A 230,686-nucleotide genomic window follows, 5' to 3' on the forward strand; every position below is an offset into this window, starting at 1 on the left:
TCCCGCCACATCAATGCCCCTGCCAAGGCGATCTATAATGCGTGGCTGGACCCTGAAATGTTGATGAAATTCATGACACCGGGCGAAGGCGTGACCGTGCCGCGCAGCAAGACCGACCCAAAGGTCGGCGGTGGCTTTGAAATCATCATGCTGACACCAGACAACAACGAGCTGCCCCACACCGGCACCTACAAAGCGCTCGATCCACACAGCCGGATCGTCTTTACATGGCAGAGCAACTATTCGCCTGACGATAGCGAAGTGACGCTTGATTTCGTTGAGAAAAACGGCGGCACGGACGTGACCCTCACCCATGTGAAATTCCTCAACGAAGAGGCCCGTGACAATCACGAAAAAGGTTGGGGTCTCATCCTTCAAACGCTTGAAAACGCGCTAAAATAACGAGGTCTATATGGAAAACGAAGCAATGGCTATCAACTGGCTTGCCGTCTTTGCGGGCACGATCGTGGCCTTTATTTTCGGAGCGATCTGGTATCATCCCAAAGTCATGGGCACCAAATGGGCCGCAGGGTCCGGAATCGACATGAGCAAGATCAGTGGCACGCCCGTGTTTGCCATGGCTGCCCAAACGCTGGCGCTGTTTCTGCTGGCGCTCGTGGTCGGCATCACGGCCACCACGGATGCGCTCTTTACAGCAATTTTTGCAATCCTCGCCGTTGGGGTGCATGTGGTGTCTGCGGGGGCGTTCCTACAAAAATCAGGTGCGGCCTTGGCCATCGATTTTGGCTATCTATTCCTCAGCGGCGCAATCATGATTGTCGCGCAAGGGATTTTCTAGGCTCAAAGCCTTAAGACAAAGAAAAAAGGGCTGCCCTCGCGGGTAGCCCTTTCTCGTTTCTGCAAAGGTCAGAAACCTTAGATATCGTCGAGCGCTTCAACAGCTTTTTCGAGGTCTTCTTTGGAGACTTCTTTCTCGGAAACGTCAGCCAGTTCAAAGACATAGTCGATAACTTTGTCTTCAAAGATCGGCGCACGCAGCTGCTGCTGCATTTGAGCGTTTTGCTGAACGAATTCAAAGAACTGACGCTCCTGACCAGGGTACTGGCGCGCTTGGTTCATGATCGCTTGCGTCATCTCGGCGTCTGTGACTTCGATCTCGGCTTTCTGGCCAATCTCGGCAAGCAGCAGACCAAGACGCACGCGGCGCTCGGCAAGCTTCTTGTGCTCGTCGGTTGCTTCGATTTCTGGGTGGTCATGGCCCTCTACGTCAGGGTTTTCCTCATGCCACAGCTGGTGTGCGATCTGGCCAGCTTCCGCGTCAAGCAGCGAAGGTGGCAGTTCGAAGGAAACAACACCGTCAAGCGCATCCAGAAGCGCACGCTTCTGTACCGCACGCGCAGCGCCCGCATATTCAGCTTCAAGGCGCTCTTTCACTTGGCCCTTGAGAGCTTCGAGGTCTTCGGCACCAAACTGCTTGGCCAGCTCATCGTTCAGCTCTGCTTTTGCAGGAGCTTTAACGGCTTTCACTGTACAGTCGAAAACTGCTTCTTTACCGGCGAGGTTTTCAGCTTGGTACTCGGCAGGGAATGTCACGTTAACCGCAACTTCGTCGCCTGCTTTTGCGCCGATCAGCTGGTCTTCGAAACCAGGGATGAACGAACCGGAGCCCAGAACGAGCGGGAAGTCTTCTGCGGAACCGCCTTCAAACAGCTCGCCGTCAACCTTACCAGCAAAGTCGATAACAACTTGGTCGCCGGATTTGGACTTTGTGCCCTTCTTGCGGTCTTCGAAGTTCTGTGCGGACTCAGCAAGGTTGTCGAGTGCTTCAGCAACAGAAGCGTCATCCGCTTTTGCGACGAGCTTCTCGAGCTTGATGCCTTTGAGGTCAACTTCAGGAATTTCTGGAAGAGCTTCGTAAGCAACAGACACTTCAACGTCGTCGCCCTCTTTCCAGTCTTCGTTGGTCATTTTGATTTCCGGCTGAAGCGCAGGGCGGTCGCCGGACTCTTCAAAATGCTTGCCCATGGCGCCATCGATCGTTTCTTGAATGGCTTCGCCCATGACGCGCTGACCGAATTGCTTTTTCAGCAGAGCGAGAGGCACCTTGCCCTTGCGGAAGCCTTTCATTTCGACTTCTGGCTGAGCTTCTTTCAGCTTTTCGTTTACTTTCGCGTCGAGATCGCCAGCAGGGATAACGATTTGGTAACCGCGCTTCAGGCCTTCGTTCAGGGTCTCTGTGACCGACATATTTGTCCTCATGTATCATAGGCCGCTCGGACGCGGCGGATGGCTTGTAAATCAGACGCCCTTCTAGGGCTCGCAGCCCAAGGATGCAAGGAGAAAGGGGCCGACTTGTCTTGGTTGGCGGGAAGATACCTGTATCAGCAGAACAATCAGGTCAATTCAGGCGCGTAGCACACAATCAGGGGCCCTAAACTTATGGCCTAAAGGCGACTTACGACGAAGGTGCCGCCCAGCAAAGGCGCACCTATCGAAAGGATCGTGCCATCGTCCAAAAGATGATTGCACTTTAGATGGATTATCTCGTCAAACTTTTTGAGGTAATCCTCGGGAGCGTCATCGTTTCTTTGCGAGATGTGTTTGAAGAAATTCGAGTACACCGAGTTTTCAAAAGGCGGTTCGACCATTCCGCTCAATGGATCGACTGCGCCAATTTTCCTGACCCGTTCCAGCCAATCCTTGCAGGTCTGCTCGGCAATGTCGCTGCTGGAAACTTCGTCAAAGGCCTTACGGATCGTCAGCCTGTCATTTCGCGAATCGTAAAGCGCGCTTCCCAACGGCGGGTAATAGCTCGTGAGAAAATACTCCAACCGGATCAACCCGAGATCAAAAACCGTTGCGGGCTCATTCATCAGGTATTTGGTAACTTCTCCCGGATCAGAGTGCACAGGCGCAGTGAACGCGAGAGTCGCAACAACTGCCGCACAGGTTGCCTTGAACTTCGTCAGCATATTCCCCTCCTGATTGCATAATGACGCAATCAAACAATTCATAGGATTACCCATGAAGCTAAAACAACCTGAGTTCAAGCGCGGAGATTGGCTTTCTGTGCTTTTTGGTGAGGGCAAAAACTAGAGTATGAAACACGGCCTCTTTAGCCGAAACAACATGACCCGCCTTCAGGTAAAGACAGGCCGCCGAGAATACCCAATTCTTTCAACCAATTGATGTCAGTCCTGAGCGGAACTCCAATCATTGATCGCGCAGGGATATCACGGCATACTAACACTGCCGAATACTAACATAGGTTGAAATTAAACGAATTATTTGAGGTGAAACATGTCGGATATATCCAAAGCAACGCGTACGGTCTTGTCTAAATATGCAACCTTCACAGGGCGCGCCACGCGACCGGAGTTCTGGTGGTGGGCCTTGGCAGTATTCGGCATCAACATCGTTGCCCAGATCATCGACGGGGTGCTTGTTGCTCCGATGCTCGGCTTCACCGCGTTCCAAGCAGAAGCCGGCCAGCCCATCTCAATACTCGTAATGCTTGCGTTGTTCCTTCCGAATATCGCCGTCGCCGCACGACGCTTGCACGATATCGGGCGCAGTGGCTGGTGGCTTCTTATTGCCTTTATCCCGCTAATCGGGGTGCTTGTTCTGATCTATTTCTATGTTCAGCCGAGCGACCAAGGCTCTAACGAATACGGCGCACCAGAACCACTAACTTAGTTCCGTGTGCGTTTTTGCGCGCTGTATACAGCTGTAAAGCCGAAGCTCGCACTGCTTTATTTCTGAAGAAACTTAGTGGTGCGGGTGGAGGGACTTGAACCCCCACGCCTTGCGGCGCTTGGACCTAAACCAAGTGCGTCTACCAATTTCGCCACACCCGCATCCTGTTGCGGCAATCGCCGTCAACCGCGCCCTTCTAGCGCAGGATTTTCGGGGATGCGAGGGGAAAATTCGCGCAAATGCGAAAAAATTTCATGACGAGCGTTTCGACGCGCTTTCAAGTGCGGTCAAGACGGCTGGCAGCTGTTCGGGAAGGTCTTCGGCGATAAGGCCCGGGCCAAAGCGGCGGGCGCATTCGGCATGAAGGTGCGCCGCAGTTTCGGCGGCTTCGATTGGCGCAAACCCACGCGCCAAAAGCCCCGTTATCATGCCAGCTAGCACATCTCCCGCGCCTGCTGTTGCGAGCCATGGGGCAGCATTCTCATAGCAGGACGCCACAATCCGGCAGTCCCCTTGGGCATTGGCGATCACCGTCGCTGCGCCCTTAAGCAACACAGTACAGCCTGCCGTTTTAGCGGCATCGCGCGCGGCGTCCAGCTTGGAATATAATTTATTTTCAGTAAGTTCGGCGGAAATATCGGGAAACAGACGTTTAAACTCGCCCATATGTGGCGTGAGAACGATCTGCTCATGCAGCTTCGAGAATGGCTTTTCGTGGTGCGCCAATAGTGTCAACGCATCTGCGTCAAGAACCGCGGCGCGTTTTGCGGCCAGCACGTCCATAAGCCAATCCGCGCGGTCGGGTGATAGACCGAAATTCGGACCAAGGCAGAGTGCGTTTATCCGTGTATCATCCAAGGTCTGCCGCAAAGCCTCGGCATCATTGAGCGGCCGAAGCATGATGGCGGTGACCTGCGCGGCGCATTCCGCAAGCGCATCCGGCGGGCAGCCAAGCGTTACGAGCCCCGCCCCGATCCGCAACGCCCCACGCGCCGCAAGTCGTGCCGCGCCTGTTTTCCCCGCCCCGCCCGAAAACACCAGCGCGTGGCCGTGGGTAAATTTATGAGCATTGGGATGTTTGGCTAGCCCGCTCGGGTCCGGCGTTTGCGCGCGAACGGCCACTGGCTCTGCGAAGCGCGCCAAACCAATATTGGCCACGTCAAGCGCGCCGCAAGCTTCCGGCCCATCCGCAAGCACATGACCAACAAATGGGCTATGGAACGTGACGGTGAGATCAGCCCGCAGTGGGGCAACCGGCTCACCAAGGCATGTTCCAGTATCAGAAGACAGACCTGACGGCACATCCACAGCAACCACAATCGGGCGCGCCTCAAGCGCAGAAATCGACCTCTCTATATAGGCCAGCCCAGAAACTGCGCGATTTAAGCCAGAGCCGAACAGCGCATCGACCACAAGGTCACAGCCCTCGCCCAAAGCCTCGGCCAACGTTTCGGCATTCAAAGGCGCAGTAGCCGCAGCCCCCTGATCCAGCGCCGACCATCTCTGTGCATTCAACTTCGCGTCAGGAGGGAGAGATTCTGTATCTCCAAGAACTAGAGCACGCACGCCCCATCCAGCCTGATGCAAAAGGCGCGCAATGACATAGCCATCTCCGCCGTTATTCCCCGGCCCGCATAAAACCACCGCGCAATGCGGCGTCTTTGCCAATGCAGGCCAACGCGCAAAAGTCGCATCCACAACGCCGCGCCCTGCCCGCTCCATCAGGTCCGCACCGGTGACAGCCCCGCTTTCCATGGCACGGATTTCGAGGGCACGCATCTCGGCGGCGGTCATGTAGATGGTGGTTCGGCTCATGTTTCTTACCTCTGCGTCTTCCTCCAGAGGCTAGGCAGCGCCTTGGCCCTAAGCAAGCCCGAGATCGTCGCAGGCAACGCAATACTTAATGCGCAATTTGCCGGACCCCGCACAAAGGCTTCAGGCAGAGTTAGCGCATAGAGAAAGATCGAACGCGAAAAAAATGAGCAGTTGCGGGTGGTGAAATGTTTTCATTCTGTCTATTTATTGTGCAACCCGCACAAAAACACACCAAAGCAGCGGGATTCCACAAGCTGACCCGCGCTGCGTCAGCTTACCCGATTGTCCCTCAGATAGGGAAGTGTTCTGAACCAATCGAAGCGAAGAATCCACTGACCGATTTCAAGGAGTCGCCAATGAAAAAGATCGAAGCCATCACCAAGCCGTTCAAGCTGGACGAAGTCAAAGAGGCACTTCAGGAAATCGGCGTACAAGGCCTCTCAGTTGTTGAGGTCAAAGGATTTGGCCGCCAGAAGGGTCACACCGAACTCTATCGTGGTGCCGAATACGTGGTGGACTTCCTTCCTAAGGTGAAAATCGAAGTTGTTCTGCCTGATGATCAGGTTGATGACGCCATCGAAGCCATCGTGAACGCCGCCAAAACCGACAAGATCGGCGACGGCAAGATTTTCGTCTCTACCGTTGAGCAAGCCATCCGTATCCGGACCGGCGAAAGCGGCGAAGACGCACTTTAAGCAACACCGCCGGTCATCGGCACCAGTCTAACACTAAATAAAAGGGAAGAGATCAAGATGAGCAAAGCTGACGTTCTCAAACTGATCAAGGACGAAGACGTGGACTATGTGGACATTCGTTTCACAGACCCACGCGGCAAACTACAACACGTGACTGTTATTGCAGACGAAGTTGACGAAGACTTCCTCGAAGAAGGCTTCATGTTTGACGGGTCCTCCATCGCTGGTTGGAAATCCATCAACGAATCCGACATGAAACTGATCCCAGATACAGACTCTGCGTATCTTGACCCGTTCTATGCCGAGAAAACACTCTGCATCCACTGCTCCATCGTTGAGCCGGACACAGGCGAAGCTTACTCCCGTGACCCACGTGGCACAGCCGAGAAAGCCGAAGCTTACCTCAAGTCTTCCGGTATCGGTGACGTTTCCTACTTTGGCCCAGAGGCAGAATTCTTCCTCTTTGACAACGTACGTTTCTCCAACACCATGAACAAAGTGTCCTTCGAAGTTGACGCACAAGACGCAGCTTGGAACACAGACACCGAGTACGAAATGGGCAACATGGGCCACCGTCCTGGCGTTAAAGGCGGTTACTTCCCTGTTAACCCAATCGACGACGCTCAGGACATCCGCTCCGAAATGCTCTCCACTATGAAGCGCATGGGCATGAAAGTTGACAAGCACCACCACGAGGTTGCTTCCTGTCAGCACGAGCTTGGCCTGATCTTCGGCTCGCTCACAGAGCAAGCGGATCACCTTCAGAAGTACAAATACGTTGTGCACAACGTTGCCCACGCCTACGGCAAATCGGCAACCTTCATGCCAAAGCCAATCGCTGGCGACAACGGCACAGGTATGCACGTGAACATGTCGATCTGGAAAGACGGCAAGCCACTCTTCGCTGGTGACAAATACGCTGACCTGTCTCAGGAAGCTCTGTACTTCATCGGCGGTATCCTGAAGCACGCTAAAGCTCTGAACGCCTTCACAAACCCATCGACAAACTCCTACAAGCGTTTGATCCCAGGTTTTGAAGCTCCTGTTCTGCGCGCTTACTCTGCATCGAACCGCTCCGGTTGTGTGCGTATCCCATTCGCGGAATCGCCCAAAGCCAAGCGCGTTGAAGCTCGTTTCCCTGATCCGGCTGCCAACCCATACCTCTGCTTTGCTGCACTGCTTATGGCTGGCCTTGACGGCATCAAGAACAAGATCGACCCAGGTGCGGCGTCTGACAAAGACCTTTACGATCTCCCAGCCGAAGAGCTGGCAGGCATTCCAACAGTTTGCGCATCCCTGCGTGAAGCTCTGGAAGCTCTGGAAGAAGATCACGACTTCCTGCTCGCAGGCGACGTGTTCACAAAAGATCAGATCGAAGGTTACTCCGAGCTTAAGTGGGAAGAAGTGTATGCATACGAGCACACACCACACCCAGTTGAGTACGACCTGTACTACAGCGTATAAGCTGCTGGAAATAAACGGAAAGGGCGCTCCATTGGGGCGCCCTTTTTGCATACGGCTCTGCTTACGGTCCTATCTAGGCTGCTATCTCTCGGCCAGCGCACGCGCATCATCGGGCCGCAGACTCTTGCGGTTAATCATGTAGGTATGGATCGAGAAAACCACCGCGCCACTGTCAGGCAATCGCAGCAAGGATTGTCGCTCGCTCCGAAGAAACGGCGGCTCTTTTGACAGCGGCACGCGCGGGTCAGCCTCGGCGCGCGGGTGGAACAACTCCGGCGTATCGTAAAACAGCGCATTGGCCCGCCACATCCCGCGCTCGGGCCGGATTGCGTCAAACAGGCGCTGCACCCGTTTGGCGAGGTCGGGCGTATAACTGTCAACTGGGTCATGTATCCCCAAAAGCGGGCGGCCCAGCTTTTCCGCCAAAGTCCAACTCGCCGGAAAGCACAGCACCGCGCCGGTAAGAAGGTAAGCCCCGCCCTGCTCCTGCAGAATGCAAAAATCCTCCTGAACAAGATGGCCCAAAGTGACAAGCGGCGCGCTGTGATCAATCTCGACCACGCGCCCGTCGGGGCAACGCACCTGTGTTGCCGCAACCTCAAAACCATCACGTAAACGAAGCTGCTTTAACACGAGCGCCAACAACTCATCAGCAGCCCCTTGCGCGCAGGTTTCTTGCGCCACAACCTCGCTGCGGCGTGATGCCAAAAGCGCCTCCCGCAACCGCATTTGCCCTGCGTATGCGTCGTTCACATCGAGCCAATCCGCCATATCCAGCGGCGCCATTCCCGGCAATCGACGACAGGCCGCAGCGATCTGATCCGGTGGCAATTTAGCATTTAAAACAGTTTCCATGCGTCACCCTAACTTTGCCGCCTCTGCCTTTCTATGGCGATTTTATTTACGCTCGATGCACCCACCAAAGATCACCAAGCCGTGACTTCGCCGCCACGCCTCTTGCCCTAGCGTTAACAACCCTGCACCCTAGGTCGACCGACCCAAAGGAGCGCCTATGCCAATTGAAACCCACCGGTTCGCCGGCCATGATGGCTCAAGCCTCGCGGCACGGCTCGACACGCCGGAAGGGCCGCATTTGGCCACCGCAATTTTTGCGCATTGTTTCTCTTGCGGCAAAGACATCCGCTCCGCCAAACGCATTTCGTCACGGCTCGCATCCATGGGGATCGCGGTGCTCCGGTTTGATTTTACTGGGTTATTTGGCTCTGAGGGGTCATTCGACCAAACAAGTTTCACCAGCAACGCCCAAGACCTCGTGGCGGCGGCGGCCTATTTGGAATCTCTCGGAATGCCAGCCTCTATGCTCATCGGCCATTCACTTGGCGGAGCGGCGGTGTTGCGCGCGGCCCAAGAGCTTCCAGACATCCGCGCGATCGCTACACTTGGCGCGCCTGCTGATCCAGCGCATGTGACGCATTTGTTCGGCCCCGCTCTGGAGGAAATCGAGCGCAACGGCTCTGCTCAGGTTTCGCTCGGCGGCGTTCCTGTCAACGTGGGCGAAGCATTCCTGCAAGACCTCAAGGGCCCTGCGCTCCTGCCGACTCTTAAAGACCTGAAACCCGCGCTTCTTGTGCTTCATGCCCCGCGCGACGAAATCGTCAGCATCGACAACGCTGCTGAAATCTTCATGGCCGCTCGCCATCCCAAAAGCTTCATAACGCTCGACACAGCCGACCACATGCTCACCGATGCGGCCGACGCCGAATATGCCGCAGAGATGATCGCGACATGGGCAGGACGCTATATTGACCTATCACCACCTGCCCCACCCATCGGCGCGCCCGAAGGCGTTGTTCGTGTCACCGAGGCCGACCACGACGGTTTCTTGCAAGACATTTCCGCAGGGCCGCATCACCACATCACAGCCGACGAGCCGCTCGCATACGGCGGCACCAACAAAGGCATGTCGCCTTATGGTTTGCTCAGCGCGGCGCTTGGCGCGTGTACGTCGATGACTTTGAGAATGTTTGCGCGCCGCAAGAAGTGGCCGCTTGCCTCTGTTTATGTGGATGTGACTCACAACAAGGTCCATGCCCAAGACGCCACGACCTGCAACACCAGCACCGAAAAGATCGACCGTTTTACACGCCGCATCACCCTCGAGGGGCCACTCGCGCCGGAACAATCCGCCCGCCTGCTTGAGATCGCCGATCGCTGCCCCGTGCATCAAACGCTTGAGCGCACATCTGTTATCGAAACCCGTCTCGCCGAAGTCAAAACCGATAGCTAATCGGCGCGGCTATAGCGGCTCACCATCACATAAGATTTGCGCGGCCCCGTAACCCGCCAACGGGCCTCCCATTCAGGCCAGTTACAAAAATCATAGGTCACAACATAAGTGTCCGGATCACAGAAATGCCGTGCCTGCGGCTCATGCTCTGGGGTGGCAAGATCAATCTCGTGAAAGGCGCGACCATCGTCAAAACGCACCTCGATTTTCCTCGCCTGCGGCGCACCTAACCAAAGATAGCGGCGCTCCGCCTGCATTCGCGTTCCGTTGCTTAATAGAGTGCCTGCCTCAACATAAGTCAGCCCGTTCGACACCTCCGAGAACACGGCTTGCCCGCTAAACTCACCATGCAATTTGCCGTCAAATCCGCGAATTTCACGATCAATCCGCCAAACACCCACAAAATCCGCCAATTTAAGCGAAAAACCCACGCCATTTCCCCTGTTATCCGGCGCGCTCTCTTGCCGCCAAAGCCCATGCAGTCTAAGAGAAGCCGCGCGCCTCTGCCATGTCTGTTTACGAAAAAAGGCTACCCCATGATCCCACGTTATTCCCGCCCCGAAATGGTTGCTATCTGGTCTCCCGAAACCAAGTTCAAAATTTGGTACGAGATCGAAGCCCACGCCTGTGACGCCCAAGCTGATCTCGGTGTGATCCCGCGCGAAAATGCCGAGGCCGTCTGGAAAGCCAAGGATGTTGAATTCGACGTGGCCCGCATTGACGAAATCGAAGCCGTCACCAAGCATGACGTCATCGCCTTCCTCACACATCTCGCCGAACATGTTGGCAGCGACGAGGCTCGCTTTGTCCACCAAGGCATGACCAGCTCCGACGTACTGGACACCTGTTTCAACGTCCAGCTTGTCCGCGCTGCTGATATTCTGATTGCCGATGTCGAGAAACTTCTGGCCGCCCTCAAACGCCGCGCGCTTGAGCACAAGATGACAGTCCGCATCGGCCGCTCCCACGGCATCCACGCCGAGCCAACAACCATGGGCCTCACATTCGCGCGCTTCTACGCCGAGATGGACCGCAACCTCGCCCGCCTCAAAACCGCGCGCGAAGAAATCGCAACTGGCGCGATCTCCGGCGCGGTCGGCACATTTGCCAACATCAACCCAGCCGTCGAAGAGCATGTTTGCAAAGAGCTTGGCCTTAAGCCCGAGCCGATCAGCACACAGGTTATCCCGCGCGACCGCCACGCCGCATTCTTTGCTGCTCTCGGCGTTGTCGGCAGCTCGATCGAGAATATAGCAACCGAAATCCGCCACATGCAGCGCACCGAAGTTCTTGAGGCCGAAGAGTTCTTCTCCAAGGGTCAAAAAGGCTCCTCCGCGATGCCCCACAAGCGCAACCCTGTGCTGACCGAAAACCTTACGGGCCTTGCCCGTCTTGTGCGGATGTCGGTAGTACCTGCGATGGAAAACGTTGCCCTCTGGCACGAGCGCGACATCAGCCACTCTTCGGTTGAGCGCAACATAGGGCCAGACACAACAATCACCCTCGACTTCGCGCTCGCGCGCCTGACTATGGTTGTCGACAAACTGGTGATCTACCCTGATAACATGCTGGCAAACATGAACAAATTCCGTGGCCTCGTGATGAGCCAACGCGTTCTTCTTGCCCTGACCCAAGCGGGCGTAAGCCGCGAGGACAGCTACAAGCTTGTGCAGCGTAACGCGATGCGTGTGTGGGAAGAAGGCAAGGATTTCAAAACCGAATTGCTTCAGGATGAAGACGTGCTGAAAGCGCTGTCGCCCGAAGAAATCGAAGAGAAATTCGACATCGGCTATCACACCAAACACGTCGACACGATCTTTAAGCGGGTCTTTGGCGAATCCTGAATAGAACGGAAATCTATGCGAATTGAGGGGGCTTAACGGCCCCCTTTTTCATACAAAGCTCGGATATGGAAATTTCTACTCACAGTTTTCATCAAAATTGATTGATCGCCTATTTTTGTCGGGGTAATTTTAACGCTGCCTTAAGACAAGACATGCCAACTTGCTCACATCCTGAATGGAGACCTACGTGAGTACAGAATTGGCCTCTCTTGATGATCTTGGCACACCGCCACTTGACCTGCCGCCGGACCTTCCTTCTCCTGCGGACAACATCCCCATGGCAACGCCGCTGTCATCGCCAATGTCTCCACCCGCGCAGGCAGAGTCCGGAAACGGGCACAGCGCCAGTTTCTCGCAAACGGATTTTCCAAGTCCGGATCAAACCGCAATCTTGGCGAGCCTTTCGCGTGGACAGAAAGCCGCTATCATCGTGCGGGTTTTGCTGGCCGACGGCGCAGATCTGCCAATTTCCGATTTCCCCGAAGACCTGCAACACAGTCTGACCCGCAGCATGGGGAGCCTCAAGAGCATCACACAAGAAACGATGGTCGCCGTGGTTGAGGAATTCATTTCCGAGATCGACAATGTCGGCATGTTCTTTCCGGGCGGGTTAGATGGCGCGCTCAAAATTCTTGAAAACAGCTTGTCGCCTTCCATGGTCACGCGGCTCCGCCGCGAGGCTGGCGGTGTTTTCTATGGCGATCCGTGGGAGAAAATCGTCGATCTACCGACTGAAATTCTGCTCGACGCCATGCGCAACGAAAGTATCGAGGTCTGCGCCGTTATGCTCTCCAAGCTTGACGTATCCCGCGCTGCGGAACTGCTCGGCCTAATCCCGGGTGCGCGAGCACGGCGCATTGCCTATGCCGTATCGCTTACCAAATCCGTCACACCTGAAGCCGTGCGCCGCATTGGGATTTCGCTCGCACAACAGCTTAACAACCAACCTCCTGTGGCTTTTGATGATGATCCGGTGGACCGCGTCGGTGCGATCTTAAACTTCTCACAAGCCCGCCGCCGCGATGAGGTTCTGGACGGATTGGAACAAGACGACAGCGAATTCGCCGCCCGCGTCCGCAAAGCCATATTCACATTCGCCAACATCCCGCAGCGTATTTACGAAGGCGACATGCCCAAGATCATCCGTGGGCTGGATCAAGCGGACCTCGTGACCGCGCTTGGCTACGCCAGACAAACTGGCGAAGAGGCCGCTGTCGATTATATCATGCAAAACATGTCAAAGCGTTTGGCCGCGTCTCTCGAAGAAGAGATCGGTGAACGCGGTGAGGTCGGCGAAGCAGATGGCGAGGCCGCCCAAGCCAAGGTCGTTGCCATGGTGCGCCGTCTTGAGGCCACTGGCGAAATTTCTCTTCGGATGGATGACGCATAGTGTTGGAAGGAGCCGATGCGTTTAAAGTGAGTGGCTTAAACAACAGAGAAATTAGTCAGTGCTCTGCCCTTTTGTGCATTTCGCAGCCTTGTTCATCCACAAGCGTGGCACCAAACCATCAACAGTTCATGCACTTTACCTTTTTCGGCGACATGCCCACTGACAAGTCATAACCGTTACGTCAAATCCACTTGAGGGTTAACGCAAGAGCGCATATGTCTGCTGTCGAACACGGCGCAGAGCCGCTTAAGGAGCCGCAATGTCATTCTGGAAAAAGGCATCATATTTCATTCAGTACATCGTGTTCTTGATTATCATCGAGGGTACGAGAATTTTGCCTTTCAACACCCGCCGGAATGTCGTTGGGTGGATCACAGCACATGTTATTGCTCCGATGGTCGGCTGGCCGAATGCCATCAAACGTAACCTCGGCTATATCTTCCCTGACATGTCTCCCGAGGAGATGAAGCCAATCGCAACCGAGGTTTCCCGCAACGTGGGCCGCACGATTTGCGAGAACTTCTCTGGTAAAGACTTCCGCAAGTTTGTGTCGGATATTCCAATGCAGGGCGGCGGTGTCGAAGACCTTCGCGAAGCGGTAGAAAACAAGCGCCCTGTTATTCTCGTTTCGGGACATTTCGGCAATTACGATGCCATTCGGGCCAAACTTGGCGTTGAAGGCGTTGCCGTTGGCGCGCTTTACCGCCCGACCAACAACGAATTCTTCAATCCGTACTATGCCCGCCGTCTTGAGGAAAACAATGCGCCCCTCTTTGGCCGTGGCCGTAAAGGTCTGGCTCAAATGCTCAAATTCCTGAGGCAAGGCAACACAATCGCGATCCTGAACGATCAGCATATGTCAAAAGGCGCAAAGCTGAAGTTCATGGGAAAGCGCGCAAAAACTGCTGTCTCTGCCGCTGAAATGGCTTTAAAATACAATGCCTTGCTGATCCCGGTTTACGGTGTCCGCAAAAACGGCGGGCTGGATTTCGATATCATCATCGACCCACCTATCCCGCACTCCGAGCCGCTCGAAATGACTCAAATGCTCAACGACAGCCTTGAGAAACATGTGCGCGAGAATTTGGGGCAATGGCTCTGGGGGCACACGCGCTGGCGCTTTAAATCCTAAGCGCCGCGCGGGATTTACTTCACCTTTGCGGCGGCAAGGATTGGCCCATGGCTGCCTTGCTGAACGATGACAGCAACCGGATTTTCCGTGTTCAGCTGCACCTTAGAGCTTAACGCATCAGTGCCGCTCCACTCTTTCACCTTCACCCAATCGGTGACCACATTGGCATAGGTGATACTGCGGCCAGCGTTCTCACCGCGTTTGATGTTCACAGTTTGCGACGGCGCATAGACTGCAACCTGCACAGTCATCTTCTCGGGCTTCGCGGACGTAGCCTTGATCTCGAGCATGTTGCCATTGCGCGTTGCGGTCATCTGAACTGGTGATTTCTGTTTTTTATGAGCTTTGATCGCAGCTTCGACCTCTGCGGGTTTACTGCCAATCACATGATCAAGCCCGCCGATTACCATCTGCGGCGTGTAAATCATCCGCTCCCCTTTCGCGCGGGCATAGCCGCGCTGGCGATCGGTAAACTCTGGCTTGGCAAATTCATCAGCCCAACCGATGTAGTCCCAATAATCCACGTGCAAACCAAGCGCGATCACATCATAGCGCGTTGCCAAATGCGACAACATCTCATCCGCAGGTGGACAGGATGAACACCCCTGCGAGGTATAAAGCTCAACCACAACCGGATCGGCAGCGGCGCTCGTATACGTAAACGGTACAAATGCAACTCCAAGCGCCGCAATGCCCATGCGCAACGCCTTACCGAGTCGCTTATTCAGCGAATCTTCCATTACTCGTCCTTTGATCCCCATTCCCCCCGTTTTAGACAATCACCTCGCAAAACCCTAATCAACCATTCGAGAGCGTTCGCAATAATAAGAACACGTATTCGTTTCAGAATGCGTAAAGAATGCGCAGCAACTAAAGCCATGCATTTCAGCGACGCACGCAGTTCGTTCCTCCCGCCAAGAAGGCTGATCAAATGCGCGTGTGATATCGCAGCTATCTGTGGCTCCACCTTGATAAACACTGCGGATTGCTTCAGAAATTGCGCTAGCGATACCCTGTTATTTCAAAAGGGAGGCCAATATGCCCATTACAGTCGGACACGATACCGCCAAAACCCGTAAAATGCTTAGCGCGGGTGGTAAATCCATTTCCTATTACTCCATTCCCGCCGCGACCGAGGCCGGACTTGGCGATTTTTCCAAGCTTCCCGCCGCGCTCAAGGTAGTGCTTGAAAACATGCTCCGCTTTGAAGACGGCAAGACTGTTACTTTGGACGATATCAAAGCCTTCGCGGAATGGGGCGCGAACGGCGGCAAAAACCCGCGCGAGATTGCCTATCGCCCTGCCCGCGTGTTGATGCAGGATTTCACCGGCGTTCCGGCCGTGGTTGACCTTGCGGCGATGCGCGACGGGATCGTTGCCCTCGGTGGTGATGCAGAAAAAATCAACCCGCTCAACCCCGTGGACCTTGTGATTGACCATTCGGTTATGATCGACGAGTTCGGCAATCCGCGCGCGTTCCAGATGAACGTGGACCGCGAATACGAGCGCAATATGGAGCGCTATACCTTCCTTAAGTGGGGCCAGTCGGCGTTTGACAACTTCCGCGTTGTGCCTCCCGGCACTGGTATCTGCCATCAGGTGAACCTTGAATACCTCGCTCAAACCGTCTGGAGCGACACGGACCAAAACGGCGAAGAAGTTGCCTATCCAGACACGCTCGTTGGCACAGACAGCCACACGACAATGGTGAATGGCCTTGCGGTTCTGGGTTGGGGTGTTGGCGGCATCGAAGCAGAAGCCGCGATGCTCGGACAGCCGATTTCAATGCTTATTCCCGAGGTTATCGGCTTTGAGCTAACAGGCGAAATGGTCGAAGGCACAACGGGCACCGACCTTGTTCTCAAGGTTGTGGAAATGCTCCGCGAAAAAGGCGTTGTCGGAAAATTCGTCGAGTTCTATGGCGCGGGACTTGACCGCCTACCCCTCGCAGATCGCGCAACGATCGCCAATATGGCTCCAGAATATGGCGCGACCTGTGGCTTCTTCCCGATTGACAACGAAACTCTGCGCTACCTGCGTACGACAGGTCGCGATGAAGACCGAATTGCGCTTGTCGAAGCCTATGCAAAAGAGAATGGTCTATGGCGCGGTGCAGATTACGCGCCCATTTATACTGATACGCTTCAATTGGATATGAGCACAGTCGTCCCTGCGATTTCCGGTCCGAAGCGACCACAAGATCATACTCCGCTTGATCTGGCCTCAGATGCCTTTCTGAAAGTTGTGAGCGAATATCGGGGTGTTGACGCCGAACCCGCCGCTGCCGAAATGGCCTCGGAAGGCCCTGCACCAACCGCGCCAACCGATCCGCGCAAATCGCATGCCGTTAAAGGCGAAGATTACAGTTTACGGGACGGATCAATCGTAATTGCCTCAATCACATCCTGTACCAACACTTCAAACCCCTATGTGATGATTGGCGCTGGCTTGGTGGCGCGCAAAGCGCGTGCGCTTGGCCTAAACCGTAAACCATGGGTTAAAACCTCGCTCGCACCAGGGTCGCAGGTTGTTTCCGCCTATCTTGAGGCCGCAGGGTTGCAGGAAGATTTGGACGCCATCGGCTTTAACCTTGTTGGCTATGGGTGCACCACCTGCATCGGAAACTCCGGCCCCATCCAAAAGGAACTGAGCGACGCGATTGCCGAAGGCGATCTCATTGCGACGTCTGTGCTGTCGGGCAACCGAAATTTCGAAGGGCGCATCTCGCCGGACGTGCGCGCCAATTACCTCGCCTCTCCGCCTTTGGTCGTGGCCTATGCGCTTACAGGTGATATGAATATCGACCTGACCACCGAACCGATTGGCCAAGACAAAGACGGAAACGACGTGTTCCTCAAAGATATTTGGCCGAGCACACAGGAAATCGCCGAACTGGTTGAAAGAACCGTCACGCGTGAGGCCTTCCAAAGCAAATACGCCGATGTTTTCAAAGGGGATGATAAATGGCGTTCGGTAGATACCACAGATAGCCTCACCTATGATTGGCCTGCGGCGTCAACCTATATTCAGAATCCACCCTACTTCCAAGGGATGAGCAAAGATCCAAGCGAGATCACCAATATCAAAGACGCTCGCGTACTCGCGGTGCTTGGCGATATGATCACAACAGACCATATTTCTCCGGCGGGTTCCTTCAAGGAAACAACGCCCGCAGGGCAATATCTCACCAACCATCAGGTACCTGTGCGCGAATTCAACTCCTATGGATCGCGGCGCGGCAACCACGAAGTCATGATGCGCGGCACGTTTGCCAACATCCGCATCAAGAACGAGATGCTCGACGGCGTTGAAGGCGGCTACACCAAAGGGCCGGACGGGCAACAGACCTCGATCTTCGATGCCGCGATGGCCTATCAAACGTCCGATACCCCGCTGGTGATTTTCGGTGGCGAACAATATGGCGCTGGCTCCTCCCGCGATTGGGCGGCCAAAGGCACGGCTCTGCTTGGGGTGAAGGCGGTCATTGCCGAGAGTTTTGAACGTATCCACCGGTCCAACCTCGTTGGTATGGGTGTGATTCCATTTGAATTTACCGGTGGCGACACCCGAAAATCGCTCGGTCTTACAGGAGACGAATCTGTTTCGATCATGGGTCTGGATTCGGTCGAACCGCTCCAAGATGTGCCCTGCGAGATCACGATGGCTGACGGAACTGTGAAAAACATCACCCTAAAATGCAGAATCGACACCGCAATCGAGGTTGAATACATCGAGCACGGTGGCGTTCTTCACTATGTTCTGCGCAACCTCGCAAAATCATAAATCATTGATATAGAAAGAATAAAGCGCCCCAACCTACAGATGGGGCGCTTATCATATGCATTGCCTTGAATATGGAAACAGTGTATTTCTGTGAAAATAATGTGGCAAGACTGTGGCGTTGTAGAACTGTTAACTGATTTTCGTTAGCCTAGTCATGTAACCAGTACGAGTGAGATTATTTAATGGCACCTTCTTTTGAACTTGCTGCTTTTGTTTTGTTGGCCCTTGTCGGTAGTTGGCCGCTCTAACACTTCTTAAATCTACCTGCGCTTCAACCCACGCTCGGAGTCCCGACGTTTGAGGCGGTATAGCCCTAACTGCGCATAATTTAGCGTTCAGCATTCAGTCACCTCGCACAAGCGCGGGCAATTTCTTATGAGATTTCAATCGTCTGATATACGGTAGCGGGCGAATGGGCCCTACGGCATCGGTAACCACTCGCGGAATTCGGCGCTCTCTAACTACGAAAAAATGTGGTGCTTTGGGGCCAAAGCAGCGGAGCAATTACTTCGCGGCCTCTTCCATCGCAGGGCGGATCTTACTTTCTAGAACCGTAGGATCAATTGGCCCCGCAAACCGTAGAACCACATTTCCCTCTCCGTCTACCACAAAGGTTTCCGGAACGCCGTAAACGCCCCAATCCCGCGCCGTTACGCCGGTTGTATCAGCACCAAGGGCAGTAAATGGATTGCCAAGCTCGGCCAAGAAGCGCTCTGCGTCTTCGGGTTTGTCTTTGTAGTTTACGCCATAAAGGGTCACGCCCTCTTCTGCGAGCTGCTCAAGCTGCGGATGCTCCGCTCTGCACGGCACACACCAACTCGCCCAGAAGTTCACCAGCTTCACACCGGACGCAGCCAGATCCTCTCCATCAAACGAAGGCGATTGCGGCATCGGCGTTGTGGTTAATTGCGCGGCGGGCTTCCCAATCAGGGTGCTGGGCAACGCATCAGCGTCTTCTTTCTGCATACCAATGTAAAAGGTTGCGGCAAGCCCTGCGAAAATCAGCGGCGGCAAAACTGCAATAACCGGAAATTTAGCCATTTTTCTTCTGATCCTTGTTGCGTCCTTCGACGTCCTGAAGCTGGGCCTTTACGCGACGGCTGCTCCAGAGCGTCGACAGAATAAGCCCTGCCAACAAAAGGCCGGTCACTGCATAGGCGAGCAAAACCTCGACAACATATTTTCCGAGTTCAGGCATCATGCGGCGCGCTCCCGTGCAAGAAGCGCGTTCATCCGGCGCTTGCGGATTTCGGTTCGGGTTCGGATCAAGAGCAGGCTCACAAAGAGCGCCACAAATCCGGCCATGCACACATAAAGCGGCAGGGCGAAGGCGTTGTGCACATTCTCCTGACGGTCAAGCGAGAGGCTCGCCCCTTGGTGGAGCCCTTGGTTCCAGAACAACACCGCATAGCGACTCAGCAGCGCAAAGACAGAACCAACAAGACACAGAACAGAAGTAAGGTCCGCCGCTGTATCGGGGTTATCAATCGCCGCCCAGAGCGCCACATACCCGAGGTAAAACAACAGCAGGATCAGGAAGGACGTTAGCCGCGGATCCCATTCCCACGCTGTGCCCCACATCGGCTGCCCCCAGATCGCACCTGTCAGCAGCGCAATGACTGTCATGACAATGCCGATAGGCGCAGCGGCCTTCGCGGCAAGTGCGCTCACGTGGTGTCGGCGGACGAGCCAGATCAGGCTCGCGATTAGCATCATCAGCCACGCGTTAATCGCCATCAATGCAGAGGGCACATGCAGAAAGATGATCTTGACGGTCGAGCCTTGGCGGTAGTCATCCGGCGTAAAGAAAAAACCCCAGATCACACCCACAACCAGCGTGACAACGGCCAGCGCAATCACCCACGGCAGAACGGCGCCGGATGTGTGCATAAATTTGCGCGGATTTGCGTATTCCCAAAGTGACATGGCCGGACCTTATTTCGCCTTTGTTTGTTGCGCAATCACTCTACACAGATTTGTGTTAGCGCAGGTTGATACGGATTGCCGCAGCCGCCGCCAGTGGCAGCAACGCAAGCGCCGCAAGAGAGATCGCCGCGAGGAATAAAAGCGGCACTCCGGCCTCCATTCCGCGCATCCCCCGTCGCAGGGCTTCTGCGCCGAAAATGAGAGTTGGCACATACATCGGCAGCACGAGCAATGAGAGAAGCAGCCCGCCCCGCTTGAGGCCAACAGTGAGAGCAGCGCCGAACGTCCCGATGATCGACAACGCCGGCGTACCAATGGCGAGCGTCACGAGCAGCCAGAAATAGCCGTCTTGCGGCAAGTTCAGCAAAAGCGCCAGCACTGGCGCAATTAGGGTAAGTGGCACGCCCGTTGTGATCCAATGGGCCAACGCCTTGACCACCACAACGCCTTCGAGCGGCAGTGGCGAGGTTGCCATCAGGTCAAGCGAGCCATCGTCGTAGTCCAGCGCAAAAATCCGATCAAGCGACAGCAAACACGCCAGAAGCGCCCCAACCCAAAGGATACCCGGCGCAATGGTGCCAAGAACCGAAGTCTCGGGCCCAACCCCAAAGGGAACCAGCACAATCACGATCAGGAAAAACGCCAGCGCCAGCCCGAACCCTCCGCCAGAGCGCATGGATAGCCGAATATCGCGAAGCAAGAGGGCAATCATAAGAAGGCCTCGTCAAATTCGGGCGCGTTTTCTGTGGTGGCTTTGAACGGCGTCAGGTCGAGCACCTTGGCGTCGAACCCGAGGTCGATATGGGTCGCAATCAAGGCAGAGCCGCCGCGTGCCAAATGATCTTGAACAACGCGGGCGAAATTGGCGGTTGCCGCGGCATCAAGAGATACGGTCGGTTCGTCCATTGCCCAAATTTTGCGTCCTGTAACAAGCATCCGCGCCAGACCGAGACGACGCTTCTGCCCCGCAGAAAGGTTTTGCGCAGCGCGGTTGCGTAGCTCAACGAGGTCAAAGGTTTCAAGGGCGGCATCAATGCCGCTTGCGCCGAATACACTGGCCCAGAAGCTAAGGTTTTCGGCTACTGTCAGCGTGGGTTTGACCCCATCGGCGTGGGAGGCATAGGCGATCTCATCTGTTGCTGCGCCGCCATTGGCCATCCGCACTACGCCAGATAGAGGCGGTTGCAGCCCTGCGATACAGCGTAAAAGCGTGGTTTTGCCAATGCCATTTGGACCGCGCAAAAACAGAGCTTCGCCAGCGGGCAGCGCAAAATCAACGCCCGCCAAAACCGGAACGCTGCCGCGCTGCACTGCTACTGACTGAACCTCAAGTGTCATGGGGGTTGGGTATCCTATCGCGCAAAAATCGCAAGCGTTTTTACGCCGCACCCTATGTTAAGACACCGGAATCGCGGCAATTCCAACGCGCCGCCCTTCGGAAAGCAGAACGTTATATGTCCGACAGGCCGCTGGGGTCGCCATAAGCTCCACTCCAATGCCCGCAGCTTCAAGCGCCTGTTTCAACGGTTTGGGCAGATATGCAATCTCTGTACCTGTGCCAAAGAACAGCACATCAATGTTCCCTGCTTCGGCCACGAGCGCATCGCTATCCTCATAGCCGCCCCATTCGATCCGTCCGGATGGCATAATCGCCATCGGACCTTCAACTTTCTCGCCACCAATACGGAAAAATCCTGGGCCGTAGCCGTCAACAGGCAGCAGATCACCATATGATACTTCGGTAAATTTCATGGCCGCACCCTAGCCCCAAATCGGCAGCCCGACAAGCACCGCCCCTGCGACAATGAGATAACCGACAATACGGTAGTGGCGTTCGTACTTCGGTACGAAAAGCGCTTGTCCGAAGAGCGTTCCGATCATGTATACCGGCACAAACAGCAGCCCCAAGCCAAAGGACTCAACCGAATATAGTCCTTGTAGGTAAAGAATTGGGATTGTCGAACTGCTCACGATAATCAGAAACGTGAGGATATTCGCCCGCGTCACACGCGCGGGGGCCGTGCCAGACAGGTTAAACAGGATCACAACAGGGCCAAAAAGCCCCGATGCGCCGCCAACAACGCCCGCCGCGCCACCAATGCTCGCAAGAGCACGCGGCGTTTCGCCAACGGTCCGACGCCACCCCAAAACCATCGCCACGAGGGTCACAAGCACCAGCAGCGTGATAAGCCAGCGCAGAAAAACTGGATCGCCATACCGCAGGACAAAGATCCCCGCCAAAAGCCCCGCAAATGCCGGAAGGACCATGGTAATGGTGCGCCGCTTCTCGCAGTCGCGCCACGCGTTTGGCAGTACCGTAAAGATAGAGCCGATGGTGGTTAGGGCAAACGAAGTCACAACCATATGTGGCGACACAAAGGCCGCCGCGACAGGGAAAAAGATGAGCCCGCTTCCGAACCCGGCAAACCCCATAACGATGCCCCCAACCAAAACGGCAAGGACCATTGGGATCAGCCCCGGAACTTCAAGAACCGGGGCGAAGACCTCAAGCATCGGGATTTGCGAATTGTGTTCCGGCTTCGGAGTCTTTTTTGCTCCAGTCGCGCTTCACATCAAGGCGAAGCAGAATCGCGGATGCCACGAATACCGAGCTATATGTCCCTACAAGAACGCCCCAGATCATCGCGAACACAAAGCCACGAATCACATCGCCGCCAAGCACAAAGAGCGCAATCAGCGCCAGAAGCGTGGTGACCGAGGTCATCACGGTGCGGCTTAGGGTTTCGTTGATTGATAGATTCAGAACCTCACGCAGCGGCTTGGTTTTGTAGCGGCGCAAGTTTTCGCGCACGCGATCAAACACGACCACAGTATCGTTGAGCGAGTAGCCCACAATTGTCAGAAGCGCGGCGATAATCGCCAGATCGAACTTGATCTGAAGGATGCTAAAGACACCGATGGTAAGCACCACGTCATGCACGAGCGCGGCCACAGCACCGACCGAAAACTGCCACTCAAACCGCAACCAGATATAGAACAGCACCGCAGCAATCGCCGCCACAACAGCCAGAACAGCCGTTTGCACCAACTCGCCCGAGACTTTCGGGCCAACGGATGTGACTTCTGGGAATGTCAGGGTGTTATCAACGGCCAACAGAGCGTCTTTGACTTGGGCCAAAACGTCAATCGAAACAGCCTCTGCGCCCTCTTGAGCTTGGATGCGGATTTGCGACGCATGCAATTCAGGTTGGGTCGGATCAAAAATCTCTGTGATCGTCACATCGCCAAGGTTCAGCGGCGTCAGCGCGTCACGATATGCGCCAACATCAACGGCAACCTCAGAGTCCGTACGGATCGTGGTGCCGCCCTTGAAGTCGATACCGAAGTTGAGACCCATCGTGAAAAACAGCACGATCGAAACAAGACAAGCGATCGCAGAAGCGCCGAGCGTCACTTTGGTGTGCTTGAAGAAATCCCAATGGCTTTCGGAAGGTACAAGTTTCAAACGCATGGCTTAGACCTCGATTGTTTTGGGACGGCGACGTTCAAACCACATCACAATGATGAGGCGCGTCACGAAAATGGCGGTAAAAACCGATGTGATGATGCCGAGGCCGAGGGTGATAGCAAACCCTTTGACCGGACCGGAGCCCATGACAAACAGGATGGTCGCGGTGATCAACGTGGTGATGTTGGCGTCTACGATGGCGCTCAGAGCTTTTTCATACCCAAGCTCGATGGCGCGCACAGGACCACGCCTGGCCTTGAGTTCCTCGCGGATCCGCTCGAACACAAGCACGTTGGCGTCAACCGCCATACCGATGGTCAACACGATCCCCGCAATACCCGGAAGCGTCAGCGTCGCGCCAAAGATCGACAGCAGGCCGAAGATAAGCCCGACGTTGATGATAAGCGCAATGTTGGCGAAGACCCCAAAGGTGCCATAGGCCAGCACCATAAACACCAGCACGCCCACAAAGGCGACGATACACGCGATACGCCCTGCATCAATACTGTCTTGCCCAAGCTCTGGGCCAATGGTGCGTTCTTCAAGGAAGGTCATCTTGGCGGGCAAGGCCCCTGCGCGCAGGAGGATCGCCATCTGGGTGGTTTCTTCGACGGTAAAGTTACCGGTGATGATACCAGAGCCGCCAGAGATATGGCTTTGGATGGTCGGTGCGGAAATGACTTCCTCGTCAAGCACAATGGCGAAAGGAGAGCCGATATTCTCGGCTGTATAGTCGCCGAACTTGCGTCCACCGGATGCGTTAAACGTGAAGGCCACGGCGGGGCGACCATTCTGGTCAAACTGCGGCGACGCCGTTGTGAGGTCTTCGCCCGTTACAACAGGTGTTTTCTCAAGGACGTAGAAGATGCCCTCTTCGTCAAGCGATGGATAGAGCAACTCGCGTGAATTCACGCGCTCGCTGTCGCTGCTGGTGCGGCGAACAACGGGGTGGAAGGTCAGCTTGGCAGTGGAGCCAATAAGCGTTTTCAACTCTTCCGCCGAGCCGATGCCCGGCACCTGAATAAGAATGCGATCTTCGCCTTGGCGCTGGATGGTAGGCTCGCGGGTCCCTGCGGCATCCACACGGCGGCGGACAACCTCAAGCGAGGTACCCATTGTGCGCTCATCCGTGGCGAGTTTCTCGGCTTCGGACAAGGCGACCTTCAGCAAATCGCCATCGGCAGTCACCTCTAGATCGCTTTGCCCAACACCTGTGAGCGTCACAACCGGACGCGACAGCTCGCGGACGAGCTCCATCGCACGGGTCATATTCTCAGGGTTTTGCAGACGGACATGCAATTCGCCAAGATCATTCTTGACCTCGCGGATCGGTCCGACATCGCCAGCCCGCAGCGCATCACGCACTTCGGGCCACATGCCGTCCATACGGTCGGCATAAACTTCGGCCAAATTCACCTCGGCCAGCAAATGCGCCCCGCCCCGAAGGTCGAGGCCCAGATTGACCAGACCAGACGGAAGGAACTCCGGCCACAAACCGGCTGCCTCCTGATCGGCGGGCGTACCCACCCCTGCGTCAATCGCCTTGTGGGCGTCGTTGAAGCTTTCGACCCGAGGGTAAAAAGCATTTGGCAGGGCGAAGAGCAATCCAACAGCGCAAAGCGCCCAGATCACAACTCGCTTCCAGAAAGCGATTTGAAGCATAATGTCCGTCCGTCGTCGTTGCTTGGCCGCCTATAAATGCGGCCCTGTCTGATCGGCTTAGTTGTTTGCAGGCTCTGTTTTATTGAGAACCTGTGCGATTGTGGTCTGCACGACGCGCACTTTAACGCCTTCGGACAGCTCAACCTCAAGCTCGTTGTTGTCTTTGACTTTGGTGACCTTACCGATCAACCCGCCTTGTGTCACAACCTGATCGCCACGCTTAAGAGCGGACACCATATTTTTGTGCTCTTTGAGCTTCTTTTGCTGGGGGCGGATCATGAGGAAATACATGATCGCGAAGATCAGGATCAGCGGCAAAAATTGCATGGCTGCGCCTGCGCCACCACCAGCGGCCTGAGCATAAGCGGGAGTTACGAGCATTAGGGTCGTCCTTTTCTTTGTGTGTTAGCGCAAAATGCACCACGAATTCTGGCGCGCACCCTATATGTGGCCCAAATGCTTGGCAAGGTGGCGCGACTGCATTTCTCCCTTTCCTTCAAGGGAGGTTCTAAGGCATATGGTGCGCACGACGCATAGATCAACACAAAGGACAGACGACATGCACGACATTCGCCAAATCCGCGAAAACCCCGCCGCTTTTGATGCCGCTATGGCTCGCCGTGGGCTGTCGTCTCTCTCCGAAGAGATCCTTGCCCTCGACGCTGCCCGCCGCGAAAAGATCGCCGCAGCCGAAGATGCCCTTGCTACACGCAACAAAGCCAGCAAGGAAGTCGGCGCTGCAAAGGCCCGTGGGGATGAGGAAGAGTTTGAACGCCTGCGCGCGCTAGTTGCCGAGAAAAAGGCAGAGATCGCGACACTGGAGGAGGAAGCCAAAGCAGAAGACGCCAAGCTGCGCGATCTGTTGATGGGTTTGCCAAATGCTCCGGCTGATGACATTCCTGACGGCGACGATGAAGACGATAACGTCGAAATCCGCCGCTGGGGAACGCCACGCGAGTTCTCGTTCAAGCCAAAAGAACACTATGAAATCAAAGCCGTACAAGACGGAATGGATTTCGAAACCGCCGCCAAACTCTCGGGCAGCCGCTTTGTTGTGCTCTCGGGTGCTGTGGCGCGGCTACACCGTGCGCTTGGGCAGTTCATGATCGACACACATATTGATCAACACGGCCTGACCGAAACCAACACACCGGTTTTGGTGCGCACTGAGATGATGGAAGGCACAGGGCAACTGCCGAAGTTCGGCGAAGATAGCTATCAGACCACAAACGGTTGGTGGCTCATCCCGACGGCTGAGGTGACGCTGACCAACATCGTCAACAACACGACGATCTCGGAGTCCTATTTGCCCCGCCGCTATGTTGCGCAAACACAATGTTTCCGTTCGGAAGCTGGCTCGGCAGGGCGCGACACCGCGGGCATGCTCCGACAGCACCAATTCGAGAAAGTCGAAATGGTCTCGATCACACGCCCAGAAGACTCGGAGGCGGAACACAAGCGGATGACAGAATGTGCGCAAAACATTCTTGAGGCGCTTGGCCTTCCCTATCGCACGGTTGTCCTCTGTACGGGGGATCTTGGGTTCGGCATGAAACGCACCCACGATATGGAAGTCTGGCTCCCTGGGCAGGACCAATATCGCGAAGTGTCTTCGGTATCGCTTGCGGGTGACTTCCAAGCGCGGCGGATGAATGCACGCTACAAGCCCGCCGAGGGTGGCAAGCCGGAATTCGTCCATACGCTCAATGGCTCTGGCCTTGCGATCGGACGGACGCTGATTGCGGTTCTGGAAAACGGACAGGAAGAGGACGGCTCCGTCACCCTGCCCGCTTGCTTGCACGCTTATCTTGGCGGCAAGACGCGCATCACTGCCGAAGGCCAATTGGTCTAGGCAATACAAACACGTCTATTTAGGGGCCCGCAGTGCATTTCACACTGCGGGCCCTTTTTCTCCCCTTAGAGGTCTTAGAACCTCCAGGACGCTCTTAGTCCAACGCTTGTTGCGTCTGCGTCAATGCCGGACCCAGCGATGTCTTTAAATTCATGCTGGAGTACTTCCAAGCCAATCACGGTCTGTGGCGCGATCTCATAAGCGGCACCAAGGCCCAAGAACCCGCCCCACTCGTCGCCGACTCCATCTACATTGACCTGAGCAGAACCAGCAGCGACATAAAGCAATGTCGAGCCTAGGTCGTAACCAGCAGTGACTTTCAAGCGCATCACGCTATCCGCAGTCACAGCACCTGGAACAAGCTCTACATCAGCAGCGTCATACTCGAATTCACCGCCAAGAACGGCCTCGCCCAAGTCAAAGCGATATCCAGCGTGGACACCGAGTGTGGTGCTATTGCCATCAACACCGTCAAGGCTTGTATCAATACTTAGGTTGCCAATTCCCCCACCGGCATAGAAGCCGGACCAATCCTGAGCGAGCGCCGAAGATGTTGACATCGCCAAAACGGCCGCGCCTAATGCAAATTTGTTTTTCACTTTTGCCTCCATAATCGTGGCTCGAGCAAAACAACTTGCCCGAAGTTTCAGTACTCCAATTACGAGGCCCGACTCGTGTTGGATCAATTAAGGACGTGAAGTGATGATGACGTTTTCGTGAGGTCTGTGAGATATCTGGAAAATCGCGATCTAGGTGAGAGCATTGTGAAACGAGATTAAATGCTGTCGTCTGAGGTCGGTCGCGTGGCAAAATCAATACAACAAGCCGATCGAACAGGCCCCCTGTCCCTCCCAATTAATATTAAACTAGGGATTGGGTATGCCGCCACCAACGGTTCACCACAAATGGCGGAAACCTGCGAGATCGGCGCACAGCAACGGCGGGCTACGGCATGGTTCAAAGCCCCATTTCACCACGCTCCAAACGCAAAAAAGCCCGCGCAACGCACGGGCCTTTTCTTTGATCATCTGAGCAGTCGTTATTCGTCTGCGGCCCCTTTGCCGAGGTGCTTGCGCAGTCGGCTTGGGGTGGATTTTTTGCGATCCTTGTAGGGGTTCGCAGCGGCTTGGCTACGCATGTAAAGTCGGATCGGCGTTCCGGGCATATCAAAGTCCTCTCGCAACCCATTGATAAGATAACGAGAATAACTTTCGGGCAGCTTCTCTGGATGCGAACACATCACAACAAATCCCGGCGGGCGGGTTTTGGCTTGTGTCATATAGCGAAGCTTGATCCGACGGCCACCAGGTGCGGGGGGCGGATGGGCCTCCATCATGGCCATGAGCCAGCGGTTCAGCTGGCTGGTGGTGACGCGGCGGTTCCAGACCTCATGAGCACGCATGATGGCATCCTGAAGGCGATCCATACCACGGCCCGTTTTGGCCGATACGGTCACCAAAGGCGCGCCGCGCAATTGCGGCAGGAGGCGCTCGAAGGATTCGCGCAAGTCTTTGAGTTTCTGCTGTTTATGCGGCTCAACGTCCCATTTGTTTACAGCTACGACAACAGCCCGCCCTTCGCGTTCGACAAGGTCGGCGAGACGCAAATCTTGTTGCTCGAAAGGGATCGCCGCATCAAGCAGTACAACAACAACCTCGGCAAATTTCACCGCGCGCAAGCCATCGGATACCGATAGTTTCTCGAGCTTTTCCTGAACCTTGGCGCGTTTACGCATTCCGGCCGTATCAAAGAGGCGAACAGGCACGCCGTTCCAATCCACCTGCACCGAAATCGAGTCTCGTGTGATCCCTGCTTCGGGGCCGGTAAGAAGACGATCTTCGCCAAGCAACTGGTTGATAAGCGTGGATTTTCCTGCATTCGGACGGCCAACAACCGCAACTTGAAGCGGTTTGGCTTTGGTCGGAACGCGCGGGGCGTCCTCATCCTCGTCCTCGTCGATTTCAACGTCTGTTTCCGGCTCGAAACTTTCCTGTTTCTCGGCAAGCTCATCCGCGATTGGTGCAAGCATTGTATAAAGCTCGCTTACCCCTTCGCCGTGCTCCGCAGATAGGCTTAGCGGATCGCCAAGACCAAGCGAATAGGCTTCCAACGCTCCGGCTTCACCGGCTTTGCCCTCGGCCTTGTTCGCGGCAAGAATAACGTGATCGGCCCGCTTGCGCAGGATTTCGGCAAACACGCGATCTGTTGCTGTGACCCCTGCCCGCGCGTCGATCATAAAAAGGCAAACATCGGCCATATCAACCGCGCGCTCTGTCAGTGCCCGCATCCGCCCCTGAAGGCTTTCATCGGTCGCTTCTTCAAGTCCCGCCGTATCAATCACGGTAAATTTCAAATCGGCAATCCGCGCCGCACCTTCGCGCAAGTCGCGCGTCACGCCGGGTTGGTCGTCAACCAAGGCGAGTCGTTTGCCAACAAGGCGGTTAAACAACGTGGATTTCCCAACATTTGGGCGGCCCACGATGGCAAGGGTAAAGCTCATATCATGCTCCAATGCACGGATCAGACGGCTCCGTATCACGATACGGGGCGCGACTTAAAGCGTTTTTCACAAGGGCTGGTGAAATTAGCCCTAGCGGTAGGCCAGAAGGTTGCCCGCAGTCGTCACGATATAAAGCGTGTTATTGACCACAATCGGGTTTGTCGTTGCGCCATCGGGCAATTCGATCCGTGCAACCTCGCGGCCATCGGTTGGGTCAAAGCTGCGCAGGTAACCGTCCGTTGACGCCAGCCAAAGCCGTCCGCCCGCAAGAACGGGGCCGTGGTGGGCATAGATGGTTTTGCGCTTCTTGATCTTTTCGGCCTCGAAGTACGGCAGATCCACCTTCCAGATGATGTCCCCTGTATTGGCGTTGAGCCGCACGAGCTTTGCCTGATCGCTCACAAGGAACACAGAGCCTCCGGCCACCCAAAGCGGGCCGGTTGAGCCTTCTCGTGCGGTCCATTTCAGATCACCGCTGCGCAGATCAAGCGCCACGGTGCGACCGGAAGCGTTGGCCGCATAGACGGTACTGCCGACAACAACAGGATCGCCGGTAATGTCAGTGATCCCTGCATAGGCGGCCCCCGGACGACGACCCGAAACCGAGGATGCCCAAAGCCGCACGCCACCGCGTCGGAAGGCAGAAAGTATCTCGCCCGAGCTAAACGGGAACAGAACACGGTCCCCTGAAATTGCCGGTCCTGCGCTGCCGACGATGCTTGTCGGGCTCGGGGTTCCGGGGATTTGCCACTGCACGCGGCCGTTCTTGATGTTGACCGCCCAAGCGATGTTGTCGCGGCTCACCGCATAGACAAGGTCGCCATAGATGGTTGGGTTGCTGTTGAAATTCGCGTCGACCCGCTGCGTCCAGAGTTCGGCACCAGTTTTCACGTTCAACGCGACCATCTCGCCAAAGCCCGTAACGGCAATCAACACATCATTCGCCACCGCAAGACCGCCACCAGAGGTTTCGCCCGAGCGGTCACCTGTTGGCGTGAGGTCAACAGACCAAAGCTGGCCGCCATTGGTCGCATGAGCCGAAACGCGCGCGCGGCTGTCGAGCGTAAAAATGCGCCCGTTGGCGGCGACAGGATCGGTTGAGAGGCGGTTCTTGCGGCTATCGCCCTCCCCGATTGACGCACTCCAGAGCGGAGCAAGCGTACTGCGAAGGGACGGATTGCCGAGGTAATGGCTTGTGCCGCCGTTTCGATGTGTCCAGTTGGCGTTATTCACGGCCCGTGGCGCAGAGAAGGATTGCTTGCGGTTAACCTGCGGCTCGGTTGTTGCTGCTGAATCCTCGAATGGTGCGCGGATATCTAGCCGCTCGCCGGGCAGAATAACCTCTTTATCGGAACAGCCCATAACCGTAAGCGCAACTACGGCCAAAAGACCGGTGCGCAGCGGCGTAAACCCAGCATAGGCAGAGCGTGACGCGGACGAAACACCATTCATCAAAGGCTTTCCAGTACTCAAACACTTGTGAAGGATCATTTTTTGCCCTGTTCCAAATTCGCCGGCAGAGTAACACATGCGCCACGTGGGCCAAGCCCGATTCGCTGTGACATACTCTGCACCGCGTCAGGATTGGGCGCAAATAACAAGCGCCCACAGCCCCGTTACGGTGCAGGAATTCGCTATTGAGCGGCTTCCGGAGCGCCCAGAACCACAAGCCATTGGCCGATACGCTGGCGCAGCGCCGGTGTCGCGAGGGAATCGTCAGCAATGGATTGCAGGCGCGCAGTGGCCGCATCAAGGTCGCCAGCACCCGCATCAATTAGAGCGATTTGCTCCTCTGCCAAGAGCCGGAACGGCGCTCCCGGTGCGGTCAGCTCGGAAAATGCCGCTTTGCGTTCGTCATCCGAAGCCGTCGCATCAAGGGACAGCGCGTATTTGAACTTGGCCAATTGCTTATAAACATCGCTCACGTCGTCATCGGCGACAATCGCCTGTAAAAGGCTCTGTTCGCCAGCGGTATCACCCGAAGCGCCCATTTCGGCAGCTTTCAGCAGATCAAGCATTGCGCCTGCATCGCCCTCTTTGGCAGGAATTTCGTTCAATGCGGCAAGGCGAGCGTCGCTGCTTTCCAGCAAAAGCGCCTGATCCAGAGAATCGCCAAAGACCTGCGCATCCCGCGCGATCCCAGCTTTGCGGGCCTCGTTCAACGCTGTGCCGCCAACAAGCAGAACAACAAGCGCGGCCGCAACCCACCAGTATTTACGCACAAACGCGTAAAACTGGTCCTTCTGGACCTCTTCGTTAACCTCATTAATAAAACTGTCGGTATCGCTCACGGCTGTCTCCTGCCCCTAAACACTAGGTTTCCCCTCTCTTACCCCGAAGGCAAAGCCCTTGGCAACGCGTTGTCACGGGCCATTGTAAGAACACATAAAAAACATAGGATTGCCGACTGTGGCTCCTACTTGCAACACAGTCGCAAAGAAAATAAACTGAACCGTGCGGTTTAGACAAGTTTTCGAGGATTCGGTTTGAAATTCAGGACCAAACGCCTATGTGAAATAGCTGTTAACCCTTTTATATTTGAAACACGCCAATTTTCGGCAATTTACGAATAAGAACGCCAGAGGACTCAATGCGCCCAATTTCCTTGATAACAGCCGGACTTGTTTCGGCTTTTCTGTTTTTCCTCGTCATTGAGCGCGAAGCATTGCTCGGCATAGCCGGCGCAAGCGAAGGGGACGCAGCCACAGAAATCACTCCTGAAGTCGAGGCCGCCTCTAAACCTGTTCACAAAGTTAAAGTCGTGGCACTGAAATCTACGGCCCAGAATATCGAGAACGCTGTGCTTTTGCGGGGCCAAACCGAAGCGGCCCGCCAGTTGGAAGTGCGCTCCGAAACCAACGGCCTTGTCATTTCGGAACCGATCCGCAAGGGCGCTTTCGTTGAAGAAGGCACGCTCCTTTGCGAAATTGATCCAGGTACCCGCGCCGCAGATAAAACAGACGCAGACGCAATCTTGCTGCGCGCGCAGGCTGGTGTTCCCGAAGCGGAAGCCCGCGTTGCCGAAGCCGAGGCCCGCTTGAACGAAGCGGAAATCAATGACCGCGCAGCGCGGCGCCTCTCGGAAGGTGGCTTTGCCTCTGAAACGCGCGTGGCCTCCGCAAGAGCCGCGCTTGAGAGCGCGCATGCTGCGGTTGAATCGGCAAATGCTTCGCTTTCTGCTGCCTATTCCTCGATCAAATCCGCTGAGGCTCGCGTTGCTTCTGCCGAGAAAGAGCTGGAACGCCTGAACATCAAGGCTCCATTCTCCGGCTTGCTCGAAACCGACACGGCCGAGCTTGGCTCTCTGCTACAACCTGGGTCCGCCTGCGCAACGATCGTACAGCTTGATCCGATCAAGCTCGTGGGCTTTGTACCAGAAACCGAAGTCGACAAAATTCAGCTTAGCGCAAATGCGATGGCACGCCTTGCATCGGGCCGCGAAGTTGGTGGTCAGGTCTCGTTCCTATCGCGCTCCGCCGATCCAACCACGCGCACTTTCCGCGTTGAAGTGACTGTACCAAACAAAGACCTCTCGATCCGCGATGGTCAGACCGTTGAAATCGTCGTCGCCTCCGAAGGGTCGCTGGCGCATCTGTTGCCGCAATCCGCGCTGACGCTCAATGACCACGGCGACCTTGGTGTACGCCTTGTTGGAGATGACGACATCGTTGTCTTTAACGAAGTGCAGCTTCTACGTGATGGTGTTGATGGTGTATGGTTGGCTGGCCTGCCCGATGAGGCAAGCGTTATCACGTCGGGACAAGAGTTTGTCACCGATGGCGTGCATGTTGAAGTGACCTTCAAGGAGGCCGCCCAATGACCGGAATTGTTGACTGGGCCGGATCCCGTGCCCGAATGGTGCTTGCGTTTATCGCGATCTCGCTGATCGCGGGCGCAGCGGCGTACGTGGGTCTACCAAAAGAAGGAGAGCCGGACATTGAAATCCCGGCTCTTTTCGTTTCTGTCCCCTTCCCCGGCATTTCGGCCGAAGATGCGGAGACGCTACTGGTCCAGCCGATGGAAACGGAGCTTTCCGATCTGGACGGTCTGAAAACCATGTCGACCACCGCCGCAGAGGGCTATGCCGGCGCGGCGCTGGAGTTTGAATTCGGCTGGGACAAAACCAAGATTATCGCCGACGTTCGCGACAAGATGAACACCGTTGAGGCTGATTTTCCTGCAGGTGCGGATAAATACACCGTCAACGAAATCAACTTCTCTGAGTTTCCGATCATCATTGTAAACCTGTCAGGGGATTTACCCGAACGCACCCTCGTGCGTGTTGGTAAGGACCTTCAGGACCGTCTCGAAGGGCTTGAGCCTGTACTTGAGGCCGTTCTGGCAGGCTATCGCGATGAGATGGTCGAGGTCACAATCGATCCGCTCCGCCTGGAAGCCTACAACGTCACCGCGCCCGAGTTGATCAATGTTGTGACCAACAACAACCAGTTGATAGCCGCCGGTGAGGTTACAACGCCAAACGGTACATTTGCGGTAAAAATTCCATCAAGCTTTTCGACAGCGGATGACATTTACAACCTTCCGGTCAAAACAAACGGTGACCGTGTCGTAACCCTCGGCGATCTTGCCGACATCCGCCTCACCTTCGAAGACCGCGAAGGAACAGCACGTTTTAACGGTGAAACGACGGTGGCTTTGCAGGTTGTGAAACGCAAAGGCTACAACATCATCGACACCGCCGCCGCGGTGCGCGAAACCATTGATCAAGCCCGCTCCGAATGGCCGGAGCAGTTACAGGCCGCCGTATCAATGGGCACCTCGAACGACCAATCCCGCACGGTTGGCTCCATGGTGAGCCAGCTTGAAGGGTCTGTCCTGACGGCGATTGCGCTGGTGATGATCGTTGTGCTTGGTGCGCTTGGAACGCGTTCTGCGCTGCTCGTGGGTTTTGCAATTCCGACAAGCTTCCTGCTGTGTTTCGTGCTGCTTGGTGCCATGGGGATCACGATCTCCAACATTGTGATGTTCGGCCTAATTCTTGCTGTGGGGATGCTGGTTGATGGGGCGATCGTGGTCGTGGAATACGCCGACCGTCGCATCAAAGAGGGCGTTGGCCCGATGCACGCCTTTACCGATGCCGCGAAACGGATGTTCTGGCCCATCGTCAGTTCAACCGCGACAACGCTCTGTGCCTTCCTGCCGATGCTCTTCTGGCCTGGTGTCGCTGGTGAGTTCATGGGAATGTTGCCTGTTACGCTGATCTTCGTTCTTTCTGCATCGTTGATTGTTGCGCTGATCTACCTGCCGGTTCTCGGCGGTGTGTTCGGCCGCGGCTCGCGCATCATCGAGAATATTTCAGCCTGGCTGAAGCGCACCATGCCGTGGTGGGCGCGCGCGCTGCTCGTGCTGCCGATGTTCTATCTGCTGTTCCTCGGATTGATGCAGATTTTGAACCCGAGCTACCTGCTTGGTGATGCAGCAAGTTCCATGGGAATAACCGCAATCATTCCTGGTGCCCTGCTGTTCTTTATCGGGGCGGTTGGTGGCTCTGCGGCCATGGGTGCCGCTGCGATCCAGCGTAAGCCAAAAGCCGTGAAAGTCGGCAAAGGGCGCACGCCCTTTGGCCGGTTCATCCAGTTCATCGCAGGCAACCCGATCATGCCGCTGGTGACAATCGGCGTTGTCATCTTTGTTGTGGCAACGACCTTCAGCTATTTCGGCGCAAACAACAAAGGCGTTGAATTCTTCGTAGATGCCGAACCCGAACAAGCCATCATCTATGTGCGCCAACGCGGCAACCTTTCGCTTGAGGAAAAAGACGAGGCCGTGCGCACCGTTGAAAACATGATCCTTGGTGAAACGGGTGTTGAAAGCGTCTTTGCCTTTGCCGGTGCGGGTGGGCTCAACCAAAACGACGGCGGCGCAGGTGCGCCACGGGATTCCATTGGTCAGGCCCAAATCGAGCTTACAGCATGGGAAAAACGTCCAACTGTCAAAGAAGACTGGATTTTCGGCCTTCAGCGCGAGGTAATTGATCCGCTATACGACGGTAACGCCGTTCTGGACCGCCTTCAGGCCAAGCTTGATGCGATCCCCGGAATTCGCGTTGAAATCCTGAATCTTTCGCGCGGTCCGGCCTCGGCGAAACCGGTTCACCTTCGGATCAAGGGAGAAGATTGGGAAGACCTGCTGACCGCAGCAGAAACCGCACGCGCCAAGTTTGACGAAACCCCTGCCCTCATTGATATCGACGACACGATGCCGCTTCCCGGTATCGACTGGCAGATCGAAGTGGATGTGCAAAAAGCGGGCCGCTACGGCACCGACGTGGCCACAGTTGGCGGCATGGTCCAGCTTGTGACGCGCGGGCTGCTCCTCGACACCATGCGTGTTGAGAGTTCGGATGAAGAAATCGAAATCCGCGTGCGCTTCCCTGAAGATGATCGCGTCCTTTCAACGCTCGACAGCCTCCGCATCCGTACAAGCGAAGGGCTGGTGCCGCTGTCCAACTTCGTAACGCGCAAACCCGTTGCCAAGCTGGCCCAGATCGACCGCGTGGATCAGGTTCGTTACTTCGACGTAAAAGCTGGCGTTGCCGCTGGCTGGAGCTCAATTTCGCTGCCGCCGGCTGATGAAGAAACAACAGGCGAAACGCTCGCCTTTGTCTCTCCTGTGAGTGCAGAAGAAGTTGCCGAGGGCGCGGCGTATGACCTGACCAAAACGGTTTCCGGCACACAGGAATATTACAAATCGGAAGTGCTTCTTGACGGCGTAACCCTTGCCTCGGTTCAGGAACAGCTCGATACCAACAACGACCTTGTCATCGGTGTTGTGAACGCGAACGAGCGCATCACCGCGCTGACAGAATGGCTGAACCAAGAAGGCGTATTCCCCGAAACTGTGGAATGGGAGTGGACCGGCGATCAGGAAGACCAAGCCGAATCCGCAGACTTCTTGATGAAGGCCTTTGCGGGCGCGCTCGGGCTGATGTTCGTGATCCTGTTGGCGCAGTTCAACAGCTTCTACAACTCTGTTCTCGTGCTGATCGCGGTGGTCCTCTCGACCACGGGTGTGCTCATCGGGATGATCGTTATGGATCAGGCCTTCTCGATTATCATGACCGGAACAGGCATCGTGGCGCTGGCGGGTATTGTTGTGAACAACAACATCGTTCTGATCGACACCTATCAGGAATACTCCCGTTACATGCCACAGATCGAAGCCATCGTGCGCACGGCTCAAAACCGGATCCGTCCCGTGCTTTTGACCACAATCACGACAATGGCGGGCCTTGCGCCGATGATGTTTGGCCTCTCGCTCGACTTCATGAACGGCGGCTATTCGATCGACAGCCCGACCGCCCTGTGGTGGAAACAGCTTGCCACGGCGGTTGTGTTCGGCCTTGGTATCGCAACCGTCCTGACACTGGTCTTTACCCCGTCCCTACTCGCTGTACGGGTCTGGGCGGCGACCTATGTGCGCTGGATCGCGCGGGCCCTCGCCGCAATGTCTATGGGACGCGGCAGCCGTGCGGCACAAGACTGGGCGCTGCAACGCGAAGCCCGTCATGCCAAATCGCCACAGCTGGACTGGGGCAACTTGCTTGAGCCAGATGGGAAGGACGAAACCCTCCCCAACCTAGACGAGCTTGAGTCCGCTCTTGATCCAAAAGACGAGGATGCAAAAGACGCCTCCACGGACGAGACACCAGAGCCAGCGAATGACAGCAATGACGAAGAGACACCGCCAAAGCCCAAGGGCGACGGTCCCCTCGCCGCAGAATAGTCAGATCATATTCTAACGGGCCGGAGGTATTTCTTCGGCCCGTTTTTTGTTATCATAAGGCCGTTCTCATTTACTAAGGAGCTCAACCATGATCCGCGGATATATCGCCCAAAGTGCCGATGGTTTTGTCGCCGATAAAGATGGCGGCGTTGGTTTTCTGGACGCGTATCAAGGCGTCGATTATGGCTATGAGCCCTTCATGGCAGAGATCGACACCGTCGTCATGGGCCGCGCCACTTATGAACAGATCGTCGGGTTTGACGTGGGCTGGCCCTATGCGGGCAAGCGCGGCGTGGTGGTTACGTCCTCTCCGCTTGAAACGGTTTTGGGCGATGTGCGCGCATGGTCCCGCCCCCTATCCGAACTCGCAGACGATTTGGCCCAGAACACGGGCGACACATGGATTGTCGGCGGACCAAAGCTACAGGCCGCGTTCATTGAACTTGGCGCGCTGGAGCGGCTGGATCTGTTTGTGATGCCTGTCCTGCTTGGCGCAGGGGTTCCGCTTTTCGCCTCTGACAAAGGCGCGGTTCCCATGGAACTCGCCCAAAGCAAAAGCTTTGATAACGGCGTGATACAGCTTGAGTATCGCCTCGCCGCAAAAAGCGCTTAGGCCGCGTCCTCTTCGCTCTGCTGGCGCTGCCACATCGCCGCATACCGCGCGTTGTTGGCCAACAACTCATCATGGGTGCCGACTTCGGTAATCACACCTTTCTCAAGTACGATAATCCGGTCTGAATCCGCGATCGTCGAGAGACGGTGCGCGATGGTAATCACACTGCGGCCCTGTCCCATCGCTTTCAGACTGTCCTGAATATCGCGCTCGGTCTCTGTATCAAGCGCGCTGGTCGCCTCGTCCAAAAGCAGGATCGGCGGGTTTTTCAGCAAGGTACGGGCAATGCCCACGCGCTGCTTCTCTCCGCCCGAAAGCTTCAGCCCGCGCTCGCCCACTTGGGTATCGAACCCATCCGGCAGAGACATGATGAAATCATAAATCTTGGCCGCCTTTGCCGCATCTTCTATTTCGGTTTGGCTGGCCCCCTCACGGCCATAGGCGATGTTGTAGAGGATTGTATCGTTGAACAGCACCGTATCCTGCGGCACGACGCCAATCGCCTGATGCAGGCTCTCTTGGGTGACATCACGAATGTCTTGCCCGTCAATCCGAAGAGCGCCCGCGTTCACGTCAAAGAAACGGAACAGCAGTCGCCCGATGGTGGATTTGCCGCTGCCCGAAGGTCCAACGATGGCCACAGTCTCGCCCGCGCCAACGGTAAAATCCACACCCTTAAGGATCGGGCGGTTGGCGTCGTAGCCGAATTCGACGTGGTCAAAAGCGATCTCTCCGCCATTGATCTTAAGTGCGGGCGCGTTGGGCTTGTCCTGCACCTCGGCGGGTTGCTCCAAAAGGTCGAACATCTCGCCCATATCCACCAGCGCCTGCCGGATTTCGCGATAGACCGAGCCAAGGAAATTCAGCGGCATGGTGATCTGGATCATATAGGCGTTGACCATCACGAAATCGCCAACCGTCAGCGCGCCATTTTCTACACCAATCGCGGCCATAACCATCACAATCACAAGCCCTGCGGTGATCAAAACCGACTGCCCGAAATTCAGGAAGGCCAGCGAATAAGAGGTCTTGAGCGCGGCCTGTTCATAGCCTGCCATGGCAACATCATAGCGCGCGGCCTCGCGTTTCTCGGCGTTGAAATATTTGACCGTTTCAAAGTTCAACAGGCTGTCGATGGCCTTCTGGTTGGCGTCTTTATCCTGATCGTTCATCTCTTTGCGGATGCGTACGCGCCATTCGGTTACAGCAAAAGTGAACCAGACGTAAGCGGCAATCGTGACAACCACAACAACCAGATACCAGACATCAAACACCACATAGAGGATCGCGGCGATCATAATCAATTCAAGGATCAACGGCCCGATATTAAACAACAAAAACCGCAGGAGATATTCAACGCCCTTAACGCCGCGCTCAATAATCCGCGACAGCCCGCCTGTCTTGCGGGTGATGTGGTAACGCATGGAAAGTTGGTGAATATGCTCGAATGTTTCGATCGCAAGACTGCGGAGAGCCTGTTGGCCGACCTTTGCAAAAATCGCGTCCCGAAGCTGTTGAAAACCAACGTTGAGCGCGCGGGTCATCCCGTAAGCCAGCGTCAGCCCAACCGCGCCAAGGCCAAGCATCCACGCGGCTTGCTCGCCCTCACCCGCCAGTGCATCGACCGCAGCCTTATAGATCAGCGGCGCAACCACCGCGATCAACTTGGCCAGCAACAGCATAATCATCGAAGCGACGACGCGGCGTTTCACCCACGGGCGATCCTCTGGCCAGAGATATGGCGCAACGCGGCGCAGAACATTCCAGCCGCCCCCTTTCGGACCGGCATTCAGGGCAGCATCTGTTGGTGTTAGGCGGCGCATCAAATTCTCCGGCTGGCTGGGGCTGGCACGTTGGACGGACGCTCAGGTTAGTCAAGCCATTCAGGAATGACCAGAGGCGCGCATGATTTAGCATCCCCCATTTGCGCACAGCCGCCCTGCGTCTGGTGAATGGTATCGGTAAAACGAAAAAGGGCCAGCGCTCCCGCCGGCCCTCAATCTCATTCTGTACTCGTGCTTATTCTTCTTCAGGAACGGTAAACACCTGACCGGGATAGATAAGGTCCGGATCGCGGATAGCGTCGCGGTTGGCTTCAAACACGCGCACATAGAGAACACCATCGCCATAGCTGTCTTTGGCGATTCCCCAGAGCGTGTTTCCAGGCTGTACCGTGACGGCCTTGACCTTGGTTTCACCTGCTGCTGGTTGATCCGGCTTGGCGGCGGCAAGGGCTTCGACCTCCTCGCGCTTAAACGGCGATTCAACGCGGGCAATGACTTTGCCGCCAGCGTCGATCTGATCAACGCGCATGGCATAGATACCGGCGTTTACGTCATCCAGCGTGATGGACCAGTTCCCGTCCTCGGCAACTTTGCCCTCGGCGCGGAAACTGTTGTTGAGATAGAGCCGCAAGACAGATTGCGCATCACCGCGACCGGAAACAACCACATCACCGTTTGGCGCATAGGAGATCGCATCGATGGCGACGGTTCCCACGGGCAGTTCCGCCCCGCCAGGTTGCAAGACTTCGACACCCTCATCCGTTGCGAGCAACACCGCAGGGGCGGATTTTTCCTCTGGCTGTGCGGGTTCTTGTGGTTGCGCAGGCTGCTCTGGCTGGGTGGCCTCTGCTGTTTCTGTCGCACCCTCAGGCGCTGCTGGAGCGGCTGGCTCGGTGGGTGTTTCTGTAGTCTCCGAACCTTCAGCCTCAGCAACCACTGTTTCGCTCGCGGTTTCCGTAGCGGTTTCTGTGGCTGCTGTCTCTGACGTGTCGCTGCCTGTTTCCACACTGGCCAGCTCGGCTGCGTCGGCTGTAACCTCTGCGCCTTCAACCGGCGCAAGCACGACGCTTTCGTTCGAAGCCACCATGAAATCGTCTGTGCCCGCGTGAAGCGTCACGACCTGCGCAGAATCTGAAAGCTCAACTGAAAAGAGCTGCGCGAATTTGCCGTTCCCGTCCGCCTTTGCACGGCCAACTTCGGCTCCGTCGACCTTGATGATAATTTCCGCGCCGGGCGTTGCGGAGCCAGCAACAAGACCGTTGCCCTCTGCATCAACGCGCACAACGTCAAATGTTGGCGCGGGTGGCGCATCAACTTCTTCGGCATCTGTCGCAACGGAGTCAGCGGGTGGCGCTTCGGCGTCGGTTTCTGCTGCTTCGGTGCTCTCTCCTGCTTCAGCAGCGTCTTCGCCCGCAGTATTAGTTGCACCCTCGGTTTCCGCCGTCTCGGTTGCTTCATCCGCAGCATCATCACTTGCCTCATCTGAAGCAGGCGCGTCGTCTGCCTGCTCTTCTGCGGCATCCGCTGTGTCTTCTGCTTCAGCGGTTTCTTCAGTGACCGCACTTTCAGGCGCGCTTTCGGTTGCGCTTTCATCCGTTGTTGCGGTATTTGCGGTTTCAACGGCCTCTGTGCTCTGCTCTGTATCAAGCTCAGTTGTTTCTACAGCATCGTCTTGCTGCGACTGATAGAGCAGATAGCCCAGAAGCACCGCAACGATTGCTGCGCCGCCGCCTATAATTGCGCCACGGCTGCTTTTTGCAGATGCATTACCAGCATTTTCCCCGGATTTATTTTCCGCCATTTATTCCATTCCCCAATGGTCTTGCACCTCGTCCCGCAAGGCGCGATTGTGGGCCCAAGGCCCGCTGTCGGGCCTCAATTGACCCTAACCAAAGGCGCTTGTCCATGACTTCCCCGTTTTCTGCTTCTATTTGTGTCTATTGTGGCTCTCGGATGGGCAAATCAGCCTCATATGAGGCTGCAGCACGCGAAACAGGCACAATGATCGCCGAAGAAGGCTGGCGGCTGGTCTATGGCGCTGGGGATGTTGGGCTTATGGGCGCCGTTGCACAGGCTGCACAAGCTGCAGGCGCACAGACATTCGGTGTGATTCCCACACATTTGCTCAATTGGGAGGTCGGAAAGCGCGATCTCACGCAGTTTATCGTTACCGAGAACATGCACGAGCGCAAAAAGGTCATGTATATGAACGCTGACGCCATCGTTGTGATGCCTGGCGGTGCCGGGAGTATGGACGAGTTCTTTGAGGTCCTCACGTGGCGGCAACTCGGACTGCACCAAAAGCCGATCTACCTGCTGTCAACGGATGGATACTGGACGCCGTTGCTTGCCTTGATGGACCACATCATCGACCAAGGGTTTGCCGATGCCAGCCTACGTGATTTCATTCAGGAGGTCGGAACGGTCTCTGACTTACGCGCGGCTTTGCGCAAGGATCTCTCCTCGGCGAAACTAACCCACGTGTAAATCCCCAAAGCGAACCAAATAATCGGGAACGCCACGAGGTGATAACGGGTTACAGCCTCGCCCAAAACCGTAATCGCAAGCAAGAATTGCAACGAGGGGTTGGTGTAGGCAACCAGTCCCGCGCTCACCATGGACACGCGTTTCAGCGCATATGACATCATCAGAAGCGGTCCGCCCGTCATTGGCCCCGCAAGCATGAGAAGCAACGTTGTTTGGGTATCGCGTCCGAAGCCCCCCGCCTCTTGTGGGCCGATCGGTTGCCAGCCCCACACATGTGCCGCAAAGAGCCAAAACACCACGAGGGGCAGCATAAGAAAGACTTCACCCGTAACAGACACCACCGGCCCCGCCGAAATCTGCTTTTTGATCAGGCCATAAAGCGCAAAAGTCGAGGCCAGCATCAAGGCAATCCATGGCGTTGCGCCCAATCCGATTGTCAGCCAAATCACGGCGCCTCCCGCCAGCGCCACGGCAAACCATTTAAGGGGCGCCAGCTTTTCACCGAGAACGAAAGCCCCCAAAAGCACCGCCAGAAGCGGATATATGAAGTAACCAAGGCTTGAATCCACCAAACGCCCGGTCTGAACCGCGAAGATGAACAAGAACCAATTCACCGAGATCAACGCCGCAGACAGTGCCACCCGAACGATCATTGGCCGGTCGCGGCACAAATCCCAAAGTTCACGAACGCGCCCCTGTTTTGCGAGCACAGCCAAAAGAAACACAAAGGACCAAAAGCTCCGGTGCGCAAGGACTTCCATCGGAGGAACCTCGCTCAAGGCATTATAATATAACGATGAAAACCCCCAGATCGCACAAGCGACAAACATAGCGATCAAGCCTTTGGCCGTCTCTGTCATGCCTGCCTCCTCTATCTTTTTGGGTTGGGTCGCGCGCCGTAATTGGGCCGGTGCAGCGTTTCACAGAGTTGCTGCCGGATAAAGCGCGAAATTGTATCGCAACACAGAATGCCGCCCCTCTGCGCCCGTTACGACCGCGCAAAGAAAAGGCCCGCCGCAGATACTGCGACGGGCCAAATTCAACAGCGATGCCTGTGGCTTAGCCCAGACGGGACGCCACGTTTTCCCAGTTCACAAGCTTGTCGAGGAAGTTTGTGAGGTAAACAGGGCGCTTGTTGCGGAAGTCGATGTAGTAAGAGTGCTCCCAAACGTCACACCCCAGAAGCGCAGTCTGGCCGAAGCAGAGCGGGTTCACGCCATTCTCTGTTTTTGTAACCTTCAGACCGCCGTCTGTGTCTTTGACGAGCCAGCACCAGCCGGAACCAAACTGACCGGCACCTGCTGCGGAAAACTCGGATTTGAACGCGTCAACCGAACCAAAGCTTTCAACCAGCGCTTTTTCAAGCTCGCTTGGCATCTTGCTTTCGCCGGGGCTCATCATTTCCCAGAACTGGTTGTGGTTCCAGAGCTGGCTGATGTTGTTGAAGATACCGTTTTGCGCAACGGCTTTGGCGTCATAGGTACCAACAATGATCTCTTCGAGGGATTTACCCTCCCACTCAGTACCGGCGATTGCGGCGTTGCCGTTTGTCACATAGGCGTTGTGGTGCAGGTCGTGGTGGAATTCGAGTGTTTCCGCCGACATACCATCCGCTGCAAGCGCGTCATGTGCATAAGGAAGATCGGGTAGTGAAAAAGCCATGTGAAACCTCTTTAAATTGGGGCGCCCGAAGGCGCGTGTTCGCGTGTCATCGCCACACAAATGGCCCTCGCACCTAGGGGACGTCAAGGGCGATCTGGATTTTTTATCGGCTGAGTTCTGAAAAATCAGTGATTTAGGCCCTCGGCAACCATCTAGGATTTTTGCCTTTATAGATTGTACAAACGCCGGCGCCCTGAAATGGCCCAATATATCCCAGCGGTTGCGCTGTAATGCGAGCCTTATTGCTATTTTTCATTAACGTCAGCCGATAAAGGAATCTCGCATTTTGATTCTTGCTCTTGCGGGTATCTTTGATTTCCCAAACAAGGGTTGTGCGCTTTGCGTTGTCGACATCGACACGCGCGAGCACAACATCTTTTCCTAAGAGATCGCGAGCGATTGGGTCCCCAATATACGCTTCTTCCTCGCCGTCTTGAAAATCGACCATAATCTCTTGGCTAATCCAGCCGAGTTGCTCCTCCGTTTTAACGAACTCGCACCGCTTTACTTCGGCGACTGTTGTTGTCGCAACCAAACAAAACACAGAAAATAAAAGCGCGGCAAATGTCCCGCGACGTGAAAAAATAGGCAAAAGGCTTCTCCAATGCAAACGTACAATACAACACGTACCGTCTGGCATTTTTCCTGAGAAATCAACGCCTACACCGATCGGCAAACGCAACCTATACGAGTGTCGCCACGAAAGCACAGATTACTATGGGAGCCTTATTCTGCAGCGCTGTGAAATCCGACCGCAGGTGAATTCGCCGCGTTTTGCAACAAGTCATAGGCGTATTGCCCGACCGAGCGGAAGACGACCACGGTGAATTCCTCCGCACTCTCATCCGATAGCCAGAACGCCGCCGGAACCTGCGCCATACGCGTGCGGCGCATTTCGCCTTTGCTAAACCGATCCAGCGCAAGATCGACGGGGCAGAGTTTAGCCAGCGTGTCACGCGCATCCGGTCCGGCAACGGTAAACACCGCGCGCGCATCAGAGACATCTGCCACCAATGCATGGTCCCCCGCCAAGGCAGTAGAGAGCGCGGAAACGGCCTCTTTGATCCGCGCTTTGGGCACGAGGATCAGCAATTCATCCGGCGACATCCACGCCACCGAAGCTTGTGCCTTGGTGGTGATGCCGCGGATATCTGGAACATCAATCTTCGTGAGCGCCTTTACCGCAGCGCGCAGCTTTTTGCGGCCCAGATCGCCGCGCAGGGTAATCATCCCCTGCCCCTCAACCTTTGTTACGGTCGCGTCCGCCGGTGTCAGCATTACCTCAGACATTCTGCTTCTCCCCGTCCTTATCGTAAAACACCGGATCAACCACCGTCGCTTCAATCGGCTCCCCGCCGAGGTTTCCGACCTCAACGGTATCGCCCAAACGGTCCATGCCGCCCTCAATCAAGGCCATCGCAATGCCATGGCCAAGGTTGGGCGAATGATAGGTTGACGTAATGCGCCCCTGCATCTTCCGCTGGCCGTTTTCGTTCTCGCCTTTGGCCAGAATATAGGCGCCATCCGGCAAAACTGAATCATCAAGCGCATGCAATCCCACAAGTTTCCAGCGATCCGTGCGCGACATGTCCTTGCGCAAATGGGCGCGTTTCCCGAGGTAGTCATCCTTTTTCTTGGACAGCGCCCAATTGAGGTTAAGGTCTTGCGGAATGACGGTGCCGTCGGTTTCATCGCCGATCATGATAAAGCCCTTCTCGGCGCGAAGGATATGCAGCCCTTCGGTGCCATAAGGCATAACGCCAAATTCCTGCCCTGCCTCTAAGAGCTTGTCCCAAAGGGCCTGCCCCTGATCGGCGGCAACTGCGATCTCATAAGACAGCTCGCCAGAGAAAGAGATCCGGTAGACCCGCGCATCAATCCCCGCGAGCGTTCCGTCCCGCCATTGCATAAAGGGCAATTCATCGCGGCTGACGTCCATCCCGCCAAGTTTTTCGAGCAATTTCCGCGCCTTTGGCCCGACAACGGCAATCTGTGCGTATTGCTCGGTGAGATTGGCGGTATAAACCTGCAAGTCCCACCATTCTGTCTGAAGCCACTCTTCCATGTGGCCATGGATATGCTCAGCGCCGCCGGTTGTGGTGTGACAAAGGAATGTGTCCTCATCAATTCGGGCAACAACCCCGTCATCCATCAGGAAGCCATTCTCGTTACACATCAGCCCATAGCGGCACTTTCCAGGCGCAAGGGTCGACATCATATTGGTGTACAGAAGGTCGAGGAATTTCCCCGCGTCCGGCCCTTTCACAAGGATTTTGCCGAGGGTCGAGGCATCCAAAAGCCCCACATTCTCTCGCGTGTTACGGGTTTCGCGCGCAACGGCATCTTCGACAGTTTCGCGCTCACGCAGATATGTAAACGGCCGCCGCCATGCGCCAACGGGCTCCCACTTTGCGCCATGGGCTTCGTGCCAATCATGCATCGGTGTTCGGCGCAATGGTTGGAACAACTCGCCCCGCGCTTCGCCCGCAATCGCCCCGAGCGAAATCGGCGTATAAGGTGGCCGGAAGGTTGTTGTACCGACCTGTGGAATATCTTCACCCAATGCTTGAGAAAGTACGCCGATTCCGTTGATATTACTCAACTTTCCCTGATCAGTCGCCATGCCGATTGTGGTATAGCGCTTAGAGTGCTCAACGCTTTCATACCCCTCGCGGGCGGCAAGCTGGAGGTCAGAGACTTTCACGTCATTCTGGAAATCAAGCCATGCTTTTGCGCGCAACTCTGGCGTGGCATTTGCAGGCATAATCCATGTGGGTTGCAGCGGCGCTTCGGCCACCTCCTTGGCTTTGGGCGCTTTGAGGCGACGTGGCGTGTGCCCACAAGCTCGCGCAGCATCTTTGCCCGCCTTATCGGCATCTGTCAGCACATCGCCCGCAGCAAGCGCGCCGGATGCCGTCCCTGCTGTTAGAACGAACCCTTCGCCGTCATGCCCCGTGGGCGGGCGCGTCGGGTCAGGTGCGAAATGCGCGGCTTCGGCATTCCACAAGAGTTTGCCGCCGCAATGGGACCAGAGATGCACCACAGGCGACCATCCGCCCGACATCGCCACCCCGTCACAGGCCAGCGGGATCGCATCGCTTCCGTCACCATCTGCAGGACAAATATACACCCCTGTCACAGCCTTGCGGCCCTGAACCTTCGAGATCGCTTTGCCAAGCTCAATGCGGATACCACGCGCGCGAGCTTCGTGGATCAGATCACCGTCTGGATCGCTCCGCACATCCACAATCGCGGCGGGCATAAGCCCTGCTTCGGCAAATGTAATGGCGGTTCGATAGGCATCATCATTGTTGGTCACGATGACGGGTGATTTTGCCACCGCAACACCGAAGTTCACCAGATAATCGCGCATAGCCCCTGCGAGCATAACATTCGGCAGGTCATTTCCGGCAAAGCTGAGCGGACGTTCGATGGCGCCCGTTGCGGTGATGATGCGCTTGGCGCGGATGCGCCAGAGACGGTGGCGCGGCATGCCTTTCGCGGAATCTGGCCCGATATGATCGGTCAGTCGCTCATAGCCGAGGATCGAGCCGTGATCGTAAACACCGCTCCCCTGCGTACGTAGGCGCAGGGTGACATTGTCTAGGTCTTCCAGTGTTTTAACGGTTTCTTCAATCCACGCGTCTGCAGGTTTGCCCGCGATTTCCTCGCCATCAACTGGCGCACGACCACCCCAATGGGCCGTTTGCTCCAGCAGCAAGACTTTCGCCCCCGCCTGCCCTGCGGCAAGCGCAGCCTGAAGCCCCGCGATGCCCCCACCAACAACGACGACATCCGCAAAAGCATAGAAATGCTCGTAGCGGTCTGGGTCACGGTCTTTGGGCGCGGGGCCAAGCCCGGCGGATTTACGGATAATCGGCTCAAACAGATGTTTCCACGCGGCACGCGGCGCGAGGAAGGTTTTGTAATAGAACCCCGCCGGAAGGAACCGTGAGAGATGCGAGTTGATCTCACCCACGTCGAACTCAAGGCTCGGCCAATGGTTCTGGCTGCGCGCGGATAGCCCGCCATAGAGCTCGGTTGTCGTGGCGCGCTGGTTGGGCTCCATATAGGGGCCCTCACCAAGAGCAACGAGCGCATTCGGCTCTTCTGCTCCGGAGGCAACAGGCCCGCGCGGACGGTGATACTTAAAACTCCGCCCCATCAGCGATTGCCCGTTGGCAAGCAGCGCGGAGGCCAGCGTATCTCCTGTAAGCCCCGTAAAGCTCTGCCCGTTGAAACGGAATGCAAGCGGCGCTTCAGGGTTGGTCAGGCGGCCTTGTGTGTGACGGTTGCTCATGACGCCCCCTTAACTTTGGTGTCCGGTTGCCAATCGGGGTGACGTTTGCGGATTTTGGCGATGATATCCGCAGGCGGTTCAAGGGTTTGCGCCGGATATGTGCCAAACACCTCAAGCGTTTGCGTGCAGCGGGCCGCGTGAAACCACTTGCCGCAGCCGTTTGCATGCCGCCACCGTTCGAAATGCGGCCCGCGCGGGTTCTTGCGAGAGAAAAGATAGGTTTCGAACGCGGTATCATCCGCATCCATTCCAGCACGCTTGATATGCGCCTCTCCGCCGCCAGCCAGCTCGGTTTCATCAGCGTTGAGATCGCAATAAGGGCAATGAAGGATCAGCATGGGAGGGCCTCGCAATCGGTTACGGTCGGACCATTAAAAGTTGGGCGGACGTCAGAATGGGTAAACATCAGTGCGCGACCCCCGCTGCGACGCTTTCGTCGATGAAACGGCCTTCGGCGAAACGGTCAAGGCTGAACGCAGCAGCAAGCGGGCCCGGCGCGTCACGGGCGATCATGTCCGCCATAGCCCAGCCCGAGCCAGGAATAGCTTTGAACCCGCCAGTGCCCCAGCCGCAATTGATGAAACAGCCGCGAAGCGGTGTGGGCGAGATGATCGGGGAGCGGTCGCCCGTCATGTCCACAATCCCGCCCCACTGCCTCAACATCTTAAGCCGCGAGACAATAGGGAAAATTTCGATCAGGGAGCGCACGGTTTCTTCGATATGGTTGAAGGAGCCGCGTTGGGTGTAGTTGTTGTAAATGTCGGTGCCACCGCCGATCACCATCTCGCCCTTGTCGGATTGGCTCATGTAGCCATGCACCGAGTTCGCCATAACGACCACATCCATGCAGGGCTTGATCGGCTCACTCACCATCGCCTGTAGGGCGACGCTTTCAATCGGAAGGCGGAAACCGGCCATTTCGGCAAGCTGCCCCGAATGCCCCGCAACCACAATCCCGAGCTTGCCACAGGCGATATCGCCCCGCGTGGTTTGAACACCTGTCACCTTGCCGCCGGATTGGGTGACGCCGGTAACTTCGCATTTCTGGATGATATCCATCCCCATATCGGAACAGGCCCGCGCATAGCCCCACGCCACGGCATCGTGACGCGCGGTGCCGCCGCGCGGTTGCCAGAGCGCACCAAGCACAGGATAGCGTGGCCCGCCAATATCAAGGATCGGGCAAAGCTCCTGTACCCGTTCGGGCGAAACAAACTCGGTATCGACCCCTTGGTAGGCATTGGCCTGTGCGGTGCGTTTATAGCCGCGGACTTCGTGCTCCGTTTGCGCCAGCATCAAAACACCGCGCGGGCTGAACATAACGTTCATGTTGAGATCCTGACTGAGGGTCTCATAGAGACCACGCGCTTTTTCATAGATCGCCGCAGATGGGTCCTGAAGGTAATTGCTTCGAATAATCGTCGTGTTGCGGCCTGTGTTGCCGCCGCCAAGCCAGCCTTTTTCAAGCACGGCCACATTGGTGATGCCGAAATTCTTGCCAAGGTAATACGCCGTTGCCAACCCGTGCCCGCCCGCACCGACAATCACAACGTCATAACGCGATTTTGGCTCTGGGCTGCGCCATGCGCGCTCCCATCCTGTGTGATACCGGAACGCCTCTCGGGCGATGGCAAATGCAGAATATCGTTTCATTTCAGGCTCTTCCGCTAGGAGTTCCAACAGGCGACTGTGTTCAGGGTGGTTCAGATATGCGGCACTTGCAATGGCAAACCTCGCCGAGTCACAACAGCAAATCGCGGCTTACCAATTCCAATGGCCACACAAATCGCTCCCCCAAAGCCAGCAATTCGCTGCTATCTTTGCCATTTCTGTCGCGTTTGCCAAGCCATAGTCACACGATGAACGACAGTTTTCATCACATCTGCGACATTGCTCCTGTTTGCCGCAGGCTTGCGACCACTTGAGCCTTTTGCACGCCGCCCAGACAGGGTAAAGGAGATGCAACAAAAGGAGCAGCCCATGTGGTTTTATCTATTGATTGCAGGCCTTGCCGCCATCGTTGTGGCGTTGATTTGGGCAGTTCTGTTTCGCAAGGATTTGCGAGCGGATCAGGCGCGAGATGTGGATGTTTATCGTGCGCAGCTTGACGAGCTTGAGCGTGACAAGGCCCGCGGTGTTATTAGCGAAGCCGAAGCAGAGCGCCTGAGGCTGGAAATTTCGCGCCGTTTGCTTGAAGCAGATAAAAAGAGCGTTCAACCCTCTGAGACAGAAGCGAGCAACACACCCAAAAGCGCGGCGATTGCTCTGGCGGCGGTTGTAGCGCTTGTTGTGTTTGGTGGCGGTGCCGCGCTCTATCATCAGCTTGGTGCCGCTGGCATGCCCGACCAGCCCCTGACCGAGCGCAAATTGGCCGCCCAAGAACGCTATGAAACCCGCCCAACCCAGCTTGAGGCGGAATCAGACGCCCCTGAACACGCAGCCAATATCCCGCAAGAAGACCTCGACCTGATCCAAGCGCTGCGCGATACGCTTGAAACACGCCCTAACGATCCTGTTGGGCACCGCCTATTGGCCAAGAACGAGGCCCGCATCGGCAATTTCGTGGCCGCACGTGAGGCACAGTCCAGGGTGGTTGCGATTGCAGGCCCCGAAGACGCAACGGTTGATGACCTTCTGCTGCTGGCGGAGATCATGGTGTACGGCGCAGAGGGATATATTTCGCCCGAGGCCGAAGCGATCTTTGCCGAAGTGCTGCGCCGCAATGAAAACGTCCCGACTGCACGGTATTACTATGGCCTGATGCTCGCCCAAACGGGCCGCCCTGATCTTGCGTATGACTTCTGGAAACCCCTGCCCCATACGGCCGATCCACAGATGCCATGGTATGATGCGGTGGTGCAGCAGCTTCCCGAAGTGGCGTTTCTGGCAGGCGAGCGCTATGACGCAGCAGCGGCCGATGCCGAGATGACAGCAAACGGGCCGGATCAAGCCGCCATCGAAGCCGCGCAGGCCATGGATGAGGACGATCGCAACGCCATGATCCGCGACATGGTAGACCGCCTGACGACCCGCATCGACGAAGAAGGCGGCACCGCAGAGGACTATGCACAGTTGATCATCTCCCAGACCGTCTTGGGCGACGAGGCGCTGGCCCGCGAAACACTGGCCAAAGCGCGCGCGGAATTTTCGGGCGATCAAGCCGCACTGGATATTTTGGCCGATGCAGAACGCCGCGCGAGGCTTGATCAATGATCCTTGATGACATCTCCGAATTCGCTGCGGCCCTGCCCCCAATGGCCCCCATTGCGGGGCTGGACCTTGGCGACAAGACCATCGGCGTGGCGGTTTCGGATCGGCTTTGGTCTGTGGCGACGCCGCTTGAAACCATCCGGCGCAAGAAATTCGGCGTGGATGCAGCCGCGCTTATGGCCCTGCTTGAAAAGCGTGAGGTCAAGGGGATCGTGCTTGGGTTGCCGCGCAATATGGACGGGTCCGAAGGGCCACGCTGCCAGAAAACCCGCGCCTTTGCCCGCAACCTTCAGGGTGTTACCGATCTGCCCCTAACCTATTGGGACGAGCGCCTCTCGACCGTTGCCGCCGAACGTGCGCTGCTGCTGGCGGACACTTCCCGCGCCAAGCGCAGCGAGGTGATCGACCACGTGGCGGCGGGCTTCATCCTTCAGGGTGTGCTTGATCGCATGCAGCACATTAAACGCGCATGACCCAAGAAAAGCCCCCCATCTGGAAACGTGAAGAACCGCAATCGCCCTGTGTAAATATTTGCGTTATCCACCCTGCGGCGCGGCTGTGCACCGGCTGTTTGCGGAGCATGGACGAAATTGCCAGCTGGGGCAAAATGACAGCCGAAGAGCGGCAAGACGTGTTGGATGACCTCCCCTCGCGCGCGCCATTGCTAAAGCAGCGCCGTGGTGGCCGCGCAGGGCGTTTGCGCCGCGAAAAGCCCTAGAGGCCAACCGCTTTGCGCAGCATATTCAGCGCAACCACAATCAGGAAAACCGCGAATATCCGCTTGAGCGCCTTGGCATTAAGTTGATGCGCCAGCTTTGCACCCAGTGGCGCGGTCAGCATTGTCATGGAAATCACCACGAGAAACGCGGGAATATTCACCGCGCCAAGGGTAAAGGGCGGCGCACTGTCGGCGGCAACATCAACAAAAAAGAACCCGACAACCGAAGGCAGCGCAATAATCACCCCAAAGCCAGCCGCCGTGGCCACCGCGCGATGGATCGGCACGCCGTGCAAGCTCATCAGAGGAACGCCAAAGCTCCCGCCACCAATGCCCATCAACACGCTCAGAAACCCGATAAATGGCGAGATAACTGCTTTCTTGATGCCTGTTGGCATGGCCTCGCCAATGCGCCAATCAGATTTGCCAAACGCCATGTAGAGCCCGATGAAAATACCAAGAACACCGAAGATACCCTGAAGCGTCGCAGAGCGAAGCGAGCTAACGGTCAACATCCCGATCACCGCACCAATGGCGATCCCAAGCGCCCAGCCCTTCAGGATGGGCCACTCAACAGCGCCCTTCTTGTTATGACTATTCACCGAACGCATGGAGGTTACAATGATGGTGGCAAGCGAGGTCGCCAGACACACCTGCATCAATTGATCGCCGCCATACCCAAGCGCGCTGAACACATAGAAAAACGCAGGCACAAGGATAATTCCGCCGCCAACGCCCAAAAGCCCTGCCATCACGCCGGCAAACCCGCCAATCACCAAAAGCAAAAGAAGAATTGGCAGGTACTGCATCAGGTCGGTCATGGAGTGTCCTTAGACTGGGGGCTAACTGGCTTGCTCCACACCAATATCGCCTCCGGTCACGCGGTCAAGGGCTTCGAGCAGCAATTCCGGCCCCGCGCCCTCACGGCTTGCGCCTTCGGACAGGACACGCCGCCAGCCCCGCGCACCGGGACGGCCCGTAAACAGCCCAAGCATATGGCGCGTCACCTGATGGAGGCGCCCGCCATTTGCGATGTGGCGTTCGATATAGGGCACCATCTGGTGAACAACTTCGACAGGATCACTATCTGGCCCGTCGGTACCGAAAATCCGTCGGTCAGCGGCACAGAGTACATCGGCAGGGCTGTGATATGCTGCACGCCCGATCATCACGCCGTCCATGCCGCGCTCAAGGAACTCTTCGGCCTGATCAAGCGTCGTGATGCCGCCATTGACCGACAGGTGCAGCGCAGGGAACAATCCCTTCATCTCAAGTACAAGATCATAATCAAGCGGCGGGATGTCGCGATTTTCCTTGGGCGAGAGCCCCTGAAGCCACGCTTTGCGCGCATGGATTTGAAAGCGCCCTGCCCCCGCTGCGGCCACGCGGGCGATAAACTCTGGCAGAACCTCTTCGGGCGCTTGATCATCAACTCCAATACGGCATTTCACCGTCACCTCAACATCGCTCGCGGCGCGCATCGCGGCCACGCATTCTGCCACCAGCGGTATGTTTTCCATCAAAACCGCTCCGAAAGCACCCGATTGCACACGGTCGCTTGGGCAGCCGACATTGAGGTTAATCTCGTCATATCCCAAGTCAGCGGCGATCTTGCAGGCCTCTGCCAACTCAGCAGGATCAGAGCCGCCAAGCTGCAAGGCAACCGGATGTTCCTCGGGATTGTATTCCAACAGATGCACCGCCCCACCCCGCACAATCGCAGGCGACGTCACCATCTCTGTATAAAGCAGCGTGCGCGCGCTCAGCAGCCGATGCAGGTAGCGGCAGTGCCGATCGGTCCAATCCATCATGGGGGCAACCGATAGCTTTGCTGCGCGTGGGGCCGATATGGAATCTGTCTTGGTCACGGGGTGCTCTTATCCAGAATGCGATCTCTAAGGGTTTCGGTGCTCATAGACCGAACAGACAGCATAAAGGAAGAGGCCGAACGAAAAAAGCAGGCCGTTGGGCCTGCTTTTGAATTGTGTCTGGTGGCAAACTCTATGGATCAAGCAAACCAGGCAGTGTGAGCGAGATTGCCGGCACGAAAGTGATCAGCATCAGCGCCACGAAGATCGCCAGATAGAACGGCCAGATTGTCCGCACCGCTTTTTCCATCGGCAACTTCCCGACCGCACAGCCGACAAAGAGACAAGACCCCACAGGCGGCGTACAGAGACCAAGGCCAAGGTTCACCAAGAGGATCATGCCGAACTGGTACGGATCAACACCAAGGCTTGTGGCCACTGGAAGGAAGATCGGCGTACAGATCAGGATAAGTGCGGCCATGTCCATGATCATGCCAAGGATGAGCAGCGCTGCGTTGATCATCAGAAGGATCAGGATCGGATTGTCTGTGAGTGTTGTCAGCAGAGTCACCGTTTTGTCAGGCACACGATAGAACGTCAGCATGTAGGCAAAGGCGCCCGCACATGCGATCAGGATCATCACCATCGACGTCGTCCGCACCGAGGAACGCACAGCGATCTTGAAGTTTTCCCAAGACAGGCTGCGGTAAACCAAGAGCGTAACGATAAAGGCATAGATCGCGCCAAACGCACCTGACTCAGTCACGGTAAAGACACCCGAAAGCACCCCGCCCACAATGATAACCGCCGTCAGCAAGCCCGGAATTGCGCCCATAAAGCTGAGGAGCAGAGCATTCCAGCCAGGGAACCGCTCTGATCTATAACCGCGACGCACAGCAACCACATAAGCCGCAAACGCCAGACAGAGGCACATTAAAATGCCGGGAACAACGCCCGCGAGGAACAGTTTGGAGATCGAAATGCCCCCGCCGGCGGCGATGGCGTAAATGATCATATTGTGGCTGGGCGGAATGATGATGCCCGCGATCGAGGATGTAACCGTTACGTTAACGGCATAGTCCGCGTCATAGCCCTTTTCCTTCATCACAGGGACGAGGATCGAACCAAGCGCGGAAATATCCGCCACCGCAGAGCCGGAAATACCGCCGAACAGCATCGAAGAGAACACGTTGACGATGCCCAAACCGCCGCGCACCGCGCCAACCGCAGCGGAGGCGAATTTGACAAGCCGCATGGCGATGCCGCCATGGAACATCAGTTCCCCTGCGAAGATGAAGAACGGGATCGCCATAAGCGAGAACACGTTGATGCCCGAGATGATGCGCTGGAAACCGATCATGATCGGCAAGCCCTCGAAGGCAAAGGCCGCAACAGCGGAAATGCCAAGCGCAAAGGCTACCGGTACGCCAAATACCACGCAGAACGCGAATAAACCAAGAAGTAGGAGAAGCCCCATTTTTGCGGACCCTTATTGAATTGTGTCGCTGCGCAGATCACGACCCAGTACGATACGCACCAGATGAGCGAGCGAGAATAGCATTATGAGACCACCACCAATGGTAAGCGGAAGCGAACGTAACCCTTCGGGAAGGTCAATGAGGGGAATCATCGAGCCCCATTTGAATGCAGTGAGTTTTGCTCCGTAGATCAGCATCAGCAGTCCGAAAATCAGCATGCCGATGTCGCTACAGACGACAAAGATCATCCGAAGCCAACGCGGAGCAGCGGTGCGGAAAGCCGCGACCGACAGATGCGTGTGCTCGTGAACACCAACAGCAGCCCCGAGAAAGGTGATCACCATCACCAACAGCAGAGCAGCCTGCTCTACCCAAGTGGGCGTGGCGTTCAGCACGTAGCGGCCAAAAACAAGCCAGCCGAATATCACGGTAAGTACAACAATCGAAACTCCGGTGATTACACGGCAAAGCAAAGCAATCCCGTCCAGAACCTTATCGATTGGGGTCATAAAATCAGAAGCGGCTTCTGGAGCCTCGTGTTCAGTCATGCGCATACCCTATTACAAAAATGCCCCCGCGAATTTCTTCGCAGGGGCATGTTTTTAGGTCCGGCCGATTATTCGGTGGCCTGGATCAACTCAACCAGCGGACGGAGATCCGGGTTTGCTTCAAGGTAACCTTCGTAAACCGGCGCCATTGCTTCCTGGAATGGAGTCTTGTCGGCGATTTCGTTGGTCATAACGCCAGCAGCCTCAACCTTTTCACGGCTGGATGCTTCACGTGCGGCCCAAAGCTCTTGCTGAAGCGCAGCAGATTCCATTGCGGCTTCTTTCACAGCGGCTTTCATGTCGTCAGACAGGCCGTTGTAAACATCAGTATTGATGCAGAGACACTCAGGAATGATCAGGTGTTGGCTCAGCGAGTAGTAGCCCGCAACTTCGAAGTGACCTGTGGACTCGTAGGATGGCCAGTTGTTCTCAGCGCCATCTACAACACCAGTCTTAAGAGACTGATATACTTCGGAGAATGCCATTGGCGACGGGTTACCGCCAAGCTCGGCGATCATGCCGGAATAAAGGTCGTTGTTCATAACGCGAACCTTCATGCCTTCAACGTCCGCAGGAACGTTGATCGCTTTTTCGCCGTTATAGAACGAACGCGCACCAGCGTCGTACCATGCCAATGGCACAAGACCTTTTGCGGCCATACCTTCAGCAATTTTCGCGCCGCCTTCACCGTTCAGAACGCGGAACATATGTGGCACGTCTTTGAAGATAAACGGCAGGGAAACAACGTTTGCTTCAGGAACAATCGGGCCGATTGGGCCAAGGTTGAAGTTACCGATTTCCAGACCGCCAAGGCGAACCTGCTCAATCGCGTCAGGCTGGCTGCCCAATGTGCCGCCGTGGAACACCTGGAGCTTGATTTCGCCGCCAGTTTTCTCTTCGAGCAACTCGGCAAACTTATCCATGGCGACTGTGTTCGGGTAGCCGTCTGCATGAATGTTCCAGCCGCGCCAGTCAGCAGCTTGCGCCGCGCCACCGAGCACAGCAACTGCCGTGATTGCACCAACGAATGTTGCGTTTAGTGTATGTTTCATAATTCCTCCCTAGGTATTGATTGGTAATTTCAGTGTTTGGGTATTCCGGTCGATTACGAGACAATCGGACCTGAATTCTGTTTGGGCATCCATCTCTGGCCTGCCGAATTTTTTGCTCGAATTCCCCTCCACATGGCCGTCGACATCGCCTCCTCTGAACCGTCCTCTTCTTGGTTCGCAGCGTACTGTCGACTAGTCAGTAGACGCAACACTAACTTGTATACAAGATGTGTCAAGACTTTCCTTTGCTCAAAAAATCAAAAAAACCGTCTTGTTTGCTTGCGAAATTCGATCGCGCGTCCTTTCAAAATTTCTATTTCTTTCGTTCAGCATATTGATTGACGGCAATTCATACCCAAAGTAGTATACTAGTCAACAATTAAAAACCGAAGACGGGAATATCATGAGCAAAAGGCTTAAAGTACTGGTCCACGGAACGGGATTCGCAGGAGAAGGTCACGCAGAGGCGTTTCGCGCCGCAGGTGCCGAAATTGTTGGCATCGTCGGACGTACGCCGGAAGTCGTCAAAGACGTTGCCGCGAAACTAGCGATTCCCTACGCCGGAACAGACTGGGCCGCTGCATTGGAAGCGTGCCGCCCCGATGTCGTGTCCATCGCGACCCCTGGCGGCGCTCACTATGACCCGATCAAACAGGCCATCGCTGCGGGCTGTCATGTTTTCTGCGACAAGCCAATGACCACCACAGGCGCAACAGCCGTTGAATTGGCCGAACTCGCAGAGAAGAAAGGCGTCAAGACCGCCTACGCCGCGAGCTTCCGCTATACACCAAGCGTTCTACATGCAAAGCGCCTCGTTGCTGAAGGCGCAATTGGCGAGCCAACCGAGATTGAGTGCATTTCGCATTTCAACCTTGAACGCGACATTCCCTTTGGTTGGTCACATCGCGCCGAAGATGGCGGCGGGCGGCTGAATAACAACTTCACCCATACACTCTCGATCGTGACCTCGATAGTCGGCGAAACCATCCTTGGCCTTGCCGGAGAGGTACGCGACGATCTTGGAAAAGCGCCCATTGTCAAAGGGGTACATAATTTCGCGACACGCCGGAATTTCATCCCGGAGAACCTTGATGACCCGACGCTTGAGTGGGGCGAGAGCAACGTTGAATGGTCCTATACCGTCATGGGACAGATCGAGAGTGAGCTGGCTAAGAAACCCGTTTCCGTATTGTTCAAGCATGGCGGGCTTGTGCCGCGCTTCAACGAAGATCACATCGTATTCTACGGCACCAAAGGCGCGATCTACCTCAAGGGACATTACGGCAGCGGGCAGCTCTACTATTACGGTGAGAATAAGGATTGGGAAGCGCTCCCCCTCCCCGCGGACATCGAAGCGGCAATGCCCGATGTATCCGGCGAGACCGAACTCTGCTGGCACATTTTGGCACAGGATTTCATCAAGGATATCCAAGGTGAACCCGTCGCGCCCTATCCGACCTTTGCGGAAGGCAGCCAGTATCAGCAGATCATCGACCAAATCCGCAACGACGATCCATGGACCGCTCCAAGCGCCCTGCGCTGAGCGAATCCGGACCAAACGTTGCAAAGGAGGAGATGCAGCATGAAAATCACCAAAGCCAAGGTCTTTGTCGGCGGCCCAAAAAAGAACTATGTCACGCTCAAGATCGAAACGGATCAGGGCGTTTACGGAATCGGGGACGCAACCCTGAACAACCGCGAGACACTTCCTGCGCATTATCTTGAGAACTACCTCATTCCAAATCTGCTTGGGAAAGACCCACGGAATATCGAGGATATCTGGCAGTTTTTCTATCGCGGCGCCTATTTCCGCCGTGGCCCAATTGCGATGGCGGCCTATGGCGCGATCGATATGGCGCTTTGGGATATCAAGGGCAAACTGGCGGGCATGCCTGTCTATCAACTGCTCGGCGGCAAGAGCCGCGAAGGCGCGATGGTCTATGCCCACGCCACCGGATCCGATCTTGAAGACTTGATGGAGTCCATCGCCCATTATGTCGAGGATGGTTACAAGGCCGTGCGCGTACAATGCGGCATTCCGGGCATGCCGACCGCAAGCTATGCTGTTCCCGAAAAGAAGGGCGACACTAAGAATTATATCACAGATTACAGCGGCATACGCCCGAATCTCGAGATATGGGACACAGAGAAATACATGCGATTTATGCCGGATGCATTGGCGGAAATCCGTGCGCGATTCGGGCCGGATTTGCATATCTTGCATGATGTGCATCACCGCCTCCTGCCACGTGAAGCGGCCGCATTTGCCAAAGCGGTGGAGCAGGTCAACCTCTTCTGGATGGAAGACCCAACACCCGCAGAAGACCAAGACGCTTTGAAGCTTATCCGCCAGCACTCCACAACGCCTGTGGCCATTGGCGAGGTTTTCAACTCTGTTTTTGATTGCAACAAGTTGATCGAAAACGAGCTGATCGACTTTATCCGTGTCGCGGCAACTTATGTTGGGGGCATCACCCCTCTGCGTCGGATCGTTGATCTTGCAGGGCTTCACCACGTGCGTACGGGTTTCCACGGCGCGCCGAGCCATTCTCCGATCTCGATGGCCGCACAGCACCACGTAAACGCGTGGGCGCCGAACTTCGGGGTGCAAGAATATCTAGTACTTGGAACACCCGAGTGTGACGCCCTCTTCCCCTCCGAACACCGGATGGAAGACGGCATGGTGTTTGTCAGCGACGCACCTGGCTTGGGCGTAGATTTCGACGAGACCGAAGCCGCACGATATGAATACCAGCCTGGAAGCCACCCTGTTGTGCGCCTTCAGGACGGAACAATGTGGAACTACTGAGGTTGAGAGCATGGCAGAAGGCACATCGCCGCCGCCCTGCTCTCTTCAAAGGCAATCATGAGCGTGGCAAGCGCGCGCTAGTGGGCCGGCGCGTCGCCTTCCCCACCTCATGATTGCCGAATTATTTCAAACGCGCGGCGCACGGATTATTCCACCAGTGTCGCGCGTTTCCAGTCACCGCGAAAGAGCCGACGGTGAAACGCTGGGAACTTGACGAACTCTTCAAGCAACAGAATTGCCAAGACCCAAAAGGCCGGAACCTGAAAATACAGGACAGCAAGAGCCGTAACCGGAACCCGCACAAGCCATTGTGACCAAATGAAAATATGCATCACATAAATTGTGTCGCCACTTGCCCGTAGCGTGTTGCCGCAAATCGCGTTGGACCCTTTCGGAAACGGAAGCACCAGCAGGATCGGCAAGAAGCCAAGCAGCACTGCACGGGTCTCTTCGCTTAGATCTCCATAGAGATGGCTCGCCGACAAACAGACGATGCCGTAAATACTCGCAACACAGGTTGCCGCAACAAACGCACCGCGCCACGCGCTACTCAGGAACCGGTCAAGCACAGCTTCAGAACTTTCCTGCCCAAGGAGCTGCGCAACAATAATCCCTGTCGCCTGCGCCCATTGCATCCCGATTGTTCCTGCAACCATGATCCACGGCGCGATGATCGTCATGGCCGCGAATTCGTTCAGGCTCATCTTGGCATAGATCAACGTACAGACATGTGATGCGAAGGTGGCACTAAAGAACGTGGCCGCAATCGGCAGAGAAAAAGCCAGATGGCGCTTGAGCGTCGGAAAAAACGTAACCTGCCGCCAACCCTTCACGTGACGAAGGTGGCCATCAAGGACGATGAGCCGCCAGATCAGGAAGCCAACTTGCAAGCAGACAGCAATCGCGCTTCCCATCGCCGCTCCCTTCACGCCGTAAGCCGGAAGCCCGAAATACCCGTGGATCAAGACGATGCTGCTGGCGACGTTGACGGGCAAAGACAGGCAAAAACTATAGAGTGGCAGCTTGGTGCGACCACATCCGTTGAAATAGCTAGAGAGACACTGACCAACTGCCTCGCCCAGAATAACGAGCGAGAATATCGAGAGGTAATCCTTTGCAAGCGCCCCCACGTCGGCGGAGGGCGCCATCACGCCAATGATAGAACCGCCAAAAATCGAAATCACAAGCAGACCAAACGCACCGACGGCGACACTTACGGCCATGCCGGAAGCAAGCGTCGATTTGAGAAACACAGGATCGGATGTTCCGAATGCCTGCGCAGTGCGGATTTGCATGGCGTTGGAAAAAGCAAGGATGGAGCCAAGCACGAAGCCGGCGATCGCAGCAGCAAGCCCCATGGCCGCCAGCGAGGTCTCCCCAAGCGCGGACACGAGATAGGCGTCAATGACAACTGTTCCGTGGAGGATAATTGCCTTGAGGGCCATCGGCCATGCAAGCCGCATGACATTTCGGGCGGTCGGCCCATTAAGCGCGGTATTCGGGGTCGCTGGCGTAGACGTCATTGAGCGAGAGGTCCGGCGCCTTTCAGGTCGTTGCTAAAGAATAGCCTCATACAAGTTCCGGCTCGAAGTAATGCGCATTTGTTTCCGTGATACGCTCAATCGTTTTGTCGAGGCGGCTCAGGTGCTTTTGCGCAGCGGCAAGCGCGCTTTCTGCATCATGGTTTTTGACGGCCTCCGCGATTTCGGTGTGATCCTCAACGAGGTCGACCATCCGGTCTGCCTTTGCGAGGCTCAACATGCAAAGACGATCAACCTTGGATTTCTCGGCCATAATTACATCGAAAGCAAATTCCGCCTTGGCAATCTTGCAAAGCGTTTCGTGGAAAGCGTAGTCCAAGCGGCCAAACTCTTCGAGGTCTTGCTTCTTCAGGGCAACCTTCTGTTGAGCAAGCTCCGCGTCCAATTGCGCAGCGCCGACCTCGTCGCAAAATTCTGAAGCACGACGCAAGGCTTCTTTCTCAACGGCAGTCCGCACAAAGCGGGATTTTTCGATTTCACGCATAGAGAAGCGTTTGACTTCGGTCGCGCGCTGCGGACGGATCAAAAGCAGATCAAGGTTGGCAAGGCGGCTGAACGCATCACGTACGGGCTGGCGTGAAACGCCAAAGCGGTTCGCAACATCTGCCTCGGAAATCTTGTCTCCGGGTCTGAGCCGCATTGAAGATATCTCTTCCTGCAGAAACTCGAAAACCTCGTCGACGCTCGTCCGTCTCTCGCCTCTTGGACTCGCTTGGACCATCTGCAGTTTCTCCTCTTATTCGTGCCACTAATCTTAGCAGGACCACTAGATAGCAGCATTAACTCATTTAACAAGCTATATCAATTTTTACTAGTATACCAGAACTTTTACTAGTATACCAGAATTGAATTGGCGGCGAATCGACCGCTGGGGGAGCGCCTCGATTTGGCGCATCAAGAGGAGGAGCTATGTCTGGCGTTAGCTTGAATGGCATTACCAAGGCTTACGGCCAACTAGAGGTCGTGCATGGAATTGATCTGGAAGTGCAAGAGAAGGAATTTGTTGTCCTTGTCGGCCCGTCCGGATGCGGAAAATCGACGACGTTGCGCATGATCGCAGGCCTGGAAGAGATCACCGACGGCGACCTCTCTATCGATGGAAGATACGTTAACCAAGTTGCACCAAAAGACCGCGACGTGGCGATGGTATTCCAGAACTACGCTCTCTATCCCCACCTGAACGTTGCGGATAACATTGCCTTTGGTCTGCGTATCCGCAGAACCCCGAAAGCCGAGATTGAAAGCCAAGTCAAAGAAGTTGGCGGCATCCTCGGCCTGACCGAATATCTGGAACGCCGCCCTGCTGATTTGTCCGGTGGACAACGCCAGCGTGTGGCCATGGGACGCGCCATCGTGCGCCAGCCTAAAGTGTTCCTTTTTGACGAGCCCCTCTCCAACCTCGATGCCAAGCTGCGCACGCAGATGCGCGCCGAAATCAAGCGCCTCCACAAGCGTCTTGGCGTGACGTCGATCTATGTGACGCATGATCAGGTCGAGGCCATGACGCTCGCTGACCGTATCGTCGTTATGCATGACGGCCGCATCGAGCAGGTCGGGACGCCGATGGACCTGTTCCTGAACCCTGCAAATACCTTTGTTGCGGGCTTCCTCGGCTCTCCGCCCATGAACATGGTGGACGCAAAGATCGTCGCTAGCGAAGCCGGACCAATCGCCGAGTTTGACGGCAACCGCCTTCAACTCGCCAAGCTGCCGTCGCTGGAAAACGCCGTGGGCACCGAGGTTATCCTTGGCATCCGCCCCGAATTCGTCACCGTTGCCGCGAAAGACGAAGGTGGCAACGTACCAGTTGATGTGGATCTGATCGAAACGCTTGGGTCCGAGGCGCTCATTCACGCCAGCCTTCAGGGCGCACCATTTGTCATTCGGACCGAGACTGTCGGACAGATGGATATTCTTGACGGCATCTCTGGTTTCAACATCGAACCGCACCTGATCCGCGTCTTTGACAAGGAAACCGGACAGGCCCTGCCCGGACAGGTGTTGGAGCAATGACAAACGATCCCAATTTCTCAGGCCCTACGACCGAGCAATTGGTCTTTGATGCCACTGAATCCCAACGTCGCCGTAAACGCACGCGCATCCAGAAGGTGGGCGACCACCTCAAGCGGGAGTGGCAGCTTTATGTGCTGCTGCTGCCCACAATTATCTGGTTGATGGTCTTCCTTTACAAGCCGATGTACGGGCTACAGATCGCCTTCAAGGATTACTCTGTATTCCGCGGCATCGCCGGAAGCCCTTGGGTCGGGTTGGAGCATTTCCACACGCTCTTTGAAAACGACCAGTTCCTGCGCGCGCTGCGCAATACGATCATCATGAGTGCCTATGGGCTTTTGTTCGGGTTCCCCGTTCCGATCCTGCTGGCGCTGATGTTCAACGAAGTGTTGAACCAGACCTTCAAAAAGTCAGCCCAAACAATTGTTTACCTGCCACATTTCATCTCTTCGGTGATTATCGCAGGGATTGTGATGACGGCCTTCTCGCCGTCGGCGGGTATCGTCAATACGATCATTGGCTGGTTTGGTATTGAGCCGATCTACTTCCTGACAAAGCCTGAATGGTTTCGCCCGATCTTTATCGGTACGGGCATCTGGCAAGAGGCTGGCTTCCAGTCGATCGTCTATCTCGCTGCGATCGCAGGCGTCTCTCCGACGCTCTATGAGTCCGCTGTGGTGGATGGTGCAAGCCGCTGGCAAATGATGTGGAAGATCACGGTTCCGTCGATCCTTCCGACCATCATCATCATGCTGATTATCCGCATTGGTAACATCCTCGAAATCTCGTTCGAGATGATCATCCTGCTCTATCAGCCAGCGACCTATGAGACTGCCGATGTGGTGAACACCTTCATCTATCGTCAGGGTCTTCAGGGCGGTCAGTACGACTTTGCCGCTGCTGCTGGTCTCTTTAACGCTGTGGTTGCCTTCATCCTCGTGATGACCGCGAACACGATCTCGAAGCGCTATTCGCGCACATCGCTCTGGTAGGAGGAAAAGACCATGGCAAACATGAACCTCTACTCTCGCGGCGATAAGCTCTTCGTTATCGTCAACATGGTGCTGATCACGCTCTTTGCGATCTCCACGTTGTACCCGTTCATCTATATCACCTCACTGTCGCTCAGCAGCGGCTTTGAGGCCCGAGCGGGGAACATCGTTCTGACGCCGATAGACTTCACAATTGAAGCCTACAAACGGGTGCTGATCGAGCCACAGTTCTGGACCAGCTACAAGAACACGTTCATCTATACGATCGGCGGAACCTTGATGAGCCTCGCGTTCATCATTCCGGGAGCATACGCTCTGTCGCGGCCGCAACTCTTCGGGCGTCGGTTCTGGAACCTCGTGGTGGCCTTTACCATGTGGTTCAACGCAGGGCTTATCCCCTTCTTCCTGAACATGCGTGATCTGGGCCTGCTCGATAGCTACTTCGGTATCATCATCGGCTTCGCGGTCAACGGCTTTAACATCATCCTGCTGCGCAACTTCTTTGAAGGAATCCCGCAGAGTTTCGAGGAAGCTGCGCGCATGGATGGCGCCAATGAGTTTCAGGTCTTGTGGAAGGTCTATATGCCGCTCTCCAAGCCTGCCATCGCAACGGTCTCGCTCTTTTGCATCGTCTCGCGCTGGAACGGCTTTTTCTGGGCAATGGTGCTCCTGCAGGATGAAGACAAGATCCCGCTGCAAGTTTATCTGCGCCACGTCATCACCGAACTCACAGACGACGAGAGTTTTGGTGCCGAGCTGATCAATGCGCCCTACTCCGTAGAAACCGTTAGCGCCGCGATCATTGTCTGCTCGATCATCCCGATCTTGCTCATCTATCCCTTTCTCCAGAAGTACTTCAGCAAGGGCATCTTGCTGGGTGGAGTGAAGGAATAGGCGGCACCGCCAAACAAATACCCTCGGGCCGCTGAACTGGCCCGCGGGACACCAAAACCGACTATCGCACCAAAGGGAGGAACTTATGCGAAAACTGTCTTTACCCCTCGCCATGCTGGCCACAACGGCCCTCACGGCACCGGCTTTTGCCGACGATCACCTGAAGATCGTTGACGAACCGCTGGAACTGACAATTCACATGCACTGGCCCCGCGCACAGGGCTATGGCGTTGGTGGTGACGCAAGCCAGATTTACCCCGTAGAGGAAGCCGCGCGCGAGATGACCGGCGTGCATCTTGTTGACCAAACGTTCGGTAAAAACACCAAAGATTCCGCCGAAGCGATGAACTTGCTGATTGCATCCGGCGACATGCCAGACATCGTGGGCGGCCACCTGATCAAGCAGCCGGTAAACGAATTTGGCCCACAAGGCGCATTCATTCCGCTGAACGATCTGGTTGAAGAGCACGCACCAAACATCAAGGCGTTCTGGGATAGCCACCCTGGCCTGAAAGAGGCGATCTCTGCCTACGACGGCAACTACTACTACATTCCATATCTTCCAGACGGCAAATACGGTCGGGCGTACTTCATCCGTCAGGATTGGCTCGACAAGCTCGGCCTTGAACAGCCAAACACCGTTGACGAGCTTTATGAGGTTCTTGTTGCCTTCCGCGATCAGGATCCAAACGGCAACGGTATGAAAGACGAGGTTCCGGCCTTCTTCCGCAACTGGGAAGAAGTTGTGCGCCTTGTGACCCTCTGGGACGGTCGGTCCTCTGGCTCTGATACGTACCACGACTTCCTTGTGAACGACGAAGGCAAGGTCGTGCACCCATACGCACAGGATTCCTATCGCGATGGCCTCGCAATGGTGGCCAAATGGTACGAAGAAGGTCTGATTGACCCCGAAGTCTTTACGCGCGGATCCTCTGCACGCGAATATCTTCTGTCCGAAGACCTCGGTGGTTTCACACACGACTGGTTCGCTTCGACATCGGGCTATAACGCTGCTCTGGCCGACAAGGTTGAAGGCTTCAACTTCATCCCGTTCCTGCCACCAGAAAGCCCAAGCGGAGTTCGCCTTGAAGAGCACCGCCGCATTCCGATCAAACCTGACGGTTGGGCAATCAGCCACCAGAACGAGAACCCTGTCGAAACAATCAAATACTTCGACTTCTGGTTCACCGAGGAAGGTCGTCTTCTGTCGAACTTCGGTATCGAAGGTGTAACTTACGACATGGTCGACGGCGAGCCGATCTATAAGGACGAAGTTCTGAACAAAGGCGAGCCTGTAAACGCTCAGATGTGGGCCGTTGGGTCGCAAATCCAGCGCGGCTACTGGCAGGACTACCGCTACGAGTGGCAGTGGACGGCAGAGGCCGCCCGCAAAGGTATCGAGCTTTATGACCAGCACGATATCCTGACCGACCAGTTCCTCGGTGTGGCATTCACCAAGGAAGAGCAGGAAGTCTATGACAAGTACTGGCCATCCCTGCGCACCTACATGCTGGAACGCCAGCAGGCTTGGGTACTTGGTACAGGCGACATAACCGCGGAATGGGATGACTACGTCGCGACGCTCAACAAGATGGGCTACGAGGACGTAATTGAAGTTCTAAACTCCGCTTACGCCCGTCAGTACGGGTAATCCAGACAGTGAAAACAGCGTGGCCGGCAGCGGCTGGCCGCGCTTCTTTATTCTGCAATATCAAGAGATAAGGCCCTACAATGCCCGCATCCAAGCTTCCAACCCTCGACGAACCCAAAGCGGGCCGCCTCACAATCGCATATGCGCCGGATGAAACGACGGATATCGTCGAAAACCCGCCGCGTTTCACTTGGCTTCCCGTGATCGAAGATGAGGCGCACTATGTGCTACGTATCTCCACCGATCCGGAGTTCCCTGCGAAATCAACGCAGGTTTACGCCAATGTACCTCTGAATTTCCTGACGCCCGACGCCCCGCTTGCCGCAGGCACCCATTACTGGTCATACGCGGTGTGTGATGCCAAGGGCGCCCCGACCACGACATGGAGCACGACCCGCAGCTTTACTGTTGCCGAAGGGCTGCCCGAAACACCCCTGCCCAACCGCAAAGAGCGGTTCTCGAACGTCACCAAGGAACACCCGCGCCTCTGGATGACGCCAGATCGCCTGAAGGATTTCACAAAAGCGGTCAAGGCAGACTCCAACCATTGCGCATGGTCCATCTTCTATGAGAAATCTGTTCTGCCGTGGATGGACCGCGAAGTGATGAAGGAGCCAGCAGGCTATCCAAACCACAAGCGCGTCGCGCCTGTCTGGCGCCAAACCTATATCGACCTGCAAGAAGCGTGGTACGCCATCCGCCACCTCGCAATTGGCGGTAAGGTCACCGGCAATGCAGAACAAACCCAACGCGCCAAGGAATGGCTGCTCGAGGTCGCATCTTGGGATCCGATGGGCGTCACGTCTCGCGCTTATACAGATGAATGGGCTTACCGCGTCACGAACGCACTCGCGTGGGGGTATGACTGGCTCTATGACGTGCTTTCCGAAGAAGAGCGTCAGACCGTGCGCGCGGCCCTGCTCGAACGCACGCGCGACATTGCCGAACATGCGATCAGCAATGCAAAAATCCACCTCTTCCCCTATGACAGCCACGCAGTGCGCTCTGTATCGCTTACGCTTATCCCAGCCTGTATCGCGCTCTTGGGCGATGACGAAGAGGACGAGGCGCGCGATTGGCTTCACTACTGCGTTGAGTTCCTGTTCACCGTCTATTCCCCATGGGCAGACAACGACGGTGGCTGGGCCGAGGGCACGAACTACTGGATGATGGGCATGGCCTATCTCATCGACGCGGCAAACCGGCTTAAATCCTACACGGGCATTGACCTCTATCAACGCCCCTTCCTTCAGGCCACGGGCGATTTCCCGCTCTATTGCAAAGCGCCGAATACCCGACGCAGTACATTTGGCGATGACAGCACCCAAGGCGACCTCCCCGGCATCAAGACCGGCCTGAACATGCGCCAGTTTGCTGGCGTCACAGGCAAAGGCGCCTACCAATGGTATTGCGAAGAAAACCTGCGCCTCAATCCAGGCACAGAGATGGCCTTCTACAACTGGGGCTGGTGGGACACCAACTTTGACGAGATGGTGTTCCAAACCGATTTCCCAGTCGTCGAAGCGACACCGCCCGAAGACGGCCTACGCCACTTCAAAGGCATCGGCTGGGTCGGCGTACAACACGCGATGGCGGATCCAGACAACCACATCCAATTCGTGTTCAAATCCTCGCAATTCGGCTCGATCAGCCACAGCCACGGCGACCAGAACGCTTTCTGCATGTCGGCCTATGGCGAAGATCTCGCGATCCAGTCGGGTCACTACGTTGCCTTTAACTCGTCGATGCACCGCAACTGGCGGCGTCAAACGCGCTCTAAGAACGCGATCCTCATCAACGGCAAGGGCCAATACGCCGAGAAAGACAAATCCAAAGCCATGCGCGCCACAGGCAAAATTCTGGCTGCGGAAGAGCATGACGATCATATCTTTATCAAAGGCGACGCAACCCCCGCCTATCAAAGCCTCTCTCCAGAGGTGACATTGGCGGAGCGCGAAATCTATTTTGTCCGCAACAGCTATTTCGTGATTATCGACAAGGTCGATGCCGAAACGCCTGTCACAGTGGATTGGCTCCTGCACGCAAACAACCCGTTCGAGCTGGGAAAGTCTTCGTTCCGCAACACAGGTGAACGCGCTGGTTTTTATGGTCAGGTTGTCTGGTCCGAAGCCGGAAAACCTGAGATTACACAGGAGACCGATTTCCCTGATGTGGACCCCGCCGATTACGAAGGGCTGCCTGTCAGCACGTTCCTGACCGCGCGCTATCCTGCCGCCACGCGCCACCGGATCGCAACGCTTCTGGTGCCCTATCGCCTCGATGCGCCCAAACGCATCTTCAATTTTATGGACGATCAGGGCTATGACGCTGATCTCTATTTCTCCGACGCCGACGAGAACACTTTTAAAGTTGTTCTGAAAAAGCTGGCAAATACTTAATCTCCGCGCCATGTAGGGCCGGAAAACCTATTGAACAGGAAGGAAGTCAAATGAAACTCCAAGGGAAAACAGCCATCGTCACAGGTGGTGGCCGCGATATTGGCGCGGGTGCCGCACTGAAACTCGCTGCTGAAGGCGCGAATGTTGCGATCAACTATTTCGCCAGCAGCGAAGGCGCAGACAAAGCCGTTGCCGAAATCATTGCAAACGGCGGCAAAGCCTTTGCACTTCAGGGCGACCTGACCAAGCCAGAAGACGTTGACGCACTGGTTTCCAAAACCGTCGAGGAATTCAGCGGCATCGATATTCTGGTGAACAACGCAGGCGGCCTGATCGCGCGCAAGACGATCTCTGAAATGTCGCTTGATCACTGGAACGCTGTGATGGACCTGAACCTCACAAGCATCTTCCTTATGACCAAAGCCACAATTGCGCACATGAAAAAAGGTACTATCGTTAACCTCGCAAGCCAGGCCGGCCGCGACGGTGGTGGACCAGGTGCCGCCGCTTACGCGACATCCAAAGGCGCTGTAATGACGCTTACTCGTAGTCTGGCCAAAGAACTCGGCCCAGATATCCGCGTAAACGCGCTCTGCCCTGGCATGATCGACACCGACTTCCACAACATCCACACGCCGGATGCTGGCCGTCGTGGTCTTGAAGCTGCTGCGCCGCTCAAGCGTCAGGGCTCTCCCGAAGACACAGCGAACCTCGTGCTGTTCCTTGCATGCGATGACTCGGCCTATCTGACCGGCACAAACATCGACATCAACGGCGGCATGCTCTTTAGCTAAGCCAACAAAAGGAACGCAACAATGAGCGACTTTCCAGTTGTTTCGATGGGCGAAAACGTCACCCGTCAGGTCTTGTCAGAAGCTCCGGAGCTCATGGTCGTGGCTTTCCGCTTTGAGGCGGAAGGCGCGGTCGGCGCGCTGCATAATCATCCACATGTGCAATCGACATATGTGGAAAGCGGACGCTATCGCTTCACGCTTGGCGACAAAGAGCAGGAATTCGGGCCGGGCGACAGCTTTGTGATCCCGTCGGGCCAAACACACGGCTGCGTCTGCTTGGAGCCAGGCACGCTTGTGGATTGCTTCACACCGCGCCGCGAAGATTTCCTCTAAAGGTCTCTGATACAACGAAAAAGGGCCAGCCTGCGCAGTGCACGGGCTGGCCCTTTTTATTTCGATGCGGCCCCAATCCCCTCAAACAGCCATCGTCGCGTCTACGGCGCGCTTCCACGTGGCGTATTTACGCGCGCGGGTGTCATCTTCCATTGAGGGGGTAAACTGACAGTCACGGCGCCATGTGGCGGCAAACTCGTCCTTCTGCGGATAGAACCCAGCGCGCATTCCTGCGAGCCATGCAACCCCTACAGCGGTTGTCTCAACCACTTCTGGGCGGTCAACGGGAGCATTGATGATATCGGCCAGAAACTGCATCGCCCAATCACTGGCGCTCATGCCGCCATCAACGCGCAATACGCCCTCTTCTCCCGAGCCGCTCCAGTCCGATTGCATGGCCTCAAGCAGGTCGCGCGTTTGGTATCCCACGCTCTCCAGCGCCGCGCGGGCAAATTCTGCTGGGCCAGAACCCCGTGTCAGCCCGAATACCGCGCCACGGCACTCCGCATTCCAATAAGGCGCACCAAGCCCTGTGAAAGCCGGAACAAGCACAAGCGGCTGGCTTTCGTCGGCTTTTTCGGCCAAGGGCTGGGTTTCTTTTGCATCCCGAATGATCTGTAGCCCATCGCGCAACCACTGCACCACCGCCCCCGCAATAAAGATAGAGCCTTCAAGGGCATAGGTTGGTTTGCCGTCAAGCTGATAGGCAATCGTAGTGAGCAAGCGATTTTCTGACACAACCGGCGTGTCGCCCGTATTCAACAAGGCAAAACAGCCCGTGCCATAGGTTGATTTCATCATTCCCGCCTCAAAGCAGGCTTGCCCAACTGTCGCGGCCTGCTGATCGCCTGCAACGCCAAGGATCGGAACATCTGCGCCAAAAACCTCGCCAGTTGTTGTCCCGAACTCGGCGGCGCAATCCTTAACCTCTGGTAGCATTTCCATTGGGATATCAAGCAGCTCGCACATGCTCTTGCTCCACCGCCCATTGCGGATGTCGTAAAGCAGCGTGCGCGCGGCGTTGGTGGCATCGGTGACATGAGACGTGCCGCCCGTCAGCTTCCAGATCAGATAGGTGTCGACGGTGCCAAACACCAACTCGCCCGCTTCGGCCCGCGCCCGCGCGCCATCAACATTGTCGAGAATCCAGCGCAATTTGGTTCCCGAGAAATAAGGGTCCAGCAGCAAGCCAGTTTTCTCGCGCACCATGTCTTCATGGCCCGCATCGCGCAGCGCGTGGCACATATCAGCAGTGCGGCGATCCTGCCAAACAATTGCGTTGTAGACCGGCTTGCCGGTTTTACGATCCCAGACCAACGTTGTTTCGCGCTGGTTGGTGATACCAATCGACACAATATCAGCAGAAGCCACCTCGGCCCGTTCCATCACCATCCGGCAGGTCGCTGCTGTCGTCGCCCAGATATCCGCCGGATCATGCTCTACCCAGCCCGACTGCGGGAATATCTGCGGGAACTCCTCTTGCGCGGTTGCCACGACCTTAAGGTCACGGTCAAACAGGATCGCCCGACTTGAGGTCGTGCCCTGATCGATTGCTAGAACATAACGCATTTGCTTCCTCCCCGCCCTTTCACCCCACTCAGAAAATCACGTCAAATGGGGTCCTGTTCTTCCAGCTTGCGAGAAGCGGCAACGCGGTGCAAGCCCTTTCGAGCACCCTGTATCCCTCGTATTGGACAACAAAAATGCAGCGAAAAACGCGCAGAAACGATGATGAAAGAAGAATTCGCCACCGATCGTTTGCGAACTAGTCCTACCTCTGGCCCATTGAAGCGGTACAAATGTTCGCAAACGATCGGTTGCGTAACGTCAACTAACCAAACGAACATCTGCGGTCAACATTTATGTTCGTTTGGCCGCGAAACTTGTTGAGATTGCAATGCAACCTGCACAATAATTAGGCAACACTCACGCGCCGCTTTCGCGAAATCAGACAGCGAACCCGTAATAATACGGTGCATTTAAAGGGACATACGCGACAATCCAGAAAATCTCCTTGATGCATACTTCCAAAACGAACATAAACGAACAAACAGCCGAGGCAGAGCATGGCACATAATTTTCGCGAACCCGATATTCTCGAAATCGCCCGTAAAGAGGGCAAGGTTACGGTTGAGGATCTTGCCGCGCGCTTTGGCGTGACTGTCCAGACCATTCGCCGCGACCTCAGCGATCTCGCCGACGAAGGCAAGCTCGAGCGTGTCCATGGCGGCGCGGTTTTGCCTTCTGGTGTTGCGAATATAGGCTATGAAGACCGTCGCGGCCTAAACGATCAAGCCAAAGAGGCCATCGCCCGTCGTTGCGCGGCCGAAATCCCTGAAGGGGCATCGCTTTTTCTCAACATCGGTACCAGCACTGAAGCCGTGGCCCGCGCCCTGCTCCACCACAAGAATATCATGGTTGTGACCAACAACCTCAACGTCGGGAATATTCTGGCCGCCAACGCCGATTGTCAGGTGGTGATCGCGGGCGGGATGCTGCGCCGTTCTGATGGTGGGCTGGTAGGCGACTTAACCATCGAAGCTGTTCAGCAGTTTAAAGTGGATTTCGCCGTCATCAGCTGCTCCGGTGTGGATGGAGATGGGGATTTGCTTGATTTCGACGTGCTAGAAGTTGGCGTAAGTAAAACAATTGTCCGCCAAAGCCGCAAAACCTTCCTTGTTGCGGACCACTCGAAATTCCAACGCACAGCGCCAGCGAAAATCGCCTCACTCAAGGAGATTGACGCGCTCATCACTGACCAACCCGTCGCGCCAGAGTTTGTCGAGAAATGCCGCGCATGGGACACCCGCGTGCTGCTTGCAGACTCAGATTAAGCCGCGCGTGCGCATTTCCAATTATTCCGGCGCATCCACATGCTGATCAAAGAGGATCGGATTACCGTCGGGATCATGAACAATAAAGCTCGCTGGCCCAGTTCCGTCTCCGGCTGACGTTTCGACATTAATGCCTTGATCTAAAAGTGTTTTTTGAAGCTCTCGCACGTCGGTGAACTTTTCAAGCGGACTGGCGTCTGCGGCCCATCCGGGATTGAACGTCAGCATATTGCGCTCGAACATGCCTTGGAACAGGCCAAGTGTGACGTCGCCGTTTTTGAGGATCAGCCACCCCTGATCGGCAGCGCCATGGAATATTTCAAACCCGAGCTTCTCATAAAAAGCGCGGGACTTTGCCAAATCCTGTACGGACAGGCTGAGGGAAAACGTACCTAATTGCATCGCTTATCTCCTTTTATTCGCCGAGTTACGCCCCCACAGCTGAAATTCGGCCGGTTACAATTTCCTCCTCCTTTTCGTCTTATGTCTTTTGCGAATTTGCGGCTCGTGGTTGAGCCGCAAATCCCTTTGTCATGTGTTTAGCGGCGTCCGCCCAAACTGCGGCCTCCTCCGCCAAATCCGCCTCCGGGTTTCGGACCAGGCAATGGCCGTGGTCCTGCTGAACCAATCCCCGGCTTTGGCCGGTTTGGGCGCGGCGGCGCAATCGGGTTGGTCGGAACAGTTCCGATCGGCGGTACAGGTTTTACAATTGGCCGATCCGGTTTGCCGGGCCTGTCTGGCTTCCCGGGTTTATCCGGTTTACCTGGCTTGCCCGGTTTACCAGGTTTGTTTGGCTTTCCTGGTACGATGATGGGCGGCGGATAGCGGTAATATGGGCTATTGTAGTAGATGCCGCCGGAATAATAGCCGGGAGACGCATAGCCATAAGGTTCACAGGCCGCAAGGAACATGGAGGCACCAATAGCGCTCGCAAGGCAGTATCGCATAGATTTCCGCATCAGCTGCCCCCTTTCTTGGCCGTAAGCCCAATGGCCGCATTTGTAGGATCAACTACAACAGCGGCTTGATTTGTCGACATCAGGATGCGTCCTCCGGCGGACTTTGCCTTGTCGATTGCGGTTTCAAGGCTCGTAACGCGTACATAGGGCAGCCAGTTGGTTAAGATCTGCGATCTGGGTATGGGAACAAGGCCGCCTTTCACTCGCCCGTCAGTGCCGGAAAACAACCTATGGTTTGGATCTTCTAACGACACTGAAAAACCCAGTACACCGCGATAGAATTGCTCCGAACGCGCGGTGCTGTTGCTAAACAAATCAATCCAGCCCCAATAGTTCGGGGTGCCGACCTTGTTGTAACTTATGCCTTTTTCACCATCATAAAACGAAATGAACGCGCCGAGGTTGTCGCGCATCGTGACATAGACACTATCATCCATCCGCTTTGGATTTCCAACGAGCTCCGCCCCGTAAGAGCGCGCGGTGTTGGCCGTTTTGAGGGCATCTGTAACCGAAAAGACAGGCGCCCATTGTGAACTTGCGCGATTGGTCACTGCGCGACCTTGAGAGGGCACCATGATGCCCACATCCGTTCCCGAGGATTTGATGACATCAATACCACCACCGCCGGATCGGAAGGTCCAGCCAAACATGGTTTTATAGAACGAACGGGATGCGGCAGGATCATCCGAACTCAACTCAAGCCAAGCGATACTGCCGTGCGGGCGGGAAGCGGCCCACGCCGGAGCGGCAATCCCCGTCATTGCCGACGCGGCAATCGCTGATCCCGCAGTAGACAAAAATCTGCGTCTGGAATGCATTAATAAAATCTCCTTCATCATCAGGACAGCACAGAAGCGTCCCGCGTTCAAGAAATCTCTTCTCTCGCGGCGAGTTGCACGATTTTGTGAAGGCAGTTGATCCTCATAGCCCAAGCCGTTTCGAGCAGCCACAATCACAGTGGTGTCGATCTCTGGACCTGCAGCATCGCCTCATTGGATTATCCATCTGGTCAAACCCGAGCACTTAATAACCGGAACGAAAAAAGGGGACCGATGCCCCCTCTTTCCTAGAATTTGATGCCCTTAGCTCCAGTCGGTCAGGCGGCGTTCGCCGTCTTCGTCGCGGATATAGGTTGGCAAGCCGATGCGATCCAGAACGCCGAGGAATGGCTTGGGCGGGAGTTGCTCGATGTTGCGCATATCGCCCGTGTCCCACTCGCCAGAGGCCACAAGGATCGCCGCCGCAACCGCCGGCACGCCCGCTGTAAAGGAAATACCTTGCGAGCCAACCTCTGCATAGGCCTCTTCGTGATCAGCGACATTATAGAGGAATATCTCGCGCTCCTTGCCGTCTTTCGTGCCCTTAACGAAATCACCGATACAGGTTTTGCCCGTATAGTCAGGTGCGAGCGAGGCCGGATCAGGCAACACAGCTTTCACAACCTTGAGCGGCACAACCTCAAGCCCTTCGGCGGTTGTCACCGGCTGCTCAGACAGCAGTCCGAGGTTCTTCAGAACGGTGAAAACGGTGATGTAACGCTCGCCAAAACCCATCCAGAACCGCACATTCGGGATTTTGAGGTTTTGCGAGATCGAGTGAATTTCGTCATGGCCCGACATATAGGCTTTTTGCTTGCCCACCACCGGCAGGTCATACTCCTTGCCGATCTCGAACATCTGGTTCACCTTCCACTCTGAGTCCTGCCAGCTATAGACAACACCGGTGAACTCGCGGAAGTTGATTTCCGGATCAAAGTTGGTTGAAAACCATTTGCCGTGCGACCCTGCGTTAATATCAACGATATCAAGCTCTTGCACGTCGTCAAAATACTCATCCACGGCGAGTTTAGCATAGGCGTTCACCACACCCGGATCAAACCCAGCACCCAGAATTGCGGTCACACCAGCGGCAGCACATTCCTCGCGGCGCTTCCACTCATAGTTGGCGTACCACGGCGGGTTTTCGCAAATCTTGTCGGGCTCTTCGTGGATCGCCGTATCGATGTAGGCAACTCCCGCTTCGATACAGGCCGACATCACAGACATATTCAGAAACGCAGAGCCGACATTGATCACAATCTGCGCATCCACTTTACGGATAAGCGCAACCGTGGCCGGAATATCGAGCGCGTCCAGCGCGTGCGCTTCAAACACGCCCTCTTGCTTCATCGCGCCTTTTTCCTCTACCGACGCGAGGATATCATGGCACTTCGACACCGTCCGCGATGCGATATGAAGATCACCAAGAAGGTCGTTATTCTGCGCACATTTATGCGCCACAACCTGAGCAACGCCACCGGCGCCGATAATGAGAACATTTCGTTTCATGTTGTGCCTTTCTCGTCTAATCACGACAGATTGGATTTGAAATCCTTAAACCCGAATTGGCGGACAAGCCGCAGTTCGCCATCATCGCCCTTTAGCACGATCGAAGGCATCTTTACCCCGTTAAACCAGTTTTTCTTGACCATGGTGTAACCGGCGGCATCTTGTATCGAAATCCTGTCACCGACCTTTAGCGGCGCAGGAAAGGCAAACTCGCCAAACACATCGCCCGCAAGACAGGATTTTCCACAGACCATATAAGAGTGCGGCCCTTCATTGGGCGCCACTTTGGCTGTTTCGCGATAGATCAGCAGGTCCAGCATATGCGCTTCGATAGAGCTATCGACAATCGCGAGGTCTTTGCCATTGTTGAGCACGTCCAGCACCGTGACCTCGAGGCTCGCGGCATTGGTGATCGCGGCTTCACCGGGCTCAAGATACACCTGCACGCCATAGGTTTCGGCGAAGGATTTGAGCCGCGCGGCGAACTCCTCAAGCGGGTAATCATCCCCCGTAAAGTGGATACCGCCCCCAAGGCTCACCCACTCCAGTTTATGCAGGAGCGTACCGAACTCCCCCTCGATCTGTACAAGCATGCGGTCAAACAACGCAAAGTCGCCGTTTTCGCAATTGTTGTGGATCATTACGCCCGAGATTTTGTCGGCAACGGTTTCAATCCGCGCCATATCCCATTCACCAAGGCGACTAAAGGGGCGCGCAGGATCGGCAAGGTCAAAATCTGATGTGCTGATCCGCGGGTTGATCCGCAGTCCCCGCGCAAGCCCTTCGGATTGCGCCTCGAACCGCTCCAACTGACTGATGGAATTGAAAATGATCTTGTCAGCGTGGCTGACGACCTCGTCAATCTCGTCATCCGCATAGGCCACAGAATAAGCATGGGTTTCGCCGCCAAACTCCTCACGGCCCAACCGGACTTCAAAGAGCGAGGATGACGTCGTCCCATCCATGTAGGGGCGCATTTCGTCAAACACCGACCACGTTGCGAAACACTTGAGCGCCAGCAGCGTTTTCGCGCCCGAAAGCGCGCGCAAACGGGCCATGATTTCCATGTTCCGGCGCAAAGCGACCAAGTCCATCTGGTAATATGGCGTTGCAATCTCTGGCATGATCCGCGCCTCGTCCAAGCAAAAGAATACTTCGTATAGAAAGGTTGGGTTTCCTTGACAAGTCGATGCGCCACGTCACGCCTCGCACCACCAAAGCCGCGCAGACAGAACACCATCCCGATTTCACGCCTTCATTTAAAAAGTATCCCCATATTCTTCTTCTAAACGGGAACAAAACCACTATATTCTAACAATAGCATCCGGGAGAGCATCATGAGAAATCCTAGCGTCGAAAGCTTCTTTGATACGGATACAAATACCATTTCATATGTGGTCAAGGATCCGGATGGACCTTCCTGCGCGATCATTGATTCCGTGCTGGACTATGATCCAGCCGCGGGGCGCACCTCCACTCAATCTGCCGATGCGATCATCGACTATGTGAAACGCGAGGGGCTGGATGTTGTCTGGGTGCTCGAAACCCATGTCCACGCTGATCACCTCTCCGCCGCCCCTTACCTACAGGAAGCTTTGGGCGGCAAAATCGGCATCGGCGAGAACATCACCGTTGTTCAGGATGTATTCGGCAAGATTTTCAATGAAGGCACCGAGTTCCAGCGTGACGGTCGCCAGTTTGATGCGCTGTTCTCCGAGGGCGATACATTCGAGATTGGCGCGCTCAAAGGGCGGGTCATGCACACACCGGGTCATACGCCTGCGTGCCTCACCTATGTCATCGAAGATTGTGCATTTGTCGGCGATACGTTGTTTATGCCCGATTTCGGCACGGCACGGTGCGATTTTCCCGGTGGTTCGGCAGAGCGGCTCTTTCAGTCGATCCAGAAAATCCTCACACTTCCAGATGAAACCCGTGTTTTCGTTGGCCATGATTACAAAGCGCCAGGGCGGGATGATTTTGCGTGGGAAACCACAATCGGCGAGCAAAAGGCGCTCAATGTCCATGTGGGAAAGGGCGCAACGCTCGAAAGCTTTGTCGATATGCGCGAGGCCCGCGATGCAACGCTCGGGATGCCACGCCTGATCCTTCCGTCAATTCAAGTCAACATGCGCGCAGGCCAAATGCCCGAACCCGAAGACAACGGCACGCGCTACCTCAAGGTACCGATAAACACACTCTAGGCGCGCTTTCGCCTGCGCCGCTTGACTTTACGCCGCCAATCAACCACATAGCACCCGAAGCCAGCACTCTGTCGCGTGAGCAGACCGTTGCCCTATTCGGCAACTGATGCGGCCTCACCTTATTTGTTTCCCACATCACGCGGGGGGGGCAGCGCCTAAACGGCCATCGAGCAATTCGGCTCGAACCGGATTTATCGCGCAACCCTAACGCCACACCCTGCCATCAACGGCGGGGGAATTTGTATTGCGTTCCTGCATATCTGTGGGCGCGCTTTCAGGTTGCTGTCATTGCATTGGTCGCGCCTGTGAAAGGATAATCCGCAATGGATTTTGATATGCTGGGGCTGACACCCCGCCTTGTAAATAAACTCGAAGAACTTGGGATCACCGAACCGACCCCAATCCAGACCCAAGCCATCCCGCACGCCATGAATGGCCGCGATGTGCTGGGCCTTGCCCAGACCGGAACGGGTAAAACTGCCGCGTTTGGCCTCCCGCTCATCCACGCGCTTTCAAAAGACGGCGGCAAACCCAAGCCAAAGCACGTTGCAGGCTTGATTCTCGCTCCGACGCGCGAGCTCGCGAAACAGATTGCCGATAGCCTCGAAGCCTTCACCAAAGGCAGCCACCTTCGTGTGGGCCTTGTTGTTGGTGGCGTTGGCATCAACCGCCAGATCGAATTCCTGCGCCGCGGAACGCACCTGCTGATCGCGACACCGGGCCGGTTGATCGACCTTCTCGATCGTAACGCAGTGAGCCTGTCTGAAACACGCTATCTTGTGCTCGACGAAGCGGATCAGATGCTGGACCTCGGCTTTATCCACGCCCTGCGCCAGATCGCTCCCCTGCTCCCAAAAGAGCGGCAAACGCTGCTGTTCTCGGCCACGATGCCCAAGCAAATGCAGGAGCTTTCCAACTCCTATCTGACCAACCCTGTGCGGGTCGAGGTTGCGCGCTCTGGCCAAACTGCCGAGAAGATCACGCAAAGCGTGCATTTCGTGGCACAGCCCGCCAAGCAGAGCCTTTTGGTCGAACTACTGGCCAAACATAAAGACGAGATGTCACTTGTGTTCCTGCGGACCAAACATGGTGCAGAGAAGCTGATGAAAAGCCTTCGCGCTGCTGGGTTTGCTGCCGGGTCGATCCACGGCAACAAAAGCCAAGGCCAGCGCGACCGCGCGATCAAAGCCTTCAAAGAGGGCGAGATCACCGTTCTTGTGGCAACTGATGTTGCTGCACGTGGTATTGATATTCAGGGCGTCGCCTATGTCTATAACTACGACCTACCGAATGTACCGGAAAACTATGTTCACCGTATTGGCCGTACTGCCCGCGCAGGCGCGTCAGGACAGGCAATTGCCTTCTGTTCCTCCTCTGAAATGGGCGAACTTCGCGCAATCCAAAAGGTAATCGGCAACGAACTCGATGTGGCCAGCGGCCGTATCTGGGAAGTTGAAACCGCGCCAAACCGTGGTGGCCGTGGCGGCAAACGCGGTGGTGCTGGCGGTGGCGGAAAACGTCGGTTCGGCGCTGGCGGCGGCAGCAACCAAGGCGGCAAACCGCGCGGCCAAAAGCGTGGCGCGCCAAAATCAGGCGGCCAGAAACAGGGCGCACCAAAGGGCGGCAACCGCAGACGCTCTGGTGGCGGTAAACGCGCCGCATCCTAACCCAAAAAACAACGGCCCGCGTGATCAAAACGCGGGCCGTTTACCTTTGAGCATCTAACAGCGTCAGACGAAATCGATATGTTTCGACAAGGGCAACTCGCGAATGCGCTGCCCAGTGGCATCAAAAATCGCATTGGCCAAAGCGGGCGCAGCAGGAGGCACCGCAGGTTCCCCCACGCCACGAATTTGTGAGCCGTTATCAACAGCTTGGACGAAAATCTCAGGCGCCTGATAAAGCCGCATGGCTTCGTACCAATCATAGTTTTCCTGCTCCGTACGCCCATCTGAATAGGTCAATTCGCTCAGCATCGCATGGCCAAGCCCCCAGATCACGCCGCCTTTGACCTGATTGTCAAAGTTGACGGGGTCCAGCACCTTCCCCACGTCAAGCGCCACAAAGACTTTGTCGATCTTGATGCCGCTCTCTGTCTGGGTGATTTCGACAACTTCCGCGGTCGGCACACCGAAACTCACGCAAAACGCCAAGCCTCGCCCACGGTTTGCGCCAAGATCGCTGCCCCAGTTGGCCATCTCGCCAACGGTTTCGATCACCTTACGGCTGGCGTCGTGGTTGCATAGGCGCAGCATTTCCGCGAGTGGATCAGCGCCCGCTTCCTGAAACAACTCGTCAAGGAAACCGCCATGCAAGAACCCATTGCCCGACGCCCCGACGGACCGCCATGAGCTTACCGGCACCATCGCAGGCGCACGGTATCCGGTGACGCGGTAGTTGGGGATCGCAAACGGTTGGTCCCAAGCGCCCTGAACAATCGCAATGTCCGGCCCTGCTGCGGGGAAACCAAGCCGCCCGATTTGTGACTCCGAGGTCGAACTCGCGGCAATGGCGAGGTCATAGGCATGGACTTTTCCGTCCTGAACCTTGCCCCGCGCGCGGGAAACCTGCATCGGTCGCGGAAAATCATGTGTCATGTCTTCTTCGCGCGACCACGTCATCTTAATCGGTGCGCCCTGATGGGCCACCGCAAGTTCCACAGCCTGTTGGACATATTCATCCTCAAGCCGCCGCCCGAAGCTACCGCCCATATATTGGTTGTGGAGGTGGACATTCTCGGCCTCAATCCCCGCCGTTTTCGCGGCCTTGGCCACAAGGAAACGCGGGATTTGGGTTCCGGTCCAAATATCAAGCCGCCCGTCTTTGAGTTGCACCACGGCGTTCATCGGTTCAAGTGGCGCGTGCGCGAGATAGGGTATGCGGTACTCGGCCTCAAGCACACCGCCTTCGGCCAGAACAGGCTCCACATTGCCTTCATCCTTGAAGCGGCTGTCTTGCTGATCGGAGTTGATCGCCGCGCGTGTGGCCTCCCAGAGCGCGTCCTGCTCTGCCGGATACGGCGCTTCCCCCCAGTCAAACTCGATTGCGTTCACGGCCTGTATGGCGCGCCATGTATTGTCGGCAATCACGCCCGCGCCGCCCTTGATTGGCACAACCTTAAGAACGCCACGCATCCCCTCGGCCTCTGTCGCGTCAAAGCCCAGAACCTCGCCACCCATGCGCGGATTGGTCCGCACCGAAGCATAGAGCATTCCGTCCATCTCCAGATCAATGCCGAAAGGCAGTGTACCAGTAGATTTCGCAACGATATCAAGGCGCTCATGACTCTTACCCAGACGCTCCCACGACGCAGCATCACGGAGTTGTACTTTCTCAATCGGCTCGATCGACGCAGCAGTGGCCGCCAAATCAGCATAGGCTATCTCGGTGCCATCGGGCAGGATTACATGACCATCGCGTGTCTGAAGTTCAGAAACAGCAACGCCCGTTTCCTTGGCCGCAGCCGCCTTGAGCGTTTCGCGTGCCACCGCGCCAGCGATGCGCAGCTTTTCATAAGCGTCCGGTACGGTCGAGGAGCCACCCGTGATCTGAATTCCCAAAACCTTGGCCACGCCTTCGCCGAAGTCACGCGCGGAGCTCGCCAGCGTGCTCTCGTCAAGCGCAGAGAACGGCAGCCCCTCGCCAGCAATCTTGCTGTTGTAGTAGGCGGCACTCGGCGGGCCGGGGTCAACGTTAACCGCGCTCGGATCTACATCCAGTTCCTCAGCAACAAGCGCGGCCTGTATCGAATACGCCCCCTGCCCCAAATCGGCACGCGGCGTGATGATGGTAACCCCGGATTGGTCGATACGCACATAGGGCGTCAGCGCGGCTTCCCCATCGGCCAGATCATCCAACAGCGGATTTTTGATCGGCTTTTTATAGGTGTAATATCCAAAGGCCACGCCGCCAACCACGGCGACCGACCCAATCAGGAATGTACGGCGGGCAATTTTTCCAATGCGGCTCATATCAAGTCTCCTGAAGGGATTTCGCGGCAGTTTTCACAGCCTCACGAATGCGCGGATACGTCCCGCAGCGACAAAGGTTGCCCGACATGGCGTCGTCGATCTCTTCATCGGTCGGCGCGGGGTTCTCAGCCAATAAGGCCGTCGCAGCGACAATCTGACCTGATTGGCAGTAGCCGCATTGTGCAACCTGATGCGCGATCCACGCCTCCTGAACCGCGTGGCGGTTATCGGGGGTACCAAGCCCCTCAATCGTTGTGACCTCGCCCCAAACATCGACCGCTGCCACCTGACAGGACCGCGCCAATTCGCCATCAATCAACACAGAACAAGCTCCGCATTGCCCAACGCCACAGCCGTATTTCGGCCCCTTGATCCCAAGCTCGTCGCGCAGCGCCCACAAAAGCGGCATGTCTTCTTCGACATCAATCTCGCGCGAAACGCCGTTAACTGTTAATTCCACGGAACCCCTCCTTGGTTTTTGCTTGTCAATTGCGTGAGCAATCCATTAAGTAAACACACGATTACATCTAACAAACTGCAAGTCAACAACTGTTTACATAGAGGACGCGCTTTAGTGCCGGCAGTAAAACGCAAACGCAATGCAGACGCGACCCGCGAAGACATCCTGACAGCGGCGCAAAAACTGTTTACGGCCAAAGGGTTCGACGGCGCCGGAATGCGCGAAATCGCCGCCGAAGCCGGCATAAACGTCGCCCTGATCAACCGCTATTACGGCTCGAAACATGGGCTCTATAAGGCGGTGGTTGCAACGGTGAATGCAGATGAGTTCTTTGGCAACGATATGAGCACATTCGGCGCTCATATGGCAACTGTTCTCATGGGGCACCCGCTCAAGAAAGAAGGGTTTGACCCGACACTTGCGATGCTGAGATCAGCCTCCTCCGAAGAGTCAGTATCGGTTATCACAGAGGCGCTGAGCGACTTGTTTGTTAAGGTTTTGGCCGACAAGCTCCGCGAAGAAGGCTACGCAAATTGCGGCGAAAAAGCCGCCCTGCTCCTCTCGACAATTCTTGGCTTTGACATGACCCGCCGCATCTTCCGCATCGATGGGTTGGGCCTTGATCACTCAGACACAGCAACACCGCTTCTTGCGACGAGCCTTCAGGCCATCATCGACGGTTAAACCGTGTTGGCAATCCGGCGCGCGCGCACCTGAGAGATCACGAAAACCGCAATAAATACAATCGTAAGAACCAGAACAATCGTTGGCGCGGGGGCGCTGTCGATAAAGAAACTGGCATAGATCCCCGTCACCATCGACAGGCTTGTCACCAGCACAGAAACCCAAAGCATCCGCGAGAACGTGCGCGTAATCAGAAACGCAATCGCCCCTGGGGAAATCAGCAGCGCAATCGCCAGAATGATTCCCGAAGCCTTGAGCGTTGCCACGATGGTCAGCGACAGAATGGCAAGCAGCCCATAGTGCAAAAGGTTTACGCGCAAACCAACCGCGCGCGCCTGCGCCGAATCGAAGGCGTGGAGCAGAAAATCTTTCCATTTCAGGGTAAGTATCGCGGTGACGAAGAACGAGATAATCCCCGCCGTCCAAAGGTCTGCAGCACCAACGCCAAGCACATTGCCAAAAAGGATGTGATCGAGATGCACATCGCTTTCGATCTTTGTGTAAAGCACGATGCCAAGGCCGAACATTCCGGAGAAAACAACGCCCATGATCGTGTCTTGCTTGATGCGGGAATTGTCCTTAAGGAATCCCGTCGCGAGCGCACAGAACATCCCTGCGCCAAACGCACCGATCAACAACGGGATACCCGCGACATAGGCCAGAACGATACCCGGTAAAACGGCATGGCTCACCGCATCTCCCATCAGCGACCACCCCTTGAGCACGAGGAAACACGACAAGAGCGAACACGGAACCGCAACGATCAGCGCGATCAAAAACGCGTTCTGCATAAAGGCGAATTGAAACGGAAGCAGCAGTGTTTCCATCATGGATTGCCCTCCAGCGCTTCTGCGGCACGTCGGCGCGCGGCGCGCATTCCGTGCTTGGGCGCAAAGAAGAAAACGAGAAGGAAAACAATTGTTTGCAGCGTGATAATAATCCCACCTGTTGCCCCATCGACAAAGAAACTGAGGTAGGCCCCGAAGAACGCCGTGAGGGCACCGATGCTCACGCTGATCCAGAGAAGCCGCCCGAAACGATCCGTCAGCAAATAGGCCGTCGCCCCTGGTGTTACGACCATAGCAATGACCAAAAATGCGCCAACCGTTTGAAGCGCCGCAACGCAACTGGCCGACAAAAGCGTAAAGAACAAAAGCTTTAGCGCGCCCGTGTTCAGCCCGATGGATTTCGCGTGGCTCTCGTCAAAGAACGTCACCATCAGGTCTTTCCATTTCGCCAAAAGCGCCACCATCGTCACCCCGCCGATGATCGCCAATTGCAGCGTATCTGCCGGTGTGATGGCGAGGATATTGCCAAGCGTGATCGTCTGGATATCCACGGACGTGGGCGAGATCGACACCATGAACAACCCCAACCCAAAGAAGGACGTAAAGATGATCCCGATGATTGCGTCTTCTTTGAGGCCCGAACGTTGGTTGAGAAAAAGCATCGCCCCTGCTGCCAACCCGCCCGACAGAAACGCGCCCAATGCGAAAGGAAGGCCCAGCATATAGGCCCCCGCAACGCCGGGCACGATCGCATGGCTAAGCGCGTCGCCAATGAGCGACCACCCCTTGAGCATGAGATAGGCCGACAGAAACGCGCATACCGCTCCCACAAGGGCGGAGACCCACATGGCGTTGGTCATGTAACCATAGGAGAACGGTAGCAGTAGCGTTTCGATCACGGGGTTTTCTCCGTGTCTGCTGCTTCGTCGTCATCGCTTTCGGTTTCGGTCGCCTGATCCTCCGCGGCAGTCCGCACACGGTTGTCATAGGTTACGAGCGGACGTTCATCATCCGTAAAGATAGTCACGCTGCGCGCGTCGTCATCGTCGTGCAGGTCTTGGCCCTGAAGCACAAAATGGCGCAGCACGCCGCCAAAGGCGCGCTCTAGGTTTTCGTGGGTGAAGGTATCTTGTGTGAGGCCATAGCCCAGCACGGTGCCCTTGACGAGGACAGTCCTGTCACAGAATTCCGGCACCGACCCGAGGTTATGGGTCGAGACAAGCATCACGCGCCCCTCCTCGCGCAGATCGCGCAAAAGAGCGATGATTGCCTCCTCGGTTTGGACATCAACACCAGTGAACGGTTCATCCAACAAGATCACGCGGCCATCCTGCGCCAGCGCGCGCGCAAGGAACACCCGCTTGCGTTGCCCACCCGAAAGTTCGCCGATCTGGCGGTGACGAAAGCCACTCATGCCGACGCGCTCCAGAGCGGTATCAACCGCCGCATGGTCCGCAGCGGAGGCCCGACGGAAGAAGCCCATCTTGCCATATCGTCCCATCATCACAACGTCCTCGACCAATACCGGAAAGGACCAATCAACCTCTTCGGCCTGCGGAACATAGGCCACTGTGTTTTCGCGCAGTGCGGTTTTAACGGATTGCCCAAGGATCGATATTTCGCCTCGCGCAACAGGAAGAAACCCCATCAACGCTTTGAAAAGGGTAGATTTTCCGGCACCATTCACGCCGACAAGCGCTGTGATCGTACCGGTTGGAATTTCAAAGCTCGCATCGCGTAGGGCCGTCGTCCCGTTGCGATAGGTGACGGTGACATTGCTGGCGGAGATGCCTGTTGTGGGGCTAGTTGTCATTGGCAAGAAGCCCGTTCACCACGGTCTCGGATGTCACGCGCAGAAGGTCCAGATAGGTTGGTACTGGGCCGCGCGCATTGGTCAAACTATCAACATAAAGAACGCCGCCGAAACGGGCACCTGTCTCGCGGGCCACTTGCTTGGCGGGATCAGAACTCACCGTGCTTTCGCAGAACACCACATCGATATCATTCTCTCGGACCCCGTCGATAACCTTACGGACTTGTTGCGGTGTGCCGGTCTGATCGGCGTTGATTGGCCAGAGATACAGCTCTTTGAGGCCGAAATCACGGATCAGATAGCTAAACGCACCCTCACAACTCACAAGCCAGCGCTTCTCTTCGGGAACTTCTTTGATCCGCTCCCGAAGGGGCGCGATCTCTTCGGTCAGCCGCGCTTTATAGGCCTCGGCGTTGGCCTTATACGTTTCGGCATTTTCGGGATCATGCTCTACAAAGGCATCGCGGATATTATCAATGTAGATCATCGCATTATCGAGCGACATCCATGCATGCGGGTTCGGTTTACCTTCGTAAGAGCCCTCGCCGATGCTCATCGGCTCGACGCCCTCACTAATCACAACAGCAGGCACATCATGCAGGTTGCCAAAAAACTGTTCGAACCACAGTTCAAGGTTCATGCCGTTCCACAAAACAAGATCCGCATCCTGCGCCCGCAGCACATCTTTGGGCGTTGGCTGGTAGCCGTGGATTTCAGAACCGAACTTGGTGATCGATTGCACCTTCGCAGCATCGCCGGCAACATTCGCGGCCATGTCAGCAATCACGGTGAAAGTCGTTACAGCTTTGAACGTATCAGCAACGGCGGGCGCCGCAACAAAGGCGCTGAAAACCAGTGATGAAATTAGTCCGAAACGTCGCATAGCGATCTGCCCTCTCCTGCTGATTGCGTGCCAAACTCTGGCGTCTCTGTTGCAATATGAGAACCATTCGCAACTGTCAATGAGATTGCGAACCATTCGCAACAATTTAACAGTCGCGCCCCTACGAGAGGAGCCACCACACAAAAACAGCTTAAATATTTGGCTTGGTGCGAAAATTAGGCGGGTTTGGGTTGGACACAGCTTTCCTTGGCCCTACAACTAGACGAAACGCAGTGCCCTTGTGCTGTGATTTCAGGAGAACGGGTTTGGACGGCAAATTTGCAAACGAAGAGCGGATCGGTGGCCTAAGTTATTGGCGAGACATCCTTCTAATTGCGGCTGTGATCATTTCGTGCCTCTATTTCGCCCGTTCGCTTCTTATCCCGCTGGCGGCGGCGATATTTCTCTTTGTCTTGCTTACGGCGCTAGCTGACCGGATCATCCGCTTCCGCTTCGGCAATTTCGGAATACCAATTTGGCTTGCCTATGTGGTGTCGATCATTCTCGTGCTGTTCGGCATGCTTTCTGTGCTTTGGATTCTGACGCAACAAGACGCCGCGGTCTTTGCCGCCTTCCCCAAATACGAGGCACGGTTCGCAATTTGGATTTCGGGGTTCGGCGACTTTATCGGCGAGGACAACACACGCTTTATCATTTCGACCCTGCAATCACTCGATTTTAGAGGCTGGGCCCTCGGAGCGCTTGGCTCTGCTACGTCGGTGCTGAAGATGCTGTTTCTGATCGTGCTGTTCTTGCCGTTCATGCTCGCCGAACGGGTCCAGATGCGCGCCAAGGTCAAGCTTGCCGCCGTATCGCCGGAAGTCGGCACCCAGATACTGAATGTCATGAATGACGCCTCGCACTCGCTTCAACGCTATATCGGAGTGAAAACCCTCGTGAGTTTGCTCACTGGCGCGTTCAGCTATGCTGTGATGAAGCCGCTTGGCGTGGATTTCGCCGAAACATGGGCGATCATGACGTTCCTCCTGAACTTCATCCCCTCTATCGGCTCGATCATCAGTGTGGTGATGCCGGCGATTGTGGCTATCGTGCAGTTTGATTCAATTACGCCTTTCCTCATTATCGTTTTCGGCTGTGGCGGCATTCAGTTCCTGATCGGCAACGTGCTTGAGCCTGCGCTCATGGGCAAATCGCTCAATCTGTCGCCACTGATGGTTATCTTTTCGCTGACATTCTGGGGAACGATCTGGGGCGTCATGGGGGCGCTTTTGAGTGTGCCCATTACTGTGTGCATCATGCTGCTTCTTTCGCATGTTCCGCGCGTGCGGTGGATCGCTATTCTTATGTCGGGGAATGGTACATTTCCCACAAGCGCCGACCAATCTCACCCCGATGAGCACCCTTTGGTTTGACTTTATCCAACATGCGCCCATTCTGGTGCGCAGGTTTCATAAATACATAAGGTTTAAGAATGCGTGTTTCCTCTTTGCTTTCGGGCCCAAAACACTGGCTCGGATCCATGAAACGCGGCGCAGCTGCGCTCTTTATAGCGGCGGCTGTAACGGGGTGTACCTATGTGCCCTATGACGCCACGCGTTCTGTAACAACATCGCTCGACCTTCAGGGGCGCTCAAGCTATGCGGCCGAGATGAAAGCTCTGAGCGCGCGGCATGGCGGCAAGAGCCTCTTTTACCCGCTTGTTCACGGGCAAGACTCTCTTGGCGCACGGCTCCGTTTGATTGATGCAGCGGAATCCACGCTCGACATCCAGTATTTCCTGATCAAGCCTGACCTCGCAGGCGCTGTGTTCTCTTGGGCGCTCATTCAGGCCGCAGAGCGCGGTGTACGCATCAGGTTCCTGATTGATGACGTGTTCACAACCACAACAGACGATCAGTTGGTATTGCTCAACGAGCATGAAAACATCGAAATTCGCCTGTTTAATCCCCTGTCACGCAACGCGCCCAAAGCGTTCAACTTCCTTCTGGATTTCGACCGTGTGAACCGGCGCATGCACAACAAATCCCTGACGGTTGATAACGCGACCACGATCATCGGCGGGCGCAACATTGCCGACGAGTATTTCCAGATCAACAGCCACGCCGAATTCGCAGATTTCGATTTGCTGGCCACAGGGCCGATCGCCGCAGAAGTGGCCCAAACCTTCGACACATTCTGGAATGACAGCCACGCCATTCCGGCCAAAGCATATCGACATCAGGCAACAAAGCGCAGCAGCGACGAACTTCTTGGCGCTCTCGAAGATTTCCAGCGCACCGCCGCTGCAGACATCTATAAAAGCGCTTCGAATTCGGACTTTATCAACGACATTCGCAACGGTGTGATAAAACCCTATGTCGCAGACGCCGAGGTGGTTAGCGATACGCCGCAAAAGCTCAAAGTACCTGTCCACGTTGCAGAACGCACGCTCGCTGATTTTCTGAACCGCGAGATGTGGACTTCAGTTGATGAGGTCACATTGCTTACGCCTTACTTTGTGCCGCGTCCTTATGGGGCCACCTTGTTTAAGGAAATGGAGCGGCGCGGCATTGACGTGCGGATCGTGACAAACTCGCTTGCCGCCACCAACCATTCCTATGTTCATGGCGGATACATGAAGTACCGCAAGGAGTTGCTTGCGGCAGGCGTCGAGATTTACGAGATCAAGACCGATGCGCTACAGGCCCTTGGCGAGCTTCCTGCTGACAGCGACATTGGCCTCACGATGCACACAAAGGCCGCCATTCTTGGACAAGAGAAGGTGTTCATCGGCTCGCTCAACTACGACCCTCGCTCGATCGAAATCAATTCAGAGCTTGGTGTCTTTGTGAATAGCCCGCAGTTTGCGCGCGACCTTGCCCTTGGCGTCGATAACTATGTTGAGAGCCACGCCTATAAGCTCGAGCTCACTTCTGAGGGCGAGTTGATGTGGATTTATAACGGAGTGTCGCCCCCGCAGGTTTCGTTCTCGGAACCTGGAGCAAGCGCAATCCGTCGAGCTGTTGCCCGAATTACAAGCTGGCTTCCCGTGGAAGGACAGCTTTAGGCAAGCCCCTATCCTATCAGCCACTTGTCGTGCTATGGGCGAGGCAAAAGCAAGAATATCGGGCCAACCATGACCAAGACATCCTCCTTAGAAACAGCCGCTTCAGGCGCGGACACTGTCGATGCGACCCTAACAGATTGGCCCCTGCGCCCGTTCTATGTGCGGGCGCTCATCGCAACGCTGTTTGCATTTTTGCTCCTGCGCCTCTGGGCAATGGCCGTGATCCCATTCACCGACACCACAGAGGCCCGCTATGGCGAGATGGCGCGCAAGATGCTGGAGACAGGCAATTGGATCACGCCGCTGTTTGATTACGGCGTACCGTTCTGGGGCAAGCCGCCGCTCCACACTTGGCTTTCCGCGCTTGGACTAGCGGGGCTTGGCATAAGCGAATTTGCCGCCCGCCTTCCGATTTTGCTGACGGGTATTGGCGTTCTGGCGCTCACTTATCTGTTTGCGCGGCGGATGGTTGGCCAAGGGACCGCCCTCCTCTCCTCCGTTGTTCTTGCAAGTGGCGCCATGTTCTTCGGGGCCTTTGCTTACGTAATGACAGATATGCCCATGGCGCTCGGCACCACGCTCGTCATGGTCGGATTCTGGTTCGGCGCGTGTCAGGATAAACAAGACAATCGCTGGGGCATGCTTGTGTTCCTTGGCTTTGCCGTCGGGCTCATGGCGAAGGGGCCCGTTGCGGTTGTTCTTTGCGGAATTCCCACGGTGTTATGGCTACTGGCAACGCGGCGGTTTGTTTGCTTTATCCGCCTACCATGGTTCAGGGGGCTGGCGCTGATGCTGCTTCTTACGGTGCCGTGGTATGCACTTGCGGAGTACGAAACGCCGGGATTCCTGCGGTATTTCATCATCGGCGAGCATTACGAACGCTTTGTTGTTCACGGCTGGGAAGGTGATCTTTACGGCAGTGGCCATGGGCGCCCCAAAGGGATGATCTGGCTGTTCTGGCTCGGAACGGTCTTTCCGTGGACAATCGCCTTCCTCGCGCTTTTGGCCTTCCCGCGCCGTATCTGGCGGGCCTTCCGGTCGGAACGCGGCGCGTGGTTGATTTATCTCTTCTTGTGGATGATCGGCCCGATGATCCTGTTTACCCCTGCGGCCAATATCCTCCCCTCCTATGTCCTCCCCGGCCTTCCCGCCGCAGCGATCCTTTTGGTCACGCTTGCAGGGCATATTCGCGGCTTTCATATCGGGCGGCTTGAGCGCATCGGATTTTCTACGTTAACAGCGACGAGCTTTTTACTCTTTGCGGTTGTTACGCTGATTGAATGGCAAGCGCCCGGCGTATTGAACCTGCGATCGCACAAAAGCGTTGTGACCGCACTTGAGGACTACGCGCCTGATGCCGACGCCTATTCTGTTGGGCCGCGCAGCTTCTCTGTGGAGTTCTATACCCGCGGCCAAGTTGAGCATATCTCGGTTGACGATATCGACCCAACCCGCCCCAATGCGGCCTATATAATCGCGACCAAAAACTTCAAGCGGCTGTCGCCCGAAGCGAAATCAACTCTCAAACGCATTGACACAGAGGGCCGCTACACGCTGTTGTTAGGGCCGAGTGAAAGCAATGCAATCGCAGGGGAAACCGAGTGACGACACAACGCGGAGATACCACGCAAACGGCGCTCGGTACCGATAGACCTGAGCTGTCTTTCGTCATTCCGGCGCATAACGAAGAGGGCAACATCCTTGAAACCCTCAAGCGTGTGTCGGCCAAGGCGCAGGAATTGGTAACCACCGCCGAGATCATCGTGGTTGATGATGGCAGCGCGGATGCAACCGTTGCCAAGGTGAAATCTGCGGATGTGCCAACCCCTGTTGTCTTGCTGCGCCTGTCGCGGAATTTCGGCAAGGAACAGGCGATCATGGCGGGGCTTGAGCGCGCCACAGGGCAAGCGGTTGTGATCCTTGACGCCGACCTGCAAGAGCCGCTGCGCTATGTGGACACGATGATGGAGCATTACCGCGACGGCTATGAGATGGTCTATGCGGTGCGGGACAACCGAGAAGACGAGAGTTTTGCAAAGCGCAACCTGACCAAAGCCTTTTATCGGATGATGTCAGTGGGCAGCAAATTCACCGTTCCGGAAGACGCCCGCGATTTTCGCTTGATGGACCGTGCTGTGGTTGAGGCCCTGCTCGACCTGCCCGAGCGCAATCGGTTTATGAAGGGGCTTTATGGCTGGGTCGGGTTTCGTTCCATCGCCATTCCCGTTGTGCTTGAGAAACGCACAGAAGGGGAAACGAAGTTTGGCTTCCGAGGGTTGTTTAGCCACGCGTTTACGGGCCTCACGAGCTTTACAAGCTGGCCTTTACGGGTCTGGACGTTGATCGGCGGTATCCTTGCGCTGTTCTCAATTCTCTATGCGGTATGGATCACCATCCGAACGCTGATTTGGGGTGCGGATGTGCCGGGTTGGTCAACGCTTACGGTGGCGGTGTTCTTCCTTGGGGGGATACAGCTTATTTCCATCGGCGTACTTGGCGAATACCTTGGCCGCATCTTTACCGAGGTAAAAGGCCGCCCAGGGTATATCGTGGCCGAGGAAATCCTCGCGGGTGACCACGTGGCGGCCAAAGACGCATGAACATCGGCGAAATCCTACGGTTTGGTGGTGTTGGTGGCATAGCGACGCTGGTGCATATGGCCGTTGGAACTGGGCTGATCACGATTGGCGTGGCGCCCCTATTGGCCAATATCGGCGCGTTTCTGGTGGCGTTCGGGGTGAGCTTTCTGGGGCATCACAAGATCACGTTCGCCGCGAATGGCCGCAATCCGCGGCGAGCGTTTCTGAGGTTTGCGCTGGTGGCGCTCATCGGGTTTGCGATCAATGAAAGCCTCTTGGCGCTGCTTCTTTGGATATCCCCTCTGGCTCCACAGATCGCGCTGCTGATTTCGACAGCATGCGCTGCGGCCTCAACTTATATCCTGAGCCGCAACTGGGCTTTTGCCAGCCAATCAGACGACAATTAATCTATCTGCTATTTGCCCCTCGAAATCAGAAAAGGGCGCACAATCTGCGCGCCCTTCCCGTTCCATTTTGCAGCGTGGCTGCGGTTATTCGGTTGCCGAAGCTTGCTCCGGATCCACCTTGGGTTTGCGGTTCTCGCCTTTGATCCACTCCCGCAAGGACTGCATCACAACGTAAAGCACAGGCACCAGAATAACGCCGATCACAGTTGCCGCCAGCATGCCGCCAAACACAGCAACACCAATGGCTTTCTGGCTCGCGGCCCCCGCGCCGGATGCTACCAGAAGCGGAACCACACCGAGCAGGAACGACAGCGCCGTCATCATCACAGCACGGAAACGCTGACGCGCCGCTTCGGTTGCGGCCTCTCTGATGGTGGCCCCTCCTGCGCGCTGCTCCATGGCAAATTCTACAATGAGAATGGCGTTCTTGGCCCCTAGCCCCACGAGCATAATCATCCCGATTTGGGTGTAGAGGTTAATATCGCCTCCCGTCACCCAGACCGCGACCAACGCCCCGAACAGGGCCACTGTCACCGAGAGCAAAATCGCAACTGGCATTGTCCAGCTTTCGTATTGCGCCACGAGAAACAGATAACCAAAGAGGATCGACATGATAAGAATGACCTGAACCATCCCCGCAGAGGATTGCTGCTGCTGCGCGGTGCCCGTCCACTCAAAGCCATACCCCGGAGGCAAGGCCTCTGCAGCGACTTCTTCGAGGACGCGGATTGCATCCCCCGTCGACATACCCGGTGTTGGAACACCTGTAATGGTTGCCGCGCGGAACATGTTGTAGCGGTTCATAAGAACCGGCCCCAGCACGTTCTCGACATCGATCAGCGTTCCCAACGGCACCATCTCGCCGTCCACCGAACGCACATAGAGCGCGGCGATGTCCTCGATCTGGTTTCGGTAGGACCCATCGGCCTGCACCATCACTTTATAAACGCGACCAAATAGGTTGAAGTCGTTTACATAGATCGAGCCCATATAGGCTTGAAGCGTTGTAAACACATCATTGATCTGCACGTTCAGCGACTTGGCCTTTTCGCGATCAAGATCGACGAATACTTTTGGCACGTTGGCGCGGAAAGTTGAGTAAGCCTGCGCCAATTCGGGGCGCTGGTTCGCTGCATAGACGAGCGAGCCAACAGCGGCCGACAGGTCTTGAGCGGTTCCGCCACCGGTTTGCTGGACCTTCATCTCAACGCCCGCGCTCATCCCAAGCCCAGGAATGGGCGGTGGATTAAAGGCGATGATGCTCGCGCCGACCTCCTGATAGGCCAATCCGAGAATACGTTCCAACACGCCGTCCGCTGACAGTTCGTCCGTTTGGCGATCGTCCCACGGATCAAGGTTAACGATGATCATGGCGCCGTTACCGCCAGAACCATTCAAGAGGCTAAAGCCGTTCACGATAATGGTGGATTCCACGCCCGGTATCTCTGTGAGCTTGGCGTTGAAATCAGCGGTCAGCGCCTCTGTTCGCTCGATGGAGGATGCATCTGGAAGCTGTACATCAACAAAGAGGTTGCCGGTATCTTCGGTCGGAAGAAAGCCTGCCGGAACAGTCTTGAGCAAGCCGCCGGACCCAACGAACACCGCGCCAAGCACGAGAAGGCTCATCAACGCCACCCGCACAAAACGCGACACAATACCAACATAGCCACCGCGCAACTTATCGATCCCGTCCTCAAACACCGCGAGCAGCCCTTTCGGACCGCCTTTACGTGGCTTCAGCACAATCGAACAAAGTGCTGGCGAAAGCGTTAGAGCGTTGATCGAAGAGATCAGCACCGCGACCGAAATCGTCACCGCAAACTGTGAATAGAGCCTGCCTGTAATTCCCGGCATAAAGGTCACGGGAACGAAAACCGCAAGCAGCACAAGCGTTGTGGCAATCACTGGGCCGGTGATCTGGCCCATCGCTTTGCGCGTTGCTTCGGCTGGGGGCAAACCCTCGTCCGCCATAATGCGCTCGACGTTTTCAACAACAACAATCGCGTCATCCACCACAATCCCGATGGCCAGCACGAGCGCAAAGAGCGAAATCGTATTGAGCGACATTCCAAAGGCCAGAAGGAACGCAAATGTCCCGATCAAAGAAACCGGAATAGCGACCATCGGAATAACCGTCGCGCGCCAGTTCCCAAGGAAGATGAACACAACCGTCATCACAAGCACGAACGTCAGAATGAGGGTCGAGACAACATCCTGCAACGACTGCTCGACAAAGCGTGTGCTGTTGAACGGCACCGCATATTCCACATCATCGGGAAATGCCTTGGACAGGCGCTCAAGCTCTGCGAGCACCCGGTCAGACACCGCCAGCGCGTTGGCGCCCGGAGTCTGATAAACCGCCAGAACAGTCGCCGGTTTGCCGAGATACAAACCCGAAGCGTTGTAGTAGTTTGAACCGAGTTCAATCCGCGCGACGTCCTTGATGCGCACGATGCTACCGGAGTCGCCGGTACGGACGACGATATTTTCGAAGTCTTTTACATTATCAAGACGTCCTTGCGCCGTGATGGTGTATTGAAACTGCTGCCCCTCTGGAACAGGCGGCGCACCAACAGAACCCGCTGAAACTTCGATATTCTGTTCGCGGATCGCGCTGATAATATCAATCGGCGAGATCGAAAGCGACGCCATCCGTTCCGGATCCATCCACATACGCATCGCATATTCGAAGTTGGTCAGAACATCGGCCTTACCCACACCATCGATCCGCGCCAGCGCGTCCTTGAGGTTGATCGAGGCATAGTTCGACAGAAACAGCTCGTCATACGTTGAGTCCGGGGACACAAGCGTGGCCACAAGCAACATATTGGTCGAGGCTTTCTCCGTCACGACACCAGTGTTGGTCACTTCGGTAGGAAGCTGCGACGTTGCCTGTGCCACGCGGTTTTGCACGTTGACCGAAGCAATATCGGGGTCTGTTCCGATTTCGAAAGTAACCGAAAGACTATAGTTGCCCGTGTCTGTGGAGTTGGATGACATATACATCATCCCGTCCACCCCGTTTACCTGCGCCTCGATCGGCGCGGCCACGGTGTTTTCCACCGTCTCGGAGTTGGCGCCAGTATAGTTGGCGCTAACGTTCACCACGGGTGGCGTAATGTCTGGGAACTGCTCTACCGGCAGAACCCTAAAACCAATCGCGCCCATGATGGTCAGCAAAAGCGAGATCACAATGGCCGTCTTCGGCCGTGCGATAAAGATTGAGGAAAACATCGATTATTCCTCCGGCGAAGCAGCAAGCACCGCTTCTACAGGCGCGCCAGGGCGAACACGTTGCAGCCCCTCGATAATCACAACTTCCCCTTCGCGCATACCGTCTTCAACGATAATGGCCGCACCGATTTGTCGCCCGAGGGTAACGTAGCGTTGTTCGACTAATGATTGATCGGTCACAACAAGAACAAACGGCCCGCGCTGATCTCGCTGCACCGAGGCCATTGGAATAAGCAACTGGCTTTCGGGCTCTACGGCCTCAAGAAGAACGGTCACGAACCCGCCATCAATGATCATCCGCTCCGCATTATCGAAGATGGCACGCAACGCGATGGTGCCGGTGAGCGGATCAATAACGTTATCGATAAACGTGATATCGCCGGTTTCTTCGAGAATTCGACCGTTCTGAAGCTTCAAGAGCACATTCGGAAGCCCCACGGGAACATCATTTTCGCCGCGCTCCATGCCGTCATCATCAACAACGGTGATCAACTGCTTTTCGCTAACGGAGAACGTCACATAGATCGGTGCCTGCCGCACGAGCGAAGTCAGCGGCCCCGTGCTAGGGCTAACAAGATCCCCAATACTTGGCTCGATCCGTCCGATACGACCATCAAACGGCGCAACAATATCGGTATAGCTTAGGTTAAGTTCCGCAATTCGGATCGCGGCTTGTGCGGAGGCGACATTGGCCTCTGCGACCTTTTCATTGGCAAGCGCAATATCACGATCGGCCACTGTTCCGGCATCGCGATCCAAAAGGGTCTGTTTCCGATCAAGCTCAATTCGGGCAAGCTCTAGATCAGCTTCAGCACGTTCGAAATCAGCTTTCCGTGCTTCAAGCGTGGCTGCAAGATTATCTTTTTCGATGCTAAACAGGACATCCCCAGCCTTCACAAAGGCCCCTGCTTCGACATGGATCTCTTCAACAAAGCCTTCGACCCGAGTCACGATATTGATCTTATCAACGGCCTCACCACGTCCGATAAACTCATGCTCGTCACGGATTTCCTCAGTATAAGCCGCCGCAACGCCGACTTTCGGCGCAGGAGGCTCCTCTTGGGCACTTGAGCTTGATGCAACAAATGCAAAAACGGCGGCAACAGTTGCCGCGCGCGAGAGAGTTGCGAAAGGGTGAAGTGTTCGGGGCATTTATGCTGCCTCCTGTTCCAATTTGGCGTTGTTTTTTAGGTTGGCTGGATAGTGGCGCATAACCCCCAATCAATGCAAGAACGCAAATTGGATAACGGCTATTTTCCTGCCACTCCCGAAAGCAAAAAACGCGTTGGAAACAGCCTGTTTACACGCAAATCTTATGGAAAAATTGACAACCCGTGATTGATTGGCCAACCATCGCACATCCAGACACGGGAACAGACAGACGAAGATGACCAAACCAACCCATAAACACGGCGGCGCGTTGCTCGCAGATTGCCTTGTGGCTCAGGGGGTGGAGCGGGTGTTTTCCGTGCCTGGCGAGAGTTTTCTCGCAGCACTTGATGGCATGCTGGATACAGACATCCAGATCATAACCGCCCGACAAGAAGGCGGAGCTGCGATCATGGCGGAAGCAACGGGCAAGCTTACGGGCAAACCCGGCGTTGCCTTTGTGACCCGCGGCCCAGGTGCAACAAACGCCAGTGCAGGCGTGCATATCGCATTTCAGGATTCAACGCCGATGGTGTTGTTTATCGGCCAAGTCGCCAGCGACCAGCGCGACCGCGAAGCGTTTCAAGAGGTCGACTACCGCGCCATGTTCGGCCCGCTTGCCAAATGGGTGGCCGAGATCGACCGCGCGGATCGCATCCCCGAATATATCAGCCACGCGTTTCACGTTGCGCAATCCGGACGGCCCGGCCCCGTGGTGCTTGCGCTGCCCGAAGACATGCTCTCTGGCCCTGCAAAAGGCGCACCTGCCCCTGCGGCGGTTCTGCCATCCGGACGCGCGGCGGATGCGGACATCGCAGAGGTGATCAGCCGTTTGAAATCCGCAGAGCGACCAATCGTAATCGCTGGCGGCGGCGGATGGACCAAAGACGCAGCCCTCGCGCTCGGGCAGTTTGCCATGGCGCTCGATTTACCCGTTGGGACGTCGTTCCGATGCCAGGACTATCTGGACAACCGTCATCCGAATTTTGCAGGCGACGTGGGCATTGGCATCAATCCCGCCTTGGCAAGCCGCATAAAAGAAGCTGATGTCGTACTCGCGCTCGGCCCACGCCTCGGAGAGATGACGACCTCTGCGTACACGTTGTTTTCCGCGCCTGTTCCGCAACAATCCCTCATTCACATTCATGCAGACCCAAACGAACTTGGCCACGTCTATCGACCCGATTTTGCGGTTGTGGCCACGCCAGCCTCCGCAGCCATCCAACTTGCGCGCGCCGCGTCCAAAGCCCCACGACGTGCGGCCCGCACCGAAGCACGCGCCGACTATGAAGCGTGGCAAGTTCCTGCCCGCGCCATCGATTCGGATGCACCTTCTGTTCAGATGGAATATGTCATCACACATCTAAACGAGGTGCTGGATGATACGGCGATCCTTACCAATGGCGCAGGAAATTACGCGGCTTGGCTACACCGATACTACCGCTACCGCGCGTGGCGAACACAGCTCGCGCCAACCTCCGGCTCCATGGGATATGGCCTTCCCGCCGCAATTGCCGCGAAGCTTGCCGACCCAACCCGCGATGTGATCTGCCTCGCCGGAGATGGGTGCTTTCAGATGGTCAGTCAGGAATTCGGCACCGCGGCTGCCGAAGGCGCAAACATCGTAGTTCTTGTGTGTGACAACGAGAAATACGGCACGATCCGAATGCACCAACAGAAAACCTATCCTCACCGCCCCTCCGGCACGGCGCTCAAGAACCCCGATTTCGCCGCCCTTGCCCGCGCGCACGGCGGCTTTGGCGCAACCGTGGAGAACAACGCAGAGTTTGCCCCCGCACTGCGCGAAGCACTCGCCGCCAACGCGCCTGCTCTTTTGCATCTAAAGCTTGATCCAAAGGCGTTGTCACCCGCTCTCGACCTTGAATAAACGCAAACGGGCGCTCCGTAAGGAACGCCCGCCATTCAGCTTTAAGTAAAGATCAAACTATTCGATCTCGTTTTTATAAACTTTGCCGTCTTTCATAATCAGATCAAAATTTGCATGAGGGTCAGCGACGAGATCGATATCTTCGAGCGGATTTCCGTCCACAAGGATCAAATCGGCATAGGCCCCTTCCTCGATCACACCAAGCGCACCATCCTGATAGGGATGGCGGGGACCGGATAAGGCAAGCAGCTCTGCATTCGTGGATGTTGCCATTTTCAAAATTTCATAAGGCGAATACCAATTTTGAAGCTTGGCAAGAAACGCGCCTTGCCGCTCTGCGAGCGCGGGATCAAAGAGGATATCCGTTCCGAATGCGACCTTAACGCCGACCTCTTTGGCCATCTTATAGGCCGCGTCGGTTCCATTGGTGACAGCAACCCATTTGGCTTGGCTGTAGGGGTCATCAAAGGTGAATCCGTCCTCATCATCCAAAAGCGGCTGGATCGAAAGCCACACATCATTGTCGCGCATCATTTCCATTGTTTCGCGGCTCATCAGGAAACCGTGCTCAATGGATTTTACGCCTGCTTCAATCGCCGCTTGAATTGCGTCATCGGTAAAGAGATGTGACGCGACATATGTGTTGTAAGTCTCTGCTACTTCTACAAAAGCCTTAAGTTCGGCCATCGTAAATTGGCGCGCATCAAGCGGGTCATAAATAGAGGACACCCCGCCGCCGCCTGCAATCTTGATCTGGCTTGCTCCCATCCGCATGACTTCGCGGGTGCGTTTAATGACCTCATCCACGCCATCGGCCATTCCCAACAGGCCGACCGAATACCAATACCACTGGGAGTCCGCCGGATTTGTCGGCACAGCCTGATACGGGCGATAGTCAAAATGCCCGCCAGTCTGGCTGATGGGCGGACCAGAAGGAAGAATACGTGGGCCGAGAAGCTCCCCTGCATCAATCATCTTTTTCGTCGCGAGCGGGTTACCACCCAGATCGCGCACGGTGGTAAAGCCCCGCATCAACGTGGCTTCGGACCCTTTGGCGCCACGAATGGCAACCTCGAGAATGTCGCCCGTCACAACTGTGTTTTGTGGGGTGCAGCAATAAGATGTGTGCCAGTGGACGTCGATCAATCCGGGGATCATCGTGCGCCCGCCTCCGTCAATCACCTTGCCGCCAGCAACCGCAAGCGGTTCCGTCGAAATTTGGGAAATCAGGTTATCGGTCACTACGACGTTGGCGTTCTCGATCAGGGTTTCATTCACCCCGTCAAACACATTCACATTGGTGATAAGGGTCGGCATTCCGTCCTGCGCTGCGGCCGAAAAAGGCAGCAATGTCAGAGCGATAAGAGAGGCGGACAATCGGGAAAAGCTATGCATGGAATTTCTCCTGTCAAATACCTTCTCATCTTTACCAAGCGGATGGAATTATTCCAGTTGTCATTTTGACCGACGAGTGTGTTTTCTGCTTAGAGGGTGGTAGCGGCCTGCGCTTAATCCGTTTTGAGGCGCGCTAGAACAAGCCCCAATAGTGGTAGATTGACGCGATTTTCCGCCTACGTCCACTCTATCAACCGGCCCAGAATTCGTTGGAAAATATGGACAAAATATGCTACAAATCACCTGTTATTTCAATTATTTAACAATAACGGAGACTTATTATGTTTCGAAGTACTCTTGCGCTTGCATTCGCCTCTGTAGCGCTCGCAGGCTGTGTGGAAAATTCCGGTTCAGACTATGACTATTCCAATTCTTCAAGCGCAACGGCTGTTGCCGAAGCTGCATGCCTTAGCGCAGTTGCCGCGCAGACCAATCGCCCACTCAGCGATCATTCCGTCGGACAGGTTCTAACTTCCGAGGCTGGTATCTCTGTGGATGTGATTGTCGCTGGCGCGGAGAACCGTTGGTCCTGCCTGTCTGATGCTGCTGGCAATGTTCAGGGGGCATCTTACGTCGGCGAAGGTTAAGCATTTAACACATTAAAAACAAAACCAGCGTGCTCCGATTGCAGGCTGGTTTTTTGTTGCGTGCCAGAAATTCCGCTCCTGTTTCAGCCAAGGAGCAGGGATTTATGGTGGTTATCACAGTCGAAGCAAAAACAACGCCAGACACAGCTAAACGAAGTCATACCGTAATGCGCTTTCAGAATGAGAATTTCCAATCGGAAAAAGTGAGGCCGAAATCAATAGCTTGTCTCGATTTTTTCGCGCGGCCATTCTAGCCCCTACTATCAAATACTCAGATCTCGATTGCCTGCAACAACACGAAATCGCCACATTTCGCCACATTTCTTCCTTATTTGGCAATTTTGCGCTATAGTGACGCCCTCGGTCCGTTTGTCTGCTCGACGTTGACCGATTGTGACAACCGACAATTACGTCGGAGTATTTAGTTCAAGGGAGTTACAAGTATGAGAAGTTCTCATTACAAGAGTTTAATTACGACAGCTATTATCGGTGCTTTTGCTGCGAGTAGCGCGCACGCACTGGTTTCCCCGGTAAAAGAAAGAATTGGCACCCAAAACTTTCTGCACAGCTCAGATTTTCTGAATTCTACTTCAACACTTGTCGCAGGTTATATGGATGCCGCACCAAGCGTTGGGAAGATTTTCCTGACCGACGAGTCTCTGTACTTTGTGACTGCTGACGGCGGCGGTGGCGGCGGTGATGACGGCGGTGGCGGTGACGACGGCGGTGGCGGTGACGACGGCGGCGGCGGTGACGACGGTGACGACGGCGGCGGCGGTGACGACGGTGGCGGCGGTGACGACGGTGGCGGCGGTGATGACGGCGGCGGCGGTGACGACGGCGGTGGCGGTGATGACGGCGGTGGCGGTGATGACGGCGGCGGCGGTGACGACGGCGGCGGCGGTGACGGCGGCGGCGGAAATGACGATGATGATAATGACGACAGTAAAGAGAAGCGCGGTAACGGCAACTCTACTGCAACCAACGGCAACTCCGGAAATTCCAACGGTAACGGTGCCAAGACCACTGATGGCAACCAAGGAAATGGCCGCGGCGGCAAGAAATAACTAAGAATCGCCTATACAAAACCAAAGCGCGCGGAACATTTTCCGCGCGCTTTTTTGCTTCATAGGAATTATAGCAGAAAACCGTTGATGAGGTAACGCCTTAGAAGTTGATTGTGCCCCCGCCGCCGCCAGTTACCGAATAAACGACGCGGTCAGGTTGTGCGTCCGCGCCATAGACGATCGTCGCGTTGCCGGATTTACCATCTGTGCAGGTCAGGGTCGAAAGCTCACGTGCATTTGCGGTTGCGATGTCGTCATAAACGGCGGTGCACACTCGGGACGTGCTGCTTAATGTAAAGACATGCTTGCCGTCGGTGCGTTGGCTTACGCGGCCCGAAAAGCTGCCATCTTTGCTGTCTAGCCTACGCCAGCGTCGGATGTGCCCTCAACGGTTTCGACACACCCCGCCAGAGCGAGTGCGAAGGCAACTGCCGACATTTTTGGAAGCGTGGAAAGAAATCTTGTGTTGGGTGAGAAATGTTCGCGCATGGTCTTACTCCTAACCTGCTGATTGAAATACTTTTGAACTTACCTCAAGCCGCCCTTTTGCGTCCTGCGCTTCAGGGTTTCTGAGGGGAACTCGTTATAACTTTGGTGATAGTAACTTGCGAAGCGGCCAAGATGCGTAAAGCCACAGTCAAGCGCGACATCCTGAACCTTTGTGTCAGGCGGACAAACCAGCAACTGGCTCCGCGCCTTGCGCAGGCGGGTTCGCGAGTGCCTGTCCCACGGGGTTTCACCGCGGTAATGCTTGAATGCACGCTGTAATTCGCGCACCGAAATCCCGATTGATGCCGCGATATCGGCAACTTTGAGTGGCTCGTTATAGTGCGCTTCGATAAATACCTCAGCCTCGGCCAGTTTGCGCTTAGAGACAGGGCTCGCCACGGGCTGCTCAAACCTGTCGAGATCAATCAATTCCGTGAGTCATTCCTGTAGCAATGTCTCGGCCAAGGCCCACGCGAACGGGTTTGAGTGAAAAGGCGCTTCGGAATTCAAATCCGACATGATGTAATCCACAAGATTGTGGAGCGAGCCGGCCACATTTGCGCGCGTTTTGGCTAGAGGCTGGGGTTGAGGCGCCCCTACCCCAGTTTTACCTTCGAACGTTGAGCAAGCGTTTGGTCTGCTTCGAACTGGCTCAGGAAAACCTCGCCAGACAAATCCGCCACAAAGCTCGACCTGTTTAGCCGATCCAGCACGGGGCCTTTGACCTCGCTCAGATGCAGCCTGATCCCCGCGTCCTTTAGGCGATGGTCAATCTGTTCCAGACTCTCAAGTGCGGAAGCATCAATAAAGTTCACCGCTGAGCACATCAGCACGACGTCTCGGATTTCGGGGTCCATCGACACCGCGTCGTTGATTGTATCTTCGAGGAAGCGCGCGTTCGGGAAATACAAGCTTTCGTCCACTCGGATTGATAGCACACCGGGCGTTGTCTCGACGCTGTGGCGCTTGATGTTACGATAATGCTCCGTCCCCGGTACGCGACCAACAACTGCGAAATGCGGGCGCGATGTGCGCTAGAGAAACAAGACGAGCGAAGACAAAACGCCAACGGCAATGCCAACCTCAACGCCGAAGATCAACGTTCCGAAAATTGTGCCAATCATCGCGGTGAAATCGGATTTTGAGTAAGCCCATGTCTGTTTAATCCCTTGCAGATCAATCAACGACAAAACAGCAACAAGGATCGTCGCCGCAAGTGTGGCTTTCGGCAAGAAATACAGCAGTGGGGTCAAGAAAACTGTTGCGAGCGCGATGCCAACAGCAGTGAAGGCTCCTGCCGCAGGTGTCCGCGCGCCAGCGTCGAAGTTCACAACCGAGCGCGAAAATCCGCCCGTCACAGGAAACCCACCAGAAACCGCAGCCCCGATATTCGACGCGCCCAGCGCGATGAGCTCCTGATCAGGGTCGATACGCTCCCGCCGTTTTGCGGCAAGGGTCTGTGCCACAGAGATCGTTTCGACATAGCCGACGACGCCGATAATCAGCGCGGGCAGAAACAGCGATCCCCAGAGATCGGCATCAAACGGAGGGAGCTTTGGGGCGGGCAGCCCACGTGGAACCTCGCCAACGATTGAAACGCCAGCGGTCTGAAGTTCAAGCAACCAGACCGTTAGGGTCGTTACAATTACGGCCAAGACCGGCGCTGCTTTGGATAGGCTGTTCGCCAAGTTAGTCGAGAGGCCACGCCGCACGAGCAATGGCGCGAGGCTGCGCCGCGACCAGACCAGAAAGCCGATGGCACCTCCCCCAACAGCTAAAGTTGCAATGTTAGTGGTCGATAGACCGGTCGCAAGCCCAGCGCCCAATTCTAAAAGCGTGTGCCCTTCGATATTAAAGCCAAGGATGTGTTTAAGCTGGCCGAATGCGATGATGATCGCGCTGGCCGTGATAAAGCCGGAAATTACAGGGTGGCTTAGAAAGTTGGAGAGAAACCCCATACGTGCAACCCCCATCGCGACCAGTATCCCTCCTGACAACAACGCAAGGACAATCGCCGCGCCGATATATTCAGGGGTGCCACGCGAAGTTAGCTCTCCTATCGCCGAAGCGGTCATCAAAGATGCCACGGCTACTGGGCCAACTGCCAATGTCATCGATGTTCCGAAGAATGTGTAGATCACCAGAGGCGCAATAGAGGCATAGAGGCCCACTTCGGGCGGCAATCCAGCAAGCAAAGCATAAGCCAGCGACTGCGGGATCAGCATGATCGTTACGATAATTGCAGCAGATGCATCCGCCGAAAAGGTCTCGCGGCTATAGGATGGCGCCCAGTTCAGGATAGGTAGATAACGCGACAGCATCGAAGACCTCAAATATCGTAAAATCGGTTTCACAATGACGGCGCAACTTGCGCCGCCTGTTTTGTTTTCGTCTAGGCCTGTGCAGCCGACTGTTTGCTCTGCGCCAAAGACCATGCATTTGCGGATCGCGCGCCAGAGCGACAATAGGCAAACACCTTAGCATCAGGCTTCGCAGCTAGGCGATGGAGGCTTTCGGCCTGAGCCGTAAATGCCTCTCCGGGTGTAATGGGCAGATAGTGAAAGGCAATGCCCAATGTCGCGGCGGCACTTTGCAAGCCTTGTGAAGTTGGGCCCGCGGGGAGTTCTGCATCCGGCCTGTTACAAATCACGTCAGTGAATCCGAGCGAGGCAAGGCGTTGTAGATCCTCTTCAGATATCTGCGCGCCGACAAAAACATTCGGTGCAAGTTGAGTCATTTCCATTTCGCACCTCATGATGTTGCAAACCGAATACGTTTGGCAGGAACGGCAAGGATCATTCCAAAGATCATCGCCCCAACAAAGAGCAGCCCTTCCCATCCACCGAACGACAGTGCCGCAAACGAAGGACCAGGACATAGACCAGCCAGCCCCCACCCCGCACCGAAGATCATCGAACCAATAGCAAGGTCTTTTGTAATCTTCTGATTTGGACGCGCCGGAAAAGTAGACCCAGCGATTGGAGCTTTGCGTTTTTCAGCAATCCGCCACGCAACCGCCATTGGAAGGATGGCACCACCAAGCACAAAGGCAAGCGTCGGATCCCAGTTTCCAAAGATATCGAGCCACCCCTGTACACGGCTGGTATCAACCATACCCGAGATCAGAAGCCCCAAACCGAACAGGGCACCGCTGGTTAATGAAAACAGACCACGCATCAGATCACTCCCAATAGATGTTTAAAGAGAAGGACGCTCACACCCCCAGCAAAGAGGTAGAAGCCCGTCGCCGCGATGCCACGCAAAGACAACCGTGATATTCCGCATACCCCATGGCCGCTGGTGCAGCCATTTGCCAAGCGCGCACCAAACCCAACAAGTATACCCGCAGCGATAAGGATGACCGGATCAGATGTAATATTGGTTTGTGCATCAAGGCTCATCACCTTCACCGCAACCCAAGGGGCCGCAATCAAGCCGAAGACAAACAACGCCCGATCACGCCATTCGCTCAAGCCCGAGCCATCGACGAGACCGCCAATGATACCGCTTGCGCCCATAATCCGTCCGTTTCCAAGCAGGTAGATCGCACCGGCCAACCCGATGACTAACCCGCCAACGAGTCCGTAAATATAACTTTGTTCAATCATGGGTTCAGAGCCTGTTTACTGGAACTTTGAAATAGACGGTGCCGTCGTCTTCGGCGGGCGGCATCTGACCGGCCCTCATGTTCACCTGAAGCGATGGGATGATCAGCTTGGGCATGGCAAGCTCGGCGTCGCGGGTGTTGCGCATGGCGACGAACTCCTCTGCGCCGCGCCCCTGCCCTACATGCTTGTTAAGCTCTTTTTGCGCGCCGATTGTGGTTTCCCATGCATATTCATCGCGCCCCGGTGCTTTGTAGTCATGCCCGACAAAGACGCGTGTCTCATCGGGAAGGGTAAAGAGTTTCTGGATCGACGCGTAGAGTGCCTCAGCAGATCCGCCAGGAAAATCGGCGCGCGCTGTCCCGAAATCAGGCATGAAGAGCGTATCCCCAACGAAAGCCGCATCGCCAACTACGTAAGTTAGGCAAGCCGGTGTATGACCGGGCGTGTGCAAGACAGAGGCCTCGATAGTCCCAACTGTGAATATATCGCCCTCTTCGAAAAGCTTGTCGAACTGGCTGCCGTCACGCTGGAACTCTGTACCCGCGTTAAAAACCTTACCGAAGGTGTCTTGTACAACGGTGATTTTTTCCCCGATGCCGATTTTGCCGCCCAGTTTTTCCTGAAGATATGGCGCGGCGCTGAGGTGATCCGCGTGCACGTGTGTTTCAAGGATCCAGTCAACGGTCAGGCCATTTTCCTGAACGAAGTCGATAATCTCATCCGCAGAGCGAAAATCGGTGCGCCCAGATGAATAGTCGAAGTCCAAAACGGAATCGACAATCGCACAATGTTGGGTTGCTGGATCAATAACGACGAAAGACGCAGTGAAGGTCGCTTCGTCGAAAAAAGGTTTTACGTCTGGTTTCATGTCTATCTCCAATCGATCTGCATTCGATATATTAGAGATTTATAATATGTCAACGCCCGGACCTGAAAAATATTAAAGAAGTTGAATATTTCAGATTTTGCCTTATGTAGAAACCCAAAGCGAAACGGAAATTGCGATATGTCCATACAGCTCGAAATAGATACCAACGCCCTTTCGACCTTCACCGATGGTGGATCAGACGCGCCCGACCAGGCCGCGAAGTTTCTGAAATCTATTGCGCATCGGGATCGGCTCAAAATCCTCTGCGGCCTCTTGGAGGGAGAGCAATCTGTTGCCGCGATAGAGCAAAAGGTCGGCGCGAGCCAATCGGCGATTTCGCAGCATCTTGGTAAACTCAAGGACGAAGGCATTGTGCAGGCGCACCGCGAAGGGCGTCAAATCTTCTATTCAATCTCCGACCCGACAGTCTTGAGCGTAATTGAAATCCTCTATCTCAGGTTCTGTGCGGAAGAAGATCCGGCCGAAAGCGCTTGAGGCTCGAACTGTCCGTAGACCTTCCTTACAGACCATACTACATCACCAACATTCTGAGCGCCCCGTGACTCCGAGCAACTGACAGCTCGGAGCAAGCCTTAGCGACGACATCTCCCGCCTCGACCTCGTATCCGAGGACGTTCTACCCTGTTCTCTTCAGGTAGAAAATATCTGGAATTCTGCGCGCAAGTGACCGCTGCAGGGCACTGCTCTTGAGTGCGAAGCCAACCGCGAAGTCAGATATTTACATTAAAAATCAATATAATAAAACCAACAGCGAGTCCGTTTCCGAAAAAAATTTGACATAAGTGTTAAAGTATTACTTAATGATTCCCGAATAGATTGTTATTCACTAGGGAGGACGAAATGAAACGAAGAACTTTACTATTGGCGAGCGCTGTTGCTCTGATGCCAGCGGCGGTTTTTGCGGCGGATTTGACTGTGGGTTTCTCGCAGATCGGGTCTGAATCCGGTTGGCGCGCTGCGGAAACATCGGTTGCAAAACTGGAGGCCGAGAAACGCGGCATCACGCTCAAGTTTGCTGATGCTCAGCAGAAGCAAGAGAACCAGATCAAAGCGATCCGCTCATTCATCGCGCAGGGCGTTGACGGCATCTTTATCGCACCTGTTGTTGCGACAGGTTGGGATGAAGTGCTCGAAGAAGCAAAAGACGCCGACATTCCTGTACTGCTGCTTGACCGAAAGGTTGACGCATCAGACGACCTCTATCTGACCTCGGTCACATCCGACACCGTCTATGAAGGCAAAGTTGCCGGTGAGTGGCTGGCCGAAGCAGTTGGCGGCGCGGAGTGTAACATCGTTGAGCTTCAGGGCACGACAGGCTCCTCGCCCGCGATTGACCGTAAGAATGGTTTTGAACAGGGCATTGCAGGCAGCGACAACCTAAAAATCGTGCGTTCGCAAACGGGCGATTTCACGCGAAGCCAAGGTAAAGTCGTAATGGAAAGCTTCCTCAAGGCTGAGGGCGGCGAAAACATCTGTGCGCTTTATGCTCACAACGACGACATGGCCGTTGGTGCGATCCAAGCGATCAAGGAAGCTGGCCTGAAACCGGGCGAAGACATCCTCGTTGTCGCGATTGACGCTGTGCCGGATGCGCACCTTGCCATTGCCAATGGCGAAATGAACGCAACGATTGAGCTGACGCCAAATATGGCTGGCCCTGCGTATGATGCGCTCGAAAAGTACCTCGCAGATGGCACAATGCCGCCGAAATGGATCCAGACAGAATCCCGTCTGTTCACCGCTTCGGACGACAACAATGCCATCTACGAAGAGAAAAAACAGCTTGGTTACTAAAGTTTCCTAATCAAGACACTCTCTCTGTTCTTGATTAAGTGCCCCCGTGTCTCATGATGTGGGGGCACACCCTATAGCCAAACAAACGAGATAGCTCCATGCCAGACCAGCCGACCCCAATGTTGCAAGCCCGTGGCGTCACCAAATACTTTCCGGGCACGATCGCGTTGGACAATGTCGATATCGACCTGTTTGGCGGCGAAGTTCACGCCCTGCTTGGCGAGAACGGCGCGGGGAAATCTACACTTATCAAATGCCTGACCGGCGCTTATCGGCGCGATGAGGGCACAATCACACTCGAAGGCGAACCCGTTTCGCCTGCTTCTACGGCCGAAAGCCTGTCTCTTGGGATTGGCACGGTCTATCAAGAAGTAAATCTGCTGCCGAACCTAACGGTTGCGGAAAACCTGTTTTTGGGGCGACAACCGACCCGCTTTGGCATGCTCTCGCGCAAGAAAATGGTAAACCTTGCCCGCAAGACACTGGCCGAGTTCGGGCTCGATATTGACCCCGCCGAACCGCTGACATCCTATTCTGTCGCCGTGCAACAGGTCGTGGCCATCGCGCGCGCGGCCGAAATGTCGGGCAAGGTCCTGATCCTTGACGAGCCCACCGCTTCGCTTGATCGCGAAGAGGTTCAACTCCTGTTTTCGGTTATCCGCAAGCTCCGTGATCGCGGGTTGGCCATTGTTTTCATTACCCATTTCCTTGATCAGGTCTTTGAAATCTCTGATCGGGCAACCGTCTTGCGCAACGGCCAGAACGTCGGAATGCGACGCTTGGCAGAAGTCACACAAAAAGACATCGTGACATTGATGCTTGGGCGCCAATTGGAAGAGCGAATTCACGTGCGAAGCGGCGGCACGGCCGGAGAGCTTCTCGTGAGCGCTGATACCCTCAGTAAGCGCGGGATGATCGAGCCGTTCTCGCTTGATATTCACAAGAGCGAAGTCGTGGGCCTTGCGGGGCTCCTTGGGTCTGGCCGGACCGAAACCGCCAATCTCCTCTTTGGCGCGGTTCAGTCAGACCACGGCAACGTAAAAGTTCAGGGCAAAAAAATCCGCCTAAGTAACCCGCGTGATGCAATCGCTCACGGGTTTGCGCTCTGCCCCGAGGATCGAAAAACCGAAGGGATCGTCGGGGAGCTATCGGTCCGTGACAATATTATCCTCGCCCTTCAAGCTCGTCAGGGCTGGAGCCGCCCGCTGTCTCGTTCAAAGATCAATGAGATCGCAGAGCATTATGTCGAGGCATTGGATATTCGCCTCGCTTCGCTTGATATGCCAATCCGCCTGCTTTCGGGCGGCAATCAGCAAAAAGCGCTTCTGGCGCGCTGGCTGGCGACGGATCCAGACTTCTTAATCCTTGATGAGCCGACGCGCGGCATTGATGTGGGCGCGCACTCCGAGATTATCTCGCTTATCGAAGACCTGCGCGACAAGGGCATGGCGCTCTTGGTTGCCTCCTCTGAAATGGAGGAGCTTGTCGCCTACTCGACACGCGTCATTGTGCTGAAAGATCGCGAGCAAGCCTGCGAACTGACCGGTGATGACATCACAACCGCAAATATCGTGCATGCAATTACCGACGAAACACTCGAAAGACCTTCAAATGCCCGGACCTAACAGCTCTGTTCTCAAGCGCATTCTGCCCCAGCTTGTTATTCTGGGCGTGGTGCTTCTCCTTAACTTTATTGTATTCCCCGATTTCTTTCGGATCGAGTTCAAGAACGGCCGCCTCTTTGGCAGCTTGATTGACGTACTCAACCGCGGCGCGCCAACCGCTCTCTTATGTGTAGGCATGACGCTGGTGATCGCGACGAAGGGGATCGACCTTTCCGTCGGTGCTGTGATGGCGATAGCGGGGGCAACGGCGGCATCTCTTGTGGTTGAAGGGCACGGCTGGTTTACCGCGCTTCTTGGCGCGCTGGCTGTTGGTGGTCTTTGCGGGCTGTGGAATGGGGTTCTTGTTGCTGTCATCCGCATCCAACCGATTGTTGCCACGCTTGTTTTGATGGTCGCGGGCCGCGGCATTGCACAGCTTATCACCGAAGGCACAATCCTTACGTTCAACAACGAAGGCCTCGTCCGCCTGGGTGCAGGGACAGTTGCGGGCATACCGACGCCCATTGTGATTTGGGTTGCCCTTGGCGCGCTTGCAACATTCGTCATCAGACGCACAGCGCTTGGCCTGCTGATCGAAGCTATCGGCGTGAATGAAACATCTTCGCGGCTAACGGGCATCAACTCCCGCGTCATTCTGATCTGTGTTTACGTCATGTCAGGGCTTTGTGCGGCATTGGCAGGCGTTATCGTTGCCGCCGATATCAAAGGGGCCGATGCAAACAACGCCGGCCTCTGGCTTGAGCTTGACGCAATTCTTGCGGTTGTGATCGGCGGAAACTCATTGCTTGGCGGGCGGTTCTCAATCGTTGCCTCATTGCTAGGGGCTTTGATCATACAGTCGGTCAACTCTGTCATTCTGCTGTCTGGCATGCCACCGGAGTTCAACCTCGTCATCAAGGCACTTCTGATCCTTGCTATTCTTGTGATCCAGTCTCCGAAAATCGGACACCTTGTCTATATGTTCCGCGCTGCTTCTGGCGGACGCAACATCGCCTCTCCTACGCGACCGGCAGCCTCGCCCCTCGTTCCAAACAAGGATAAATAACCATGATCCGCACCACGCATCTTCCGCTTCTGGTTACGCTTGGAACCTTTGTCATCGCCTTTGCGCTCTGTGCGTGGCAATATCCGGCGATCTTCTCAACCCGCGTTGCCGCGAACCTGCTGACGGACAACGCCTTTCTCGGCATCGCGGCCGTTGGCATGACCTTCGTGATCTTGTCTGGCGGGATTGATCTGTCGATCGGCTCGGTTATTGCGTTCACCGGCGTATTCCTTGCCGTGATCCTTAGGGACACAAACATTCACCCCCTCGCCGCTTTTGCACTTGTTCTTGTGATTACAACTGCGTTTGGGGCCGCAATGGGCGCGGTCATTCACTACCTTGAGATGCCCGCGTTTATTGTAACGCTTGCGGGGATGTTTCTGGCGCGCGGCGCAGCCTATGTCCTCTCAACTGACAGTGTGCCGATCACCCATGAGTTCTTCAGCACGCTTCAGGATATTTACTGGAAAGCCCCTTCCGGCGGACGCTTTCGCCTGATCGGTGGAGTGATGCTGCTGACGTTTATCATCGGTGCAATCGTCGCGCACCGCACAAAATTCGGCCAAAACGTTTTTGCCATGGGTGGCGGCGCGGCAACAGCGCGTTTGATGGGAGTGCCGCTAGCATCCACAACCATCCGTATTTACGCCATTTCCGGTGGCCTTGCTGGGTTGTCCGGCATTGTATTTTCGCTCTACACCTCTGCGGGATATTCACTGGCAACAGTTGGCGTAGAACTTGATGCAATCGCCGCAGTTGTTATCGGCGGAACACTCCTCACCGGTGGTTACGGTTTCGTTGCTGGTACCTTCTTCGGCATCCTGATAATGGGGTTGATACAGACCTACATTGTGTTTGACGGCTCCCTGTCGAGCTGGTGGACAAAGATTGTGATAGGTGGTCTACTTTTCGCGTTCATCCTGCTTCAGAAAGGGCTGACTTGGGCAACGAGAACCGGCAAAAGACAATCGACTGGCTTGGCAACGCCCTCGTGACTGTTGTGTCTCCTGGCGCACGTGATGCGCGCGCTTCAAACCACACAGATTTCGTTGTGGATGCCCTCGGGAAGGCCATCATTGCTGGGGAGTATCCGGCCAAAACGATGATCCCGCTCGATCCCGACCTGTGCGAGATATTCAACGTGTCGCGCACCGTGATCCGCGAAGCCAAGAAAACGCTCATTGCAAAAGGTCTTATTCAATCCAAAGCCAAGGTCGGCACCCATGTGCGCCCGCCCAGCGAATGGAATATGTTCGATCACGATGTGCTGCGATGGCACACGGCTCTGAAGAACCCGGTGCAGTTCCACGATGAGCTGTTTGAAATTCGCCTGTTCTTCGAACCCGCCGCCGCCGCAAAAGCCGCGCGAAGCGCGAACAATATCGACTGTGACAAACTGTTTGAACTCTGCGATGCCCTCGCTAATGCAGAAACCCGTGCCGAATTCGCAATTGCCGACTGTGAATTCCACAAACGCGTGCTGGGCCTCTCCGGCAACCGGTTTTTGCAATCTCTGGGCGATATCGTGCAAACCGCACTCTACTCGCTGTTCATGATCGAAAAGGATGAAACGTTCCTAAGTCTGCGCGAAGAAATTGCACAAAACCACAGACGCGTGGCCGAAGCGATCTCCACCGGGGCGGCTCAAGAAGCCAAAGAAATAATGGAACATGTCATCACACAGGGCCAACTCAGGCTCCAAGCGCCGCGAAAATAATCAGGCGCGCTCAGCAAGCGAAACTTGTCAGCAAAATCACGCAAAATCTTTACGGGCGTAAAGTTTTTTGTAGCAAAATTGAAATTTCGGCCTATCCTACTAACACAGACAAAGAGAGGCCCAGCAGGCCCGCAAAGGATGGGCGATGAGTGAGTCAAAAATAAAGAACATGGAAGACTTCGCAGCCGTTAGCGGGATCTCCAGGCCGACAATATCCAAATACTTCAACGATCCGGACAGCGTGCGGAAATCGACCCGAGCGCGGATTGAAGCCGCGCTTGAGAAGCACGATTACAGGCCGAACATTTATGCGATCAACCAAAACCGCAGACAGACCAAAAACATCGGCCTTGTGGTGCCCAACCTGACCGACCCATTTTTTGCCGGCATCGCACGTACAATTGAAGGCATGATCGTAGAGGCTGGCTTTAACCCGCTTCTGCTAAGTTCGCACGCCGGACCGGAACAGGAGTTAGCCAATCTGGAGAGCTTGCGCGCAATCAAACCTGCCGGTGTGTTGTTGGCCCCTCTGGGCCGAGCTTCCGATCATGAACGGGTCGCAGAGTTCGCAGAGGAAGTCCCGACCGTGCTGTTTGACGCCAATCTTGAAGGCGTTGGCGAGGCATTTTTCGGCTCTGACAATGATCAAAGCATTGAATTAATTGTTGAATACCTATGCCGAACTGGCGAGCCCCCCGCATTTTTCGAAATGAAGAACCCGATTAACCCTAACGCCTATAAACGTCGGACCGCATATGTCGCGGCTATGGAGCGGTTAGATCAAGAACCCCACTTGATACAAACAGATGGCGAAGGATGGGACTTTGAAGAGATTGGGTTCAAAGGCGGAACAAGGTTGATCGAAAACCGTCTACTGCCGACAAACACGGTACTTTGCTCAAACGATCGACTGGCGATCGGCTTTCTGTCCGCTGCTTATGAAAACGGCCTGAGAGTGGGCTTGGGCGCAGGAAGCGCTCTCCGTGTTGCCGGACATGACAATCACCCCTTCTCTCAATACACCTGCCCTTCCCTCACAACCGTTTCTCAGGATTACGACTCAATTGGAGCGCGCAGTGTTGAAACGCTTCTTGCCCTAATCGAATCAGAAACCCGCGCGAAAGATAGAGACGTCACGTTATTTGAAGGCCGACTCATCATGCGGGGGTCTGCCTAAGTTATTGATCTTGCATGCGCAAATATAAAACTTTACGCGCGTAAAAATAATATTTGACGCAACGGGACTTCTGAGGTTACGCTTTTGGTGCAACTTCTAGACATAGGGAGGATCGGATGTCCTATAGAAACGCGCTTGGTACAGTCAGTGCCTTAACTTTGATGGCCGGTGTGGCAAGTGCCGAAACCAGCCTCACTATCGCGATCGTTAACAACGGTCACATGATTAACATGCAGAAAGTCGCCGAGGCTTACACAGCCGAGACAGGCGTTGAACTGAATTGGGTGTCGCTGGAGGAAGGTGTTCTTCGGGAGCAAGTGACCTCGGATACTGCCACTGGTGGCGGTCAGTATGACGTTATCAATATCGGTATGCAGGAAGCACCAATCTGGGGCGCTGCAGGCTGGATTGAGCCTCTGAACTTCGGCGATGAATACGATGTCGAAGACATTCTCCCTGCAATTCGTGCAGGCCTGAGCCACGACGGTCAGCTTTACGCTGCACCATTCTATGGCGAAAGCTCGATGGTGATGTACCGTAAAGACCTCACCGACGCAGCCGGCGTTACCATTGCTGACAACGACAGCTGGGATAACGTAAAGGCCGCAGCCGCAGCCATTCACAACCCAGACGAAGGTGTTTACGGCGCATGTTTGCGCGGCAAGCCAGGTTGGGGTGACAACATGGCGTTCATCACAACTGTCGTGAACTCTTTTGGTGGTGCATGGTTTGACAAAGACTATCGCCCAACCATCGACAGCGACGAGTGGCGTGCGGCAATCAACTTCTACGTAGATCTGCTGGGCAACTATGGCCCTCCAGGCTCTGAAGGTAACTCGTTCAACGAAATCCTCGCGCTTTACAACGAAGGCAAGTGCGGCATGTGGATCGACGCGACAATCGCGGCATCGTTCCTCGAAGTGGACGGCGTTGCATACGCTCAATCGCCAAACGCCGGCAACCCGGTTGGAGCCAACTGGCTCTGGGCATGGGCAATGGCTATCCCTGCAGGTTCGCCAAATGCAGAAGCAGCGGCTGACTTCATCGAATGGGCAACGTCCAAAGAGTATGTTCAGGCCGTCGGCAACCATCCTGATTTTGGTTGGGGCTCCGTTCCAACTGGTCAGCGTGCATCGACCTATGCACTGCCTGAATTCCAAGCTGTTGCAGACTTTGCAAAAGCGGAAATGGCGGCAATTGAGAGCGCAGCTCCACAAGCCACAGACCTGAAGCCATACGTTGGCGTTCAGTTCGCGTCTATTCCGGAATTCCCTGAAGTCGGCTCTGCCGTAGCTCAGGAAATGGCTGCAGCACTGTCCGGTGCTAAGTCCGTAGATGAGGCGCTTGAAGCCTCGCAAGCGGCCGCAGATGCTATCATGCAGGAGGCTGGATACTACTAGTCTCCACTCCCCAGGAGGGCCATATGCCCGTATGGCCCTCCACCCTTCGACGTCGCTGACTTGCTTTCACGCACGCACGACACGTAACGTCCAATTTAATTGCAACCTAGAATATCGCGCTTAACGACAGATCGTCGTTTTGCCGGGAGGATAGCTTCATGTCTAAGAGAACGCTTCCAAGGCTCCTGCAAACACCAGCGGTACTATTGCTTTTGGTTTGGATGCTGGTTCCCCTTGGGATGACCCTGTATTTTTCGTTCATTCGCTATGTGCTTAACAGCCTAAGACGCCCCGAATGGACAACACCGAGCCTGAGCAACTGGCGCGGCTTCGGAAACTACGAATTCGTCCTGAAATCCAAAGATTTTATTCTGGCAATCCAGAACAGCCTGCTGATCGTGTGCAGCATTCTGTTCCTTACCGTCATTCTTGGCGTGCTAATTGCCGTACTGATCAACCGCGCCTTCCCTGGCCGTGGCTTTGTACGCGTGCTATTGATCTCACCGTTTTTCGTGATGCCAGCGGTGAATGCTGTGCTGTGGATCAACATGATCCTTGATCCGGTTCTTGGCCTGCAAGGCATCGCCGTGGGAGGCATCAATGATCTGGTCGATGGGTTGCGCAATGCGCCCCTGATCGGGTGGTTCTTTTCGTTGTGGCCAGAACTGGAGCCGATCTCCTTCCGCGCCACACAGACATCGGCTCTGGCTGTTATCATCATGGTGACATGGCAGTGGACACCCTTCGCGATCCTGATTTTCATGACTTCGCTTCAGTCGGAGGACCAACAGCAGAAAGAAGCCGCTGTTCTAGATGGCGCAAGTGCATGGTCCCAGTTCCGGTTCCTAACCTTGCCACACCTCGGACGCCCGATTGCGATCGTTGTGATGATCCAGGCAATCTTCCACCTGTCGCTCTACGCCGAAATCGAGATCGTCAGCCGTGGTAACGGAAACAAGAACCTACCGTATCTGATTGGTGAATTCGCCAACAACAACATTGGGGCTGCCAGCGCAACCGGCATCTTCGCAGTCATCCTTGCCAACATCGTCGCAATCTTCTTGCTGCGTATGATCGGCAAGACATTGATGGAGTAATCACCATGGCCATTGTCGCTCAAACAACAAAGTTCTCAAAGATCGCTTGGCCTGTGCTGGCCTGGATGGTTGGCCTGCTGTTCTTCTTTCCTATCTTCTGGATGGTTCTGACCAGCTTCAAAACAGATGCAGATGCGGTGAAGCCCGAATATCTGTTCTGGTTTAAGCCAACGCTCGATAACTATCTGAACATGACCGAGAACTACGACTACTGGCGCTTTGCGCGCAACTCGGTCATCACCTCGGTTTTCGCAACGGTGTTTACCCTTTTCGTCGGTATCCCAGCAGCTTACGCGATGGCGTTCAACCCCAGCCGCGCAACCAAAGATGTGCTGATGTGGATGCTCTCGACCAAGATGCTTCCGGCTGCGGCGGTTCTCTATCCGATGACTTTCCTAACCAAGAGTCTCGGTCTGTTTGACACCCATTTCCTGATCATCATGGTGCTCAGCCTGATCAACTTGCCAATCGTTGTCTGGATGCTCTTCACCTATTTCAAGGAAATCCCCAAAGACATTATCGAGGCCGGCAAGATGGACGGCGTGGATACGCTGGGAGAGATCAAAGAGATCCTGGTTCCGCTGGCTTGGGGCGGCATCGCATCAACAGCCCTGCTTTGCTTCATCTTTTGCTGGAACGAAGCCTACTGGACCGTGCGTCTCACCACCACTGAGGCCGCAACCCTGTCCAAACTCATCGAAGGCAACCGCGCACCAGAAGGCCTGTTCTTCGGACGCCTCTCGGCTGTCTCTACCGCTGCCGTCGGACCGATCGTCGTGTTGGGCTGGTTCTGTCAGAAACAATTGGTCCAAGGCTTGACCTTTGGCGCCGTGAAGTAAGGAAAATCAACATGGGACGCATTTCACTAGAAAACGTTACAAAAACCTTCGGTACCGTTGAGGTCATTCCGCCACTAAACCTGACAATCGAAGACGGCGAGTTCGCGGTTTTCGTCGGACCATCAGGTTGCGGGAAATCCACCCTGCTTCGGCTGATCGCGGGGTTGGAAGAGACCACCTCTGGCCGAATTCTGATCGACGATCAGGACATGACAGAGGTGCCGCCCTCCAAACGCGGATTGGCGATGGTGTTTCAATCCTATGCGCTCTATCCGCATATGACTGTTCGCAAGAACATTGCCTTCCCGATGCGCATGGCGGGCATTGACGAAGCCGAGCAAGAAAAGCGGATCAACGCAGCAGCGGCGGCGCTGAACCTGACGGATTACCTCGAACGCAAACCGGGGCAGCTTTCAGGCGGGCAACGCCAGCGGGTTGCCATTGGCCGCGCGATTGTGCGCGATCCTTCTGCCTTCTTGTTTGACGAGCCCCTCTCCAACCTTGATGCGGCTTTGCGTGTCGGCATGCGGATCGAGATCAGCGAGATGCACAACCGCATGGCGACAACAATGATCTATGTGACGCATGATCAGGTTGAAGCGATGACAATGGCCGACAAAATCGTTGTGCTCCAAGCCGGTGTGATCGAACAAGTGGGATCCCCGCTCGATCTTTATCACAGGCCACGCAACAAGTTTGTCGCTGGGTTTATCGGCTCGCCCACGATGAATTTCATTACCGGCGAAGAAGCAACCAAACGCGGGGCAGACACCATCGGCATTCGCCCAGAACACACCGAAGTCAGCACGACCGAGAGGATGTGGAAAGGCACTGTTGGCGTCGCCGAACACCTTGGCTCGGATACCTTCATCCACGTCCACGATACTGGATTGGCTGAAACCTTCACGGTGCGGATCTCTGGCGACATTGCCGTCCGTCACGGCGACACAGTTTATCTAACGCCGCAGCCTGACCAAATTCACAAATTCGGGGCGGACGGATTGCGCATCGAGTGATGATTGCCCCCTGCCCCTTCCCCTGACATCCGGCCGAAAGAAAGAAGAGCTGATGGGACATTTCGCGAGGAGATCGGTGACGATGAAACTCAGAAACACGACAATTCAAAACTTGCCCGACAGTGTTTTGGTGCCAACCTATGATCGCAGTGCGCTCACACCCGGGATTGTTCACATCGGGGTTGGGAATTTTCATCGTGCGCATCAGGCGTGGTATCTTCATCGGCTGATGCAAGAGGGAAAGGCGCAAGACTGGGCTATCATCGGCGCTGGCGTCCGAGATTACGACAGCGCCCAACGCTCCAAGCTAGAGGCGCAGGATTACTTAACAACTCTTATCGAGTTGGACCCATCAGGCACCTCTGCGGAAGTTGTCGGCTCCATGATCGATTATGTCCCGATCGAAGACGGCAACCAGCCATTGATCCAGCAGATGACCGACCCACGGATTCGTATCGTCTCTCTGACGGTCACAGAGGGCGGTTATTATCTTGACCCTGCGGACAAACGTTTTGCACCGACCCATCCGGATATTGCCTTTGACGCTCAAAACCCAACCACGCCCAAAACGGCCTTTGGTGCAATTGTAGCGGCCTTGAAAGCCCGCCGCGATGCTGGCAGCGGCCCTTTCACCTGCATGAGTTGTGACAACTTGCCAGGCAATGGCCGCATTCTAAAAGAGGTGGTGATCGGCCTCGCAAATCTAAGTGATCCGGTTCTTGCGCGCTGGATCGAAAGCAATGTCAGTTTCCCCAATTCCATGGTCGATTGCATTGTACCCGCCACAGGGCCAAATGAACTGGAGCTGGTTCAGCAACTGGGCGTCGACGACATGGTTCCCGTCACCCACGAGAACTTCCGCCAATGGGTAATTGAAGACGCGTTCTGCGCGGGCCGCCCCTCTTGGGAAGATGTCGGCGCAACAATCTCAGACCGCGTTCACGACTTTGAGGCCATGAAACTGCAACTCCTGAACGGCGGGCATCAGATCGTTGCCAACCCTGCGGAGATTGTCGGCATTTCAACCATTTCTGAAGCAATGGAGCACCGGCTGATCAAGCGGCTGTTCCGCAAAATTGCTTTGGACGAAATTGCGCCACATATCGAAACAGTTCCCGGCTGTACGCCAGAGCAATATGTCGATCTGGTCGATGTTCGGTTTTCGAACCCCGCGATTGTCGATACCGTTCGGCGCGTTGCGTTCGACGGGTCCAGCCGACACACAGGAGCGCTTCTCCCTCTCATACGGCTGGCCGCATCACAGAATGCCCCCATCGACGGGCTTGCGCTTTCTCAGGCACTCTGGGCGCGGATGTGCACAGGCACACGCGAGAACGGAAGTAGCATTGAGCCAAATGACCCTGTTTGGGCGCAGCTGACGACCGTTGCAAACGAAGCAAGGCAAAACCCGCAGGCATGGCTAGAGCAACGAGAGTTCTATGGTTCCTTGGCTGATGATCCAAACTTCAGAGCGAAGTTCGCCTTATGGCTCAAGCAGCTTCACTTGGAAGGCGTTGAAGCCACGATTGTTACGTACTTGAACACCTGAGCGGGTGAAGAACGGTCAGAGGCCGGGCAAAATTCTTGCCTCACTTGCTGTGCCAAGCGCACACTTGGACCAATTCGACAACGCGTCAGAAAAAGTGCGTAGAAAAAGGCAGTAATCTTATAGTGAACGCCAAGCCGATAGTCGCATGATACTATAGGTGTATGTCCGAATACTTGAGAAAATAGACTGCCCCTATTCTAACCCAACAGCGGTCGTTTTTTTTCGTTGTGGGCGAACCGCGGCGCAAAAACGTCCAACTCATCAGTTTCGCAAAGGATTTCTGCGGAACCTTGCGGACGACCAGTAACCCAAGATGTAGTATCCTTCTGCTTCGCAACAAACTGTATAGCGGGCGTTTCGCTCAATTTCTCAAGCAGATTTTGGGTGTAACAGTCATCATAAAATTCAACGACGAAGAATAGCCAAGAATATTGAACACGATATCGAGGTGGCTTCCGTCACGTCCTCTTGTTGAGCGGACATTCCTGTATTGCCCCATAGGGTGGCAAACAAGCAATTGATGCCTCCCAAGGCATAACCAGAGGGCGAGCCAAATTGCCAGCAACACCGGCAGCCTGTTTCGGTTCCCAAACTAAATCACAACTAACCACGTCAGCATGGGTTTTTTTCATCTGCGCAAGAGACTCAAATTTATCGGCGAATAAGGCGGGCATCTTGCTTCGCCTCAAAAATATCTCGCCTTTTGCATGTGAAACCCTGACGGGAACCGTTTTACGAGACAACCCAACGGGATGCGTCGTAATTAGAAAAAATGCGAACCTGCCGAGGCTCAGAACGCGCTGTGCGGTCGCAGAGCCTATCTACATTAAAACCTCGGCAGAATGTGTTATCGGAGCGATGCCAGCAACGCTTGCGATGGATCGCCCGTAGCTGGAACGCCAATGCTCGACTGATAAGAACTGATCGCCTTGCGGCTGTTCGGACCAATCACGCCATCGGTTCCACCTGTGTCAAATCCTCTCAAGGTGAGGCGTTGTTGCAGGAGCACGCGATCGTCCTTGGTCAGGCCATACTCATCAGGTGGAAAGCTCCCATTCAGCGGCCCGCCGCCAGCAATCCGGTCGGCCAAATGGCCAACGCCAATCGCGTAACTATCTGAATTATTGTAGCGTTTGATGACGTCAAAATTGCGCGTCACCGAGAAACTTGGGCCGCCAGGCTGGGGCTGAATGATACGCCCTTGCGGGGCATTGTTGCCAACTTCTCCGCCCCAGCGAACGCCCGACACCCAACCGTTGCGCGCAAGATAAGCCGCCGTCGACGCAAGTGAATCCGCTGGATCATCAGACCAGATATCGCGGCGACCGTCCCCAGTGAAATCAACCGCAAAGGCCTGATAGCTGGTCGGAATAAACTGGGTATGTCCCATCGCTCCTGCCCAAGACCCCTTTAGATTTGCAGGCGTAGTATCGCCGCTCTGAAGTATTTTAAGGGCTGCAATCAGTTGTTTTTCAAAGAACGCACCGCGGCGCCCGTCGTAGGCGAGTGTGGAGGTCGAAGAAATAACCGGCACATCACCGCGCCTTTCCCCATAGAAACTTTCCAAACCCCAAATGGCGGTTACAATCTCTGCCGGAACGCCATAGCGAGCCTCAACCGCCGAAAGCGTGCTTTGGTGCCGTTGAAACGCCGCGCGCCCCTTCGAAACCCGCTCGTCCGAGGCCGCAATGGCAAGGTAATCTTCTAAAGTTCGGGTGAATTCGGTCTGGTTTCTATCCCGCTCAACGACACCTGGTAAATAGCCCGTGTTACGGAACGCGGCATTTAGGGTCGCAGGCGATATTCCTTGTCCGCTGGCGCGGCTGCGAAAACGTGAAACCCACGCGTCATAAGAGGAATTCGGTGTCGGCCGTAAGTCGGCTGGCAATTCACCACCGCCCCCAGCGATACTTGGCCCAACGGTTCCGACTCCACCACCACAAGCGGTCAGACTCAGCCCCATGAGCCCCAAAAGTGTTGTTCTTCGTGTAAGGTTCATCTGCTCGGTCCTTAAATCTTTCCTCCAGCGTAGCCTACGCGGCAAACAGAGAAAAGCAGACTTACGAACTGAAGCGAAAGCACATGCCTTAACTCTTCATAACTAGGCAAAACTTTTCAATCAGACGTTATGGAAGAGAAGAAAATGTTCAGAAAAGAAACGAAATGCGCGCAAAACCATCTGCGCATCGTCATCAGAACAACGTTTCCGTGCCGTTATCTATTACGCGCTTAATCAGTAAGTAGTGGCACAGTTTCCGGGGGCCAATAAAACCACCAAATAAACCTCTCCCCTGCGTCGGTCAACCACTTGCAAATCAACCGCGTTTGAAGGGTTTACGCCTTCGTCGCATCTGCGAGTTTTCTGTCGCGGAGGTACATATCTCTCGACGGGATGATGTGGGCTTCAACAAGGCGGTCCAGCACCTCCAGATCTCCACCACTAGCAGCCTCGATCATTGCCCTGTGCTCTGATGCCGCTTGTTTGAGAAGCTTCGGGTCCGCAATACGATAGGAACGTATTGAGTTGGTCGCAGCGGCAACTTGCCGGATCGTGTTTGCTAAAAATGGATTACCGCATTGATCGAACAGACAGTCGTGAAAGGCATTGTTGCACTCGATTACATCTGCCAGACGACCATCGGCACAAGCGGCTTCGTGCGTACTGGCCAATTCCGAGAGACGAGCGAGAACTGCTTCATCGAGGGGAAGTTTAATTTTGGATACCGCCAAACGATGCAAATCAACGCGAAACTCGTAAAGTGATTTCACCTCATCCTGAGTGTACTCCCGTACGCGCGCACCTTTGTTTTGGCGGCGTTCAATTAGCCCCCGCTTTTCAAGTTCGTTCAAAGCGGAACGAACCATGTGGCGCTTGGCATTCAACTTTTCCATCAGCTCGTCTTCGACGAGACGTTCGCGTGGACGCATCCGGCCAAGTACGATCTCTAACTCGAGATCATGAATGACCTGATCGAGGCTTTTTGACTGGGCGACATTTTCTTTGCGTCTAGGCATGGTTCAAATCTCCAGATCAAAAACTGAAATCAGTTTGCGGATCTCTTTTCGAGTCAGCAATCGAGTATGGCTGCCCGCGGTTTCAAGGGCAAGTCGCGCTGTCGCTTCAAGCTCTTCCAGCGCAAATACCGTCTTTTCAAGCGTCGCGCCTGCAACAATTGGTCCGTGATTTGCGAGTATTGCGGCGGATGTGCTTTCCGGCAAAGCCGATAGTGCAATGTCTGCCGGATCAAGGAACCCGAAGCTGCAGCCTGTCGGTGTAACCGAAAGAGAACCGTCCAAAAGTCGCACCGAAATATTACCCGTAGAGCCATGCGTCAGTCCGCGATCATATAAAAAGCGCGCAAAAAGACATATGCGTTCGCGAAGTTTGTTTTGGGATGTCATTTTTCGAGCCTCATGAACACAGCAACGTTTTTCTGCACGACCCAAGGCGTCACCGTTAAATCAAATTGTTTGAAGTGATCTGACGCAAGGTGTTGATCAAATGCAGCGGCACTGTCGTAAACTTCATATAGAAAAATTTGCTCTGGCCTTTCGGACGATTGGCAAACATCAAACTGCTGGCATTCAGGCTCAACCCGAAGCGAAGTCGCGGCTTGCTGCTGCATCGCGGGCAGGAAGTGGTCTAGATGTTCCGGCTTAATCGTGAACTCAACAGTGACAACAAACATGGAATCTCCAAACTTATAAGGCCGCGAGGGCGTCAAGAAAAAAATTCGGCCCGCCAAAGTTTCCGCTTTTGAGGGCGAGTGCGAAGTGACCTGCCTGATCCTTGGCAAGGCACCACGGGACGCCTGGGGCAATCTCATTGCGTAGGCTAAGCCGGTCCGCACCAAGCCCGCTTGTAACGGCACCCGAGGTTTCACCACCCGCCACGACAAAGCGCGTTGCGCCGGCCGTTCGAGCGGCAGCAGCACAAAGGGCCATCGCGCCCTCAATGCGAAGACTGGTATTCTCTGCGCCCATCTGCGCTTGAATAGCCCTCATTTCTTTGGGGTCAGTGGTGGATGTAAGCAAAAGTGGCGTATCACCCAGCTGACTAATCACCTGATGAATGAGCTCCATTTCTCCTCGAGGCGATAGATTTCGCGGATCAATGCGGATTACGCGCCCGCCTGATGATGAATAGCGTGCCACCTGCTCTTGCGTTGCCTTCGAACAGCTCCCTGAAATAAGCAACGCGGGACCATCGGAAACAGATTGGTACACGGGAGTTCTTCTCACGGATTGAATGTCTTTCGCGCCATAGGCTGCTGCGGCAAAGGCACTTCCACCGACCAAAAGCGGCAAGTCTCCGTATTCATGGCCAAGTGTTTCGAGATCGTCGCCATCTACAGCATCAGCTATGAAATGGGAAAACCCATCTTCGACAAGTGACTCGGTAGCCACGCGATCTTGCCCTTGGCGGCTCACGCGTTTGCTGACTTGTGGAGATAACACACGCACAAGATCGCTCTCTCGCATTGGTGTTAGTGGGTGATCCTTCATCGGGCTTTCCGCGAGCGGCACCCCATTCACATAAAGGATACCATCACGAACAACGCGCCCATTTTGAGGGAAAGCTGGGCAATATACGGTATAAGTCGCACTCATTTCAGACATCAATGCTTCAGCAACCGGGCCGATATTGCCCTTGTCGGTGCTATCGAATGTCGAGCAAATCTTCCAATAAATCCGCGTTGCCCCTGCGTTCCGCAAACGAGCTAAGGCTTCTTTGGCCTGTGCGCGGGCTTCCTCCACCTCCGTTGAGCGGATTTTCAGCGCAACAACATGTACCGAGGCGTCTTGCAGCAAATCCTGCGTCGGCATCCCACTATAAAGTGCAACATCGTTACGTGTGCGGGCGAGCAGCCCCCCAACGTCCGTCGCTCCTGTGAAATCGTCTGCTATGACGCCGACTATTTCGTTTGTCACAGTATTTCCTTTCAAAATGGCCTTAGGTTTCTCGCGAAATTGTTAGAAGGGACAGTGCTACACATGACCTTCACCGAAAGAGATTGGTCTTTTTCTTCCCACACAGCCGACCTGAACGAGCATCCCCCTGCCTCTAAGAATCTCCTCCGCCTAGGCCGCAAGTGCATGTTCTACCTTTCAATTTTTAGCTTTCAGAGACCGAACAAAAACCCGAGAAAACATATTACTGACAGTATGTTATGCTGATATCCGGTAAATTATCAATAATTTTATTGACAGAAAGCCCTAGCCAAGTCATCAGTTATAGAGAAATCTGTCATCAGGGAGGACGACATGACATTTCGAAATAAGACATCCGCACTCGCGGTAACAATCGGGCTGATTGCCGGTGCCAGCCAAGCGCAAGAGTTGACGCTCTGGTCGCACTGGGCAGATCAGGCCGCAAAGGTTGAATTCGTAGAAAGTGCTGCCAAAGCATTCGAAGAAGCCAACCCAGGCGTAACGATCAAGATCAATTGGTACCAAAAAGAACCGCTTTATGCCGCGCTCAAGACGGCACTCACAGCGGGCCAAGGGCCAGATATCTTTTACGCAGAGACAAGCCAGACTGAATACATGGAGAACGGGCTGGTAATGGATCTCAAAGACAAGCTGGATTGGGATGCAATCGAGCCATGGGCAACCGAGGTCTGGGGCTATGAAGGCGGCGTCTATGGGTTCCCGCTCGAAGCATGGACGGTTGAAACCTATGTGAACACCGCATTAGCGGAAAAGGCTGGCGTTGAAATCCCTGTTGAAGGGTTGGTTGGAGCATCATTTGTCGATGCCGTGACCAAAATCAAAGCAGCAGACATCACCCCGATGGCGCAAGGCGTCGGCGACCGCCCCTATCCTGGCGCGTTTCTTACCCATGACATCCTACTCAAAAAGCTCGGCGCAGAGGACTATGCCAGCTTGCTAAAGGGTGGCGATGTTAAATGGGATGATCCGCGTGTTCGCGAAGGGCTGGAATATGCCAAAGAGATCATCGATGCAGGCGCATTCCCTGCGTCTTTCTCGTCCATCAAACTTGGCGAAGCGCACCGTTATTTCCACACCTCACCTGGAGCGGTGATGTTGCAAATGGGGTCGTTCTATCCAAGCCGCGCGTTCGCTTCGCCTGACGAGGGCGGGCAGCCAGCTGACTTCGATATTTCGATCAGTCACGGCCCTATTCCAGAGGACGCAGCTTGCCCGAAATGTAAGACAATCGCCGTAGGTGGGTCTTACGTTGTGAATGCGGGCTCTGAGAATGGAGACCTTGCGGCAGCGTTCCTGAACTCGATGGCGACGCCGGAAATGGGCAACAAATGGCTCGAAGCCAACCTTGTTCAAACCGGCATCAAGGCGGACCCTTCAAAGATCTCCGGTGACAATGCAGCTTATTTCCAAAAGCTCGCCGCCGCTAACGAGGGAGCCAGCTATACCTACGGTATCCCTGTTCAGCAGATGCAGGGCACACCGCGCGAGACCTTCACTCAAACCATCAATCAGGCCTTTCCCGCAGGTTTGATCAGCGTGGATGAAGTCATCGACATGATGAGCGCCGCCTACTAAGCGCTCCCCTTTGTGGCCGGGCAACCTCTCGCCTGGCCACAACCTTTCGGGGAAAATCGGCTATAGTCCCGATCCATCTTTCTCATTCCGGAACCCGACACGTGACCCATAATTCACCTGCAATTCAAAAGGAGCGCGACCACGCCAATCCTATCGGCGCAATCGCAACCTTTCTTTTGCCTGCCTTACTGATCTATGCGGCATTCACCGCCCTTCCAGTTCTGCGGACATTTTATAATTCGACCCATCTGATTGTACCCAACAAGGCAGCTGAATGGGTTGGCTTCACCCACTACATCGAACTTTGGACAGACAGGATCTTTTGGAAGGCGGTCTGGAATACTTTGACTTGGGCAGCGGTTGCGCCAATCCTCGAAGTCAGCATCGCGACGCTTCTGGCCCTTTGTCTATATGCCAAAGTACCGTTTTCACGCGTCTTGCGCGTTGCGTGGTTTACTCCAGTTCTCATGTCATATGTGGTCGTAGGCATCCTATGGATGTGGATTTACAACTATGAATGGGGCGCACTCAACACGATGTTGCGCGCTATCGGACTTGATAGCTGGGCGCAACCATGGCTCGGGCATCCTGATACCGCGCTTGCGTCGTTGATCGCAGTAACCACGTGGATGTGGACCGGTTTCAACATGGTTGTGATCCTTGCCGCGATGTCCTCGCTACCTTCGGAAGTTCTCGAAGCGGCCGAATTGGACAACTGTGGATGGTTTGCCAAGCTTTGGTTCGTCATCCTGCCTTTGATCCGACCAACGCTGTTAAATCTGATCGTGCTGAGCTTCATCGGCAAGATGAAAGTCTTTGACCTCGTCTGGGTAACGACACAAGGCAACCCTCTCTGGGCGACCGAGACCGTCTCTACCTATGTCTACAAACGAGCCTTCCAATGGTCGACATTTGACCTCGGATATCCCTCTACCATCGCGGTTGTTTGGTTTGTCATTGTTCTTGCCGGTGTGCTTGGACTGACCTTCCTATTCCGCCAGAAAGATAAGTTGGAATACTGATGAGCGCGGCCAATCACTCCCCCCGTATCAGCAGCAGCAGCCTGCGCATGGCGGCCCTCGTGCTGTTCATCGCGATCTATACGGCCTACTCGGCTGGCCCCTTTGTTTGGGTGGCATCTATGTCGCTAAGAACCACAACCGAGATCGCAGCCAACCCGTATGCGCTGCCCTGGCCCTGGCATTTCGACAAATTCGCAAGTGCCTGGTTCGACAGCAACTATGACACCTATTTTTTCAACTCGGTGAGTATCGTCCTATCGGCAGTGGCTTTACTGACAATCATTGGTGGCATGGCCGCGCATTGCTTCGCGCGCTACCGCTTCCGTTTCAAGGGCTTCGTCTACTTCCTGATTTTCTCGACCATCATCTTTCCGCCACAGGTGACAGTGATCGGCTTGTTCCAAATCATGGTGGACTATGGGCTCTATAACAGCCGGATTGGACTGGTTCTCGTATATGTTTCAATCCAACTTCCGGTGACGATCTATATCCTTGAATCCTTCTTTGCCCGCATCCCCAAAGACCTGTTTGAGGCCGCAAGGATCGACGGATATTCGGAATGGGCAATCTTCTGGAAGATATCGCTACCCGTTGCACTACCCGCAATTTCGACAACGGTGATCCTGAACACGATCCTGCTGTGGAACGAATTCCTCTATGCGGTTGTCCTAATCACCGAAGACGACAAACGCACCCTTCCTTTGGGCGTCCTCCGTTTCTTGGGCGACCAGCTCGAAGACGTCGGAATGATCGCCACTGGCCTGATGATCGCGATCGTACCTGTGGTGCTGATCTATGTGTTTTTCTCCGAGCGCCTCATCCAAGGGATGACCGCCGGAGCCGTGAAATAGAAAGACCAAGAACATGGCAATTGTAAAACTGAACAAGGTTGGCAAATCTTACGGCAATGGTGCCGTGATGGCCGTCGAGGACGTAAACATAACCATCGGTGACGGTGAGTTCATGGTTCTGCTGGGGCCATCGGGGTGCGGTAAGTCAACGACACTTCGCATGATCGCAGGACTAGAGAGCATCACCGAAGGCGAGCTTTCAATCGACGGTGAACGCATGAACGCCGTGCCCGCCAAGAACCGCGATATCGCGATGGTATTCCAGTCCTATGCGCTTTATCCGCACATGTCAGTGCGCGACAATCTCGGCTTTGGCCTGAAACGACGCCAAACCGATAAGGCCGTAGTCAAGAAGCGGGTCGAGGAAGTCGCGGCCTCGATCGGCCTAACCGAATACCTTGACCGGAAACCACACGCATTGTCCGGCGGCCAGCGACAGCGCGTGGCACTCGGACGCGCGATTGTGCGTGATCCCAAAGTGTTCTTGTTTGACGAGCCTCTTTCAAACCTTGACGCCTCCCTAAGGGTCTCGACCCGAGCCGAATTGGTGCGCCTACATCGCGAACTGGGAGCCACGATGATCTATGTCACTCACGATCAGGTCGAAGCGATGACAATGGGCGACCGCGTCTGCATCATGTCTCATGGTGAAGTCGCGCAAATTGGCAAGCCAATGGATGTCTATTTGAATCCCGCTTCGACCTTTGTGGCTTCTTTCCTCGGCAACCCGCCAATGAATCTGATGCCCGCAACCGTAGGAGAAGGGGTCATTGAAACGGGTTCAGGGACTTTGGCCTACACTGGGTTTGCTCCCGGCATAGAAATCACGCTTGGATTGCGCCCCGAAGATTTGCGCCCGACCACGAATGCCGCCGAGGCTGTCATCTCGGGCAGAGTTTCTTCGCTGGAAAGCCTCGGAGCAGAGACGCTGGTACATGTTGAGACCAATGCTGAAAAACCCGTCATCCTCCGCGACGGTCGAATAACCCCCGCGCGGATCGACGACATCATCCACCTAACTTGCGACCCAGAGATGGCACGTTTTTTCGACGTGGACACAGGCCGCGCCATCACCCCCTCCGGAGATAAGACATGAGCTTTTCGAACCAATTAACAGCCTCCCGCACAATAGCTCGGGCATCAAAGCAAGATATTTCTGCTTTTGCTGATGCCCCGGTAGGCAACATTGTGGATGCTATCGGGCGCAGCGGTGCGATGGACTTGGCGATCAAGCCGATCACCGAAACAAAACAATTTGCCGGTACAGCCCTGACGGTGAATGCCGGACCTCGTGACAATCTCGCGCCTTGGGCAGCATTGCGGTTGGCGCAACCTGGTGACGTTATGGTGATTGCCACTGGTGCCCATAAGGAGGCTTCTGTTTTGGGAGATCTGCTTATTGGTATGGCAAAGAACGCAGGTATTGTCGCAATTGTTACTGATGGCGTGATCCGCGATATCTCCGGGGCAAATGCCGTTGGAATTCCTGTTTTTGCCGCAGGCGTCAGCCCAAACTCACCCCAGAAAAACGGCCCAGGTGCCGTTGGCCTGCCAATAGTCGCTGGTGGTGTCGCGGTAAAGCCCGGCGATATTGTCTGTGGCGACGAAGACGGAGTTGTCGTTATCCCATCCACACAGATTGACGCTGCCAAGCCTGCACTCGCCGCTGTGCGCAAGAAAGAAGCCAGTATGGAGGCCGCCGTTGCAGATGGAGCAACCGCGCCAGACTGGATCGCTGATCTGCCGTTGGATCAAGTTTTTACTTTCGTTGACTGAGGCTGCTATGACCCGCCCTTTGCGTGTATTCTACAACTCTCTTGGAACACCAGAGATGTACAAGCTGATCCGCTCTCGCATGGGGGCGGGCCTATCATTGGTCACGCTAGAGACCGATGAAGATTCCGAACGCCGCGCAAAAATTGCCGATTGCGATGTGGCGATCGTCGCAGCTAAACCGCTGACCGCCGAGGTCATTGCCGCGGCGCAGCGGCTAAAGCTCGTCCACCACCAAGGGGTTGGCTACCACGACACTGTTGCGACCGAGGCCCTTACAGAGCGGGGAATTCGGCTGGCGTTGACCCCCGAAGGCACAACAATCGGGGTGGCGGAACATACCCTGTTGCTTGCCTTAGGCGCAGCACGGCGGGCTGCATTTGCTGATGCCGAATTGCGACAGGGTCGCTGGCATGTGAATGCATTGCGCCCTGTCTCCGTGGAACTGTTCAACAAGACTGTTGGTCTCATCGGGTTTGGTCGAATTGGGCAGGAAGCCGCAAAACGGTTCAACGCGTTTGGCTGTAACTGTATCTTCTTTGATCCGGCTATCTCAGAGCCCGCAGGTTTGCCCGCGACAATGGCGAGCTTCGAGGAAGTTGTCGAAACTTCTGACATCTTGTCCCTGCACCTCCCCTTGTCACCAAGGACCAAACACTTGATTGGCAAAGCGGAAATCGCGCGGATGAAACAGGACGCAATCCTTGTGAATACAGCGCGCGGCGGAATCGTTGATGATGTGGCGCTCGCCGAAGCGCTCGCAGCAGGCAAGCTACTTGCAGCAGGTCTCGACGTTTTCGAAGGCGAACCAATTGGGGCCGACCATAAATTTTGTGGCTTGCCCAACGTCTTCCTTACACCGCATATTTCGGCGGGTACACGAGACGCAATGGGACACAAGATGACCGCTCTCTTCGCAAATCTGGCTCGCTTTCAAAAAGGCGAGCCCCTCAACAATGAAGTGGCCTTGGTGTCTGCATGATCGACACACACGTTCATGTGCTGGACCCCGAGAAGTACCCCTACCCGCCAGACAGCCTTGGCTATACGCCAGGGCCGGAAGAAAGCGGCACTTTGGGCACACTTGAGCAGCTCATGGATGCGCATGGGATCGAAGGCGCTGTACTGGTTGCAGCAAGTGTTTACGGCGATGACAACCGCGCGATGCTGGATGCTTTTGCTGCCCATCCTGACCGATATCGCATAATCGCGGGAGTATCTGTCAACGATGTGAAAGCAATCGAAAAACTCGCGGCAACGCCCGGGGTCGTGGGTATTCGATTGAATCTGGTCGACGATTCCTCTCAGTCTGGGGCCACGACGATTGCGCGCTTGATGGACGCGGCTCTCGAGGCTGGGCTCTCTGTCTCGGTTCAGGCAGCTCCAACAACGGCGGCCAATGTGCTCACCAATGTTCGTGAGGGTCACGTGATCCTTGATCATTTTGGCCGCCCCGACCTCGAGGGCGGTATCGGCACTTTGCGAGAGATATCTCAACGGCCGGACACTTGGCTTAAACTATCGGCAGGATTTCGAATTGCCGGATCATGTAAACCAAGTGAGGCGCCGCTTCTACGCGAAGCAGTCGCAGCCTTTTCAGAAGATCGTTTGATTTGGGGGTCGGACTGGCCTTTCATCAATTTCTCTGGCCAGAAGCCCGACTATGCTTCGGTCTTGCAAATGGGTCCGGCGCTTTCGAAAGCGGATTTTGCGAGAAATTCACGTGCACTATTTTGGGAGCAGACATGAGCCAAGTCTTGCGAGTTGGGATGATCGGAGCGGGCATGGTATCTCAATATCATGTCCAAGGGTGGCTTGACTGCCCAGAAGCACAATTGGTTGCCATTGCCGACCCCGATATTGAAAAAGCGCGCGACCGGGCCACAAAAGTAGCGGGCGCAAGCGCGCACACCTCATTGGAAGAAATGGTCGCGAAATGTAATCTGGATGCGGTTGACATAGTCGCGCCTCCGGCAGCACATGCGGCGCTGATTTCGCGGGCTCAGGCTGCCGGCTTGCACGCAATTTGCCAAAAACCCCTCGCGCCCAATGCCGACATTGCAAAACAGATCATGGAAAACAAAAACTCGAGTTTACGCTCCATGGTGCATGAGAACTGGCGATGGCGGCATCCCTATCGTGCATTGAAAGCCGCGCTGGATCGGAAAAAAGTAAGCGTCCCCAACTCATTTGAGTTCAGGGTCGAAAGCTCTGGTTTAGTTCGGAATGAAAATGGCATCTATCCGGCGTTGGAGCGGCAGCCATTCTTTACTTCTATGCAGCGACTTCTGGTCTTTGAATTGCTCATCCATCACCTTGATACGCTGTCTTTTCTCTTTGGCGATATCAAGATCCGGTCCGCGCAACTGCATCACCAATCTGGCGTTGTGCCTGGCGAAGATGGCGCGGAGATCTTGCTATCTGCAGGTGGAATTGAAGGAAAACTCATTGGTAGTTTCTGCGCGCCAGACGCTCCACCCATGCCACGCGACAGACTATTCTTAAACAATAGCGACACACCAATAATAGATGGATGGTCGATGAAGTTGCCTAACGAACAGAAGCGCAGTTGGGACGAGCACGTCGCCTATCAAGATAGCTATTCCGATACCATCAGGCATTTTCGACACTGCATCGGAACCGGCGAGAGGTTTGAAACAGAAATACAGGATGCAGTGGTGTTGCAATCAGCGATTGAGCAGATCTACGAGTATGCCTGAATGCCTCGCTCGTGCCTGAATTCTGATTATCTTCACAAATTCCATAAGCAGCTCAAAAGTTTCAGAGTCTGGACACGATCTTGATGATGTCTAGCGCCGACATTCTTGTGGCATTTGACATTGATATAAAAGCCGCTCGTGCGCAGCGATGCTGCGGATAGGTCTAATGCCCAAGAAAAGGAAACCACTTGTGCTTAGCGCATTGTAAAAACTTTATGGACAGAGATTGAATTATTATCAACCAACGCGCGCCTTTCTTTTGTTTAATCTGACTCTGCGAGCGTCTTGAATAGAGACCTGAGCCCCAAGCAGCCTCCATTTTCGGAAGAGACTTTGGGAATAACAAAACGAACTTTCGCAACCATTTTGTCCATCGTCTTTTTCACTGCAAACTCCATCGGCGTCAGAATTCCCAGAGCCAAATGGGGTCCGCGCCTGGTGTTGTTTTCTGCCAAGAACCCTGCGTTTCCCGAGCCATTGTCAGTGAATTGAACAACGTTTCGTTCAGACATTTGCCCTTAAACTAACCATTGAATCTTTCAAAGTACCCGTTGTTGTGGCTTGCAGGGGCGATGAAACACCGGTCGTTTCCGGCGGCCTGACCCCATATCAGGATGGCCTTGCCTGTAAACTCCCGCGCATTGATCATTTGAATGAGTTGTTCGTAAATGCCTCGCTCTTCCATTTGTCCGCCTTTTGCTTGAGCGGTGACTTCACAAAACCAGAGGGGATTCAGGGAAACAGGTCAGATACAGCGTAAGTGACACCTAAATGATTGTAGAAATGAATAGTTCTCAACGCCGGCTCTCTAACTCCTATCAACCCAACTCCCCAGTGATCGCAGGCGCTCGTGAATATCACATAAAGTAGATAGCTATCGAAAACCATGACTTGGGCTAATAGAGTGACCAATCCGAACCAATACAGATCAAGCAACTAATAAATAGCAAATTCTGGGAATTAGTGGTGCCCCCACACGGACTCGAACCGCGGACCTACTGATTACAAATCAGTTGCTCTACCAGCTGAGCTATAGGGGCACTGGAGGGGTGATTAAACCGAAGCTTCGGTGGGTTCAAGCCAAAATTATCGCCTTTTTCAATTTTTTTTCGATTGCCCTTGGGGCAGGCAGGAATGGCTCTTCAACGAGCGCACGAATTTGGCTTGTTCCAGCTATGGTTAGCGTTATTTGGAGGCGTTCGTCCGCGCCATAAGCAGGACAGCGCAAAGGCTTACCAACATCACAAGAACGGCAGCTGGCGAGGCCATTTCGAGGTTTTCGAGTGCGGCTTGCTCGTAGACTCGGGTTGCCAAGGTATTGAAATTAAACGGTCTTAGCAAAAGAGTCGCGGGAAGCTCTTTAACGCAATCCACGAAAACCAACAGAAGCGCTGTACCAATCGATCCGCGAATGAGCGGCAGATAGACACGCCGTAGAGCACCGCCAGCGGTTTGACCGAGAGAGCGCGCTGCGAGCGGCAAGCTCGGTGCGACGCGGCCCATTGCGCTGTCTACTGCGCCCTGAGCAATTGCGAAGAATCGCACGCTATATGCAAAGACGATGGCAAAGCCCGTGCCTGTCATCAATAGACCGATAATCAAGCCGGTTGTGGCCTCGACGAAATCGGCGAGAGCGTGATCAGCGGCGGCCATAGGGATAAGGATTCCGACCCCCAGAACGGCTCCGGGAGCGGCATATCCAAGCGTCGTGACGGGCAGCAACATGCGCGGCAACCGGCTTCGTGCAAGGCGCACGCCATACACAAGAAAACAGGCCGCGATGACTGTGATGACCGCCGCGGATGCGCCAACTGCGAGTGTTGTCACCAATGCGTCGGTCAGCCCCCTATCCTGCCATGCGCCAGGGGTTGTAAATGCGTGATAAGTCAGCACACCAGCGGGTAGCAGAAAGCCAACGGCAAACGGCACGAAACAGAAGAAACTTGCGAGCCACCCCTGATACCCACGCAAAGGAATTGGTACGATCTGGCGTGTTTGGCGCGCGGCGTTGTGGTAGCGATTTTTGCGCCGTAGGATTTTCTCAAAAGACACAAGCAATAGAACCAGAATCAGAACCACACCAGCGATCTGGGCTGCCCCGCCCGCATTACTGCTCTCAAGCCATGTGGTAAAAATCCCTGTCGTAAGCGTTTGAACCGCAAAGAAATCCACGGCGCCAAAGTCGCTCGCGGTCTCCATCATCACGATAGCGACGCCCGCTGCGATCGCAGGACGCGCGAGCGGAACGCCAACCTTCCAAAACCGCTTGAACGGCCCTGCCCCAAGCGCACGAGCAACTTCATAGCTACCGCCGGAATGTTCGCGAAACGCAGCACGCGCCAAGAGGAATACATAGGGAGACAGCGCCGCCGTCAGCACCACAATCGCGCTGCCCATGGAGCGCACCTGCGGGAACCAGTAATCGCGGCCATTGGTGTACCCCATAACATCGCGCAACAGAGTTTGGACGGGGCCCGCGTATTCAAGAAAATCAACGATCCCATAGGCCCCGAGATAGGCCGGAACTGCCAGCGGCAACAGCAACAGCCACTGGAACCAACGCACACCGGGGAAGAGGTACATCGTCGTGAGCCATGCCGCCCCTGTACCAACCGCTGCACTCAATGTGCCGACAGAAATCATCAACACCAAAGTGTTGGTCAGGTAACGCGGCAGGGTCGTTGCCATGAGATGCGGCCAGATGTTTTCGGTCGGGTGGAATGCAATCCACACAACAGCGACAATAGGCGCCGCAACGGTCAGGGCGATCAGCAAAGCGCCGATTGACCAGAGGTCTGGCCGCAAGCGCGTTTTCGCGCCGTCTGCGTGGATGTTTGTATCTTTGGTCGTCATTTCTGTGGTGCTAACGGAAAGCTGTTTAACTGTCCAGAAAACCAAGTATATTACTTAGGAATGGGCAAACAGGGGCACCGATATGCAGGTCGTATTCCATCTTGGCGTACATTCCACAGATAGCGACAAGCTGCTCAAAAGCTTGCTCAAGGATAAAGGGAAACTGGCGCTTCATGGCGTTGCGGTTCCCGGCCCCGGAAAATATCGCGCCCTGATCCGTACAACCATCGCCGACCTTGAAGGCGCGCGTTCAAATCAGGAAACCCGCCAAAAGCTGTTTGACTCGATGCTACAGGACAACACAATCGAGCGCGTTGTTCTGACGAACGAGAACTTTATCTGTGTGACGCCTCGGGTGTTTGACGGGATTGGATTCTACCCCCAAACCATTGAAAAGGTTGTGAGTTATTGCAACCTGTTCTACGGGCACGATGTTGAATTCCAAATCGCAATCAGCAATCCAGCGGTCCTGATCCCCACGTTGTTCAACCGTATGAACGACATCAGCTACAAGGATTACCTATCGGGAACGGACCCGATGAGCCTGCGGTGGTCTTCTGTTATCAATCAAATCCGCGAGGCCAGCCCGCAATCCAAGATCACCTGCTGGTGCAACGAAGACGCGCCTGTGATCTGGTCCGAGGTGCTACATTCGCTCGTCGGTCTTGATACAAGCTTTGCATTTCGCGGCGAATACGACCTACTTGAAGAGATCATGACCAAAGAGGGGCTGGAGCGGTTTTATGCCTATCTCAAGACCCACCCGCCACAATCCGCACTGCAACAGCGCAGAATCATCGCGGCGTTTCTTGATAAATTTGTGCGGGAAGAGGTCTTGGATATCGAAATCGACCTCCCCGGTTGGGACGACGATTATGTCGCTGCGCTGACAGCGATATATGAAGACGACATCCTTGAAATAAAACGAATTCCGGGCGTGCGGTTCATCGAACCCTAATTCACGCCCGTAAACCGTTTCGGTTGGCCAATTACATGCCCAGCGCTTCTTTGTACATTTCCAGAACCGCTTCTTCCTCGGCCAGATCATTCGCATCACGCTTGCGCAACGCTATGATTTTTCTCATGACTTTGGTGTCATAACCGCGCCCTTTGGCTTCGGCCATAACTTCTTTTTGTTGCTCTGCGATGTCTTTCTTCTCGGCGTCCAGCCGCTCGATCCGCTCGACAAACTGGCGCAGCTCATCCGCTGTTACCCGGTAGCTCGCATCGCTTGAAATATCATTCATCTCTTGGCCCTCATTGCTCGGTTTGGCCCTTGCTACCCAAGCCGCGCCTCCCCCGCAAGGGGCTTGCTCTTGGAAGAGAGTTCCTTTAGGCGGCTGGGGCACATTCCACAGGAGGTTTGCATGGATTGGTTGATTATCACAGGCGCGGTGGTTTCCTTTTTGGGACTATGCGGATTGGTGTATTGCATCGTTTCCGCAATGAAAGCGCGCAAATCCAACCTCGATGACGAAGCCATGCGCGTTCATCTTCGTGGACTTGTGGCGTGGAACATGGGCGCACTGTTTACGTCGATCCTCGGTCTGATGATCGTCGTGGTCGGCATCATGTTTGGCTAAACGCGCGCTTACACGGGCATATTGTCAAAGAAATCGTCCGCGTCGTCATCCTCAAGCGCCAGTTCGAAATCCACAAGATCCTGTGGCACAGGCAAACCTAGCGCCTTCAACTCCGACAGTTTTTCGCGCAATTCCTCTTGCAGAACATGCCGGTCTTCCGGCTTTTTCTCTATCTCGTCCAACAGGGTAAGAATTGCGGCTTTCAGGTCTTCAAAGGCCATTTGCTCCTCCTTTCGTTCTGTTTCCACGCATTTGGCCACACGTGGTTCTCAAGCTCTCTCAGGTTAGCTTAGCCCATCCCACGGACAATTGCATTGCGGTATGTCAAGCTATTGACTTCAAGTGATCAGCCCTTAGCCTGACCCTCCGGCCCCTTGCCACATTGGCAAATCAGGCGCCGGCGTAACAGATTTCGGGGAAATGACATGGACGCAAGCTGGATTAACGGGCTGATCGGCGGGGTGCTGATTGGCTGTGCCGGAGCGATTTACCTCTTGGTGAATGGCCGGATCATGGGCGCAAGCGGAATTATTGGCGGCCTCGTGGATGGAAGCGCGCGAGCGATGTGGAAAGAGCGGGGAGCTTTCTTGCTCGGACTGTTCGCCCTACCCGCGCTGCTGGCGGCAACGGTTTTGCCTAGCCAGACCAACCTCACGCCCAACCTCATTGTGGTGGCAATCGCGGGCGTTCTCGTTGGGGTCGGCACACGGATCGCAAACGGCTGCACCTCCGGACATGGAGTCTGTGGCATCAGCCGACTGTCGCTGCGAGGAATCGTTGCAACCATATTCTATATCCTCGCGGGCGGACTGACCGTCGTTCTGTTCCGACACATTCTAGGAGTTATCTGATGCGCGCGCTCTTTGCATTTATTGCCGGAAGCCTCTTCGGCACGGGTCTCCTCATTTCGGGTATGACCGACACACAAAAAGTGATCGGGTGGCTTGATGTATTCGGTAACTGGGATCCAACATTGGCCTTTGTCATGGGCGGCGCGATCCTTCCGATGGCCGCCGCATGGGCCTATTCCCGTGGGCGCTCCCCCAAACTTGGCGGAACATTCCCAACCCCGCCCGAGCCGAAAGTAGGCCGAAACCTAGTGATTGGCTCAACGCTCTTTGGCGCTGGCTGGGGGCTTGCGGGCCTCTGCCCTGGTCCTGCCATCGCTTCACTCTCGTTTGGCGGCACTGGCGGCATAGTATTTGTGGCTTTTATGCTTGCTGGAATGATTTTAACGCCGCGCCTTAAGTCACAACTGGCTCTGGCGTAGGGTGCATGCTATGAGGCGTTCATGGATATTCGTGTGATTACTGACCGCTACGCCGTTTCCCCGCAGATTGAGCCGGGCGACGTTGCCGAGCTTAAAGATGCCGGGTTTACCACGGTGATTTGCAACCGCCCTGATCCAGAGGTGCCTGTCGAGCTACAGGCCGCTGCGATCCAAGCCGCTGTAGAGGCCGCCGGATTGCACTTTGTGCTTAATCCGGTTGTGCACGGACAGCTGACGCAAGATATCCTTGATGTTCAAGGCACCGCAATCGACGAGGCTTCAGGGAAATGTTTTGCCTATTGCGCATCTGGCAACCGATCAACCGTTGTCTGGGCGCTCGCAAATGCTGGCCGTATTCCAACGGAACAGATTATCGCCGCGGGCGAAGCTGCGGGCTATCAGATCGAAAAAATGCGCGATCAGCTTGAGATGCTCGCGGGCGGTTAACTCATTATTTTCACTCGAAAGATCACTTCTCCTCTCAATCTATAGTGAGGGGAAGATCATCAAGTGCGCTCATATCCATCGGCGGCAACTCTCCTAAATCCGGCAAGGCATCTAATCCGCCGTTTTGCTCATTTTCCTCAAGTCCAGCCTGAGGCAAATCCGCCATAGGCAAGGAAGGCAACTCCTCTTCTGGAGTGGGAGATAGCTCCGAAAGATCGTCCGGAACGCCTGTTCCCTCTGGCTGACCTGCGAGCAGGCTTGTCATCGGCGGCGGCGCGTAGTCGGCACCGAGCGCTGAAAGCGGATTGTCAGAAATTTGTGGTTCCTGTGAGTCTACAACCGGCAACGACGGTTTCTCACCATCAGTGATCATGACCGCCCGCCGCCCATCGCTCTGGCCAAGCTTCCCGGTTATCGCAGTTTTGCCATCCAACCCGACAAGCTCGACATGAGTTAGAACGTGGCGCGGAATCTCCAATTCCTGCCCAACCCGTAGCGATTCCAGCGCCTCGACATTCAACGAAAGCCGGAACAACTGCGCATCTAGTACCGCTTCGCCCTGCATAACGTTCTTGTGCATTGCGTCCGCCCACGCAGCTTTTTCGGTTTCTTCCGAAGGCTGCTCTTCTGGCAGTTGCAGCTCCGGGAACCCAAGAAGGATGCGACCCTGTTTTGCCCCCTGCCCTAAATCAACGTCTACGGTAAACACATGATATTCCGCTTCGGCCAAGAGCAAAGGCAGGTGCCGCCGCTCATCTACTGAGCGATAAACGCCAAACCCCGCGAAGCGCTCCATGTCTTCAGCGCCTTCAAGTTGGTGAAGGAATTCCGCAAGCAGAACCTCGAAAAACGGCTCGGCGAGCGCGGCATCCGTTCGGGTTGGTTTGCGATCAGCGCTTTCGGTTTTGCTTACGCATCCCATTGTTTGAATTTCGATGAGCGCTGCGAGCATATTTGCGTCCGGAACAGCGATAGCAAGCCTGCTGTCTCGAGCCTGCAAGAGCAGCATCAGTTGCCCATCCTCGATCTTCTCGATCAACGGTTCACGCTGTACATCCTCAGCAACAAGGCCCGTCACTTCGAGCGGCAAATCAAAAGCAGAATCCGCCGCCTTGGGTAGAGCAGACCGCAGCGCACGAATTGTTTCGCTGCCGCGCGGGTCTTCCTGCGGTTCAGAAGTCCGCAGCATCCGCCGAATGACGGATTCCCTCTCTGCTCCTAATAGTTCGCGTGACGACATAGCCCGAATTCACCTCTGCTTCGGCCCATCATTGCGACACATGGTTTATAAATGGTTACGCTGCGCGCAGGTCCCAGACCGAAAATGCCACTATTCCGCAACCTGACTGCCGAAAGTGAGATCAGTATCCTCTTCCACAGCCTTCGCAACAAACTCCGCAGGAAAGCGTACCCTGAACGCTGCGCCGCCCTGCCCGGGCAGATACACGACTTCGCCACCCAGATTGATCATAATCTCACGACAAATCGCCAACCCAAGACCAGCCCCACCCGCAGCGGCCTGATCGCCGAGACGGGAAAACTTCTCAAATATAAGGCTCTGATTTTTCTCCGAAATTCCCGCCCCATTGTCGGTAAATATGATCTCGACCATTCCGTTCACACGCGAATTTCGGACGTGAATTCGCAGGGTCGGATTATCAGCAGTACAGTATTTGCGCGCGTTGGTAATGAGGTTGATAAACACCTGTGTCAGGCGGTCTGTATCGGTTTTGAGCGTGATATCTTCGCGAGACGGGTTACGCTCGATTTCAAGCGCTGTGCCCTCGTTTGACAGGCTTGCGGCGAGCGCGCGGTCCAGCAGCGTTTTCAGGTTTTCTTCCTGAATGTTGAGCGAGACTTGGCCGTTCTCCAACACCGAAATATCCAGAAGATCATCCAACAGTCGCGTCAGACGCTGCGCTTCGTCATGGATGATACCCGAATATCGAGACCGATCAGCCGAAGGCATCCGCCCCCCGTCGCGCAGGATTTCGGAAAAGGCGCGGATAGAGGTCATCGGTGTGCGCAATTCGTGGCTGATCTGGCTGAGGAACGCATCTTTCTGGATGGACAGTTCGGTGAGTTTTTCGTTCACCTCGCGCAATTGCCGCGCGGCGCGCCCAAGTTCTGCGGTTTTGGCCTCAAGCTGGTTGGAATACTCCATCATCTGCGCGGTTTCATCGGCCACCGCCATCAAATCCTCAACCGAAACTGTTGCCCCACCTACAATTTGTCCGATCATAGCGTGCGCGGTCGCGGCCCCAACGGAGCCCGCCAGTTCCCGCTCCAATTGCTCAAGAAATTGCGGTGAAGGATCAGGAAGAAAGCCGCCCTTCCCCTGCGCAACGGCCACAGTCTGAAAAAGCCGCTGCGCCTGTTCGGGGCCCATAATCCGCTGCGCCATGACGAGCAAATCCTCCGCCTCGCCCACGTGCCCAGCCCAGCCCTTCGCAGCTTGAGAGTGTTCGAATACATTGACGATCTGCGCGCCTTGTAGCCGCTCCATCGGCGAGGGGAAGCTCAGCAGAGACCCTATGCAAAATCCGAGCGTATTCAAAGAGATAGACCAGACAATCGCATGAACCACCGGATCAAGCCCCTCGATCCCGAACAACGCTTGCGGACGCAACCACGTTATCCCGAAAGGCCCTTCGGCGAGGAAAGCCGCGCTCATCAAGCCGTTGGCGCCAAGGCTTGGCAGAAACATCGTATAAGACCAAATCGAGAAACCAATAACGACGCCAATAATCGCGCCCGTCCGCGTGGCGCCGCGCCAGAAAATACCGCCCAGAAGCGCGGGCAGAACCTGCGCAACCCCAGCAAAACTGATCAGACCGATCGCAGCCAGCGCTTCCCCGCCGCCAGAGAAGCGGAAATAGAGATAGCCCAGCGCCAAAACGCCCGCGATTGAGCAACGCCGCGCAATCAACACGACCTGTCGCACATCGCCCGAAACCATCGCGCCGCTTTTGTTTTTGCTGAGCCAGATGGGCATGACGATATGGTTCGACACCATGGTTGACAGCGCAATGGCCGCCACAATCACCATCGACGTCGCCGAGGAAAACCCGCCGAGGAAAGAAAGCATGGCCAGCCCGTTTTGCTGCTGCGAAAGTGGCACGGTTAGCACGAAAAGGTCAGGGTTGGTGCCCTCGGGCAGGAGATCAAGGCCGACAACAGCGATAGGCAACACAAAGATACACATCGCGAGCAAATAGAGCGGAAACGCCCAGCTCGCGGTGGCAACATGGCTTTCCTTAGCGTTTTCAACCACCATGACCTGAAACATACGCGGCAAACAGATGAACGCCGCCGCTGACAGGAAGGTCAGGCTGATCCAACGGCTTGCGTCGGGTTTGATCTGTGAAATTTCAGAGGCATCGATGCGGGCGAGCGTGTCGCCAACCCCTCCGGCAACACCCCAAACCACGAAGACACCAACAGCGATCAATGCGACCAGCTTAACTACAGCTTCAACAGCGATGGCGGTCACAACCCCGTGGTGTCGCTCGTTGGCATCGAGGTTGCGGGTTCCGAACAGAACCGTAAACACCGCCAGCCCAGCCGCAATCCAGATGGCCGTGGAATTGAGATCACGCGCAGCTTCGGATTGCGGGTCCGCAAATACGGCCAATGAAAGCGTAACTGATTGAAGTTGCAGCGCAATATAAGGCGTCGTGCCGATCACAGCCAAAAGCGTAACGATCACACCGAGAGACGTGGATTTTCCAAAGCGCGACGAAATGAGGTCGGCCACGGAGGTGATACGTTGCATCTTGCCGATCCGCACAAGCTTGCGCAAAATCCACCACCACCCGATCATTACAATGGTCGGGCCAAGGTAGATCGTTGCAAACTCAAGGCCAGATCGGGCCGCGTATCCGACCGCCCCATAGAAGGTCCAGGCTGTACAATAGATCGACAGAGAGAGCGTATAGACAATGGGCGATTGTAACCAACCAATGCGCCCTGCTGCCGCTCGCCGTTCGGCAAACCATGCGATCAGAAACAGCGCAGCCACATACGCAAGACAAACGGTAACGAGAACATTGAACGAAACCATATCTTATTCCGCGCCAGACCTGTTTTCCGCTGATGCCTCTTGCGCATCCATCGCTGCTTCATCAATCCGCCGCAACCTCACAGAAAGCCCTGCGGCGATAGCAATCAAAATGATCCACGCCGCAAAGAGAAACAGTACCGTCCCCGAAGAATTGGCCCGTTGCAGAGCCTCGCTTCCAGAAACGGTATCCGACCGGATCAAAGGAAGCAGAAAGACAAGCAACACAGCGCCCATAATCGGCAAAAGCCGCGCGGCATCCATTGTTCGGCGTTCGCGATAGGTCTCGCGCGCAAGGAACAACGGTGCGGGCCGTTTGCTCATACGCCTGCCAATTCTCTCATGCTTTCAAGAACTTCAGCGTTGGAAAATGGCTTGGTCATAAACCGGCTCGCTCCAATCCGCTCTGCGGCCTCGCGATCCTTTGTTTGCCCACGTGCCGTCAACATCAACACCGGAAGCGCCTCTGTTGCGGGATCGTTGCGCAGCTCTTGCAAGATGTCAAAACCGCTTCTGTTGGGCAGCATCACATCCAAAACCACCACATCAGGCGAAACGTTGCGCACAGCCTCTACCGCCGTTTTGCCATCTGCGTGCGTATCCACCCGCCACCCATCGCGGGACAGGATAAAACGTATCGCTTCAACAATATTTGGCTCATCCTCAATGAGCAGGACATGTTTGCCCATCTGTCACTCCCCTTTGACAGCGTAGTCAGCCATTTCGATCATCGGGCGTGCCCAATGGGTCCGTCGCAATGTTCAAGTGGCTCGCGATACTATCGCGAAACAATGTTACCATGTCAAAAAATAGATTGGCGCACCATGAACTATGTCAAAGTTTTCGCACCGCTCAGAACAAGCGGCGAAGGCTCGTTAGCAATTTCGGGCACCAGCGCAGGCGGCAGAATGAGCATCGACGCTTCGTGAACGGGCGGCGCATCAAAACTCAACGGCGATGCTGGAAGGCAGATCGCATAGGTCAGAAACCGGCGCGACGCGCTGCCCTGCCCTTGCTGCACCACTTGGCGCAATGGCATAATGGGGCGTGCAAGCGCTTGATAAAGAGGCCAATCCTCATGCGCCCCAGAGAACCGCGGCAAAGGGAAACCATCAATCGGCCGCCGCAGGGTGAGCGCGCCGGTGCCATCACAAACCGCAATACCAATACGCGTGCTGTCGTCTTCGGCGGGTAAACTGACCATTCGCCGCATGACGGCCGCAAGATCGCAAGAAAACTTCTCTGCAAGCTGAGCAGGGTTATAGGCATGCTCGACAACCGCTTCGGCGAATTGCGCAAGCGGCATTTGAGCGGCATCCTCGGCATATCGCTTAAGATAGGCGCGGACAGTTTCGCGCGCCGCATCATTCGGAAGGCTCGACATATCAAGAATGGCTTCGATTTCCTCGCGCGCCGCCACGCCTTCCTGCCCTGCTTCCAAGGCCGCAACATGATATTGACGTTCACGCAGAAATGCCTCCAACGCCTCAAGTGGCGTGTTCATCCCGCTTACCGGCCCCTGATCGCGATCAAGGTAAGTCACCAGCGCCTGTGAGCTTTCGGCAAGGCGAACGGAATCTTCATATAGGTTGCGCTGGAAACGGTCGCGCCACGCCTGCTCCATCTCCTGCGGATCAGCAAGGATCGCGGCGGTTGAACGGATTGCCGTCACCGTTGAAAGAACCTCGTGCATCGCGCCAGACAGCACAGGATCATGGGCGAGTCGATCTGTCAGAGCCTCAACCTGCCGCTCCAACGTCGCTATCCGAGAGGTCTGGTCCGCCAGTAGCGCCGCCCACCCCGGATAGCGTGCAGCAAAAGCCTCGATTTCAGCGACCTCGGGATCAAGCTCCATCCGTTCCGTCGCGGCCGTCAGAAGCTGCGCAAGAAGCGTGGCCTCTGTTCCTTCGGAGAGGATCGAAGGCTCTACTCCAAGCGCGCGCGCAATATCGACCAAGAGTTTTCCGCCGATTCTGCGGCGGTTATGCTCGATAAGATTCAAATACGACGGAGAAATTCCGACCTGCGCCGCCAATTCCCCCTGTTTACGGCCGAGCGCCACCCTTCGGTCCCGAATGCGGTGGCCTGTCAATTCGCGCGCAGCCATAAAAACCTCCTGTTTTTGCAAGCGTTTCTGCACTTGCGTGCAAATATCTTTACAACAATTTAAAATGACCTGTCGATATTTTTACAAAAATATTGTGTGTTTAAAAGCTGTTGTTGCGAAATTTTCGGTCTCCCAACAATACTATTAGTGTTCTGTAAAGGACGGGCGGCGTAAGCGGAGGAGGCTTGTGTCGCAATAATTCAATCGGGAGGATATGAATGTCCAACTCTAAACTTACTCGTCGTGGTCTGTTGAAAACCAGTGCTGTTGCAGGCGCTGGTCTTGCTGTTCCCACGATTTTCACTGCGTCTTCTGCTTCGGCATTTACGAACGAGCCGACTGGCAGCACCGTAACGCTCGGGTTCAACGTGCCGCAAACAGGCGCTTATGCTGACGAGGGTGCAGACGAACTGCGCGCTTATGAGCTTGCGGTCGAGCACCTTAACGGTGGTGGCGACGGCGGAATGCTCAATACCTTCAGCTCGAAAGTGCTGGAAGGTAACGGCATCCTCGGCAAAAAAGTAGAATTCGTAACTGGCGACACGCAAACCAAATCGGATGCGGCGCGCGCCTCTGCGAAATCCATGATCGAAAAAGATGGCGCCATCATGATCACTGGCGGTTCCTCTTCTGGTGTGGCGATTGCGGTGCAAGGTCTCTGTCAGGAAGCTGGCGTGATCTTTATGGCTGGTCTGACCCACTCGAACGACACCACCGGTAAAGACAAAAAAGCCAACGGTTTCCGCCACTTCTTCAACGCATATATGTCTGCCGCTGCGCTGGCACCTGTGCTTGAGAAGCTTTATGGCTCCGACCGTAAGGCATACCACCTGACTGCTGACTACACATGGGGTTGGACCCAAGAAGAGTCCATCGCCGCAGCAACAGAGGCCATGGGCTGGGAAACTGTCAACAAGGTGCGCACACCGCTCGCCTCCACTGACTTCTCGTCCTATATCTCGCCTGTGCTGAACTCCGGCGCCGACGTTCTGGTTCTGAACCACTACGGCGGTAACATGGTGAACTCGCTGACCAACGCTGTTCAGTTCGGTCTGCGTGAAAAGCAAGTGAACGGCAAGAACTTCGAAATCGTTGTTCCGCTTTACTCCCGCCTGATGGCGAAGGGTGCTGGCGCCAACGTTAAGGGTATTCTTGGCTCCACAAACTGGCACTGGTCGCTTCAGGACGATGCGTCGAAAGCATTCGTTCAGTCCTTCGGCACCAAATACGGCTTCCCGCCAAGCCAGGCTGCACACACAGTGTACTGTCAGACCCTGCTCTATGCAGACGCAGCGGCACGCGCCGGTTCGTTCAACCCATGCGCCATCGCAGAAGCCCTCGAAGGCTTCGAGTTCGACGGTCTTGGCAACGGCCCGACACTCTATCGTGCTGACGATCACCAGTGCTTCAAAGACGTGCTGGTTGTGCGTGGTAAAGAGAACCCGGAAAACGAATTCGACCTTCTCGAAGTCGTCGAAGTTACTCCGGCCGCTCAGGTTACTTACGCACCGGATCATCCGATGTTTGCAGGCGGTGCATTGGGCAACTGTAACCCAGGCGCTTAATACCGCTTACACCTTTCGTTGGGCGCAGGTGATGCGCCCAACACCTTACATTCTCTGCAGTGGCACCACGCCCGCAGAATGCTTCCAATCACGAAATCTTATCGGGTGGGGAAAATGGACACGTTCCTTCTTCAAATTCTAAACGGTTTGGACAAAGGCTCCGCTTATGCGCTGATCGCCCTTGGCCTAACCCTTATTTTCGGCACGCTTGGCGTGGTTAACTTTGCGCATGGGGCGCTGTTCATGATCGGTGCGTTTTGCGCCGTAACCCTGAGCCGCATTCTCAATCTGTCCTATGAAACCATTGATCCCGAAAAGAAAGACTTTCTCGGCAACCCTGCCGTGGTCAAAACCACCTATGTCGAAAGCTGGTTCGGCCCCGAGGCGGGCGCATGGATCATCGACTGGGCTGTGCCGCTGGGCATCCTATTCGCGATCCCGATCATGCTGCTTATCGGCTATGTGATGGAACGCGGCCTCATCAAACACTTCTACAAGCGCCCCCACGCCGACCAGATCCTCGTGACCTTCGGCCTCGCCATCGTGCTTCAGGAAGTCATCAAGTATTTCTACGGTGCAAACCCGATCCCAACCCCTGCCCCATCGGCCTTCAAAGGCTCATTCGATTTCGGGGTGCTGCTCGGGATGGACCCGAACGTCATCATCTACCCTTACTGGCGGATGATCTACTTCACCTTCTCACTTGTCGTAATCGGCGCTGTGTTCAGCTTCCTCCAGTTTACCACCTTCGGCATGGTTGTCCGCGCCGGTATGGCAGACCGTGAAACCGTTGGGCTGCTGGGTATCAACATCGACAAGCGCTTCACCATCATGTTCGGCATCGCCGCCGCTGTGGCCGGCCTTGCGGGTGTGATGTACACGCCGATCAACTCGCCCAACTACCACATGGGCATGGACTTCCTTGTGCTGTCCTTTGTTGTTGTGGTTGTCGGCGGCATGGGCAGCCTTCCGGGCGCTGTGCTCGCGGGCTTCCTGCTCGGCATCCTTGAAAGTTTTGCCTCGATGAACTGGATCAAAGACATCCTTCCAGGCATTGACCAGATCATCATCTATCTGGTTGCGATTATAATCTTGCTCACCCGTCCACGCGGGCTCATGGGCCGCAAAGGTGTGATGGAGGAATAATCATGCTCGGTCTGAACCAAAAAGACACCAAATTCTTGCTCATCGTAGTGGCGCTGACGTTGCTCACGCCGTTCCTAACCCAACCCTTTGCCGAAAGCTCGGGCCTTGCACAGTTCAACGCTGGCTATCCCGACCTTATGCAACGCTTTGCAATCTATGGCATTTTTGCCATCGGCTTTAACATCCTCTTTGGCCTGACAGGATATCTCTCCTTTGGTCACGCGGCGTTCCTCGGTGTGGGGTCCTACTCCGCGGTCTGGATGATGAAACTGCTGACAACAAACGTCATTCCGGGCATCATCCTTGCGATTGTCGTATCGGGCCTCTTTGCCCTGTTGATCGGCTATGTATCGCTGCGCCGCTCGGGGATCTACTTCTCGATCCTGACACTTGCGCTCGCCCAGATGAGCTTCAACCTCGCTTATTCGGTGCTTACACCAATCACAAACGGCGAAACCGGCTTGCAGCTGACCCTGAATGATCCGCGCATCCTTGGCGTCACCGCAACACCGGATGGCTCGATCCCCGCAACCCACCTGTTCGGGCTGGAAATGAAATCCTCGGCCCAGTGGGAAGTGTTCGGACATCTGTTCACATTTAACGTCGGCTATTATTTCTGCGCAGTAATGGCGATCATCGCCTTCTACCTGAGCTTGCGGATTTTCCGTTCGCCCTTTGGCATGATGCTCCGCGCGGTCAAGACCAACCAGACTCGCATGAGTTATACCGGCCTCAATGCTCGGCCCTATACGCTCGCGGCCTTCGTTATCTCGGGCATGTATGCCGGCCTTGCCGGTGGTCTCCTCGCCTCAATGGACCCTCTTGCGGGTGCGGAGCGGATGCAGTGGACAGCTTCGGGTGAAGTCGTAATCATGACAATCCTTGGCGGTGCGGGAACCCTGATGGGCCCTGTGCTGGGCGCAGGTTTCATCAAATACTTCGAAAACATCTTCTCCAAGATCAACGACGGGGTTCTGCACGGCTGGTTTGCCTTCCTCCCTGATGGTCTCGAAGATTTCGTTGTCTTCCTCATCCACCCCTTCGTCGGCAAAGGCTGGCACCTCACACTCGGCCTGCTCTTCATGCTGGTTGTGACATTCCTTCCCGGTGGTCTGATGGAAGGCGGAAACCGCATCTCCCGTTGGTACAAAAACCGCCGCAACAAAGGCACCGACACCGACGAGGGAACACCTCACGCCCCGAAATCCACTCCCCACGTGGCCGAATAAGAAAGGATACGAAACATGGGTATTCTCGAAGTTAAAAATGTCGGCAAACGCTTTGGTGGCCTTCAGGCGCTCGGAGATGTGAACCTCTCGGTTGCGGAAAACACGGTGCATGCCATCATCGGCCCGAACGGGGCCGGTAAATCCACCCTCCTCAACGTTCTGGTGGGCAAGCTCATCCCCGATACTGGATCGGTGATGTTTGATGGCCAATCCGTCCTTGGGCGAAAACCGCATGAAATCAACCAGATGGGTATTTCGCGCGTGTTCCAGACGCCAGAGATTTTCTCTGATCTCACAGTATTGGAAAACGTCATGATCCCCTGCTTTGCCAAACGTGACGGCGCGTATCGGATGCACGCATTCGAAACCGTCGAGGACGAAGTGGATATTGTCCAGAAGGCCGAGCAAATGCTTCTGGACGTCAACATGCAGGACAAGCTCCGTATGACGGCAAGCTCGCTCTCGCGTGGGGACAAACGCCGCCTTGAAATGGCGATGTGCCTTGTGCAGGAACCACGGCTGCTGCTTCTTGACGAACCAACAGCGGGCATGGCGCGGGCTGATACCAACAACACCATTGATCTCCTCAAAGAGATCAAGGACAGCCGCGACATCACCATGGCGATCATCGAGCACGACATGCATGTTGTGTTCTCTCTGGCCGAGCGGATCACCGTTCTGGCACAGGGAACGCCGCTGGTCGAGGACACACCGGAAAACATCAAAGGCCACCCCAAGGTACAAGAAGCGTACCTCGGTCAGGCACACGGATAGGAAGCCGCTATGAACGCCGTAAACACATCCACCAACATCAACGCCAACCATGCGGCCACCGCCCCTGCTTACTTTTCGGTGTGGGATTTGCACGCCTATTATGGCGAAAGCTACATCGTTCAGGGCGTGAGCTTAAACGTGCATGAAGGCGAAATCCTTGCGCTTCTTGGGCGGAACGGTGCGGGTAAAACATCAACCCTACGTGCCATTGCGCGGCTTGATGAACCCATGCTCACCCATGGTGAAATCTGGCTTGACCACCAGAACCTGCACAAGATGAAGTCTTATGAGGCGAGCCAAGCTGGGATGGCCCTCGTGCCAGAAGATCGCTCAATCATTCCTGGCCTCACTGTTGAAGAAAACCTGCAACTCGCCCAAATCGCAGAGCCTGTAGGTTGGTCGCTTGATCGCATCTACGAACTGTTCCCGCGCCTTGGCGAACGTCGCAAACAGGAGGGCGTAACGCTTTCTGGTGGTGAGCAGCAAATGCTGGCCATTGCCCGCGCCCTCGCCCGTGACATCAAAGTACTTTTGCTAGATGAACCTTACGAGGGTTTGGCCCCTGTGATCGTTGACGAGATCGAAAAGACGCTCAACATCATCAAAGCGCAGGGCATCACAACTGTGATCGTCGAACAAAACGCCATTCGTGCGCTTGAACTCGCTGACCGCGCGGTTATCCTCGACACTGGACAAGTCGTATTTGACGGGCTTGCCGAGGAGGTACTCGCAAACGAAGAGCTACGCGCAGAATATCTCGCGATCTAAACGCAATTCGCTTGCGTCACATCGGGGCTGCGCGACGCGTGGCCTCGAACACAAACAAAATAAGACCATGGTTTGCCCGCCACGCCGGTATTTTTACCGAGGCTGTCGCAGGCAGGCACATTGGAGGACAAAGACATGACGGATCAGAACACCTATCCCCCCACCAAAGAATTCGCCGCAAACGCCCATGCGGACAAAGCCACATATGAAAAGATGTATGCTGACTCCATCGCCGACCCAGACGCCTTCTGGGCCGAACACGGCAAGCGGATCGACTGGATCAAGCCTTTTACCAAGGTTTCGAACTGCGATTACACATTCGGCGATGTTTCAATTAACTGGTTCGAAGACGGCACCCTAAACGTTGCCGCCAACTGCATCGACCGTCATCTCGAAACACGCGGAGACCAAACCGCGATCATTTGGGAGCCGGATTCACCCGACACGCCCGCGCAGCACATTACCTATAAAGAGCTGCACGAAAATGTCTGCCGCTTTGCCAATGTGTTGAAATTTCAGGGCGTCGGGCGCGGCGACCGCGTTGTGCTTTACCTCCCGATGATCCCCGAAGCAGCATATGCCATGCTGGCCTGTGCGCGCATTGGCGCGGTTCACTCTATTGTTTTTGCAGGATTTTCCCCAGATGCCCTGGCCAACCGTATCAACGACTGCGACGCCCGCGTCCTGATCACAGCCGATGAAGCGCCACGCGGCGGCCGTAAAACGCCGTTGAAGTCCAACGCCGACGCCGCCCTCCTCCACTGTAGCGATAAGGTGAAATGCCTCGTCGTAAAACACACTGGCGGTCAGACAACTTGGATAGAAGACCGCGATGTTGACGTGAAAGCCGAAATGGCCAAGGCCGCCGACCGCTGCGTGCCTTCGGAAATGAACGCGGAGGATCCGCTGTTCATCCTCTATACCTCCGGCTCAACCGGCAAGCCCAAAGGCGTTGTGCACAGCACGGGCGGCTATATCGTCTATGCCTCGATGACACATCAATACACCTTTGATTATCACGACGGAGACGTCTTCTGGTGCACCGCCGATGTGGGCTGGGTCACAGGGCACAGCTATATCGTCTATGGCCCGCTGGCCAACGGCGCAACAACCGTAATGTTCGAAGGGGTCCCAACCTATCCTGACGCTGGGCGCTTCTGGGCCGTTTGCGAGAAGCACAAGGTTAACCAATTTTACACCGCGCCAACCGCCATCCGCGCCCTTATGGCACACGGCAGCGAACCGGTTGAGAAATATGACCTGTCCAGCCTGAAGCTCCTCGGCACCGTCGGCGAGCCGATCAACCCCGAAGCATGGAACTGGTACAATGATGTTGTCGGCAAGGGCACCTGCCCCATCGTCGATACATGGTGGCAAACCGAAACTGGCGGGCACCTCCTTACCCCACTCCCCGGCGCAACAGCAACCAAACCTGGGTCTGCAACGCTGCCGTTCTTCGGGGTGGAGCCCGTCGTTCTTGATGCGCAATCCGGCGAGGAAATCACCACAACCGAAGCCGAAGGCGTGCTTTGCTTCAAGAAAAGCTGGCCGGGCCAAATGCGCACGGTTTACGGCGATCACGAACGGTTCGAGAAAACCTATTTCGCGGACTACAAAGGCTACTACTTCGCAGGCGATGGTTGTCGTCGTGACGAAGACGGCTACTACTGGATCACAGGCCGCGTTGATGACGTGATCAACGTATCCGGTCACCGTATGGGCACGGCCGAAGTCGAAAGTGCGCTGGTTGCTCACGCACAAGTCGCCGAGGCTGCTGTTGTTGGCTATCCGCACGACATCAAAGGTCAAGGTATCTATGCCTATGTCACTCTGATGAATGGTGTTGAGCCAAGCGACGAGCTGCGCAAAGACCTTGAGAAATGGGTCCGTACGGAAATCGGCCCGATCGCCAAGCCTGACCTGATCCAATGGGCACCTGGCTTGCCTAAAACACGATCTGGCAAGATCATGCGCCGCATCCTGCGCAAAATCGCGGAAGATGATTTCGGCGCACTGGGCGACACCTCTACCCTCGCAGATCCAAGCGTTGTGGATGAGCTAATCGAAAACCGGATGAACCGCAGCTAAGTAAGCGAAAAGTAAAAATCTGGGCCCGTGCAGACCTGCGCGGGCCCTTTTTGTTGTCCGTTACTTGCTCTCTGTTTTCGCGATCAAAAGAAGCTCTACGCGATTGAGCGCGCGCAAAACGCGTTGTGTCTGGAGCCACGGCATCAGCGATAGCTTTATCTGCACCGCAAAAATGAGCAAAACCGCAGATGGCAGCCCCCACTTCAGCGCGGTCAACGTATCCGCCGCTCCAAAAAACATCACAGCGGAATAGATCGCAACGGCGAACATGATGATCTGTGCAACAAGAATAACCATCGCGACCCAGCCGAGCTTGCCTTTAAAAATTGAAGCGGCAAGGGTGAAATAACCCTGCTCCTCGGTTGCTTCCATTAGCTCAGGCGCTTGCTCTCGCAAAACGCTTTGAATCCGCGCCTCCAACATATTTTCAGACCGCATCATAGCAAATCTCCTTATTGCGGGCGCAACATCCTTTGTTGCACTCAATATATAAGCTCAAATAACTGTCGAATAAGGTCCTGTGACCCTGCGTCACAGGCAAAATGGGCGCGCGGTTTCCCGCACGCCCACCAAATTCACTCGGAAAATTTCAGAATTATTTCAGTGCGATATCCGTAACCGCCTTGGTGTAAGCACCTTCTGGAACTTTGGTGATAACAGGGTCAGAACCACCAGCCATAAGTGTCGCGACTGTGCGCTCAAACGCCAGTTCATCAAGCTCACCGCTGCTTCCAGCAGTCAGCTTGGCGATTTCGCCCATCATACGCACTTGGTGTTTCTCTGTCTGTGCGCCTGTGTCGTCATTTTCCAGAACGATTTCAGCAGCTTCCTGCTGGTTTTCTTCGGCCCACTTCCAACCTTTCATCGACGCGCGTACAAACCGTGCGAGCTTGTCGACTTCTGCTGGATCTTCGAGCTTGTCTTCTAGCACATAAAGACCATCCTCAAGCGTCGCGACACCGCCATCTTCGTATTTGAAAGTGATCAAATCGTCATCCGTCAGGCCAGCGTCAATGATCTGCCAGTATTCGTTGTACGTCATGGTCGAAACGCAATCGGCCTGCCCCTGAAGGATCGGATCAACGTTGAAGCCCTGTTTGAGAACAGTAACGCCGCCATCGGAGCCATCGGTTGGAATGCCAAGCGTGCTCATCCAGCTTAGGAAGGGATATTCGTTGCCGCCGAACCAAACACCAAGTGTCTTACCAGGGAAGTCGTCAGGTGATGTGATGCCTGTATCTTTGCGGCAGGTGAGCATCATACCCGATTTCACAAATGGTTGCGCGATGTTCACAAGCGGAAGACCCGCCTCGCGAGCGGCCAAAGCCGAAGGAAGCCAATCAACAACGACATCAGCGCCGCCACCAGCGATCACCTGCGCTGGCGCCACATCAGGGCCACCAGGCTTGATAGTCACGTTTAGATCTTCTTCTTCGTAAAAACCTTGCTCAAGTGCGGCGTAGTATCCGGCAAATTGTGCCTGTGTCACCCACTTAAGTTGCAAAGTCAGATCGTCTGCTGCCTGCGCCATTCCGGCCGCAAAACTCAGGGCCAATGCGCTTGTCATTAATCTTTTCATTTTAATCTCCCATGTTGGTTTTTTTGTTAGGTTATCATCATTTACGTTGTGAGGGGTGCCAAAATGTTACCTTCTTCTCCACAAGCGTCACGATTCCGTAAAATAGCGTACCTGCAATGGCCGCTACTGTAATTTCCGCCCAGACCATATCAAGCCCAAGCCGTCCGACCTCGATAGAAATGCGAAACCCCATGCCTCGTGTAGGCGATCCAAAGAATTCCGCAACAATTGCACCGATAAGCGCCAGTGTTGTTGAAATTTTAAGCCCGTTAAAAACAAATGGCATCGCGGCTGGAAGACGCAATTTAAACAAGCTTTGCCAGTAACTTGCCGCATATGTGTGCATCAAATCCCGCTGCATGGCTTCGGTTTCCTTAAGGCCCTGAACGGTATTCACGAGCATCGGGAAAAACACCATCGCAACAACGACAGCCGCTTTACTTTGCCAATCAAAACCGAACCACATCACAAGGATGGGCGCGGTTCCTATGATCGGCAGAGCCGCAATAAAGTTCCCCACAGGAAGCAAACCGCGCTGAAGGAATGGCGAACGATCAATCAAGATTGCCGTCAGGAACGCCGCCCCGCAGCCGATCGCAAACCCAGACAATGCGCCTTTTAGGAAGGTCTGCACAAAATCCATCCAGAGAATATCGAGACTCTCTGAAAACCGAACCGCGATTGCACTTGGTGGTGGCAAGATTACAGCGGGGATTTGCAACCCGCGCACCAGCCCTTCCCAAACGATCAAGATTGTCAGCCCGAAGAGAACAGGTACAAATATCCGGCCCGCCCGCGTATTTCCCCACGCAGAGTTCGCAATTCGGATGTTCACAATAAGTGCAGCGATCCAAAAAATAGTAACAGCAATCACCCAAATCATTGCGCCATCCCCATTTTCTTAAGCGTGAGTTGCTGAATCACACCGACAATTCCAACAAGGCAAGCGGCCACAATCGCAGCGGCGAATAGAGCGCTCCAAATCTGGATGGTCTGCCCGTAGTAGCTCCCTGAAAGCATCCGCCCGCCAAATCCGGCCAGCGGACTTGAGGAAAGCTCGGCAACAATGGCACCGACGAGCGAGGCGGCGATACCGACTTTGAGCGACGTAAACAGGAACGGCATCGAGCTAGGTAGGCGCAGTTTCCAGAATGTCTCGAACTGCCCCGCGTTATAGGTTTTCATCAGATCAAGCTGCATCGCATTCGGCGAGCGTAGGCCCTTGACCATGCCGACAACCACAGGGAAGAACGACAGATAGGCCGCGATGATCGCCTTGGGCAGCAGCCCCTGCACACCAATTGAGTTCATAACCACAACGATCATCGGCGCAATCGCGAGGATCGGAATGGTTTGGCTGGCAATCGCCCATGGCATCACGCTCATGTCCATTGCCTTGTTGTGCACGATACCAACGGCCAGAAGAATGCCCGCAAGTGTCCCGATGACAAAGCCGACAAGCGTTGAACTGAGGGTAATCCAGCCGTGATAAATCAAGCTGCGTTTTGACATAGCCTTACCATCAAGAACCTTGGCGCCCGTCGTTTCCCAGAGTTCGTCAAAAACCTGAATTGGTGTCGGGAGTTTTGGCCGCTCCTGAGTCATCGTATCAGCCAGAACTTCGCTAAATGAGAGGGTTGTTCCGGCGCGCTCTGCCTGATCGAGCGTCCATTGTTTGTTCATGAAGAAGCTGCCGACGAACCAAATCGCGAAAATGGCCGCAACAACGGTTAATATTGGAATTATGCTACGCATACGCGGCGCTCCCCGCGAAACAAGCAAAATAATGTTCGATATGTTCAATCATCACAGGGCTACGCATTGTCGTCATGCCCTGCTCTCAACCCGTCGCGAACGCGGTGAGCGATCTCGATAAACTCGGCGCTGTCGCGAATTTCCAGCGGCCGTTCGCGTGGCAATGTGCTTTCGATCACATCGGTAATCCGCCCCGGACGCGGGCTCATCACGACGATTTTCGTGCTGAGGTAAACTGCCTCGGGAATGGAGTGGGTCACAAATCCGATGGTCTTGTTGGTACGATCCCAAAGCTTCAAGAGTTGTTCGTTAAGGTGATCGCGAACAATCTCGTCAAGCGCGCCAAAGGGTTCGTCCATCAGAAGGATGTCCGCGTCAAAGGCCAGCGCCCGCGCGATGCTCGCCCGCTGCTGCATCCCGCCAGAAAGCTGCCATGGATATTTGTTGCCGAAACCAGCCAGATCCACCAGTTCCAAAACCCGCTCCACACGCTGGTTCTGCTCTGCTTTGTCAAAGCCCATGATCTCCAGTGGCAGCTTGATATTGCCCGCAATCGTGCGCCACGGATAAAGCCCCGCGGCCTGAAAAACATAGCCGTAAGCGCGGTTCTTGCGGGCCTCTTCGGCGCTCATGCCGTTTACGGTCAACGTGCCGCTTGTCGGCGTTTCGAGGGCCGCGATTGTGCGGAGAAACGTGGTCTTGCCACAGCCTGACGGGCCGATGAAACTCACGAAATCGCCCTTATTGATCTGTAAGTTCACATTCTTGAGCGCGTGAACCGGCCCGTCGTTTGTCTGGAATGTAAGATCAAGATTTTTGGCTTCTATTACAGTTGCTTGGCTCACGCCGCCCCCCATGGGTAGTGCCGGTTTTCCGGTCGTTGATGTGACGCACCCGAGTGGATGCGCCAAGGTTTATTTCCCGATCAGATGCCTGCTGGGATGTTCATTGGATCGCGTTTGATGGTGCGCGGGCTATTCAGTTCTTTCCACTTGCTCAGGGCTTTGCTGGCGCTAGAGAACGCAGGGCGCGGCACGAAACGGCCACGGCCCGGCTGTGGCTGACTGTTTTGCCCCCACGCCCAGATCACTTCGCCACGGCTTAGCGTATAGCGGCTCTGCGCCGTAACCTCGAAACCTTCGAACACGTTATAATCAAGCACCGAGTGATGGTTTGCTTGGCTGATAGTTTTGCTGATTTTCGGATCCCAAACCACGATATCAGCGTCTGCCCCCTCAACAATCGCACCTTTCTTTGGATAGATATTGAGGATTTTAGCCACATTGGAACTTGTCGCGGCGACAAACTCGTTCGGCGTCAGGCGGCCAGTTTCAACACCCTCAGTCCAAAGTACTGCGAGGCGCTCTTCAAGGCCGTTAGAACCGTTTGGAATCAAACAGAAGTTATCCTTACCCATCAGCTTTTGTTCGCTGGTAAAGGCGGCGTGGTCCGTTGCGACAACCTGCAAAGAGCCGCTTTGCAGACCTGCCCAGAGGCTCGCCTGATGGCTTTTGTCGCGGAACGGAGGGCTCATCACGCGGCGGGCGGAATGCATCCAATCCCCTTTGAAATACTCGCTTTCATCAAGCGTCAGGAACTGGATTAAAGGCTCGCCGTAAATGCGCATGCCCTTCTGACGGGCGCGGCGGATCGCTTCATGCGCCTGTTCACAGGAAACATGCACAATATAGAGCGGCGTTCCAGCGGCATCGGCGATTGTGATCGCACGGTTTGCCGCCTCTCCCTCAACTTCAGCGGGACGCGAATAGGCGTGACCTTCAGGGCCAGTTATCCCTTCGGCGAGGTATTTTTTCTGAAGGATATCAACGATATCCCCATTTTCCGCATGCACCATCGGAAGCGCGCCAAGCTCTTTGCAGCGCTGGAAGGAGGCAAACATTTCATCATCTTCAACCATTAAGGCGCCTTTGTAGGCCATAAAATGTTTGAAAGAGTTAACGCCCATATCAACGGCGTCTTTCATTTCGGCGTGGATCTGTTCGTTCCAGCCGGTGATCGCCATGTGATAGCCGATGTCAGCACAAATCTGAGGTGCTGATTTGCGATGCCATTCGTTGATCGCATTTTTGATTGACCCGTCCTCGCCCGGAAGACAGAAATCAACCAGCATCGTGGTACCGCCAGCAGCCGCGGCCCATGTACCGCTCTCGAAAGTTTCAGCGGCGGTGGTCCCCATAAAGGGCATCTCGAGGTGGGTGTGCGGATCAATCCCGCCCGGGATGACATAGGCACCTTCGGCATCAATATATTCATCGCCAGTAAGGTTCTCGCCAATCTGCTTGATGGTTTCCCCTTCAATCAGAACATCGGCTTTCCACGTCCGATCAGCGGTACAAACGGTGCCGTTTTTGATAACTTTGGTCATTAGCTTTCTCCCTGAGGGGTGCGCCCTCTATCTTCGAACAGGACCAACGCGGCAGGCCGTTTCCCGCCGCATATCCTTGTTATTCCACAATTTCCGCTGTTTCCAAAACAGCATGGAGCAGCACATCCGCGCCTGCGGCGGCCCATTCCTTGGAAATCTCCTCGGCCTCATTATGCGACAGCCCGTCAACGCAGGGGCACATTACCATGGCCGTGGGGGCAACACGGTTGATCCAGCATGCATCATGCCCTGCACCCGAGATTATGTTCATATGGCTGTAGCCAAGGCGCTCAGCCGCATTGCGCACGGCCGTTACGCAGTTTTCATCAAAGGCCACCGGATCAAACCCGCCAGTCTTTTTGAACGAAACCTCGAGCCCCATTTCATCGCAGATCTTTTTGGCGCCGTCCTTAAAACGGCTTTCCATATCTTCGATCACCTCAAGCTCTGGGCTACGGAAATCGACGGTGAACACGACTTTTCCAGGGATCACGTTGCGCGAATTGGGGTATACATCAATATGCCCCGCAGCACCAACGGCATGAGGCGCGTGCGACAACGCAATCTGGTTCACAAGCTCAAGGCAATGCGCAAGCCCAAGACCCGCATCGCGGCGCATCGGCATCGGAGTCGAGCCTGTGTGCGCGTCTTTGCCAGTGATTGTGACTTCGGTCCATGACAGCCCCTGCCCGTGGGTGACAACGCCAATGTCTTTGCCCTCGGCTTCAAGGATCGGCCCTTGTTCGATGTGTAGTTCAAAGAAGGCGTGCATCTTGCGCGCGCCGACTTCTTCTTCGCCGCGCCACCCGATCCGTGCCAGCTCATCGCCGAACTTTTTGCCTTCGGCATCTTCGCGGTCATAGGCCCACTCTTGCGTGTGCATGCCCGCAAAAACACCAGACGCCAGCATCGCGGGGGCAAAGCGCGTGCCCTCTTCGTTGGTCCAGTTGGTGACGACAATGGGATGCTTGGTCTTGATGCCAAGGTCATTCATTGTCCGCAGCAGTTCCAATCCGCCAAGAACCCCCAACACACCATCGTATTTCCCGCCGGTGGGCTGGGTATCTAGGTGGCTCCCCACATAAACTGGAAGCGCGTCGGGGTCTGTTCCTTCGCGATGGGCAAACATGTTGCCCATCTGGTCCAGCCCCATTGTGCAGCCAGCCTCTTCGCACCACTCCTGAAACAAAGCGCGGCCTTCGGCGTCTTCATCGGTCACTGTCTGGCGGTTGTTGCCTCCTGCGACACCTGGCCCGATCTGGGCCATCTCCATAAGGCTGTCCCAAAGACGGTCGCCGTTGATTTTCAGGTTCTCTCCTGGTGCTGGCATGTGGGTTCTCTCCTGCTGCTGGCCTCGGTATTGCTTAGTCTAACGATTTAAGAACGTCGGCTAAGGTCCCGATAAGCTGGTCTATATGTTCTTTTTCGATGATTAGTGGCGGGCTCATGGCGATGATGTCACCCGTGGTGCGGATCAATACGCCCTTGTCATAGGCCTCTAGGAAGGCATTAAACGCACGCTTGGTTGGCTCACCGGCAATCGGCTCAAGCTCGACCGCGCCGATAAGACCCATGTTGCGAATATCAATGACATGCGGCAGCCCCTTAAGGCTGTGAAGCGCCTCCTGCCAGTATTCAGCCATGCTGTCCGCACGATTGAACAAATCTTCTTCGCGATAGGTTTCAAGCGTTGCCAAGCCCGCCGCACAGGCAACCGGATTGCCCGAATATGTGTAACCGTGGAACAGCTCGATCATATGTTCGGGGCCTGTCATAAAGGCATCGTGGATTTCGCTTGTGGCAAGCACGGCCCCCATTGGAATTACACCGTTGGTCAGCCCTTTGGCCGTGGTGATAAGATCAGGCTGCACGTCGAAATGCTCCGCCGCAAAGCTGGACCCCAAACGGCCAAAACCCGTGATAACCTCATCAAAAATAAGCAAAATACCGTATTTCTTGGTCAGTTCGCGAAGCCGCTCAAGATACCCTTTCGGCGGCATAATAACCCCCGCAGACCCCGCCATCGGCTCGACGATCACGGCGGCGATCGTTTCCTCGCCGTGCAGCGCGACCATCCGTTCAAGATCATCGGCAAGCTCCCAGCCATGCTCTGGCTGGCCCTTGGTATAGGCGTTCTTGTCGATCAGATGCGTATGCGGAAGATGCAGCGTTCCGTTGAGGTGCTGGCCAAACATCCGGCGATTGTTCACAAGGCCGCCGACGGAGATTCCGCCAAAATTTACACCGTGATAGCCCTTTTCGCGCCCAACAAGCCGCGTGCGTGTGCCCTGCCCAATGGCGCGCTGATAGGCGAGCGCGATCTTGAGCGCGGTCTCAACCGACTCTGACCCCGAGTTTGTAAAGAACACATGCTCCATGCCCTTCGGCGCAATATCTCGAATGGTGCTTGCCAGTTCGAAGGCTTTCGGGTGGCCCATTTGAAACGCTGGCGCATAATCAAGTTCGGCTACTTGTTTTTGGACTGCCTCGGTAATCTTGGGGCGCGCATGCCCCGCGTTACAACACCACAATCCTGCGGTGCCATCCAAAACCTGCCGCCCATCGGCCGTTGTGTAGTGCATATCCTTCGCCGCCGTAAAAAGGCGCGGTGCCTTCTTATACTGGCGGTTCGCCGTAAACGGCATCCAGAATGCCGAAAGGTCATTGGGGATATTTGTGTGATCGTTTGCCATAGGGCGGTCCTCCACATGAAATGCCTGTTCTTGGCGCATTTCGAAATTATTTGACCATTCGGTCAATCTCACGCTAGCAGAGAAGGTAAGTCAGTCAAGTTTTTCGACTCGGCTTTTTGCGTAAAAACTGCGCATTTGCACAGGATTCCACCACCTCCACGGAGGGAATGGTACTTTTTTACGCGAGAGGTTAAAAGCCGTGGCAATACGGTATCGCGCAAGCGGATACTCAGGCAGGAAAGGCCGGTTATGAACAGGAAAAAACCAAACACGCGCATCCAGCAAAAGAACACGGCGACGATTCTCGAGGCTGCGCTCGAAGTGTTTTCCCAGTTCGGGTTTCGCGGCTCGACACTGGACCAGATTTCCGAAGCCGCCGGCATGAGCAAGCCCAATTTGCTCTATTATTTCCCGTCCAAAGAGGCCATCCACGCAACCCTTTTGGAAGAGCTTATGGAAACATGGCTTGATCCGCTTCACAAACTGAATGCCGATGGCGAACCCCGCGCAGAAATCCTTGATTATGTGCGCCGCAAGCTTCAAATGAGCCGCGATTTTCCGCGCGAAAGCCGACTGTTTGCCAATGAAATTCTTCAAGGTGCACCGCGGATCGGTGGCGCGATCCAAGGGGAGTTGAAGGACCTCGTGGACGAGAAATCAAAGGTGATCGAAGGTTGGATCGAAGAAGGCAAAATCGCGCGCGTTAATCCGCGTCACCTTTTGTTTTCAATCTGGTCCCTAACGCAGCATTACGCAGATTTCGACGTTCAAGTACGAATGGTTCTGGGCGGCGAACATGTTGATCCCTTCCCTGATGCCGAAGCTTTTCTTGATACCCTGTTTACCCGATTGCTCGACGCGCATACGGCGTAAACAGAAAAAGGCCCGACGCGATCGCCGGGCCTTTTCTTTGTAGATTTGCCAGAGACTATTCCGCAGCAACAACCGCTGGGTTGTTGGGGTGCTCTGTCCAGTTGGAATAATCGCCAACCTTTTCGCCCGTCCGCTCATCCACTTCGCCTTTTTCAAGCGTTTTCATGGTGATGCAGTTCTCGACCGGGCACACATTCACACAGAGGTTACAGGCCACGCATTCGCTATCGTCCACGGTGAACACCCGATCCTCAGACATCAAAATCGCCTGATGGCTGGTGTCTTCGCAAGCGGCATAGCAGCGACCACATTTGATGCAATCGTCTTGGTTGATGACAGCTTTGGTGACGTGATTGAGGTTAAGATACTGCCAATCGGTGACATTCGGCGTCGCTTTGCCAACGAAATCAGCTGTGCTTTCGTATCCTTTCTCATCCATCCACTGGCTAAGACCGGAAATCATTTCCTGCACAACTTTGAACCCATAGGTCATCGCAGCTGTACACACCTGAACATTGCCAGCACCAAGCGCCATGAACTCCGCCGCATCGCGCCATGTTGTAATGCCGCCGATGCCGGAAATCGGCACATCCGCCGTTTCGGCATTGCGCGCGATTTCTGCGACCATGTTCATCGCAATCGGCTTCACCGCAGGGCCGCAATAGCCGCCGTGCGTGCCCTTACCATCAATCATCGGCTCAGGGCTCATCGCATCCAGATCGACCGAAGTGATTGAGTTGATTGTGTTAATCAGGCTGACAGCATCCGCGCCACCTCGTTTCGCCGCTTCGGCGGGCTTGCGAATATCAGTGATGTTTGGCGTAAGCTTCACGATGACGGGCATCCGTGTGTTTTGCTTACACCAACGGGTGACCATCTCGATGTATTCCGGCACCTGACCGACAGCCGAGCCCATGCCACGCTCTGCCATGCCGTGCGGGCAACCGAAGTTCAACTCAACGCCATCCGCGCCAGTCTCTTCAACAACGGGCAAGATTGCTTTCCACGCATCTTCTTCACACGGCACCATAAGCGAAACGACAACCGCGCGGTCCGGATAATCGCGCTTCACCGCTTTGATTTCGCGCAGGTTGGTTTGCAGCGGGCGATCTGTGATCAACTCGATGTTGTTTAGGCCCAGCAAGCGGCGGTCTGCGCCAAAAATTGCGCCATAGCGCGGGCCATTGACGTTCACAACGGGCGGCCCTTCAGAGCCAAGAGTTTTCCAGACCACACCACCCCAACCGGCCTCAAAGGCGCGGCGAACGTTGTATTCCTTATCGGTTGGCGGGGCCGAGGCGAGCCAAAACGGGTTGGGTGATTTAATGCCTACGAATGTGCTTGTTAGATCAGCCATGGCTTAGGCTCCTCCCATCAAATAGCTGTGTATGTCCTCGGCAGCGTCGCGCCCTTCGGCAACCGCAGTCACGGTCAGATCATCGCCGCCGCTTGCGCAATCGCCGCCCGCCCATATACCGGTGACACTTGTTGCGCCAACTTCGGACACGGCGATCTTGCCTCCGTCCATCGCCAGTTCTTCGGGCGCGCCCGAGAGTGTTTGGCCGATAGCTTTGAACACCTGATCGGCCTCAAGCGTTACGGTTTCACCCGTTCCTTTGAGCTTGCCGCCTTCGGTGGTGGTGTATTCGAATTCTACACCTTCAACCGCGCCATTCCCAATCACCTTTTTGGGTGCGGCATTATAGAGAATGCGAACACCCTTGGCTGTGGCCAGTTCTTGTTCATACTGGCTCGCCCCCATCGCGCCCTTATCGCGGCGATAGGCAATGGTCACGTTCTGCGCACCAAGGAGCTTGCTCTGAACCGCGGCGTCAACAGCGGTCATACCGCCGCCAATTACCACGACATTGCGCCCGACCGCCAGGGAGGACAGATCGTTTGACTGGCGCAATTCTGAAATGAAATCAACGGCATCTGCGACGCCGCTTTTGTCTTCGCCCTCGGCCCGAAGTGCATTGACACCGCCAAGCCCCATCCCGAGGAAAACAGCGTCAAACTCATCTTGCAGGCTGGCAAGCGTGAAATCCTCGCCAAGAGCCTTACCCGTTTCAAGGATGATGCCACCGATTTTCAACAGCCATTCTACTTCGCGCTCGGCAAATGAATCGACCGACTTATAGGCCGCGATCCCAAACTCATTAAGACCGCCCGCTTTCTTGCGCGCGTCATAAACAGTTACGTCGTGCCCTTTCATGGCCAAACGGTGCGCCGCAGAAAGCCCTGCTGGCCCCGCGCCCACAACGGCAACCTTTTTGCCCGTGGCATCCGCACGTGTATAAGGATGCTTGCCCGACTCCATCACCGTATCGGTTGCGTAGCGTTGAAGACGGCCAATCTCGACCGGTTTTCCCTCTGCTGTTTCCCTCACGCAGACTTCTTCACAAAGCGTCTCTGTCGGGCAAACGCGTGCGCACATACCACCAAGAATATTCTGATCAAAAATCGTCTGCGCCGCTGCTTCGGGGGTTCCCGTTGCAATCTGGCGGATGAACAGCGGAATATCGATGCTGGTCGGACAGGCCGTCATGCACGGCGCGTCATGGCAAAAGTAACACCGATCTGCGGCAACCAAGGCCTCGTGCGCCTCAAGTGGCGCGTGCAAATCGGCAAAGTTTTCCTTCAATTCGGTATCTGACAACCGCCCCGATGCGATTCCGGGGGTGAACTGGCTGTTCGGCATTTGAGCCTCCCTGCTGGCATTTTTATTAGGTAAAGCGTGGCATAGGTCCATTTTTTTATCAAATGGTAAATTTTGCTAGATTGCATTTTTCTTATGCATGCCTGATTTTTCAGCATTTTTTACGCACAGATGCTTTGCCGATAAGCGTTGCTCAGGCGAAAATTCGTGAACTTGCCCCTATTAATTGGCGCAGGAATGCTTTTCTATCACGGTGCAACGGTCTATAAGCGTGCGAAACCGCGCGGCCGAGCAAAGGCAATAATAACGTGCGACGGAAACCATCGAGGACGGCATGACCAAAAAACATGAATCAGACGTGGCTTTTATCAAAGCACTCGCAGAACTGCTTAACGAAAACGATCTGACAGAGCTTCAGGTAAAGCGCGAATATGGCGCAGACGACAGCCTCAATGTCCGGGTGAGCCGGAAAAACGAGGTGGTCTCCGTTGCTGCTGCGGCGCCAGCACCTGTTGCGGCCGCACCCGCTGCCGCCCCTGCATCACCTGCAGCGGCCCCTGCACCTGCTGCAGCGAGCGACGATCCTTCCGATCATCCGGGCGCAGTACCATCGCCAGTTGTCGGCACCGCCTATATGGCCGCAGAGCCAGGCGCGGCAGCCTTCGTTTCCGTCGGCGACAAAGTCTCCGAAGGCGACACATTGATGATCGTCGAAGCGATGAAAACAATGAACCACATCCCGTCACCAAGCTCGGGCACTGTGAAACGTATTCTGGTGGCTGACGGCGACGCCGTTGAATTCGGCCAACCCCTGATGATCATCGAATAAGGCCAGTGGCAATGTTTGAGAAAATTTTGATCGCAAACCGGGGCGAAATTGCCCTGCGTGTGATCCGCGCGTGTCGGGAAATGGGCATCAAATCGGTGGCCGTTCATTCCACCGCGGATTCAGACGCAATGCATGTACGGATGGCCGATGAAGCCATTTGTATCGGCCCTCCCTCCTCAACTGACAGCTATTTGAACGTGGCGTCGATCATTGCTGCCTGTGAAGTCACCGGCGCGCAAGCGATCCACCCCGGTTATGGCTTCCTGTCGGAAAACGCGGCCTTTGTTCAGGCGCTCGAAGATCACGACATCGCGTTTATCGGCCCAACGGCCGAGCACATCCGCACGATGGGCGACAAGATCACCGCCAAAGACACCATGATCAACCTTGGTGTGCCCTGTGTTCCCGGAAGCGCGGGCGGCGTTCCTGATTACGAAACTGCGGTGAAAGTTGCCGAAGAAGTTGGCTTCCCAGTCATCATCAAAGCAACCGCTGGTGGTGGTGGCCGCGGTATGAAACTTGCCAAGTCCATCGAAGAGCTCGAAGTGGCGTTCCGCACAGCGCGCGCAGAGGGCAAATCAGCCTTCGGTAACGACGAAGTCTATATCGAGAAGTATCTCGGCAAGCCGCGCCATATCGAAATTCAAGTATTCGGCGATGGTAAAGGTAACGCTGTTCACCTCGGTGAGCGGGATTGTTCGCTCCAGCGTCGTCACCAAAAGGTATTCGAAGAGGCCCCCGGCCCCGTCATCACGCCTGAGCTGCGCGCCCAAATCGGCAAAACCTGTGCCGAAGCGGTTGCCAAAATCAACTATATCGGCGCTGGCACGATCGAATTCCTCTATGAAGACGGCGAGTTCTATTTCATCGAGATGAACACCCGCCTTCAGGTGGAACACCCTGTAACCGAAGCAATTTTCGGGGTGGACCTCGTGCGCGAGCAAATCCGCGTTGCCGCTGGCATGGATATGTCCTTCGGTCAGAATGACCTCGTGATCAACGGCCATGCGATCGAAGTTCGCATTAACGCAGAGCGCTTGCCAAACTTTGCGCCTTGCCCCGGCAAAATCACGCAATACCACGCGCCAGGCGGGCTTGGTGTGCGGATGGATAGCGCGCTGTATGACGGCTATTCGATTCCGCCCTACTACGATTCGCTTATCGGTAAGCTCATCGTTCATGGCCGCAATCGGCCCGAAGCCCTCGCGCGCCTCAAACGTGCTTTGGGCGAGCTGATCGTTGATGGCGTGGCGACAACGCTGCCGCTGTTTGACGCCCTACTCGAAGAGCCGGAAATCCTGACGGGTGATTATGACATCCACTGGCTAGAGAAATGGCTCGAAACCAATCTAGCAGCCTAATCCAACGCCCGCCCAGATTTGAGGCGGGCGTTTTTGCTTTCCGCGACGGTTTATGACCACAGAGCTCACTCCTGAAATCCTGCTGAATGCTTATGCCGCGGGCGTGTTTCCGATGGCCGAAAGCCGCGACAATCCCGAGATTTTCTGGGTTGATCCGCAACATCGTGGCATCTTTCCCCTCGACGGTTTTCATATCTCCCGAAGCCTCGCGCGCAGCTTGCGCAAGGGAAGCTACCAAATCCACGTTAACCGTGATTTCGCCGCCTGCGTGAGTGCCTGCGCGGACCGAGAAGAAACATGGATTAACGATGAAATATTCAGCCTTTATAACGCCTTAAACGAACACGGCTTTGCCCACTCCCTCGAAGTTTGGGACCAAGATGCGCTTGTCGGTGGCGTTTACGGCGTCACTCTTGGCGGTGCATTCTTCGGGGAAAGCATGTTTTCCCGGCAGCGGGATGCCTCAAAAATCGCGTTGGCCTATCTGGTTGATCGGCTTCGACGATGTGGCTACGTGCTGTTTGACACGCAGTTCCTGACCCCGCATTTGGCGAGCCTCGGCGCTATCGAAATTCCGCGCGCAACTTACCGCGCCCAGTTGGCCGATGCCTTGCGCGTGGATGCGAATTTCTATTCGGATTCTTCGGTGCCTTCAGGCGCATCAATCGTGCAGCGCAACACCCAAACGTCGTAACGCGAATGGTCGAGCGCATTGAGTGCCGGCGCAGATGCCATCATCCAGCCCTCAAATACCATCTGCCCGACAAGTTCATCCTTGATCGTCAGATAGGCATAGGCCTCGCCTGACGGGTTGTCAGCCGGATAGCGGCACTCGCCGAGTGTCACCAGAAGCGGACCAACCTTTGTTGAGGTGCCGTTCTTTACCTCATAGTCGTCAAACCCTGTGGACACGCGATCCAAGCCACGCAAAACAGCGCCATTCGCCGTTTCAACCTGCTCCACCACTTCGCGATCAATGTCGCCGAAGCTGGCATTGGCTCGACCATCAAGTATCTCGCGACCCTCTGGATCAATCGTAAAGATTCGGCCGATTTCTTCTTCGGTGACGGGCTCATCACCTGTGAGCCCCATGCCCTCTTCGAAGGAAGGCAGAACAGATTCGTCGATCTCTTGGGCATGAGCCGCCGAAGCCAACGAAAATCCGGCCATACCCGCAAGGGCGATGTAAATGGGGCGTAGTATCATTGCTCGGAAGACCCTGACACAAACTTGAGCAGCAAGGACACAAGGCTCACGGCGCTTTGCGTATCCTCGATCTCTGAGCCGGGTTCATAATTGAATGGTGATCCACCCGGAACGATTTCAACAAAGCTCCCGCCAAGCAGCCCTTCGCTTGCGATGGTAATCGCACTGTCGTCAGGCAACTCAAGACCATTCAAAATCGAAATCTCTGTATCAGCGCGGAATGTTGTTGGATTAAGTTCCATTCCCGTGACGGTACCAATTTTGACGCCGCCAAGCCGAACATCTGTGCCAACCGAGACGCCCTCAGCGGAGCGAAAACTGGCAGTAAGCGGATACCCAGAGGAGCGCGCACCAAAACCTGTGGCCTGACTTGCGTAGGCCAAAAAACCAAGGGCAACGGCCAACACCACGCCCCCAACAACCACTTCGGTCGGGGAATCACTCATATCTATTCAGGCTGCCAGGCTTCGTAATCGGAACGCACAGCAGGCTCGGGACGGCGCATGGACCCAGCCGGCGCATAGGCCGCCAGTGTACCGGTTGCGTTCTCCTCAAGCGGCTTTTCCCATGCTTTATGGGCAAGCGGCGCATCCTTTGGTGTTTCGTTCCATGTAAAATGCAGCCAGCCATGCCAATCCGGCGAAATGCGGCTCGCTTCGACGTTGCCGTTGTAAATCACCCAACGACGGCTTCCGTCCTTGTTCTGGTAATAGCGGTTGCCCTGTTCGTCTTCGCCAACTTGCTCCCCTTTGCGCCATGTGAAAAAGCGCATGCCGAGAGTTTCGTTGTTCCACCAAGTCAACAGGCTGAGAATAAAGCGCATAAGGCCCTCCGAAATTACAGGGTAGATATGCCGTGTTTGTGCGCCGAGGTCCAGCCTGTTGCGGGCCCATGCGGGCAATTTGCCGCTGTTTTTCGCGCACTTCTGGCAAAGATAGGCGGATAAACGAAAAACGGCCCCGAAATCGGAGCCGCATATTCGCTGTAACGAGGTGGGATTATCCTGCGCTTACAGGCTCTTCCTTGGCGTCCTCGTAAACGAGAAGCGGTGCAGCCTCGCCTTTGACGGCCTCTTCGTTCACCACGACCTCTTTCACTTCGGTCAGACCAGGAAGGTCAAACATAGTGTCGAGCAGGATGTCTTCGAGGATAGACCGCAAACCACGCGCCCCGGTTTTACGCTCAATCGCCCGTGCGGCGATGGATTTGAGCGCGTCATCCGTAAAGGTCAGTTTGGCGTCCTCTAGTTCGAACAGAAGCTGGTATTGCTTCACCAATGCGTTTTTCGGCTTGGTCAGAATTGTAACAAGTGCGTCCGCATCCAGATCTTCAAGCGTTGCAATAACCGGAAGGCGGCCAACAAATTCGGGGATTAGACCAAATTTGAGCAAATCTTCAGGCTCAAGCTCTTGGAAAATTTCGCCAACGCCACGATCATCATTGCTCTTCACATTGGCGCCAAAGCCCATTGCGGAGCCCTTGCCGCGCTGCGCGATGATCTTGTCCAGACCCGCAAATGCACCACCGCAAATAAAGAGGATGTTGGTCGTGTCGACTTGCAGGAACTCTTGCTGCGGATGCTTGCGGCCACCTTGTGGCGGCACAGAGGCAACCGTGCCTTCCATGATCTTCAACAGCGCCTGTTGCACACCCTCGCCCGATACATCTCGGGTGATCGAAGGGTTGTCAGACTTGCGCGTAATCTTATCCACCTCGTCAATATAAACGATGCCGCGTTGCGCGCGTTCGACGTTATATTCACTCGCCTGAAGCAGCTTGAGGATGATGTTTTCAACGTCCTCACCCACGTAGCCCGCTTCGGTGAGGGTTGTGGCATCGGCCATTGTGAAAGGTACATCCAAAATCCGCGCCAACGTTTGCGCCAACAAGGTTTTACCGCAACCCGTTGGACCGATCAGCATGATATTGGACTTCGCAAGCTCAATATCGCCGGATTTTCCGGAGTTATTCAGGCGCTTGTAATGGTTGTGGACCGCAACAGAAAGCACCCGTTTGGCATGCCCCTGCCCGATCACATAATCATCCAGAACTTCGCAGATTTCTTTTGGTGTTGGAACGCCATCCGTCGCTTTCAGCCCGCTGGACTTTGTCTCCTCGCGGATGATGTCCATACACAGCTCGACACATTCGTCGCAAATGAAAACGGTTGGTCCGGCAATCAGTTTTCGCACCTCATGCTGGCTCTTTCCGCAAAAAGAGCAATAGAGGGTGTTTTTGCTGTCGCCGCTCGTCGTATTCGCCATTTTGATCCTCTGCTTGATCCTGTGTGGCCATTTGCGCCGAACCAAGCTTAGTAAGCTATTGTGCGGCTGCCCTTGCCCGTAGCTTAGGGCAGCCAATTTTCTTGTACAACGGCAAAATCACCCTGCCGTATTGCCAAATCGATTAGGAGTCTTCCGGTTTCACGCGGTTTTCGACGATTTCGTCGATCAAGCCCCAGTCTTTTGCCTCTTCGGCAGACATGAAGTTATCGCGCTCCAGCCCGTCAACAACAGCTTTGAGCTTCTGCCCTGTGTGCTTCACATAGATGTTGTTCAAACGATCCTTGAGCTTCTGGGTTTCCTGCGCGTGGATCATGATATCCGTCGCTTGCCCCTGATACCCGCCGGATGGCTGGTGAACCATGATCCGGCTGTTCGGGAGGGAGAAACGCATGCCTGGTGCGCCCGCGGCAAGCAACAAGCTGCCCATAGAAGCGGCTTGACCAACGCAAAGCGTGCTTACCTTGGGTTTGATGTATTGCATCGTGTCATAGATCGACAAACCCGAGGTCACAACGCCACCGGGGCTGTTGATATACATGGAGATTTCCTTTTCAGGGTTCTCCGCCTCAAGGTGTAGAAGCTGCGCAACGACAAGCTGGCTCATGCCGTCATGCACAGGGCCGTTCACAAAGATGATCCGCTCTTTCAGGAGGCGGGAGAAAATATCATAGGCCCGCTCGCCACGGCTCGTTTGCTCGACCACCATGGGGACGAGGTTCATATATGTCTCTACTGGATCGTTCATATTCCGCCTGCCTGCTGTTAAGCGTTTCAATCAAACGCGCATAAATATCCTCATGAGTCTTATGCCCGCATCACACGGGCTGCAAGACCTGCCCCCGACTTTCACGGCGACTTTCCCTGCCATCACGCATTATTGCCCTGATATCAGCCAATTCTTATCAAATTGGAAACGCCGCCAAGGTTTTCCGAAATACGCCCTTGCCGCGCCAATTCGCCTCGGGCAGGAAAGAGGCATGAGCAAACTTATCCTCTTTAACAAACCCTTTAATGTTTTGTCGCAATTTACAGACAAAGGCACCGAAGGCAGCACGCGGCAAACGCTTTCGGATTATATCGACGTGCCGAGTGTCTATGCGGCGGGACGGCTTGATAAGGATAGCGAAGGACTGCTGTTACTGACGGACAACGGGCGGCTTCAGGCCAAGATCGCAAACCCGAAATTCAAAATGCCCAAGACCTATTGGGTACAAGTTGAAGGGGAGCCTGATGACGCCGCGATTGACGCACTCCGCAGCGGGGTGAAGCTCAAAGATGGGATGACCCGCCCCGCCGAGGTGAAACGAATTGATGAACCGGCCATTCTGTGGCCCCGCACGCCTCCTGTCCGGTTTCGAAAAACCGTGCCTGACAGCTGGCTTGAACTTACAATTCGCGAGGGGCGCAACCGACAGGTCCGGCGCATGACGGCCGCAGTCGGCGCGCCGACACTGCGGCTCATCCGCTATTCCATCGGCGAATGGTCGCTTGACGGGCTGGCCTCTGGCGACTGGCGCGAAGCCTAAACCGCGAGCCCCTCCGCATCAAAGAAATGCAGGCGCTTTGGATCAAACTTTAGCCCGACGCGATCACCTGATTTCACCTTTGTGTCTCCCTCAACACGTACGGTGATCTGGCCGCTTGCGCCTCCATCCACAATCACAAATGTATCAGCGCCAAGGTACTCCAAAACATCAACAGTGCCATCAAGCGTACCCTCGCCAGCCTTTGTAAAGCTGATATGCTCGGGCCTGCACCCAACCTGCACAGCAGCCCCCGCGCGATCATACGCGCCGCCGCCGGTGCCACCGATGGTATAGCTTTTGCCCGACACTTCGCAGGGCATAACGTTCATTTTCGGCGAACCGATAAACTGCGCCACGAAGAGGTTTGCCGGATTTTCATAAAGCTCACGCGGCGTGCCAACCTGTGCGATATAGCCACCGTCCAGAACCACGATCCGGTCAGCCAAAGTCATGGCTTCGGTCTGGTCGTGGGTTACGTAAATCATTGTTGCCGCAAGGTTTTGATGCAGCTTTGCAATCTCGTAACGCATATCGACACGCAGGCTCGCATCAAGGTTCGACAAAGGCTCATCAAAGAGGAAAGCCGTTGGCGCACGCACAATAGAGCGGCCAATGGCCACCCGCTGCCGCTGCCCGCCAGACATATCCTTTGGGCGGCGATCCAAAAGCGGTTCAAGCTTGAGGATACGAGCGGCCTCGTTCACTTTTTCCTCGATTTCGGCCTTGGGAGCGCCCGCTGTCTTGAGCGAAAAGCCCATGTTGTCGCGCACTGACATATGCGGGTAGAGCGCATAGGATTGGAACACCATCGACAGGCCGCGTTTGCTCGGCGGATCGGCCGTTACGTCATTGCCATCAATCAAGATCGCACCGCGCGAAGTTTCTTCAAGCCCGCCGATCATCCGCAACAGCGTAGACTTACCGCAGCCTGACGGCCCAACGAAAATGATGAATTCCCCATCGGTGATTTCAAGATCCACGCCCTTGATGACCTGCAAATCGCCGTAATATTTCTCAACGGCCTTAAGCGTAATGGCTCCCATTAGAACCTCCCTTTCGCATGTGGTCCGGCCCATGTCAGCCAGATTGCCGCCGTCCATGTGAACACATCACCGCCTTCGGGAGCGCCATCGAGCGGGCTAAAATACTCATAAAAGCCGTGCTCGGCGATCAGCTCCTGCGTCTCCTTTCGAAGGCGCTCGGCGGTTTTGATGTGGCCCTGTTCGTCTAACCCGATACCGATAAGCGTATTAACCATGCCCCAGACAGGGCCGCGCCAATATCGTTTGGGGTTGAAATGCTCGTCCTCTGGATCGTTTGACGGCACGCCGAACTTCACCTCGTCAAGGATACGGTTAAGATGCCCAAGCATCCGATCACCACTCATCCCCGAGTACCACTCAAAGAAGGACGCGGAGCTGAGCGAGTCCGTAAACTCGCCCGTCTTTAGATCAACAGAGTCATAGAAGCCCTTAGGGTTCCAATGATTTTCGACACCCGCTTCAAGGTCTTTGATCCAACCTTCGATCTCTGCGGTTTCGTGATCAAGCTCTAGAGCAATGTGCAACAAGTCGCGACACGCCCGCAGGAAAATGAAGGTAATGCCCACATCCGCCACGCGAAACAGCCCCGTCTTGGCGATCTTCTCTTCGTTCCAACCGCAATCTCGGTTGTGATAAACGATCTTGAGGTAACGGTCGTAATCTTCCTTTTTGGGGCGCATTTCCGGATCAACATGATCGGTGTCTCGCCGATGGTATTCGCCAACACCGGTTGGGTCGATATTGGCCATTGCCTTGTCCCAATCACGCGCGTTGTCACGGCCGCTTTCCCATGGGTGAGTAATGGCGATCATCCCCCGCTCCATGCGGTTTTTGATGAACCAGCGGTGCCAAGACACCAAACGGCCATAGATCAACTCCATGTGCACGCGGCCATAGCGCTTGTCTGCTTCATAGATCGAGCGGATCATCGTGGCGGCCACAGGCGGTTGCGAGATGCCCGACGTATGCGGCACCCGTGGCACATCCCAGACATCCGGCCCGGGGAAATACCCGTCTGCTCGCTTGTGGAAAATGATGTGCGGAAGCATGCCGTTGTCCCACTGTCCGGTGAACAGTGTATGGATTTCGAACCATGCGCGTTTCACGTCAAAGGTCGAGAACCCCCACGCGGCAAAACAGCTGTCCCAGTTCCATTGATATGGATACAGCCCCGCCGTTGGAACCGTATAGCCGCCGCGATCATTCCGGCGCAGAATCTTGCGCGCTTCACGGTCAATTTTGTCGAAATTCATAGTCTTATCCTTTGACTGACCCGGCGGTGAGGCCCTTGGTCATGAAACGTTCTAGCCCGAGGAACAGCACCATAATCGGCACAGTTGCGATAACCGCACCGGCCATGAGGTGCTGCCTCGGTATTTCGGAAGAGTTGAGCATCGCCACCCCACGGGTGAGCGTGAACTTTGAGGGATCATCCAGCAGCATGAAAGCGAGAAGAAACTCGTTCCACGCGATCATGAACACATAGAGCGACACAGAGGCCAGCGCCGGAAGCGACAGCGGCAACGTGATTTTCCAGATCACCTGAAGGCGGCTAAGGCCGTCCATCAACCCCGCTTCCTCGACCTCGCCGGGGAGGCCACGGAAATACCCCTGAAGCATATAAAGCGCCACGGGAATGGTTGTGACCGGATAGATCAGCAGGATGCCAAAGATCGAGTTTCGGAGGCCAATCATCGAGAAACCAATATAGATTGGCAGCGCAAGAACGATGAGCGGCACCATATAAATCAGCAGAATTGAACGCGAAAATGCCTTCTGCCCCTTAAACCGCAACCGCGCGACGGCGTAAGCACCGGGGACCGAAAACGCGAGCGTGATCAATACGGTCATCACAGAGACAAACAGCGACGTAAGCAGGTAACGGTCAAAGTTGAAATCCGCGAACAGCTCGAAATAGCTCCGGAAAAGCCCAAGGCCTTGGCTCCAATCAAGGCTGAAATCCAGCGGGTTTTGTAAGAGCGCCTGCTGGCTTTTCATGCTGGTCATAACCATGACGTAAAACGGGACAACAACAATTACCGTGAAAAAGATATAGCCCACACCAACCAAGAAGCGCAGAATTGCCTCTTCAAACTCGTGGCGGGTTAGGTCTCCAGCTGGACACCCCTTAAGGATCGTCACCAATGGCCAAGCCACAAACAGCCCGCAAGCCGCACCACCCAAGAGCGTCAGCACCAGCGGAACCCCTTCGCCCACGACGATCGGCCCGAAACCAACGCCCGCCGCCGCAGCAAAGACCACAACAGCCGCCCCGATCACAACAGACCTTCCGAGGTAGAGCACCGCTGCCCCGCTTGCCGCGCCAAACACCAGCGCCCAAAGCGCGGATGGTTTGAACGGTGCGCCGGTCATGAAGCTCATCGCAACCGTAACAGTGATCGCAATAACCACCGCCCAGAGCGCGCCAAGCAAAGGCGCCGTCACATATCCAAAGCGCATATACCTCATGGCGTAACCTTTTGTATTTCAGCAGAGATTTCAGTTGGAACTCGCAAGAGGATCATGCGCCTTCCTCCTGATTGATGTACCGGAAGAACAGAACAGAGAAAATCAGCAGCACAGAGAACACAACAACAGCAACCGCCGCCCCCGCTCCGATATTGCCCACCGCAAAAGCCTGTTCATAGACATTCACCGTCAGCGTGCGGGTCCCCGCATTGCCGCCTGTCAGGAGGAAAATGTCGTCGAATTTATTGAAGGTCCAAATGAACCGCAGCAGAAACAGCACAGACAAGATGCCCAGAAGCTGCGGCAAACTCAGGTACCAGAATTTCTGGAATGGGCTCGCGCCATCCATATCGGCGGCCTCGAACATGCCTTCGTCAATGGATTGCATCCGCGCCAGAATAAACAGGAATGAAAGCGGGAAATAGCGCCAGATTTCGAACACTGTCACCATCACAAGTGCTAAGGGTTTTTGACCGAAAAAGTTGATTGGCCCCTCGGTCACGCCCATCTGGATCAAAAGGGCGTTGGCGCTTCCGGAAAAGGGATCAAACAGTGTCACCCACGTAAAGGCCACCGCGATGACAGGCGACACATAGGGGAAAAGGTAAAGCCCACGCAAAACCCCCTGCCCTTTGAAACTCTTGTTCAACAACATCGCCGCAAAAAGCCCGAACACGAGCGCGCCTATGGTGCCGAACACCGTGTAAAACATCGTTACGCCAAGCACGCCCCAGAATTCGGAGCCATCGAAAACACGCGCGAAATTCTCTAGCGTGAATGAGAAATTCGTGAGGATATTGCTTGAAGTCCCGGTGACCACAGCCTCGGTTTCATCAAGATCGGGGTCGGCATCGATAAAGGCTTGGGAAACAACCACATCCAACGTGAAATCATCGCGGAAACCGCCTTCGATATCACCAGCAGTACAGGTCAGCAGGCTGCCTGAAATCTCGCAGCGCGGATCGACAGATGTGATCTCAAGCCCCTCTGGCAGAACATCGGTAAAGCTCACCCCTGTTATCGGCTTGTCTTGGCTTGAATTTCGCACCCGATAACGCAATGTCGCCTCGTCTCCGCCAACCTTGGGGCGTCCGCGTAGGCTCTCGTTCACAATCGGAACAGGAGGACGCAAATCCGCAAGCCCAACCGGCTTGAAACTAATCCAGAAAATCGACAACAGCGGTAGGATCACGACCATCGCAACGCTAATCAACGTCGGGGCCAATAAGCCCCACGCCAACCGTGCCTCGCGCTTGGCCAAGGGGCCAGCGGCGGGCGGCGCACTGTGGTTTGCGGTGTCGGATGTTTCCATTTCAGAGGCTCCTTGGGGACGTATGCCGATGGCGGGCAAAGGCGCGCCATCGGCTCTTTTGTTGACTTGAGTGAATTGGCCTAGTTGATCTTGGCCAGCTCCTCATTCAGAGCAGCAACCGTCGCGGCAGCGTCGCGCTCACCGTCGATGTATTCGCGCACGAGGCGGTTGATGACTTGGCTGTTGATCATCTTGGACGCGAGGCCAAGCTGGCCTTCGGCAACACCCCAACGCTGTGCAACGTCAAGACCACCAACGATTTCCTCAATCATTTCAGCTGCATAAAGCTCGCTCAGCGGCGCCTTACGATCAACACCCACGTCAAGCTTGGACCAGCCATCGACAAAGGCGCTGGCATTGTCGGCATTGCCACGACGCACAGGGAATTTACCCTCAGGCGCAATCGACAGCGTCGACATGTAGCCGTCGTCCATCGAGAACTTCACGAAATCCATCGCAGCATCCGTGTCAGCATCCGAGGTAATCCCGAAATAACGCACATCAGCCCAAGCCGCGCCATCGGCATTCGATGGGCCCGCAAAGTTGGTCACGATACCTGTGGCTGCTGCAAGGTCTTTGGTGGTTGGGTCATCGTTGATTGTGGGCGGAGCGGAATCCCGCAAGCCAGCAAGCTCGTCCAGAATGAACGGCGACCAGATGATCATCGCGGCCTGACCCGCGAAATAGAGCTCGCGGCTCTGTTTCCAATACAACTCACCGGGAGGAGATGCCTCTGCGATGGCCTTGTAGAATTCCAGAACCTCAATCGTCGCGGCTTCATCCAGCGGCTGGAACCCGTCAGCTCCAACAGGCGACACACCATTGGCAAGGAACACATGCTCGAGCACTTGGCTCATGAAGCCTTCGTCGATTTTTGTTGCTGCAACAAAGCCGTACATCTCTGGCGGGTTGTGCAGCGCCTCTACGGCGGCAAGCACATTGGCGTATGTAGTCGGTGCTTCAAGGCCGGCTTCGTCAAAGAGGTCTTTGCGATAGACGACCATTTGCGTCCAGCCATCAACCGGAACCGATGCGGTGCCATCCTCGACAGCAGCGAGTGAAAGCGGACCTTCGGCAAATGTACCTGCGCCAAGCTCGTCAATCACATCTGTGGCCGCGTCAACGTCAAGAATACCAGCCTCGACCCAAGGCAGCGCATAGGACAGCGGATGGTAGATCACGTCAGGCAAATCGCCCGCTGCGAAGGCCGCGGTGGCCCGTGTTCCGAGGTCTTTTTCCTCAACAGGGATCACCTCAACTGCGGTTCCTGTTGCCGCTTCAAACTCGGCTGCCATTGTTTGCTGTTTCTCAAGGCGCTCCGGCTGGGTTTCTGTTGTCCAGAACCGGATATCCGCCGAGGCCGACACGGCCCCAAGCGCAAGCGACATTGCCGCTCCGAGCATCAAGGCTCCTGTTTTTGTTGAATTTATCTTCATTGAAAAGTCCTCCCTTTTATGTGTTTTGGGTTGAGTTTTGCCGCAAAATTACGGCCAGTTCTTCGGATGTGACCTTCGCAGGACCGTCAGAGTCACGCGCCACCAAGGCAGCCACATCGGTTTCGCGTAGCCCCTCGACCGGAGAGCCGAGGAGCCGTGCAATCAGTAAATGAGCCAGACGATTTCCGGCCTTGTAGGTATCAACAGCAAAGGTGGTGAGCGGCGGGCGAGCGAATGCGCCCTCGGCGATCCCGTCATAACCGATCACCGAAACTTCCTGCCCTGCTGTGAGGCCAAACCGCCGCAAAGCACGAAATACGCCGAGTGCCGCGCGATCCACCGCACAGATGATTGCTGTCGGGGGTGAATCTTGCTGTAGAAGTTCAAGCGCTGCGGCTTCGCCCTGTTCTTCTGTTACGGCTCCTTGGCGAAGAAGCGCACTCTCGCGCGTCATGCCCTCTTGATCGAGGCCCGCATAATATCCCGCAAGGCGCAAACGACTGTAGTAATACTCGACCCCGCCATTGATGAAGGCGATCCGACGGTGCCCAAAGCTGACAAGCCGCGCCACCGCATCGCTCATCGCTTCCCCGCCGTGGATGTCATACCACGCGCAATCCTGCGGATCCTGCGTTCGGCCATAGAGCACAAACGGAATTTCGAGCCGCCGCAAAAGATCAACGCGCGGATCGTTCGTATAAGTCCGCGGAATGATGAACCCATCGGCCTTGCGCTCCTCAGACAGGGATTTCAGCGTCGCGAGCGTGTCTTGCATCGTCGTTGCGGCACCTACCGTCAGCGTCCAACCTTGGGTGCCAACCTCATGGGCAATCCCCGCAAGGAAATCCGCCAGCATCGGGCTGTGTCCATCATATTCGCCGGTTTGCAGAACAAGACCGAGGCTGCGCACGCGCCCTGTTCGGATCGCCTGCGCGTGGCTCAATGGTCGATAATCCATCTGCCGCGCCATGTTCTGAACCCGAAGCCGCGTGCCTTCGCTGATATCGGAATACCCATTCAGCGCCCGCGAAACCGTCCCTTTTGCCATGCCTAGTGCATTTGCAACGTCAGAGATCGTCGTACGACGCGCACCCGCCGACGAAACCGGTTTCGGTTTCATCCCAGCGGTCATTTGGGCATGTGATGCCGATTTGTGCGTCGTTTTTTTGTGCAAACTTCAGACTCCCCGTAGCTAAACGCTGATTTCCGAAACCGGTTTCGGCAAGGGTTTTGTTGAGGTTTCCGTGGGTTCACCAAGGTTTTCGGTGCGAAATCGGGGCAAAATCCCAATAATTGCAGAGAAAATCCGCATCTAAAAAAGGCCTGTTAGGGTAGATTTCACCCTACAAACTGGCCCAATCCACACATAGTGCTGCACAATTATTGGGCAAAAGAGGGCAGCAAGCACGTGCTCTCCGGCCTTAAGAAGCCCCAACGCCAAAACGATTCCAACTTTGATTCGAAGCCGTCCGGATGCAATTCAGGCACAGGCGATCACGCATCTCGCAAGCTGGCGCGACTTGCTCTTTCAATGCACAGAACTGCGGCCTATAAGGCCCCAAAAGCCACAGGAGACCACCATGCGGACGGCAAAGATTACGCGCAAAACGGCAGAGACCGACATTACTGTTGAGGTAAATCTCGACGGCACAGGCCTCTATGACAACCAGACCGGCGTGGGCTTTTTCGATCACATGCTGGACCAACTCGGCCGCCACGCGCTGATCGACCTCACCGTGCGCGCGACTGGGGACCTGCACATCGATGACCACCACACCGTCGAGGACGTGGGCATCGCGATCGGCCAAGCTCTGACCCAAGCTCTGGGAGACAAGAAAGGCATCCGCCGTTATGGTTCCTGCCTCTTGGCGATGGATGACGCACAAATTCGTACAGCGCTTGATCTCTCGGCGCGGCCGTTCTTCATCTGGAACAACGATATGCCAACGCCCAAGATCGGCACCTTCGACACTGAATTGGTACGCGAGTTCTTTCAGGCGCTTAGCACGCATGGCGGCATCACGCTCCACATCGATCAGATGCACGGTTTCAACAGCCACCACATTGCCGAGGCCACGTTTAAATCTGTGGCCCGCGCGTTGCGTGAGGCTGTGGAAGTTGACCCGCGCAAATCAGACGCCATCCCCTCGACAAAGGGCGCCCTTTGATGCGCACGGCGATCATCGACTATGACAGCGGCAACCTGCATTCGGCGGAAAAAGCGTTTCAGCGCATGGCCGCCGAAACAGGCGCAGGCACCGTTGTTGTAACCTCCGACCCTACCGAGGTGTTGGCCGCGGATCGTGTTGTATTGCCTGGTGATGGCGCGTTTCCGGCGTGTAAGGCCGAATTATTTGACCACACGGGCCTTTTTGAGGCTTGCGAGGAAGCGGTCATTGCAAAGGGTCGCCCCTTCCTTGGGATTTGCATCGGGATGCAAATGCTCTCGACAACAGGCCACGAATACAAGGACACGGCAGGCTTTGACTGGATCGGCGGCGATGTTGTGAAAATCACACCCTCTGATCCAACGCTAAAAGTGCCGCATATGGGGTGGAACAACCTCGTACTTGATAACCCACACCCGGTTCTTGAGGGCGTCAACGAAGGCGATCACGCCTATTTTGTCCACAGCTATCACTTCCGGGTAAATAACCCCGCTCATCGCCTCGCGCATGTTGAATACAGCGGCGATATTACAGCGATCGTCGGGCGGGATAACCTTGTGGGCATGCAATTCCATCCAGAGAAATCACAGGCGACAGGCCTGAGGATGATTGCAAACTTTCTAAACTGGAAGCCGTAACCGTAAATCGGCCCGCATCAACCTGCGGGCCTTTTCTGTGATGGTTGAACAGTTTAATCCACGCGCGTCCATGTCTGCTTCTTGCAGATTGGCCCGATACAGCCAGAGACCTTGAGAGTGTCACCACTCAGCGCCATTTTGGAGCGGTATACTTTGTCTTTGGACGGCTGCCAGATCTTGCCGTCTTTGTAGTTTCCGTCGCCTTGGGCAACCATATCCCATACCAGCGGTTTGCCGATTGTGTCAGATTTAAACTCCCCCTCGGCACGGAATGTCCGCGAAATCACACCGCAAATCTTGTCACCACAGGGCGCCAGCGTGACGTGCGCAAAAGCACCCTCATCTTCCTGTGTCTTCCACACCCCCACAACAGGGTCTGCCAAAGCACCTGTGGCCGCAACAACAAGCGCCGCAATGCTTAATCCAAGCTTCTTCATTTGATCCTCCTCAATTTCCGCTACTTTGCCCTTGGCATGTGAATCCGATCAAGCCTGACGTGGGGTCGCTGTAAATATCGGCCTAATGCCGCAAGGTTTTGCAATCTGCGGCGATCCATGCCAAAAGCGCGCGAACCCTGCCCTGTTCGCGGTTTATGTGGCGACGGGCGCACAGAATATTCCAAGAGGAACCGCCATGATCCTGTACCCCGCTATCGACCTCAAAGACGGCAATGCCGTGCGCCTGTTCAAAGGGGACATGGACCAAACCACCGTGTTTAACGAAAACCCCGCTGCACAAGCGCTCGAGTTTGTCGAGGCCGGTTGCGAATGGCTACACCTCGTTGATCTCAATGGCGCATTTGCAGGCGAACCCGTAAACGCTGCCCCCGTTGAAGCGATCCTTGAGCAGTGCAAAGTTCCCGCACAACTTGGCGGTGGCATCCGCGACATGGCGACGATTGCTCGCTGGATCGACAAAGGGCTGGCGCGGGTCATCCTCGGCACCGTGGCCGTAGAAAATCCTGATCTTGTGCGCGAAGCAGCGCGCGAGTTTCCCGGCAAAGTGGCCGTTGGGCTTGATGCACGCAACGGGCGCGTGGCCACCCGTGGCTGGGCCGAAGAAACCGATGTGATGGTCACCGACCTCGCCAAATCCTTTGAGGACGCAGGCGTTGCAGCCATCATCTATACCGACATCAACCGCGACGGTGCGATGCAAGGCCCCAACGTTGAGGCTACAGCGGCTCTGGCAAATGCGGTCTCGATCCCTGTGATTGCTTCAGGCGGTGTGAGCTCTCTTGCTGATCTTGAGGCACTAAAAACGTGCGGCGCAAAACTCAACGGCGCGATCTCTGGCCGAGCGCTCTATGACGGTGCGATCGATCTTAAGGAAGCGCTCAAAGTGCTGGCCTAAAGCAGCGCAAACCTCTGGCCAGCATTGCCGCTTTACCGTATGAGTGTCACAGCACGACAACCCAAAGAGCTACAACATGCTAAAAACCCGCATTATTCCTTGCCTTGACGTTGCCGAAGGGCGCGTTGTGAAGGGCGTCAACTTTGTTGATCTCATTGACGCGGGCGATCCGGTTGAAAGCGCCAAAGCTTATGATGCAGCGGGTGCAGACGAGTTATGCTTTCTTGATATCAAGGCCACCCACGAAAACCGTGGCACCATGTACGACCTTGCGCGCCGCACAGCAGAGCATTGCTTTATGCCACTAACGGTTGGCGGCGGTGTTCGTACCCGCGAAGACGTGCGCAAGCTGTTGCTGTCCGGTGCGGATAAGGTGAGCTTCAACTCCGCCGCCGTGGCCAACCCAGATGTGGTGGCCGATGCGGCCAATCATTTCGGCAGCCAATGCATCGTAGTGGCAATTGATGCGAAAACCGTGTCGCTGGGAAAATGGGAAATCTTCACCCACGGTGGCCGCCGCGCCACGGGTATTGATGCGGTTGAATTCGCCAAAACCGTTGTGGCCAAGGGCGCAGGTGAAATTCTTTTGACCTCGATGGATCGCGATGGAACGCGTGCGGGCTTTAACCTGCCCCTCACCCGCGCCATTTCTGATGCCGTACCGGTTCCGGTGATCGCAAGCGGCGGGGTCGGAACGCTTGATCACCTCGTTGATGGCGTGAAAGAAGGCGGCGCATCCGCTGTTCTGGCCGCATCGATCTTCCATTTTGGCGATTACACTATCCGTGAAGCCAAGGAACATATGGCTGCCAATGGCATAGACGTGAGGCTCGACGCATGACCCAGATCACCAAACTCGCCCAGACTGTATCAGAACGCGCGAAAGCGGATCCAAGCGAAAGCTGGACAGCCAAGCTCATTGCCAAAGGGCCGGAAAAATGCGCCGAGAAATTTGGCGAAGAAGCCGTTGAAGCGATCATCGCCGCCGTTAAGAACAACCGCGAAGAACTGATCTGCGAAAGCGCGGATGTGCTCTTTCACCTCCTCGTTATGCTGGAGGCGCGCGGCGTCACACTGGCCGAAGTAGAGGCCGAGCTCGCGCGCCGCGAGGGCACCTCCGGCATTGCCGAAAAGGCCGCCCGATAAGGCAGCACACCAAAGAAAAAGCGCCCGATCCTTGGGGAAAGGACGGGCGCAAGTGTGGAACGAGGGACAGTGAAATGCTCGGGCGTTCCAAACCCTAGCTACAGTATAAGTTGTGTATCGCAGTCTCTGGTTTAAAGAGTTCTCAAGTTTTTGTGATATTACCGCTAAACGGAAAACCGTTTAGCCGAGCGCACTTGGCCAATGCGCATCGGCTTTCTCAACATTTCCAGAGATGTCCTGACGCCACGCATCGCGTACCGCGAGATTATAATTCAGATAAAGTTTGCCATCGTGGATTGTCCAAGTATCGGGCTCTGTGGGGGCCACTGCGCCCTTTGACATCGCGAATGCGCAATAGCCGCCGTACTGCGGTTTGTAACGGTGAGGGTCTGCCATGAACATCTCGAGGTTTTCCATGTTCGCAAGTACCCAAACCGCGCCTTCCCATTTCACCTCATAGCGCGTGTCACCCATCACTGGGGCGCCTTCGGTGAAATACGCCACTGGGTCAAATCCGTTGATCGCAACACCGCCGGTATTGAACACATAATTATGGTCGTGCGCGCGCAAAACAGATGCGCCGCCTAATAGCGGGGCAGCAGAACTTAGAGCAATAAAATGGCGGCGTGTAAGCATATCAAACCTTTCGTTAACGTAAGGATGACGTTTCACGCAGAAAATCCAAGCCCCCTCGCAAATCTGTGACCGCGCGCGAGTGCTCTGGCAACCGACCTATGGGCGCACAGCGTATAGCGCGACAGCAGCAGCGTTGGACACGTTGAGCGAGCCGAAATCCGAGGCGTATGGAATTTTCACAAGCATATCAACGGTTTCTTTGGTTTTCTGCCGCAGCCCTGGCCCTTCGGCGCCGAACACCAGCGCAATGGGGCGGTCGATCTTGCCTTCAACTGCTGTTGCAATATCAGTCTCCGCCTCACCGTCCAGACCAAGAACGAAATAGCCCATTTGTTGCAAAGTCGTAATGGCATCGGCGAGATTTCGGATGCGGAGATAGGGTTGGCGCTCCAGTGCGCCAGATGCGGTTTTAGCCAGCGCACCAGTTTCGGGTGCCGAATGGCGAAGGAGAGAGACAACAGCCCGCGCACCGAAGACCTCTGCCGAACGCAGAATCGCCCCGACGTTATGCGGGTCTGTGACCCGATCAAGCAGAACCACGCGCGGCACCTGCCCGTCTGCAGCCATGCAGGCCTCCTCAAGGGGCCCCCAATCCAGCGGCTTCACCTCAAGCGCGGCCCCTTGGTGGACAGACTGCGGATCGATTGGCGCTGTGAATTTACGCGGGTCCACGACTTCCGGAGTGATTCCCGCGGCGTTAATTTCGGCCTCAAGCTTGTTGAATGCGTTTTTCGTAACGATAAGGCGCAATCGCTCGCGGTTGGGATTGACCAAAGCATCACGCACCGCGTGCAGACCAAACAGCCACACCGTTGCATTGGCCGAAGCCCGTTTTTCCTGCTCTTTTTCAATCACCCACTTTGGTTTTTGCATGGTCATTCGCCTTTGTTTACGTGCGCGGCGGACAATGCGCAGAGCCCGCGTGCAGATGCAAGGTATTTTCCTGTTGACGCCCTAATCACAGGCGGGTATCCCCTCCCTCGTTGGGCGACAGGCCGCAAGGTGTGGCAGGGGACTGTAACTCCCTCGAGGCGACTCACGCCTGGTTCGATTCCAGGGTCGCCCACCATTTAGATCAATGTGCGAAGGCAAGTTTGCCGCCGCAATGATCCGCAAAAAACAGCCGCCTTCGGGCGGTTGTTTTGTTTTTAAGGCTATCTTTCCTGATTGCCAGCGCCCCTGCGAAAACAGAGGCGCGGCACTTATCCTAGTTTTCCGCCTTGAGTAGCGCGCCGATCTCTTTCCACTTCTGCTCGAAGACTTCCGGCGTGTCGCGAATCTGTTCAAGAAGCGCGTCAATCTGATCTTTGGTGTCCTGCGCAAGCGTGCTGTCATTCACCGCATCAGTGGCCTTGTTATAATCAAAGCCGTTCTCGGTCAGGATGCCCTCCTGCTCCCATTTCTCGACCAGCCCCGTAACCTCGGCACTCATCTGTTCAACAGTCATACCGATGCTCTCAGCAAACTCAGCGGCAGTCTCTTCCATTTTCGCTTGCAGATCTTTACCCGCCATGGTCGCACCGTCTTTGATCGCCTCTTGCGCTTCCTTGGCGGCATCTCCGGCGTCATTCAGCGCCTTTTCGATCCGCTCGGCGGGAGTTGGCTCTGGCTTGGTTTGCCAGTAATAGACGCCGCCAACAACTGCGGCGCCGATAACGATTCCAAGAATAACTTTCATCATAACTTACGTACTCCTTTTTCCGCGCGAAATTGCACGGCTAAGATTTTTTGCGAGATCTGAGCGACCTGCGCCGTGGCTTTGCTTTAGTCGTTTTGGCGGGCTCCGTTTTTGCCGCTGCCTTAGTCTCCGCTTGCTCTTTCGCGGGTTCTGGCTTTGGCTCTTTTGCGGGTTCCGGCTCCTTGACGGGCTTTTTTGCGAGAGCGAGCTTTCCATCCCACGGACCTTCGGGAATTTTCGGAATTTCCGTATCTGCGATATAAGACGGCGTCATGATCTGGGTGCTGTTTTCGTTGAATACCTCAACGATGTGTTCATGCAGATCAGATCTGATTTTCGGCAGCGACATGCCCCGTGTTGTAAACGCGTTGATTTCATAGTTGATCGCATAGTCCCCAAGCTGGGTCCAAAGCACGAACGGATCAGGATTTTTCAACAGCCCCTTGGTGCGGAAAGCAGCCTCCTTGAGCATGGCCACAACCTTCTCTGGCGGTTCCTCATAGCCGATCCCAACAGTGGTATGGACAAGGATGCCGCGGCCGTCCACATGGCGCGTATAGTTCACAATCTCGGAGTTCAGAAGCTGCGCATTGGGGATCGATATCATTTCGTTCTTTGTCGACTTGATCAGCGTTTCCATCAGTTTGATTTCAACCACATCACCAACTTTGTCCCCTACCTGAATGCGGTCACCGATGTTGGTACTGCGCCGATAAATCACAAACAGACCCGCCATCATGTTGCTGACAACGGTGTTGGACCCGAGCGAGAGCATCACACCCGCCAGAAGTGTAAGCCCTTGGAACGCTGCTGAATTCGACCCTGGTATATAGGGATATGCAAAGACCAACGCGATCATGATGATCACGATGCGCACCAGAAATAGAGTTGGAGCAATCCATTGTTTCTCGAAGGATTCGATCTCGATCAGGCCGCTTTCCATATTGTCGAAAAATAGCTTCACCCCCTGAAGCGTAAACCGCGCCACGATGAAAATGATGATCAGCGTAATCAGGTTGGGGATGTAGTCCATAATGCCGCGCACGAGATTTATTAGCGGATCAGAGACTGTGGACAGTAGAACCTCGGCGATCATCCGTGTTTCGGCGAATGAGATCAGCACAAAAGAGAGGAAGTAATAGAATAAGATCAGATAAATGACCCAAAGCAGCAGATTCATCAAATAGCTGACAAGCGCCGCAATGGCGCGGGTTCGGACCATAGATTTTGTTACTGTTTCAAGGTCTTTCGACTGTTTCTTAACCACGCGGCCAACCGCATTAACCACGCGTTTGCGGCGGCTGAAAAAGAAATAAGAGATAATCAGGAAGCCAATAGTATAGGCCACGGCTTCCTTGGTGCTTTCCACCCGCGCTGAATGGGAGCGACGGCTTCGGTATTCCAGAATAGCAGCCTCAATCCGCTCCGCCTGTAACGCCGCAAGAAACTCCTGTGACAGTTGCTCGTATTCGGCGTCAAGCGGCGCCACCACGGTGACCATCTTGCCATTAACTATGATGTTCTTGCCGAATTCACCATCGACAACTTGAATATCTACAGTCGCGGAATCCGAAGCTTCAGCAGCTTCAATTAATCGCTCTTCGACTCTTTTTGCGCGTTCATCCGCTGGCAGCACATGTGAGCCGCGCACAACAAACAGCTCCTTGCCATCTAGCTTCACATTTGCAGCAAACGCCGGCGTGACCTGCCTGTCTTGAGGAAAGTCGGTCGTGTTCGGGGCGTCCTGTGCAAAGACTGGCGCCAAGAACAAGAGGAACACCATCAATACAGTGGTGACGAATGTCGCCAACCATGCTGCTCCACGCATCGGGGATTTCGCCTTCATCGCGGCTGCTAAAACACCTGCGCGATCGATAGCCTGCCCCGTTTCGCATGCCATGGCCGTTTGATCACCGCACCGACGATAGGTCGATGTGGTGAAGTTGGCTGCTCCGTTGGGGGCGGGCTTATGCATACGCGTTACTCCGAAATGATATGAACATCCCGTTGTGGGAACGGAATTGAAATTCCCTTTTCGTCGAATTTCTCTTTGGCTTGCCCCATCATATCCCAGTGGAACGCCCAATAATCATCGGTCTTGGTCCATGTCCGACAGAAGATATTCACCGAACTGTCGCCAAGCTCACCAACAAAGATTTCCGGTGCAGGGTCTTTGAGGGTCGCCGGATGCGCTTCAACCAGTTTTGTCAGTTCATCAATCGCCTGCTGTGCATCGTCGGAATAACCGATCCCGAATACCATATCGACACGCCGCGTATTCGAAGCAGTAACGTTGGTAATAACATCACCCCAAATCTTGCTATTGGGCACAACAACGACCTTGTTATCGACAGTTCGCAAACGCGTTGAAACGATCGACATGTCATCAACCGTACCTTCAATACCAGCCGTGATAATGTAGTCCCCAGTATCAAAAGGCTTTAGCAACATAATCATCAACCCGCTCGCAAAGTTGCTGAGTGTATCCTGCAGGGCGAAGGCAACAATGAAAGACAAGCCACCAAGTACAGCGAACAGAGGTGTCACATTCACGCCCATAAAGCCGAGCACGACCATAACGCCGATTACAACAACGGCCCAGTAAACGATTGTGCCGATGAAATTGCGCAGCAGGCGTGAAACATTCGGCACAAGGTTCATCTTGCGATTGACCAAGTTGCGCACGAAACGGGCAACGAAGCGCAAAATCCAAAACGCGACAATACCTGCGACAATGATCAGCAGGATTTTCAAACCACCATCAAGCGCGATGAGCCAATCACCGGCACCACGCAACAAGGATTGCAAGTCAGTGGTTCTCAGGGTCGCCAAAGATACCGCAGACATATAGTCTTCGTGCACTTTGATTTCGTCTGGGTTACCGCCTTTGTCTTCCCAACTGCTCAGAATGTCTTGATACTTTTCGAGCGTATCGGCCATTGCCGATGTTTGGGTTTCCAATTCGGCGCGGAGCGCATCGGCTTCTTTACCGCTTGCGACTTCGAGTTTGGAGTTGGTACCGCTCACCACAACCAAATCTTGCTTTAAGACGCCCTGCCAAATGTCAGCAGCAGAGGACAGTTCCGCAGCGGTATAGGGCAGCAACAGGAATTTCATCTGTCGATGGTCGGCGGCTTTAATTTCGGCAACAGCGGCCTCGATCTTTGCCGATTCCGCATCATCACCCTCACCCTCTTGTGCCAGTGCTGGCATAAACAGAGAAAAGGCCAAGAAAAACGACAGTAAGAGAGTTTTGGTAAGGGATAGTAAACGCAAGGAATTGCTCCAGAAAAACATAGGACTATCCCCTGACCTTGGCACAAAGTGGCCGCGAGGCTCAAGTGGCTGTCAAAGGAAACTAACGCCCCTCCAAGTAAACCAACCGTTACCACACACACAAAAGGGGGAGCCGAAGCCCCCCCGATCTATTTCGCCATTTTCTTTCAGTACTCTAAAGGGAGGCCTAGAAAGGAGAGTCAGGGAAATAGAAGTCTGCTGCGTTCTCTGGTGTGATCAATGTCGCGCCGAGAATGTAACGACCAGCAACCGGACCGTTCGATTTGAACGCGTTGACTGTTACGTCCATCGCAGTTGCGATCATCGAAGGCGGATAGAGAACGTCAACTGGGATCAGTTCGTCACCGTCCATGATGGACTTGATTGTTTCTTTCATGCCGGCGCCGCCAACTACGAACATGCCGTCGCCATCACGACCAGCTTGTTTCAGAGCAGCAACAACGCCGATTGCGATGTCATCGTCCTGCGCCCAAACAGCGTCAATGTCAGGGAAGCGCGACAGGAAGTCCTGCATCACTTCAAAACCATCGTCACGGTTCCAGTTGGCGTGCTTGTGATCGAGAACATTGATGCCGGAGCCTTCGATTTCGGCCATGAACGCATCAAAACGCTCGTTGTCGATCAGCGTTGGAATACCGCGAAGAACAACGATGTTGTCGCCCTCTTTGAGGCGTGTCTTCATGTATTGCGCAGACACTCGGCCAAGCTCTGGGTTGTTACCCGCAACATAGATGTCTTCGATGCCAGGCTGGCTCAGACCACGGTCAACAACAGTGATCAGCGCGCCGGTTTTCTTAACGTTAAGAACCGGATCTGTGAGCGGCTCGGACTCAAACGGAAGCACAACAAGCGCGTCAATCTGATTCACGGATACAAGGTCTTCGATCGCCGAAGCCTGTGCTCCTGGATCAGGCGAGTTCACAAGCACAAGATCAACGTCAGGATAGAGCGCTTCAAGACGCTTCTCTGCCTGCTCAGCGTGCCAGTTCATACCCGCAGCCCAAGCATGTGTTGGCGTTGGATAGGACACACCAATGGTGATCTTGTCATCAGCGGATACGGCGCTAGACAGCAGCATCGCCCCCGTTGCGGCTACCGCAAACAATGATTTTTTCAATGTCATAGTCTTCCTCCCTAGTTATGGATGGGCCGGATTGGCCCGTTTTCTGCGGTGTGACGGTTGACCGCCACTTCTCGCAAAATCTCTGTTGTCGTTATTCCTTGGATGATTTCCGGCCCCAATCGGCGCGCTGCAACCAAACCGCCACGATGATGATCAGGCCCTGCATCGTTCCGTTTAGGTAGTTGGAAATCATATCGGTGAAGTTCAGGATGTTGCCGATGGTCGTCAGGATAAGTGCGCCCAGAATGGTGCCTCCGATCCGGCCATAGCCCCCCTTAAGTACGGTTCCGCCAATGATCACCGCGGCAATCGCTTCAAGTTCCCAAAGGACACCCGTTGACGAAGATGCCGACCCAAGACGCGGCACATAGATGATAGTTGCCAGAGCCACACAGAGGCCTTGGATCACATAGGTCCATGTTTTGATACGGTCGACCTTGATCGCGGAATAGCGCGCCACGGCTTCGTTGCTGCCGATGGCCGTACAATAGCGACCAAAGGCTGTGCGGTTGAGCAAAATCCAACCGGCAATCGAAACAATGATGAACACCCACACAGGGATCGGCAGACCAAAGAAAGCTTCGTAATAGACGGGGCGATATGTACCGCGCAGGTCAAAATCGAGGCTCAATGTGCCACCATCCGCGAAATAGGTCACGAGCGAACGGAAAATCCCCATGGTTCCGAGCGTTACGATAAAGGCTTCGATCTTCCCTTTTGTCGTCAGGAACCCGTTCACCCATCCCGCACCAAGCCCGAGAATAACACTACACCCGCAGCCAAGAAGAACGGTTGCAACCCCCGTGCCGAGCGTTTCGACCGCGTTGTTCATCACGATAATCATGATCCCCGCGATCACCGCCGCCATGGACCCAACAGAGAGGTCAATGCCGCCCGCCGTAATCACAAAAGTCGCGCCAACTGCGATAATCCCGATAAAGGCACTCCGCGTCAGCAAGTTGGTGATATTGCCCTCGCTCAAGAAGGCCGAGTTTAGCGAGAACCCGATGATGCACAGGATCAACAGCGCAATCGCCGGCCCCATCGTCTTGAAGTCAAAGTTCCGCAATCTGCTATTTTTGGTTTCGCCAGCCGTTGTCTCAGCCATGGTGTTTCTCCCCTTTCAATCCAGCGGCATAGCGCACGATTTCTGTCTCGTTGATGGCGTCTCCGGTGAGCGCGCCCATGATCTGGCCGTCACGCATCACAAAGACCCTGTGACACACGCCGATGATCTCGGGCATCTCCGAAGAGATCACCACAACGGACATCCCCTCCGCCGCAAGCGCGGCAATAAAATGATAGATTTGCTGTTTGGTTCCCACGTCGATCCCGCGAGTCGGCTCGTCGATGATGACGATCTTCGGGTCGGCTTCCATGATCTTGGCCAGCAACAGCTTCTGTTGGTTGCCACCAGAAAGATCGCCTGCTTTGACCTTTGGATCACGGGCACGGATATCAAACCGGCGGATACCCCGCGCGAGCGCTTCCTGCTCTGCGTCACGGTCAATCATGAAGCCTTTTACAAAGCGCGGCAGCGCCAACAGCGTCATATTGGGGCGCATTTCCTGCTCTAGCAGCAGCCCTTTTTCCTTACGGTCTTTTGTCAGATAACAAATCCCAGCGTCCCGCGCATCGGCCACAGAGGCGAACCGCACTTCCTCGCCATGCACACGAATAACGCCGCTATCAATATCCTTGAGCCCGCAAATAGCTTCGAAAACTTCTGTCCGGCCGGAGCCGATCAGCCCCGAAAATCCCAAGACCTCGCCTTTGCGCAGATCAAAGCTCACGTTGCGAATGTTTTGCGTCGTCAGCCCTTCGACCTCAAGAACGCGCTCGGCATCCACATCCGCTTCGTTCATCGGAGGATACAGATCGGAAAGCTCGCGCCCGACCATCATCTGCGCCATCGCATCAAGCGTGAACTCACCTGTTGGTTTTGTTGCAATCCATTGACCGTCGCGCAGGATCGTCACGCGATCCGCAATCGCCTGCACCTCCTGAAGCTTGTGCGACACAAACATGATTGCGGTGCCTTTTGCCTTGAGCTTCTCGACCTGCGCGAAAAACACAGTGGTTTCCGCTTCGGTCAAAACTGCGGTCGGCTCGTCCATAATCAGAACCCGCGCATTGCGGCTCATGGCTTTGACGATCTCGACCATCTGCTTTTCGGCAATCGATAGGCTCGAAATCCGCGCCTTGGGCGAAATATCAAGCCCAACGTCAAGGAACATCTTGCGCACGGCTTCAGTCATGGCGGCACGATCAAGAAAGCCGTTGCGGCTCTGTTCGCGGCCAAGGAAGATGTTCTCTTCAACCGTCATCTGCTCGGCAAGGTTAAGCTCTTGGTGGATCAATACGATCCCCATATCCTCGGCCTGCCCGTTTGGTGGAAGGGTAACTTCCTCACCATCCACGCGCAGTGTTCCAGAGGTTGCCGGATGAAAACCGGACAGCACTTTCATCAAGGTGGATTTGCCAGCACCATTCTCACCAATCAGCGCATGAACCTCACCAGCACGAAGATCAAAACTCACTGAAAACAGAACCGGAATGGCTCCGAATGATTTGCTGACGCGCTCTGCGGCGAGCACGGGCGTTTCCGCCTGCACGCTATCCAGCATTCCTTTTTCCTCCCCACGACACCCCTGTCTCCCGCAGGAAAGTGCCGACTATGAAAACCTTTTCAGAAATAATGTAAACCTTTTCATGGCGACCTGTAAACCTTTTCATTGGCGTTTTACGACACAACGGATATGATGCAGGAAAAGGCAAAGCCACAAAGGCTTTCATATTGAAAACATTGAATGTTTTTTGAAAGTAGATAAGTAGAGGCCGCGTAAACCGTGGAGCAACAAGCCCCAAAACCCGCGACAATCGAAGATGTCGCCAAGCTTGCCGGAGTGTCGATCGCAACTGTGAGTCGGGCGATTCGAACGCCTGAAAAAGTGGCAGAAAGCACCCGCAAAAAGGTGACGGCGGCCATCGCTCGAACAGGGTATACCGCCAATGCCATGGCGCAAAACCTTCGGATGCAACGTTCGCAAATGGTCATGGTTCTGGCGCAGTCGATCTCGGACCCCAACTTCCCCGGCATCCTCACAGGGCTTGAGAAGGTCGCGAAATCCCGCGGCTATGGTGTTTTGATCGGCAACACAGAGGGCGATGTCTCGCTTGAAGAGAAACACTTGCGGTTTCTCTCCACAGGTATGGCCGATGCACTGATCTTGCTAACGGGGCACCTTCCTGTCGCAGGGTGGCTTCAGAGCCCAACGGCCAACTTCCCACCAATGGTCGCCGCCGCCCGCCCCGTCAACCGCCCCGACATCAGCTATGTGGGCGTTGATGACGCCGCCGCCGCCAAGGTTGCGACGGATTACTTGATCTCATTGGGGCATGAGCGGATCGTCTATGTCTCTGGCCCTGCGGGGGATGCTCTTTCGGAAAACCGCCACCGTGGTTATTGCGACGCGCTCTCCCAAGCCTATGATCAAAGCTCCGTCTGGCGCATTCAAGGCGATGGCACCACCGAAGGCGGGCGCAGCGCAATCGAGCGGCTCTTTATCCGCGATACACTGCCAACTGCCTTCTTCTGTTACAATGACAACACCGCCATTGGCGTAATCGCTGCGCTTCAGTCGCGCGGGTTTGATGTCCCGCATGATTTCTCGGTCGTCGGCTTTGACGACATCCCCTTTGCGAGCAACATAACCCCGTCCCTGACGACAATCCGCCAACCGCGCAGCCAGATTGGCGAAATCGCTATGGCACATCTGCTGGATTTCCTGCCGACACGTACGATTCCCGTCGACACATCTCTTTTGCATGGTGATTTGATCGTACGTGGCTCCTGCTCGGTTCCGCGCATTACCGATAAGCCATAAGCCACGCTCTCATAGAAATTCCGCTGCAATTCAGGTTTTCTGTCGCAATTTTCGCGCGTCTCGCTCACATTGGGCGGTATTGATTGCAAATTTCTTGATCTAAGAGGCTGATATGCTCGAACTCCTCTCCTCCCCCGAAGCTTGGGCCGCGTTTCTCGCGCTTGTGACGCTCGAAATCGTTTTGGGGATCGATAACCTGATTTTCATTTCCATCGTTTCCAACAAACTCCCCGAACACCAGCAAAAGCGCGCGCGCCAAATCGGCATCGGACTTGCGCTTGTGTTGCGACTGGCGCTGCTGTCGGTCATCGCGTGGATTGTCGGACTGACGGAACCTGTGTTTGATCTTGGCATTCAAGGGCCGCTCGATGAACACGGCGTACCGATGTTTGAAACCTCGTTCTCTTGGCGCGACATTATTCTGATGACGGGCGGTGTTTTCCTCGTGTGGAAGGCGACGACCGAAATTCAACATAAGGTACAGCCACAACCCGCCCACACAGTGTTCGAGGCCAAACCAAAGGCTTCTTTCACCTCGATCATCCTTCAGATCGTAGCCCTTGACGCGGTTTTTTCTATCGACAGCATCCTGACTGCCATCGGCATGACAACAGAGCTTCCGATTATGGTTGCTGCTGTGATCGTGGCGGTGACCGTTATGTTTATCGCGGCCACGCCGGTCACAAACTTTGTGAACGCCAACCCAACCGTTGTCATGCTGGCGCTCGCCTTCTTGTTGATGATCGGCATGGTGCTGATTGCCGACAGCCTCGGCCACCATTTGCCAAAAGGGTATATCTATGCGGCAATGGCCTTCGCGGCGTTCGTAGAAGGGCTCAACATGTTGCGCCGACGCGCACAGGTGAAGCGCGCGGCATAACCCGACCCAAGAAACACGAAAAACGGGCGCTCCATCGGGCGCCCGTTTTGAATTTGTGGGTGTGGGTTTACGTCAACCGCCCCTGCTAGTAGTCCGTTTCATAGAACAACCCGATGGCGGAGTTCCCGTCCGAAATGACTTTCCCTTTGGCCGAGAGTTTCTTGGTCACGTCATAGTTCAACGAGAACTCGGTCTTGCCATCGCCACGCACGGTTATGTCGCTATAGAGATCATCGGTCAGGTATTTCCCTGCGCGCACGGCGGTTTCTCCGTCGGATTCGTTGATGATCTCGATGTCGTCCACACCAAGTCCCTTGCGGATTGATCCCATAACCGTATCGTTTCCGCGTCCGGACAACACAGCCACAGCGTTTGCAAGCTGCAGGGCCTGAAAGGCCGAAATGTTTGAGGCGTCCTCGCCATAGTAAAGCCGCGTCAAAACTTGATCCGGCGGAGCTTCAGGCGATGATTCAAACCGGATTTCCGGCTCGGACAGGAACCCTTCAACAATAATGCTTGAGGAGCCGCCATCTGTGAATGTTGTCGCGACAAGGCGCACATATGGATCAAGGCTCCCCTGAAGCTCAATCTGACCTTCGGTGAGTTCAAACCGTTTATCGAGCAGATTGATGCGGCCACGAATAAGTCCAAAGCTCCCCGCGGATACAACGTTATTCGTTGTGCCGGAAATCTGAAGACTGCCGCCAAGTTCAGCATCAAGCCCACGTCCGCGCACGAATACGCGATCTTCCGCGTTGATCTGAATCTGCAACGGATAGGCTGGCCCTGCTGCCGTTTGCGCAGTGGGATCGGTTTCAATGCCCGCAAATTCAAGCGTACGGCGGACCGCCCCGCTTGCGCCAACCTGTGTGATGTCAGGAATAGCAGTCACACCCCCAATAGATGTATTGGGAACAGTCACCTCTGTTCGCCCGACATTGATCGTTCCGGCAATCAGCGCACCACCGGTCAGCGGCCCCGTCACATCAATCTCACCGTTCAAGACCGTTTGATACAGCAGCGGGTCAACAATCTTAGCCCGATTGAGCACCACAGCCAAATTCGCAGGGAACCCGGCTCCAAATCCAACAGTTCCGCTCGCTGTAACCCGTCCGCCTTCGCGCGGGCTGGCGCCGATGTCTATCGTCGCGGTGCTGTTTGCAAGCCGAACCGTGCCGCTGATATCCTCGATCGCGGCATGCAAGCGCGGCGCGGTAAATGTGGCGCCATTGGTTGAAATGGTGCCGCTGACAGCAGCCAGGCTTGGAACACCCTTCATCGCCAAATCAAGTGTAGCAACACCCGAAATCGCCCGTGGCCGTAGAATGCGATTGGCAAGGCCAAGCGGAGCAGTCCCCGTCAGCGCGAGATCATGATCACCTGCCGGATCAATTAGCCCTGACACATTCGCCGCCACCCCGAGCGAGCCAGAGCTTGTTGCGTCAATCTGCCATTTCTCACCTGCTTTGGCGAGCGCCCCCTCAAGGTTTACGCCACCCGTTAGGTTCGCAACCAACGTCCCCACTTCAGGGAGACTGGCAGAGAAGGCCATATTGGCGTTCGGCCCCGTCGCCAAACCTTCGACAGTTGCGTTTGTGTCCAATGGTCCGGTCGCCGCGAGATTAACAGAGACACCCTCCTCGCTTTGGGTGGTGTACCCCTTCAAGGTCAGCGGCCCTGGGAAATCCGGTACGATGAGGCCCAAATCAACGAGGTTTGCATCAAACTCACCGTCGAAATATCCGTCGGCAATTTCCCCTGTGCCCCGCACGAACAAGGCTTCGTTGCGCAAACTCGCCCCTCGCAGCACGGTGCCTTCGGTGTCGCGCTTCGCTGTGACGCGCATCACGGTTTCACCTTTAGCCAAGGTGTCAAACTGCTCAATTCCCAAAGCAAGGTCTCGTGTAAGGCCGGTCAAAACCGCATCAAACGCGCCAGTGAGCGTGGCATAGCTGCCCTTTGCTGTTGCCTCTGCTTGGCCCGCAATCGGCCGTCCTGCCAAGAGCGAGAATTGAGAAATATCATCAATCTCTGCGGCGATATCAAACTCGGCTTCAAGATCGCTCTCAAGGCCCGTCAACGCCGCGTTGCCCCTGAATTCATAGGTCGCGGATTTGATGTCCATATCCGTGAGCCGAAGCGGTTGCCCCTCTTCGTAAGAGACCGTCACGCGCCCCTCTGTCGCCTGCCCGATTGCAGCGGTGAGCGCAGGATCGTCCAGCTCGAGCCCCAAAGCTCTAAACGTCAGATCAGACGTAATTTTGCCAAGCGTTCCGACCTCGCCGAAAATCTCGCCATCTGAAATCAACTGGCTGCGCTCAAGCGAAAGCCCTTCTGTTTCGAGATTGCGAACATCGAATTTGCCGTGCCATTTCTCGCCCTCATCCGCATCGAACGAAAGCGCAAGCGCAACGGACTCAACCCGCGTCTTACCTCCGGGAACAGGAAGCAACACATACGAGCCATCCGCGTTTGCCACGCGTCCGCTTACATCAAAATGCTCCGGCCACATATCCGCGTTCAGATAGGCGCGCCCAGACAAAAGCAAACTGTTTGCGGAAAGTCGGAAATGCGCAAGGTCAAGCGCGCCGCTGCCTTTGAGCGTACCTTCGGATTTCAACTGAACATTCGGACCGAAAAAGGGGCGGTACTCCGGCACGAAAAGCGAGGTAAGATCGCCTCCAATATCCACACGGAATTCCATATCCGCAGGGGTTGCCGCATCCTCTCCTTCCTTGAGTGGCAATGTCACGAGATTCACCTGACCGGAAAGCTGCTCTACGCCCTCGCTCACCAATTTAACTTCGGCAGTGTAGTCCGAAAGCGGGCCCGTACCCTTGAGATCAAGTTCAAGCGCTGGCGCACCTGGAATTTTGAGCAGCGTTGCCGCAAGCCCGCCCTCTTCCTCGGTTAAGGCAATATCAAGATCAATAATCTTGGTTTCCGCATCAAAGCCGCCACGAATGTCAAACTCGCCGAAGCTGTCGTCGATACGCCCCATATTCAGCAAGACTTTGCCAGACCCCGCCTCAAGCATCGCAGATGCGGCCAACTCAAGCGCGATCTCTTCGCCCAAGAGCGGCTCGCCCAGCACGACTTCTTCGATTGCAACCTTCTGTACATCAACGCTGACAGGAAGTTCCGGCAGCGCGAATTCCTTAGCGTGCGGATCTGGTGGCTCGGTGCTTTCAACAGGAATGGGCGCGCGCGCAACAACCATAGAGGCCGCCGAAAGCTCCTTTACTTCGAGCCGCCTTTGCAACAAGGCGGAGCGTTTCCAGTTGAGCCGAACATCCGTCAGCGTCAGCCAGATGCCTTCCTTATCGGCAATCGTCAGTTCGTCCATGGTCGCTGTTGAACTCAACGCGCCCTTAAACCCTTTGACCTTAACTGTGCGCCCCTCGCCGCTCAGGTTGTCTTCAAGCAAACCCTGAACCAACCCGCGATCTTCTTCCTCTTCCTCCTGCGCATAGGCTGGCTCTGCGAAGGTCTGAAACAAGGCCACACAAGTTGCGAGCATCAAGAAAAGTGTATGTCGGAAAAGCCACATTAGAATGCCTCCCCGATTCCGAGGTAGATTTGATAATCGGAATCGTATTTGCGCTCCGAAACCGGTACGGCAACATCAAAGCGGATCGGACCAAATGACGTGTAATATCGCACCCCAACGCCAGTACCCGCGTGCCACGTATCATTGCTGCCGTTCGGGAAGGACTCAGACCCGACATACCCAACGTCATAAAACGCCACAAAGCCAAGATCGCCCATCCAGCCTTCTTTGTTTTTCAAGCGGAAGCGCCCTTCGATAGAAGACGCAAAGAACGAGCGGCCACCAAGAATTCCGTCTTTGTAGTCGATCCCGACCGAGAGATAGGAAAAGCCACGAACGGTATTTGTACCGCCGGAGTAGTAAAGCAGATCGCCGGGCGTATCATCGAGCGAAATCCCCGCAATACTGCCGATCTGTCCGCGTACGGCAAGAACCGTTCCTGTATCACCCAATTCTTGGAAAAACCGTGCATCAACATAGGATTGCAGCGCGAACTTGCTGTCATCAAACAAGAAGAATGGCGTCACTTCAGGGTTCAGATAATAGCCCGATGTTGGCGCAAGCTGATCGTCGCGTTTGTCCAGAAAACCTGAGTAACGTACGGCAACCAAATGATACGTGCTTTTGCCGCGAATATCTTCAACGTTACCAGCACGGTATCCAAGGCCCAGATTATAGATGTAATCATCGCCCGCATAGCGACGGATACCAACCTCGAAGCTGGCGAAATCGCCTTCGTAGTTTTCCTGCCGCGAGCGAAGGAGCTGGAACTGCGTAAAGAAATCTATGTCAGGATTAAACGTCGCGGGGCGCTCGAACCGCACCTGAAAACGATCTTCGCGGTTCACGTTGTCATTGCTGATCCCGTCAAACTTCAACTCGACACGAAGCCGTTCACCACCACCAAATAGGTTGCGATGGAGCCAATATGTCGAGACACCAAGACCACGGTCCGTTGAAAGTTCGCCACCAAAGCCGAAGCGGTGCAGCTTGTTTTCCGTCACGAACAGATCAATATCAAGCGTGCCGTCCGGATTGGCGTCATCGGCCTCAGTTACTGAAACCGACTGGAATATCCCTGTCCGGCGCAGGCGCTTTGCAGAATCCGAAAGTTCTTTAGGCGAGAAAACCTTACCGGTTGGCAGGCCGGCGATCTCTTGAACGCGCGCGGGTTTCATACGCTCGGTGCCGGTTACATTTAGATCGCCAAACTTGAGTTGACGCCCCGGCGCAAGCTGTACTTCTGCATCAAGCGTTTGGCGGCGATGGTCCGCAACGATCTTCTGCCCGCTCGGCTCGACCTTTGCGTGCCCGACATCTCGCCAACCGGTGACCGCTGTGCTTACTGCATTTTCGATCTGTGGCGTTCCGGCAATCTGGCCGGTCGCAAACTCCGGCGGCATGACCGTTCCCGGCGCGATCGGTGAGACCTGCGCTTTACCGAACTTGAACTGTGGCCCTTGCTGAACATCGATCACAATCCGGTTCACCGAAGTCGGCGGAACAACGGGCGACAGGTTCCCCGCCTCGCGACCATCCACTTTGATGCTGATTACGGCGCCGAAATACCCTTGCTCGTACAACGCGCCGAGCAGTTTGCCGTAGTCGGCAAGCGCAGTCGACACAATCTCGGAGGCGTTTTCGGTTTCCTGCTCCGTAAGGAGGAACGTCAGCGATTGCGCTTCAAGTGTATCCTGAAGCTCTTCGTTTGCTGGCGACACTTTTAAACTCGCATCAAACGCGAATGCAGCAGTTGCTGTTGCCCCAAGAAATGCCAGCCCGTGAATACCCCGACGCAGCCAGTGCCCCGCCAATTTGATCTGCCAAGTTGATCGCAACGTCGTTGATGCGCGCTGCGCTAGAAAGTTGGCGCCCTGTATAAATCGCAAGCGAAAAACTCCGTAAAAATTGTTTCTTGGAGCCTAACAGGTTTTTGAGATCTTCAAAGATCGCGTGGCCCTCACTACGTAAAATTTTTGGTGATCACGGATGAAAGCCACACGGTTTTTGCGTATTTTGGATAGCAAAGGCGAAATATCAGCCCATCGCGTCCTGTTTACATTGCATATCGCCCCGATCCGACAGCGAGAATACCGCTTCATCTCCTTTGGACCAGAAACCAATCTTGCCGCGATAGGTTTCGCCTTCGTATTTCGAGCCAGACGCAGCTTGGACCTGATCAAGCGCAACCGCGTTATCCGCCCAGCGCAGAGTAACAACGCCTGGGTCAACATTTACAAATCCCACAGAAACAACCGCCGTCAGACCGTCGCAAACATAAGGAAATGGCCCAACAGAAACCCCGTTCGCATCATCAGCACGTGCATCAGCATATCCTGTTCTAATCTCGTTGATCCGCAATGCGTAATTATCCACAACGCAATCGGTCCGGTCGGATTGTGATTTCCAGCACTCGTCGCGCCCTTTTATCCAGCCGCGCTGATAGGCTTTCAGCTCTTTCAACCGATCTGCTGTCATATTCGGCCCGTTTACCGCCAAATTGTAAACGCGCGAGAGTTCCTGATCCAATTGCCCAAGGCGCGGGTCGGCGCAAATCGCGTTCTCAACCTCACTCGAAGCCTTGGCGCAATCAAATGCGGGCTTTGAGCCAGAAACCTGTACAGGCGCGCTTCCTTCCGCAAGGAACCAGCCCGCAACCCATCCGCGCGTACCGGCGTATTCAATCTCGCACCACCGCTTCTTGGCTGCGGCCGCCCGCTCTGCTTCAGAGGCTTTTTCCCATTCGGCAAAGCTCATCTCGCCAACACAGCCAAGATTTCGCAGCCCGTCTCCGTTGGCCGGAATTTGTCCAACTTTGGTTGCAGAGGCTTTCGGCTGTGCTCGGATGTTCAGCACATCATCGGCCGAAACCCCAGTAACGCGGTAATAATCAGGTCCGCTTGCCTCCGCGCTTGCAGAAACCGGGGCAAAGCCCACAGACAATGTGATCGCACAAGCGGCAATGGCGGGGATAATTTTTGGTAACATCCTGACTCTCCGAGCTAAAAAGCAATTCGCGCTTCGACAGAAATTTGCACCGCTATCAAGGGCCGAAATAGGGCTGATGCGGTGAAATAAACGAATACATCAAGCCTATATCACGCCCCTCAACCACGCAACGCAGCAAAGCAGGATGATCGAACGCAAGGCGCACAAGTCTACGCAAAAACCGAAAAAATGCAGGTAAAACAACCATCTAGATCAAATCACATCTCTATCAGGAGACTGATTGGTGCGGTCGAGAAGACTCGAACTTCCACGGGAGTTACCCCACAGCGACCTCAACGCTGCGCGTCTACCAATTCCGCCACGACCGCACGTGATCAGGTAGGTGGCGGCGGTATAGCCAAGGCATTCGGGGATGTGAAGAGGAAAATGCGCACAAAATCCTAAAACCCGCCTTTGCCCCACGCCTTTGGCGATAATACCCTTGTTTTATATGGAAAAAGTGCTGCAAAATTTTCCGCAATTTCGCCGCGCTTATTCTGGCTACAGCCGCCAATACGACCAAGCAACACCCAAATCGACGCCCTCTCCCACGCCAAACCGATTCACCGTTTCAATGGCAACAGCTTCACCGAACGCGCGCTGCTGCCCTTTTCTCTTTATCCACCGAGATTGGCGGCAAGAACTTGCCCTGCCATATAAATCTGCATCAAGCGAAGGATGTTCTCAGACAAAAAGACTTCTTCGCCACCTGCAGCAACGCTCTGTGCCGCGCTTTCATACCAATCAATCGCCAACTCCGGCCGCATCGTCGCGCCGAATCCTTGCGATAGATGGTGCCCTACCAATTCGGCATAGGCCGGATTATCAACCGCAGCCAAAAGCAACGCCGCGCTCAGCGCCACATCCATATTGTCGATGTCATAACCAACCGACAGACAGATCTTGCCCGTCGTCGACAATTGCTCTTCCGAAGCGCCTGTGCTCTGTGTCCACTCATGAGTGGCGACCAATACTTCGTCCATCGACTGCATCGAAACAGCAATGCTCAGATCGTTCATCGCCGGAACCAGCCCCATACACTCTTGTTCGATCTGTGCGTCGGTCAGCCCAGCAATCGAAGCCGCGGCCTGCGCGCCATCTTCAATCGCGGGGACACGAACAAAGCAGAACTGTTCAGCAAGCAACATATCTGCATTCTGCTGACTTAAAACCGGCCCACTGCTGTCAAAGCTGCGTGCGCCCACCTCGTCACAATAGGTTGAGAGCGCAATGTCGCCCTCCCCTGCATCACCGAAAAGGTCTGGGAATTCTGCCGCACCGTCTCCTTCAACTAGCGCATCCGGATTATCCGGCGTCATACGCGCCTCCTCCAGAATCTGGTACTCGACCAAAACCGCGCGCATTCCTAAGGGGCTTGTCGCCGCGATCTGCTTCGCTTCTTCGGGGTTGGCCATGGCGCGATCATAGCTGCGGAGCATAAACGCGCGTTCATAGTCGTCGAACTGGCCCGTGACAGGATAGCCAAGATCGGATTGAACCTGCGCCATCGCCGCGCGGCTCTTCTTGCCAAGCACACCATCAGGGTGCCCCGCAGCAAAACCAAAATGATTAAGCGCACGTTGCAAATCCATATTTTCCTGAACTTCAGGAGAGGCCGGAACCTTCTTTTTTACGGTCGCCTGCTGTGTTGAGGTTGTTGTCTGGTCTTGCTGCTCAAATGCTTCTGAAACAAGTCCGTTGATAACCCCCGCAACCAACGCTTCCCCGAAATCTGCTTTTGCCGGTTGCATTTGCGCGGCCATTACAGAAACAGTGGCAAACGACAAAACAGCACAACGGCACGACAGTGCACGGAATGAAAACATCAAAACCTCCAAACAAATCTACGTTTGCGGTGATGTGCTATAGAAATACGGCACAAATAGGCCTAGATCGGGGTGAGATGCGTAAAAGAAGACTAAAAATATGGTAGAATGGATCACAACAGACGGCCTCACAGACTACGATGAAGCTGTGACGTTCATGGAAGCCCGCGCCAATGCGATTGCAAAAGGCGAGGCTGAAGAGGCGATCTGGCTCGTCGAGCATCCGCCGCTCTATACGGCCGGAACCTCTGCCAAACCTGCCGATCTGGTCGATCCAGACCGCTTTCCCGTCTATGAAAGCAAACGCGGCGGGCAATATACCTATCACGGACCGGGCCAACGGGTGGCCTATGCAATGCTTGATGTGGGCAAACGTGGCAAAGATGTCCGCTGTTTTGTGCATGAGCTTGAGGAATGGGTGATCACGACCCTTGCCGAATTCAACGTGCGCGGCGAACGGCGCGAGGGGCGCGTTGGCGTCTGGGTGACTCGCGATGACAAGCCACGCAACGCAGACGGCTCCCCACGCGAAGACAAAATCGCCGCGATCGGTGTGCGCCTGCGCAAATGGGTCAGCTTTCATGGCATCTCGATCAATGTGGAGCCAGACCTGAGTCATTTTGAGGGCATCGTTCCCTGTGGAATTCGTGAACACGGCGTGACCAGCCTCGTTGATCTTGGGCTTCCCGTAACCATGGATGATGTCGACCTGGCGCTAAAACGCACCTTTGATCAATGCGTTACAGAAAACCGCCCTGCCTGCGCCACAACATAACCTGTTCTTGACTATTGTTATGGGCCGAAGGTTTTTCACAGCTTAAAAGACCCCATGCGACAAGTTTTCCCTTTCCCTTTGATCCGGTTCGCTATGGTATAGGGGAACAACGCGATAACAACTCAGACCCATGAGGTTAGAAATGACACTATTAAGACTGACAGCTACAGCCGCGGCTGCCGCCATCTCTCTCGCTTCGCCCGCATTCGCAGAAGGTGATGCAGAAGCAGGCGCAAAAACATTCAAGAAATGCACCGCTTGCCACATGGTCGCAAATGGCGACGAAGTCCTGGTTAAGGGCGGCAAAACCGGCCCGAACCTCTATGGCATCATCGGCCGGACTATGGGCTCTCAAGAAGGTTTCAAATACGGTTCCGGCCTTGCTGCCGCTGCTGAACAAGGTCTGACATGGGATGAGGAAAGCCTCGTTGCCTATGTCCAAGACCCGAAAGCCTACATTCAAGAGGCCACAGGCGATTCGAAAGCCAAGTCGAAAATGACTTTCAAGCTGAAAAAAGGCGGCGAAGACGTTGCTGCATTCCTGAATTCACTGGCTGACGGCGCCAGCTAAGGCGGGTTGCCCTGCAATATTCGAAAAAAAATGTGTCATGCGGCCTCTGATAGATTGCCCGCATGACAGAACCGCACTAAAGACAAAAGCGGAACGCGTCGCGTAGGGTCCATCCCTGCGCGTCTAACTGATTTAGAGAACCGGGGAGGCTTGAAATGGCCGAGGCAGCTATTCATAGCGACGAACATCATGACGAGCGGGGATTCTTTACCCGTTGGTTCATGTCTACAAACCACAAAGATATCGGCATCCTATACCTGATCGTTGCCGCAGTTGTCGGTTTCATTTCGGTGGCATTCACCGTTTACATGCGCCTCGAGCTTATGGACCCTGGTGTACAGTACATGTGCCTTGAAGGTGCCCGCCTGTTCGCGGATGCCGGCGCAGAGTGTACCCCGAACGGACACCTCTGGAACGTGATGATTACATATCACGGCGTCCTGATGATGTTCTTTGTTGTTATCCCTGCCCTCTTCGGCGGGTTCGGCAACTACTTCATGCCGCTTCAGATCGGCGCGCCAGATATGGCATTCCCACGTCTGAACAACCTGTCTTTCTGGCTCTATGTTACCGGTGTAAGCCTCGGCGTTGCCTCGCTCTTTGCACCTGGTGGTAACGGCCAACTTGGCTCCGGTGTTGGTTGGGTCCTCTATCCGCCGCTCTCCACAACAGAGTCCGGTATGTCGATGGACCTTGCGATCTTTGCGGTGCACGTCTCCGGTGCCAGCTCGATCCTCGGCGCGATCAACATGATCACAACCTTCCTCAACATGCGCACACCGGGCATGACGCTTCACAAAGTGCCGCTGTTCTCATGGTCGATCTTTGTGACCGCATGGCTCATTCTTCTCGCGCTTCCAGTGCTTGCTGGCGCGATCACCATGCTCCTCACAGACCGTAACTTCGGCACAACCTTCTTTGATCCTGCCGGTGGCGGTGACCCTGTACTGTACCAGCACATCCTGTGGTTCTTCGGACACCCCGAAGTTTACATCATCATCGTGCCTGGCTTCGGGATCGTTTCCCACGTCATCGCGACGTTCTCCAAGAAACCGGTCTTCGGTTACCTGCCGATGGTTTACGCGATGGTTGCAATTGGTGTTCTTGGCTTCGTTGTTTGGGCGCACCACATGTACACCGTTGGTATGTCCCTCACCCAGCAGAGCTACTTCATGATGGCCACTATGGTGATCGCGGTACCAACCGGCATTAAGATCTTCTCGTGGATCGCCACTATGTGGGGCGGCTCGATCGAGTTCAAAACTCCGATGCTCTGGGCACTCGGCTTCCTCTTCCTCTTCACAGTTGGCGGCGTTACAGGCATCGTTCTGTCCCAAGCTGGCGTGGACCGCGCATATCACGATACATACTATGTTGTGGCGCACTTCCACTACGTGATGAGCCTTGGTGCCGTATTCTGTATCTTCTCCGGCATCTACTTCTACTTCGGCAAGATGTCAGGCCGCCACTATCCAGAATGGGCAGGCAAACTGCACTTCTGGGCGATGTTCATCGGCGCCAACCTAACCTTCTTCCCACAGCACTTCTTGGGCCGTCAGGGTATGCCACGTCGCTACATCGACTATCCTGAAGCATTCGCTTACTGGAACAAAATCAGCTCCTACGGTGCGTTCCTCTCCTTTGCATCCTTCTTGTTCTTCATCGGTGTTGTGGTTTACTCCCTGAAATGGGGTAAGAAAGTCACCGAAAACAACTACTGGAACGAGTATGCAGACACTCTCGAGTGGACCCTGCCATGCCCACCACCAGAGCACACATTCGAAACGCTTCCAAAGCAGTCCGAATGGGACAAAGGCCACAGCCACTAAGCTGCTGACCGAATAGAAACAAACAAAGGCCCTGCCATCCGGCGGGGCCTTTTTCGTTTATGAGCCACATTGCGAAACACCTCCAGTTCCGTTACGCTCACCCTTGGTCGGCAGTTCACCAAGGCGTCGCTGTCCCGCGAGGGAAGCTAAACCTGCCATACAATCGACAGCATTGACACAACAGTCCAGTGCCCCGTCACAAGTCAGCGACCACGACACTTTAACAGGCACGCAAGAGGACAAGGACATGTCAAACGCTCCGATTCCGCTCGCCGTGGCGGATATTTCCAAATTTACACGCGCGATTTCCAAACAGCTGAAAGACAACGAAGAAACACCCTCGCACCTATCCATGATGAACATCGTGGCGCGGGCCGCAGGGTTTCGAAACTATCAACACCTCAAGGCGGCGCAAACGGCGCAGGCCCGTGTTGATACGCCCGTCGTTCCCGAGGACATCGATTTCAAGCTGGTGGAAAAATGCCTGCGCAATTTCGACGACGACGGGACAATGCTGCGTTGGCCCAGCCGCCGCGCGCAGCAAGATCTCGCCATCTGGAGTTTCTGGGCTGCCATTCCAGCGGCCACCCTACTCCAAGAAAAAGAGATCAACGCAATCTTGAATGCCCGACACGCCTTCAACGATGCGCCAATCCTACGCCGTACCATGATCGGAAAGAGAATGCTTACCCGCAACAATGACGGGACCGATTACCTGCGCATTGAACAGGAGCCACCCGCCGAAGCCCGCGAGCTTATCCGCTTGCTCAAGGCGTTGGCCTCTCCCACTCAAGGCAAGCTGTAACGCGCGCGCCTTGAAAAATGGCTCCGGCAGCACTTAACTGCAGCTTATTACCACGGAACCGGACATCCCGCGTTTGTTCGGTTCCAACCCAATTTGGGCAAGACGCCGTGGTGACATAATGCACCACCCGTTCGCCTTGATGCGCGAACCGCCCTGCATAGGTGATATGGGATTTCATTGCAGCCGAGTCTTCCACTATCGTTCCGCCAAGAGGATCGTTAACCGCAAAGGGCACCCGCCCCGCCGCCGCGATATGCACAAAAACGAAACCATCCGGCGCATAGCTGATGTAGCCAAAAGCGTCCGCTCCCATCGGGTAGACCCTCTGACCATCCTCCATCTCGTTATACCAAGACAGCAGCGACCACGTGCCAAGCAGAGGCGTTTCCAATCCCTGTGTCCTTTTCATGGCCTGCTCCCTTGATCCTATTTGTCGCAAGAACCTAGCAGCAAACGCGCTGATTACGTAAAAAAACGGCGCCCGAAGTGGACGCCGTTTTTTCTGAAAATTCGCATATGGAAATCATATGCAAAACATATGTGAATCTTACACCGGTTTTAGCCGAGTTTGTCTTTGACCATCGGTCCGACGCGGCCGAAATCCATCTGGCCGGTGTACTTTGATTTCAGCGCCCCCATGACTTTGCCCATGTCACGGATCGATTCTGCGCCAACTTCAGAAATCACCTTCTCGACCGCTTTCTCTGTCTCTGCTTCGTCTAGCTGGCGAGGCAAAAACTCTTCGATAATCGCAATTTCCGAACGTTCCTTTTCCGCCAGTTCAAGCCGCCCGCCTTCCTCATAGGCGCGCGCGCTTTCCTGACGCTGTTTCACCATTTTTCCAAGAATTCCAAGGACTTCATCATCTCCGACGCCCCCGTCTTTCCCTTCGCCACGCATGGCGATATCGCGATCCTTGATCGCCGCATTAATCAGGCGCAACGTCGAAAGGCGTTCGGCCTCTTTGGCCTTCATCGCCTCTTTCATCGAGGTTGTCAGTCTGCTTCGCATATCCATCGGTGGCCCATCCCCTGGTTTCCGAATTATTTCCGAGCCTTTGATATTATCCCGTGAGCGCTAACCGTTCAACCACTCACTGCCTTGGTAAAAGCCCATAAAATAAGGGGAATCTATTTTTCTTCCGCCCCCTTGACCGTTCCGGCTCAGGCCTCTAGTTTCCCGCAAGTTTGCGCCCGTCTGACAAAGGAGTCGCCCGTGTCTGCCGCCCTTAACACCCCGCTTTCACTTCCCGATCATCCAACTGCCTGTTTGGCTCTTGCGGATGGAACGTTGTTTTATGGGGTGGGCTTCGGCGCAACCGGCGTTGCAGAAGCCGAGCTTTGCTTCAACACCGCCATGACAGGCTATCAGGAAATCATGACTGATCCGTCCTATGCGGGCCAGATCGTGACCTTCACGTTCCCACACATCGGCAACACCGGCGTCACCCCAGAGGATGACGAAACCGCCGATCCTTTCGCCGCCGGTATGGTGGTAAAATGGGACCCGACAGAACCAAGCAACTGGCGCGCTACCGAGGAGCTAACCAAATGGCTGGCCCGCCGTGGCCGCATTGGTATCGGTGGCGTAGACACGCGCCGCCTGACCCGCGCAATCCGCCAACAAGGTGCGCCGCATGTTGCGATTGCGCATGACCCCGAGGGTAACTTTGACATTGCTGCGCTCGTTGAAAAAGCACGTGCATTCAAAGGGTTGGAAGGTCTTGATCTCGCCAAAGAAGTGACATGCTCACAGAGCTACACTTGGGACGAAATGCGTTGGGCATGGCCCGACGGCTTCCCCAAACGGACCGAGAGGGGCCACAAGGTTGTCGCCATCGATTTCGGCGCAAAGCGAAATATCCTACGTTGCCTTGCCTCTGCGGGGTGCGATGTGACTGTGCTTCCAGCAACAGCAACATCCGAGGAAGTTCTTGCGCATAATCCTGATGGTGTTTTCCTCTCCAATGGCCCTGGCGATCCGGCAGCGACAGGCGAATATGCCGTACCGATGATCAAAGACGTTCTTGCCAAAGACATCCCTGTTTTCGGTATTTGCCTAGGTCACCAAATGCTGGCCCTCGCCCTTGGTGCAAAAACCGTGAAAATGAACCACGGTCACCACGGCGCCAACCACCCGGTCAAGGACCACGACACCGGCAAAGTTGAAATCACATCGATGAACCACGGTTTTGCAGTGGACAGTCAATCCCTGCCAACAGGTGTTCTCGAAACCCATGTTTCGCTGTTTGACGGTTCAAACTGCGGCCTGCGCGTTGATGGGAAACCCGTATTCTCTGTGCAGTATCACCCAGAAGCCTCGCCCGGCCCGCAAGATAGTTATTACCTGTTCGAGCGCTTCGCGGATGCCATGTCTAAGCGCGCAGAAGCGTTACCTGCCTGAAGCAGCATAAGAGACTGAACTTCAAAGACAAAAAGAAGGCCGAACGCTTACCCTGCGTTCGGCCTTTTCGCTATGCCTTAGCCAACAACTTTATAGCCGCGTTGCGCCATACAGTTTCTGATGATGGCTTCTTTCTTGGAATTCTGGTCAAGCGCCCCAGCAGTTACACCAGCCGCAGCACCAAGGATCGCCGCATCCCGCACGTTGTTGCCTTCATTGGCAAACACAGCCGTCGAAGCCGCGGCAACACCCGCACCAGCTGCTGCTTTACCTGCGGTATCACTCGACAAAGCGCCCTGTTGCGCCGCGAGGTTCTGACAGTATGCAAGGTCCGCGCCATAGTTCGGGCCAACCGGCCCGTCAATCACAGGCTGATAGCTCGCGCCAGTGTTAGTACAAGCAGCGATGGACAGGATAATCGGAGCAGCAGAGATCAGTTTAAAATGTTTCATAGCGAGCACTTTCTGTCTGAATAAAAAGAAATAGCGCAAAGAATGCGCAGGAATACTCTAAGCCTATGGCAGCTTTGCTCTGAAATCAAATCGCTGTCAGAAGCGCGGCATTGATATCACACATGCGGCAAATTGAGCAGCGCACACGCCCGTTAACCTCTCATTAACCATTTCTTCCCAGATTCCTTAAGTCACTCAAGGAAAACTACGGCAAATGCTGAGCAGCGCACTCAAAACCGTACCGGTTCAACGTCTCAATCACCCGAAATTGCCTCGGCCCGTCGCCGGTCGGAGACCGTTGGGTGAAATTTTGGTAGCGCAAGGCGCTCTCGCACCGGGTGACTTGGTTAAATCTCTTGCGCTCCAGAACCGCGAAGATGTGCCGCTTGGCGATATTCTCCTAAGCCATGGTCTCGTTAGCGAGGACGCCCTTTTCTCTGGATTGTCAGAACAGTGGGGCACAGAAACCATTGACCTGAGCGAAGAGGCCCCAGACCCCCGACTGATCGACGATATAGGCGTAAGAACCTGCCTTATGGGCCGATTTGTTCCGTGGAAACGGATCGGCGCGGTCACGGTGATTTGCACCTCGCGCCCTGCGGAATTCGAAGACCTCCTCGCAAAACTGCCAGAGGGATTTGGTCCTGTGCAAATGGCTATTTCTTCGGAAAAACAGGTTCTTAGCGCGCTACAACAAGTCCGAAAAGACCAGCTAATCGAGAATGCCGAAACTTGCGTTTCCGAAGAAGAAAGCTGCCGAAACTGGCAGAGCAAACGCCACATGCGTATCGCCACATGCGCTCTCTTGGGCTTCGCGGCTGCACTCATCGCTGTGCCAAAGCTTGTGTTTACAGCCTTGTTTTTTTGGGCAATCGCCACACTCATCCTGTCGACCGGATTGAAACTCGCCGCCGCACTTACCCAAGCGCCACGGTTTCTACCTCGCAAGAAGCCAGCTTTCGTTCACGCTGATAACGTGGCCGTTGCGCGCCTGCCCGTTGTTTCGGTAATGGTCCCTCTTTTCAAAGAACGGAAAATCGCAAGCCACCTGATCCGCCGATTGGCACGCATTTCATATCCGCGCGAGTTGCTGGATATCTGCCTTGTGGTCGAAGCCGATGACCTTACAACCCAACACACGATTGCCCAATGTGAGCTCCCAACATGGGCGCGCGTGATTACTGTTCCCGCCGGAAGCGTGCGTACGAAGCCGCGCGCGTTGAACTATGCGTTGGATTTCTGCCGCGGGACGATCATTGGGGTTTATGACGCTGAGGATGCGCCCGACCCTGGCCAGATTCACGCCGTGGTCCGAAATTTTCACCAACGCGGGCCGGAAGTGGCATGCTTACAGGGCATCCTTGATTTTTATAACCCGAGAACCAATTGGCTATCGCGGTGCTTCACCATTGAATACGCCACATGGTTCCGCCTCGTTCTGCCGGGGCTACAGAAGCTTGGCTTTGCCATTCCGCTCGGCGGCACAACCTTGTTCTTCCGTCGCGAAGCGCTCGAGCGGCTCGGCGGTTGGGATGCGCATAACGTTACCGAAGACGCAGATCTCGGTATTCGCCTTGCCAGACACGGCTATAAAACCGAAATGATTCATACCGTTACACAGGAAGAAGCGAATTGCCGCCTTTGGCCTTGGGTCAAGCAGCGTTCGCGGTGGCTCAAAGGGTACGCCATCACATGGGCGGTACACATGCGCCATCCGCGAGTCCTCTTGCGTGAGTTAGGGGCTTGGCGTTTTTTCGGTGTTCAACTGCTGTTTCTTGGCTCCCTGAGCCAATACATCCTCGCGCCGCTCCTCTGGTCGATGTGGTTTGTGCTCTTACCAATTCAACACCCGCTGGAACAGATTTTTGCCCACTCGACACTCTTGGCGCTCGGAGGCTTGTTTCTATTTTGCGAAGCGGTGAGCATCGGTGTGAGTGCGGTTGTCTTATCGAAAACACAACACAAGCGGCTTCGCTGGTGGTTGCCAAGCCTGCACCTCTATTTCCCGCTCGGTACGATCGCTGCATTCAAAGGCATGTTCGAGCTGCTTACAAAACCATTCTACTGGGACAAAACAGAACACGGCATTGAATTTAAAACCAAAAATTCCGAACCCGCCAAACAGGCCTAGTCCATCCCCGAGTCCAGCTTCAAGCGAGTTTCGAATGCCTTGGAAATATGGTTCTTGAGAGCTTCATGCGCCGCTTCACCGTCACGATTTTCCAACGCAGCAACAATCGCCTCGTGCTCTTCAATAGCCGTCTCACCACGCCCCTCAACGGCAAGCGATGTGGTTGCCAAAAGCGCCATCGTGCGGTGAACAAGGTCAAGCTGCTGCACAAGGTACCGATTGTGAGAAGCCAAATGAATCTGTTTGTGAAAGCGTCGATTTGATCGTGATAGCGCGCTCGGGTCGTTCACTATCTTGCGATCATCCTCGACCATCTCGCGCAATACACGGATTTCTTCTTCGGCGGCATGGCGCGCGGCAAGACGCGCCGCCAAACCCTCAAGCTCGGTCCGCACCACATAAAGTTCCGCGAGCTGGTTGTGATCAAGCGATGAGACAATCAGACTCCGACCATCACGCGCCAAAAGGCTTTGGGTCTCAAGCCGTTGTAATGCTTCACGAATTGGGGTCCGCGAAACACCGAACCGCTCTGCCAATTCGCTTTCCACAAGTCGATCACCGGGGCGATACATACCCACGTCGATCGCATCAAGTATCAACGCATAGGCATCCTTTTGCCCTTGTTTCTGATCGCCCATTCCGGTCTCCCCATACAGCTCGCGACAGACTATCCCTCGCACCCTTCCGCAATCAACCCCGCCGTTGCCCCTCCTTGCAATTCACCCTATCCTGCCGGCATGAACGACACGTCCCACCTTCGCGGTCCAGCCGCCGATTTCACCCATGTGAGCCAATGGGTTTTTGACCTCGACAACACCCTGTACCCGCCAGAGGATGCGCTATTCTCGCAAATCGAGGTGCGGATGACCGACTACGTGATGCAGGCGCTCAATGTGCCGCGTCACGAGGCCAATCACCTGCGACAGCATTATTGGCGCACTTACGGCACAACGCTCGCCGGATTGATGGATGAACACGGCGTCGACCCTGCCCCATACCTCACGCATGTGCATGAAATCTCTTTGGATCATATGCAAGAGGATCTGGAACTTTCGACCAGAATCAAAAGCCTACCAGGGCGCAAAATCGTGTTTACAAACGGAACCGCCCCCTATGCCGAACGCGTTCTTGCTGCGCGTGGCCTGAGTGGCTTGTTTGACGCGGTTTATGGCGTTGAGCACGCCAACTTCCGGCCCAAGCCCGAACGCCGCGCGTTTGAGGCTGTGTTTACCCGTGACGGCATTGCACCGGAAAAAGCTGCGATGTTTGAGGACGATCCGCGCAACCTGCAAGCCCCCCACGAGATGGGCATGCGCACAATTCATGTGGCTCCTGTCGCGGAACGCGCTGCGCATATTCATCATCACACTGACGACCTCAGCGGGTTTCTCTCTCGCATACTTGACGCAAAACATTGATACAAAAGTAGATTAGATGAGCAGACACAGCACAGATATCCTGATTTCCGGCGGCGGCATTGCTGGGCTTACGGCGGCGGCGTCCTTTGGGGCGGCAGGGTTTTCTGTTGTCTGTGTTGATCCCGCGCCCCCCGTAACCGAACAGGCCGACCCCAAGTCAGATCTGCGCACCACCGCGTTTTTACAGCCCGCGCGCCAAACGCTGATGGACGCAGGGCTTTGGGAACGTCTGGCCGATTATGCCGCCCCGCTTCAGATCATGCGCATCGTAGACGCAGGCGGAGAAACGCCCGAACCGCGAATTATCAAGGATTTTGACGCAGCCGAAATCAGTGATCTTCCCTTTGGTTGGAACCTGCCCAATTGGCTCTTGCGGCGCGAAATTTTAGCGCAGCTTGAGACCATGCCAAACGTCACCTTCCGCGCTGGTGTCGCCACACAGAACATTGTGACCCGCGAGGCAGAGGCGCTGGTGAGCTTGAGCGACGGAAGCCGCTACGCCACACAACTGCTGATTGGGGCGGATGGTCGGAACTCTCACGTACGACGCGCGCATGGTATAGATGTAAAAACAATGCGTTACGGGCAGAAGGCCCTCGCATTTTCGGTTGAACACTACCTTGAACATCACAATATCTCGACAGAAGTGCACCGAAGTGGCGGGCCGTTCACACTGGTTCCCTTGCCAAGCCGCGAGGGGCGTCACTTTTCGGCTGTGGTCTGGATGAACGAAGGGCCGGAGATCGAACGTCTCGCCGCGCTGCCTGAAGCAGAATTTGAAGAGGAAATGAGCGCCCGCTCCGCGCATATTCTTGGCCCGCTCAAACTCGCCACGCGTCGCAGCAAATGGCCCATCATTAGCCAGATCGCCCATCGCATGACCGCCCAACGCACCGCCCTAATGGCCGAAGCCGCCCATGTTGTTCCGCCGATTGGCGCACAGGGGTTGAACATGAGCCTTGGCGATCTTCGGGTATTGCGCGAACTGGCGGTTCAAAACCCCGACCAAATTGGTTCAACGCAAATGCTTGATACCTATGAAAACAACAGGATGCGCGAAGCGAAAATCCGCGTCTCGGGCGTTGACCTCTTGAACCGCGCCTCCATGCTTGGCGCTCAAGGGTGGCGCGATCTCCGCGCCGAGGCGCTTACGGGTCTCTATGCCTTTACGCCGCTGCGCAAAGGGTTAATGCGTGCGGGTTTGGGCGCACGTTAACCAATCGGACCGGCCAAGCGCTCTTCGGTGAGGATTACATTGGCCTCAACGTTGCCAACCCCCGGCAGCGTCATGATCCGACGTCGCAAAACGCGCTCGAAGTCCGCGAGGTCCCGCGCCACGACTCTGAGGCGATAATCATACAGCCCCAAAACATGGTGCACCGCCTGAACCTCGGGAATCGCCGTCACCGCGCGTTCGAAATCTTCAAGGCTCACACGTCCTTTCGTCGCCAGCTTCACGCCAAGAAAAACGGTCACACCAAAACCAAGCGCTTCGCGATCAAGCAGAATGCGCCGCCCGGCAATGACGCCTGCGCTCTCAAGCCGTTTGATCCGCCGCCACGTTGCAGGCTGCGACAAGCCGAAACGTTTGCCGAGCGCCCCAGCACCCTGCGTTGCATCCGACTGAAGCGCGCGAAGGATCGAGCGGTCGATATCATCGAGTTCGATCATACCGGCAAAATCTCCGTATCCTTGATCGAAGAAACCCGCATCAGCGCCTCAATATCAGTGATATGAGGCAGGGTAAGTATCCGTGTTTTATAGATTTCTTGATAATGCGCCATGTCACGGGCAAGAACAGCCAACCGAACATCAACCCGCCCAAGGAAAGTGTGCACCTCACTCACCTCTGGAATTTTCCGCGCCTCTTCGATGAAATCATCAAATGCGCGGGGTTGGGTTTTGTCGAGCGTAACCCGCAGATAAACCTCGACGTTATACCCAAGCGCAGCCCAATTGATGACCGCCTGTTGCCCGCGATAGATTCCCGCCTCGCGCATTTTCTCTAATCGCCGCGCACATGCACTTGAGGTCAGGCCAGCGCGGTTTGCCAATGCACTCATGGGCAAATCAGGATCAGCCTGCATTTGCCGCAAAATCTTTCGATCTATTTCGTCAACGCGCATAAATTTCACCTAATTACTCACCTGCACGAATAAATATATCGAAAATACTCAAAAATCCACTGAAATAACTCCGCAGAGCACTCAGGAAATGCGTACTTTCCACTTCAAGAGTAACTTCTGCAGAAGGAGCGCCACAATGCGCGTTTACTATGATCGCGACTGCGATATTAACCTGATCAAAGACAAAAAAGTAGCCATCCTCGGCTATGGTTCCCAAGGCCACGCCCACGCGCTCAACCTGCGTGACTCCGGCGCGAAAAACCTTGCTGTTGCCCTGCGTGAAGGGTCTGCATCCGCCAAGAAAGCCGAAGCCGAAGGCCTTCAAGTTATGGGCATCAGCGAAGCCGCTGCATGGTGCGACGTGATCATGTTCACAATGCCCGATGAGCTTCAGGCCGAGACATACAAGAAATACGTTCACGACCACATCAAGCCAGGCTCCGCAATCGCGTTTGCCCACGGCTTGAACGTTCACTTTGGCCTGATCGAGCCCAAAGAAGGCGTTGACGTCATCATGATGGCGCCAAAAGGCCCAGGCCACACTGTGCGCGGCGAATATGTTAAAGGCGGCGGCGTTCCTTGCCTTGTTGCCGTTGACAACGACGCAACAGGCAAAGCGCTGGAAATCGGCCTGTCCTACTGTTCCGCGATCGGCGGAGGTCGTTCCGGCATCATCGAAACAAACTTCCGCGAAGAATGCGAAACTGACCTCTTTGGTGAGCAAGCCGTTCTCTGTGGTGGTCTTGTTGAGCTTATCCGCTGTGGTTTCGAAACTCTGGTTGAAGCAGGTTACGCACCTGAAATGGCCTACTTCGAATGTCTGCACGAAGTGAAACTGATCGTTGACCTGATCTACGAAGGCGGCATCGCCAACATGGATTACTCGATCTCCAACACTGCGGAATACGGCCAGTATGTCACCGGTCCTCGCATCCTGAACTACGACGAAACCAAAGCGCGGATGAAAGACGTTCTGTCGGACATCCAGCAAGGTAAATTCGTACGTGACTTCATGCTGGAAAATGCTGTTGGTCAGCCAACCATCAAAGCATCGCGTCGTGCAAACGACGAGCACATGATCGAAGAAACTGGCGCGAAGCTTCGCTCCATGATGCCTTGGATCTCTGCTGGCAAGATGGTCGACAAAGAGAAAAACTAAGCGAAGCAAACGCTTTAACTCTTCGATTGACCCCGGCCATTGGTCGGGGTCAATTGCTTTCAAGATAAACAGAATGGAGCGCCCATGGGCCCGAATGTCCGCCCAGTTGACTGGCTGATGATTTTTCTGCTCGGGATGACCTGGGGCGGAACTTTTCTGGTGCAGTCCCTCGCCTTGCGCGGCATATCCCCGTTCTGGCTCGCATCAGCGCGTATCGGATTTGCGGCACTCTTTTTGGCCGGGATCTGGTCCCTGCGTGGATTTCGATTGTTTGAAGTCCGTCCCAGCCTTCGCGACATTCTAAAACTTTTGCTTGTTGGCATCTGCTCAACTGCGCTCCCCTTCATGCTTCTAAGCTGGGGGCAACAATATGTGGCTTCCGGCTTTGCGGGGGTCTCGATGGCGGCTGTCGGGCTTCTTGTTCTACCGCTTGCGCATTTTCTGGTCCCGCATGAACGGCTTAACCTCCGGAAGTTTCTTGGCTTCCTGATCGGTTTTTTCGGAGTTGTCGTGCTTATAGGCTTTCAAGCCTTCGAAAGCTCGGGCAACCCATTGGAAACCGCAGGTCGCATAGCTTGCCTTACCGCTTCGGCCGGATATGCGATAAGCTCCGTAACAATGCGCAACCTTCCAAAGGTCGACCCCATCGGGCTTGCCGCGATGACCATGTTGATCGGAACCTGTGTTGTTGTACCAACAGCCTTCGTGGTTGAGGGCCCCGTCCCGAAAACAGATGCGACGACACTCGGTCTGCTACTATTGCTCGCGCTCGTTCCCACTGCTGGCGCAAACCTGCTCCGTGTGCTGGTAATCCGCAGTGCTGGCCCCGGCTTTATGAGCCTTACGGCCTATCAGGTTCCTGTCTGGGCTGTGATCTTTGGTTCGGTTTTCTTGAACGAGCCGCTTCCGGCGAGCCTTGTTATCGCACTTGCACTGATCTTGTCAGGTGTGGCCATAAGCCAATGGGGTACGTTACGGCGCATGTTCTCACCAACGTCGCGCCGTTCTTAAGGGGGCGAAACACCCGCCCTTTTCGCGATTTTCCGGAAATATGGTATGCTGCCTGCATTTAGTAAGGGAGTATCGAGTATGGACCGACGCGATTTTTCTAAGGGCCTTTTGCTTTCCGGAGTGGCCGCTCCAATGATTTTGCAGCCCTCCCCGTCCCACAGCTTCATAGCAAACAACGATAAAGGGCACCAAGGCGAAGGCGGCGTTGATCAATCCCTTGCGCGCATCCAACTTCAAATCGGTACTTCGATTATCGTACTTACATATTTGATTATGCTGCTGGGCAACTCGCCGTTCGGGTACAATCTCGGGTCTCCGGTAAAGCGGTTTTCGGCCAACCGTGCGGATACGTCAAATGTCCCTATCCTTGGCGATCTCACCCGCCAAACACTCGCCAGCCAATTTAGAAACGCTCCGGTTGTGGCAACGATGTATTTGATCAACACGATGCTCATTCTGGTCCCCTTGGCCGCAAGTATGCAACGTCCGAAAAAGACACTGCTAACCCATCGCGACTATGAGTATGAGGTTCCGGGACGGCCCAAACCGCTCTCGCTCAGCACGCCAATCATTGGAGAGTCGTTCCGCCGCAGCGATGCCATCGGAACAGCGCGCCAGCGCAACAGCGAACTGCTTATTCTGATTAAACCGCACCTCGCAATGGAAGGTAGCTAGGCCCTAGGCATCCGCCTTCACAACCTGATCAACCGCGCCGACGATATCTTCGATCACCGATTGCAGGAGCCCTTCGTCCTCGCCTTCGCCCATCACACGAATGAGCGGCTCTGTGCCAGATTTCCGAATAAGCAAACGGCCGGTTCCTGCGAGTTTTCCGTGTCCGGCCTCTATCACTTTTTGAACATTTCCGTTCATCAAAGGATCATTTTCGGCCTTAAACCTTACATTTTTCAACATTTGCGGGATTGGCGCGAAGTTTTGTGTGAGCGCGCTTGCGCTTTGTCCGGTCTGAGCCATTTCTGCAAGGAATTGAAGCCCTGCAATCAGGCCGTCGCCCGTGGTTGCGTGATCTGTCATGACAATATGGCCCGACTGCTCACCGCCAAGGTTGTAACCGCCCTGCCGCATTGCCTCGACCACGTAGCGGTCACCCACATTAGTGCGTAGAAGCGTCAGCCCCTTCCCTTCAAGGAAACGCTCAAGGCCGAGGTTTGACATAACCGTTGCCACAAGCGTATTGCCTGCAAGCTTACCCTCGCTCGCCCAACGCGCCGCAAGAAGCGCCATGATCTGATCCCCGTCGGCAACCTGTCCGGTCTCGTCAATGATCATCACACGGTCGGCATCGCCATCGAGGCAAATACCAAGGTCTGCGCCATGGCTTACCACGGCTTCGCTTGCGGTTTGGGTGCTGGTCGAGCCACAGTTTTCGTTGATGTTGAAACCGTTGGGCGCAACGCCAACTGGCACCACATCAGCACCCAGCTCCCACAAAACTTCCGGCGCCGCACGATAGGCTGCTCCGTTGGCGCAATCGATCACAACCTTAAGGCCGGACAGTAACCCACGCGCGGGAAAGGTCGTTTTCGCATATTCGACGTAGCGGCCAACAGCATCGTCAATTCGTTTGGCACGGCCGATATTGGCTGGCTTCGCAGGTGTGATCTCTCCGGCAAGAAGTTCCTCAATCGCAGATTGCGCCGTATCAGACAGCTTGTAACCATCCGGACCAAAGAACTTGATGCCGTTATCAGAATGCGGATTGTGGCTGGCCGAAATCATGATCCCCAAGTCCGCGCGCATGGAGCGCGTTAGAAACCCGACCGCCGGCGTAGGCACAGGCCCCATGAGCAGAACGTCCATGCCCGTACTCGTTAAGCCAGCAGTCAGCGCATTCTCCAGCATATATCCCGAAAGCCGTGTATCCTTGCCGATCACAACGCGGTGGCGGTTTTGCCCGTCTTTGCGGAAATAACGCCCCGCAGCAGCGCCGAGTTTAAGCGCGACCTCAGCGGTCATTGGATATGTATTTGCCTGCCCCCGCACGCCGTCCGTGCCAAAAATACTGCCCATAATTGTGGGTCCTTCTACAAATATGCCGCCGCCCAAAGGCTCATGGCCTCGTTAACTTCTTTGGTATCATGAACGCGATGCATCTGAACACCCTGCATCACCGCCCCAAGCGTTACACCAATCGTTCCGGCAACGCGCTCCGAAGCGACCTCGGCACCTGAGAGCGTTCCGATAAACTTTTTGCGCGAAACGCCCAGCAGGATTGCGCAACCTAGCCCGTGAAATAGGCTGATGTTACGCAAAAGTGCGAGGTTATGGTCAAGCGTCTTACCAAACCCGATGCCCGGATCAACGAGAATGCGGTCGCGCGAAATGCCTGCGGCTTCGGCCTTGGCCACGCGTTCCGACAAAGCGTCGTAAACATCCAGAACCACATTCTGATAGGTCGGATCGTTTTGCATCGTCTCGGGCGACCCTTGCGCATGCATCAGGCACACAGGCGCATCCGTTGCCGCAACATAGCCTGCCATTGCCTTGTCATAGCCAAACGCAGACACGTCATTCACCAGCCCCGCCCCTGCAGCGAGCGCGGCCTCTGCCACCGCAGATTTTCGGGTATCAATGGAAATTGGTGCGCTCATCGCCCCGCGAATTGCCGAAATGACAGGAACAACCCTCGAAATTTCATCCTCGATAGAAACCGTTTCGGCGCCCGGTCTTGTCGACTCTCCACCAATATCAAGGATATCCGCCCCTTGCTTCACCATCGCCGAAGCGCGGGCCACAACGGAATCAACACTGTCAAACTGCCCACCGTCTGAAAAACTATCGGGCGTGATATTGAGAATGCCCATCACACTCGGGCGCGCTATTTCAATGCCACAGATCGGCGCGCGCGGCGCGGTTAATCGGCGCAGCTTGTCGTCAGGCACTTCGCTTGTGGAAATCACTCGTGGCGCAGTGTTGCGCTCTAACACTTCCACATGGGTGAACCATGTCCAGCCCCCCGCGAGCACGTGGGCCTCTTTCGGACGATTTGCGCCACCCTGGCAGATTGGGCGATAATATCGAGTCATTGTTCGGCGACCTCGCCCTCAAGAACACCTGAAATCCACCGTGCAAGCGATTGGGTTGTAAGAGTTTTGGGAGGCGTCGGGCTATCGAGGATTTGCTTCATCGGCGCCCAGATATTCACCTGCCCTTGCGCGATGCCCCATTCGACCTCGGTGCGGCTGCTGACAACAGTCACGTCAGCTTGTCCAGCCGCCCAAATCCAAGCTGCTTGATCCCAAGCAAAAAGCGCGATGCGCCGCGCAGCCTCTTCTCCCACCTCGGCTTCCGGCAACGGCGCATTCGCGGGCGGCACCAACAAGATCGGTTGACCAGGATAGTGACGGCGCACTGCATCAAGATCGCATCCAGCGACAGCAATAACCGGTTTTGCTCGTGTTTCAGCCTTTTCGGAGCGCGCGCCACCAGCCTCGCGCACAATTTCGACGCCCAGAACGCCAGCGGGCTTGTCGAGTTTTTCAATCCGAAGATACACACGCTCGGCCTGCGGCTCTCGGAGAATCCGCTCTGCAATGTCTTGAGCCAGTGTTTCGAGAAGGTTTACCCGCTGCGCAGCAAGGGCTTCGGCAATCGCTTCGGTAAGCCGGTCATAAGAAAGGATGCGGTCCACATCATCCTCAAGGGGCTGCGGAACATCAGCAACCTCAACCACCACATTAAACGACAGCCGTTGCTCTATGCCCCGCTCAACCTCAAAGGCTCCGATTTCAACAGTAACAATATGATCCCGCAGCGAAATCCGGTCGGCTTTGCCATCAGGCCGATGCGCGCGGGATCGGGCCTCGGGATGAGCGAATGCAACAGAAATTTCGTCAGACATGGCGACCCCCGTGTTGGTGGGCCGTCCTTATCAGGCTTCCGACCACCTAGGCCAGAGGTTTTAGCTGCGCGAGGCGCCTGGCTGGCGATAGAAATGATGCGCCCCATAGGTCGCCGTCCGCGGGAATTTACGCGCCCAACGCGGATTTACCGCCTTAGTATGATAGTGCGTAGCGCCTTTGGTCAGGCCGAATGGCGCTGTCCCTGTCAAAATCGCAGCGGCTACTTTACCGACCCGCTCATGCGCCTTGGGTTCGTTTATCTTCTCTGCGCGGCCATCACAGGTGTAGGTGAACTGGCATTGGAATTTCTTCCCTGTCCCTTGATTCACCACTTCGCAGATCGAGTTGGGATAGAGCGGGCTTGCCACGCGATTGAGGATAACCTCGGCCACGGCAAACTGCCCTTTTACGCTCTCACCACGCGCTTCAAAGTAAAGTGCCTGCGTGAGACATTCCCAGCCCTCATTTCCTTCAACAAACTGTTGACTGGCGAGCCAATCGCGCGAATACTCAAACGAAGACTCGCCGGATGTATTCGCGGAAAGATTGAAGGGATTCGAGCGAGCGACGGAAGTCGGCTTTAGGGCTTCCCGTTCGGAGGAAATGAGAGCAGACAGCCAGCTGTCCATCTCCATTTGAAACTCTGCGGAGCCTTTGGTTCCGGTTACCGACTCGGCCTCTGGCGGAGTCGCGAAGAAACCTGCGCCGAGGACAGAAAAAAGAGCAAAACTTTGACGCAAAAGCGCCTTAGACCTGCGCAGCGTTTTGCTGGGCAAGCCAACCAATTTAACATTTAACATTACACACCTTTTCTCAACCCACGTCCGTGGATCAGCAGCCCCCAGGCCGCGATCGAGGGGTGAACTATGTCAAAAACTTGGCAATGTCCACCCTCGTGACATTTTGGCAACAAGGATCGGCGGAAGGTTGCATTGTCTACGGTTCAAGAACAATCTTGGCCGCGAAAAAGACAATCGGAAATTTTAATTTAAATTGAACGATTTACCTTAAAAACTTGAGGTTATTCGGGTTTCGGGTCTGCAATTGCAAGCTGTGCAGAAGCCAGTCGCGCAACGGGAACGCGATATGGCGAGCAAGACACATAGTCGAACCCTGCCTTACGACAAAACGAGATAGATTCCGGATTTCCGCCGTGTTCGCCACAAAGCGACAACATGATTCCCTCTCGGGCGTCACGGGCGCGATCGGCACCAATCATAAGCAACTCCCCGACCCCGTCCGTATCCAACACATGGAACGGATCTTCGGAAAACACACCCTGCTGTACATAGTCCGACATGAAGCGCCCTGCGTCGTCTCGCGAGAGGCCGTAGGTCATCTGGGTGAGGTCGTTGGTACCGAAACTAAGGAAGGCGGCATTCTGGGCGATGTCACCGGCGCGAAGTGCCGCGCGCGGGGTTTCAACCATCACACCAAGCCGGAAGGTAAACTCGACACCAGTCGCAAACCGAACGGCCGACGCAACCGCATCAATGCGGGTTTTCACAAGCTCGGCCTCGCGTTGGGCCGAGACCAGCGGGATCATGATTTCAGGCACGACAGGATCGCCATGCTTGCTGGCTTCGACTGCGGCCTCAAAGATCGCTTGGGCCTGCATGTCGTAAATCTCGGGCAAGGTAATCCCGAGCCGCACGCCGCGCAGGCCGAGCATCGGGTTGAACTCTTTGAGGTTGGCGATGCGGCGCGTCACGTCAGACAGAGGCAGATCAAGCGACTCGGCCAGTTCACGCATCCCCTCGCGAGTTGACGGCAAAAACTCGTGCAACGGCGGATCAAACAGGCGGATGCAAACGGGCTGCCCCTGCATGATTTTGAACAGCTCGATAAAATCGGCGCGCTGCATTGGAAGAAGCTGATCAAGAGAGGCGCGCCGGTCTTCTGGCTGCTTTGCAAAGATCATTTCGCGCATGACGGTCAGGCGGTCGTCCTCAAAGAACATATGCTCCGTACGGCAGAGCCCGATCCCTTGCGCCTCAAACCGCCGCGCCGTAAGCGCATCTGTCGGCGTATCCGCATTGGCCCGCACACCGATGTCGCGGAACTCATCAGCCCATTCAAGCAACGTCGTAAAGGCACCATCAAGACTTGCGTCCAACATCTTCGCCGCACCCGCAAGCGCCTCGCCGGTTGTGCCATCAATGGTGATGATATCGCCCTCGGTAAAGAAGCGGCCATCCGGTAGCTTCAAAATCTTGTCGCGGTGATTGATCGAAATCCCGTGCGCGCCAACGATACATGGCACACCAAGCCCCCGCGCGATCACGGCAGCATGACTTGTCATCCCGCCTTTCTCGGTCATCACGGCAACAGAAGCGTGCATGCCCCGAATGTCCTCTGGTGCTGTTTCGCGGCGCACAAGGATACAATCGTCTCCTTGAGCCAAGGAAGCTTGTGCGGCGGTAGCAGAAAACACGATTTTGCCCGTCGCCCCACCTGGCGACGCACCGATGCCGCTTGCGATAATATCGCGTTCGGCTTCTGGATCGACCTGCGGGTGGAGCATTTCTGTAAGGGCGCGCGGATCAATCCGAAGCACCGCCTCTTCGCGGCTGATGATACCGTCTTCGGCCAAGGACACAGCAATCGCGACCGCTGCTGCCGATGTCCGAGACACGCGAACAGCATCAAGGATAACCAGTTCACCGTTTTCGATGGTGAACTCAATTTGCATCTCGTCGCGAAGGCGCTCGCGGCCAAGCTTGCCGAAACGCACAAGCGCTTCAAACTGTTCAGGCAGGATTTCGGCCAGCGACGTGCCGCGCGGGTCTTTGTTCAGGAATATCGCCTCGCTCTTTGCCCCGAGCGCATCGCGCCCCTGACTTTGGCTTTTGTAACGGCCCGTAATTTGTGGTTCGCCCGTTGTTCCGTTGACGAATTGGATCACGCCTGAACCGCTCTCGCCCGAACCAATCCCCATCGCCATCTGCTGCACCACAAGGCCGAGCCCTGCATCTTCGGGCGCGCCCTTCGCCTGACGTAATAGCCGCGCTGTCGTCCCTGCCCATGCGCGCGCCATGGAGCGCAACACTTCACCAAGCTGACGCGCTGGATCTTGCGGGAATTGCTCGTCGGTTTCGTCTTCATAGGCCCGCAATGCTGTTGCGAGCGCCTTTGACAGGTCGGGATCATCCGCGCAAGGCGTCAGGATCGGTGCATCAAACATATCAGGATCAAGCCGCGCCACATGTACTGCATAGGCTTGGATGAAGCGCAAATAGAGAGCGTTGGCCGTTGCCGGCCCTTCGGTCTCGCACAGCGCAGCATGGCGCGCGTCGTTCATACCGATATTCAGAATTGCACGCGGACCACCCCAATCGGGATCTTCCGAGCTTGGCCGCACCGAAATCAGCGCATCTTCACCAAATTCCGCAATCATCGCCGCCGTGTTGGGCGGATACCCCGCCGCAATGGCCTGCACCTTATCAAACGGCAAGGCAATCGTGCGCGGAACCGGCATATCAAGCCGAACCAAGCGTTGCAGGCATTTCGCCCGCCCGCCGTGCTGCCCCACGTGAATGCGCGCAGTGGGCGTTATCTCGGTATAAGTCGCAATATCCGTGTGTTTCTGCACCGCAGCACTCCTTTGCCACAGACAATACCCGATGCGGCGTTTCTGGCAAGGCTTGGTGTGCTTATCGGCAAAGGTATCATTGCCCCGCGCCTAGGGGGCAACAATGTTATTTCTAACGGTTGTCGCGCTTAACTCTCGACCTTGGACAAGTCCGCGACAGAGAGACACAGGGTACGAATACGGCTCAGAAGGTTGAGGCGGTTGCGGCGCACCACTTGGCTGTCGGCATTAACCTGTACAGCTTCGAAGAACGCATCAATCGGCGCGCGCAGGCTTGCCATCGCGCCCATGGCAGCAACGAAATCCTCTTTCTCCATCGCAGGAGCAATGTCTTTTTCTGCCGCGTCCAGAGCCGCAAAGAGCGCGCGCTCTTCGTCGGTCTCGGCGTATTTCACATCCGCGCCATAGCTATACTCAACGCCATCCTTCTCTTCGGCTTGCGCAAGAATATTGGCCGCGCGCTTAAACCCTTGAAGCAGGTTTTCACCATCGTCGGTCTTAAGGAAGTCCGAAAGCGCCGTTGCGCGTTTAACCAAGAGCGACAGATCGTCATTACCTGGCATCGCAAGGCAAGCATCGATCACATCAAAGCGGATGCCCTGATCCTTGAGATAGGTTTTCAGGCGATCATGGAAGAAGGAGAGAAGGTTTGCGTTCACCGCAGACACTTCTTGCTCAGAGGCCTCCGCGACGGCATCGTTCACTGCGGCAAATGCGGGTTCAAAGGCGTTTGCGCCAGCCAGATTTATCCGCACATCATTCTCGAGAACCAACCGGATCACACCCAATGCCGCACGGCGCAGGGCGAACGGGTCTTTCGATCCTGTTGGCTTCTCGTCAATCGCCCAAAACCCTGTAAGCGTGTCGAGTTTATCGGCCATAGCAACGGCAACGGATACGGGCTCGGTCGGCACCGTGTCAGACGGGCCAAGCGGGCTGTAATGCGCTTCGCAGGCGGCGGCAACGGCCTTTGGAAGGCCAGCAGCTTCGGCGTAGTAACGGCCCATAAGCCCCTGTAGTTCGGGGAATTCATAAACCATTTCGCTTGAAAGATCGGCCTTTGCCACGCGTGCGGCCTGCTCTGCCTGATCTGCATCTGCGCCAACCACGGGCGCGATTTCACGCGCGAGTTGGGCGATGCGCTCAATCCGTGCGGTCTGGCTTCCGAGTTTGTTGTGGAAGGTCACGTTCTCAAGCGCTTTGGTCCACTGCGAAATGTCCGTTTTCGCAACGCGCAGATCGTTCTCCCAGAAGAATTTCGCATCCGAAAGGCGCGCAAACAGAACCTTCTGGTTCCCTGCAAGGATAGTCGCGCCATTATCAGCGGTTTCACGGTTGGCAACGGTCACGAATTTTACAATGCGGCCCGATTTCGGATCCCGCACAGAGAAAAACTTTTGGTGCTCTTTCATGCTGGTCTGAAGCACTTCGGGCGGCAGTTCGAGGAAATCCTCAGCAATGTCTCCCATCAGTACAACAGGCCATTCAACCAGCCCTGCAACCTCGGCCAAAAGGCCCTTATCCTCTACAACTTCAAGCCCCTGCGCGAAGGCGGCATTGGTGGCGTCCGCCCAGATATGCTCGGCGCGTTCTTCAGCAGAAAGTACGACTTTGGCTGCCTTGAGTTTCACAACGTAGTCGTCAAAACCAGTGACTTTGATCGCATCGGGCGCCATGAAGCGGTGGCCGCGCGTTTCGTCGCCTGCCGCGATGCCATCAACCTCAAGCGGGACAACGGTTGCCCCTGCTTCATCCGAAAGAACGCAAAGGATCGAATGCAGCGGCCGCACCCATTTCAGGCTGCCTGCGCCCCAACGCATGGACTTCGGCCACGGGAACTTGCGGATGGTTGCCTCAAGCACTTCGGCAATGATCTCCGCAGCGGGGCGGCCCGGCTTCTTGATCGTAGCGTAATACACTTGCCCTTTTTTGTCGTCGCGGATTTCAAGGTCATCCTTGCTCACGCCTGCGCCGCGCAGGAACCCTTCGAGCGCTTTTTCCGGCGCACCGACCTTGGGACCCTTGCGTTCTTCAACGGTGTCGGGGCTTTCGGCAAGCAACCCTTCAACGGAAAGCGCAAGACGGCGTGGAGTCGAGAATGCACCCGCCGAGGCATAGGTCAGCCCAGCCTCGACCAACCCATCGGTAACGAGTTTCTTCAGGTCCGCCGCCGCGCGCGTTTGCATACGGGCCGGGATTTCTTCGGAAAAGAGTTCAATCAGGAGATCAGGCATGAAAAGTCCCTAGAAGTTCACGATTGTCTGTATGACGATCGCATTGGCTATATCTACGAAAAATGCCGACACAAGCGGCAAAACGACAAAGGCGATAGGCGATGGGCCGTAACGTTTGGTTACGGCGGTCATGTTGGCAATTGCCGTTGGCGTTGCTCCGAGCGAAAAGCCCGCGAAACCCGATGCCAATACGGCAGCTCGATAGCCGCGGCCGAGCACAGGGAACAACACAAAGATCACGAACAGAACCGTCACTACGGCCTGAACAGCAATTGTTGCAAAGACAGGCCCGCCCAGCCCCGCCAAAGCAGCGAGGTCCAGCGTCATCAGCGAAATTGCAAGGAATACGCCCAGCGCAAAATCAGTTACAACGGCAAGCGTTGGCGTGCGCGACACTGCTGGAACCTTTGGAAACAAGATGCTGTGAAGGTTGCCCAGCACAATCCCCATAATTAGGCATGGCACGAACAGAGGCAGCATCAAGCCCCAATCAAGCAGCGTCTCATGCAGAAGAAATCCGCCAATTATCGCCAGATTAAGCACAAGGAGTGTTCGCATCAGGCTGATATGGGTGATCGGCTCTGGATGGGCGTCATCCTCGTATACTGCGCCAACGGTATTCTCTGCATTTGGGTGTGAAGAATGGAGATCGTAGCGGTTCACAAGGAACTTCGCCACTGGACCACCAACAAGCGCAGCCAAGACCAGACCCACCGTCGCCACGGTGACGCCCAGCTCTGCAGCAGAGTCCATTCCCGTAATCCGCGTGACTTCCGGCGCCCAAGCAATGGCCGTGCCGTGCCCGCCAATCAAGGACGCAGATCCAAGCAACACGCCAGCCTGCGCCGGCATATCGAACAACACAGCGCCCGCCACACCGATGATATCCTGTATGACAATGATCGCGAGCGTAAGGATCATCAGCAAAGCAAGAGGCTTGCCGCCGGTCACCAGATCAGACAACCGCGCATTCAGGCCAATGCCGGTAAAGAACACCACGAGAAAAACGTCCCGCGACTCCATCATGAACACAATCGAGGAGTTCGTAAGATAGCTGAAAAGCCCAAACAGAACCGCAGCCAACAACCCGCCGGTGACTGGCTCTGGAATGTTGAACTCGCGCAGAAAGGCGACCTTCCGCGTCAGCCGCGCACCAAGCAGAAATACCGCGAACCCAAGGGTCGCGGTGATAAATTCCGGTATGGTGTGAACGTGTTCCATCGTTGCTTTGTTACTCTGACGGGTTCGGAGGGCAAGACGCGGGCAACGGGTCTCCGTTGAACGCATATTCGCCACAGGTGTTTATCTGGTGCCACGCATAGGCGCGTCCATCGTCATAGACCGCAATGACACGATCAATGCCGTAAATGATGTTTTCCTCGCCAAGATACGCCGTCGCGGTTCCGGCCTTGATCGCTGTGCCCAGCGCTTTTGCGTCAAAGCAGCTAAACCAGTCCGGCGCCACAAGTGGCTCTGCGGCTGGGTATCCCTTAAAGGTTTCGGTCATCATGGCATTGGACATTGGCGTTGTGAAACACGCACGGAACCGGATCGGGGAGCTATCGGAATCGATGCCTTCAAAACCGGCAATCAACATTGGCTCCGGCTCGCCCGTCACGATATTGGTGATGCGGATTTCGGCGTCAGGGGAACTGGCCTCTACCTCGGTGTAGAAACCGTAAACCTGAAAGTAATACATCGCCGCGCCTGCGGCCAAAGCTGCAATCACGATAACACCCGCCAGTAGTTTCCCGATCATTCAGCCGCCCAGCCGCCAGCTTCGGTCTGCACGAAGGCATCCGCGCAAGCCTTTGATAACGCACGCACACGACCGATATAGGCTTGGCGCTCTGTTACAGAGATCACACCGCGCGCATCGAGGAGGTTAAAGAGATGGCTCGCCTTGATCGCCTGATCGTAAGCAGGATGCGCCATGATAATGCGCTTGCCTGTTTTGGGATCAACGGCTTCTTGCTCAAGGATGGCCTTGCACTCGGCTTCGGCATCAAGGAAATGCTGCAATAGGTTATCTGTGTTGGCCACGTCAAAATTCCAACGGCTGTATTCCTGCTCTGTTTGGCGGAACACATCACCATAGGTGAGCGCAATCGGTGCGTCTGGATCGTTGTAGGGCATATCCATTACGTGATCGACACCCAGCACATACATCGCCAGCCGCTCAAGCCCATAGGTCAACTCAC

Annotated in this window: 213 protein-coding genes, 4 tRNA genes and 1 pseudogene (2 of these 218 running past the window's edge); 94 read left to right on the plus strand and 124 right to left on the minus strand. The window is 55.3% G+C overall.

Annotation, left to right across the window (positions count from 1 at the left end; all coding sequences use genetic code 11):
* Both OU789_RS08225 and OU789_RS08230 read left to right on the plus strand, forming a co-directional pair.
* A protein-coding gene (locus OU789_RS08225; RefSeq protein ID WP_274654944.1) for an SRPBCC family protein crosses the window boundary here: on the plus strand, positions 1–402 show its 3' portion. Its footprint begins 36 nt before the window's first position; only the last 402 of its 438 coding nucleotides appear in the window; its start codon lies beyond the left edge, outside the window; its stop codon occupies positions 400–402.
* Between the two features lie 10 nt (positions 403–412).
* Complete coding sequence (locus OU789_RS08230) at positions 413–799, plus strand: DUF1761 family protein (protein ID WP_274654945.1); 387 nt, start codon at positions 413–415, stop codon at positions 797–799.
* 77 nt (positions 800–876) lie between these two features.
* Here the strand turns inward: OU789_RS08230 and tig are convergent, their stop codons facing one another.
* Together tig and OU789_RS08240 are read right to left on the minus strand one after the other, a co-directional pair.
* Entirely contained in the window at positions 877–2,208 is a 1,332-nt protein-coding gene (tig, locus tag OU789_RS08235; protein ID WP_274654947.1) for a trigger factor, read from the minus strand.
* Positions 2,209–2,405: 197 nt separating this feature from the next.
* Entirely contained in the window at positions 2,406–2,933 is a 528-nt protein-coding gene (locus OU789_RS08240; RefSeq protein ID WP_274654949.1) for a hypothetical protein, read from the minus strand.
* Between the two features lie 328 nt (positions 2,934–3,261).
* Between OU789_RS08240 and OU789_RS08245 the strand changes: the two genes are divergently transcribed.
* Positions 3,262–3,657, plus strand: coding sequence for a DUF805 domain-containing protein (locus tag OU789_RS08245; protein ID WP_274654951.1), 396 nt, complete (start codon positions 3,262–3,264; stop codon positions 3,655–3,657).
* Between the two features lie 76 nt (positions 3,658–3,733).
* Here OU789_RS08245 and OU789_RS08250 read toward each other — a convergent pair.
* Positions 3,734–3,818: transfer RNA gene (locus OU789_RS08250), tRNA-Leu, on the minus strand.
* A gap of 91 nt (positions 3,819–3,909) precedes the next feature.
* Entirely contained in the window at positions 3,910–5,472 is a 1,563-nt protein-coding gene (locus tag OU789_RS08255; RefSeq protein ID WP_274654953.1) for an NAD(P)H-hydrate dehydratase, read from the minus strand.
* A gap of 356 nt (positions 5,473–5,828) precedes the next feature.
* On the opposite strand from OU789_RS08255, the gene OU789_RS08260 reads away from it, so the two are divergent.
* Together OU789_RS08260 and glnA are read left to right on the plus strand one after the other, a co-directional pair.
* Entirely contained in the window at positions 5,829–6,167 is a 339-nt protein-coding gene (locus OU789_RS08260) for a P-II family nitrogen regulator (RefSeq protein WP_263952885.1), read from the plus strand.
* Positions 6,168–6,224: 57 nt separating this feature from the next.
* Complete coding sequence (gene glnA, locus OU789_RS08265) at positions 6,225–7,631, plus strand: type I glutamate--ammonia ligase (protein ID WP_274654956.1); 1,407 nt, start codon at positions 6,225–6,227, stop codon at positions 7,629–7,631.
* 81 nt (positions 7,632–7,712) lie between these two features.
* On the opposite strand, the gene OU789_RS08270 is transcribed toward glnA, so the two are convergent.
* On the minus strand, positions 7,713–8,486 hold the full coding sequence (locus tag OU789_RS08270) for a heme-dependent oxidative N-demethylase family protein (protein WP_274654958.1): 774 nt from the start codon (positions 8,484–8,486) through the stop codon (positions 7,713–7,715).
* A 157-nt stretch (positions 8,487–8,643) separates the two neighbouring features.
* Here OU789_RS08270 and OU789_RS08275 point away from each other — a divergent pair, with 157 nt between their 5' ends.
* Complete coding sequence (locus OU789_RS08275; protein ID WP_274654960.1) at positions 8,644–9,879, plus strand: bifunctional alpha/beta hydrolase/OsmC family protein; 1,236 nt, start codon at positions 8,644–8,646, stop codon at positions 9,877–9,879.
* Here OU789_RS08275 and OU789_RS08280 read toward each other — a convergent pair.
* Positions 9,876–10,310: a DUF6314 family protein gene (locus OU789_RS08280; protein ID WP_274654962.1), complete on the minus strand. Its 435-nt coding sequence runs from the start codon at positions 10,308–10,310 to the stop codon at positions 9,876–9,878. The two genes, OU789_RS08275 and OU789_RS08280, sit on opposite strands and share 4 nt — an antisense overlap.
* A 105-nt stretch (positions 10,311–10,415) precedes the next feature.
* Between OU789_RS08280 and purB the strand changes: the two genes are divergently transcribed.
* From purB to OU789_RS08295, 3 genes are all read left to right on the plus strand, one after another.
* A complete protein-coding gene (gene purB / locus OU789_RS08285) occupies positions 10,416–11,723 on the plus strand; it encodes an adenylosuccinate lyase (protein ID WP_263952880.1) in 1,308 nt (435 codons plus the stop codon).
* Positions 11,724–11,910: 187 nt separating this feature from the next.
* The gene (locus OU789_RS08290; protein ID WP_274654965.1) at positions 11,911–13,113 is read left to right on the plus strand and encodes a flagellar motor switch protein FliG; all 1,203 of its coding nucleotides are present in this window, start codon (positions 11,911–11,913) and stop codon (positions 13,111–13,113) included.
* A 259-nt stretch (positions 13,114–13,372) separates the two neighbouring features.
* Complete coding sequence (locus tag OU789_RS08295) at positions 13,373–14,245, plus strand: lysophospholipid acyltransferase family protein (protein WP_274654967.1); 873 nt, start codon at positions 13,373–13,375, stop codon at positions 14,243–14,245.
* 14 nt (positions 14,246–14,259) lie between these two features.
* Here OU789_RS08295 and OU789_RS08300 read toward each other — a convergent pair whose 3' ends face one another.
* Positions 14,260–14,985: a DUF1223 domain-containing protein gene (locus OU789_RS08300; protein WP_263952877.1), complete on the minus strand. Its 726-nt coding sequence runs from the start codon at positions 14,983–14,985 to the stop codon at positions 14,260–14,262.
* A gap of 298 nt (positions 14,986–15,283) precedes the next feature.
* Here OU789_RS08300 and acnA point away from each other — a divergent pair, with 298 nt between their 5' ends.
* Positions 15,284–18,028 (plus strand): aconitate hydratase AcnA, encoded by a 2,745-nt coding sequence (gene acnA / locus OU789_RS08305; protein WP_274654970.1) that lies wholly within the window; start codon positions 15,284–15,286, stop codon positions 18,026–18,028.
* 504 nt (positions 18,029–18,532) lie between these two features.
* On the opposite strand, the gene OU789_RS08310 is transcribed toward acnA, so the two are convergent.
* From OU789_RS08310 to yajC, 10 genes are read right to left on the minus strand one after another with little or no spacing between them, the layout of a single operon-like run.
* Positions 18,533–19,069 (minus strand): DsbE family thiol:disulfide interchange protein, encoded by a 537-nt coding sequence (locus OU789_RS08310; RefSeq protein WP_263952875.1) that lies wholly within the window; start codon positions 19,067–19,069, stop codon positions 18,533–18,535.
* On the minus strand, positions 19,062–19,229 hold the full coding sequence (gene ccmD, locus OU789_RS08315) for a heme exporter protein CcmD (protein ID WP_263952874.1): 168 nt from the start codon (positions 19,227–19,229) through the stop codon (positions 19,062–19,064). Before ccmD ends, OU789_RS08310 begins: the two co-directional genes overlap by 8 nt.
* Positions 19,226–19,954: a heme ABC transporter permease gene (locus OU789_RS08320; protein WP_263952873.1), complete on the minus strand. Its 729-nt coding sequence runs from the start codon at positions 19,952–19,954 to the stop codon at positions 19,226–19,228. The genes ccmD and OU789_RS08320 overlap by 4 nt, the downstream gene beginning before the upstream one ends.
* A gap of 55 nt (positions 19,955–20,009) precedes the next feature.
* Positions 20,010–20,666 (minus strand): heme exporter protein CcmB, encoded by a 657-nt coding sequence (ccmB, locus tag OU789_RS08325; protein ID WP_263952872.1) that lies wholly within the window; start codon positions 20,664–20,666, stop codon positions 20,010–20,012.
* Complete coding sequence (ccmA, locus tag OU789_RS08330) at positions 20,663–21,292, minus strand: heme ABC exporter ATP-binding protein CcmA (protein WP_274654976.1); 630 nt, start codon at positions 21,290–21,292, stop codon at positions 20,663–20,665. Before ccmA ends, ccmB begins: the two co-directional genes overlap by 4 nt.
* A gap of 57 nt (positions 21,293–21,349) precedes the next feature.
* Complete coding sequence (locus OU789_RS08335) at positions 21,350–21,706, minus strand: Mth938-like domain-containing protein (RefSeq protein ID WP_263952870.1); 357 nt, start codon at positions 21,704–21,706, stop codon at positions 21,350–21,352.
* Positions 21,707–21,715: 9 nt separating this feature from the next.
* The gene (locus OU789_RS08340; protein ID WP_274654978.1) at positions 21,716–22,468 is read right to left on the minus strand and encodes a sulfite exporter TauE/SafE family protein; all 753 of its coding nucleotides are present in this window, start codon (positions 22,466–22,468) and stop codon (positions 21,716–21,718) included.
* Positions 22,461–23,426 (minus strand): protein translocase subunit SecF, encoded by a 966-nt coding sequence (gene secF, locus OU789_RS08345; RefSeq protein WP_274654980.1) that lies wholly within the window; start codon positions 23,424–23,426, stop codon positions 22,461–22,463. Before secF ends, OU789_RS08340 begins: the two co-directional genes overlap by 8 nt.
* 3 nt (positions 23,427–23,429) lie before the next feature.
* Entirely contained in the window at positions 23,430–25,085 is a 1,656-nt protein-coding gene (gene secD / locus OU789_RS08350) for a protein translocase subunit SecD (protein ID WP_274654982.1), read from the minus strand.
* A 57-nt stretch (positions 25,086–25,142) separates the two neighbouring features.
* Positions 25,143–25,466: a preprotein translocase subunit YajC gene (yajC, locus tag OU789_RS08355; RefSeq protein WP_263952866.1), complete on the minus strand. Its 324-nt coding sequence runs from the start codon at positions 25,464–25,466 to the stop codon at positions 25,143–25,145.
* A gap of 178 nt (positions 25,467–25,644) precedes the next feature.
* On the opposite strand from yajC, the gene serS reads away from it, so the two are divergent.
* Positions 25,645–26,937, plus strand: coding sequence for a serine--tRNA ligase (gene serS / locus OU789_RS08360; RefSeq protein WP_274654985.1), 1,293 nt, complete (start codon positions 25,645–25,647; stop codon positions 26,935–26,937).
* A 74-nt stretch (positions 26,938–27,011) separates the two neighbouring features.
* On the opposite strand, the gene OU789_RS08365 is transcribed toward serS, so the two are convergent.
* From OU789_RS08365 to OU789_RS08380, 4 genes are all read right to left on the minus strand, one after another.
* Entirely contained in the window at positions 27,012–27,536 is a 525-nt protein-coding gene (locus tag OU789_RS08365) for a porin family protein (protein WP_274654987.1), read from the minus strand.
* Positions 27,537–27,976: 440 nt separating this feature from the next.
* Entirely contained in the window at positions 27,977–29,437 is a 1,461-nt protein-coding gene (gene der, locus OU789_RS08370) for a ribosome biogenesis GTPase Der (protein ID WP_274654989.1), read from the minus strand.
* A gap of 90 nt (positions 29,438–29,527) precedes the next feature.
* Positions 29,528–30,889, minus strand: a complete 1,362-nt coding sequence (locus OU789_RS08375; protein ID WP_274654991.1) for an outer membrane protein assembly factor BamB family protein — start codon at positions 30,887–30,889, stop codon at positions 29,528–29,530.
* Positions 30,890–31,071: 182 nt separating this feature from the next.
* On the minus strand, positions 31,072–31,728 hold the full coding sequence (locus OU789_RS08380) for a hypothetical protein (protein WP_274654993.1): 657 nt from the start codon (positions 31,726–31,728) through the stop codon (positions 31,072–31,074).
* Between the two features lie 299 nt (positions 31,729–32,027).
* Here OU789_RS08380 and OU789_RS08385 point away from each other — a divergent pair, with 299 nt between their 5' ends.
* The 3 genes from OU789_RS08385 to OU789_RS08395 all read left to right on the plus strand — a co-directional run bounded on the left by OU789_RS08385 (position 32,028) and on the right by OU789_RS08395 (position 37,796).
* On the plus strand, positions 32,028–33,257 hold the full coding sequence (locus OU789_RS08385; RefSeq protein WP_274654995.1) for an efflux RND transporter periplasmic adaptor subunit: 1,230 nt from the start codon (positions 32,028–32,030) through the stop codon (positions 33,255–33,257).
* On the plus strand, positions 33,254–37,183 hold the full coding sequence (locus tag OU789_RS08390; RefSeq protein WP_274654997.1) for an efflux RND transporter permease subunit: 3,930 nt from the start codon (positions 33,254–33,256) through the stop codon (positions 37,181–37,183). Before OU789_RS08385 ends, OU789_RS08390 begins: the two co-directional genes overlap by 4 nt.
* A gap of 88 nt (positions 37,184–37,271) precedes the next feature.
* Positions 37,272–37,796 (plus strand): dihydrofolate reductase family protein, encoded by a 525-nt coding sequence (locus tag OU789_RS08395; RefSeq protein ID WP_274654999.1) that lies wholly within the window; start codon positions 37,272–37,274, stop codon positions 37,794–37,796.
* Here OU789_RS08395 and OU789_RS08400 read toward each other — a convergent pair.
* Complete coding sequence (locus OU789_RS08400; protein ID WP_263952857.1) at positions 37,793–39,619, minus strand: ABCB family ABC transporter ATP-binding protein/permease; 1,827 nt, start codon at positions 39,617–39,619, stop codon at positions 37,793–37,795. The genes OU789_RS08395 and OU789_RS08400 overlap by 4 nt on opposite strands.
* Before the next feature lie 196 nt (positions 39,620–39,815).
* Positions 39,816–41,381 carry a LysM peptidoglycan-binding domain-containing protein gene (locus OU789_RS08405; protein ID WP_274655001.1) on the minus strand — a complete coding sequence of 522 codons (1,566 nt, stop codon included), beginning with the start codon at positions 41,379–41,381 and terminating at the stop codon, positions 39,816–39,818.
* 104 nt (positions 41,382–41,485) lie between these two features.
* Here OU789_RS08405 and OU789_RS08410 point away from each other — a divergent pair, with 104 nt between their 5' ends.
* A complete protein-coding gene (locus OU789_RS08410; RefSeq protein WP_274655003.1) occupies positions 41,486–42,067 on the plus strand; it encodes an LOG family protein in 582 nt (193 codons plus the stop codon).
* Here OU789_RS08410 and rarD read toward each other — a convergent pair.
* The 7 genes from rarD to OU789_RS08445 form a co-directional block, all read right to left on the minus strand.
* Positions 41,989–42,927 (minus strand): EamA family transporter RarD, encoded by a 939-nt coding sequence (gene rarD / locus OU789_RS08415; protein WP_274655005.1) that lies wholly within the window; start codon positions 42,925–42,927, stop codon positions 41,989–41,991. The two genes, OU789_RS08410 and rarD, sit on opposite strands and share 79 nt — an antisense overlap.
* Before the next feature lie 199 nt (positions 42,928–43,126).
* Positions 43,127–43,729: a superoxide dismutase gene (locus OU789_RS08420; protein WP_263952853.1), complete on the minus strand. Its 603-nt coding sequence runs from the start codon at positions 43,727–43,729 to the stop codon at positions 43,127–43,129.
* Positions 43,730–43,862: 133 nt separating this feature from the next.
* Complete coding sequence (locus OU789_RS08425; RefSeq protein ID WP_274655007.1) at positions 43,863–44,321, minus strand: hypothetical protein; 459 nt, start codon at positions 44,319–44,321, stop codon at positions 43,863–43,865.
* A 134-nt stretch (positions 44,322–44,455) separates the two neighbouring features.
* Positions 44,456–45,019, minus strand: coding sequence for a sarcosine oxidase subunit gamma (locus OU789_RS08430; protein WP_274655009.1), 564 nt, complete (start codon positions 45,017–45,019; stop codon positions 44,456–44,458).
* On the minus strand, positions 45,012–48,029 hold the full coding sequence (locus tag OU789_RS08435) for a sarcosine oxidase subunit alpha family protein (RefSeq protein ID WP_274655011.1): 3,018 nt from the start codon (positions 48,027–48,029) through the stop codon (positions 45,012–45,014). Before OU789_RS08435 ends, OU789_RS08430 begins: the two co-directional genes overlap by 8 nt.
* Positions 48,026–48,367 (minus strand): sarcosine oxidase subunit delta, encoded by a 342-nt coding sequence (locus tag OU789_RS08440; protein WP_274655013.1) that lies wholly within the window; start codon positions 48,365–48,367, stop codon positions 48,026–48,028. The genes OU789_RS08435 and OU789_RS08440 overlap by 4 nt, the downstream gene beginning before the upstream one ends.
* 67 nt (positions 48,368–48,434) lie before the next feature.
* On the minus strand, positions 48,435–49,682 hold the full coding sequence (locus OU789_RS08445) for a sarcosine oxidase subunit beta family protein (RefSeq protein ID WP_274655015.1): 1,248 nt from the start codon (positions 49,680–49,682) through the stop codon (positions 48,435–48,437).
* A gap of 327 nt (positions 49,683–50,009) precedes the next feature.
* Here OU789_RS08445 and ccmI point away from each other — a divergent pair, with 327 nt between their 5' ends.
* From ccmI to OU789_RS08460, 3 genes are read left to right on the plus strand one after another with little or no spacing between them, the layout of a single operon-like run.
* Positions 50,010–51,242: a c-type cytochrome biogenesis protein CcmI gene (gene ccmI / locus OU789_RS08450; RefSeq protein ID WP_274655017.1), complete on the plus strand. Its 1,233-nt coding sequence runs from the start codon at positions 50,010–50,012 to the stop codon at positions 51,240–51,242.
* Positions 51,239–51,712 (plus strand): Holliday junction resolvase RuvX, encoded by a 474-nt coding sequence (ruvX, locus tag OU789_RS08455; RefSeq protein ID WP_274655019.1) that lies wholly within the window; start codon positions 51,239–51,241, stop codon positions 51,710–51,712. Before ccmI ends, ruvX begins: the two co-directional genes overlap by 4 nt.
* On the plus strand, positions 51,709–51,957 hold the full coding sequence (locus OU789_RS08460; RefSeq protein WP_263952845.1) for a DUF1289 domain-containing protein: 249 nt from the start codon (positions 51,709–51,711) through the stop codon (positions 51,955–51,957). The genes ruvX and OU789_RS08460 overlap by 4 nt, the downstream gene beginning before the upstream one ends.
* Here the strand turns inward: OU789_RS08460 and OU789_RS08465 are convergent.
* The 5 genes from OU789_RS08465 to OU789_RS08485 form a co-directional block, all read right to left on the minus strand.
* The gene (locus tag OU789_RS08465) at positions 51,954–52,778 is read right to left on the minus strand and encodes a sulfite exporter TauE/SafE family protein (RefSeq protein WP_263952844.1); all 825 of its coding nucleotides are present in this window, start codon (positions 52,776–52,778) and stop codon (positions 51,954–51,956) included. The two genes, OU789_RS08460 and OU789_RS08465, sit on opposite strands and share 4 nt — an antisense overlap.
* A 21-nt stretch (positions 52,779–52,799) precedes the next feature.
* Positions 52,800–53,825: a tRNA dihydrouridine(20/20a) synthase DusA gene (gene dusA / locus OU789_RS08470; RefSeq protein WP_274655022.1), complete on the minus strand. Its 1,026-nt coding sequence runs from the start codon at positions 53,823–53,825 to the stop codon at positions 52,800–52,802.
* Positions 53,826–53,958: 133 nt separating this feature from the next.
* Positions 53,959–55,242 carry a TRAP transporter large permease gene (locus tag OU789_RS08475; protein ID WP_274655024.1) on the minus strand — a complete coding sequence of 428 codons (1,284 nt, stop codon included), beginning with the start codon at positions 55,240–55,242 and terminating at the stop codon, positions 53,959–53,961.
* Positions 55,243–55,254: 12 nt separating this feature from the next.
* Positions 55,255–55,791 carry a TRAP transporter small permease gene (locus tag OU789_RS08480; protein WP_274655025.1) on the minus strand — a complete coding sequence of 179 codons (537 nt, stop codon included), beginning with the start codon at positions 55,789–55,791 and terminating at the stop codon, positions 55,255–55,257.
* Between the two features lie 68 nt (positions 55,792–55,859).
* Entirely contained in the window at positions 55,860–56,843 is a 984-nt protein-coding gene (locus OU789_RS08485) for a TRAP transporter substrate-binding protein (RefSeq protein ID WP_274655027.1), read from the minus strand.
* Positions 56,844–57,246: 403 nt separating this feature from the next.
* On the opposite strand from OU789_RS08485, the gene OU789_RS08490 reads away from it, so the two are divergent.
* Together OU789_RS08490 and manD are read left to right on the plus strand one after the other, a co-directional pair.
* Entirely contained in the window at positions 57,247–58,386 is a 1,140-nt protein-coding gene (locus tag OU789_RS08490; protein WP_274655029.1) for a Gfo/Idh/MocA family protein, read from the plus strand.
* Between the two features lie 39 nt (positions 58,387–58,425).
* Positions 58,426–59,652 (plus strand): D-mannonate dehydratase ManD, encoded by a 1,227-nt coding sequence (manD, locus tag OU789_RS08495; RefSeq protein ID WP_274655031.1) that lies wholly within the window; start codon positions 58,426–58,428, stop codon positions 59,650–59,652.
* Between the two features lie 146 nt (positions 59,653–59,798).
* Here the strand turns inward: manD and OU789_RS08500 are convergent, their stop codons facing one another.
* Positions 59,799–61,175, minus strand: a complete 1,377-nt coding sequence (locus OU789_RS08500) for an MATE family efflux transporter (RefSeq protein ID WP_274655033.1) — start codon at positions 61,173–61,175, stop codon at positions 59,799–59,801.
* Between the two features lie 46 nt (positions 61,176–61,221).
* Positions 61,222–61,914, minus strand: a complete 693-nt coding sequence (locus OU789_RS08505) for a GntR family transcriptional regulator (RefSeq protein ID WP_274655035.1) — start codon at positions 61,912–61,914, stop codon at positions 61,222–61,224.
* 188 nt (positions 61,915–62,102) lie between these two features.
* Between OU789_RS08505 and OU789_RS08510 the strand changes: the two genes are divergently transcribed.
* The 7 genes from OU789_RS08510 (at position 62,103) to OU789_RS08540 (ending at position 70,269) form a co-directional block, all read left to right on the plus strand.
* Positions 62,103–63,206, plus strand: a complete 1,104-nt coding sequence (locus tag OU789_RS08510) for an ABC transporter ATP-binding protein (RefSeq protein WP_274655037.1) — start codon at positions 62,103–62,105, stop codon at positions 63,204–63,206.
* Positions 63,203–64,198, plus strand: a complete 996-nt coding sequence (locus OU789_RS08515; protein WP_274655039.1) for an ABC transporter permease — start codon at positions 63,203–63,205, stop codon at positions 64,196–64,198. The genes OU789_RS08510 and OU789_RS08515 overlap by 4 nt, the downstream gene beginning before the upstream one ends.
* 12 nt (positions 64,199–64,210) lie before the next feature.
* The gene (locus OU789_RS08520) at positions 64,211–65,092 is read left to right on the plus strand and encodes a carbohydrate ABC transporter permease (RefSeq protein ID WP_263952833.1); all 882 of its coding nucleotides are present in this window, start codon (positions 64,211–64,213) and stop codon (positions 65,090–65,092) included.
* Between the two features lie 85 nt (positions 65,093–65,177).
* Positions 65,178–66,743 (plus strand): extracellular solute-binding protein, encoded by a 1,566-nt coding sequence (locus tag OU789_RS08525; protein WP_274655042.1) that lies wholly within the window; start codon positions 65,178–65,180, stop codon positions 66,741–66,743.
* An 80-nt stretch (positions 66,744–66,823) separates the two neighbouring features.
* Positions 66,824–69,142 carry a DUF4962 domain-containing protein gene (locus tag OU789_RS08530; RefSeq protein ID WP_274655044.1) on the plus strand — a complete coding sequence of 773 codons (2,319 nt, stop codon included), beginning with the start codon at positions 66,824–66,826 and terminating at the stop codon, positions 69,140–69,142.
* A gap of 50 nt (positions 69,143–69,192) precedes the next feature.
* Complete coding sequence (locus OU789_RS08535; protein WP_274655046.1) at positions 69,193–69,936, plus strand: SDR family NAD(P)-dependent oxidoreductase; 744 nt, start codon at positions 69,193–69,195, stop codon at positions 69,934–69,936.
* Between the two features lie 21 nt (positions 69,937–69,957).
* Complete coding sequence (locus OU789_RS08540; RefSeq protein ID WP_263952829.1) at positions 69,958–70,269, plus strand: cupin domain-containing protein; 312 nt, start codon at positions 69,958–69,960, stop codon at positions 70,267–70,269.
* A gap of 81 nt (positions 70,270–70,350) precedes the next feature.
* Here the strand turns inward: OU789_RS08540 and glpK are convergent, their stop codons facing one another.
* Complete coding sequence (gene glpK, locus OU789_RS08545; protein WP_274655049.1) at positions 70,351–71,838, minus strand: glycerol kinase GlpK; 1,488 nt, start codon at positions 71,836–71,838, stop codon at positions 70,351–70,353.
* Positions 71,839–72,335: 497 nt separating this feature from the next.
* Between glpK and OU789_RS08550 the strand changes: the two genes are divergently transcribed.
* Positions 72,336–73,103, plus strand: a complete 768-nt coding sequence (locus OU789_RS08550) for a DeoR/GlpR family DNA-binding transcription regulator (RefSeq protein ID WP_263952827.1) — start codon at positions 72,336–72,338, stop codon at positions 73,101–73,103.
* Positions 73,104–73,124: 21 nt separating this feature from the next.
* Here the strand turns inward: OU789_RS08550 and OU789_RS08555 are convergent, their stop codons facing one another.
* The 5 genes from OU789_RS08555 to nspC all read right to left on the minus strand — a co-directional run bounded on the left by OU789_RS08555 (position 73,125) and on the right by nspC (position 77,513).
* A complete protein-coding gene (locus OU789_RS08555; protein ID WP_274655051.1) occupies positions 73,125–73,505 on the minus strand; it encodes a VOC family protein in 381 nt (126 codons plus the stop codon).
* 137 nt (positions 73,506–73,642) lie between these two features.
* A complete protein-coding gene (locus OU789_RS08560) occupies positions 73,643–74,062 on the minus strand; it encodes a hypothetical protein (protein WP_274655053.1) in 420 nt (139 codons plus the stop codon).
* Entirely contained in the window at positions 74,062–74,880 is an 819-nt protein-coding gene (locus OU789_RS08565; protein ID WP_274655055.1) for a VOC family protein, read from the minus strand. The genes OU789_RS08560 and OU789_RS08565 overlap by 1 nt, the downstream gene beginning before the upstream one ends.
* Before the next feature lie 264 nt (positions 74,881–75,144).
* Positions 75,145–76,389, minus strand: coding sequence for a saccharopine dehydrogenase family protein (locus OU789_RS08570; protein WP_263952823.1), 1,245 nt, complete (start codon positions 76,387–76,389; stop codon positions 75,145–75,147).
* A 20-nt stretch (positions 76,390–76,409) separates the two neighbouring features.
* The gene (nspC, locus tag OU789_RS08575) at positions 76,410–77,513 is read right to left on the minus strand and encodes a carboxynorspermidine decarboxylase (protein WP_274655058.1); all 1,104 of its coding nucleotides are present in this window, start codon (positions 77,511–77,513) and stop codon (positions 76,410–76,412) included.
* Between the two features lie 213 nt (positions 77,514–77,726).
* Here nspC and OU789_RS08580 point away from each other — a divergent pair, with 213 nt between their 5' ends.
* Together OU789_RS08580 and OU789_RS08585 are read left to right on the plus strand one after the other, a co-directional pair.
* Entirely contained in the window at positions 77,727–78,593 is an 867-nt protein-coding gene (locus tag OU789_RS08580; RefSeq protein ID WP_274655060.1) for an MBL fold metallo-hydrolase, read from the plus strand.
* Between the two features lie 323 nt (positions 78,594–78,916).
* Complete coding sequence (locus OU789_RS08585; protein WP_274655062.1) at positions 78,917–80,260, plus strand: DEAD/DEAH box helicase; 1,344 nt, start codon at positions 78,917–78,919, stop codon at positions 80,258–80,260.
* A gap of 63 nt (positions 80,261–80,323) precedes the next feature.
* Here OU789_RS08585 and OU789_RS08590 read toward each other — a convergent pair whose 3' ends face one another.
* A complete protein-coding gene (locus OU789_RS08590; RefSeq protein ID WP_274655064.1) occupies positions 80,324–82,564 on the minus strand; it encodes a xanthine dehydrogenase family protein molybdopterin-binding subunit in 2,241 nt (746 codons plus the stop codon).
* Position 82,565: 1 nt separating this feature from the next.
* Positions 82,566–83,024: a (2Fe-2S)-binding protein gene (locus tag OU789_RS08595; protein WP_274655066.1), complete on the minus strand. Its 459-nt coding sequence runs from the start codon at positions 83,022–83,024 to the stop codon at positions 82,566–82,568.
* 114 nt (positions 83,025–83,138) lie between these two features.
* Here OU789_RS08595 and OU789_RS08600 point away from each other — a divergent pair, with 114 nt between their 5' ends.
* Entirely contained in the window at positions 83,139–83,708 is a 570-nt protein-coding gene (locus OU789_RS08600) for a TetR family transcriptional regulator (protein ID WP_274655068.1), read from the plus strand.
* On the opposite strand, the gene OU789_RS08605 is transcribed toward OU789_RS08600, so the two are convergent.
* Genes OU789_RS08605 through OU789_RS08620 form a run of 4 tightly spaced genes read right to left on the minus strand, consistent with a single transcriptional unit; the run spans position 83,705 to position 87,198 of the window.
* On the minus strand, positions 83,705–84,538 hold the full coding sequence (locus OU789_RS08605; RefSeq protein ID WP_274655070.1) for a metal ABC transporter permease: 834 nt from the start codon (positions 84,536–84,538) through the stop codon (positions 83,705–83,707). The genes OU789_RS08600 and OU789_RS08605 overlap by 4 nt on opposite strands.
* A complete protein-coding gene (locus tag OU789_RS08610) occupies positions 84,535–85,395 on the minus strand; it encodes a metal ABC transporter permease (protein ID WP_274655073.1) in 861 nt (286 codons plus the stop codon). Before OU789_RS08610 ends, OU789_RS08605 begins: the two co-directional genes overlap by 4 nt.
* Complete coding sequence (locus OU789_RS08615; protein ID WP_263952815.1) at positions 85,392–86,309, minus strand: manganese/iron ABC transporter ATP-binding protein; 918 nt, start codon at positions 86,307–86,309, stop codon at positions 85,392–85,394. The genes OU789_RS08610 and OU789_RS08615 overlap by 4 nt, the downstream gene beginning before the upstream one ends.
* Positions 86,299–87,198: a metal ABC transporter substrate-binding protein gene (locus tag OU789_RS08620; RefSeq protein ID WP_446719179.1), complete on the minus strand. Its 900-nt coding sequence runs from the start codon at positions 87,196–87,198 to the stop codon at positions 86,299–86,301. Before OU789_RS08620 ends, OU789_RS08615 begins: the two co-directional genes overlap by 11 nt.
* Before the next feature lie 260 nt (positions 87,199–87,458).
* On the opposite strand from OU789_RS08620, the gene OU789_RS08625 reads away from it, so the two are divergent.
* The 5 genes from OU789_RS08625 to OU789_RS08645 all read left to right on the plus strand — a co-directional run bounded on the left by OU789_RS08625 (position 87,459) and on the right by OU789_RS08645 (position 93,185).
* Entirely contained in the window at positions 87,459–88,565 is a 1,107-nt protein-coding gene (locus OU789_RS08625; RefSeq protein ID WP_274655077.1) for an AI-2E family transporter, read from the plus strand.
* Positions 88,566–88,672: 107 nt separating this feature from the next.
* Positions 88,673–90,199, plus strand: coding sequence for a phospholipase D family protein (locus OU789_RS08630; protein ID WP_274655079.1), 1,527 nt, complete (start codon positions 88,673–88,675; stop codon positions 90,197–90,199).
* Between the two features lie 69 nt (positions 90,200–90,268).
* Positions 90,269–91,804 carry an ArnT family glycosyltransferase gene (locus OU789_RS08635; protein WP_274655081.1) on the plus strand — a complete coding sequence of 512 codons (1,536 nt, stop codon included), beginning with the start codon at positions 90,269–90,271 and terminating at the stop codon, positions 91,802–91,804.
* On the plus strand, positions 91,801–92,799 hold the full coding sequence (locus tag OU789_RS08640; RefSeq protein ID WP_274655083.1) for a glycosyltransferase family 2 protein: 999 nt from the start codon (positions 91,801–91,803) through the stop codon (positions 92,797–92,799). Before OU789_RS08635 ends, OU789_RS08640 begins: the two co-directional genes overlap by 4 nt.
* A complete protein-coding gene (locus OU789_RS08645; protein ID WP_274655085.1) occupies positions 92,796–93,185 on the plus strand; it encodes a GtrA family protein in 390 nt (129 codons plus the stop codon). The genes OU789_RS08640 and OU789_RS08645 overlap by 4 nt, the downstream gene beginning before the upstream one ends.
* A gap of 84 nt (positions 93,186–93,269) precedes the next feature.
* Here OU789_RS08645 and OU789_RS08650 read toward each other — a convergent pair whose 3' ends face one another.
* Both OU789_RS08650 and OU789_RS08655 read right to left on the minus strand, forming a co-directional pair.
* Entirely contained in the window at positions 93,270–96,419 is a 3,150-nt protein-coding gene (locus tag OU789_RS08650) for an efflux RND transporter permease subunit (RefSeq protein WP_274655087.1), read from the minus strand.
* Positions 96,420–96,422: 3 nt separating this feature from the next.
* Positions 96,423–97,571: an efflux RND transporter periplasmic adaptor subunit gene (locus OU789_RS08655; protein ID WP_263952807.1), complete on the minus strand. Its 1,149-nt coding sequence runs from the start codon at positions 97,569–97,571 to the stop codon at positions 96,423–96,425.
* Between the two features lie 235 nt (positions 97,572–97,806).
* Here OU789_RS08655 and OU789_RS08660 point away from each other — a divergent pair, with 235 nt between their 5' ends.
* Positions 97,807–99,456: a thiamine pyrophosphate-binding protein gene (locus OU789_RS08660; protein WP_274655090.1), complete on the plus strand. Its 1,650-nt coding sequence runs from the start codon at positions 97,807–97,809 to the stop codon at positions 99,454–99,456.
* Between the two features lie 57 nt (positions 99,457–99,513).
* On the opposite strand, the gene OU789_RS08665 is transcribed toward OU789_RS08660, so the two are convergent.
* Positions 99,514–100,851 (minus strand): metal-dependent hydrolase family protein, encoded by a 1,338-nt coding sequence (locus tag OU789_RS08665; protein WP_263952805.1) that lies wholly within the window; start codon positions 100,849–100,851, stop codon positions 99,514–99,516.
* A gap of 281 nt (positions 100,852–101,132) precedes the next feature.
* Between OU789_RS08665 and OU789_RS08670 the strand changes: the two genes are divergently transcribed.
* Complete coding sequence (locus OU789_RS08670; RefSeq protein WP_274655093.1) at positions 101,133–101,438, plus strand: hypothetical protein; 306 nt, start codon at positions 101,133–101,135, stop codon at positions 101,436–101,438.
* 611 nt (positions 101,439–102,049) lie between these two features.
* On the plus strand, positions 102,050–102,505 hold the full coding sequence (locus tag OU789_RS08675) for a hypothetical protein (protein WP_274655095.1): 456 nt from the start codon (positions 102,050–102,052) through the stop codon (positions 102,503–102,505).
* Between the two features lie 100 nt (positions 102,506–102,605).
* On the opposite strand, the gene OU789_RS08680 is transcribed toward OU789_RS08675, so the two are convergent.
* The 8 genes and pseudogenes from OU789_RS08680 to OU789_RS08715 all read right to left on the minus strand — a co-directional run bounded on the left by OU789_RS08680 (position 102,606) and on the right by OU789_RS08715 (position 107,470).
* The gene (locus OU789_RS08680; RefSeq protein WP_274655097.1) at positions 102,606–102,779 is read right to left on the minus strand and encodes a hypothetical protein; all 174 of its coding nucleotides are present in this window, start codon (positions 102,777–102,779) and stop codon (positions 102,606–102,608) included.
* Between the two features lie 83 nt (positions 102,780–102,862).
* The gene (locus OU789_RS08685; protein ID WP_274655099.1) at positions 102,863–102,994 is read right to left on the minus strand and encodes a hypothetical protein; all 132 of its coding nucleotides are present in this window, start codon (positions 102,992–102,994) and stop codon (positions 102,863–102,865) included.
* Between the two features lie 39 nt (positions 102,995–103,033).
* Positions 103,034–103,423: a helix-turn-helix domain-containing protein gene (locus OU789_RS08690; RefSeq protein WP_274655101.1), complete on the minus strand. Its 390-nt coding sequence runs from the start codon at positions 103,421–103,423 to the stop codon at positions 103,034–103,036.
* A 167-nt stretch (positions 103,424–103,590) separates the two neighbouring features.
* Positions 103,591–105,315 (minus strand): annotated as a pseudogene (locus OU789_RS08695) (SulP family inorganic anion transporter).
* A 71-nt stretch (positions 105,316–105,386) separates the two neighbouring features.
* The gene (locus tag OU789_RS08700; RefSeq protein WP_274655103.1) at positions 105,387–105,731 is read right to left on the minus strand and encodes a TIGR01244 family sulfur transferase; all 345 of its coding nucleotides are present in this window, start codon (positions 105,729–105,731) and stop codon (positions 105,387–105,389) included.
* A gap of 14 nt (positions 105,732–105,745) precedes the next feature.
* Positions 105,746–106,171, minus strand: a complete 426-nt coding sequence (locus tag OU789_RS08705; RefSeq protein WP_274655104.1) for a DUF6691 family protein — start codon at positions 106,169–106,171, stop codon at positions 105,746–105,748.
* A complete protein-coding gene (locus OU789_RS08710) occupies positions 106,171–106,599 on the minus strand; it encodes a YeeE/YedE family protein (RefSeq protein ID WP_274656024.1) in 429 nt (142 codons plus the stop codon). The genes OU789_RS08705 and OU789_RS08710 overlap by 1 nt, the downstream gene beginning before the upstream one ends.
* A 7-nt stretch (positions 106,600–106,606) precedes the next feature.
* Positions 106,607–107,470, minus strand: a complete 864-nt coding sequence (locus tag OU789_RS08715) for an MBL fold metallo-hydrolase (protein WP_274655106.1) — start codon at positions 107,468–107,470, stop codon at positions 106,607–106,609.
* 138 nt (positions 107,471–107,608) lie between these two features.
* On the opposite strand from OU789_RS08715, the gene OU789_RS08720 reads away from it, so the two are divergent.
* From OU789_RS08720 to OU789_RS08775, 12 genes are all read left to right on the plus strand, one after another.
* Positions 107,609–107,965: an ArsR/SmtB family transcription factor gene (locus tag OU789_RS08720; protein ID WP_274655108.1), complete on the plus strand. Its 357-nt coding sequence runs from the start codon at positions 107,609–107,611 to the stop codon at positions 107,963–107,965.
* A gap of 366 nt (positions 107,966–108,331) precedes the next feature.
* Entirely contained in the window at positions 108,332–109,285 is a 954-nt protein-coding gene (gene ytfQ, locus OU789_RS08725) for a galactofuranose ABC transporter, galactofuranose-binding protein YtfQ (protein WP_263952795.1), read from the plus strand.
* A gap of 98 nt (positions 109,286–109,383) precedes the next feature.
* On the plus strand, positions 109,384–110,910 hold the full coding sequence (locus OU789_RS08730) for a sugar ABC transporter ATP-binding protein (RefSeq protein ID WP_274655111.1): 1,527 nt from the start codon (positions 109,384–109,386) through the stop codon (positions 110,908–110,910).
* A complete protein-coding gene (locus OU789_RS08735; protein WP_263952793.1) occupies positions 110,897–111,955 on the plus strand; it encodes an ABC transporter permease in 1,059 nt (352 codons plus the stop codon). Before OU789_RS08730 ends, OU789_RS08735 begins: the two co-directional genes overlap by 14 nt.
* A 2-nt stretch (positions 111,956–111,957) precedes the next feature.
* On the plus strand, positions 111,958–112,950 hold the full coding sequence (gene yjfF / locus OU789_RS08740) for a galactofuranose ABC transporter, permease protein YjfF (protein ID WP_263952792.1): 993 nt from the start codon (positions 111,958–111,960) through the stop codon (positions 112,948–112,950).
* Positions 112,896–113,672 (plus strand): FadR/GntR family transcriptional regulator, encoded by a 777-nt coding sequence (locus OU789_RS08745; RefSeq protein WP_274655114.1) that lies wholly within the window; start codon positions 112,896–112,898, stop codon positions 113,670–113,672. Before yjfF ends, OU789_RS08745 begins: the two co-directional genes overlap by 55 nt.
* Positions 113,673–113,817: 145 nt before the next feature.
* A complete protein-coding gene (locus tag OU789_RS08750) occupies positions 113,818–114,849 on the plus strand; it encodes a LacI family DNA-binding transcriptional regulator (RefSeq protein ID WP_274655116.1) in 1,032 nt (343 codons plus the stop codon).
* 116 nt (positions 114,850–114,965) lie between these two features.
* Complete coding sequence (locus OU789_RS08755) at positions 114,966–116,249, plus strand: ABC transporter substrate-binding protein (RefSeq protein ID WP_446719170.1); 1,284 nt, start codon at positions 114,966–114,968, stop codon at positions 116,247–116,249.
* A gap of 158 nt (positions 116,250–116,407) precedes the next feature.
* Positions 116,408–117,346, plus strand: a complete 939-nt coding sequence (locus OU789_RS08760; protein ID WP_263952789.1) for a carbohydrate ABC transporter permease — start codon at positions 116,408–116,410, stop codon at positions 117,344–117,346.
* A gap of 5 nt (positions 117,347–117,351) precedes the next feature.
* Complete coding sequence (locus OU789_RS08765; protein WP_263952788.1) at positions 117,352–118,185, plus strand: carbohydrate ABC transporter permease; 834 nt, start codon at positions 117,352–117,354, stop codon at positions 118,183–118,185.
* Positions 118,186–118,196: 11 nt separating this feature from the next.
* Entirely contained in the window at positions 118,197–119,201 is a 1,005-nt protein-coding gene (locus tag OU789_RS08770) for an ABC transporter ATP-binding protein (protein WP_274655119.1), read from the plus strand.
* An 82-nt stretch (positions 119,202–119,283) separates the two neighbouring features.
* The gene (locus tag OU789_RS08775; RefSeq protein ID WP_274655121.1) at positions 119,284–120,750 is read left to right on the plus strand and encodes a mannitol dehydrogenase family protein; all 1,467 of its coding nucleotides are present in this window, start codon (positions 119,284–119,286) and stop codon (positions 120,748–120,750) included.
* Between the two features lie 847 nt (positions 120,751–121,597).
* On the opposite strand, the gene OU789_RS08780 is transcribed toward OU789_RS08775, so the two are convergent.
* The 5 genes from OU789_RS08780 to otnK form a co-directional block, all read right to left on the minus strand.
* A complete protein-coding gene (locus OU789_RS08780; RefSeq protein WP_274655123.1) occupies positions 121,598–122,749 on the minus strand; it encodes a lytic murein transglycosylase in 1,152 nt (383 codons plus the stop codon).
* 335 nt (positions 122,750–123,084) lie between these two features.
* Positions 123,085–123,765, minus strand: a complete 681-nt coding sequence (locus tag OU789_RS08785) for a GntR family transcriptional regulator (RefSeq protein ID WP_274655125.1) — start codon at positions 123,763–123,765, stop codon at positions 123,085–123,087.
* A 3-nt stretch (positions 123,766–123,768) separates the two neighbouring features.
* Positions 123,769–124,152 (minus strand): class II aldolase/adducin family protein, encoded by a 384-nt coding sequence (locus OU789_RS08790; RefSeq protein WP_274655127.1) that lies wholly within the window; start codon positions 124,150–124,152, stop codon positions 123,769–123,771.
* Complete coding sequence (locus OU789_RS08795) at positions 124,149–124,439, minus strand: putative quinol monooxygenase (RefSeq protein WP_274655129.1); 291 nt, start codon at positions 124,437–124,439, stop codon at positions 124,149–124,151. The genes OU789_RS08790 and OU789_RS08795 overlap by 4 nt, the downstream gene beginning before the upstream one ends.
* A gap of 13 nt (positions 124,440–124,452) precedes the next feature.
* On the minus strand, positions 124,453–125,682 hold the full coding sequence (otnK, locus tag OU789_RS08800) for a 3-oxo-tetronate kinase (RefSeq protein WP_274655131.1): 1,230 nt from the start codon (positions 125,680–125,682) through the stop codon (positions 124,453–124,455).
* A gap of 333 nt (positions 125,683–126,015) precedes the next feature.
* On the opposite strand from otnK, the gene OU789_RS08805 reads away from it, so the two are divergent.
* The 8 genes from OU789_RS08805 to OU789_RS08840 all read left to right on the plus strand — a co-directional run bounded on the left by OU789_RS08805 (position 126,016) and on the right by OU789_RS08840 (position 133,644).
* Positions 126,016–127,278: an ABC transporter substrate-binding protein gene (locus tag OU789_RS08805; RefSeq protein WP_274655133.1), complete on the plus strand. Its 1,263-nt coding sequence runs from the start codon at positions 126,016–126,018 to the stop codon at positions 127,276–127,278.
* Between the two features lie 101 nt (positions 127,279–127,379).
* Positions 127,380–128,300 carry a carbohydrate ABC transporter permease gene (locus OU789_RS08810; RefSeq protein ID WP_274655135.1) on the plus strand — a complete coding sequence of 307 codons (921 nt, stop codon included), beginning with the start codon at positions 127,380–127,382 and terminating at the stop codon, positions 128,298–128,300.
* On the plus strand, positions 128,300–129,151 hold the full coding sequence (locus OU789_RS08815; protein WP_274655136.1) for a carbohydrate ABC transporter permease: 852 nt from the start codon (positions 128,300–128,302) through the stop codon (positions 129,149–129,151). Before OU789_RS08810 ends, OU789_RS08815 begins: the two co-directional genes overlap by 1 nt.
* Before the next feature lie 13 nt (positions 129,152–129,164).
* Positions 129,165–130,247, plus strand: coding sequence for an ABC transporter ATP-binding protein (locus tag OU789_RS08820; RefSeq protein ID WP_274655138.1), 1,083 nt, complete (start codon positions 129,165–129,167; stop codon positions 130,245–130,247).
* Positions 130,244–130,927 carry an RraA family protein gene (locus OU789_RS08825; protein WP_274655140.1) on the plus strand — a complete coding sequence of 228 codons (684 nt, stop codon included), beginning with the start codon at positions 130,244–130,246 and terminating at the stop codon, positions 130,925–130,927. The genes OU789_RS08820 and OU789_RS08825 overlap by 4 nt, the downstream gene beginning before the upstream one ends.
* A 7-nt stretch (positions 130,928–130,934) precedes the next feature.
* Positions 130,935–131,906, plus strand: a complete 972-nt coding sequence (locus OU789_RS08830) for an NAD(P)-dependent oxidoreductase (RefSeq protein WP_274655142.1) — start codon at positions 130,935–130,937, stop codon at positions 131,904–131,906.
* Complete coding sequence (locus OU789_RS08835; protein WP_274655144.1) at positions 131,903–132,673, plus strand: amidohydrolase family protein; 771 nt, start codon at positions 131,903–131,905, stop codon at positions 132,671–132,673. The genes OU789_RS08830 and OU789_RS08835 overlap by 4 nt, the downstream gene beginning before the upstream one ends.
* A 20-nt stretch (positions 132,674–132,693) precedes the next feature.
* Entirely contained in the window at positions 132,694–133,644 is a 951-nt protein-coding gene (locus OU789_RS08840; RefSeq protein ID WP_274655146.1) for a Gfo/Idh/MocA family protein, read from the plus strand.
* Positions 133,645–134,608: 964 nt separating this feature from the next.
* Here OU789_RS08840 and OU789_RS08845 read toward each other — a convergent pair.
* Positions 134,609–134,684, minus strand: a tRNA-Thr gene (locus tag OU789_RS08845).
* A gap of 145 nt (positions 134,685–134,829) precedes the next feature.
* Positions 134,830–136,497, minus strand: a complete 1,668-nt coding sequence (locus OU789_RS08850; RefSeq protein WP_274655148.1) for an ABC transporter permease — start codon at positions 136,495–136,497, stop codon at positions 134,830–134,832.
* Between the two features lie 82 nt (positions 136,498–136,579).
* Here OU789_RS08850 and OU789_RS08855 point away from each other — a divergent pair, with 82 nt between their 5' ends.
* Positions 136,580–137,455: a hypothetical protein gene (locus OU789_RS08855; RefSeq protein WP_274655150.1), complete on the plus strand. Its 876-nt coding sequence runs from the start codon at positions 136,580–136,582 to the stop codon at positions 137,453–137,455.
* 31 nt (positions 137,456–137,486) lie between these two features.
* Here the strand turns inward: OU789_RS08855 and OU789_RS08860 are convergent, their stop codons facing one another.
* Positions 137,487–137,744: a DUF2312 domain-containing protein gene (locus OU789_RS08860; RefSeq protein ID WP_263952778.1), complete on the minus strand. Its 258-nt coding sequence runs from the start codon at positions 137,742–137,744 to the stop codon at positions 137,487–137,489.
* 120 nt (positions 137,745–137,864) lie between these two features.
* Between OU789_RS08860 and OU789_RS08865 the strand changes: the two genes are divergently transcribed.
* Positions 137,865–138,080, plus strand: coding sequence for a hypothetical protein (locus OU789_RS08865; RefSeq protein ID WP_263952777.1), 216 nt, complete (start codon positions 137,865–137,867; stop codon positions 138,078–138,080).
* Positions 138,081–138,088: 8 nt separating this feature from the next.
* Here OU789_RS08865 and OU789_RS08870 read toward each other — a convergent pair whose 3' ends face one another.
* On the minus strand, positions 138,089–138,301 hold the full coding sequence (locus OU789_RS08870) for a hypothetical protein (RefSeq protein ID WP_263952776.1): 213 nt from the start codon (positions 138,299–138,301) through the stop codon (positions 138,089–138,091).
* Positions 138,302–138,505: 204 nt separating this feature from the next.
* Between OU789_RS08870 and OU789_RS08875 the strand changes: the two genes are divergently transcribed.
* From OU789_RS08875 to OU789_RS08885, 3 genes are read left to right on the plus strand one after another with little or no spacing between them, the layout of a single operon-like run.
* Complete coding sequence (locus tag OU789_RS08875) at positions 138,506–138,931, plus strand: YeeE/YedE family protein (protein ID WP_263952775.1); 426 nt, start codon at positions 138,506–138,508, stop codon at positions 138,929–138,931.
* Positions 138,931–139,350 carry a DUF6691 family protein gene (locus OU789_RS08880; protein WP_274655154.1) on the plus strand — a complete coding sequence of 140 codons (420 nt, stop codon included), beginning with the start codon at positions 138,931–138,933 and terminating at the stop codon, positions 139,348–139,350. Before OU789_RS08875 ends, OU789_RS08880 begins: the two co-directional genes overlap by 1 nt.
* Positions 139,351–139,371: 21 nt before the next feature.
* Positions 139,372–139,797, plus strand: a complete 426-nt coding sequence (locus tag OU789_RS08885; RefSeq protein ID WP_274655156.1) for a TIGR01244 family sulfur transferase — start codon at positions 139,372–139,374, stop codon at positions 139,795–139,797.
* Positions 139,798–139,831: 34 nt separating this feature from the next.
* On the opposite strand, the gene OU789_RS08890 is transcribed toward OU789_RS08885, so the two are convergent.
* From OU789_RS08890 to OU789_RS08910, 5 genes are all read right to left on the minus strand, one after another.
* Positions 139,832–141,037 carry a FliM/FliN family flagellar motor switch protein gene (locus OU789_RS08890; RefSeq protein ID WP_274655158.1) on the minus strand — a complete coding sequence of 402 codons (1,206 nt, stop codon included), beginning with the start codon at positions 141,035–141,037 and terminating at the stop codon, positions 139,832–139,834.
* Between the two features lie 90 nt (positions 141,038–141,127).
* Positions 141,128–143,860, minus strand: coding sequence for an ATP-binding protein (locus OU789_RS08895; RefSeq protein WP_274655160.1), 2,733 nt, complete (start codon positions 143,858–143,860; stop codon positions 141,128–141,130).
* A 3-nt stretch (positions 143,861–143,863) separates the two neighbouring features.
* Positions 143,864–144,181, minus strand: a complete 318-nt coding sequence (locus OU789_RS08900) for a hypothetical protein (RefSeq protein ID WP_274655162.1) — start codon at positions 144,179–144,181, stop codon at positions 143,864–143,866.
* Positions 144,178–144,546, minus strand: coding sequence for a response regulator transcription factor (locus OU789_RS08905; RefSeq protein ID WP_263952769.1), 369 nt, complete (start codon positions 144,544–144,546; stop codon positions 144,178–144,180). Before OU789_RS08905 ends, OU789_RS08900 begins: the two co-directional genes overlap by 4 nt.
* A 140-nt stretch (positions 144,547–144,686) precedes the next feature.
* The gene (locus OU789_RS08910) at positions 144,687–145,964 is read right to left on the minus strand and encodes a helix-turn-helix domain-containing protein (RefSeq protein ID WP_274655164.1); all 1,278 of its coding nucleotides are present in this window, start codon (positions 145,962–145,964) and stop codon (positions 144,687–144,689) included.
* A gap of 218 nt (positions 145,965–146,182) precedes the next feature.
* Here OU789_RS08910 and OU789_RS08915 point away from each other — a divergent pair, with 218 nt between their 5' ends.
* The 6 genes from OU789_RS08915 (at position 146,183) to acs (ending at position 153,534) form a co-directional block, all read left to right on the plus strand.
* Positions 146,183–147,529, plus strand: a complete 1,347-nt coding sequence (locus OU789_RS08915) for a substrate-binding protein (protein ID WP_263952767.1) — start codon at positions 146,183–146,185, stop codon at positions 147,527–147,529.
* A 114-nt stretch (positions 147,530–147,643) separates the two neighbouring features.
* Positions 147,644–148,675, plus strand: coding sequence for a branched-chain amino acid ABC transporter permease (locus tag OU789_RS08920; protein ID WP_263952766.1), 1,032 nt, complete (start codon positions 147,644–147,646; stop codon positions 148,673–148,675).
* A gap of 2 nt (positions 148,676–148,677) precedes the next feature.
* Positions 148,678–149,904 (plus strand): branched-chain amino acid ABC transporter permease, encoded by a 1,227-nt coding sequence (locus OU789_RS08925; protein WP_263952765.1) that lies wholly within the window; start codon positions 148,678–148,680, stop codon positions 149,902–149,904.
* 15 nt (positions 149,905–149,919) lie between these two features.
* A complete protein-coding gene (locus OU789_RS08930) occupies positions 149,920–150,678 on the plus strand; it encodes an ABC transporter ATP-binding protein (protein ID WP_263952764.1) in 759 nt (252 codons plus the stop codon).
* A 9-nt stretch (positions 150,679–150,687) separates the two neighbouring features.
* A complete protein-coding gene (locus OU789_RS08935; RefSeq protein WP_263952763.1) occupies positions 150,688–151,446 on the plus strand; it encodes an ABC transporter ATP-binding protein in 759 nt (252 codons plus the stop codon).
* Between the two features lie 135 nt (positions 151,447–151,581).
* Entirely contained in the window at positions 151,582–153,534 is a 1,953-nt protein-coding gene (gene acs, locus OU789_RS08940) for an acetate--CoA ligase (RefSeq protein ID WP_274655169.1), read from the plus strand.
* 60 nt (positions 153,535–153,594) lie between these two features.
* On the opposite strand, the gene OU789_RS08945 is transcribed toward acs, so the two are convergent.
* The 8 genes from OU789_RS08945 to OU789_RS08980 all read right to left on the minus strand — a co-directional run bounded on the left by OU789_RS08945 (position 153,595) and on the right by OU789_RS08980 (position 161,947).
* Positions 153,595–153,975 (minus strand): DUF6768 family protein, encoded by a 381-nt coding sequence (locus tag OU789_RS08945; RefSeq protein ID WP_274655171.1) that lies wholly within the window; start codon positions 153,973–153,975, stop codon positions 153,595–153,597.
* A gap of 154 nt (positions 153,976–154,129) precedes the next feature.
* Complete coding sequence (locus OU789_RS08950) at positions 154,130–155,113, minus strand: ABC transporter substrate-binding protein (protein WP_263952760.1); 984 nt, start codon at positions 155,111–155,113, stop codon at positions 154,130–154,132.
* 37 nt (positions 155,114–155,150) lie between these two features.
* Complete coding sequence (locus OU789_RS08955) at positions 155,151–155,996, minus strand: ABC transporter permease (RefSeq protein WP_274655173.1); 846 nt, start codon at positions 155,994–155,996, stop codon at positions 155,151–155,153.
* Positions 155,993–156,868 carry an ABC transporter permease gene (locus OU789_RS08960; protein WP_263952758.1) on the minus strand — a complete coding sequence of 292 codons (876 nt, stop codon included), beginning with the start codon at positions 156,866–156,868 and terminating at the stop codon, positions 155,993–155,995. The genes OU789_RS08955 and OU789_RS08960 overlap by 4 nt, the downstream gene beginning before the upstream one ends.
* A gap of 59 nt (positions 156,869–156,927) precedes the next feature.
* Complete coding sequence (locus tag OU789_RS08965) at positions 156,928–157,725, minus strand: ABC transporter ATP-binding protein (RefSeq protein ID WP_274656026.1); 798 nt, start codon at positions 157,723–157,725, stop codon at positions 156,928–156,930.
* A 68-nt stretch (positions 157,726–157,793) separates the two neighbouring features.
* On the minus strand, positions 157,794–159,254 hold the full coding sequence (gene hydA / locus OU789_RS08970; protein WP_263952757.1) for a dihydropyrimidinase: 1,461 nt from the start codon (positions 159,252–159,254) through the stop codon (positions 157,794–157,796).
* 79 nt (positions 159,255–159,333) lie between these two features.
* Entirely contained in the window at positions 159,334–160,584 is a 1,251-nt protein-coding gene (locus tag OU789_RS08975) for a Zn-dependent hydrolase (RefSeq protein ID WP_274655177.1), read from the minus strand.
* 34 nt (positions 160,585–160,618) lie between these two features.
* The gene (locus tag OU789_RS08980) at positions 160,619–161,947 is read right to left on the minus strand and encodes an aspartate aminotransferase family protein (RefSeq protein WP_274655179.1); all 1,329 of its coding nucleotides are present in this window, start codon (positions 161,945–161,947) and stop codon (positions 160,619–160,621) included.
* Positions 161,948–162,196: 249 nt separating this feature from the next.
* Between OU789_RS08980 and OU789_RS08985 the strand changes: the two genes are divergently transcribed.
* On the plus strand, positions 162,197–162,820 hold the full coding sequence (locus tag OU789_RS08985; RefSeq protein WP_263952754.1) for a TetR family transcriptional regulator C-terminal domain-containing protein: 624 nt from the start codon (positions 162,197–162,199) through the stop codon (positions 162,818–162,820).
* 55 nt (positions 162,821–162,875) lie between these two features.
* Here the strand turns inward: OU789_RS08985 and preA are convergent, their stop codons facing one another.
* Positions 162,876–164,177 (minus strand): NAD-dependent dihydropyrimidine dehydrogenase subunit PreA, encoded by a 1,302-nt coding sequence (gene preA, locus OU789_RS08990; protein WP_263952753.1) that lies wholly within the window; start codon positions 164,175–164,177, stop codon positions 162,876–162,878.
* Between the two features lie 3 nt (positions 164,178–164,180).
* Complete coding sequence (locus tag OU789_RS08995) at positions 164,181–165,521, minus strand: NAD(P)-dependent oxidoreductase (protein ID WP_274655182.1); 1,341 nt, start codon at positions 165,519–165,521, stop codon at positions 164,181–164,183.
* Positions 165,522–165,813: 292 nt separating this feature from the next.
* Between OU789_RS08995 and accB the strand changes: the two genes are divergently transcribed.
* The 3 genes from accB to aat are packed head-to-tail and all read left to right on the plus strand — an operon-like array spanning position 165,814 to position 168,363.
* Positions 165,814–166,308, plus strand: coding sequence for an acetyl-CoA carboxylase biotin carboxyl carrier protein (gene accB / locus OU789_RS09000; RefSeq protein ID WP_274655184.1), 495 nt, complete (start codon positions 165,814–165,816; stop codon positions 166,306–166,308).
* Positions 166,309–166,319: 11 nt separating this feature from the next.
* Positions 166,320–167,669: an acetyl-CoA carboxylase biotin carboxylase subunit gene (gene accC, locus OU789_RS09005; RefSeq protein ID WP_274655186.1), complete on the plus strand. Its 1,350-nt coding sequence runs from the start codon at positions 166,320–166,322 to the stop codon at positions 167,667–167,669.
* A 52-nt stretch (positions 167,670–167,721) separates the two neighbouring features.
* On the plus strand, positions 167,722–168,363 hold the full coding sequence (aat, locus tag OU789_RS09010) for a leucyl/phenylalanyl-tRNA--protein transferase (protein WP_274655188.1): 642 nt from the start codon (positions 167,722–167,724) through the stop codon (positions 168,361–168,363).
* Here aat and OU789_RS09015 read toward each other — a convergent pair.
* The 5 genes from OU789_RS09015 to OU789_RS09035 form a co-directional block, all read right to left on the minus strand.
* Positions 168,300–168,875, minus strand: a complete 576-nt coding sequence (locus OU789_RS09015; protein WP_274655190.1) for a DUF2155 domain-containing protein — start codon at positions 168,873–168,875, stop codon at positions 168,300–168,302. The genes aat and OU789_RS09015 overlap by 64 nt on opposite strands.
* Positions 168,872–169,321, minus strand: a complete 450-nt coding sequence (gene mlaD / locus OU789_RS09020) for an outer membrane lipid asymmetry maintenance protein MlaD (RefSeq protein ID WP_263952747.1) — start codon at positions 169,319–169,321, stop codon at positions 168,872–168,874. Before mlaD ends, OU789_RS09015 begins: the two co-directional genes overlap by 4 nt.
* Positions 169,322–169,323: 2 nt before the next feature.
* On the minus strand, positions 169,324–169,698 hold the full coding sequence (locus OU789_RS09025) for an NADH:ubiquinone oxidoreductase subunit NDUFA12 (RefSeq protein WP_274655193.1): 375 nt from the start codon (positions 169,696–169,698) through the stop codon (positions 169,324–169,326).
* 175 nt (positions 169,699–169,873) lie between these two features.
* Complete coding sequence (gene clpX, locus OU789_RS09030; RefSeq protein WP_274655195.1) at positions 169,874–171,139, minus strand: ATP-dependent Clp protease ATP-binding subunit ClpX; 1,266 nt, start codon at positions 171,137–171,139, stop codon at positions 169,874–169,876.
* Between the two features lie 142 nt (positions 171,140–171,281).
* Positions 171,282–171,905 carry an ATP-dependent Clp protease proteolytic subunit gene (locus OU789_RS09035; protein ID WP_263952744.1) on the minus strand — a complete coding sequence of 208 codons (624 nt, stop codon included), beginning with the start codon at positions 171,903–171,905 and terminating at the stop codon, positions 171,282–171,284.
* A gap of 232 nt (positions 171,906–172,137) precedes the next feature.
* Between OU789_RS09035 and OU789_RS09040 the strand changes: the two genes are divergently transcribed.
* On the plus strand, positions 172,138–172,686 hold the full coding sequence (locus OU789_RS09040) for an rRNA large subunit pseudouridine synthase E (protein WP_274655198.1): 549 nt from the start codon (positions 172,138–172,140) through the stop codon (positions 172,684–172,686).
* Here the strand turns inward: OU789_RS09040 and OU789_RS09045 are convergent.
* The 6 genes from OU789_RS09045 to OU789_RS09070 all read right to left on the minus strand — a co-directional run bounded on the left by OU789_RS09045 (position 172,683) and on the right by OU789_RS09070 (position 180,066).
* A complete protein-coding gene (locus tag OU789_RS09045; protein ID WP_274655200.1) occupies positions 172,683–173,729 on the minus strand; it encodes an ABC transporter ATP-binding protein in 1,047 nt (348 codons plus the stop codon). The two genes, OU789_RS09040 and OU789_RS09045, sit on opposite strands and share 4 nt — an antisense overlap.
* Positions 173,729–174,982, minus strand: a complete 1,254-nt coding sequence (locus tag OU789_RS09050) for an MGH1-like glycoside hydrolase domain-containing protein (protein WP_274655202.1) — start codon at positions 174,980–174,982, stop codon at positions 173,729–173,731. Before OU789_RS09050 ends, OU789_RS09045 begins: the two co-directional genes overlap by 1 nt.
* A gap of 4 nt (positions 174,983–174,986) precedes the next feature.
* Positions 174,987–176,198: a carbohydrate ABC transporter permease gene (locus OU789_RS09055; protein WP_274655204.1), complete on the minus strand. Its 1,212-nt coding sequence runs from the start codon at positions 176,196–176,198 to the stop codon at positions 174,987–174,989.
* Positions 176,199–176,250: 52 nt separating this feature from the next.
* Complete coding sequence (locus OU789_RS09060; RefSeq protein ID WP_274655206.1) at positions 176,251–177,510, minus strand: sugar ABC transporter permease; 1,260 nt, start codon at positions 177,508–177,510, stop codon at positions 176,251–176,253.
* Positions 177,511–177,590: 80 nt separating this feature from the next.
* Positions 177,591–178,946, minus strand: coding sequence for an ABC transporter substrate-binding protein (locus tag OU789_RS09065; protein WP_263952738.1), 1,356 nt, complete (start codon positions 178,944–178,946; stop codon positions 177,591–177,593).
* A 16-nt stretch (positions 178,947–178,962) separates the two neighbouring features.
* The gene (locus tag OU789_RS09070) at positions 178,963–180,066 is read right to left on the minus strand and encodes a substrate-binding domain-containing protein (protein ID WP_274655208.1); all 1,104 of its coding nucleotides are present in this window, start codon (positions 180,064–180,066) and stop codon (positions 178,963–178,965) included.
* A gap of 460 nt (positions 180,067–180,526) precedes the next feature.
* On the opposite strand from OU789_RS09070, the gene hisB reads away from it, so the two are divergent.
* Complete coding sequence (gene hisB / locus OU789_RS09075; protein WP_263952736.1) at positions 180,527–181,114, plus strand: imidazoleglycerol-phosphate dehydratase HisB; 588 nt, start codon at positions 180,527–180,529, stop codon at positions 181,112–181,114.
* The gene (hisH, locus tag OU789_RS09080) at positions 181,114–181,752 is read left to right on the plus strand and encodes an imidazole glycerol phosphate synthase subunit HisH (RefSeq protein WP_274655210.1); all 639 of its coding nucleotides are present in this window, start codon (positions 181,114–181,116) and stop codon (positions 181,750–181,752) included. The genes hisB and hisH overlap by 1 nt, the downstream gene beginning before the upstream one ends.
* A 53-nt stretch (positions 181,753–181,805) precedes the next feature.
* Here the strand turns inward: hisH and OU789_RS09085 are convergent, their stop codons facing one another.
* Positions 181,806–182,189, minus strand: a complete 384-nt coding sequence (locus OU789_RS09085; protein WP_274655212.1) for a DUF2147 domain-containing protein — start codon at positions 182,187–182,189, stop codon at positions 181,806–181,808.
* Positions 182,190–182,385: 196 nt separating this feature from the next.
* On the opposite strand from OU789_RS09085, the gene hisA reads away from it, so the two are divergent.
* From hisA to OU789_RS09100, 3 genes are all read left to right on the plus strand, one after another.
* The gene (gene hisA / locus OU789_RS09090) at positions 182,386–183,105 is read left to right on the plus strand and encodes a 1-(5-phosphoribosyl)-5-[(5-phosphoribosylamino)methylideneamino]imidazole-4-carboxamide isomerase (RefSeq protein ID WP_274655214.1); all 720 of its coding nucleotides are present in this window, start codon (positions 182,386–182,388) and stop codon (positions 183,103–183,105) included.
* Positions 183,106–183,181: 76 nt separating this feature from the next.
* A complete protein-coding gene (hisF, locus tag OU789_RS09095; RefSeq protein ID WP_274655216.1) occupies positions 183,182–183,946 on the plus strand; it encodes an imidazole glycerol phosphate synthase subunit HisF in 765 nt (254 codons plus the stop codon).
* Entirely contained in the window at positions 183,943–184,251 is a 309-nt protein-coding gene (locus tag OU789_RS09100) for a phosphoribosyl-ATP diphosphatase (protein WP_274655218.1), read from the plus strand. Before hisF ends, OU789_RS09100 begins: the two co-directional genes overlap by 4 nt.
* A 180-nt stretch (positions 184,252–184,431) precedes the next feature.
* On the opposite strand, the gene OU789_RS09105 is transcribed toward OU789_RS09100, so the two are convergent.
* On the minus strand, positions 184,432–184,923 hold the full coding sequence (locus tag OU789_RS09105) for a YHS domain-containing (seleno)protein (RefSeq protein ID WP_274655220.1): 492 nt from the start codon (positions 184,921–184,923) through the stop codon (positions 184,432–184,434).
* Between the two features lie 60 nt (positions 184,924–184,983).
* A complete protein-coding gene (gene rlmB / locus OU789_RS09110; protein ID WP_274655222.1) occupies positions 184,984–185,760 on the minus strand; it encodes a 23S rRNA (guanosine(2251)-2'-O)-methyltransferase RlmB in 777 nt (258 codons plus the stop codon).
* Positions 185,761–185,872: 112 nt separating this feature from the next.
* On the opposite strand from rlmB, the gene OU789_RS09115 reads away from it, so the two are divergent.
* Positions 185,873–185,956 (plus strand) — tRNA-Tyr (locus OU789_RS09115).
* Between the two features lie 138 nt (positions 185,957–186,094).
* Here OU789_RS09115 and OU789_RS09120 read toward each other — a convergent pair.
* The 6 genes from OU789_RS09120 to OU789_RS09145 all read right to left on the minus strand — a co-directional run bounded on the left by OU789_RS09120 (position 186,095) and on the right by OU789_RS09145 (position 193,612).
* Positions 186,095–186,568, minus strand: coding sequence for a hypothetical protein (locus tag OU789_RS09120; protein ID WP_274655224.1), 474 nt, complete (start codon positions 186,566–186,568; stop codon positions 186,095–186,097).
* Positions 186,569–186,605: 37 nt separating this feature from the next.
* On the minus strand, positions 186,606–188,540 hold the full coding sequence (locus OU789_RS09125) for a mechanosensitive ion channel domain-containing protein (protein WP_274655226.1): 1,935 nt from the start codon (positions 188,538–188,540) through the stop codon (positions 186,606–186,608).
* 5 nt (positions 188,541–188,545) lie between these two features.
* A complete protein-coding gene (locus tag OU789_RS09130) occupies positions 188,546–189,841 on the minus strand; it encodes a mechanosensitive ion channel family protein (protein ID WP_274655228.1) in 1,296 nt (431 codons plus the stop codon).
* Between the two features lie 187 nt (positions 189,842–190,028).
* Positions 190,029–190,985: a substrate-binding domain-containing protein gene (locus tag OU789_RS09135; RefSeq protein WP_263952725.1), complete on the minus strand. Its 957-nt coding sequence runs from the start codon at positions 190,983–190,985 to the stop codon at positions 190,029–190,031.
* A 91-nt stretch (positions 190,986–191,076) separates the two neighbouring features.
* Entirely contained in the window at positions 191,077–192,093 is a 1,017-nt protein-coding gene (locus tag OU789_RS09140; RefSeq protein ID WP_394358471.1) for an ABC transporter permease, read from the minus strand.
* On the minus strand, positions 192,086–193,612 hold the full coding sequence (locus OU789_RS09145) for a sugar ABC transporter ATP-binding protein (RefSeq protein WP_274655231.1): 1,527 nt from the start codon (positions 193,610–193,612) through the stop codon (positions 192,086–192,088). Before OU789_RS09145 ends, OU789_RS09140 begins: the two co-directional genes overlap by 8 nt.
* 222 nt (positions 193,613–193,834) lie before the next feature.
* Between OU789_RS09145 and OU789_RS09150 the strand changes: the two genes are divergently transcribed.
* Both OU789_RS09150 and OU789_RS09155 read left to right on the plus strand, forming a co-directional pair.
* Positions 193,835–194,872 (plus strand): LacI family DNA-binding transcriptional regulator, encoded by a 1,038-nt coding sequence (locus OU789_RS09150; RefSeq protein WP_274655233.1) that lies wholly within the window; start codon positions 193,835–193,837, stop codon positions 194,870–194,872.
* Between the two features lie 112 nt (positions 194,873–194,984).
* Complete coding sequence (locus tag OU789_RS09155) at positions 194,985–195,752, plus strand: TerC family protein (protein WP_263952722.1); 768 nt, start codon at positions 194,985–194,987, stop codon at positions 195,750–195,752.
* A gap of 85 nt (positions 195,753–195,837) precedes the next feature.
* Here the strand turns inward: OU789_RS09155 and OU789_RS09160 are convergent, their stop codons facing one another.
* The 5 genes from OU789_RS09160 to OU789_RS09180 all read right to left on the minus strand — a co-directional run bounded on the left by OU789_RS09160 (position 195,838) and on the right by OU789_RS09180 (position 204,116).
* Positions 195,838–199,302: a translocation/assembly module TamB domain-containing protein gene (locus OU789_RS09160; protein ID WP_274655236.1), complete on the minus strand. Its 3,465-nt coding sequence runs from the start codon at positions 199,300–199,302 to the stop codon at positions 195,838–195,840.
* Positions 199,302–201,191: an autotransporter assembly complex protein TamA gene (locus OU789_RS09165; RefSeq protein ID WP_274655238.1), complete on the minus strand. Its 1,890-nt coding sequence runs from the start codon at positions 201,189–201,191 to the stop codon at positions 199,302–199,304. The genes OU789_RS09160 and OU789_RS09165 overlap by 1 nt, the downstream gene beginning before the upstream one ends.
* Before the next feature lie 148 nt (positions 201,192–201,339).
* A complete protein-coding gene (locus OU789_RS09170; protein WP_274655240.1) occupies positions 201,340–202,290 on the minus strand; it encodes an MliC family protein in 951 nt (316 codons plus the stop codon).
* Positions 202,291–202,532: 242 nt separating this feature from the next.
* Positions 202,533–202,619: transfer RNA gene (locus OU789_RS09175), tRNA-Leu, on the minus strand.
* A gap of 288 nt (positions 202,620–202,907) precedes the next feature.
* Positions 202,908–204,116 (minus strand): peptidoglycan-binding domain-containing protein, encoded by a 1,209-nt coding sequence (locus tag OU789_RS09180; protein WP_274655242.1) that lies wholly within the window; start codon positions 204,114–204,116, stop codon positions 202,908–202,910.
* A gap of 100 nt (positions 204,117–204,216) precedes the next feature.
* Between OU789_RS09180 and lipB the strand changes: the two genes are divergently transcribed.
* The 4 genes from lipB (at position 204,217) to OU789_RS09200 (ending at position 208,096) form a co-directional block, all read left to right on the plus strand.
* Positions 204,217–204,891 (plus strand): lipoyl(octanoyl) transferase LipB, encoded by a 675-nt coding sequence (gene lipB, locus OU789_RS09185; RefSeq protein ID WP_263952717.1) that lies wholly within the window; start codon positions 204,217–204,219, stop codon positions 204,889–204,891.
* 142 nt (positions 204,892–205,033) lie between these two features.
* Complete coding sequence (locus tag OU789_RS09190; RefSeq protein ID WP_274655244.1) at positions 205,034–205,462, plus strand: c-type cytochrome; 429 nt, start codon at positions 205,034–205,036, stop codon at positions 205,460–205,462.
* Positions 205,463–205,617: 155 nt separating this feature from the next.
* Positions 205,618–207,291 carry a cytochrome c oxidase subunit I gene (gene ctaD / locus OU789_RS09195; RefSeq protein WP_263952715.1) on the plus strand — a complete coding sequence of 558 codons (1,674 nt, stop codon included), beginning with the start codon at positions 205,618–205,620 and terminating at the stop codon, positions 207,289–207,291.
* A gap of 247 nt (positions 207,292–207,538) precedes the next feature.
* A complete protein-coding gene (locus tag OU789_RS09200; RefSeq protein WP_274655246.1) occupies positions 207,539–208,096 on the plus strand; it encodes a DUF2087 domain-containing protein in 558 nt (185 codons plus the stop codon).
* Here the strand turns inward: OU789_RS09200 and OU789_RS09205 are convergent.
* On the minus strand, positions 208,059–208,505 hold the full coding sequence (locus tag OU789_RS09205; protein WP_274655248.1) for a lipocalin-like domain-containing protein: 447 nt from the start codon (positions 208,503–208,505) through the stop codon (positions 208,059–208,061). The genes OU789_RS09200 and OU789_RS09205 overlap by 38 nt on opposite strands.
* A gap of 149 nt (positions 208,506–208,654) precedes the next feature.
* Positions 208,655–209,113 carry a GatB/YqeY domain-containing protein gene (locus tag OU789_RS09210; RefSeq protein ID WP_274655250.1) on the minus strand — a complete coding sequence of 153 codons (459 nt, stop codon included), beginning with the start codon at positions 209,111–209,113 and terminating at the stop codon, positions 208,655–208,657.
* A gap of 198 nt (positions 209,114–209,311) precedes the next feature.
* Here OU789_RS09210 and carA point away from each other — a divergent pair, with 198 nt between their 5' ends.
* Positions 209,312–210,499, plus strand: coding sequence for a glutamine-hydrolyzing carbamoyl-phosphate synthase small subunit (gene carA / locus OU789_RS09215; protein ID WP_274655252.1), 1,188 nt, complete (start codon positions 209,312–209,314; stop codon positions 210,497–210,499).
* 77 nt (positions 210,500–210,576) lie between these two features.
* Here carA and OU789_RS09220 read toward each other — a convergent pair whose 3' ends face one another.
* Complete coding sequence (locus OU789_RS09220; protein ID WP_274655254.1) at positions 210,577–210,951, minus strand: glycine zipper family protein; 375 nt, start codon at positions 210,949–210,951, stop codon at positions 210,577–210,579.
* 214 nt (positions 210,952–211,165) lie between these two features.
* On the opposite strand from OU789_RS09220, the gene OU789_RS09225 reads away from it, so the two are divergent.
* A complete protein-coding gene (locus OU789_RS09225) occupies positions 211,166–213,082 on the plus strand; it encodes a glycosyltransferase (protein ID WP_274655256.1) in 1,917 nt (638 codons plus the stop codon).
* Here the strand turns inward: OU789_RS09225 and OU789_RS09230 are convergent.
* On the minus strand, positions 213,079–213,720 hold the full coding sequence (locus OU789_RS09230) for a GntR family transcriptional regulator (protein WP_263952708.1): 642 nt from the start codon (positions 213,718–213,720) through the stop codon (positions 213,079–213,081). The two genes, OU789_RS09225 and OU789_RS09230, sit on opposite strands and share 4 nt — an antisense overlap.
* Before the next feature lie 99 nt (positions 213,721–213,819).
* Between OU789_RS09230 and OU789_RS09235 the strand changes: the two genes are divergently transcribed.
* Both OU789_RS09235 and OU789_RS09240 read left to right on the plus strand, forming a co-directional pair.
* Positions 213,820–214,500 carry a pyrimidine 5'-nucleotidase gene (locus tag OU789_RS09235; RefSeq protein ID WP_274655258.1) on the plus strand — a complete coding sequence of 227 codons (681 nt, stop codon included), beginning with the start codon at positions 213,820–213,822 and terminating at the stop codon, positions 214,498–214,500.
* A gap of 16 nt (positions 214,501–214,516) precedes the next feature.
* On the plus strand, positions 214,517–215,716 hold the full coding sequence (locus OU789_RS09240) for a UbiH/UbiF family hydroxylase (RefSeq protein WP_274655260.1): 1,200 nt from the start codon (positions 214,517–214,519) through the stop codon (positions 215,714–215,716).
* Here OU789_RS09240 and OU789_RS09245 read toward each other — a convergent pair.
* A complete protein-coding gene (locus OU789_RS09245) occupies positions 215,713–216,171 on the minus strand; it encodes an Lrp/AsnC family transcriptional regulator (RefSeq protein WP_263952705.1) in 459 nt (152 codons plus the stop codon). The genes OU789_RS09240 and OU789_RS09245 overlap by 4 nt on opposite strands.
* Complete coding sequence (locus OU789_RS09250; protein WP_263952704.1) at positions 216,168–216,626, minus strand: Lrp/AsnC family transcriptional regulator; 459 nt, start codon at positions 216,624–216,626, stop codon at positions 216,168–216,170. The genes OU789_RS09245 and OU789_RS09250 overlap by 4 nt, the downstream gene beginning before the upstream one ends.
* 136 nt (positions 216,627–216,762) lie before the next feature.
* Here OU789_RS09250 and ilvC point away from each other — a divergent pair, with 136 nt between their 5' ends.
* The 3 genes from ilvC (at position 216,763) to OU789_RS09265 (ending at position 219,471) form a co-directional block, all read left to right on the plus strand.
* A complete protein-coding gene (ilvC, locus tag OU789_RS09255; protein WP_263952703.1) occupies positions 216,763–217,785 on the plus strand; it encodes a ketol-acid reductoisomerase in 1,023 nt (340 codons plus the stop codon).
* Between the two features lie 84 nt (positions 217,786–217,869).
* Complete coding sequence (locus tag OU789_RS09260) at positions 217,870–218,796, plus strand: DMT family transporter (protein ID WP_274655264.1); 927 nt, start codon at positions 217,870–217,872, stop codon at positions 218,794–218,796.
* Between the two features lie 78 nt (positions 218,797–218,874).
* On the plus strand, positions 218,875–219,471 hold the full coding sequence (locus OU789_RS09265; RefSeq protein ID WP_274655266.1) for a hypothetical protein: 597 nt from the start codon (positions 218,875–218,877) through the stop codon (positions 219,469–219,471).
* 3 nt (positions 219,472–219,474) lie between these two features.
* Here the strand turns inward: OU789_RS09265 and glmM are convergent, their stop codons facing one another.
* The 9 genes from glmM to OU789_RS09310 all read right to left on the minus strand — a co-directional run.
* Positions 219,475–220,830: a phosphoglucosamine mutase gene (gene glmM, locus OU789_RS09270; RefSeq protein ID WP_263953283.1), complete on the minus strand. Its 1,356-nt coding sequence runs from the start codon at positions 220,828–220,830 to the stop codon at positions 219,475–219,477.
* Between the two features lie 11 nt (positions 220,831–220,841).
* Positions 220,842–221,843: a dihydropteroate synthase gene (folP, locus tag OU789_RS09275; protein WP_274655267.1), complete on the minus strand. Its 1,002-nt coding sequence runs from the start codon at positions 221,841–221,843 to the stop codon at positions 220,842–220,844.
* Complete coding sequence (locus tag OU789_RS09280) at positions 221,840–222,658, minus strand: dihydroneopterin aldolase (RefSeq protein WP_274655269.1); 819 nt, start codon at positions 222,656–222,658, stop codon at positions 221,840–221,842. The genes folP and OU789_RS09280 overlap by 4 nt, the downstream gene beginning before the upstream one ends.
* Before the next feature lie 60 nt (positions 222,659–222,718).
* A complete protein-coding gene (locus OU789_RS09285; protein WP_274655271.1) occupies positions 222,719–223,459 on the minus strand; it encodes a cell wall hydrolase in 741 nt (246 codons plus the stop codon).
* Positions 223,460–223,680: 221 nt separating this feature from the next.
* A complete protein-coding gene (gene ppdK / locus OU789_RS09290; protein ID WP_446719171.1) occupies positions 223,681–226,251 on the minus strand; it encodes a pyruvate, phosphate dikinase in 2,571 nt (856 codons plus the stop codon).
* A gap of 128 nt (positions 226,252–226,379) precedes the next feature.
* Positions 226,380–228,485 carry a glycine--tRNA ligase subunit beta gene (gene glyS, locus OU789_RS09295; protein WP_274655273.1) on the minus strand — a complete coding sequence of 702 codons (2,106 nt, stop codon included), beginning with the start codon at positions 228,483–228,485 and terminating at the stop codon, positions 226,380–226,382.
* A 9-nt stretch (positions 228,486–228,494) separates the two neighbouring features.
* Positions 228,495–229,706: a sodium/glutamate symporter gene (gltS, locus tag OU789_RS09300; protein ID WP_274655275.1), complete on the minus strand. Its 1,212-nt coding sequence runs from the start codon at positions 229,704–229,706 to the stop codon at positions 228,495–228,497.
* Positions 229,707–229,716: 10 nt separating this feature from the next.
* The gene (locus tag OU789_RS09305) at positions 229,717–230,244 is read right to left on the minus strand and encodes a DUF6446 family protein (protein WP_274655277.1); all 528 of its coding nucleotides are present in this window, start codon (positions 230,242–230,244) and stop codon (positions 229,717–229,719) included.
* Positions 230,241–230,686, minus strand: partial view of a glycine--tRNA ligase subunit alpha gene (locus OU789_RS09310; protein WP_263952694.1) — the 3' portion only. Its footprint extends 499 nt past the window's final position; only the last 446 of its 945 coding nucleotides appear in the window; its start codon lies off the right edge, out of view; the stop codon is at positions 230,241–230,243. The genes OU789_RS09305 and OU789_RS09310 overlap by 4 nt, the downstream gene beginning before the upstream one ends.

This window comes from Halocynthiibacter sp. C4, assembly GCF_028823805.1.
Classification (GTDB): Bacteria; Pseudomonadota; Alphaproteobacteria; order Rhodobacterales; family Rhodobacteraceae; genus Falsihalocynthiibacter; species Falsihalocynthiibacter halioticoli.

Coding starts and splice junctions, on each gene's coding strand:
- OU789_RS08230 (WP_274654945.1), top strand. CDS start 413: ATGGAAAACGAAGCAATGGCTATCAACTGGCTTGCCGTCTTTGCGGGC.
- tig (WP_274654947.1), bottom strand. CDS start 2,208: ATGTCGGTCACAGAGACCCTGAACGAAGGCCTGAAGCGCGGTTACCAA.
- OU789_RS08240 (WP_274654949.1), bottom strand. CDS start 2,933: ATGCTGACGAAGTTCAAGGCAACCTGTGCGGCAGTTGTTGCGACTCTC.
- OU789_RS08245 (WP_274654951.1), top strand. CDS start 3,262: ATGTCGGATATATCCAAAGCAACGCGTACGGTCTTGTCTAAATATGCA.
- OU789_RS08255 (WP_274654953.1), bottom strand. CDS start 5,472: ATGAGCCGAACCACCATCTACATGACCGCCGCCGAGATGCGTGCCCTC.
- OU789_RS08260 (WP_263952885.1), top strand. CDS start 5,829: ATGAAAAAGATCGAAGCCATCACCAAGCCGTTCAAGCTGGACGAAGTC.
- glnA (WP_274654956.1), top strand. CDS start 6,225: ATGAGCAAAGCTGACGTTCTCAAACTGATCAAGGACGAAGACGTGGAC.
- OU789_RS08270 (WP_274654958.1), bottom strand. CDS start 8,486: ATGGAAACTGTTTTAAATGCTAAATTGCCACCGGATCAGATCGCTGCG.
- OU789_RS08275 (WP_274654960.1), top strand. CDS start 8,644: ATGCCAATTGAAACCCACCGGTTCGCCGGCCATGATGGCTCAAGCCTC.
- purB (WP_263952880.1), top strand. CDS start 10,416: ATGATCCCACGTTATTCCCGCCCCGAAATGGTTGCTATCTGGTCTCCC.
- OU789_RS08295 (WP_274654967.1), top strand. CDS start 13,373: ATGTCATTCTGGAAAAAGGCATCATATTTCATTCAGTACATCGTGTTC.
- OU789_RS08300 (WP_263952877.1), bottom strand. CDS start 14,985: ATGGAAGATTCGCTGAATAAGCGACTCGGTAAGGCGTTGCGCATGGGC.
- acnA (WP_274654970.1), top strand. CDS start 15,284: ATGCCCATTACAGTCGGACACGATACCGCCAAAACCCGTAAAATGCTT.
- OU789_RS08310 (WP_263952875.1), bottom strand. CDS start 19,069: ATGGCTAAATTTCCGGTTATTGCAGTTTTGCCGCCGCTGATTTTCGCA.
- ccmD (WP_263952874.1), bottom strand. CDS start 19,229: ATGATGCCTGAACTCGGAAAATATGTTGTCGAGGTTTTGCTCGCCTAT.
- OU789_RS08320 (WP_263952873.1), bottom strand. CDS start 19,954: ATGTCACTTTGGGAATACGCAAATCCGCGCAAATTTATGCACACATCC.
- ccmB (WP_263952872.1), bottom strand. CDS start 20,666: ATGATTGCCCTCTTGCTTCGCGATATTCGGCTATCCATGCGCTCTGGC.
- ccmA (WP_274654976.1), bottom strand. CDS start 21,292: ATGACACTTGAGGTTCAGTCAGTAGCAGTGCAGCGCGGCAGCGTTCCG.
- OU789_RS08335 (WP_263952870.1), bottom strand. CDS start 21,706: ATGAAATTTACCGAAGTATCATATGGTGATCTGCTGCCTGTTGACGGC.
- OU789_RS08340 (WP_274654978.1), bottom strand. CDS start 22,468: ATGCTTGAGGTCTTCGCCCCGGTTCTTGAAGTTCCGGGGCTGATCCCA.
- secF (WP_274654980.1), bottom strand. CDS start 23,426: ATGCGTTTGAAACTTGTACCTTCCGAAAGCCATTGGGATTTCTTCAAG.
- secD (WP_274654982.1), bottom strand. CDS start 25,085: ATGCTTCAAATCGCTTTCTGGAAGCGAGTTGTGATCTGGGCGCTTTGC.
- yajC (WP_263952866.1), bottom strand. CDS start 25,466: ATGCTCGTAACTCCCGCTTATGCTCAGGCCGCTGGTGGTGGCGCAGGC.
- serS (WP_274654985.1), top strand. CDS start 25,645: ATGCACGACATTCGCCAAATCCGCGAAAACCCCGCCGCTTTTGATGCC.
- der (WP_274654989.1), bottom strand. CDS start 29,437: ATGAGCTTTACCCTTGCCATCGTGGGCCGCCCAAATGTTGGGAAATCC.
- OU789_RS08375 (WP_274654991.1), bottom strand. CDS start 30,889: ATGAATGGTGTTTCGTCCGCGTCACGCTCTGCCTATGCTGGGTTTACG.
- OU789_RS08385 (WP_274654995.1), top strand. CDS start 32,028: ATGCGCCCAATTTCCTTGATAACAGCCGGACTTGTTTCGGCTTTTCTG.
- OU789_RS08390 (WP_274654997.1), top strand. CDS start 33,254: ATGACCGGAATTGTTGACTGGGCCGGATCCCGTGCCCGAATGGTGCTT.
- OU789_RS08395 (WP_274654999.1), top strand. CDS start 37,272: ATGATCCGCGGATATATCGCCCAAAGTGCCGATGGTTTTGTCGCCGAT.
- OU789_RS08400 (WP_263952857.1), bottom strand. CDS start 39,619: ATGCGCCGCCTAACACCAACAGATGCTGCCCTGAATGCCGGTCCGAAA.
- OU789_RS08405 (WP_274655001.1), bottom strand. CDS start 41,381: ATGGCGGAAAATAAATCCGGGGAAAATGCTGGTAATGCATCTGCAAAA.
- OU789_RS08410 (WP_274655003.1), top strand. CDS start 41,486: ATGACTTCCCCGTTTTCTGCTTCTATTTGTGTCTATTGTGGCTCTCGG.
- rarD (WP_274655005.1), bottom strand. CDS start 42,927: ATGACAGAGACGGCCAAAGGCTTGATCGCTATGTTTGTCGCTTGTGCG.
- OU789_RS08420 (WP_263952853.1), bottom strand. CDS start 43,729: ATGGCTTTTTCACTACCCGATCTTCCTTATGCACATGACGCGCTTGCA.
- OU789_RS08430 (WP_274655009.1), bottom strand. CDS start 45,019: ATGTCTGAGGTAATGCTGACACCGGCGGACGCGACCGTAACAAAGGTT.
- OU789_RS08435 (WP_274655011.1), bottom strand. CDS start 48,029: ATGAGCAACCGTCACACACAAGGCCGCCTGACCAACCCTGAAGCGCCG.
- OU789_RS08440 (WP_274655013.1), bottom strand. CDS start 48,367: ATGCTGATCCTTCATTGCCCTTATTGCGATCTCAACGCTGATGAAACC.
- OU789_RS08445 (WP_274655015.1), bottom strand. CDS start 49,682: ATGAAACGATATTCTGCATTTGCCATCGCCCGAGAGGCGTTCCGGTAT.
- ccmI (WP_274655017.1), top strand. CDS start 50,010: ATGTGGTTTTATCTATTGATTGCAGGCCTTGCCGCCATCGTTGTGGCG.
- ruvX (WP_274655019.1), top strand. CDS start 51,239: ATGATCCTTGATGACATCTCCGAATTCGCTGCGGCCCTGCCCCCAATG.
- OU789_RS08460 (WP_263952845.1), top strand. CDS start 51,709: ATGACCCAAGAAAAGCCCCCCATCTGGAAACGTGAAGAACCGCAATCG.
- OU789_RS08465 (WP_263952844.1), bottom strand. CDS start 52,778: ATGACCGACCTGATGCAGTACCTGCCAATTCTTCTTTTGCTTTTGGTG.
- OU789_RS08475 (WP_274655024.1), bottom strand. CDS start 55,242: ATGGGGCTTCTCCTACTTCTTGGTTTATTCGCGTTCTGCGTGGTATTT.
- OU789_RS08480 (WP_274655025.1), bottom strand. CDS start 55,791: ATGACTGAACACGAGGCTCCAGAAGCCGCTTCTGATTTTATGACCCCA.
- OU789_RS08485 (WP_274655027.1), bottom strand. CDS start 56,843: ATGAAACATACACTAAACGCAACATTCGTTGGTGCAATCACGGCAGTT.
- OU789_RS08490 (WP_274655029.1), top strand. CDS start 57,247: ATGAGCAAAAGGCTTAAAGTACTGGTCCACGGAACGGGATTCGCAGGA.
- manD (WP_274655031.1), top strand. CDS start 58,426: ATGAAAATCACCAAAGCCAAGGTCTTTGTCGGCGGCCCAAAAAAGAAC.
- OU789_RS08500 (WP_274655033.1), bottom strand. CDS start 61,175: ATGACGTCTACGCCAGCGACCCCGAATACCGCGCTTAATGGGCCGACC.
- OU789_RS08505 (WP_274655035.1), bottom strand. CDS start 61,914: ATGGTCCAAGCGAGTCCAAGAGGCGAGAGACGGACGAGCGTCGACGAG.
- OU789_RS08510 (WP_274655037.1), top strand. CDS start 62,103: ATGTCTGGCGTTAGCTTGAATGGCATTACCAAGGCTTACGGCCAACTA.
- OU789_RS08515 (WP_274655039.1), top strand. CDS start 63,203: ATGACAAACGATCCCAATTTCTCAGGCCCTACGACCGAGCAATTGGTC.
- OU789_RS08520 (WP_263952833.1), top strand. CDS start 64,211: ATGGCAAACATGAACCTCTACTCTCGCGGCGATAAGCTCTTCGTTATC.
- OU789_RS08525 (WP_274655042.1), top strand. CDS start 65,178: ATGCGAAAACTGTCTTTACCCCTCGCCATGCTGGCCACAACGGCCCTC.
- OU789_RS08530 (WP_274655044.1), top strand. CDS start 66,824: ATGCCCGCATCCAAGCTTCCAACCCTCGACGAACCCAAAGCGGGCCGC.
- OU789_RS08535 (WP_274655046.1), top strand. CDS start 69,193: ATGAAACTCCAAGGGAAAACAGCCATCGTCACAGGTGGTGGCCGCGAT.
- OU789_RS08540 (WP_263952829.1), top strand. CDS start 69,958: ATGAGCGACTTTCCAGTTGTTTCGATGGGCGAAAACGTCACCCGTCAG.
- glpK (WP_274655049.1), bottom strand. CDS start 71,838: ATGCGTTATGTTCTAGCAATCGATCAGGGCACGACCTCAAGTCGGGCG.
- OU789_RS08550 (WP_263952827.1), top strand. CDS start 72,336: ATGGCACATAATTTTCGCGAACCCGATATTCTCGAAATCGCCCGTAAA.
- OU789_RS08555 (WP_274655051.1), bottom strand. CDS start 73,505: ATGCAATTAGGTACGTTTTCCCTCAGCCTGTCCGTACAGGATTTGGCA.
- OU789_RS08560 (WP_274655053.1), bottom strand. CDS start 74,062: ATGCGGAAATCTATGCGATACTGCCTTGCGAGCGCTATTGGTGCCTCC.
- OU789_RS08565 (WP_274655055.1), bottom strand. CDS start 74,880: ATGCATTCCAGACGCAGATTTTTGTCTACTGCGGGATCAGCGATTGCC.
- OU789_RS08570 (WP_263952823.1), bottom strand. CDS start 76,389: ATGAAACGAAATGTTCTCATTATCGGCGCCGGTGGCGTTGCTCAGGTT.
- nspC (WP_274655058.1), bottom strand. CDS start 77,513: ATGCCAGAGATTGCAACGCCATATTACCAGATGGACTTGGTCGCTTTG.
- OU789_RS08580 (WP_274655060.1), top strand. CDS start 77,727: ATGAGAAATCCTAGCGTCGAAAGCTTCTTTGATACGGATACAAATACC.
- OU789_RS08585 (WP_274655062.1), top strand. CDS start 78,917: ATGGATTTTGATATGCTGGGGCTGACACCCCGCCTTGTAAATAAACTC.
- OU789_RS08590 (WP_274655064.1), bottom strand. CDS start 82,564: ATGAGCCGCATTGGAAAAATTGCCCGCCGTACATTCCTGATTGGGTCG.
- OU789_RS08605 (WP_274655070.1), bottom strand. CDS start 84,538: ATGATGGAAACACTGCTGCTTCCGTTTCAATTCGCCTTTATGCAGAAC.
- OU789_RS08615 (WP_263952815.1), bottom strand. CDS start 86,309: ATGACAACTAGCCCCACAACAGGCATCTCCGCCAGCAATGTCACCGTC.
- OU789_RS08630 (WP_274655079.1), top strand. CDS start 88,673: ATGAAACGCGGCGCAGCTGCGCTCTTTATAGCGGCGGCTGTAACGGGG.
- OU789_RS08635 (WP_274655081.1), top strand. CDS start 90,269: ATGACCAAGACATCCTCCTTAGAAACAGCCGCTTCAGGCGCGGACACT.
- OU789_RS08645 (WP_274655085.1), top strand. CDS start 92,796: ATGAACATCGGCGAAATCCTACGGTTTGGTGGTGTTGGTGGCATAGCG.
- OU789_RS08650 (WP_274655087.1), bottom strand. CDS start 96,419: ATGTTTTCCTCAATCTTTATCGCACGGCCGAAGACGGCCATTGTGATC.
- OU789_RS08655 (WP_263952807.1), bottom strand. CDS start 97,571: ATGCCCCGAACACTTCACCCTTTCGCAACTCTCTCGCGCGCGGCAACT.
- OU789_RS08660 (WP_274655090.1), top strand. CDS start 97,807: ATGACCAAACCAACCCATAAACACGGCGGCGCGTTGCTCGCAGATTGC.
- OU789_RS08665 (WP_263952805.1), bottom strand. CDS start 100,851: ATGCATAGCTTTTCCCGATTGTCCGCCTCTCTTATCGCTCTGACATTG.
- OU789_RS08670 (WP_274655093.1), top strand. CDS start 101,133: ATGTTTCGAAGTACTCTTGCGCTTGCATTCGCCTCTGTAGCGCTCGCA.
- OU789_RS08675 (WP_274655095.1), top strand. CDS start 102,050: ATGGATGCCGCACCAAGCGTTGGGAAGATTTTCCTGACCGACGAGTCT.
- OU789_RS08685 (WP_274655099.1), bottom strand. CDS start 102,994: ATGCGCGAACATTTCTCACCCAACACAAGATTTCTTTCCACGCTTCCA.
- OU789_RS08700 (WP_274655103.1), bottom strand. CDS start 105,731: ATGACTCAACTTGCACCGAATGTTTTTGTCGGCGCGCAGATATCTGAA.
- OU789_RS08705 (WP_274655104.1), bottom strand. CDS start 106,171: ATGCGTGGTCTGTTTTCATTAACCAGCGGTGCCCTGTTCGGTTTGGGG.
- OU789_RS08715 (WP_274655106.1), bottom strand. CDS start 107,470: ATGAAACCAGACGTAAAACCTTTTTTCGACGAAGCGACCTTCACTGCG.
- OU789_RS08720 (WP_274655108.1), top strand. CDS start 107,609: ATGTCCATACAGCTCGAAATAGATACCAACGCCCTTTCGACCTTCACC.
- ytfQ (WP_263952795.1), top strand. CDS start 108,332: ATGAAACGAAGAACTTTACTATTGGCGAGCGCTGTTGCTCTGATGCCA.
- OU789_RS08730 (WP_274655111.1), top strand. CDS start 109,384: ATGCCAGACCAGCCGACCCCAATGTTGCAAGCCCGTGGCGTCACCAAA.
- OU789_RS08735 (WP_263952793.1), top strand. CDS start 110,897: ATGCCCGGACCTAACAGCTCTGTTCTCAAGCGCATTCTGCCCCAGCTT.
- yjfF (WP_263952792.1), top strand. CDS start 111,958: ATGATCCGCACCACGCATCTTCCGCTTCTGGTTACGCTTGGAACCTTT.
- OU789_RS08750 (WP_274655116.1), top strand. CDS start 113,818: ATGAGTGAGTCAAAAATAAAGAACATGGAAGACTTCGCAGCCGTTAGC.
- OU789_RS08755 (WP_446719170.1), top strand. CDS start 114,966: ATGTCCTATAGAAACGCGCTTGGTACAGTCAGTGCCTTAACTTTGATG.
- OU789_RS08760 (WP_263952789.1), top strand. CDS start 116,408: ATGTCTAAGAGAACGCTTCCAAGGCTCCTGCAAACACCAGCGGTACTA.
- OU789_RS08765 (WP_263952788.1), top strand. CDS start 117,352: ATGGCCATTGTCGCTCAAACAACAAAGTTCTCAAAGATCGCTTGGCCT.
- OU789_RS08770 (WP_274655119.1), top strand. CDS start 118,197: ATGGGACGCATTTCACTAGAAAACGTTACAAAAACCTTCGGTACCGTT.
- OU789_RS08775 (WP_274655121.1), top strand. CDS start 119,284: ATGAAACTCAGAAACACGACAATTCAAAACTTGCCCGACAGTGTTTTG.
- OU789_RS08780 (WP_274655123.1), bottom strand. CDS start 122,749: ATGAACCTTACACGAAGAACAACACTTTTGGGGCTCATGGGGCTGAGT.
- OU789_RS08785 (WP_274655125.1), bottom strand. CDS start 123,765: ATGCCTAGACGCAAAGAAAATGTCGCCCAGTCAAAAAGCCTCGATCAG.
- OU789_RS08790 (WP_274655127.1), bottom strand. CDS start 124,152: ATGACATCCCAAAACAAACTTCGCGAACGCATATGTCTTTTTGCGCGC.
- OU789_RS08795 (WP_274655129.1), bottom strand. CDS start 124,439: ATGTTTGTTGTCACTGTTGAGTTCACGATTAAGCCGGAACATCTAGAC.
- OU789_RS08805 (WP_274655133.1), top strand. CDS start 126,016: ATGACATTTCGAAATAAGACATCCGCACTCGCGGTAACAATCGGGCTG.
- OU789_RS08815 (WP_274655136.1), top strand. CDS start 128,300: ATGAGCGCGGCCAATCACTCCCCCCGTATCAGCAGCAGCAGCCTGCGC.
- OU789_RS08820 (WP_274655138.1), top strand. CDS start 129,165: ATGGCAATTGTAAAACTGAACAAGGTTGGCAAATCTTACGGCAATGGT.
- OU789_RS08825 (WP_274655140.1), top strand. CDS start 130,244: ATGAGCTTTTCGAACCAATTAACAGCCTCCCGCACAATAGCTCGGGCA.
- OU789_RS08830 (WP_274655142.1), top strand. CDS start 130,935: ATGACCCGCCCTTTGCGTGTATTCTACAACTCTCTTGGAACACCAGAG.
- OU789_RS08835 (WP_274655144.1), top strand. CDS start 131,903: ATGATCGACACACACGTTCATGTGCTGGACCCCGAGAAGTACCCCTAC.
- OU789_RS08840 (WP_274655146.1), top strand. CDS start 132,694: ATGATCGGAGCGGGCATGGTATCTCAATATCATGTCCAAGGGTGGCTT.
- OU789_RS08850 (WP_274655148.1), bottom strand. CDS start 136,497: ATGACGACCAAAGATACAAACATCCACGCAGACGGCGCGAAAACGCGC.
- OU789_RS08855 (WP_274655150.1), top strand. CDS start 136,580: ATGCAGGTCGTATTCCATCTTGGCGTACATTCCACAGATAGCGACAAG.
- OU789_RS08860 (WP_263952778.1), bottom strand. CDS start 137,744: ATGAATGATATTTCAAGCGATGCGAGCTACCGGGTAACAGCGGATGAG.
- OU789_RS08865 (WP_263952777.1), top strand. CDS start 137,865: ATGGATTGGTTGATTATCACAGGCGCGGTGGTTTCCTTTTTGGGACTA.
- OU789_RS08870 (WP_263952776.1), bottom strand. CDS start 138,301: ATGGCCTTTGAAGACCTGAAAGCCGCAATTCTTACCCTGTTGGACGAG.
- OU789_RS08875 (WP_263952775.1), top strand. CDS start 138,506: ATGGACGCAAGCTGGATTAACGGGCTGATCGGCGGGGTGCTGATTGGC.
- OU789_RS08880 (WP_274655154.1), top strand. CDS start 138,931: ATGCGCGCGCTCTTTGCATTTATTGCCGGAAGCCTCTTCGGCACGGGT.
- OU789_RS08885 (WP_274655156.1), top strand. CDS start 139,372: ATGGATATTCGTGTGATTACTGACCGCTACGCCGTTTCCCCGCAGATT.
- OU789_RS08890 (WP_274655158.1), bottom strand. CDS start 141,037: ATGTCGTCACGCGAACTATTAGGAGCAGAGAGGGAATCCGTCATTCGG.
- OU789_RS08895 (WP_274655160.1), bottom strand. CDS start 143,860: ATGGTTTCGTTCAATGTTCTCGTTACCGTTTGTCTTGCGTATGTGGCT.
- OU789_RS08900 (WP_274655162.1), bottom strand. CDS start 144,181: ATGAGCAAACGGCCCGCACCGTTGTTCCTTGCGCGCGAGACCTATCGC.
- OU789_RS08905 (WP_263952769.1), bottom strand. CDS start 144,546: ATGGGCAAACATGTCCTGCTCATTGAGGATGAGCCAAATATTGTTGAA.
- OU789_RS08910 (WP_274655164.1), bottom strand. CDS start 145,964: ATGGCTGCGCGCGAATTGACAGGCCACCGCATTCGGGACCGAAGGGTG.
- OU789_RS08915 (WP_263952767.1), top strand. CDS start 146,183: ATGTCCAACTCTAAACTTACTCGTCGTGGTCTGTTGAAAACCAGTGCT.
- OU789_RS08920 (WP_263952766.1), top strand. CDS start 147,644: ATGGACACGTTCCTTCTTCAAATTCTAAACGGTTTGGACAAAGGCTCC.
- OU789_RS08925 (WP_263952765.1), top strand. CDS start 148,678: ATGCTCGGTCTGAACCAAAAAGACACCAAATTCTTGCTCATCGTAGTG.
- OU789_RS08930 (WP_263952764.1), top strand. CDS start 149,920: ATGGGTATTCTCGAAGTTAAAAATGTCGGCAAACGCTTTGGTGGCCTT.
- OU789_RS08935 (WP_263952763.1), top strand. CDS start 150,688: ATGAACGCCGTAAACACATCCACCAACATCAACGCCAACCATGCGGCC.
- acs (WP_274655169.1), top strand. CDS start 151,582: ATGACGGATCAGAACACCTATCCCCCCACCAAAGAATTCGCCGCAAAC.
- OU789_RS08945 (WP_274655171.1), bottom strand. CDS start 153,975: ATGATGCGGTCTGAAAATATGTTGGAGGCGCGGATTCAAAGCGTTTTG.
- OU789_RS08950 (WP_263952760.1), bottom strand. CDS start 155,113: ATGAAAAGATTAATGACAAGCGCATTGGCCCTGAGTTTTGCGGCCGGA.
- OU789_RS08955 (WP_274655173.1), bottom strand. CDS start 155,996: ATGATTTGGGTGATTGCTGTTACTATTTTTTGGATCGCTGCACTTATT.
- OU789_RS08960 (WP_263952758.1), bottom strand. CDS start 156,868: ATGCGTAGCATAATTCCAATATTAACCGTTGTTGCGGCCATTTTCGCG.
- OU789_RS08965 (WP_274656026.1), bottom strand. CDS start 157,725: ATGGGGGGCGGCGTGAGCCAAGCAACTGTAATAGAAGCCAAAAATCTT.
- hydA (WP_263952757.1), bottom strand. CDS start 159,254: ATGACCAAAGTTATCAAAAACGGCACCGTTTGTACCGCTGATCGGACG.
- OU789_RS08975 (WP_274655177.1), bottom strand. CDS start 160,584: ATGCCAGCACCAGGAGAGAACCTGAAAATCAACGGCGACCGTCTTTGG.
- OU789_RS08980 (WP_274655179.1), bottom strand. CDS start 161,947: ATGGCAAACGATCACACAAATATCCCCAATGACCTTTCGGCATTCTGG.
- OU789_RS08985 (WP_263952754.1), top strand. CDS start 162,197: ATGAACAGGAAAAAACCAAACACGCGCATCCAGCAAAAGAACACGGCG.
- preA (WP_263952753.1), bottom strand. CDS start 164,177: ATGGCTGATCTAACAAGCACATTCGTAGGCATTAAATCACCCAACCCG.
- OU789_RS08995 (WP_274655182.1), bottom strand. CDS start 165,521: ATGCCGAACAGCCAGTTCACCCCCGGAATCGCATCGGGGCGGTTGTCA.
- accB (WP_274655184.1), top strand. CDS start 165,814: ATGACCAAAAAACATGAATCAGACGTGGCTTTTATCAAAGCACTCGCA.
- accC (WP_274655186.1), top strand. CDS start 166,320: ATGTTTGAGAAAATTTTGATCGCAAACCGGGGCGAAATTGCCCTGCGT.
- aat (WP_274655188.1), top strand. CDS start 167,722: ATGACCACAGAGCTCACTCCTGAAATCCTGCTGAATGCTTATGCCGCG.
- OU789_RS09015 (WP_274655190.1), bottom strand. CDS start 168,875: ATGATACTACGCCCCATTTACATCGCCCTTGCGGGTATGGCCGGATTT.
- mlaD (WP_263952747.1), bottom strand. CDS start 169,321: ATGAGTGATTCCCCGACCGAAGTGGTTGTTGGGGGCGTGGTGTTGGCC.
- OU789_RS09025 (WP_274655193.1), bottom strand. CDS start 169,698: ATGCGCTTTATTCTCAGCCTGTTGACTTGGTGGAACAACGAAACTCTC.
- clpX (WP_274655195.1), bottom strand. CDS start 171,139: ATGGCGAATACGACGAGCGGCGACAGCAAAAACACCCTCTATTGCTCT.
- OU789_RS09035 (WP_263952744.1), bottom strand. CDS start 171,905: ATGAACGATCCAGTAGAGACATATATGAACCTCGTCCCCATGGTGGTC.
- OU789_RS09040 (WP_274655198.1), top strand. CDS start 172,138: ATGAGCAAACTTATCCTCTTTAACAAACCCTTTAATGTTTTGTCGCAA.
- OU789_RS09045 (WP_274655200.1), bottom strand. CDS start 173,729: ATGGGAGCCATTACGCTTAAGGCCGTTGAGAAATATTACGGCGATTTG.
- OU789_RS09050 (WP_274655202.1), bottom strand. CDS start 174,982: ATGAATTTCGACAAAATTGACCGTGAAGCGCGCAAGATTCTGCGCCGG.
- OU789_RS09055 (WP_274655204.1), bottom strand. CDS start 176,198: ATGAGGTATATGCGCTTTGGATATGTGACGGCGCCTTTGCTTGGCGCG.
- OU789_RS09060 (WP_274655206.1), bottom strand. CDS start 177,510: ATGGAAACATCCGACACCGCAAACCACAGTGCGCCGCCCGCCGCTGGC.
- OU789_RS09065 (WP_263952738.1), bottom strand. CDS start 178,946: ATGAAGATAAATTCAACAAAAACAGGAGCCTTGATGCTCGGAGCGGCA.
- OU789_RS09070 (WP_274655208.1), bottom strand. CDS start 180,066: ATGAAACCGAAACCGGTTTCGTCGGCGGGTGCGCGTCGTACGACGATC.
- hisB (WP_263952736.1), top strand. CDS start 180,527: ATGCGGACGGCAAAGATTACGCGCAAAACGGCAGAGACCGACATTACT.
- hisH (WP_274655210.1), top strand. CDS start 181,114: ATGCGCACGGCGATCATCGACTATGACAGCGGCAACCTGCATTCGGCG.
- OU789_RS09085 (WP_274655212.1), bottom strand. CDS start 182,189: ATGAAGAAGCTTGGATTAAGCATTGCGGCGCTTGTTGTTGCGGCCACA.
- hisA (WP_274655214.1), top strand. CDS start 182,386: ATGATCCTGTACCCCGCTATCGACCTCAAAGACGGCAATGCCGTGCGC.
- hisF (WP_274655216.1), top strand. CDS start 183,182: ATGCTAAAAACCCGCATTATTCCTTGCCTTGACGTTGCCGAAGGGCGC.
- OU789_RS09100 (WP_274655218.1), top strand. CDS start 183,943: ATGACCCAGATCACCAAACTCGCCCAGACTGTATCAGAACGCGCGAAA.
- rlmB (WP_274655222.1), bottom strand. CDS start 185,760: ATGCAAAAACCAAAGTGGGTGATTGAAAAAGAGCAGGAAAAACGGGCT.
- OU789_RS09120 (WP_274655224.1), bottom strand. CDS start 186,568: ATGATGAAAGTTATTCTTGGAATCGTTATCGGCGCCGCAGTTGTTGGC.
- OU789_RS09125 (WP_274655226.1), bottom strand. CDS start 188,540: ATGCATAAGCCCGCCCCCAACGGAGCAGCCAACTTCACCACATCGACC.
- OU789_RS09135 (WP_263952725.1), bottom strand. CDS start 190,985: ATGACATTGAAAAAATCATTGTTTGCGGTAGCCGCAACGGGGGCGATG.
- OU789_RS09140 (WP_394358471.1), bottom strand. CDS start 192,093: ATGGCTGAGACAACGGCTGGCGAAACCAAAAATAGCAGATTGCGGAAC.
- OU789_RS09145 (WP_274655231.1), bottom strand. CDS start 193,612: ATGCTGGATAGCGTGCAGGCGGAAACGCCCGTGCTCGCCGCAGAGCGC.
- OU789_RS09155 (WP_263952722.1), top strand. CDS start 194,985: ATGCTCGAACTCCTCTCCTCCCCCGAAGCTTGGGCCGCGTTTCTCGCG.
- OU789_RS09160 (WP_274655236.1), bottom strand. CDS start 199,302: ATGTGGCTTTTCCGACATACACTTTTCTTGATGCTCGCAACTTGTGTG.
- OU789_RS09170 (WP_274655240.1), bottom strand. CDS start 202,290: ATGTTACCAAAAATTATCCCCGCCATTGCCGCTTGTGCGATCACATTG.
- OU789_RS09180 (WP_274655242.1), bottom strand. CDS start 204,116: ATGTTTTCATTCCGTGCACTGTCGTGCCGTTGTGCTGTTTTGTCGTTT.
- lipB (WP_263952717.1), top strand. CDS start 204,217: ATGGTAGAATGGATCACAACAGACGGCCTCACAGACTACGATGAAGCT.
- OU789_RS09190 (WP_274655244.1), top strand. CDS start 205,034: ATGACACTATTAAGACTGACAGCTACAGCCGCGGCTGCCGCCATCTCT.
- ctaD (WP_263952715.1), top strand. CDS start 205,618: ATGGCCGAGGCAGCTATTCATAGCGACGAACATCATGACGAGCGGGGA.
- OU789_RS09200 (WP_274655246.1), top strand. CDS start 207,539: ATGTCAAACGCTCCGATTCCGCTCGCCGTGGCGGATATTTCCAAATTT.
- OU789_RS09205 (WP_274655248.1), bottom strand. CDS start 208,505: ATGAAAAGGACACAGGGATTGGAAACGCCTCTGCTTGGCACGTGGTCG.
- OU789_RS09210 (WP_274655250.1), bottom strand. CDS start 209,113: ATGGATATGCGAAGCAGACTGACAACCTCGATGAAAGAGGCGATGAAG.
- OU789_RS09220 (WP_274655254.1), bottom strand. CDS start 210,951: ATGAAACATTTTAAACTGATCTCTGCTGCTCCGATTATCCTGTCCATC.
- OU789_RS09225 (WP_274655256.1), top strand. CDS start 211,166: ATGCTGAGCAGCGCACTCAAAACCGTACCGGTTCAACGTCTCAATCAC.
- OU789_RS09230 (WP_263952708.1), bottom strand. CDS start 213,720: ATGGGCGATCAGAAACAAGGGCAAAAGGATGCCTATGCGTTGATACTT.
- OU789_RS09235 (WP_274655258.1), top strand. CDS start 213,820: ATGAACGACACGTCCCACCTTCGCGGTCCAGCCGCCGATTTCACCCAT.
- OU789_RS09240 (WP_274655260.1), top strand. CDS start 214,517: ATGAGCAGACACAGCACAGATATCCTGATTTCCGGCGGCGGCATTGCT.
- OU789_RS09245 (WP_263952705.1), bottom strand. CDS start 216,171: ATGATCGAACTCGATGATATCGACCGCTCGATCCTTCGCGCGCTTCAG.
- OU789_RS09250 (WP_263952704.1), bottom strand. CDS start 216,626: ATGCGCGTTGACGAAATAGATCGAAAGATTTTGCGGCAAATGCAGGCT.
- ilvC (WP_263952703.1), top strand. CDS start 216,763: ATGCGCGTTTACTATGATCGCGACTGCGATATTAACCTGATCAAAGAC.
- OU789_RS09260 (WP_274655264.1), top strand. CDS start 217,870: ATGGGCCCGAATGTCCGCCCAGTTGACTGGCTGATGATTTTTCTGCTC.
- OU789_RS09265 (WP_274655266.1), top strand. CDS start 218,875: ATGGACCGACGCGATTTTTCTAAGGGCCTTTTGCTTTCCGGAGTGGCC.
- folP (WP_274655267.1), bottom strand. CDS start 221,843: ATGACTCGATATTATCGCCCAATCTGCCAGGGTGGCGCAAATCGTCCG.
- OU789_RS09280 (WP_274655269.1), bottom strand. CDS start 222,658: ATGTCTGACGAAATTTCTGTTGCATTCGCTCATCCCGAGGCCCGATCC.
- OU789_RS09285 (WP_274655271.1), bottom strand. CDS start 223,459: ATGTTAAATGTTAAATTGGTTGGCTTGCCCAGCAAAACGCTGCGCAGG.
- glyS (WP_274655273.1), bottom strand. CDS start 228,485: ATGCCTGATCTCCTGATTGAACTCTTTTCCGAAGAAATCCCGGCCCGT.
- gltS (WP_274655275.1), bottom strand. CDS start 229,706: ATGGAACACGTTCACACCATACCGGAATTTATCACCGCGACCCTTGGG.
- OU789_RS09305 (WP_274655277.1), bottom strand. CDS start 230,244: ATGATCGGGAAACTACTGGCGGGTGTTATCGTGATTGCAGCTTTGGCC.